Origin of the sequence: Micromonospora sp. NPDC005252 (assembly GCF_042872475.1) — a bacterium.
Classification (GTDB): domain Bacteria; phylum Actinomycetota; class Actinomycetes; order Mycobacteriales; family Micromonosporaceae; genus Micromonospora.
The window spans coordinates 59291-252907 of sequence record NZ_JBIAKN010000009.1 but is presented as its reverse complement, the minus strand read 5'-3'; the positions used below and the strand labels follow the sequence as shown (position 1 = coordinate 252907).

Below are 193617 nucleotides of genomic sequence, written 5' to 3'. Positions count from 1 at the left end.
GGTGTGGAGCAGCGGTCGGATTTTCGGTGGTTGATGATGTCGGATGTGTGTAAGCACTGCACGCATGCGGCTTGTTTGGATGTGTGTCCGACGGGGTCGTTGTTTCGGACGGAGTTCGGGACGGTGGTGGTGCAGGAGGACATCTGTAATGGGTGTGGGTACTGCATTTCGGCGTGTCCGTATGGGGTGATCGATCAGCGTAGGGGTGATGGTCGGGCGTGGAAGTGCACGCTGTGTTATGACCGGTTGGGTGCGGGGATGACGCCGGCGTGTGCGCAGGCGTGTCCGACGGAGTCGATTCAGTACGGGCCCCTGGACGAGTTGCGGGAGCGGGCGGCGCAGCGGGTGGACACGTTGCATGAGCAGGGGGTGTCGGAGGCGCGGTTGTACGGGGAGGATCCGAACGACGGTGTGGGTGGTGACGGGGCGTTCTTCCTGTTGTTGGATGAGCCGGAGGTGTATGGGTTGCCGCCGGATCCGGTGGTGACGACGCGGGATCTGCCGGCGATGTGGAAACGCGCCGGCCTCGCCGCGCTGGCCATGACGGCGGCGACCGTCGCCGCGTTCGTCATCGGAGGATCCTCGTGAGCACAGAGCGCCCCCGGGTGGGCGATCGGTTCCGCCGGTTCACCAACGCCCGCGACGAGATGGCCGCACGGCAGCCCGGTGGTGACTCGGTCGCACGGCAGCCCGGCGGCGACCCTGCCCGGCGGGCGGGCCGGCGGCGCGGCCGGGGCGGCGGCGAGGAGCTGCGGGTTCCGGAGGCCGAGTTCACGTCGTACTACGGGCGGCCCATCCTGAAGGCGCCGGTCTGGAAGTGGGACATCGCCGCGTACCTGTTCACCGGCGGGCTGGCCGCCGGCTCGTCGCTGCTCGCCGCGGGAGGGCAGCTCACCGGCCGGCCGGTGCTGCGCCGCGCCGGTCGGGTCACCGCGCTGGGCGCCGTCAGCGCCAGCGCCGTCTTCCTGATCCGGGACCTGGGCCGGCCGGAGCGGTTCCACCACATGCTGCGGGTGGCCAAACCAACTTCGCCGATGTCGGTGGGCACCTGGATCCTCACCGCGTTCGGGCCGGCCGCCGGGGTCGCCGCGATCGCCGAGGGCGCCGGCCTGCTGCCCCGCCGCGGGCTGCTCGGGTTGGCCGGGCGGGCACTGCCGCCGGTCGGGCACGCCGCCGGGATCGTCGCCGCCGCCACCGCGCCGGCGCTGGCCACGTACACCGGGGTGCTGCTCGCCGACACGGCGGTGCCGTCGTGGCATGAGGCGTACCCCGAGTTGCCGGTCATCTTCGCGGGCAGCGCGCTGGCCAGCGGGGCCGGCGTGGGTCTGCTCGCCGCGTCACCGGCGCAGGCGGGGCCGGCCCGCCGGATGGCGGTGGCCGGCGCGGCCCTGGAGCTGTACGGCGCGCACCGGGTGGAGACCCGCCTGGGGTTGCTCAGCGAGCCCTACCGGTCGGGGCGGCCCGGTCGGCTGCTGCGCGCCGGTCGGCTGCTGACCGTCGCCGGGGTGGTCGGGGCGCTGCTCGGCCGGCGCAGCCGCGCGGCGGGCGCGTTGTCCGGGGTCGCGTTGCTGGGCGCGTCGGTGGCCACCCGGTTCGGCATCTTCTACGGTGGCGTCGCGTCGGCGCGCGACCCGCGCTACACGGTGGTGCCGCAACGCGAGCGGGTGAATGCTCGACGGACCGGGGTGGATCCGGCGGCTGACTGAGCGGCCGCTTGGGCGTTGTGATCGAATGTCCGACGGAGGCGTTCAGGCGGCTGGTGCCCCTCCCGGTCTTCAAAACCGGTGTGGTCCGGGACCCGGGCCAGGCGGGTTCGATTCCCGTCCGTCTCCGCCAACGGCGGCAGGAGTGACGTGATGCGCGACGGCAGCGTGGACCCGCGACGCCGGGTGCCCCGCACCGATACGCTGCTCGCCGATTCGCGGCTGGCCGAGGCCGTCGCGACCCTCGGCCGGGACCGGGTCAAGGCCGCCGTCGTCCAGGCGCAGGAGCGGGCCCGCCGCGGTGAGATCGAGCCCGACGAGGTCCCCGACGCCGTGGTCGCCGGGCTGCCCGCCCCGGGTCCGCGGACGGTGCTCAACGCCACCGGCGTCGTGCTGCACACCAATCTGGGTCGGGCGCCGCTGTCACCCGCCGCCGTCGCCGCGGTCGTGGCGGCCGCCGGCCACACCGACGTCGAGCTGGACCTGCGCACGGGGCGACGCGCGCGTCGTGGCCGGGACGCGATGGACGCGCTGGCCGCCGCCGTGCCGGACGCCGCCGCCGTACACGTGGTCAACAACGGCGCCGCCGCGCTGGTGCTGGCCGCCACCGCGCTGGCCGCCGGCCGGGAGATCGTCGTCAGCCGAGGCGAACTGGTCGAGATCGGCGACGGTTTCCGCCTGCCGGACCTGCTGGAGAGCACCGGCGCCAGCCTGCGCGAGGTGGGCACCACCAACCGCACCACGCTCGACGACTACGCCGCGGCCGTCGGACCGCAGACCGGCTTCGTGCTCAAGGTGCACCCGTCGAACTTCCAGATCACCGGCTTCACCTCGGCCACACCGGTACGCCAACTGGCCACGCTCGACGTGCCGGTGGTCGCCGACATCGGCTCCGGGCTGCTCGCGCCGGATCCACTGCTGCCCGACGAGCCGGACGCGGCCGGCACCCTGCGCGCCGGCGCGGCCCTGGTCACCGCGAGCGGCGACAAGCTGCTCGGCGGCCCCCAGGCCGGACTGCTGCTCGGCGACGCCGCGCTTGTCGAACGGCTACGCCGCCACCCGCTGGCCCGGGCGCTGCGCGTGGACAAGCTGACCCTGGCCGCGCTGGCCGTCACCCTGCACCGCCCGGACACGCCGACGCGGACCGCGCTGCACGCCGACCCGGCCGCTCTGCGCAGCCGGGTGGAGCTGCTGCGTGACCGGCTCGGCGCGGAGGGACGCAAGGCGGAGGTCGTCCCGGCGGTCGCCGTGGTCGGCGGCGGCGGCGCCCCCGGCGTCGAGCTGGACTCGTGGGCGCTGAGCCTGCCCGAGCGGTACGCCGTGCCGCTGCGCACCGGTGACCAGCCGGTGCTCGGCCGGGTGGTGCGGGGCCGGCTCCTGCTCGACCTGCGCTGTGTTCCCGTCGACGCCGACGAGGCGGTCCTGGCGGCCGTGCTGCGCGTCGGAGGGGACGACTGATCATGTTCGTCGTCGCCACCGCCGGGCACGTCGACCACGGCAAGTCGACCCTGGTCCGGGCGTTGACCGGGATGGAACCCGACCGATGGGCCGAGGAACGCCGCCGGGGCATGACCATCGACCTGGGTTTCGCCTGGACGACGCTGCCGTCCGGCGCCACCATCGCCTTCGTCGACGTGCCCGGGCACGAGCGGTTCGTGCCGAACATGCTCGCGGGGGTCGGGCCGGTGCCGGCCGCGTTGCTCGTGGTCGCCGCCGACGAGGGGTGGATGCCGCAGTCCGCCGAGCACCTGGCCGCGCTCGACGCGCTCGGCGTCGGGTACGGCCTGCTGGTGGTGACCCGCGCGGACCTGGCCGACCCCGCGCCGGCGGCGGAGCGGGCCCGCGCCGAGATCGCGGCGAGCAGCCTCGGCGCGGTGGAGACGGTGGCGGTCAGTGGGCTGACCGGCGCCGGCCTGCCGGAACTGCGGGCCGCGCTGGACCGGCTCACCGCCCGGCTGCCCGCCCCCACAGTGGACGCTCCGGTGCGCCTCTGGGTGGACCGCAGCTTCACCGTGCGGGGCAGCGGCACCGTCGTCACCGGCACGCTGGGCGCCGGCCGGTTGCGCGTCGGCGACGAGTTGGAGCTGGCCGGGGCCGACGAACTGGTTCGGGTTCGGGGCCTGCACTCCCTCGGCGAGGCCCGTCCGGAGGCGGCGGCCGTGGCCCGGGTGGCGGTCAACCTGCGCGGTACGCCCCGTGACCGGCTCGGCCGCGGCGACGCGCTGCTCACCCCGGGCCGGTTCCACCACACCGACGTCATCGACGTACGGCTCACCGGCGACCCGGCCGCCGACCTGCCCGCCACCCTCACCCTGCACGTGGGGTCGGCGGCGGTGCCGGTGCGGGTCCGGCCGCTCGGCGCGGACACCGTCCGGCTGCGGCTGGCCCGCCCGTTGCCGCTGCTGGTCGGCGACCGGGCGCTGCTGCGTGATCCCGGCCGACACCACGTGGCCGGCGGCGTACGGGTCCTCGACGTGGCGCCGCCACCGCTGTCGCGGCGAGGCGCGGCCGCCGCCCGCGCGACGGTCCTCGCCGACCTCGACGGTCGACCCGACCTGGCCGGTGAGCTGCGCCGCCGTCGGCTGGTGCGGGTCGGCGCGCTGCGCCGGATGGGTGTGCCGGTGCAGGCCACGCCGGTGGCCGGTGACTGGCTGGCCGACCCCGCGCACTGGCAGCGGCTCGGCGAGCAGCTCACCGAGGAGGTCGGCCGGTACGCCCGGGAGCACCCGTTGGAGCCGGGCATGCCGGTGGACGCGCTGCGTCAACGCCTCGCTCTGCCCGACCGGGCGCTGGTCGAGGCGCTGATCCGCCCGCCGCTGCGGGTCCACGGTGGGCGGATCGGCACGGCCGCCGTCGACACCCTGCCGGAGCCGGTGGCCCGAGCCGTGCAGCGGGTCCGCGCCGAATACGCCGACCGGCCGTTTCGCGCCCCCGAGGCGGACCGCCTCGTCGACCTGGGCCTGGGCCCCCGGGAGATCGGTGCGGCGGTACGCGCGGGCGCGCTGCTGCGGCTGGCCGACACGGTGGTGCTGCTGCCCGACGCCCTCGACGCGGCGGTCACCGTGCTGGCAGGGCTGCCGCAGCCGTTCACCCTGTCGGCGGCCCGGCAGGCGTTGGACACCACCCGCCGGGTGGCGGTGCCGCTGCTGGAGCTGCTGGACCGCCGCGGCGTCACCCGCCGCCTGCCCGACGACGCCCGGGTCGTCGTCACCTGAGCGCGCCACCGCGATGATCCGGGGCGGACAGGATTGCGGCGGGCTGCCAGGGTGAACAGATGGCCGAGCTGTCCCCGTCCCTGTCCCCGTCGCGGCCGTTCGCTGACCGGTGGCGTGGTGTCGTCTCGGTCGCGCTGCGCTGGGGGTTGCCGCTGCTGTGGGTGCTGTGGGCTCCGCTGGCATGGTGGGTGGCGCCGCGCGAGGCGACGGCGGGCCAGCTCGACCGGGATCTGGCGGCGGGCCGGGTGGTGAGCTTCCAACGGGCGTCGGGCTGGGCCGACGACGACGCGTACTGGGGCAGCCGGCCGCAGCCGCGGTACGACCCGCAGGGCGCGATGATCGCCTGGAGCGTGCCGAGTGGCCGGGTCCGGTACGCCTTCGTCGAGCCGCCCGACGCGCAGGCGGAGCCCGCCGGGCCGCAGTCGACGGAGCGGCCCGCCGGGTTGGACGCGAGACTGGCCGCGTCGGCGGACCTGTGGCAGAGCGCCGGCGCTGCCGCGCACCGGATCGCCGACGCCGCCGGGCTGCTCGCCGGCGCGGTGACCCTGCTGTGGCTGGTCCGGCTGGTCGGCGGCGCCCCGCCGCTGGTCGGCACCCGGTGGTTCTGGTACTGGATCGGGCTCCTGCCGTTCGGGGTGGGCGTGCTGGCCTGGTCGTACCGGGAGATGTGGCGGCCGCCGCCGGTGCCGCCGCCCGTTCGCGCCTCGGGGTGGCGCGGCGTCGGTTGGCTGCTGCTCGCCGGGATCGGCATCGTCCTGCTGGTGTCCGCCGCGCGTGCCGTGCTCGGCGTCGCGGTGGTGCCGGGCTAACCGGCCCCTCGACCGTCGGCGGTCACCTACGGTGACGCCATGGACCCTTCGGCGGTCTGGCGGGACCGGCAGCACCAATGGCGGATCGAGGCGTACCGCGCGCCGGATCTGCGGTTCGCCATCTACGCGACCAACGGCCCCACCGAGTCGGTGCCGCTCTGGCTGTTCGGCATGTCGGCGCTGGCCCGGTGGCTGATGACCCACTCCATCTCGCTGGACGACCTGGAGGTCGACTGAGCGCCCCGCCGGCCGGAAACGGGGCCCGGAGCCGGGCGCGCTGCGGTTAGGTGACCTCAGGCGGTCAACGGGGGTGGGCGGTGGGCGGTCAGCTGGGGCAGTTGGCGCTGGTGGCCGTGCTGGTGCTGGTCAACGCCGCGCTCTCCGGCAGCGAGATGGCGCTGGTGACGCTGCGGGAGGGGCAGCTGCGCCGGTTGGGTCGGCGGACCCGCGCCGGTGACCGGCTGGTCCGGCTCTCGCGGGACCCGAACCGCTATCTGGCCACCATCCAGCTCGGCATCACCCTGGCCGGGTTCCTCGCCTCGGCTGCCGCGGCGGTGTCGCTCGCCCAGCCGCTGGTCGGCCCGTTGGGCTTCCTCGGCGCGGCGGCCCGCCCGGCCTCGGTGCTGCTGGTGACCGTGGCGCTGACCTTCGTCACGTTGGTGCTGGGCGAGTTGGCGCCCAAGCGGCTGGCCATGCAGCGGGCCGAGCGGTGGGCGTTGCTCAGCGCCGGGCCGCTGGACCTGCTCGCCCGGGTGTCCCGCCCGGCGGTGTGGCTGCTCAGTCGGGCCACCGACATGGTGGTCCGGCTGGCCGGCGGGGACCCCCGGGCCAGTCGGGAGGAGATGACCGAGGAGGAGTTGCGGGAGATGCTGGTCAGTCAGCGTGGCCTGTCGGCGCAGCAGCGGGAGATCCTGACCGGCGCGTTCGACATCGCCGGTCGGACGCTGCGGGAGATCCTGGTGGCCCGCCGGGAGGTGACCACGCTGCCGACCGACGTGGCCGCCGACGAGGGGGTACGCCTGCTGGCCGCCGCAGGCCGGTCCCGCGCCCCGGTGACCGGCCCCGGCGGTCTGGACGAGGTGGTCGGCGTGGTGCACATCCGCGATCTGGTGCGGGCCGGCACCGGGACGGTGGGGGAGCGGGTCCGGTCGCCGTTGCTGCTCCCGGTGACCCTGCCGGTGGCCGACGCGTTGCGCCGGTTGCGCCAGGAACACCAGCAACTGGCCCTCGTCGTCGACGAGCACGGCGGCATCGACGGCATCGTCACGCTGGAGGACCTGCTGGCCGAGGTCGTCGGCGAGTTGTACGACGAGACCGACCGCGACGTGCGCGGCGTGGCCCGGGAGCCGGACGGGGCGCTGCTGGTGCCCGGTGACTTCCCCCTGCACGACCTGCCCGATCTGGGGGTGCGACTGAGCTTCCCGCTGTCGCGGGAGTACACGACGGTGGCCGGGCTGGTGCTGGCCCGGTTGGGTCACCTGCCGGGTGAGCCGGGCGAGACGGTGCGGTTGCCCGGGTTGACCATCGAGGTGGTGGAGGTCGCCGACCGGGCGGTGCGGCGGGTGCGGCTGCGTGGTTTCGTCGCCGAGCGCTGAACGCGTCGCCCAGAAGAGGGACAACACGTGCGAAACACCCCCTAGCGGATGCTCCTCGCCTACCGTGCGGTACGTGAAGGACCGAGGGTTGCGTACGTTCGTCACCGTGCTCGCCGGTCTCGCGGTGATCTACTTCGGCAGCGCGGGCCGCAGCCCCGAGGAGGGCCGTGGCATCTCCGGCGGGGTCATCGTCCTGGCGCTGCTCGCCGCGCTCGGCGTGTGGCACCTGACCCGACCCCAGGGAGACAAGCCGGTCAAGTGAGCGCCTCACCCGGCGGCGACACGGGTGACCTCGCCCGCGGACTCCTCGCCGAGCGCCACCCGGACCAGCGCCGAGGCGAGCCGGCCGAAATCCGGTTCGGCGACCAGCCCGGCCAGCCGGTCCGGTGAGCCCGGCAGGCCCAGCCGCTTCGCGCCGGCGAGGGCCCGACGGTCGGCGTACGGGCGCAGGTCGGACCAGACCGTCTGGGCCTCGCGCAGGTAGATGTCCGCGCCGGTGGGCCCGATGCCGGGGAACTCGGTGAGCCGTCGGCGCAGCCCGGCCGGGTCGCCCTGGGCGTCCCGGTGCAGGCGCCGCAGGTCGCCGTGCCAGCGGTCCAGACACAGCCGGGCGCCAGTGCCGAGCATGGTGGCGGTGCGCTCGTCGTAGCGGCGGTAGTGACCGCGGCCCAGCGCGTCGACCCGCTGCTGCCAGCTCGCCGCCTCCATCGCCTGCGGCGTGCGGTAGCCGGCCGCGAACAGCTCCCGCGCGGCGTCGACCGCCACGCACGCCCGGATCCGGGTGCTCAGCAGGGTGGCCAGCACCAGCAGCTGGTACAGCGGACCGGGGCGGTCGGCGAGCCGGATACCGGCCTCCTCGGCGTACGTGTGGCTGCGCCGGTCCAGCAGGACCCGCACCACCGCTCGATCGTCACCCACACCGGGTGGGTACCCACCCTGGGCGCGGCTAGCCCTGCGGGCGCGGGGCGGGACCGGAATGCCGCCCGGCCGGACGGGTATGCCGCCGGTGGAGGCGGTCGATGCCGCCTGCCGTACCCGGAGGGAGACACTCGTGGTCAACCCGCAGCAGGAGGAGTTCCGGCGCAACGCCAAGGGAGCGACGAGTCAGGACAGCAAGGGGCCCCAGCCGACCGGGCATCCGCTCAACCGCGGCACGTCGCGCGGAGACGCCGGTCGGCCGGTGCCCAAGGGCCAGGTGTCGCCGTACGGCCCGGCGGGTGAGCCGGTCGCGGAGGACGACAGCGACGCCCGCGCCTAACGACCGTGACCGGACGGCCGCCGCAACCTGTTCCAGGTGGCGGCGGCCGTCAGTCCGTATGCCAGGTGCGGGATGATGTCGGAGATCCAGTCGGAGCGCCGCCAGGTGCGCGGATCGCTGATCCCCAGCGCGGTGATGGACCCGTCGGTCATCGCCATGACGCCGGCGCCGAGCACGCCGGTGGCCATCGGCAGTGGCTGGCGCCGACCACCGGCGTAGAGCGCGAACGCCACGCCGGCGGCGATGCCCAGCCCGTAGCCGATCAGGGGCCCCAGCCCCGAGCGGCGGTTGGCCGCCCGGGGCCCCGACCCCAGGTCCACGTGCGCGATGCCGGCCAGCCGGTCGACGGTCTGCTCCGGTGTGCTGCTCGCCGGCCGTGCCCGCAGGGCGATGTCCAGGTAGCTGACCACGTTGAGCGCGGTGCTGCCGACGGCGCCCGCGATGGCGCCGTCGGCCAGGTCGACCCCCCTCACTTCGGGTCGCCCGGTTCGCGTTCACTCTTGGGGCCGTAGGTGCGCTCGCCGCGTACGACGCCCCGTTGGCCGCGATCCTCCTGCAGGATCCGGTTCGCGACCTGGTTGGCCTTGCCGTCGGGCACCCGGCGTCCGGAGTCGTCGATCGCGTTGCGCAACCGCGCCCGCTGCTTGTCGTACGCGTTGCTGCCCGGCCGTGGTCCTGGCATCTGCTGCCTCCTTCGTCGCCGTTGGCGTACCGCGGCCGTCTACCCGTCTGGCGGGGGGCCAACCCCAGGGTGTCAGCGGGGGCCGCGGACCACGGCGACCGGGCAGCGGGCGTGGTGCAGCACCGACTGACTCACCGACCCCAGCAGCAAGCCGGTCACCTCGCCGCGCCCCTGCCCCCCGACGACCAACAGTTGGGCCGAACGGGACGCCTCGGCGAGCACCGCGCCGGCGCGGCCGTGCGCCGCCCGCCAGGTCAGCCGCAGCCCCGGGTGGCGGTCGGTCAGCCCGTCCAGCCAGCCGGTGAGCATCCGCTCCTGCTCGGCGTGCAACTGCGCCTCGTCGTACACCAGGGGTTGCATGTCACCGGGGCCGCTGCTGCCGGGGTGCCGGTAGGCGTGCACCGCGCGCAGCGGCACGCCGCGCGCCACCGCGGTCTCGGCGGCGAAGTCGGCGGCGAGCCGGGACGCCGCCGAGCCGTCCATCGCCACCAGCACCGGCTCGTCGGGGCGTTGGTCGCCGCGGGCGACGAGCACCGGGCAGCCGGCGTACGCGCAGACCTGCACCGCCACCGAGCCGACGACAAGCGCGGAGAAGCCGCCCACCCCGCGGTCGCCGAGCACGATGAGCGCGGCGGTGGGGGACTCACCCACCAGCACCGCGGACGCCTCGCCGTCGATGATCTCGCCGGAGACCGTCAGCCCGGGCGCGGTCGCCTCGGCCTCGGCCACCGCGGCGGCGACCAGCTCCTCGGCCCGGTGGCGCAGTCCGGCGCCGGGCGGCGCGTCGGGAGCGGGGGAGACCGGCACGTGCAGCACCGGCCAGATGAACCCGTGCACCACCCGCAGCGGCCGGTGCCGGCGGACGGCCTCGGCGGCGGCCAGGCGCACCGCGCGCAGGGACGGCTCCGAGCCGTCCACGCCGACCACCACCGCCGCGCTATCCGCCGAGTTCACCCGTCTCACCTCCCGCCGAGCCAGTATCGCGGGCGTGGCGGCGCGACGGAGCGATACCGCCGGTCGGGCCCGGGTCGGTACGCTGGCGGCGACCGGACGGGGAGGAGCGTCGTCGATGGATGAACCGGACGAGCCGAGCACCGCTCGCATGATCGACTTCTGGCTCGGCGGGAAACACCACTTCGACGTCGACGTGGCCGCGGCGACCGCCTTCGAGCAGGCGTACGGGCCGTGCGCGCCGGTCTTCCGGGAGTTGCGGGCGTTCCTGCGCCGGGCGGTGCGGGCGATGGTCGAGCAGGGCGTGGACGGGTTCCTGGTGTTCGGCGCGGGGGTGCCCACGATGGGCAACGTGCACGAGGTCGCCGCCGAGGCCACCGTGCTCTACACCGACGTCGACCCGGTCACCATCCGGCTGGGGCAGCGGATCCTCGCTGACAGCGACCGGGCGGGCTACGGCTACGGCGACGCCACCGACATCGGCACGATCGACCCGGCCCAGCTGCATCGATTCGTCCCCGGGTGGGGGCGGCGGCCGGTGGGGGTGGTCTTCCTCGGGCTCGCCGCGTTCCTCGACGACGCCACGCTCACGCGCACCCTCGACGAGCTGTTCGCCGACGCGGCGCCGGGCAGCCTGCTGGCCGTGGACTTCGACACCGAGGAGCTGGCCGCCCACCCGCAGGCGCTGGCGATGATGGGTCCGGCGTTCCGGATGCGTCCCCCGGCGGCGTTCGCCCCGCTGCTGGGCCGGTGGACGCCGACGTCGGACGGGATCGTCCCGGTCCACCGGTGGCGGCCCGCCGGCCCGCCCGCCGATGTGCCGGACGCCTTTCACGGCGTACTGGCGACACGGGACGCCGACTGACCCGCGACGACCGGCTGCCCGGTGGCGTCCGTATGATGCTTGCCCTGTAGCAAGTTTCTGGAGGGACGACCAACCATGGTGGACGCGCCGGACGGGGTGTCGCGCGCGCTGCGCGAGGCCGCGCCCGACCAGTTGGCGGAAGCGGCGGACCGGGCGATCCGGTCGGCGTTGGGCGCGTTACGCACCGACGTGTTCGTCGCCGACTACCGGATCAGCGGGCTCTGGCCGGTGCTGGATCCGGACCTGCCGGCGGCCGGAGCCCTGGCCCAGCACACCGTGGCGCAGCGCTGCTTCTCCAGCCAGCAGCCGGTGCGCGACGGGCTGGACGACGGAGTCTGCCGGCTCTACCTGCCCCTGACGGTCTGGGGGGAGCGGCTGGGTGTGCTGCTCATCGAACTGCCGACCGTCCCGGGCCCGGCGATGACCGGCCGCGCCACCGACATCGCCGGCGACCTGGCGGTGGCGATGCGGGCCGCGGACCGGGAGACCGACCGTTATCGGCGGGCCCGTCGCCGGGAGCGGCTCAGCATGGCCGCCGAGATGCAGTGGGACCTGCTGCCCGGTCGTAGCGTGGCGCACCGCGCCTTTCACCTGGCCGGGCAGTTGGAACCGGCGTACACCGTCGGTGGCGACCACTTCGACTGGTCGCTGGACGGTGACCGGCTGACCCTGACGGTGCTCAACGGCGAGGGCACGGGCCTGGCCGCGTCGCTGCTGACGGCGGTCACCGTGAACGCGATGCGCAACGCCCGCCGCTCCGGCGGTGGCCTCGTGGAGCAGGCGGAGCTGGCCTCGGACACGGTCTACTACCAGCACCGTGGCCGTCGGTACGTGGCCACGCTGCTGCTCGAGCTGGACATCCGCACCGGGCGGGTGCGGGCGGTCGACGCCGGTTCGCCGCACCTGCTGCGGATGCGTGGCGCGACGGTCGAGCCGGTGGAGCTGGAGCAGCAACTGCCGCTGGGCATGTTCGCCGAGACCCGCTACGAGCTGCAGGAGTTCCAGCTCGCGCCGGGTGACCGTGTCTTCGTCGTCAGCGACGGCGTGTGGGCGGCCGAGCCGGCGGGGCGGGAGCCGTACGGGCAGCGGATGATGGCCCGATCCCTGCGGGCCACACGGTTGCAGCCGGCGACCGAGGCGGTTGGTACGGTGATGCGCGAACTACACGCCTATCACGCGGATTCCGATTTGCGCGACGACGCCGTCGTCGTCTGCCTCGACTGGCATGGTCCGCGTGAGCGGGACGGCGGATGAGGGTCGCCGCCGCCGCGCCGGGCGGGCACCAGCGTGACGACGGCAGGGGACATCGGGTGGAGCGACCTGCGGATCTCGCCTCGGCGATCGACGCGGCCGCCGAGACGCTGATCGCCGTGCTCGACTCGGCGGCGTCGCGGCATCAGGTGCCACCGACCCAGCTGCGGGTGCTGATGCTGATCAGCGGCCGACGGGAGACCAACGTCAACGGTCTCGCGGAGCTGCTGGACGTGGTGCCCTCCTCGGCCAGCCGCCTCTGCGACCGGCTGGAGGCGACCGGTCTGTTGCGCCGGGTGGCCGACCCGCGCGACCGGCGGGAGGTGCGGTTGGTGCCGACCGCCGCCGCCCTGACCCTGCTGCGGGAGCTGGCGGAGCGGCGCCAGCGCGCGGTGCAGGCCGTGTTGGACCGGATGCCGCCCCGGATGCAGCACGATCTGTTGCTGTCGTTGCTCGCCTTCGGTCGGGCGGCCACGCAGACGGTGCCGGAGCAGCAGACCGATCAAGCGGTCCAGACGGCCTGAACCGCCGTCCCCCTTCCACTAGTATCCTAGGACGCTCTACGCGTGGTGATCCACGCCACAGTGCGGCACGGCCGCACCGACAGCACGCGGCGGCGGCCGAGGAGCGCGGGGAAGCCCGATATAGTGGCAGCGCACTCACCCGGCCCGCGATCATCGAGATCGCGGGCCGCATCAGGACAGAGGTCCCAACCCGGGGCCGCAGGGGAGCCGGCGGTTGCCGGCCCGACAGCGCGTACGACCTCCGCCGCGCCCGATCTCGGTCTGGCGTCGGGGCGTGCGGTGGAGGAGGTTCGGGTGTCGCGTCGGCCGGCTCGGGCAGAGCATCCGCGGGACACCGGTGACCAGACTCCCGGCGACCAGGTGCTCACCCTGCCCAACCTGATCAGCTTCGGGCGCCTGCTGGGCGTACCCCTGTTCCTCTACCTGTTCCTGGTGGCCCGCGCGGACGTGGCGGCGGTGGTGGTGCTGGCCATCGGCGGCACCACCGACTGGGTCGACGGTTGGATCGCGCGCCGGCTGAGTCAGGTGAGCCGGCTCGGGGAGCTGCTCGACCCCCTCGCCGACCGGCTCTACATCCTCGCCACGCTGCTTGCCTTCACCGCCCGGGAGGTCGTGCCGTGGCAGTTCACGGCGGCGCTGCTGGCCCGGGAGGCGTTGCTGCTCGGCTCACTGGCGGTGTTGCGCCGCTACGGGTACGGGCCGCCACCGGTGCACTACGTGGGCAAGACCGCCACGTTCCTGCTGCTCGCGGCGTTCCCGGTGCTGCTGTTGGCCACCGAGTGGAGTCAGGCGGCGACGGCGACGGCCGCGATCGGCTGGGGGCTGGCCTGGTGGGGGCTGGTGCTCTACTGGGTGGCCGGCGCGATGTACGTGGTGCAGGCGTCGAGGCTGGTGCGCGCGGCGCGCGACCCGGGAGCGGCCGCGTGAGCGCGACGCCGCCGGAGCGTCCCCGCCCGGATCGGGTGTACGCCCCGGACTTCCTCACCGAGCTGTTCCGCAACCCCCTGGATCCGGGGTACGCGGACGCGGCGGCCGCGCGCGAGCGGGTGGCGTCGTCGCAAGACGAGTCCCGGGGTTGGCCGGCGCGGTCGGTCAGCCTGGTCGTGGTGGTGGTGCTGGGTTTCCTGTTCGCGGTGGCGTATCGCCAGACGATGGCGGACGAGCCGGGGCGTGCTCAGGCCCGCTCCGGGTTGGTGGCGCAGATCAAGGAGCGGGAGAGCCAGACCGACCGGTTGTCGGCGCGCGCGGATCAGCTGCGGGAGGAGGTCAGCCGGCAGCGGGACGCGGCGTTGAGCGGGTCGACCGCGGCACGTCTGCGGGACCTGGAGGCGGTCACCGGGCTCGGCCGGGTGCGGGGTGACGGTGTGGTGGTGCGCCTGGCGGACGCCCCGGGCAACGCGGACGCGGTGACCGGTAAGGGCGCGGGGCCGCCGCAGGTGCTGTACAGCGATCTGCAGGGTGTGGCGAACGCGTTGTGGAGCGCCGGTGCCGAGGCGATCGCGATCAATGGGCAGCGGTTGACGTCGACGTCGACGATCCGTACGGCGGGCGAGGCGATCCTGGTGGATTTCCGGCCGGTGACGGGGCCGTACGAGGTGTCGGCGATCGGGCCGGGGTCGATGCGGCGCAAGTTCGAGGACAGTCGCAGCGCGGCGGTGATGCAGGACGTCGCGCAGAAGACCGGCCTGTCGTTCGGTGTGCGCAAGGCGGAGGACCTCACCCTGCCGGCGGCTCCGGAGCCGCAGCTACGCTACGCCAAGCCGTCGGTCAGTCCGAGCCCTTCGGGGTCGGGTGTCCGGTCCGGCAGTCCTGGGTCGTCGGGTTCGCCGGGGACCGCTAGTCCTTCCGGAGGTGGCGGATGATCGCGGTGCTGGCGTTGCTCGCCGGTGTGGTGCTGGGCGTGTGGCTTGATCCCACGGTGCCAGCGGCGTTGCAGCCGTACCTGCCGATCGCGGTGGTCGCCGCGTTGGACGCGGTGTTCGGTGGGGTCCGGGCGAAGTTGGACCGCATCTTCGACGACAAGCAGTTCGTGGTGTCGTTCATCTCGAACGTGCTGGTGGCGGGTCTGATCGTGTATCTGGGGGATCAGTTGGGGGTGGGCGGGCAGTTGTCCACCGGTGTGGTGGTCGTTCTGGGTGTGCGGATCTTCGGGAATGTGGCGGCGATCCGTCGGCACCTGTTCCGGGCGTAGGTTTGACAGCGATGAGCGACGAGCAGGCGGAGACGGGGACGGGCTGGCCGCAGCCGGCGGTGCCGGGGCGGCCGGGTGGGCCGGCGGGTGAGCCGGATCCGCGGCCGGACGCGCCGGATCCGGACGAGTTGAGTCCGTTGGCGCCGCACGGTCCGACGAAGGAGCCGGAGTCTCCGGATGCGGAGCCCGGGGTGGCCCCGGTCGATGACGGCGCGACGGTGGACCTGAGCGCGGTGGCGCGGGCGGGTGAGCCGGTGGACGAGCCGGTGGCGGAGTCGGCCCCTGCGGTGGCGGCGGGTCGGTCGCGGTTCAGCGCGGCCGGGGTGATGATCGCGGCGTTGTTGGCGTTGCTGGGGTTCACGCTTGTCGTGCAGTTGCGGACGACGTCCACGGATCCGACGTTGGGGGCGACGCGTCAGGAGGATCTGGTGCGGATCCTGTCGGATCTGGATGCGCGCGAGAACCGTCTCCAGCAGGACATTCGGGCGTTGGAGGAGAGCCAGCGGCAGTTGGCCTCGGGTGCGCAGGGTCGGCAGGCGGCGTTGGACGAGGCGACTCGTCGGGCGGACGAGCTGGGGATTCTGGCGGGCACGTTGCCGGCGGTGGGTCCGGGGTTGACGGTGCAGTTCTCCAGCAACGGGGTCAAGCCGATCACGGCGGACCGGGTGTTGGACGCGGTGCAGGAGTTGCGGGGCGCGGGCGCGGAGGCGATGCAGATCTCCGGTGGTGACCGGGCGACGGTGCGGGTGATCGCATCGACGTACTTCCTGGATGGGGACAACGGGTCGTTGATGGTGGAGGGGCGTCGGTTGACGGGGCCGTACACCATCACGGTGATCGGTGATCCGGCGACGATGCGTACGGCGTTGAACATTCCTGGTGGGGTGGTCGCGTCGGTCCGGGGTGACGGCGGTAACGTGACGTTTGGGGAGCGTGAGGTTGCCGAGGTTTCGGCGCTGCACGCGCCGACCAAGTAGGAACACGCCCGTCCGGTCTCCTGACCGGCGCGGCCGCGCCGGGCCCGGGTGGTCCGGGGCACCGATGGATGAGGACGCGTCTGGTGATTCCCGAGGATCTGCGATACACCGCCGAGCATGAGTGGGTGGCGGGTGACGGTACCGGCTCGGTGCGGGTCGGCATTACGCACTTCGCGCAGGACGCGTTGGGTGACATCGTGTACGTGCAGTTGCCGGAGGCGGGTGCGGTGGTCGCGGCCGGTGACTCGCTGGGTGAGATCGAGTCGACCAAGAGTGTGTCGGAGATCTACGCGCCGGTCGCGGGCACGGTGGCGGCGCGCAACGACGCGCTGGGTGACACCCCTGAGCTGATCAACACGGATCCGTACGGTGCGGGTTGGCTGGTGGAGATCACTCCGAACGATCCGACGGCGACGGACGGGTTGCTGACGGCGGGCGCGTACCAGAAGATCACCGAAGGCTGAGTGTGCTTGATCCGGTGTGCGGGATGTCTGCGCGCGTCCGGTTGCCCTGCATTTCGGCGCTGGCTAGGCTCGCCCAGTCGACCGAGAAGAATCCATTAGTTGAGCGTTGTGGAATTGCCTTCCCGGGCACGGGGAGCCAGCCGCCGGGTGGACGAGCGCCCGGCGGCCAGACCCGCCATTACCCGACGCCGACCGAACAGATCCGTGAGGTGGTCCCATGACGCGCCCAGACGACGAGTTCCCCCCACTCGACGTCACCTCGACGCTCAATCTCGGCTCGCTCGACGAAGTGCTGGAAGGGCCGGACACCGATGTGGTGCCGAGCCGGATGTCCGGTTCGTTGCCGCCGGGTATGGCGCTGCTGGTGGTTCGTCGCGGCCCGAATGCGGGTGCCCGGTTCCTGTTGGACCACGATGTGACGACCAGTGGCCGGCACCCGGACAGTGACATCTTCCTCGACGATGTGACGGTGTCGCGCCGGCACGCGGAGTTCCACCGTGATGGTGGGACGTTCACGGTGCGGGACGTGGGTAGCCTGAACGGCACGTACGTGAATCGTGAGCGGGTCGAGGCGGCCACGTTGAGCAATGGTGACGAGGTACAGATCGGTAAGTTCCGGGTGGTGTTCATCGCCGGTCCGCGCCCGGAGGAGGAGGCCGGCCGGGGGTGAACGAGCCTGCGGCCTCCACGCCACCCGGGGCGGCCCGGTCCCAGCCGCTGATGAGCATCGGTGAGGTTCTGGGGCAGTTGCGGGTGGATTTCCCGGACACGACGATTTCGAAGCTGCGGTTCCTTGAGGCCGAGGGGCTGGTTGAGCCGCAGCGGACGGCGGCGGGTTACCGGAAGTACAGCTGGGACGATGTGGCGCGGTTGCGGTTCGTGCTGACCGCGCAGCGGGACCGGTACCTGCCGTTGCGGGTGATCCGTGAGCAGTTGGCCCAGTGGGATTCGTCTGGCGAGCAGCCGGAGCGGTCGCGGCCGGCGTTGGTCGCGGTGGGGCCCGATGGTGCGGTGCCGGGTCGGGAGTCGGCGGAGCCGGCCGAGTCGTCGCAGGTGCGGCTCGGCCGGGCTGAGCTGGTGGCTCGCAGTGGGATCGACGAGTCGACGCTTGTGGAGTTGGAGCGGCTCGGTGTGCTGGTGTCGGATCCGCCGGGGTGGTACGACGCGGATGCGTTGATCATCGCGTCGGCGGTGGCGGGTTTGGCGGCGTACGGGTTGGAGCCGCGGCATCTGCGGGGTTACCGGAGCGCGGCCGATCGTGAGGTCGGGTTGTTCGCGCAGTTGGTGGCGCCGTTGGCGCGGCAGAGTGATCCGGCGGCGCGGGCGCGGGCGGCGGAGACGGCGCGGGAGTTGGTGGCGTTGTCGGAGCAGTTGCACGCGGCGTTGGTGCGGGTGGGGCTTCGGTCGACGTTGGGTCGGTGAGGGTGCCCGGCAGGCGGCGGTGGAGCGGAAAGATCTCTTCTCCGAAGCGTGCCGTAGGCTTGCCGGGGTAACCCCTCTCTGGCGCGGGCGTGGTGCTGTAGCGCATCGGACGACCGTGTTGCGGTCCGTGTACCGTGCAGGGAAGGGCGCGGTGCGGCGTAGGTGACAACGACACGGAGGCGGCGGTGCGCGAGCTGAGCGTGGTCGGAGTTCGGGTGGAGCTGCCGAGCAACCAGCCGATCGTCCTGCTCAGGGAGGTCGAGGGCGACCGCTATCTGCCGATCTGGATCGGCGCGGTCGAGGCCACGGCTATCGCTTATGAGCAGCAGGGGGTCAAGCCGGCCCGTCCGTTGACGCATGATCTTTTGCGGGATGTGTTGGCGGCGTTGCAGGCGCCGTTGCAGGCGGTGGAGATCACCGAGCTGAAGGAGAACGTGTTCTACGCGGATCTCCTGATCGGCGATGGGGTGCGGGTGTCGGCGCGGCCGAGCGATTCGATCGCGTTGGCGTTGCGGGTCGGTGCGCCGATTCGTTGTGCGGAGCAGGTCCTCAGCGAGGCGGGGATCGTCATCCCCGACGAGCAGGAGGACGAGGTGGAGAAGTTCCGCGAGTTCCTGGAGCAGGTGCGTCCGGAGGATTTCGCGGGCTGAGTGGCTCGGTTCCGCGCTGGTGTCACGGTGGGTGACGTCGGCGTTGTGTGGTGATCTTTCTCGGTGGCTGCGCGGCGTGTCGCGTCGGTTCCTCCGTGGTAACCCCTGAAGGTGGCGTTAGGGTTGCCGTGTCGAGGGGTGCGCGTCCCGGAAACGACGCGTCGCCGCACTGACGGGGAGGTTGTCCGGATGCACGAGCCGCAGGATCCTGATCCGGGTACACAGTTGGGTGAGCCGGGTGCGTCGTCGCCGGGTGTGGCGACTGAGGGTGACGGCTCGGTGGGCTACCGAGGTGTGACGGCGTGTCACGCGGTGGGCATCAGTTATCGGCAGTTGGATTACTGGGCGCGCACGACGCTTGTGGTGCCGAGCGTCCGGGACGCGTCGGGTTCGGGGACGCAGCGGTTGTACTCGTTCCGCGATCTGGTGGTGTTGAAGGTCGTGAAGCGGTTGTTGGACGCGGGGGTGTCCCTGCAGAACATCCGCAAGGCGATCGAGGCGTTGCGGTCGCGTGGTGTGGAGGATCTGGCGGGAATCACGCTGATCTCCGACGGGACGACGGTGTACGAGTGTCGGTCCCCGGAGGAGGTGGTCGACCTGTTGCAGGGTGGGCAGGGCGTCTTCGGGATCGCGATCGGTGGGGCGTTCAAGGAGATCCAGGGGTCGTTGTCGCATCTGCCGGCGGAGCCGGCGGCGAGCGGCCCGGCGGAGCCGGTGGTGGGGCCCTCGTCGGATCCGGTGGGTGACGAGTTGGCGGCGCGGCGGGCGCGGCGGCGGGCCGGCTGAGTCGCGCTGCGCGTCCGCTGGTGCCCGGTCCGGCGATACGGGTGACTCTTTTGGCTACGGCTGTCTGGTGACTGCGGGTCAGGTCGTGGCGTCCGGGTGACGGTTTCCCCGGGTGACGTTTTCCACAGTGGATACCGTGGGTGATCTTCTGGTTGCCGTGGGTGGATCTTCGGGGTCCACTGTGGTGACGATGCGTGTGCGTCGACTGTCGGGAAACCGATAGGGGGGCCCTGACCGGAGGTTGCGGGCACGCTATGGTCCGTCACGGTCCCCGGTGTGCCGCAGCGGCTTGACGGTGTGGCGTCGGTGGCCGTTGCCCCTGCGCGTCACCGCGCGCGCGACCTGTCACCCCGGAAGGAACGACCGTGACGGTTACGGAAGAGACCGCTCCCGCCTCGAATTACGACCGCATCGGCGGAGCGGGTTCGGTGAAGGCGGCCGTGGAGCTGTTCTACGACAAGGTGCTCGCCGATCCGGAGTTGGCGGGTTATTTCGCCACTGTGGACATGGCGGGCCAGCGTCGGCACCTGGCGTTGATGTTGACGGTGGTGCTGGGCGGCCCGAACGAGTACACCGGTCGCGGGTTGGCCGAGGCGCACCAGCCGTTGGGCATTCCGGTGGCGCACTACGCCAAGGTCGGTGAGTACCTGATCGCGACGCTGACCGAGTTGGGTGTTCCGGCCGACGTGCAGGACGACGTGCGGGCGGTGCTGGCGCAGGTGCAGGACCAGGTGGTGGCCACCGGAGAGCGTCCGGGCGTCTGAGCGTGGACGCGGCCCGACTCAAGCAGAGTTGGTCCCTCGTCGCCGGGCACGGCGACGAGGTGCCGCTCTACTTCTATTCGACGTTGTTTCTGGCGCATCCCGAGACGCGGCAGATGTTCCCCACGAACATGGCGGGGCAGCGGGACCGCCTGGTCACCGCGCTGGGCCACATCGTGTCCCACGTGGATCAGGTCGATCGGCTGGTGGGTTTCCTGCAGGACCTCGGCGCGGATCACCGTAAGTTCGCGGTCCGCGCGGAGCACTATCCGGCGGTCGGTGAGGCGCTGTTGGCGACGTTGCAGCATTTTCTCGCCGAGCAGTGGACCGATGAGCTGGCCCAGGACTGGGCGGCGGCGTACGGGCTGATCGCGCAGGTGATGACGGAGGCGGCGCAGGCCGCGGAGGCGGTGAACCCGCCGTGGTGGGTGGCGGAGATCGTGTCCCATGAGCGGCGGGCGTTCGACGTGGCGGTGTTGACGGTGCGTCCGCAGTACCTGTTGCCGTTCACGCCGGGTCAGTCGATCGGGGTGTCGCATCCGTCGGTGCGGTCGTGGCGGTACTACTCGCCGGCGAACGCGCCGCGCGCGGACGGCACGCTGGAGTTGCATGTGCGGGCCGCTCCGGGTGGCGCGGTGTCGTCGCGGCTGGTGTACGGCTCGGCGGTGGGGGACCGCGTGCATCTGGCCGCGCCGGTGGGGGAGCGCCTGGCGTTGTGGGCGGCGGGTTCCAGTGACCTGTTGCTGCTGGCGTCGGGCACCGGCTGGGCGCCGGTGAAGGCGCTGGTGGAGCAGGTCGCCGCGGAGGGTTCCGGTCGTCGCGTGGATCTGTACGTGGGTGCGCGGTCGCGCAGCGAGTTCTACGACAGCGACGCGATCGACAAGTTGGCGTCGTCGTGTCCGTGGTTGACGGTGACGTACGTGGTGGGCGCGGACGCGAACCGGCCGGGTGAGTTCGTGTACGCGGTGGACCGGGCGTTGGCCGATGGTGACTGGCGTTCGCGGCACGTGTACGTGTGCGGGTCGGACGAGATGGTGTCGCACGCGGTGCAGACGTTGGCTCGGGCGGGTTACCACGAGGGTCAGGTGCATCACGAGGGTCTGGGCAAGCAGTGGTACGGCCCGGCGTGGCGTACGGCGGTCCAGCAGTCGAGTGAGGGGGGTGAGAGGTGAGCGCGACCCCGATCAGCCGGTACGACGGGATTCAGGTGTCCGGCGGTGTGCAGGTGCGGATGACCTCCGACCGGGTTCGGCGGTGGGAGTTCGGGACGGCGCCGTTCGCGCGGCGTGGCTACGACAACGCGGACGTGGACCGGTTCCGGGTGCAGGTCGCCGACGAGTTGGATCTGTTGGCGACGCAGATCGCGAACCTGCGGGCGGAGAACGAGCGGCTCACCGACCGGGTGGAGTTGCACCGCCACGGGGTGATCCCGAGCACGGGCGCGGCGGTGAAGGTGCCGGCGGCCAAGGAGGTGAATCTGCTGTCGGCGGCGCAGCGGGAGGCCGAGCAGATCATCGCGCAGGCGCACGACTACGCGCGGCGGGTCGCCGAGTACGCCCGGTTGCAGTACGAGAGTTACATGCGGGCGGCGGCGGAGGAGGCGAAGCAGGAGGCCGAGCGGGCGGTGGCGGAGTACCGCAGTACGGCCGGGCCGAGCTTCGACGACACGGTGGCGACCCGGGAGGCGTTGCGGATCTTCGGCGAGATGATGGTGTCGCACATGCAGGCGGCGGCGCGGCATCTCGACGACGGCAGTGAGCAGTTGGCGCGCACGATGGACCGGATCGCGAAGGAGACGCCGGGGGCGCCCTTCGTGGGTGGCGTGGTGGGGCAGGCGGCGTTGCCGCGTCACCACCAGCGTTGACCGGCCCGGGTTGGGGTCACGTACCGCGACCCCAGCCCGGGGGTCATCTCGCGGCGGCGCGGACGGCGTCGGCGATCGGTGTCGTTCCGCCGACGAGTTCCAGGGTCGTGCCGGCGGTGCGGGGTTCGTCCAGGAGCGCGGCGAGGACCAGGGCGACGTCGGCGCGGCTGATGTCGCCTCGGCCGGCGTGTCGGGTGAGGGTGACGTGCCCGGTGGGTTCGTCGTCGGTGAGCCGGCCGGGGCGCAGCACCGTCCAGGCCAGGTCGCGGGCGCGCAGGTCGTCCTCGGCGGCTCGTTTGGCGCGTAGGTAGGCGGCCCACACGTCGTCGGTGCCGGCGGCGGGTGGGTTGTCCACGCCCATGGAGGAGACCAGCAGGTAGCGGTGGACGCCGGCGCGGGTGGCGGCGTCGGCGAGCAGCGCGGCGGCGGCCCGGTCGACGGTGTCCTTGCGGGCGGCGCCGCTGCCGGGGCCGGCGCCGGCGGCGAAGACCACCGCGTCGGCGTCGCGCAGGTGCGCGGCGACCTCGTCGACGTCGGCGTGTTCGAGGTCGCAGACGACCGCGGTGGCGCCGGCGGCGCGCAGGTCGTCGGCCTGGTCGGGGTTGCGGATCAGGCCGACGGCGGTGTCGCCGCGGCCGGCGAGGTGCCGCTGGAGCAGCAGGGCGATCTTGCCGTGGCCTCCGGCGATGACAACACGCATGGGCCCAACCTACCGGCGGCGGTGTCGCCGGGCTTGACCTTGACCTGTGGGCAACCCCCAGGGTGGTGCGTGCCGGTCGCCGTGACCGGCGCGAGGAGGATGCCGACGTGGGGTTGCTGACCATCGGGGCGTTCGCCCGGGCGGCGGGACTGACGCCGAAGGCGTTGCGCCTGTACGGACGGGTGGGAGTGCTGGCGCCGGCCGCGGTGGATCCCGAGTCGGGATACCGGCTCTACGACCCGCGGCAGGTGCCGCTGGCCCGGCTGGTGGCCCAGTTGCGTCGCATCGGCATGCCGCTGGCGCAGATCCGCGCCGTGTGCGACCTGGAGCCCGCGGCGGCGGCGGAGGCGGTCACCGCGTACTGGCGGCAGGTGTCGGTCGACACCGCGGCTCGCGCCCGGCTCGCCAGCCTCCTCGTGGATCACCTGTCCGAAGGGAGCGCCACCATGTCGAGAACGAACCGCACAGTCGCCGTCCGCTACGCCGCCGGGTGTGACACCGGAACCGTGCGGGACAGCAACGAGGACGTCGCGTACGCCAGTGACCGGTTGCTGGCGGTCGCCGACGGGGTGCGAGGGCCCGGCGGCGGGGCCGCCAGCGCCGCCGCCGTCGACGCCCTCACCGCGTTGGATCTCACCGACGGGCCGGCCGTCGACCTGCTGACGACGCTGGCGGGGGCGGTCACCGACGCCGACCGGGTCGTACGCGAATTGGCGACCGACGACCACCAGCCGGCCACCACGCTGACCGCGCTGCTGCGCAGCGGCACCCACCTGGCGCTGGTGCACGTCGGTGACACCCGGGCGTACCTCCTGCGCGACGGTGAGCTGTCCCTGTTGACGCAGGACCACACGTGGGTGCAGGCCCAGGTGGATCAGGGCCGCCTCGACCGCGACGAGGCGGGCGCGCACCCCCAGCGGGCGCTGCTGGTGCGCGCGCTGGGCGGCGGTCAGCAGGTCGAGGCCGACCTGGCGCTGCGGGCGGCGCTGCCCGGTGACCGGTACCTGCTGTGCTCCGACGGACTGTGGGCGGTCGTCGACCGGGCCGCCCTGTTCTCGACGCTGAGCGCGGCCGCCGATCCGGAACACGCGGTGCGGGACCTGGTCGCCGCGGCGCGGGCCGCGGGGGCGCCGGACAACATCGCCTGCGTCGTCGCCGACGTCGTCGCGGTGTAGACGGCGACGGGCTGGTTGTCGCGGGTGTGCGGCACCGCCACGTGACCGCCGCCACGTGACCGCCGCCACGTGACCGCCGCCACGTGACCGCCGCCACGTGACCGCCGCCACGTGACCGCCGCCACGTGACCGTTGCCGGGTGTTCGGCGTCGGCGGGTGCGCTGAGGCAGCATGAAGGGGTGACGAAGAGCCTGGAGGCGTTGACCTCGCTGGTGGCCGGTGGTGGGGTGGTGGTGCTCAGCGGGGCGGGCCTGTCCACCGAGTCGGGTATCCCGGACTATCGGGGGCCCAGTGGGGTGGCCCGCCGGCACACCCCGATGACCTTCCAGGCGTTCACCCGGGATCCCCTCGCCCGGCGGCGGTACTGGGCGCGCAGCCACCTGGGGTGGCGGTTGATCGCGCGGGCGGCGCCGAACGCCGGGCACCGGGCGGTGGCGCGGCTGCAACGCGCCGGCCTGGTCGACGCGGTGATCACGCAGAACGTCGACGGGTTGCACGGCGTCGCGGGCAGCGGCCGGGTGGTCGAGTTGCACGGCCGTCTCGACGAGGTGGTCTGCCTGGACTGCGGCAACCTGACCTCCCGGGAGGAGGTGGACCGGCGGCTGCGCGAGGCCAACCCGGACTTCGTGGCCCGCGTCGCCGCCGTCAACCCGGACGGTGATGTGGATCTCCCCGACGAGCAGGTCGCCGGGTTCCGGCCGGTGGACTGCGGGATCTGCGGGACGGGGATGCTGAAACCGGACGTGGTGTTCTTTGGCGAGACGGTGCCGCCCGAGCGGGTGGCGCGGTGTTTCGCGCTGGTGGAGCAGGCGCGGGCGGTGGTGGTGCTCGGGTCGTCGTTGACGGTCATGTCGGGGCGCCGGTTCGTGATTCGCGCCGCGAAACACGGCATTCCGGTCGCGATCGTCAACCAGGGGCCGACCCGGGGTGACGGGTACGCCACGGTGTGCGTCGACGCGCCGTTGGGGGCGCTGCTGCCGGTGCTGGCCGACCGGGTCGTCGGCGGGGCCGCGCCGCTGGCCGCGCCGGCCGGCGTGTGACGTTCAAGGGGTAGGACATCTGCCGGAAACACCGGCGCTGGTAGCGTTGACCATGCCGGTACCACCCACGTGGGAGAGACCGCCCGACAGCAGCAGGGGCGGCGCCGAAGGGGCAAATCCTCCCCGGAACCTCTCAGGCAAAAGGACCTCGTGGGCAGGCACTGTGGAGCGCTGTGCGGGCGCGACAGAGGGGGAGGCCGATCCGTCGACCTCGCCCGGGAGCGCCCCTGATGTCCGTAGAGCAGTTCGCCACCCGTCACATCGGTCCCGGCCCCGACGATGAGCGTCGGATGCTGGAGGTCGTCGGGCACGACTCGATCGACGAGCTGATGGACGCCGCGATCCCCGAGGTGATCCGCTGGCACGGCACCCTCGACCTGCCCGATCCCGCCACCGAGGCCGAGGCGATCGCCGAGTTGCGGGCCCTCGCGGCCCGCAACACCGTCGCCGTCTCCATGATCGGCCTGGGCTACCACGGCACGCACACCCCGGCGGTGATCCGCCGCAACGTCCTGGAGGACCCGGCCTGGTACACGGCGTACACGCCGTACCAGCCGGAGATCAGCCAGGGCCGCCTCGAGGCGCTGCTGAACTTCCAGACCATGGTCACCGACCTGACCGGCCTGGCCACCGCGAACGCCTCCATGCTCGACGAGGGCACCGCCGCCGCGGAGGCCATGACCCTGGCGCGGCGCGCGTCCAAGAGCAAGAGCGGGGTGTACGTCGTCGACGCCGACGCCCTGCCGCAGACCATCGCGGTGATCACCAGCCGGGCGGTGCCCCTCGGCATCGACGTGCGGGTCCTCGACGTCGAGCGCGACGAGTTGCCGGCGGAGTTCTTCGGCCTGCACCTGCAGTACCCGGGCGCGTCCGGGGCGGTGCGGGACCACGCGCGGCTCGTCGAGGCGGCCCACGCGGTCGGGGCCCTGGTGACCGTCGCCGCGGACCTGCTGGCATTGACGCTGCTGCGCGCGCCGGGGGAGATCGGCGCGGACATCGCCGCCGGCACCACCCAGCGTTTCGGCGTACCCATGGGCTTCGGTGGGCCGCATGCCGGCTACCTGGCGGTCCGCTCGGGCCTGGAGCGGATGCTGCCCGGGCGCCTGGTCGGGGTGTCCCGCGACGCGGACGGCAACCCGGCGTACCGGCTGGCGTTGCAGACCCGCGAGCAGCACATCCGGCGGGAGAAGGCGACCAGCAACATCTGCACCGCGCAGGTGCTGCTCGCCGTGATGGCCGGCATGTACGCCGTCTACCACGGCCCGGACGGGCTGCGCGCCATCGCGGCGCGTACCCACGCCATGGCGGCGCGGCTCGCGGCCGGGCTGCGCGCCGGCGGCGTCGACGTCGCGGACGTCGCGTTCTTCGACACCGTCACCGCGCGGGTGCCGGGCGGCGCGGCGTCTGTCGTCGCGGCGGCGGCCGAGCGTGGGGTGAACCTGCGGCTGGTCGACGCCGACCGGGTGGGCATGTCCTGCGACGAGACGACCACCGACGCGCACCTGCGCGCGGTGTGGGCGGCGTTCGGTGTGGACGCGTTCGACGGCGACGCCGACGCGGCCCTGCCCGTCGGCCTGGCCCGGACCTCGGACTTCCTGACCCACCCGGTGTTCCGCAGTCACCACTCGGAGACGGCGATGCTGCGCTACCTGCGGCGGCTGTCGGACTTCGACTACGCCCTGGACCGGGGCATGATCCCCCTCGGGTCGTGCACGATGAAGTTGAACGCGACCACCGAGATGGAGCCGGTCAGCTGGGCGGAGTTCGCGCACATCCACCCGTTCGCGCCGGACGACCAGACCGCCGGGTACCGGGAGATGATCGGGCAGCTGGAGTCGTGGCTGGCCGAGGTGACCGGCTACGACGCGGTCAGCGTGCAGCCCAACGCCGGCTCCCAGGGTGAGCTGGCCGGCCTGCTGGCCATCCGCTCCTACCACGCGTCGCGGGGTGAAACGCACCGCGACGTGTGCCTGATCCCGTCGTCGGCGCACGGCACGAACGCCGCCAGCGCGGTGATGGCCGGCATGCGGGTGGTCGTGGTGGCCTGCGACGACGACGGCAACGTCGACCTCGTCGACCTGGACGCGAAGATCGACAAGCACCGCGACGCGCTCGCCGCGATCATGGTGACGTACCCGTCGACGCACGGCGTGTACGAGACGGGCATCGCGTCGCTGTGCGCGAAGGTCCACGACGCCGGCGGTCAGGTGTACGTCGACGGGGCGAACCTCAACGCCCTCGTCGGGTTCGCCAAGCCGGGCACGTTCGGCGCGGACGTGTCGCACCTGAACCTGCACAAGACGTTCTGCATCCCGCACGGCGGCGGTGGCCCCGGTGTGGGTCCGGTGGCGGTGCGCGCGCACCTGGCGCCGTTCCTGCCCGGTGACCCGCTCGGCGCGCACGCCGACGCCACCCCGGCGATCTCGGCGGCGAAGTACGGGTCTGCGGGGATCCTGCCGATCCCGTGGGCGTACCTGCGGATGATGGGCGCCGAGGGCCTGACCCGGGCGACCGGCGTGGCCGTCCTCGCCGCGAACTACGTGGCGGCGCGGCTGCGCGGGCACTTCGGCGTGCTGTACGCCGGCAACAAGGGCCTGGTGGCGCACGAGTGCATCCTCGACCTGCGGCCGTTGACGAAGGCCACCGGCGTGAGCGTCGACGACGTGGCGAAGCGGCTCATCGACTACGGCTTCCACGCGCCGACGATGTCGTTCCCCGTCGCCGGGACGCTGATGGTGGAGCCGACCGAGAGCGAGGACCTGGCCGAGCTGGACCGGTTCTGCGACGCGATGATCGCGATCCGGGCGGAGATCGAGCAGGTGGGGTCGGGGCAGTGGCCGGCGGGGGACAACCCCCTGGCGAACGCGCCGCACACCGCGGCGATGGTCAGCGGCGACGAGTGGCCGCACCCGTACCCGCGGTCGGTGGGCGCGTACCCGGGCGGGACCGACCGGGCGGGGAAGTACTGGCCGCCGGTGCGGCGCATCGACGGCGCCTACGGGGACCGGAACCTGGTCTGCTCGTGCCCGTCGCCGGAGGCGTTCGAGGACTGACGTCGGCGGGCCGGGGCGGGCGGTTCTGGCCGCCCCGGCTGCGCCGCGACCTGGGCGGAGACGTCCCGTACCGGGGGACTAGCCTGGGTCGACGGCGGCGGTGTGGTAACTCTGGGTGGTCGTTCAGGCCACGAGAGCGTGGCGGGCGGGGCCGCGGTGCGGTGCGATGCTGCTGCCGTCGGGGAGCAACTCGCCGGTGTCCTCGAAGACGATGACACCGTTGCAGAGCAGGCTCCAGCCCTGCTCAGGGAAGCAGGCGAGGACCCGGGCGGCTTCCCGGTCGGTGGCTTCAGCTAAGGGGCAGGTCGGTTGGTGCTGGCACATCGGGTTCTCCGGACTGTGGGGGCACTGTGTCATGGTTCACATGACCAGTGACGCACAGTACCAAGCGAAAGTGTCCAGCATCGAGCAGGTGCCGGCCTGGCGTACGGGAAATCCACTGAACGGATGAGGAAGGTCGGACCATACGGCGTGGAAACGCTCCCACAGGTGCTGGTCGATGTGCCGGCCGCGCCCACCGCGTGTCGCGACACGCTCGCTGAACGCGCCCGCCTGCACTGGCGCCGCACCGACGGCGGCGACCCCGCCATCCTGGCCGAGGAGTTCCTCGCCGCGCACGGCCTGAACCTGCGCGACCTCACCCGACCCACCCCCACCCACCACGACACCGGGGCCTGCGGCGCCGCGCTCTACCTGTCCGCCGCCGCCGGAGCACACCTGGCCGGCGCCCCCACCGCGGCGCCCGAACCCGCCCCGGCCCTGCCCGACCTCGCCGTCGTCGTCTACGACCACGGCCCCACCCGATGCGCCCCCGCCCGCGCGGCGACACCCTGGTGGCTCGGCGACTGGACCGACAGCTGGACACCCGAGCAGCACGCCGCCGCCGTCGACGCCATCCGCGCCGCCATCGGCCGCGGCGACGTCTACCAGGCCAACCTCGTCGGCCACGCCGCCGCCCCCTACACCGGCGACCCGCTGCCCGCCCTGCTCCGCCTCGGCGCGCTGCCCGGCGCCCGCTACGGCGGCGTCCTCACCGGCGACGACTGGGCCATCGGCTGCGCCTCCCCGGAAACCCTCATCGAGGTCCGCGACGGGCACCTGATCACCCGACCCATCAAGGGCACCCGCCCCGCCACCGCCGCCGGCCGCGCCGAACTGCTCACCAGCGCCAAGGAACGCGCCGAACACATCATGATCGTCGACCTGGAACGCAACGACCTCGCCCGCATCGCCCGCACCGGCACCGTCACCGTCGACGACCTGTTCACCGTGCGCCGCTGGTGCGACCTGTGGCAGGCCGAGTCGACCGTACGGGCAGCCGCCGCCGACGGCCTCGGCCTCGCCGACCTGCTGCGCGCCACCTGCCCCGGCGGCTCCGTCACCGGCGCACCGAAACTCGCCGCCCTGACCCACATCGCCGGCCTCGAACCCGTCGGCCGCGGCGCCAGCATGGGCGCGCTGGGCTGGGTCGCACCCGGCCGCGTCGACCTCGGCCTGACCATCCGCACCGCCGCCGCCGACGGGGAGTTGCTGCACACCTGGGCCGGCGGCGGCATCACCTGGGACAGCGACCCCGCCGCCGAGGTCGCCGAAGCCGCCGCGAAGACCACCCCCATCCGCGCCACCCTGGCCGGACGCTGACCCCACCACCGACGGCGATACGCTGACCCGCATGACCATGCGGCCCATCCGGATCATCGGCGACCCCGTCCTGCGCACCGAATGCGAGCCGGTCACCACCTTCGACGCCGAGCTACGCGCCCTGGTCACCGACCTCATGGACACCCTGCTCGGCGAGCCCGGCCGCGCCGGCGTCGCCGCACCGCAGATCGGCGTCAGCGCCCAGGTGTTCGTCTACGACGCCGACGGACACCGCGGCCACCTCATCAACCCCACCCTGGAACTGTCCGACGAACTCCAGGACGACGAGGAAGGCTGCCTGTCCATCCCCGGGCTGTACTTCCCCACCGTACGGGCCCTGCACGCCACCGCCCACGGCGTCGACCAGCACGGCGAACCGCTCACCATCAGCGGCACCGGTTTCCTCGCCCGCGCCCTGCAACACGAAACCGACCACCTGCGCGGCACCCTCTACGTCGACACCCTGCGCGGCGACACCCGCCGCCGGGCCCTGCGCGAGATCCGCGCCGGCCGCTTCGACTCACCCAGCCGCCGCGCCTAGGGCGGGCCCACCCGCCTCCGTCAGCGGGCCACCCACTGGTCGTGACCCAACTTCGCGACCAACGCCAGCACCACCACCAGCAGTACCACCCGCACGAAACCCGAACCACGGCGCAACGCCATCCGCGCACCCAGCACCGCGCCCGCGATGTTGCACACCGCCATCCCCGCGCCCAGCAACCACCACACGTGCCCGGTCACCCCGAACACCACCAACGCACCCAGGTTCGTGCCCGCGTTGACCACCTTCGCCATCGCCGACCCGTGCACGAAGTCCGCACCGATCAGCGCCGTGAACGCCAACACCAGGAACGTGCCCGTACCCGGACCGATCAACCCGTCGTACAGGGCGATGCCCAACCCGGCCACGCCGATCGCCACCGCGACCCGCGCCGGCGTGCGCCGCGCCGGCACCGCCACCACCCCCAGCCGGGGACGCAGCAGCACGAACACCGCCACCGCCACCAACACCACCAACACCACCGGCCGGTACGCCGACGCCGGCACCGCCCCGGCCAGCGCCGCACCCACCCCCGCGCTGACCACCGCCAACCCCGCCGCCGGCCCCACCACCCGCCAGTCGAGCTTCGTCCGCCGCGCGTACGTCGCCGCCGCCGTCGCCGTACCGAAGATCGCCGCCAACTTGTTCGTGCCCAACGCGGTGGCCACCGGCAACCCCGGCGCGGCCACCAGCAACGCCGGCAACAACAGCAGCCCACCACCGCCGACCACGGCGTCCACCCACCCGGCCATCGCGGCGGCGACCAGCAACGTACTCAGCGATACGGCGTCCACGGGCGGCAATTCTCCCCACCCCACCCGACCCACCGACGCCCGAAGTGGCCAGCCTCACCCGTCAACGACCCCGCGAACGCCGCAACCACACCCCCAACATGCCAACCGCCACGAACACCAGCATCGAACACAGCAGCACCTTCACCACACGGCAACCCTGCCACGGGGACGTAGGGTGCAGGAGTGCGCCTGGCCACCTTCAACCTGCTGCACGGACGATCCCTGACCGACGGGCTCGTCAACCCCGACCGACTCGCCGCCGCCGTCCGCGCCCTCGACGCCGACGTCCTCGCCCTGCAGGAGGTCGACCGCGACCAACACCGCAGCGGCAACCTCGACCTCACCGCCATCGCCGCCCGAGCCCTCGACGCGCCACACCACCGCTTCGCGGCCGCCGTCGTCGGCACCCCCGGCGAACAGTTCCGCCCCCTGCGCCACGACGACGACGGCCACGGCGAACCCTGCTACGGCATCGGCCTCATCAGCCGCCACCCCGTACGCAGCTGGCACGTCACCCGACTCAAGCCCGCCCCCGTCCGCTCACCGGTCTACGTCCCCGGCCCCGGCGGCGGCCTCATCCTGCTGCACGACGAACCCCGCGTCGTCCTCGCCGCCGTCCTCGACACCCCACACGGCCCCCTCACCGCCGCCGCGACCCACCTGTCGTTCGTGCCCGGCTGGAACGCCCGCCAACTCCGCCAGACCGTGCGCGCCCTCCGCGCGCTACCCGGCCCCCGCGTCCTGCTCGGCGACCTCAACCTGCCCGCCGGCCCGGCCCGGTTCATCTCCGGCTGGCGCCCCCTGGGCCGACTCCCCACCTACCCCTCCGGGCAGCCCCGCGTCCAACTCGACCACGTCCTCGCCGACCGGCACGCCCTCAACCAGCTCCCACCCGTACGGGCCGTCACCGCACCACCGTCCACCATCTCCGACCACCGCCCCCTGCTGGTCGACCTCGGCTGAAGACCGACCCGACCTCCACGCAGCCAGCGCCGAGCCGCAAGATTGCCTCAAGATCATTGCATCGACGAACTCCGACGATCATGCTGGGCGGGTCGCGCCACGATCAAACAGTCGGAGGCCACATGAGACGCCAGCGATCCACCCTCGTCGCCGCAGCAACCCTCATCGCTCTCACCCTCACCACCGCACCCACCCCCGCCAACGCCCAGAGCGCCGCACAACCGAACCAGGTCGCCGACCTCACCGTCCGCCAGGCCGACGGTTACGCCACCCTCGCCTGGACGCCCGTCGACGGCGCCACGGACTACCAGATCGAACGCACCGCCATCGACACCAACGGCACCCCCACCGGCGCACCGACAATCGTCGGCGTCTGGCGCCCCAACCGCCAGATCAACCAGCAGGCGCCCACCTTCGCCGACTCCGGATTCAACCCCGGCGACAGCTTCCAGTGGCGCGTCCGCGCCCGCACCGGCACCACTGAACAGCCCTACTCCGACCCCGTCACCGCCACCACCACCGCACCCTGGGGCAACCCCGACACCCCCGGCCAACAGCTGCGCACCCAGTGGGAGACCACCCACGCCGCGCAGTACACCAGCGACACCGACGAGTACGCCTACACCGCCGCCATCGACGCCCTCAGCGACCGGGTACGCGTCGTCGAACTCGGCCGCACCGTCCAGAACCGGCCCATCAACATGCTGGTCATCGGACATCCCACCCCGGCCGCCACCCCCGCAGCCGTCGCCGCCACCGCACCCGTGGCCATCAACTGCAACGTGCACGGCAACGAACCCGGCGACCGCGAAGCCTGCCTCATCATGGCCCGGCAACTCGCCTTCAGCACCGACCCCCGCATCACCGACCTGCTCAGCCACACCACCGTCCTGATCGTCCCCACCATCAACGGAGACGGCCGCGCCGCCAACACCCGCGGCAACTCCACCGGCCAGGACCTCAACCGCGACTACTCCCTGATCCGCCAACCCGAAACCGCCGCGTACATCACGATGGTCCGCGACTACCGACCCGTCGCCGGCTACGACGGCCACGAGTTCGGCAACTCCCGCGCCGGCGACCTGCCCATGCTGCCGCCCCGGCACCAGAACGTCGCCCAGCCCATCTTCGACCAGTCCCAGGACATGATCGAAGGCCACATGTACGCCAAGGGCGCCGAAGCCGGCTGGTGGCCCTGCCCCTACGGCTGCGAAGGCGGCGGCAACGTCGGCCTCAGCGAGGAAACCATCCTGCGCAACACCCTCGGCCTCAAGAACGTCACCAACTCCCTGCTGGAGCTGCGCAGCTCCGGCGGCCAGACCCGACCCGACGAGGGCAACACCGCCAACAACCGGCGCCGCAAGACCTACTCCGCCCTCTGGACGTTCCAGCAGTTCCTCGACTACCACCGCACCGACCGCGGCGACATCCTCACCTCCCGCGCCGAGGCCATCGAGATCCAGGCCGCCAACACCGGCCGCCTCGTCTTCCGCGGCTCCCGCCCCATCCCCGCCCACCCCGCACCCCACCCGGGCGACAGCCCGCCGCCCCTGGACGCGCCCCCGGCCAACCTGATCCTCGACAACGCGCCGTGCGCCTACAAGCTCACCGACGCCCAGTACAACGGCCCGCGCACCGACGGACCCGGCGGCGTCGGCACCACCGTCGCCCAGCGCATCGCCGCCCACGGCTGGAAGGTCATCAAGACCACGGACGGCTGGTACGTCCCCCTCAACCAGCCCGAACGCGGCCTCATCCCACTGCTGCTCGACCCGTTGGGCGTGGAGAAGCTGACCGACGGCGAACGCGTCTACCCGACCCTCACCGGCCGACGCAACGGACCCCTGGTCGTCACCGGCTTCACCTGCGCCGCCAACGCCACCGTCAACGGGCCGGTCACCGTCCGCGCCGGCGCGGCACTCGTCACCACCGGCACCACCATCAGCGGCCCGGTCACCGCCAGCGGCGCCGCCGGCGTCCTGCTCGCCGACAGCACCGTCAACGGCCCCGTCCAGATCGCCAACACCACCGACGCGGTCTCCATCATCGACGTCACCGTCGCCGGCCCGGTCAGCCTGACCGGCAACACCACCGGCACCGACATCCCACTGCTGGCCGGCTCCACCATCCGCGGCCCTCTCACCTGCACCGGCAACAACCCCACGCCGACCAACCTCGGCATCGCCAACACCGTGCACGGCCCCCGCACCACCCAGTGCGCGGCACTCTGAACGCCAACTAGCCGCACCGGCGGCGCGGGCCCCACGCCCGCGCCGCCGGTCCACCCCGAACCCGTGGAGGCCGTCGTGTCGCACCCCGCCACCGCAGCGCGACACCCCCGACCGCGAAGGCTCCTCCTCCTCGCGCCGACACTGCTGCTGCTCGCCGCCTGCACCGGCACCACACCTCGCGCCCAGGACGCGTCAGCCGCCACCACACCCCAGGTCACCGGACCCCTCTGCGCCGCCCTGCCCACCGGCACCGACCCCGGCAACCCGACCTTCCTCGCCGGTCAACCCGTCGATGAGGCACTGCGCTGGATCCCCACCCTCACCACGTTCGAAGCGGCTCTGCGCACCAGCGGCGTCCTCACCGACCTCCCCGCCGGCACCGCCGTCACCGTCCTCGCACCCACCGACGACGCCTTCGCCGCCACGTTCTCCGAGGACAACTGGGACGACCTCATGACCCACCACACCGACCAGCTCCGCACCCTGCTCAAGGCCCACCTCAGCACCGGAGCCCACCCGATCGGCGACCTCGCCACCGCCGGCTCGACCACCACAATCGACGGCGCCACCATCACCGTCACCCGTACCGGAGCCACCACCCGCCTCGCCGACCGGGCCGACACCGTCTGCGCCGACTACCAGGCCACCAACGCCCGCATCCACATCATCAACGCCGTCCTCGGCCCCCTTCCCGTCACCGCCGACGGCACCGGCCACCGCGCACACTGACCCCGCTCAGTCCTGGTCCAACCCGACCAGAGCAGCCAACGCGCGATTGGTGCGGTTGGCCCGCACCGCGTCACGCTGCTGCCCGGCCGTCACCTCGATGTACGTCTGCGACGACGCCAACGACGCGTGCCCCAGCAACCGCATGATCTCCGCCGCGCTCGCCCCGTCCTCCGCCAACCGGGTCGCGAACGTGTGCCGCAACGCGTGCAGCCGCGCCCCACGCGGCACCCGGTCACCGATGCCCGCCCGCCGATAACACGACTCCACCAGATACTGCAGACCACCACGGCGCAGCGGCTCACCGCGCCGGTCCACCAGCAACGCCGAGTCGGGACGTACCGACCGCGACCCGAAACGGCGCCCGCGACTGTCCAGGTAGTCCCGCAGCACCCGATCCAGGTCCGCCTCGATCGGCACCACGCGTGGCCGCCCGCCCTTGCCGATCACCTCGATCCGCCGCTCACCCGGCCGACCCGCCAGCGAACCGACCCGCAGCGCTAGCAGCTCCGACAGGCGCAGCCCCGCGCACAGCGCCACCGCCAGCACCGCCACGTCCCGCTCCGGCCACGGGTCGCGCTGCCGTCCGTCGTCGCGGGCGACCGACGCGAGCAGCACCTCGGGGGTGTCCGCGCCCCGCAGCGGTTTCGGCTGGGGGAGTAGCGCCCGGGGACGGCCCACCGCCGGCATCGGATTGCCCGCCACCACCTGATCGGCGACCAGGAACGTGAAGAAACTGTTCCAGGTGGACCAGGCCCGGTGCACCGACGCGGGCGCCCGGGGCGCGGCGAACCGGGCGAACGCCGCCCGCATGACGCGGGGGGAGAGGTCGGTGATCGACAGCGCGTCCAGGGGGAGGGGAGTGGTGTCACCCTCGGCGACCAGGGCGGCCACCGTGTACAGGTCTCGCCGGTAGGCCGCCAGGGTGTGGGGGGAGGGCTTGCGGGTCGCGCGGGCGGTCAGGAACTCCTCGATCAGCACCCCGAGCGATTCGTCCTTTTTGTCATGCATAAGGGATATTATGCAGCATTTTCACGTTCCCGGGAAGCGGGGGGAGAGGAGCGAGAACATGCGCGAACCACCGCGGTATGTCCTGACCGGAGCACCCGGCGCCGGCAAGACGACCCTGCTGGAGGCACTCCGCCACAGGGGACACGTCACGGTCCGAGAGGCCGCCACCGACATCATCGCCGAGCGCCAGGCGCAGGGGTGCGCCGAGCCGTGGCACGAACCCGACTTCGCCGACGCCGTGATCGCCCTGCAGAGCCGCCGCCAGATAGACGCCACCATCGCCGCACGCCGATGCGCTGGCCTTCGCCCGCGTGTACGAGCAGGTGTACGAGGCGTACGGGCACCACCTGGTCCACGTGCCGGCCGGACCGGTGTCGCAACGAGTCGCGCTGATCGAGAGGCACGTGTCGTGCCGGGCATGACCCGCGACTGCCCGCTGTCGAGGGGGCCCCCGAATCGGCTTACTTTACATAATGTGCATTATCGAAGGTGTTTGGGCGGCACCCGGGAGTCGACCGGGTGGGCTAGCGTGTCGTCGATCTACTGGGGAGATTCCCAGCATCCTTCGGGGAAAGAAGCACACGTGTCACTGTGGAAGAAGACCGCGGTGGTGACGCTCTCGGCGATCACCGCACTCAGCGCCTCAGCCTGCGGCGTGGCGTCCGGCTCGTCCGAGGCGCCGAAGCAGCCCAGCGTCCTTGAGCTGCTCGCCAGCGACCTCAAGGGATCGCTGCAGAAGACGATGGACGTCACCGACAAGAGCGACTCGGTGACGATGACGATGACGGGCACGGTCGGCGGCGAGAAGATCTCCATGCAGGGTGTCATGGACCTGGGTGACCCGGTCAAGGCCGAGATGACGACGGCGGACCCGGACGGCGACACGACCACCATCCGGTTGATCGGCACCGTGATCTACGTCGAGGTGCCGACGAAGGACCGCGCGAGCATGGGCGGTAAGCGCTGGATGAAGATGGACATGACCAGCGTCGGCCAGCAGGCGGGGATGGACTTCAGCAAGCAGTTCGAGGACATCGACCCGACCAAGCAGGTCAAGACGCTGCTCGCCGCCGAGGGCGTGACGGTCATCGGTGCGGAGACGGTGAACGGGGCGCGTACCGTCCACTACACCGTCACCACTCCGGTGGCGACGCAACTGGCTCAGGTGGACGCCAAGCTGCGGGCCGGCGTCGAGAAGCAGTTCGCCGCGGCGGGCGTCAAGGAGATCAAGGTCGACCTCTGGGTCGACGAGCAGTACCGGCCGCGCCGTGCGGGCACCGTCATGGGCGCGATGGGCGACATGGTGGTCGACTACACCGACTACGGCAAGGCGGTGACCATCGAGACGCCGCCGGCGGCGGAGACCAGCGACTTCGCCGAGATGCTGCAGGGGTTGAAGAACCTGGGTGCCGGCAGCTGACCGCAGCCGCGAGAGTGCCCGGTCGGCGAGGGTTCTCGTCGGCCGGGCACTGCCCGTTTCCGCGTCGCCTCTCCCCCAGCCCGGATCGGCCATGATCGCCTGTGCGGGGGCGCCGTGCGCGGTCGGTCACTCGAAGTGGTCGGCCAGCTTTCGCAGTTTGCTGACGTACGCCGGCCAGTCGTACCCGTCGGGGATGCTGGTGCCGTCCTGGTGCCAGCCGATTCCGCCGTCGTGCTGCTCGCGGATGATGTCCGCCTGACCGGCGTGGCGGGCGAGGTCGCCGGTCACGTGCATGATGATCCGGTCCAGGGTCACGTCCTGGTGCCCTGGCCGCCACCAGGGCACCTGCCCGGGCGCGTCGAGCGGCAGCTGGTCGATCGTCTCGTCCGCGAACAGCGCGACCCGGCGGTACAGGTCGATCAGGCCGTCCTTCGTCTCGTCCTCGCGCGCGTACCAGTCGGCCTGCGGGTCATCGTCGAATGCCTCCAGCGGAACGAGTTCCTCGGGCGTCGGGAACTGGCGGCCGAAGGTGGGCCCGAAATAGCCGGCTTCGACGTTGAGGCAGTGTTTGACGATGCCGAGCAGGTTGTTGCCGGTCACGGTGCGGGGTGTTCTGGCCTCGCGTTCGCTCAGACCGTCGAGCTTCCAGATGAGGTCGTCGCGCGTCCGCCGCAGGTAGTAGTGCAGCGCGGCTTTCGTGTCGCTCAGGTCAGCCATGCCGGCCATTGTCGCGCAGGAGCTGCGCCGTCGTGTGCCGTGGCATGGGCGAGGTCAGCGTCCGGCGTAGCCAGTCCTGGGTGAGCGCGCGCAGCAGTGCTGGTTGTTCGAAGGGCAGGTAGTGCCCGGCGGCGTCGATCGTGGTGAAGGTGCCTCGGGGGTAGCGCCGCATGGCGTGGAACTGGTCGGTGTAGCCGACGATGCCGTCCTGGCGGCCGGTGAGGACGCTGACGGGGCCGTCGTAGGGGGTGTCGGTGGCCTCGTCGGGTAGCGCGTACCCGGGGTCGGTGCGCAGTGTCTGGAGGAAGGTGTCGTCGCCGGGGCCGCCGGCGTGCAGGGCGGCGAGCACGGTGGCGACGACGGCCGGGGTGCGGTGGCCGAGCGCGGTGTCGAGGTGGGTGCGCAGTTCGGTGGGGGCGTTGTCGAGCCAGCCGGCGGGTCCCGGGGGTGGGCGGTGGTCGGGCAGGGTGCGGCTGGCCGGTGCGATGGTGATTCCGGGGCAGACGAGGAGCAGGCCGCGGACCAGGTCGGGGCGTTGGCGGGCGATGCCGGCGGCGAGGTAGGCGCCGTAGGAGGCGCCGGCGAGCAGGACCGGTGCGTCGACGTGGTGGTCGAGCCATGCGCAGACGGTGTCCAGCAGGGCCTGGGAGGTGGGTGGGCAGGTGGCGGGGCTGTCGCCGTGGCCGGGCAGGTCCAGGTATGTCGCGCGCAGGTCGGCGCCGGCGAGGGCGGGGCTGAAGGCGGTGGCCGTGGCGGTGCGGGTCATGCCGAACATCGGCAGGCACACCACCTCGGGGTCGGCTGCGGCGGATCGGTCGACTGCCAGGTTCATTCGGGGGTCCTCCCCTGTCGCGCGGAGCGTTGCTGCCCGTCTTCGGTCGTGGCGGATACGCGGGAGGGGGTGGAACGTCGGGGTTGGCGGGCCTTAGGATGATCGAGATTTGTCGATCAGGGTTGGGTGTCGCCCGCGTCACACCCTGATCGGTGGACTTCTCAGGGTGTGCGCCGTCGCTGTCGCCGACCTCACGTGTGTCGTTGCCGGGGAATTCCTCCTGTGGGCTCGCGGTTGTCCGTTCGGAAGATCAGGTTTCCACATGATCGGATGGAAGTGCCATGCACGTGCGCTCAGACGCGGTAGTGCTGTTCGGCGTGACAGGTGATCTCGTCTCGAAGAAGCTGTTTCCGGCGCTGTACGAGTTGACCCGACGTGGTCGGCTCGATGTCCCGGTGATCGGGGTGGCCCGCTCCCCCTGGGACGATCAGCAGTTGATCGCGACCGCCCGCAAGTCGGTGGCCGAGGCGAGTGACGAGGTGGACGACGAGGCGTTCGACGCCCTGGCGGGCAACCTGTCGATGATCTCGGGCGACTACGCGGACCCGGTGACGTACGAGCGGCTGGCGGAGCGTCTGCGCGACGCCGAGCGTCCGGTCTTCTATCTGGCGATTCCGCCGATGGTGTTCGGTGCGGTCGTGCGGGGGCTGGCGGCGGTCGGGCTGGCCGATCGTGGTCGGGTGATCGTGGAGAAGCCGTTCGGGCGTGACCTGGCGTCGTCCGCGGAGTTGGATCGGACGTTGCGGGGGGCCTTCGATCCGACGCGGGTGTTCCGGATCGACCACTACCTGGGCAAGGAGGCCGTGGAGAGTCTGTACGCGTTCCGGTTCGCCAATCGGCTGTTCGAGCCGTTGTGGAACAGCGAGCACATCGACAACGTGCAGGTCACTCTGGCCGAGGGTTTTGGCACGCAGGGTCGTGCCGGGTTCTATGACACCGTGGGCGCGACCCGTGACGTGTTGCAGAACCACATTCTCCAGGTGGTCGCGTTGATCGCGATGGACGCGCCAGCGGGTGACGACATGGACGCGTTTCGTGAGGCGGAGGCCGCGGTTCTGCGGCAGATCGAGGCGTTGTCGCCGGAGTTCACGGTGCGGGGGCAGTACGCGGGCTACCGCGACGAGCCGGGTGTCGCGCCGGATTCGAACACGGAGACGTTCGTGGCGACCCGGTTGACTGTCGACTCTCCCCGCTGGGCGGGTGTGCCGTTCTATCTGCGGACGGGCAAGTCCCTGGCGGGGACGGCGACCGAGGTGGTAATCGAGTTCAAGCAGCCGCAGCGTGCGTTGATCCCTGCCGCGGGTGGGGCGGCGGCGCCGGCGAATCTGCTGCGGTTCCGGCTGGGTCGTGGGGACGGCATCACGATGTCGATTCAGGCGAAGAGCCCGGGTGCGGAGGTGGCGAGCCGTCCGGTCGACCTGTCGGTGGACTTCGGGGCGGCGCTGGGTCGCCGTCAGGAGGCGTACGAGCGGTTGCTCGACGATGCGATGGACGGGCAGCATCTGCGGTTCGCGCGGGCGGAGACGATTCGGCAGGAGTGGCGCATCGTCGAGCCGATCCTGGATCTGGCGACCCCGGTGCGGCCGTACGACAGGGGTAGTTGGGGTCCGGCGGAGGCCGACGCGTTGGCCGGCGGCTGGCACGTGCCCGACCTGGGGTAGCCGGCAGGGAGGGGCTGAGTGACCGCTCAGCTCACCGGAGGGACCGTCCGGCGACGGTGAGGTTTGCCGCGGGCGTGGGGTGTGGGCATGTGGGGGTGTCTCACGTCCTCTTCGGAGAGGAAGCAGCGCATGCTTTCCGCACTCGATCGTCGGCACACCGTCGCGCCGCCCGGCTACAGCCGGTGGCTCATTCCCCCGGCGGCGTTGGCCATCCATCTCTGCATCGGCCAGGTTTACGCCACAAGCGTCTACAAGAACTCGTTGATCGCCCACTTCGACACCGGTCAGACCGCGATCGGGGTGATCTTCAGCATCGCGATCGTGATGCTGGGGTTGTCCGCGGCGGTGGCGGGGACGTGGGTGGAGGCGAACGGGCCGCGTAAGGCCATGTTCGTCTCGGCCTGTTTCTGGGCGACGGGCTTTCTGGTCGGGTCGCTGGGCATCGCCACGAAGCAGCTGTGGCTGCTGTACCTGGGCTACGGCCTGCTCGGCGGCATCGGTCTGGGCATCGGGTACATCTCCCCCGTCTCGACGCTGATCAAGTGGTTCCCGGACCGGCCGGGTCTGGCCACCGGTCTGGCGATCATGGGGTTCGGTGGTGGCGCGATGGTGGCCTCTCCCCTGTCGCGTCAGCTCCTGTCGTTCTACGACCCCGGTTACGACCCGTCCAACGCGGGCTCGACGGCGTCGGGCAGCGCGCTGGTGTGGCTGTTCGTGACGCTCGGCCTGGGCTACTTCGTGATCATGATGTTCGGGGTGGCGAACGTGCGGGTGCCGGCCGACGGGTGGCGTCCGGCCGGCTTCGACCCGGCGGCGGTGGCGGCGAAGCCGCTGGTGACCACGGCGAACGTGTCGGCGGCCAACGCGGTGAAGACCCGCTCGTTCTGGCTGCTGTGGGTGGTGCTGTTCTGCAACGTCACGGCCGGGATCGGCATCCTGGAGCAGGCCAGTCCGATGATTCAGGACTTCTTCCGGGACAACGGGACGTCGGCGGTGTCGGTGGCGGCGGCCGGCGGGTTCGTGGGTCTGCTGTCGCTGTTCAACATGGCGGGCCGGTTCGTCTGGTCGTCGACGTCGGACGTGATCGGCCGCAAGCCGATCTACCTGGTGTACCTGGGTGTGGGCATGGTGCTGTACGCGCTGCTGGCCGTGTTCGGGCAGACGGCGACGGCGCTGTTCGTGCTGTTCGCGTGCGTGATCCTGTCGTTCTACGGCGGCGGGTTCGCGACCGTGCCGGCGTACCTGCGGGACCTGTTCGGGACGTACCAGGTGGGTGCGATCCACGGGCGGCTGCTGACCGCCTGGTCGGCGGCGGGGATCGCGGGGCCGCTGATCGTGAACGGGTTCCTCGACGCGCAGGGCAAGCCGGGCACGTTGACGGCGGCGGCGTACCGGCCGGCGCTGTTCACGATGGTGGGTGTCCTCGCGGTGGGCTTCGTGGCGAACCTGCTGGTGCGGCCGGTGCCGCAGCGCTACCACGAACCAGCGGCGGAGCAGGGCGTGGACGACGACACGACGGTCGAGAGGAGTGGTACGCGATGAGTGACGACGGTCGGCACGGGCAGCAGGCCCGGTTGTGGATTTCCTGGCTGGTGGTGGCGGTGCTGCTCGGCTACGGGGTCGTGCAGACGGTGATCACGGCGGCGAAGCTGTTCACTCACTGAGGTGTGAGCCGGGGCGCCGCGCGCCCCGGCTCACAGGCCGCCGGAGACGCGCAGGACGGTGCCGGTGGCGTAGGAGGCGTCCGGGCTGAGCAGCCAGGCGATGGCGGCGGCGACCTCGTCGGGTTCGCCGGCGCGACCCAATGGGATGCGGCCGGCGGCGCGGTCGGCGCGGTCGGGTACGCCGGAGTCGGCGTGGATGTCGGTGCGCACGATGCCGGGGGCGACGCCGTTGACCCGGATGCCGCGCGGGGCGAGTTCCTTGGCCAGGCCCACGGTGAGGGTGTCGGTGGCGGCCTTCACGGCGGCGTAGTGCACGTACTCCCCCGGGCTGCCGAGGGTCGCGGCGGCCGAGGACACGTTGACGATGGCGCCGCCGTCGGTGAGGCGGCGGGCGGCCTGTTGCGCGCTGAGGACGTACCCGATGAGGTTGATGTCGACGACCCGGCGCAGGTCGTCGACGCGCAGCTCGGTGAACGGGCCGATGGGGCTGGTGACGCCGGCGTTGTTGACCAGCCCGGTGAGCGGGCCGAGTTGCGCGGCGGCGTCGAACAGGGCGGCGACCTGGTCGGGGTCGGTGGTGTCGGCGCGTACCGCGATGGCCTGCGCGCCGGCGGCGTGCAGGTCGGCCAGGACGGTCTCGGCGGCGGCGTGGTCGCGGCGGTAGCACAGGGCGAGGTGGTGCCCGGCGGCGGCGAGTCGGCGGGCGGTGGCCGCGCCGATGCCGCGACCGCCGCCGGTGATGACGGTGACGGGTGGTGCCACGATGCCTCCGGGGCTGTCGGGTGGGGTGAGCCGACGCTACCGTGACCGGCGCGGGTCGATCGTCGAGAGGAGGGTCACATGCGGCGGGCGTTGGTGCTCGGCGGTGGCGGGGTGACCGGGGTGGCGTGGGAGTTGGGCCTGCTGGCCGGGTTGGCCGAGCGGGGTGCGGCCCTCACCGAGGCCGATCTGGTGGTGGGCACGTCGGCGGGTTCGGTGGTCGGCGCGCAGGTGCGCTCCGGGGTGCCGCTGCGGCGGTTGTACGAGGAGCAGTTGGCCCCGCCGACGGGTGAGCTGGCGGCGCGGCTGGGGTTTCTGGCGGTGGCGCGGCTGGTGTGGGCCGGTGGTCGTACGCGGGACGCGGTGCGGTCGAGGGCGCGTATCGGGGCGATGGCGGTGGCGGCGCGTACCCCGTCGGAGGCGTCGCGGCGGGCGGTGATCGAGGCGCGGTTGCCGGCGCGGGAGTGGCCGGCGCGGCGGCTGCTGGTGACAGCGGTCGACGCGGCGTCGGGTGAGTTCGTGGTGTTCGACGGCGCCGACGGGGTGTCGTTGGTGGACGCGGTGGGTGCGAGCTGCGCGGTGCCCGGGGTGTGGCCGCCGGTGACGATCGGGGCGCGTCGTTTCGTCGACGGTGGGATGCGCTCGTCGGTGAACGCGGACCTGGCGGCGGGCGCGCGGCGGGTGCTGGTGCTCGCGCCGACGTCGGCGGCGTTCGGGCCGATGCCACGGTTGGCGGCGCAGGTGGCCGAGCTGCGGGCGGCCGGGTCGCAGGTGGTGGTGGTGACGCCGGACGCGGCGGCGCGTACGGCGATCGGCCGCAACGTGCTGGACCCGGCGCGGCGGGCCGGCGCGGCGCGGGCCGGGTGGGCGCAGGCGGCGACGGTGGCCGACGAGGTGATGGCGCTCTGGGTGTGATCGCTTACGCTCACCGCGCGTTCGATCGGACAACGGAGGTGCGCGGTGGCGGGTGTGGGTGTCGGCGATGTGGTGCAGGACTTCGAGCTGCCGGATGAGACGGGCACGCCGCGGCGGCTGTCGGAGTTCCTGGCGACCGGGCCGGTGGTGCTGTTCTTCTACCCGGCGGCGATGACCCGGGGGTGCACGGCGGAGAGCTGTCACTTCCGGGACCTGGGCGCGGAGTTCACGGCGTTGGGCGCGTCGCGGGTGGGCATCAGCCGTGATCCGGTGGCGAAGCAGGCGGAGTTCTCGACGCTGCACGGTTTCGATTATCCGTTGCTGTCGGATGCCGACGGGACGGTGGCGCAGGCGTTCGGGGTCAAGCGGCGGGTGCCGCTGGGGCCGCTGAGCACGAAGCGGATGACGTTCGTCATCGGCGCCGACCGGCGGGTCATCGAGGTGATCCACAGTGAGGTCAGCATGAACGACCACGCGGACCGGGCGCTGCGGGCGCTGGGCGGCTGAACCCCCTTGCGGCGGCTGTCGCAGCCGACTGGTATCAAGACAGCAATCAAACAGGTGTACGGAAGAGGGTTGTGATGGATGCCGGCCAGGGTTTGTCCACTGACGAGGTGCAGAGCATCCGGGAGGCGTTGGCGGCCGGTCGTAAGCCGCGGGTGGTGTTCACCGCGTCGGCGGGGCAGATCGCCGGTCAGGTCGGCCAGGTGGTCGAGCTGACCGATCCCGAGGTGTCCGACGAGTTCGTGGTGGTGCGTTTCGGCCGCGACGAGTTGCCGTTCTCCCCCGCCGACCTGGCGGTGGCGCCCAAGGGCGCGGGTCGTCGGGTGGCGGAGCCGAAACCGGAGCCCGAGCCGGAGCCGGCGGCGGTGGCCGCGCCGGAGTTCGTGTTGGACACGCCGCGGGTGCCCGCGCCGCGACAGGAGGAGCCGAAGGTGGAGCAGACGGAGAAGGCGACGCCGGCCCGGCGGGTGGTCAAGGCCGCCAAGCCGAAGAGCCCCGCCGGTCTCACGGTCACTCTGGCGTACGCCGACGGCGAGTGGACCGTCGCCGCGCAGCAGGGCAGCAAGGCCCTCGCGAAGCCGTACGTGGTGAAGCCGGCCGAGGCGTTGAAGATGGTGGCGCTTGTCGACGTGCCCGGTGTGCAGGAGGCGGTGGAGCAGATCCTCGGCACCGAGCGGGCCGAGGCCGAGCAGCAGGCGGAGAAGCTGCGCGCGGAGCTGGCCGAGATCGAGGCCCGGCTCGCGGAGCTGCGCGAGGCCCGCTGAGCGCTGCGCGCGTCGGGTTTTCGCTGGTCGCGGCGGGTCTGCCCCGGTGGGGTGGGCCCGCCGTGGCGGTGTCGGCGTCAGTGGCCGCTGTGGTGCTCGAGCAGTCGGGTGAGCAGGCGGGTCAGCTGGTCGCGTTCGGCGCTCGACAGGGGTGCGAGCAGGTCGTCCTGCACGCGGGCGACGGTGTCGGCCATCCGGTGGGCCTCGTCGGCGCCGGCCTCGGTGAGGCTGATGACGTTGCGGCGACGGTCGGCCGGGTCGGGGGCGCGTACCACGAGTCCCCGACCGGTCAGGTCGTTGACGGCGGCCACGACGTCGCTGCGGTCGATGGCGCAGCGACGTCCCAGGTCGGCCTGGCTCGCGGGTCCGCTCTCGGCCAGTGCGGCGAGCAGCCGGTAGTGGTAGCCGCGCAGGTCGTGCGCGGCGAAGCCGGCGCTGATGAGTCGTCCGGCGTGGGTGGCGGCCTGGTTGAGCAGCCAACTCGGGGTGGTCCGCAGCCCGGCGGGTGACTGCGGGGCGGTGGCGTCCATGGCGGCAGCCTAACAGTAATCGTTGGCGTGACCCACAAACCGTGTTACGTTGGTTCTACCAACGTTGGTGTAGCCAACGTTTCTGAAGGAGGCATCGTGTCCACTCTCAACGGTCAGGTCATCGGTCAGGCCCACTTCGCCACCCGGGCCCTGCTCGAACGCGCCGTCGCGCCCCTGGGCGTCGACTTCGGCCAGGTCCTCACCCTCAACGCCCTCGCCGCCGGCCCCGTCGCCCGCACGCGTCTCGTGCAGCGCATCACCAGCACCCGCAAGGTCGACGAGTCGGCCGTGCACGAGATGATCACCGGCCTCGTCGACGCCGACCTGGCGCGGCTCGACGACACCGCCGAGCCGCAGGTACGGCTCACCGACGCCGGCCACGCCACCCAGGCCCACATCGCCGACGCCGTCGAGGGCATCACCGCCCGGCTGTACGGAGACATCCCGCCCGCCGAGGCCGACGCGGCCGCCCGCGTCCTCTCGCTCATCACCGAGCGGGCCAACAACGAACTGACGGGCGTCGCCTGAACCGACAGGGGCTCAGGTGAGTCGGTTCGTGGCCGCCCGGATCTTCAGCCAGGACAGGTCGGTCGCGGAGGTTTCACTGACCGCGTTCAGGTCGCCCGACTGCCAGACCCGCGTCCCGTCGGTGAGGTCGAGTTGGTCCATGTCGACAACCGACGCCTCGGCGGTGCCGGCGGAGGGTGTCCGCTCGAACCGTTCATAGCCGATGTCCTCGACGTAGACGGCCGAACCCACGCCGAGGGCTCCGCACTCCCGCAGATGTCCGTCCCCGTACTCCCAGATCCGGATCGCCGGACGGTCGTCGTCCCAAGCCGCCACCAACGGAAGGCGCGGATGGGACAGCAGCCGCTGCACCGTCGCTCCAGACCGGACACGAGCCAGGATTTCCACCGGCACACCTTAGCGGCGAGGCGGACGGCCACCCGTCCCCGCCGGGGACGGTCCTTGCCCGAGCGCACGCCGCACGGGCCGTCAGAAGTAGTCGAGCAGTTGTGCCGGGCCGCCGGTGCCCAACAGGTCCAGGGCGGACGGGTCCGCGTCACCGGCACAGTCCAGCAGGCCGGCCTGCGCGACCGAGCGGGCGCGGGCCGCCCCGGCGTAGAGCAGCGCGAAACCGCGCACGTCCAGCCGCAGGTCCGCCTCGCCGCTGATCCGGGTCAGCTCGGCGGCGCCGTCGGCGACAGCCAACCGCCAGGCGCCGGTGTTCCAGTCGGCGAGCGGATCGGTGAGGTGGAAGTCGACGGCGCCCCGGGCGTGCACGGGCCAGCCACGCGCGCTCACCGCCCGGGCCACGTCCACCGGCCGGTGCATCCACAGGTCCCGCGCGTGGTCGCGGGCCGCCTCCAGCGGCAGGTGGGCGCTGACGACGTCGCCGTCGAGCGGGCACAGCCGCAGCGTCGGCGCGACGCTGGCCCAACTGCCCAGCACACCAACGAGTTCCCGGGCCGCGTCGGCGGTGACGGCCAGCACCTCGTCGACGGTGAGCACCGAATCGGCGCCGTAGCCGCGGCCCCGCTGCCAGGTGGCGTAGCCGACCAGGTCGCCGTCGGCCTCGACGAGGGTGAGACCGTCGCCGGGCAGGTCTCCCTTGGCGTTGAAGTGGTCGAACAGCGCGCCCTGGCGGGTGAGCATGCCGTTGCGGTGGCGGGAGACCCGCTCGTACAGGTCGGCGACGGCGTCCAGGTCGGCGGGCGTGCCGGCCCGTACGCTCAGGTGCGCGGCGGGCCGGCGCCGGGGCAGCGCGACGGTGCTCAGGTCGACGGTGCGCAGCACGCCGGCGGCCTCCCAGCCGCAGGAGCGGTAGGGGGCGGCGACGGTCGGGTACAGGGCGCTGACCGCCGCGCCGCGCTCGTGGGCGCCGCCCAGCAGAGCGGTGAGCAGGGCACGGGCCACCCCCCGGCCGCGGGACTCGGGTGCGACCGCCACACCGCCGACGTCGGCCGCCGGGACCGCCCGCCCGGACCACCACTGGTCGTGGTGCAGGTCGACGGCCTTGCCGACGAGCCGACCGCTGCCGTCGAACGCGCCGTAGCGGATCATGCCGGGCACCTCGACGCTCGCGTGCGCGGGCCGCTGCGGGTTGGAGCCGAACGCGAACCGCCCCAACTCCCAGGCGGCGTCGAGGTCGTCGGTGGTGAGCTCACGAACGTGCACGGCGTCGGGCATCGGCACACCCTAGCGGGCCGGATCCGCGCCGACCGCCGATTTTCTGGCGGGTGCGATGCCGGCTGGCCGGGGCCGCGTGTTCGGTGTCCGAGCCGTGCCCGCGTGGACCGGATCAGGCAAGCGCATCGGTCAGCCCGAGTGCGTCCAGCACCTCGATGAGCGCCTGCCGGTCGTGCGCGAGCTGCGGAACGTACTCGGTGATTCCCACTCCGATCACCTCGTGGTGGGCGCGCAGCGCGGTCAGCGACCGCGCCAGCGCGGCGGCTGTCACGCCACCGGGGGTGGGGACGGCCACGGCCGGCAACGCGGACGGGTCCAGCACGTCCAGGTCGAGGTGCACGTACACCGCGGCGCCGGGCGGGGGCAGCGCGGCCAGCCGGGTCGGCTGCGCGCCCAGCGTCGGGGCGTCCACCACCGTCAGGTCGTGCCGGTGCACGTACTCGACCTCGACGGGGTCGAGGTCCCGGACCCCCACCAGGGCGACCTGCCCCGGCGAGAGGCAGCGGGGCGCCGGCAGCACGCCCTGCGCGTCGTCGTCGAGCAGCAGCCGCAGGGGCATGCCGTGCGCGGTTGCGCTCGGCGAGCTCGCGGGCGTGTTGAGGTCGCCGTGCGCGTCGATCCACAGCACGAACAGCCGTTGCGCGTACCGACCCGCGAGGTGGGCCACCGACGCGACCTCGACCGCGCAGTCCCCACCCAGGGTCAGCAGCCGCCGCGGACGGTGCCGCGCGAGCACGTCACGGTGCGCGTCGACAACCGCAGCCCGGTGCCGGACACCGCCCTCGCGCTCCGATCCGCCGGCCGGCACCGGCACCGTGACCCGCCGCGTCCCCGGCACGGTGAGGGCGGCCAGCGCGGCCGGGCCCTCGCACACCCGGAGGTCATCCGCGCCCTGCCACATCGGCACCAGTACGTCGAGATCCCGGCTCCACATGGCGACGATCTTTCCAGCGGCCTCTCGCTCCTGGGCACCGTGCGACCCCGCCCGCCGGTCAGTGCTGCGGGATGTTGGCCACGCCGATGCGCTTGCGGAACACCCAGTACGTCCACCCCTGGTAGGCAAGCACCACCGGCGTGAAGATCACCGCCACCCAGGTCATGATCTTCAGGGTGTACGGGGTGGAGGCGGCGTTGGTGGCCGTCAGCGTGCCGGCCGCGTCCAGGGTGGAGGGCAGCACGTTCGGGAACAGCGCCGCGAACAGGGTCGCCACGGCCAGGCCGATCGCCACGGCGGTGCCGGTGAACGCCCAGCCCTCCCGGCGTACCTTGGCGGCGGCGAGGCCACCGAGCAGGGCGAGGGCCGCGCCGACGGCGAGCACGACGGCGGCCGCGCTGGAGCGGATGCTCAACGTCCAGGTCAGGAACCCGACCGCGAGCACGGCGGCGCCGACACCCAGGCGCACCGCGAGGGCGCCCGCGCGCTCGCGGATGTCGCCGGTGGTCTTCAGGGCGAGGAACACCGCGCCGTGGGTGAGGAACAGCGCGAGGGTGGTCGCGCCTCCGAGCAGGGCGTACGGGTTGAGCAGGTCCAGCAGGCCGCCGACGTACTCGTGGTCGGCGTCCAGCGGCACGCCGCGCAGGATGTTGGCGAAGGCGACGCCCCACAGGATCGCCGGCAGCAGCGAGCCGACCACGATCGCGGCGTCCCAGCGGCGCTTCCAGGACGCCTCGGGACGCTTGTGCCGGTACTCGAAGGCCACCCCGCGGGCGATCAGGGCCAGCAGGATCAGCAGCAACGGCAGGTAGAACCCGGAGAACAGGGTGGCGTACCACTCGGGGAACGCGGCGAACATGGCGCCGCCGGCGGTGATCAGCCAGACCTCGTTGCCGTCCCAGACCGGGCCGATGGTGTTGATCAGGACGCGGCGTTCCCGGTCGTCGCGGCCGAGCACGGGCAGCAGCATGCCGACGCCGAAGTCGAAGCCCTCCAGGATGAAGTAGCCGGTGAACAGCACGGCGACGAGGAGAAACCAGATGGTGGTCAGGTCCACGATGGGCTCCGGGGATCAGTAGGCGAAGGCGAGCGGGCGCTCGGCGTCGTCAGTGGTGTCGTCGATGGGGTGCTCGTCGCTGACGTCGGGCACGCCGGCCCTGGCGTAGCGCAGCAGCAGCTTGACCTCGATCACGGCGAGGGTGGCGTAGATCAGCGTGAAAGCGGTGAACGAGGTGAGCACCTCGGCCAGCGAGACGCTGCGGGACACGCCGTTGCGGGTGAGCATCTCGCCGAAGACGATCCACGGCTGACGACCCATCTCGGTGAAAATCCAGCCGAAGGAGTTGGCCAGCAGCGGCAGCACCGGCATGGCCAGCCCGGCGCGCAGCAGCCATTTGCTGCGCGGGGTGCGGCCCTTGCGCTGGCTCCAGAGGACCAGCAGGGCGATCGCGGCGGCCGCCATCCCGAAGGCGATCATGAAGCGGAAGCTCCAGTAGGTGACCGGGATGATCGGGGTGTAGCTGCCCGCGCCGTACTGGGTGGCGTACTGGGCCTGCAGGTCGTTGATGCCGTGCACGGTGCCGTGCGGGTCACCGGTGCCCAGGTACGACAGCAGGTACGGGATCTTGAGGGCGAACACCTCGCGGCTGCCGTCGAGGCTGCCGATGGTGAGCACGGAGAACGAGGCGGGGCTCTCGGTGGTGTAGAGGCCCTCGGCGGCGGCCATCTTCATCGGCTGCACGTCAGTCATGATCTTGCCCTGGATGTCACCGGTGAACAGCACGGCGGCGGAGGCGACCAGGACCACCCAGGAGCCGAACTTCGTGGCGAAGCGGTACGCGCCGGCGTCGGCGGAGTCGCGGTTGCGGATGACGTGGAACAGGCCGACCGCGACGATCAGCGACCCGGCGACCAGGAACGAGCCGGCCAGGGTGTGCGGGAAGGTGATCAGGGCGACCTTGTTGGTCAGCACGGCCGGGAAGTCGGTCAGCTCGGCACGCCCGCTGTCCGGGTTGATCCGGAAGCCGACCGGGTTCTGCATGAACGAGTTGGCCGCGAGGATGAAGTACGCGGACAGGTTGGTGCCGATCGCGGCGGCCCAGATGCTGGCCAGGTGCGCCCGCTTGGGCAGCCGGTCCCAGCCGAAGATCCACAGGCCGATGAAGGTGGATTCGAGGAAGAACGCGACAAGCGCCTCGATGGCCAGGGGCGCGCCGAAGATGTCGCCGACGAAGCGGGAGTAGTCGCTCCAGTTCATGCCGAACTGGAACTCCTGCACGATGCCGGTGACCACGCCCATGGCGAAGTTGATCAGGAAGAGCTTGCCGTAGAACTTGGTGAGCTTGAGGTAGCGCTCGTTGCCGGTGCGGTGCCACATCGTCTGCAGGATGGCCACCAGCACGGACAGGCCGATGGTCAGCGGCACGAAGAGAAAGTGGTAGACGGTCGTGACACCGAACTGCCACCGGGCGACGTCCAACGCGTCCACCTGTTACCCCCAGCTATGCGTACTACGAGACGTAGTAAATACTACTGCTCGTCGTAGAGAATGCGGCAGGGCCGGGCGGCCCGAACCGCCCCGGGACCAATGACCCTGATCACTCGGGCCACTCGCCCTCGCGGCCCCGCCACCTCATGCGAGGATGGCGCGCTGATGAACACGACGACCTGGCAGCCACCACTGATCTGGCGCGCCGCCCTCGTGCTGGCCCGCGTCCTGGTCGGTCTGCTCGCCCGCCTCGAGGTCACCGGCGACGTCCCCGCGCACCTGCGCCGCGGCCCGCTCGTGCTGGCCGCCAACCACATCAGCCCGTTCGACCCCGCGGTGATGATCGCCGCCTGCCAGACCCGCGGCATCGCCCCGCGGATCATGGCGACCGCCGGGCTGTTCCGCGCCCCGGTGCTCGGACCCGCCATGCGCCACGCCGGACACATCCGGGTCGACCGGGGCACCAGCGCCGTGCACCGGGCCCTCGACGACGCCGCCACCGCCGTCGCGGCGGGCTCGGTGATCCTCATCTACCCCGAGGGACGCATCGGCCTGGACCCCGGCATGTGGCCCGAACGCGGCAAGACCGGCGTGGCCCGACTCGCCCTGGCCTGCGGCGCCCCCGTCATCCCGGTCGCCCAGTGGGGCGCGCACGAGGTGCTGCCCTACCGGGCGCCGAAGGGGATGCTGCGCGGCATCGCCCGCGCGCTGTGGCGCCGCCCGGTGATCCGGGTGCACTTCGGGCCGCCCGTCGACCTGGGCGAGGCGAACGCCGCCAACCCCGGCGCCGCCCGCCGGGCCACCCGCCGGATCATCGACGCGCTCACCGACACCCTCGCCCCGCTGCGCCCCGACGAACCCGACCTGCCCCGCCACGTCGACCCAGGCCGCCCGAGCGACCCCAGCCGCGCCCACCGCCGGTCGAGCTAGCGGCCGCCGCCGACGCCGAGGTCGACCCGGCTTTCGGCAAACCGGGGCTTGCCGTGCCTCGGACGCCCCGCCTTCAAGGAAACCGAGTCGATCACCGCCGGCGTCCGTCCCTTGGCCGAGGGAGCAGGCTGGCTCGGTGGAGGGATGAGGTCGCCTCGGCCCGCGCTGATGCTGGAACGCGTCAACCGAGCAACCGACCGAGGAGGAATGGTCATGTCTGGTTCACGTGTGGCGGCGTTGGGGGTGGTGGCGGCCGTGGTGGTCGCGGCAGGGACGGGCCGACGTGACCTGTCTGCGGGTCACCGGAAACGTCGCCCTGTTGACCGCGATCGTGCCCGAGGGCGAAGGCGCGGTACGGAACCACGGCTACTACGTGAAGATCATCGACGGCGGGAGGCTGCCGGATGTGATCGTCGACGCGCAGGCGCAGAACGGGGACGAGCCGCCACCCACGCACTGCCTCGACCCCGAGACCGACCTGCCCCCGGGCAACCCCCAGCGGCCCCGGTACCCGATCCTCGCCGGCGGATACGCGGTGCATGGCGCTGAACCGAGCCGAACGGGCACCGGACACCAGTCCCGGCCGTAACATGCGGTGACGTTCACCGCGGGTTGGGTGCGTACGGGGGCGGCCGGCGGGGACCGGCTTCCGTTCGCGCCAGCCGCCCTGGCACGAAGGGCAGGAGATCATGAGCGAGCAGACCGTGCTGATCACCGGCACGTCCTCCGGCATCGGCCTGGAGATCGCGCTCGGCTGCGCCCGCGCCGGCTGGCGGACGGTGGCCACCATGCGCGACCTCGGCCGCGCCGAGCGGCTGCGCGCCGCCGCCGACACCGCGGGCGTCGCCGACCTGATCGACGTACGCCGCCTCGACGTCACCGACCCCGACTCGGTGAGCGCCTGCGTCGACGAGGTGGTCGACACCTACGGCCGGCTCGACGCGGTCGTCAACAACGCCGGCGCCGGGCACGTCGGCACCCTGGAAGTCGACAGCGTCGACGACGTCCGGGCCGTCATGGAGGTCAACTTCTTCGGCGTGCTGCACGTCAGCCGCGCCGCCCTGGCCCACCTGCGGGCCAGCCGGGGCCGCCTGATCACCATCTCCAGCGTCGGCGGGATCGTCGGGCAGCCGTTCAACGAGGCGTACTGCGCGGCGAAATTCGCCGTCGAGGGGTACATGGAATCGCTCGCCCCGCTCGCCGCGACCACCGGGGTGCGGGTCACCGTCGTCGAGCCGGGCGCGGTGGCCAGCGAGTTCGTCTCCAGCATCGGCATCGATCCCGACGCCGCCAGCGACGCCGCCGGGGTGTACGGGCCGGCTCTGCGCGCGTACCTGGCCCGCACCGGGCAGGCGTTCGCCGCCGCGCAGTCCTCCGCCGACGCCGCGGCGGTCGTGGTGGCGACGCTGATGGACCCGACGCCGCCGGTGCGGGTGCAGACCTCCGACGGGGCCCGGCAGTTCGCCGCCGTCAAGCTCGCCGACCTCGACGGCGCCGCGGTGGCCCGGCTGACCGGCGGCTGGCTGGCCTGACCCTCGCCGCCGTGCGACGAATGTTGCCGGCAGGCCACCGGGGGTCCACCAGCGGCAGGCATACTGCGTCCCGTGCTGAACCGATTCGGCTACCTGGACGCGCCCGCGCCGCTGGCGTTCGCCCACCGTGGCGGCGCGGCCGACGGCGACGAGAACACCACCGAGGCGTTCGCCCGGGCCATCGGGCTCGGCTACCGGTACGTGGAGACCGACGTGCACGCCACCGCCGACGGCGTCGCGGTGATCTTCCACGACCCGACGCTCGCGCGGCTCACCGGCGAGGCGGGACGCATCGCCGAGATGAGCTGGGCCGACCTCGCCTCGGTACGCGTCGGCGGCGCCGCCGTCGTACCCCGGCTCGACGAGGTGCTCAGCGCCTGGCCGCAGGTCCGATTCAACATCGACGTGAAGGCCGACGGCGGCGTCGCGCCGACGGTCGCGACCGTGACCCGGGTCGGCGCCGCCGGCCGGGTGCTGCTCGCCTCGTTCAGCGACGCCCGACTGACCCGGCTGCGGGCGCTGACCGAGGGACGCGTCGCCACCAGCCTCGGCATGCGCGGGGTGGCCCGGCTGCGGCTCGCCTCCCTGCACGGGCGCCCGCTGCGGCTGCCGCAGTCGGTGGTCGCCGCGCAGGTGCCGCCGCGCTACGGGCGGATGCCGGTGGTGGACCGCCGGTTCCTCGACTACTGCCACCGACTCGGCCTGCAGGTGCACGTCTGGACGATCGACGAACCCGCCCAGATGCACGAGTTACTGGATCGTGGCGTGGATGGCATCATGACCGATCACGTCGGCGTGCTGCGCGACGTCTACCGCAGCCGCGGCCACTGGGCCGCCTGAGCGTCGAAGGACCCCCGATGGCCGAGACCGTGACCCCCACGGTGGACGACACCCCGCCTCCGGCGAGCACCCGCCGGGAGCGGCGCGGCTGGTACATCTACGACTGGGCCAACTCGGCGTTCCAGACCACGGTGATCACCGTGTTCCTGGGACCGTTCATCACCACCGTCGCCGAGCTGGCCGCCGGCTGCGAGCTGGGCGCCGACACCTGCGACGGGTACGTGCACCCGCTGGGCATCCGGGTGGCGGCCGGGTCCTACTACCCGTACCTGATCTCGCTGTCGGTGTTCCTCACCGTGTTCGTGCTGCCCGTCATCGGGGCGATCGCCGACCGGTCGGCGCACAAGAAGCGGCTGCTCGGCGGGGCCGCGTTCACCGGCGCCGGCGCGACCATCGCGATGGCCTTCGTCACCGGCGACCGCTACCTGCTCGGCGGGGCGCTGTTCCTGATCGCCAACATCTCCTTCGGCGCGGCCATCGTGGTCTACAACTCGTTCCTGCCGCAGCTCGGCGGCCCCGACGAACGCGACGGCATCTCCAGCCGCGGCTGGGCGCTGGGCTACCTCGGCGGTGGCCTGCTGCTGGCGCTCAACCTGGTCGCGGTCACCCTGCTCAGCGAGGACGACAACCCGCAGCGCACCCTGGACCTGGCCCGCTGGTCGATCGTGTCGGCCGGGGTGTGGTGGGCGGCGTTCACGCTGGTGCCGCTGCGCTGGCTGCGCGAACGCCCCAGCGCGGCGGCCCTCGCGGCGCGCGGCAACGTGCTCACCGACGGGTTCCGGCAGCTCGGCCGCACCCTGCGCGAGGTCAAGGCGTACCCGCTGACGTTGTTCTTCCTGCTCGCGTTCCTGGTCTACAACGACGGCATCCAGACCGTCATCACCCTGGCCAGCCAGTACGGCACCGAGGAGCTGCGCCTGGAGCAGAGCACCCTGATCATCACCATCCTGCTGGTGCAGTTCCTCGCCTTCGGAGGGGCGTTGAGCCTCGGCGCGCTGGCCCGGCGCATCGGCGCGTGGAAGACCGTGCTGCTCAGCCTGGTGCTGTGGACCGGTGTGATCCTCGGCGCGTTCCGGCTGCCCGCCGAGGCGCCGGTGCCGTTCATGATCCTCGGCGCGGCCATCGGCCTGGTCCTCGGCGGCAGCCAGGCGCTGAGCCGTTCGCTGTTCAGCCAGCTCATCCCGGCCGGCAAGGAGGGCGAGTACTACGGCTTCTACGAGATCAGCGACAAGGGCACCAGCTGGCTCGGCCCGCTCGCGTTCGGCCTCGTGTTCCAACTCACCGCCTCCTACCGCGTGGGCCTGGTCTCACTGCTGATCTTCTTCGTGGTCGGGTTCCTGCTCCTGGCCGCCGTGCCGATCCGTCGGGCCATCGTCGCCGCCGGCAACACGCCACCTCGGGTGCTCTGAGCACGCATCCCGCACCCGACGGATCAGGGGCGGTCGATCAGCTAGGCTGCCCGACCGTGACCGACGACGCCGCTGCCGCCCCGACCTGCCTGGCTCACCCGTTCCCCGGCCAGCCGCACGCTCCGGCGGGCTGCGCGGCCGCGCGCGGGCTCGACGGGCGGCCGGTGCACGCCGCGGCGTTGAAGTTCTTCTGGGGGCCGATGGACTGCGGCAAGTCCACCATGGCGTTGCAGATGAACTACAACCACGCCCGGCAGGGTCGCCGTGGGCTGGTCACCACCCGCATCGACCGGTCGCTGGGCCCCCAGGTCACCACCCGCATCGGCCTGGCCCACGAGGCCATCGAGGTCACCGACGACCTGGACCTGCGGGCGCTGGTGCGCGGCCGCTGGGCCGACGGGGTCCGCGTCGACTACCTGATCTGCGACGAGGCCTGCTTCTACACAGTCGAACACGTCGAGCAGATGGCCGAGCTGGTCGACAGCTACGACGTGGACGTGTTCGCGTTCGGCCTCGCCACCGACTTCCGGTCCTGCCTGTTCCCCGCCGCGCAGCGCCTGTTCGAGCTGGCCGACGAGGTGGCCCGCATCCAGGTCGAGGTGCTCTGCTGGTGCGGCCGGGAGGGGCTGCTCAACGCCCGCGTCGTCGACGGCCGGGTCGTGCGCGAGGGCGCGCAGGTCGTCATCGGCGACACCGTCGACACCGCCGACGTGCGCTACCAGGTGCTCTGCCGCCGGCACTACCGCAGCGGCGACCTCGGCCCCCGCGACTGAGGCCCTCAGGAACGCCCCCGACGTCACCAGGTCCACGTGCGACGTGAGGGTGCTGCCGGTGACCAGGATCGACTCGCCGAGCGCGATCAGGACGAACGCCGCGCTGCGTTCGGCCAGGTGCCCACCCTCCACCATCCACCGCTCGGGGCGGCTGCGCTCCCGACCCGGCAGCGGGTAGCCGATCGACAGGACAACCACCTCCAGCACGATCACCGCTGCCCACACCACCTCCCGGGCCGGCGTGTCCACCAGGCCGCCGACCACCACGAGCACCGACGTGGCGCCGATCCACGGCAGCGACTTCTGAAACCCGTCGACCAGCCACGGACTGCCCTGCGTCGCCCACAACGCGAACATGGTCCGGCCCACCTGCACGCCCGCGTAGACCACCGCGAAGAGCAGGCCGGTCCCGGCGAACGCCTGCGGGATCGCCGCCGACAACAGCAGGCTGCCCAGCGTCACCCCGATCAGCATCGCCCGCACCGGGCCCTGATCCGGTTGCAGCCAGTTGGTCACCAGGTCGACGGCCGGCGGCTCAGAACGGGTCACCGCACACCCGCCAGTCGCCGTTCTCACGGACCACCGGCAGGCGGCGTTCCTCACTGATGCCGCCGTCGCGGGTCAAGCGCACCGTCACCGTGCCACGGGGACGACCGCCCTTGGTGGCCACCGACACGTCGGTGATCTCGTAGTCGGTCACCATCGGTGGCGTCCGCACCCAGCTGGTGAACCCGATCGCGCTCCACCGGGTACGCGCGTCCGCGCAGAGCCGCTCGTACGCCTGGTCGCTGTCGCCGAGGGCCACCTCGCTGAGGAAACCGTCGGCGGTCTCCCGGATCGGGCCGGATGCCTGCCGCACCGTCTGCAGGTTCCACGCCCCCAGCCCGGCCACCCCGACGCAGCACAGCGCCATGCCGAACCCGGCGAAGGCCAGCCCGGTGCGCATCGGGCGGTGCCGCCGGGCCGGTCGGCTCCACGACTGGCCGGCACCCACGACTACCGACCGTAGAGAACGTCATCGCGGTGAGGCAGGACAAGCGGGAAATCGGGTGTGCCCGAGGCCCTGTTCGCGGCGGCGACGCATCGTCTACCGTCGGCGCACACCCCCAGCAGCGCCAGGAGTCGATCGATGAGCCGCTTCGTGCAGCCGGTACCACCCCCCGCCGACCCGTACGCCGTAGACGCCCTGCTGCGGTCCTGGCTGGAGCGTCACCTCGGCCCGGCCGGACACGCGGCCGCCAAGGGTCGCCTCGCCGAGCTGGCCGCCGAGGTCACCGGGCCGCTGCGCGCGGCGCACGCCGACGCCGAGGCGCACCCGCCGACGCTGGTCCGCTACGACCCGTGGGGCGCGCGGATCGACCGGATCGACACGTCCGCCGGCTGGCAGGCGCAGCGGGCCGCCGCCGCCCGGCACGCCGTGGTGGCGCTGCCCTACCTGCCCGACGCGCGCGGCACCTGGGGCGCCGCCGCACGGGTCGTGCAACACGCGCTGCTGCACCTGTACGGGCCGGAGTCGGCGACGTTCTCCTGCCCGGTGGCGATGGCCGACGGGGCGGCGGCGCTGCTCAGCCTCCCCGACGTCGACGCGGGTGTCCGTGACGCGTGGCTGCCCCGGCTGATCTCCACCGACCCGGCCACGGCGATCACCAGCGGCCAGTGGATGACCGAGTCGCAGGGCGGCTCCGACCTGGGCCGCTCCGGCACCGTCGGCCGTCCCGCCGCCGACGGTTCGTGGCGGCTGACCGGGGAGAAGTGGTTCTGCTCCGCAGCCGACGCGGCGATGGCGGTGGCGCTGGCCCGCCCCGAGGGCGCCGGGCGGGGCAGCCGGGTGCTCGCCCCGTTCCTCGTACCCCGCTACGCGGTCGACTCGCCGCTGGCCACCGGCGCGGCGCCGGACGCGCCCGCCCCCGGGGTCACCGTGCACCGGCTCAAGGACAAGCTCGGCACCCGGGCGCTGCCGACCGCCGAGATCGGGCTGCGCGACGCGTACGCCCTGCCGTTGGGCGACCCGGCGGTGCCCGGCCTGGTCCGGGCGATGACCCTGGTCGTGGTGACCCGGGTGCACAACGCCGCCGCCGCGGCCGGCGGGATGCGACGCGGGCTCGCGTACGCCCGCGCGTTCGCCGACGCGCGGCACGTCGCGGGCGGCGCGTTGGCGTCCTCGCCGCTGCACCGCGCGACGCTGGGCACCCTCGCGGTCGACGCGGCGGGCGCGTTCGCCCTCGCGGGGCACGCGTTCGCGCTGCTCGGGCGGGTCGAGGTCGGCGCCGACCCGGAGGCCGCCGCCGAGCTGCGCATCGTGGCGCCGCTGGCGAAGCTCGCCACCGGTCGGCTCGCCGTCAGCTCCGCCAGCGAGTACGTGGAGAGCTTCGGCGGCGCCGGCTACGTGGAGGACACCGGTGTTCCCCGGCTGCTGCGCGATGCGCAGGTGCTGCCGATCTGGGAGGGCACCACCAACGTGCTGGCCCTGGACGTGCTGCGCGCGCTGACCCGGGAGGACGCCGGGACGCCGCTGCTGAGCCGGCTGACCGCCGCCGTCGACCTGGCCCGGCCACTGTCGCCCGCGCTGGCCGACACCCTCGCCGCGGCCGCCGGGCAGCTGCGCGACACCATCGCGGCGGTGACGGCCGAGCCGGGCGCGGCGGCGGTGCTCGCGGGCGCCCGTGGCCTGGCGCTGCGCCTGGCGTACGCGCTGACCGCCGCCCTGCTCGTGGAGCACGCCGCGTGGGGTGACGAGCAGGCGGAGCTGGCCGCCCGGCTGTGGGCGCGGCGGTGGCTGCGGCAGGAGGACATCGCCGAGGACGCCCACCACCACCTGGAGCTGCTCTGCTGACCGGTCGACACGAGCGGGGGTGACGGCCGGTGGACGTCCTGACCGGGGCGCTTTCCCGGCCCACCGTCGGGCGTCGGGCGCGCCGTCGCGGCGGTGGCGGGTGGCGCTGCTGCTGGCGGCGTGCGCGCTGCTCGGCGGCGCCGCCGCTCCCGTACGCCTGTCGGCGCGGGTGGGGCCGCCGGTGTCCGGCGACGCGACACTGCTGGGCGCGGGCCCGCTGCTGCTGGTCGTGGACCCGCCGACGCTGAGCGCGTACGACGTGGCGGCGCCGTACCGCGCCCCGCGCTGGCGGGTCGCCGTGCCGCCCGCCGCCGGGTGGTCCGCCGAGGCCGCCGGTGACGTGCTGCTGTTCACCGAGCGCGATCAGGTGCGTCAGGCCGTGGCGACGACCGCCCGGTCGATGCGCACCGGCGCGGCGCTGTGGCGGCGACCCGAGCGGGTGTACGCGGTCGGCGAGGCGGCGGTGGCGGTCAGCGAGGTCCGCAGCGCCGCCGAACCGGGTGCGCGGACCGCTCCCGGCGGGGGTGACCGACTGCCGGCGGGCCGGCAGTGGCCTGGCCTGCCGCGAGAGCGCCTCGCGGGTGACGGTGTGGCCACTCGGCGCGCCGTGAACCCGGGCGTCGTCGGCGTCGAGAAACGCCCGACGTACCTGACATCGGTTGGCAGGTACACCGGTGCAGACTGCCCGCATGACGACAACCGCCGACCTCGCGATGGTCAACCTGGACAGCTCCGACCCGGCCGCGCACGCCGCCTTCTACCACCGGGCGTTGGGCTGGGAGATCACCCACAGCCAAGCCGAGTACGCGATGATCAGCGGCGGTGGCGCGTCCATCGGCTTCGGCCTGGTCGAGGGCTACCAGCCGCCGTCCTGGCCGGACCCGGCCGGGCAGAAGCGCTACCACCTGGACCTCTACGTCGACGACCTGGCCGTGGCCGAGAAGGAGTTCGTCGCCGCCGGCGCCTCGAAGCCGGAGTTCCAACCCGGCGGCGACCGGTGGGTGGTGCTCCTCGACCCCATCGGGCAGCCGTTCTGCATCTGCCCCCGCCCGCAGGGCTGACCTGCGGGCGCGGGAGGGACGCTCAGCGCAGCGGACCTCGGGCCACCGCGGCGCGCATCGCCGCCGGGTCGCCGACCGGGACGTACTCCAGCCACCAGGTGGCCCCGGCGGCGGCCAGCTCGCGGAGGTAGGCCCGTTCGGCGCGCTCGTCCGGGCGGCGGCGTCGCCCGCCGATCGCCACGTCGAACGGCTGGCCGTCGGCCCTGGTCGGTGGCATGGCCGCTACCAGGTCGCGGACCTCGTCGGGGGTGAAGTCGGCCCAGCCGTCGGTGTCGGTGAGCTTGTACGGCACGATGCCGTCGGCGCGGGCCGCGCGGCGTCGCACCGCCCCGGCCTGGGTGCTGCCGCCGACCCAGACCGGCACCCGGGGCGACTGCACGGGCGGTGGCCGCAGCGCCACCCGGTCGGCGCGGTAGTGGGCGCCCCGGTGGTCGACCCGCTCACCACTGAGCAGGCCGGTCAGCAGGTCGAGACCCTCGTCGAGCATCGCGGCGCGCACGGCCACCTCGGTCGGCTCGCCGAACGCGGCCAGGCCACGGTCGCCGGGGTCGCCGACACCGACCGCCACGGTGGCCCGGCCCGCGCTCAGGTGGTCGAGGGTCAGCACCTCGCGGGCCAGCTTCGCCGGACGGCGGCGGGGCAGCGCTGTGACCGTGGTGCCCAGCCGCACCCGGTCGGTGCGCCCGGCGATCGCGGTGAGCACCAACCACGGGTCGTAGGTGAACGGGTCGTCGCCGCAGTGGTGGATCAGGTAATCCTCCAGGAACACCCCGTCCCATCCGGCGTTCTCGGCCAGCTCACCCAGCTCGACCAGGGTGGACACCGCGACGGCGCCGCCACCGCAGGGGATCTCCAGACCGTGTCTCATCCGCCGACCGTAGGCCGGGGGTGGGACAGTCAGCCGCGGCGACGGGACCGGGCGGCCCACACCGCGTACGCCGGGTCGCGGTCGAGGTTGTGCCGGTCCCGGTCGTAGCGGCGGGTGGTACGCGGGTCGGCGTGGCCCATGGCGTCCTGCACATCTTCGAGGGGAACACCCTCGGAGCGGGCGGTGGTGGCGAACGCGTGTCGCAGCGAGTGCGGGGACAGCCGCGCCCAGGCCGGGATGCCCGCGGCGCGGGCGAGTCGGCGGACCATCCGGAACACCGAGTGCCGGTCGAGCCGGGCGCCGCTGGCGGTGACCAGCAGGGGCCCGGTCAGGTGGGTCACCGGCACGCCGGTGGTGGCAGCCCGCTGCGCCAGGTACGCGTCCACCGCGTACGCGGTGCCCGGGGTGAGGGCGCGGCGGCGCTGCTTGCCGCCCTTGCCGACGAAGCGCACGCTGCGGTGCCCGCGTTCGGTGCCGAGATCGGTCAGGTCCAGCGAGACCAGCTCCCCGACCCGCAGGCCCAGATCGGCCAGGAGCGCGATCGTCGCCCGGTTGCGGGCCGCCGTCGGGCCGGTCTCCGCGTCGGCGGCGGTGAGCAGCGCGTCCACCTCCTCCGGGGTGAGCCCGACGGTGGCGGAGTGGTCCCGGTCGACGCGGGGCCGGTCCGCGCCGGAGACCGGGTTGGCCGGCACGCCGCCGAGCTTGACGAGGAAGTCGTACCAGCTGGACAGCGCCGACAGCCGCCGCGCCACGGTCGCCGGGGTCAACGGTCGGCCGCTGCGGACGACGAGAGTGGACTCCAGCGCGCGGGCGTACTCGTTGACGTGCAGGAAGCTGGCCCGCAGCGGATCCAGGTCGTGCCCGGCGCACCAGCTGAGCCACGCGGTGACGTCGCGCCGGTAGGCGTCGCGGGTGTGCTCGGACAGCCGGCGGTTGCGCAGCCACGCCTCGGTGACGTCGACCGGTCCGCTCGGCAGGGCCGGTCGGGCGGTCGGGCGGGCGAGCACGGGAGCGTCGGAGGACACCATGTGAAAAAGGTTCTCAGCAGCGGATGGGATTGCCACGCAGGCGCGCCGACGCCGGCCCGCGCGGCGGCGCGGACGGTGTCGGCTACGGTCGCACGGTGCGTGCCAGCCGGCTGGTCTCCCTGCTGCTGCTCCTGCAGGCCCGGGGGCGGATGACCGCCGCCGAGCTGGCCGACGCCCTGGAGGTGTCGGTTCGCACGGTGTATCGCGACGTGGAGTCGCTGGGGGCCGCCGGTGTGCCGGTGTACGCCGAGCGTGGCCCGGCCGGCGGTTACCGCCTGCTCGACGGCTACCGCACCCGGCTCACCGGCCTGACCGCCGGTGAGGCCGAGGCGTTGTTCCTGGCCGGTGTGCCCGGCCCGGCCGCCGAGCTGGGCCTGGGCTCGGTGCTGGCCAGGGCGGAGCTGAAGCTGCGCGCCGCGCTGCCGGCGGACCTCGCCGACCCCGGCGGCCGGATCCGGCAGCGGTTCCACCTGGACGCGCCGAGCTGGTTTCGCGAACCCGAGCCCACACCCCACCTGGCCGCGCTGGCCACAGCGGTGTGGGAGGACCGTCGGGTCCGGGTGCGCTACCGGCGGTGGCAGGCGCCCCGGGAGGTGACCCGGACCCTCGACCCGCTCGGCGTGGTGCTCAAGGCGGGCCGCTGGTACCTGGTCGCCGCCGCGTCCGGGCAGGTGCGCACCTACCGGGTGGGCGCGATCCTGGAGTTGACCGTGCTGGACGAACCCGCCGAGCGGCCGGACGGGTTCGACCTGGCGGGTTGCTGGCAGGAGCACGCCGAGCGCTACGAGCGGGGCGTCTACCGCGCCGAGGCCCGGGTGCGGATGACCGTGGCGGCGCTGGCGCGCACGACGCACCTGCTCCCACCAGCGATGAGCCGCGCGGCGCAGGACCACGCCGGTGCGCCGGACGCGGACGGCTGGGTCACGACGACCGTGCCGATCGAGTCGGTCCGCCACGGCTGCGTCGAAATGCTCAAGCTCGGCGCGCAGGTGGAGGTGCTCGCCCCGCCCGAGCTGCGGGAGCTACTCGCCGGCACCGCCCACGCGCTCGCCGCCCTCTACCCACCGCCCGGCGACGCGCCCGCCGAGCGGCGCGACGCGCCCGCCGCAGAGCCGAAGCGCGGCGACGCGCCCGCCGGGGAGCGGGAGCCCGGCGACGCGCCGACGGCCGGCGCCTCGGGGCGGGTGCCGGCCGTCGAGGCCGTCGCGGTCAGGCGTTGATCTGTCGACGTGCGTCGCCGTTGGCGCTGATGGTCACCCGACGGGGCTTGGCCCGCTCGGCGACGGGGATGCGCAGCGTCAGCACCCCGTTCTCGTAACCGGCCTCCAGCCGGTCGGTGTCCAGGGTGTCGCCCAGGAACAGCCGTCGGGTGAAGGTGCCCATCGGGCGTTCGGCGGCGACCAGCTCGACACCGTCGCCGGTGGGCCGGCGGCGCTCGGCGCGGACGGTGAGCACGTTGCGCTCGACGGTGCAGTCGATGGTGTCCGGGTCGACGCCCGGCAGGTCGAACGCCGCGTAGAAGTGGTCCCCGTCGCGGTAGGCGTCCAGGTGCATCATCGCGGGACGGGCTGCCGTACCGAAGAACTGCTCGGCGAGCCGGTCGATCTCGCGGAACGGGTCGGTACGCATCAACATCGCTGTGCCTCCTCGGTTCTCCTGGCCGAAGGTGATGAGTTGAGCCGTGGTGACTCAACTTCCTCTTCTTATTTAGCGCCTTCCGCGACGGACGTCAACTGCTTCTCGAACCAGTGCTCGGCGTACGGGCCGTGCGTGTACGCGGGGATCTCGGCGTAGCCGTGCCGGGCGTACAGGGCGCGGGCCTCGACCAGGTCGGATCGGGTGTCGAGCCGGATCCGGTCCGCCCCGACCGCCCGCGCCCGCTGCTCGACGGCGGCCAGCAGCGCCGCGCCCCCACCGGCGCCCCGGTGCGCGGGCCGGACGTACACGCGGGTCAGCTCGGCACAGTCCGGACGCCACCGCAGCCCGGCGCAACCGGCCAGGTCCGTGCCGCGGTGGGCGAGCAGGAGCAGACCACCGGGGTACGCCAGGTCGTCGCTGGGCATCTCGGCCAGCGCCGCGTCGACCTCGCCGGGTCGGGCCGGGCGGCGGTGGTAGCGCACCACCATCTCGGTCATGTACTCGCGCAGCAGGACTGTTGCGTCCGGATGGTCGGGACGGACGGTGGAGGTCACCCAGGAGGGTCGAACGGTCGCGGTCACCCGTCGATCGTCACTGCCCGGTCAACGGATTTTCGGCCTCCGTCAGCTGGTAGACGCCCTGCTCACGGGTGAGCAACCGCTCGTCCACCAGGTAGCGGCGCAGGGTGGCGTGGTCCGACGCGCCGGCGGCGCACCACGGTTTGAGCGCGTCGTCGACGGCCCGCTCCGGATAGCGCGTGCCCGGCTCGAACGACTGCCGGGCGACGTGTGCCAGCAGCACCCGTCGCCGCCCGAGCTGCGCCGGCATGCCCGTCAGGACGCCGCCGCGCAGGAACGTGCGCAGCACCGGATCGTCGGCCGGCGCGGCGTCGTCGGCCGGGCGGCTGTCGCGCGCCGCCGCCCGCAGCGACGCCTCGTCGACCGCGAGCGCGCCGTCAGCGCCGGTGACCAGACCCGCGTCGGCGAGCCGCTGGAGCCCGGTGAGCACGACCCGCGCCGCCAAGCCGGAGCGCTGCACGACCTCGGCCACGCTTGTCGATCCCAACGCGACCGCCGCGAAGACCCGTCGCCGTCCGTCGTCGGCCAGGGCCCCGGCCAGAGCGTGCGCAGTCATGCCGGTCACCCTCCCATCGGCGTACGAGCGCCGCCAGGCGATTTTCCGAGTACGCGCCCACGCCAGCTGTCGCCGGCCTGCTGGTCCGCACCTCGAGGTTGAGGAAGATCGGTTCAGCGGTCAGCTGTGGGATTGATCCTGGCGACGGGTTCACCGCGGCGAAGTGAACCCCGCAGGCGCCGCGCGGGGTGCGTGGCAGCGGTGGGGGCGAGAAGACGACTGAAGCGTCGAATTCGACGGCAGGAGTATCCGTGCGGGCGAAGGCTGGCACACGGATACGGCGGGAACCATTCATGGTTTCGGCGATTCCAAGCTCTCGGCAGGAGGCACTGGGGGCCTCCCGGATCCAGTGGCGGGTTGCCGGCGTCTCGGCGCGGAGGGCAGACGGGGAGGTGACTCGAACCCGTCCTCATCGCGCACGTGCGCCACTGGTCACTGATCCATGCCCGTCAGCATGGTCAACCCGTGGCCGCCGGGCAACGGATTTCCGGGTGGCCTCGCCGTCGGGGGCGCGGAAAACCGCTGTCGGTTGTCGAGGGGCGGTGGTACAAAGCCGCGGTGAAAGAGACCCTGGAGTTCGCCGACCTGTTGCGGCTGATGGACGAGCGGTCCACCGCCTTCCGGGCGGCGGTCGCCGCGGCGCCCAGCCTCGACGTACGGGTGCCGACCTGTCCCGAGTGGACGCTGTTCGACCTGGTGCAGCACCTGGGCGAGGGACGCTTCAGGTGGGCGGCGATCGTGGCCGCGGGGCCCGCCGACGCCCCGCCGGCCATCTCCACCCCGGCGCCGCCCCGCGAGCGCGAGGCCCTGCTGGCCTGGTTCGCCGCGTCGACGGCGGAGCTGCTGGCCGCGTTGCGGGAAGCCGGCCCGGATCGTGGTTGCTGGACGTGGTGGGGTTCATCGCAGGCGCCGCAGACCGCCGGTGCCGTTGCCCGGCACCAGCTTCAGCAGGTCGCCGTGCACACCTATGACGCCCAGGTCGCCGTGGACGCCTCGCAGCCGCTACCGGACGAGGTGGCCCTCGACGGTGTCGACGAGTTCCTGACCACCTGCGTCGCGACGACGGCCACGTGGCCGCACGAGCCCGCAATCGTCGACTATCACGCCACCGAGGGCCGTTCCTGGCGGATCTGGTTCTCCGCCGACGGGGCACGGACCGCCCGGCTCGTCGCACCGGTCGCCGACGCGGGCCCGGGGACGGCCTATGTCTCGGCCCGGGGTACGGCCAGTGAGCTGGTCATGTTCTGCTACGGCCGCATTCAGATGGACTCGCTGCAGGTCGAGGGCGACCGGCGCGTCTTCGACCAGCTGATCGCCTGGGAGCCAGAGGAGTAGGACGCGGCTACGGTTGCTCGGCGACGCGCAGCACCCGGCGCAGCAGGTCGGAGAGCAGTCGCCGTTCGGCCGGGGTCAGCGCGCCGAGCAGCCGGTGCTCCTCGGCGCCCTGGACCTCCATCGCCGCGCGCCAGGCGGCCTCGCCCGCGTCGGTGAGCTCCACGTCCACCCGACGGCGGTCCACGGTGGACGGTATCCGGCGCACGAAGCCCCGTCGGAGCAGGGTGTCGACGCGCGCGGTGATCGAGGCGGGTGCCACGGACAGGTCCGCGGCGAGGTCCGAGGGAGCCGCCCGGCCGCGCCGGCCGGCCAGGGCGTGCAGGGTGTCGTACTCGTGCGCGGGCAGGTCGAAGTCGGCCAGGGCCCGTTCCTTGACCGCCCGCAGGTGCCGGGTCAGGCGGATCATCCGCACCACCGTGCCCTCGACGTCCGCGTCGAGGTCGGGCACCACGGGCAGCCACCGCTCGACGTGCCGGTCGACGGCGTCCGGAGTGTCGGTCACGATCGCCAGCTTAGCTCACCAGCGAAATATTCATTGCCGAAAGGTTCGGTGTCGAAGTAGGTTGCGGCTATGGCTCACCCCCTGCGCACCCGCTCCTTCCGGCTGCTGTTCCTCGGCCGTACCGTCTCGGCCGTCGGGGACGCGGTGGTGCCCGCCGCGCTCGCGCTGGCCGTGCTGCGGGCCACCGGCTCCACCGGGGCGTTGGCCGTCGTCCTCGCGGCGGCGATGGTGCCCCGGCTGCTTCTGCTGCCCCTCGGCGGCGTCGTCGCCGACCGGTTCGCCGCCCGACGCGTCGCCCTGTTGACCGACCTGGTCCGCTGCGCGACCCAACTCGCGATCGGCGTCGAACTGCTCGGCGGCGAGGTGTCGCTGACCACCGTCGTGGTGGCCTCCGCGCTCGGCGGCACCGCGTCGGCGTTCGCCATCCCGACCGCGTCTCCCCTGGTCGCCGGCACCGTCGCGCCCGCCGACCGGCAACGGGCCAACGCCCTGATGGGAGTCACCGCCAACGCCAGCCGGCTGCTCGGCCCGGCGTTGGCCGGCGCGCTGATCTGGGCCGCCGGGCCCGGCTGGGCGTTCGTGATCGACAGCGCGTCGTTCGCGCTCAGCGCGGCCCTGCTCGCGCTGGTCCGGGTCCGACACGTGCCGGTGCCCCGCCGCTCGGTCCTCGCCGACCTGCGGCACGGCTTCGGCGAGGTGCGCGCCCGCGACTGGTTCTGGACCAGCCTGCTCGGGCACGGCGCGTGGAACGGCGCCGCCGCCGTGCTGATGACCCTCGGCCCGGCCGTCGCCATCAACCGCCTCGGCGGGGAGGCGACGTGGGTGCTGCTGTTGCAGGCCGGCGCGGTCGGCATGCTCACCGGCTCGCTGCTGGCCGGGCGGGTCCGACTCCGCCGGCCGGTGCTGCTGGCCAACCTCGGGCTCGCCAGCTACGCCGCGCCGCTGTTCCTGCTCGCCGTCGCCGCGCCCGCCCCGGCCGTGATCGTGACGTACGCCGTGGCGCTGACCGCCCTCGGCTACCTCAACCCGGTCTGGGAGACCGTCGTGCAGCACCACTTCCCGCCGGAGGTCCTGGCCCGGGTCACCTCGTACGACTGGCTGGTGTCGCTGGCCGCGATGCCGCTTGGCTACGCGCTGGCGCCGCTGGCCGCCGACGCTTTCGGCGCGCCCGTACCCCTGGCGGTCGCCGGCCTGCTGGTCCTCGCCTCCTGCGCCGGCACCGCGCTCGTGCCCGGCGTACGCCGGCTCACCTGGCCGGCGGCCCCACAACCGCAACCGGCCGAACCGGCCGGCGTGCGCTGATCAGATCGGGCCGGCCGTGCGCGGGGCTCCCGGCGCCGCCGGGAGCCCCGCGTGCGATGTGGACGGTCAGCGGGCGTCGCGTGCCATGGCGACGAAGCTGCGCCACGACTGCGGGCTGAACGTGAGCGTCGCGCCGTCGCGATCCTTCGTGTCGCGCACGAGGACCACGCCCGGGAGGTTGTCGGCGACCTCGACGCAGTCACCGCCGTTGCCGCCGCTTTTCGTGCTCTTGCGCCACCGCGCGTCGGTCAGGTCCATGATGCCGCCGCTTCTCTGAGAAGGTCCAGGGAACGCCCCCGGGGCAGCGCCTCGCCGCGAATGCGCTCCCACCGCCGCTCCAGGCTAACAAGCTCCGATGTCTGGTCGAGGATCTGCGCCTGCGCGGCGCTGTCGACGTGCGCGACCCGCGAGCCGTCCGGCAGGTCGGCGATGGTGAACGGCCCGTCGAGCCCGGGGTAGCTGGGCGCGTCCGCCGGGACGATCTGGAGCTGGACGGTGTCCGTCTCGACGTACCCGAGCAGGTGCGTGAGCTGCGCCGCCATCAACGCGCGGTCGTCGCCGACGCGCCGGCGCAGCACCCCCTCGTCGAGCAGGGCGATGAGCAGCGGACCGTCGCTCTCCCGGTCGAGAATCGACTGCCGGCTGATCCGCGCCCCGGCGAACTCGTCGACCGCGTCCGGCGTCAGGACCCCGCCGGCCAGGGTCGCCCGCGCGTACGCCTCGGTCTGGAGTAGACCCGGCACCCATGCCAGCTGGAACGACCGCAGCGTCAGCGCCTCGCGTTCGAGGTCGACCCAGGGTCGGAACCACACCGGTTCGCGGCGCCGGAATGCGTCCGGCCACAGTGCCTCGGCGTCGCGGGCCAGCAGCTCCGCGACGGTCGCGCGGTGTCGACTCTGGGGAACGTGGCCCGGGTTCGCCCACCGGGCGACGGTCTTCGGATGCACACCGATCCGATCGGCGAGGCTCTCGGCGGTGTGACCCGCTTCGGCGAGCGCTGCGACAAACGCGTGGTTCATGCCGTCCCTTCCCTGGGAGCAAATGGGCTGCGCCAAGGAGATTACGTAACGCTGTGTGGTTGTCCAGAGACTCCCGGCAAAGTGGGGTATCGACGGCGCGGCCGGCAGGGACCCGAACCCGGCGGACGCGTTCGTGGCGGGGCCGCTTCCGCGACCAGAAGCGGCCCCGCTTCCAACAGCCGACCCAGGAGGAGGACCCGTGCCACACACCGAAGGAAAGGCCAGGAAGTCGACGCACTCCCCGTTGCGCCCGTCGTGGCGCTGCCCGGTCTGCGGCATCCTCTGGCCGTGCTCGACCGCGAAGCTGCGCCTGCTCGGCGAGTACCGCGAGGATCGGCCCGGCCTGTTGACGCACCTGGCGACCATCCAGAAGGAGGCCGAAGCCGACCTCACCGCGCTCAACCCCGGCGTGGCGCTGCCCGACCTGACCCCGCGTTTCGTCGGCTGGGCGCAAGCCCGCTAAGCCAGGCGGGCGTGCAGGTGCATGTCGTGCCAGCCGTCGGCGTGGCGCACCGACTCGCGCGTCACCCCCTCCAGGGCGAAGCCGCCCCGCGTGGCCACCCGGCACGACGCCGCGTTGGCGGTGGAGTGCTCCAGGGCCAGCCGGTGCAGCCCCGCCGCGAAGCTCCACCGGGTCAGTGCGAGCAGCGCCTCGGTGGCGACGCCCGCGCCACGCGCGGCCGGCAGCACCCAGTACGACACGTCCGCCGACGCCTCGGCGAGTGACACCTGCCGCAACCCCACCTGACCGACCGGCCGGTCGTCGTCCTCGACGATCGCCCAGCTCACGGCGGTCTCGGCGCTCCAGCGGGCCGACCACTGCGCCGTCCACGCCCGCGCCTCGTCGTCGCTGTCCAGCCTGCGAACGTGCCAGCGCTGGATCGCCGGGCAGTCGAACGCCGCCCGCACGAGCGGGGCGTCGTCGTCGCGCCACGGCCGCAGCGTCAGCCCGGGGCGTACCGGGAGGTGGGGTTGTTCCTGGGCGGCGAGGCTTCCGGCGGGCAGCGCGGGCGCGACGAGCAGCGGCATCGGTCCATTATCGAGCAGGCGGCCTCACTCTCCGGTCGGGCCGCCCGCCAGCTCGGCGACCACGTCGAGGTGGCCGAGGTGGCGGGCGTACTCCTGCACCAGGTGGAACAGCACCCGTTCCAGTGACGCCGGGTCGGCGCCGTCCCAGCGCGGGCCCGGCGCGCCGATCTCCGCCAGGTCGTGCGCCGAGACCACCGCGCTGGTGTGCGCGCCCTGCGCGCGCAGCGCCGCCACCAGGTCGGCGAGGGTCTCCTCGGGGGCGACGTACCACCGGTCACCGCGGCGGTCGCCCCACGGCTCGGCGACCGCCCGACCCTCGAAACCCCACTCGATCCAGCGCAGCTCGACGTGGCGCAGGTGCGTGAGCAGCTCCAGCGGGGTCCATCCGGACGGCAGCCGGCTGCGCCGCAGCTCCGGCTCCGCCAGCGCCGACACCTTGGCCACCGCGGACTCCCGGAAGTAATCCAGGTAGCGCAGGAAGACCTCGGTGCGGCTGCCGGCCGGGGTGGTGGGTTCGGGGAACGCCGTCATGAGCCGGTCGGTAGGTCACGACCGCGCTGGCGCACACCCGCGCCGCCGTACGGGTAGTCGCCCACCAGCGGGGCGCTCGCCTCGTCCAGCAGCCGCATCTGCTCGGCGTCGAGGACCAGGTCGGCGGCGGTCAGGTTGTCGTCGAGCTGGTCGGTGGTCCGCGCGCCGAGGATCACCGAGGTGACCGCCGGTCGGGCCGCCAGCCAGGCCAGCGACACCGCCGACATGGAAGCGCCGTGTTCCCCGGCGACCTGGCGGACCGCGTCGAGCACCCGCCAGGTGCGCTCCTCGGCGTTGCGACCCGCGTACGCCTCGACGCCGCGCTGCGGGTTCTCGCCGAGGCGGGTGGCGCCGGTGGGCGTGGTGTCGCGCTGGTACTTGCCGGTCAGCCAGCCGCCGCCCAGCGGCGACCACGGCAGGATGCCGATGCCCTCGTTCTCGCAGACCGGCACCAGCTCGAATTCGATCTCCCGGGCCAGCAGGTTGTACTGCGGCTGGAGGGTCACGATCGGGGTGAGGTTGAGGTGCTGGGTGAGCAGGGCGGCCTTCTGCAACTGCCAACCGGTGAAGTTACTGACCCCCGCGTAACGGATCTTGCCGGCGCGGACCGCGTCGTCGAAGAAGCGCAGCGTCTCCGGCAGCGGGGTCAGCGGATCCCACGCGTGCGCCTGGTAGAGGTCGACGGCCTCGACCCCGAGCCGCCGGAGGCTGGCCTCCAGGGCCCGGGTGAGGTGCACGCGGGACAGGCCGGCGTCGTTCGCCCCGGGGCCCATCGGGAACCGGCCCTTCGTGGCGATGACGAGGCGGTCGCGCAGGTCAGGGCGGGAGCGCAGCCAGCGACCGACGATCTCCTCGGAGACGCCGGTGGAGTAGACGTCGGCGGTGTCGAGGAAGGTGCCGCCGGCCTCGACGAACCGGTCGAGCTGGGCGAAGCTGCCCTCCTCGTCGGTCTCCGCGCCGAAGGTCATCGTGCCCAGACACAGGGTCGACACCACCGTGCCGGTGGCGCCCAGAGTGCGGTATCGCATGTCGTCCTCTCGGTCCGAGTTACGAAGCTGATCTTCGCACCTGCTCAGACCACCTGCATCCGCAGGCGTCGGGGCCCCCACGCGGCGGCTTCGCGGGCGATGATGGGTCGGTGAGCGAGCCCGCCATCGACACCGATCGACCGCACCTGCCGGCGCGGTCGTCCGCGCCGGCCGAGCTGCCGCAGCCCGGTCCCCGTGCGCTCGGCCCGTGGCTGGTCGCCGCCGCGACCAGCGTGACGTTGCTGCTGCTCGCCGGCCGCTACGGCTATCACCGCGACGAGCTGTACTTCCTGCTCTGCGGCCGGCACCTGGCCTGGGGCTACGTCGACCAGGGCCCGCTCGTCCCGGCGCTGGCCCGACTTCTGGACACGATCGCGCCGGGCAACCTGGTGATGCTGCGGACGCCGTCGGCGCTGCTGGCCGGCGTCGCGGTCCTGCTGGTCGCCGCCATCGCCCGCGAGCTGGGCGGTGGCCGGGGCGGGCAGACCTTCGCCGCGGTGCTGGCCGCGCTGTCCGGCATCGTGCTCGCCGGCGGGCACCTGCTCAGCACCACGACCGTCGACCTGCTGGTCTGGCTCGGCGTCGCGTGGTGCGCGGTGCGGCTGCTGCGCACCGGGGACAGCCGGTGGGCGCTCGCGCTCGGGCTGGTGCTCGGCGTGGGCATGCTCAACAAGCTGCTGCCCGCGTTGCTGGCCGTGGGTCTGCTCGCCGGTGTGGTGATCGCGGGGCCGCGTCGGCTGCTGCGCGACAAGTGGGTGCTCGCCGCCGCCGGGATCGCCGTGCTGCTGGCCGCGCCGAACCTGATCTGGCAGGCCGCGCACGGCTTCCCGCAGCTCGGTGTGGCGGCCTCCATCTCCGGTGGCGACAGCTCCTACAGCGGTCGCCTCGACGCGCTCACCCTGCAGTTCGTCATCATCAGCCCGTACGCCGTGCCGATCTGGATCGCCGGCCTCGTCGCCCTGCTGCGCCGGCCGGCGTGGCGGGCGTACCGCGCGGTGGGGTGGGCCTGGGTGGTCGTGGTCGGCATCGTCCTGGTGGCCGGCGGCAAGGGTTACTACGACGCGCCTCTGCTGCTCGTGCTCACCGCCGCGGGCGCGGTGGTGAGCGCCGCCCGGGCCTCGCGCGGGTCGGCGTGGCTGCGTCGGGGGGTGCTCGCGGTGCCGTTCCTGCTGCCCACCGTCGTGCTGTTGCTGCCGGTGCTGCCGGCCGATCGGCTGCCCAGCTTCGTGGTCGACGTCAACTACGACGCTGGCGAGACCATCGGCTGGCCGGAGTTCGCCGACTCGGTGGCCACCGTCCATCGTGCCCTGCCGCCGCAGGAACGTTCGCGGGCGGTCATCCTCACCGGCAACTACGGAGAGGCCGGGGCGATCGCCCGCTACGGGCCGGCCCGAGGGCTCCCCCGGGCGTACTCCGGGCACAACAGCATGGTGGATTTCGGCCGCCCGCCCGCCGACGCGGACGTGGCGATCGTGGTCGGCTGGGAGCGCCCCGACGCGCTGAACGCCTGGTTCCAGGAGTGCACGCCCGCCGGGCGGGTGGACCAGCGGGTCGAGGTGGACAACGACGAGAACGGCGGCCCGATCCTCGTGTGCCGGGGGCTGCGGCGGCCGTGGGCGCAGATCTGGGACACCGAGGTACGCCACACCGGCTGAGCGCGGTCAGCCGCTGCGGTCGCCGGTGAGCCAGGCACTGACGCCGGCCAGGGCCTCGGGGCCGGAGTCGACGTCCACGTCGCGGGCGAGGTCGGCGATCGTGATCCCGGCCAGGGCCTCGCGCCACGCCTTCTCCGCCGTGGACATGGCGCGGGCGATGGGACACGCGCGGGTGCAGGACTCGGGTGGGCTGGCCAGCGGGCCGCGCTGGCGGATCTCGGTGCAGACGAAGGCGGGGCCGGGCCCGTCGACGGCGTGGACCACGTCGAGCAGGCTGATGCTCTCCGGAGCGCGGGTCAACGCGTAGCCGCCCGACTTGCCCTGCACGGAGTGGATGAGCCCGGCGCGGGCCAGCGACTGGAGCTGTTTGGCCAGGTAGCTGCCGGAGACGTCGTGCAGCTCAGCGAGCCGGGCCGCCGGGACGGGCCTGCTGCTGGCCGTGAGCACGACGCAGCAGTGCAGCGCCCACTCCACCCATAGGAAGTCCGAGTTAAGTGCCGTAGCGGCATGCGGACAAAACAGACAGGGAAGGTGGAACGGATATGAAGATCGCCGTGATGGGCGGGACGGGCCTCATCGGGTCCCAGGTCGTCCGGATCCTGCAGGCGGCCGGGCACGACGCGGTACCGCACTCGCAGTCGACCGGAGTCGACCTCCTCACCGGGCAGGGTCTGCCCGAGGCGCTCAAGGACGCCGTCGTCGTCGTCAACCTGACCAACTCGCCGACCTTCGACGACGCCTCCCCCGCCTTCTTCCAGACGACCATGGACAACCTGCTGACCGCTGCCGAGCGCGCCGGCGTCGGCCACGCGGTCGTCCTGTCCATCGTCGGCGTCGACCAGGTGCCCGACCTGGCCTACTACCGCGCGAAGGTGCTCCAGGAGGACATCCTCAAGGCCGGCAAGGTGCCGTACTCGATCGTCCGCGCCACCCAGTTCTTCGAGTTCATCGACGCGGTCATCTCCTGGACCGCCGACGACAACGGCGTCCGCCTGCCCAGCACCCCCGTGCAGCCGATGGCCGCGGCCGACGTGGCCCAGGCCGTCGTCGACGTCAGCGTGGGCGCCCCCCTGCGGGGCGTCCGCAACGTCGCCGGCCCCGACGTGTTCGGGCTCGACGAACTGGGCCGGATCACCCTCGCCGCGCACGGCGACCAGCGCACCGTCACCACCGACGACAGCGCCGGCATGTTCGCGGCCGCTCCCGGCGACGCGCTGATCGCCAAGGAGGGCGCGGTGCTCGCGCCGACGTCCTGCCGGGAGTGGCTGGCGCGCTGACTTTCCACCCGTGGTGTTCCGGCGTACGCCCCGCGCCGGAACACCGCACACCTCAGTGCCGCAGGAGCTCGCTCATCTCGATCGGCGGCACGTGGCCGCTGGGCGGCAGGCCACGATGCAACGCGAGCCCCGCGTCGACGACGACGGAGCGTTCCAGCTCGGCGACGCTCGCCAGCGGTGTCCACTGGGCCCGGTCGGTCGAGCCGCCCGTCTCGTGCCGAAGGTCGCCGCCGGTGATCCGCACCCGGTAATAGATGGCCAGCATGTGCAGCTCGGCGGCATCGGCGTCGCCCAACGGCACGTACCTCGTCCGCGAGTGCACACCGAGCAGATGCTCGACCCGCACCTGGTAACCGGTCTCCTCGGCCACCTCCCGGACGACGGCGTCGTACGGGTCCTCGGCGTGCTCGACCCCGCCGCCGGGCAGCGTCCAGTGGCACGCCGAGCTGTCCGCCGACACGAAGCGGGCGAGCAGCACGTGCTCGTCCCGCGTGCACACCGCGTAGGCGGCGACCCGCAGCCGTTGCGCGATCACGTCGACTCCTTGCCGGTCGGTCGGCGGCCCCGACCGGCAGGTCGCGCGGTCGTTCACCTCTTCGGGCGGACCGGCCCGGGATGCTGGACGCCCAGGTGCGAGCGGGGCGACCGCCGCGCTCCGGACCGGCGCCGCGACAGCGAACGGATCAGGTCGGCGTGCACCCGCTGCTCGTCACGGGTGCTGAGCCCGAGCTGATTGTGCAGCAGGTGGACCAGGTCGAACGTCATCCTGCCCTCGTATCCCGGTGCACGACGGAACGCCTCCAGCAGGTGTGCCCAGCAGGTCAGCGGGTGGCGTTCGGTCTTGAGCGCGGTGGTGATCCGCTGCCAGCGGACGCTCGGCAGGGCGGCCACCGCCTCGGACGTGACGAGCTCGCTGTCGCCCCGCAGGGCGGGGCAGTTGCGCATGGCCGCCACCATCGCCAGGTCCACGGCGGCGCCGAGGCGGGCCTGCCGCCCCGGGGTCATCCCGATCAGGTCGACGGCCACGTCGACCAGCCGTGGATCGCGCGCTGGCGGAGCGGCGAGGTGCGGCACGTGCACGGGCCCCTCCGCCCCGACCGCCACGCAGAGCCCCGCCAGTCGGGCCGCCAGCAGTCGCGGCGCGCTGCCGAGCAGGTGCAGACAGACCACCCGTGGCGACTGCCGGGTGAACGACCAGGCGGACAGCTCACCGGCAGCCTGTAGGCCGTGCAGCAGCGGACTGATGCCCCGGGTGAGGAACGCGTCGGCCACCGCGGCGCGCGGCGGCAAAAGACACTGAAATGCGTGCCATCGTTCCGGCTCGCTCAGCATCACCTCCGCATCTGACGAATTGTCCAGATAGGATCGATAATGAACGGTCATCCGAAGTCCCCCCAGAAGGCGTCGCACCGCCGGGGTCGACATTAAGCGACGGGGAACGATGCGACAGTAGGGGAAACCCCACATTGTCGTGAACTCAACGCAACCGCCGGTGTGCGCTGTGTCAAGAACCAAGTCCCCTATTTCGGTTTTTGGGCAGCAACATTTGCTCTCTTCGGCAATAGGACCAACCGGTCCCGCGATCGCAGTTCTTGTCGCGCGGACCTAGAGTTGCATCTGCCGCTCGCCCGAGCGCCAGCAATTGGCACCGCTGGCATCGGGCACGCCGAGAGGCCCGAACGGGACAGATCCTGGGGGTGGCAGTTGAAGCTGGGCCAACACTCGCCGCATTCTCGCGTCCGACCTGGCCGTCGGGCCGCCGCCGGGCCGAGTCCGACCACGACCGACCGATGTCGTACGCCGGTGGACCGCGGCGCGCGGGCGCCCGTCGTGGAGCGCCGATGAACATCAGCGAGGAGGAGTTCGCCCCGCCGCCGTCGGGCGACCCTCTCGACCCCCTGGTCGGGCGCAACTGCGCGCTCGACCTGTTCGACCGCGCCCTGGCCGGGGTCCGCGACGGCCAACCCGCCATGATCGAGTTCGTGGGTGACCCCGGCACCGGCAAGACGCGGCTGCTGCGCGAGGTCGCCGCGCGAGCCCGACGAGCCGGGGTGCCGGTGCTCGCCGCCGCCGGCCGCGACGGCCACCAGGTCGGGCAGGCCCTCGCGGCGCTGACCGACGAGCCGTCGGCGCCGGTCCGCGCCGGTGGGCCGCTGCTGCTGCTCCTGGACGACCTGCACAGCGCGTCACCCGCGACGGCCACGCTGCTGCGTCGGCTCGCGCAGGCGCCGCCCCGGGGTCTGCTGTGGGTCACCGCGTACCGGCCGCGGCAGATGCCGTCGTGCGTGACCACCGCGCTCGCCGCCGGCATCCACCTGAGCCGTCGGGCGGTCACCCTGACACCGTTGGATCCGGCCAGCGTCGCCGCGCTGCTCGGGCTGGTGGAGGGACGCGCCGCCCAGCGGGTGCACGTGCTCTCCGGCGGCGTCCCCCGCTACGTCCTCGCGTACCGCCCGGGCGCCCTGGACGGCCCGGTCGCCGCCCTGCGGGGCCTGCCCGCCGAGCTGCCCGTCGACGTCACCGGCGCGGTTCAGCTCGACCTCGACGCGCTGACCGACGAGCAACGGCAGATGCTGGAGGCCGTCTCGGTGTGCCCGGACGGGTTCGAGCCGGCGCTGGCCGCGGCGCTCGCCGATCGCGGCCCCGAGGTCACCAGCGACCTGCTCGACGCGCTGGTGGCCGCCGACCTGCTGCGGACCGACCCCACCGAGGCGTCGACCCTGCGGTTCCGTCACGAGGTGGACCGCACCGTGGTGTACCGCGCGTTGTCCCCCGGCCGGCGGCGACGCCTGCACGCGACGGCGGCCCGCGTCCTGCGCGAGCTCGGGCATCCGGTCACCCGGTACGCCGAACACCTGTCGGCCAGCGGGCAGTGCGCCGAACCGGCGACCGCCGACGCGCTGATCGAGGCGGCGGAGAGCGGTCTCGTGCCCCGGCTCGACGCGATCCGGTGGTTGACCAACGTCCAGCGGCTGCTGCCCGCCGCCGAGGTCACCGAGCCACGTCGTACGCGGCTGGAGTTCGCGATGGCGGACGCGCTGGTCGGCGCGGGTCAACTGCGCCAGGCCCGCACCCTGTTACAGGAACTCACCCGCCGCCCTCTCGCCGACTGCGACCAGCGGCTGCGGGCGGTGGCCGCACGGGCGCGGGTGGAGCGCCTGCTGGGTCGGCCGTTCGACGCGTACGCGCTGCTGCTGCCGTACCGGGACGGGCGGGTGGAGCCGCACACGCAGTTCCTGCTGACCGTCGAGGCGGCGATCGCCGGCGCCCTCTGTGCAGCGCCCGACGCGGCCGAGCACGCCCGGAGTCTGAGCCTGCTGGCGGAGCGGACCGGCTCGGCGGTCAGCTCGACCACCGCGGCGGTGGTGCAGTCGTTCGTGGCCGCGTACACCGACTGTGGGATCCGGGCGCCCGAGACGCTGGACCGGGCGTCGTCCGAGGTGGACGCGTTCGCCGACACCGACCTTGCCCGGCACCCGGACCTGCTGGCCCTGCTGGGCTGGGCCGAATACTTCCACGAGCGGGAGCGCTCGGCCCTGCACCACTTCGACCGCGCGCTGGACATCTGCTGCCGCGCGGGTCTCGTGGCGCTGACTCCCTGGCTGCTGGTCGGCCGTTGCGCGGTGACCGCCCGACTGGGCAGCCTGGACCGGGCCCGGGTCGAGGGTGAGGACGCCGAGGAGGTGGCCGTCGCCATGGGCATCGACCCGATGGTGGCGCTGGCGCGCGCGTACCGGGCCATCGCGGTGGCCTGGCGCAGCGGCCCGAAGGCGGCCCGCCACCTGGCTGACACCGCCGTGCTGGACGCCAGCACCCGCCGCGAGAACTGGTACGACGGGGCGAGTCAGCGCGTGTCGGTGCGTCTGCGCTTCCTGGCCGGGGACCGGGCCGGCTCGACGGCGACGTTGCTGCGCGCCTGCGGCGGGGATGGTCTCGACCAGGTCGAGCTGACCAACCGGGCCTGCTGGGCCTCGGCCCTGGCCGAGATGGCCCACAAGGCCGGTCGGTGCGACGAGGCCAGGCGCTGGTTGGACGTGGCGGAGGGGTACGCCGAGCGGCTGGGGCTGCGGGGGCAGAGCGCGTTGACCCGGACGGCCCGGGCGCGGCTGACCCTGGAGGCGGATCCGCGCTGCGCCGCCGAGCTGGCCGCCGCGGCTGCGGACTCGTTCGCGAGTCTGGGGTGGAGGCTGGAGGAGGCGTCGGCGCGGTTGGTGCGGGCGCGGGCTCTGTGCGAGGCCCGGGAGTGGTCGGCGGCGGAGGTCGAACTCGCCGAGACCCGCCGCATCGCGGAGCTGGTCGACTCCCCGCCGCTGCGCCGCTCGGTGGCCGGCGAGCAGAGCCGCGCGGCCGGGGCGGCGGGCCGTCTGCCGGCCGCGGCCGCGGGCGGGGAGCTGACCCTGACGCGGCGGGAGTGGGACATCGCCCGCCTGGTGGCGGCCGGTGCGAGCAACGCCGAGGCGGCGGACCAGGTGTACGTGACAGTCAAGACGGTGGAGGCTCACCTGACCCGGATCTTCCGCAAGACGGGGGTGTCGTCGCGGGCCGGGCTGGCCGCGTTGCTGGTGTCCCGGGCTGTCGACCCGCGATCCGCTGTCGAGGATCGAGGGTCTGCGACCCGCAGGGCCCGATTTGAGCGTTAATGCCCACAATAAAACGCAGATGAAGGATAGGCGTCCCGTGACGAGTGTCGGATATCTCGCCTTCTGCCTGCGGGAATCTGATATCTTGTCTCCCACCACCGGTCAAACCCGACAGGGCTGACCGGGGGGCCGGAAGCCGCACTGGCTCGCCCGGAGATGCGCAGGAAAGGCATCGTCGTGAGTCAATACATCATCACCATCGTGCCCGTGGAGGACGACGGTGAGGAGATCACCGGCCCGGTGGCCCAGACCGTCGTGCGTCTGGAGACCGGCAACGGCCACCCGGTCGTGCGGGAGCTCACCGTCCGCGCGCCGCAGAGCGCCGGTCTGACCGGCGAGCTGCCGTACGTCGACTTCGACGCCCTGCTGCGCGCCTTCATCCCCCCGCAGGACCGGGACCGGAGTCGCGCCGAGGCCGCACCCCGTCCGGCCGTGACGGTCGGGCCGGTCCCCGCGACCACCGCGACCACCGCACCCCGGCCGCAGCCGCCCCGACCGGCACGCCGGGCCGGCGAACCGGACCGGCTCAGCCGACTCAAGGCCGGTCGCGCGTACCGCCGGGCGCCCGACCCGGCGGACCTGGAGGCGGTCTACGAGCAGGTCGGCACGATCAGCCGCGTCGCCGAGCACTTCGACGTTCCGGTGCACACGGCACAGGGCTGGATCAGCCGGATGCGCCGCAAGCACGACACCGAGGTCAACGCCGGCTGACTCCGGGCTCGGCCGGCACGCCGGGCACCACGGCCAGCGCGTCCACCACCGCCGGCGTCGCCCGGTCCAACCAGCGCTCGATGCCGACCTCCGCCGTGTCGAACTCGCGCTCCAGCACGCACAGGCCCGCCGTGGGCACGCACGCGCCCACCTCGGCCAGCAGGGCGCCCAGGTAGGTGTCGACGATGTGCCGGTGACCGGACCGGGCGGCGGTCATCAACGGCACCGCCACCACCCCGGTGAGCGCACCCCGGGGCAGCACGTCGACGAAGAGCTTCAGCAAGCCGCTGTACGCCGCCTTGAACGTGGGGCTGGCCACCAGCAGCAGCCCCGGTCGGCGTACCGCCTCCAGCACCTCGTCGAGCGTCTCCGGCCGGCTGCCCTGACCGACCAGCTCGGCCGTCAGCTCGGCCAGGTCGATCACCGTCGGCGCTCCGACGGGGGTCGGGCCGTGGGTCAGTCGGGAATGCAGTGCCGCCGCGGTGGCCAACGCGACGGTCCGCGTACGGGAATGGGGTTTCGGGTTGCCGATCAGCGCGGTCATCGGCAACTCCGCGACCGGCCCGATCATCGGCCCACCGCCAGCTCCGGGGTCCGCCGGGCGGCCCCGGCGTGCGTGCCGGCCCCGTCGTCCGCGTCGGCCCCGCCACTCAGGAGGCCGTCGTGGCGCAGCAGCGGCAGCACGCCCTCGCCGAACCAGTACGCCTCCTCCAGGTGTGGCTGCCCGGACAGAATCAGATGGTCCACCCCGGCGGCGTGGTACTCGGCGATCCGCTCCGCGACCTCCTCGTGGCTGCCCACCAGCGCCGCGCCGGCACCGGGCCGGATCAGGGAGTAGCCCGCCCAGACGTTCGGGTACACCTCCATCCGGGCGTTGCCGTCGGCGTGCAGCGCCGCCGCCCGCCGCTGGCCCTCCGAGTCGGTACGCGCGAAGCGCTGCCGAGCGGCGGCGATCCGCGCCTGGTCGACGCCGGCGAGGAGACGGTCCGCCTCGGCCCACGCCTCCCGCGCGGTGTCCCTGGTGATCACGTGGAGTCGACTCCCGGTGCGCAGCGTGCGGCCGGCCTCCGCCGCCTGCTCACGTGCCCGACCCAGCAGCTCGCCGAGCTGGGCCGGTGTCTCACCCCAGGCCAGGTACACGTCCGCGTGCCGGGCGGCCGCCCGCTGCGCCGCCGGCGAGGACCCGCCCAGGAACACGGCCGGGGCGGTGGCCGGCGGCCGGGCCAGCAGGGCGGCCTTCACCCGGTAGTGCTCGCCGCTGTGGTCGACCGGCTGGCCGGTCCACAGTCCACCCAGCACGGTGAGGAACTCCTCCGCGCGGGCGTAGCGGGCGTCGTGGTCCAGCCAGTCGCCGTAGCGGCGCTGCTCGTCCGGGTCGCTGCCGGCCACGATGTTGAGCAGCACCCGGCCCGCCGAGACACGTTGCAGGGACGCGGCCATCTGGGCGACAAGCGTGGGCGAGGCGAGCCCCGGCCGTAACGCGATCATGAACTTCAGCCGTTGCGTCTGCGCGGCCAGCGCGGACGCCACCACCCACGGGTCCTCGCAGAAAAGCCCGGCGGGCGTGAGCACACTGGCGAAACCCAACCGGTCGGCGGCGCGCGCCACCTGCGCCAGATAGCCGATATCCGGCGGGCGGCGGGTGATCCGGGCCGGCCGGCCTCCGCCACCGCGGGCGGGCTCGGCCAGGTCACGGCCGTCTCCGTGCGTCGGCAGGAACCAGTGCAGGTCCAGTGGCATGGGGTCACTCCCCTTCCGGCGCGACGTCGAAGCGCGCGGGCATCGCGGTGACGGCGTTCATGAAGTTGGTCCGCATCCGGCGTACCGGCCCGGTCAGTCGGAGCCGGGCCAGATGCGGACGGATCGCGGTGAGGAAGGCCGCCATCTCCAGCCGCGCCAGGTGCGCGCCCAGGCAGAAGTGCGGACCGATACCGAACGCCAGGTGCGGGTTGGGATCGCGGGCGAGATCCAACCGGTCGGGATCGGTGAACGCGGCCGGGTCCCGGTTGGCCGAGATGTAGTAGACGACGACCTTGTCCCCGGCGGCGATGCGGGTTCCGTCGAGGACGGTGTCGCGGGTGGCGGTGCGCCGGAACTGCATGATCGGCGTGACCCAGCGCAGCAGCTCCTCCACCGCGCTCGCGGTCAGGTCGGGCTCGGCGATCAGCCGGTCCCGCTGCTCGGGATGCTCCAGCAACGCCTGCACCCCGTTGGAGATGAGGTGCCGGGTGGTCTCGTTGCCGGCGATGACCAGCAGCAGCCACAGCTGGCACAGCTGCGCGTCGGTCAGGCCCCGGCCGTCGGCCTCGGCGTGCACGAGGAGGCTCAGCAGGTCGTCGGTGGGCGCGGCCCGTCGCTGGGCCGCCAGCTGCCGGACGTAGGAGAAGGCCCCCGCGAAGGTGTCCCGGTAGCGCTGCACGCTGCCACCGCCGTAGCGGGGATCGTCGAACCCGACCAGGTTGTTGCTCCACTCGAACAGCAACCGGCGGTCCGCCCGGGGCACACCGAGCAGGTCGGTGAGGACGAGCAGCGGCAGCTCGGCCGCGAGGTCCGCCACCACGTCGATGTCGCGCGCGGCCACCGCCCGGGCGATGACCTCCTCGGCATGCCGGGTCACCAGCTCACCGAGGCGACCCACCGCGCGGGGTGTGAACGCCCCCGCCACCAGCCGCCGCACCCAGGCGTGCTCCGGAGCGTCCATGTTGATCAGAAGCTGCCGGTTGCGGTGCAGATCCTCCGGGGTCCGGGGGTCGGCAAGGAACGCCCCGCCGGCCGCCGACGAGAACGTCGCCGGGTCACGGGACACCGCGGACACCGCGGCGTGGCGGGTGACGGCCCAAAAACCCGGCCCCCGGGACCGCACCGACCGGTCCTGGTCGGTGCGGGTCAGCTCGACCTCCTCGACCCAGGCCACCGGCGCCGCCCGTCGGCGGCGGGCGAACTCGTCGTGCGGCACGCCGGTCAGGAAGGTCGCCGGGTCCGCGAGCAGGCCCGGCGACACCGTGGCCCGCCGGTAGCGGTCCCGCAACGCCCGGCGGGGCACCTTGCCGGTGGGCTCGCGCGGGATCCGGTCGACCACCTCGTACGAGCGCGGCACCTTGAAGCCGGCCAGGCTGGTCCGGCAGTGCGCGTCGAGGGCCTGCTCGACGCCCTGGACCGGCCACGCCGGATCGAGCTGCACCACCGCCCGGACCTGCTCGCCGAACTCGTCGTCCGGCACACCGATGACCACGCTGTCCTGCACGGCGGGGTGCGTCGACAGCACCGCCTCCACCTCGGCGGGATAGACGTTCACGCCGCCGGTGACGATCAGCTCCGCCGAGCGGCCGGTGAGGAACAGGTAGCCGTCGGCGTCCAGGTGGCCCAGGTCGCCGACGGTGAAGGTGTGCGGGGCGACGTGCGCCTGCTCGGTCTGCTCCGGAGCGTTGTGGTAGTGGAACCCCCGGCCCGGGGGCCGCCGCACGGCCACCCGGCCCTCCTGCCCGGCGGGCACCGGCCGGCCCTCGTCGTCGACCACCACCACCTCGGTCGGCGGCGCCGGCCGGCCCACCGTGCCCGGCCGGGCCAGCCAGGTGTGCGAGTCGGCCAGGGTGACGATGCCGGCCTCGGTCGCGGCGTAGTACTCCACGAACACCGGCCCCCACCACTCGATCATCGCCCGCTTGGTCTCCGGCGGGCAGGGGCCGCCACCGTGCCAGATCCGGGCGAGGCTGGCGCCGGAGAACGCCGCCCGGGTCCCCGCGTCGACCCGCAGCAGACGGATGAACTGGGTCGGCACCAGATGACTGATGGTGATCTTCTCGTCGTCGATCACGCGCAGCACCTCGACCGGGTCGAACCCGCGGCGCAGCACCAGCCCACAGCCGCGCAGCAGCGGAAACTGGGCGAAGAACAACTGCGCCGAGTGGTACCAGGGGCCGACCAGCAGCGCCTGCCCCTGCGTCGGAATGCCCAGGCCGCCGCCGAGCGCCTCGGTGGTGGCGGCCACCCGGTCGATCGGGGCGCCCACCTTGAGCAGCGGGTTGACCACTCCCTTGGGGCGTCCGCTGGTGCCCGAGGTGTAGAGCAGCACGCCGCCGGAGAGCGCCGGGACGCCCGGGCCCGCCGGCAGGTCGTCCACCGCCGTGAACCCGTCCCCGCCGTCGACAGTCACCAGCAGGTCGGGGCCGCCCGACGTACGCGCCACCGCGTCGCGCACCGTCGGCGCGTACGCCTCCTCGGTGAGCACCGCCCGCGCGCCGCAGTCGGTCAGGATGTGGGCGATCTCCGGCGCGGTGAGGTGCCAGTTGACGGGCACCGCCACCAGACCCGCGTGCACGCAGGCGAGCAGCGCCTCGAACGTCTCGTGCCGGTTGCCGAGCACGAACGCCACCCGGTCACCGACGTCCAGGCCAGCCCCGCGCAGCACGCCGATCCACCGGTCCACCGACCGGTCCAGCTCCGCCCACGTCCGGGTGGTCCGCTCGTCGGTCAGCGCGACGTCGCCGGCCCGGTCCCGGACCATGGTCTTCAGCAGCTCGGCCACTCGTCACTCCTGTCTGGGCGTGGTGCCGTGCGTGAGGTCGGGGCTGACGGCCAGGACGTGCTCCGCGACCGGCCGGAAGTTCAGTCGGGCGATCTGCGCGGTGCCGATGTCCGCCCGCGCGGCCCGAGCCGCGTCGGCGGGGATCACCACCAGCTCGCCGGCTGCCTGGGCGAGCAGCTGCACCTGGCAGCAGCGGTCCATCGCCAGGAACCACCAGGCCGCCTCGGCCACCGAGCCGCCGACGGTGAGCAGCCCGTGGTTGCGCAGGACGACGGCCTTGCCGGTGCCCAGCGTCGCCGCGATGCGGTCACCCTCCGCGCCGTCGAGGACGACGCCGCCGTACTCGTCGTGGACCTCGTGGTCCTCGAAGAAGGCGCACGCGTCCTGGGTGATCGGCGCGAGCGGCCGGCCGAGCGCCGAGAACGCCCGACCGTGGATCGAGTGGGTGTGCGCGGCGGCCACCACGTCCGGGCGGGCCTTGTGGATGGCCGAGTGGATGGCGTACCCGGCGGGGTTGATCCGGCCGGAACCGTCGACCACGTCGCCGGTGTGGTCGACGCGCAGCAGGTCGTCGTCGCGCACATGGGCGAAGTGCCGGCCGAACGGGTTGATCCAGAAGGTGTCCGGCTCGATCGGGTCCCGGGCGGTGACGTGGCCGCCAGCGCCCTCGTCGAACCCCGCGAGGGCGAACGCGCGCAGCGTGAGGACCAACTGCCGGCGGCGGTGGGCGCGTTCCTGTTCCGGGTCTCGTCGCTCAGCCACAGCCGCCTCCGGTGTCGGTGTCGTACCCGCCCACGCCCGCCGGCACCGCGGGGGGCGCCGCGACCGGCGTGCCGGTCCGCTCGGCGTACGCGGCGAGGAAGTCGTCGACCCGGTCCACGCCCCAGAACCGGTGTGGACCCAGCCGCAGGTAGGGGATGCCGAAGATGTCCTCCTCGTACGCCCGCAGCAGGCACTGCGCCCCGGCCGCCCGGACGGTCTCGTCCTCCACCGCGCCGAGCACCACCGCCGGGTCCACCCCGGCCCGCTCGGCCACCTCGGAGATCACCTCGGGGGTGCACACGTCCTCGCCCCGCTGCCAGCGGGCGGCGATCACCTCCCGGTAGAACGCCTCCCCCGCGCCCTGTTCCCGGGCGGCCAGCCAGCCCAGGTGCGGGACCTCCCACCACGGGTCGATGTCGATCGGCCAGCGCATCGCCAGGCCCAGCCGCTGGGCCTGCCGCTTGGCGTCCTGGAGCAGGTACAGGTGCTTCGGCTTGCTCATCTGCACGTAGTGGAAGGCGCCGCCACGGGCGGTCAGCGCCTCCTGCGTCCGCGCGTCCGGGTCCCAGTAGGGGATGAACTCCAGTACCTCCTGCGGCCGGCCCAGCGCCCGGGTCAGCCGCTCCACGGCCAGCCAGCTGTACGGGCTGCGGAAGGAGAAGTACAGGCGGGGCTGCTTGGCGGCCATCACCGCCGCCCACCGGTCAACGCCGCCACGGTGTCCCCGTCGAGGGTGGCGAGCCGGCCCGCCTCCGGGCCGCGGCTGACCGCGTACCCGTGCAGGATGCTGGCCGTCGCCACCCGGACCAGGCGACCGTCGCGGACGACGTGGCAGTCCATCCGCGCGTCGTACGTGACGTCCTTGAGCACGTCGGTGACGGTGAAGCTGACCCACACGGGCTCGTCGAGGTGGGCGTCGCCGAGCACCTCGATGCGGGCGCGGGAGACCACCGGGATCCAGCCCCGCTCGCGCAGCATCCGGCCCACCGACACACCCCGGTCGGCGAGGTAGCGGTCCACCACCTCCTCCAGCAGCCGGACGTACCCGGAGTGCTGCATCCGCTGCGAGTACTGGCAGTAGAAGTAGGGCACCCGCCACGGCCAGACGAATCCCGCCCCGGCGGCGCGCAACTCATCGGCCGGGTCCGCGCCGGCGGGGGCGCCCGGCTCGCCGGCGGCCGGCTCCTCGACCAGACCGGCCAGCTCCGCCGGCAGCGGCGCCGCCTGCGGTACGTCCGCCTCCCGCACCAGGGCCACCCGCACCCGGGCCCGGCACACGGTCACGTCGGCGTCGCGGCGCACACCCATCCGCACCGCGAACCGACCGTTGGCGGCGGTGCTCGCCACCACCGTCGCGGTGTCGTCGACGTCGAGGACGGCGGGCAGCAGCAGCGAACAGTCCCGGATCGACAGCCCCACGCCGTGCTCGTGGTAGAGCCGGCCGGGGCCGTGCCCCCGCTCCCGGAACCACTGCAGCACACCCTGCTCCACCAAGTACGCGAAGTGTTTGAAGCCGATCCAGGTGCGGATGTTCGCGCCCTCGAACCCGGGCCGGGCGGACAGCGTCACGGATGCGTTCTCAACCGCCGTGGTCACGGCGTACCTCCTCGGATCGCGGAGTCGGGGCAGACCTTCTCGACGAAGCCCGCGACGTGTCGGGCCACCTCGGCCGCCCGGTCGAGATGACAGAAGTGGTGAAAATCCGGCTCCACGACGACGTGCGCGTCGGGAAGTTCGGCCCGCAGCGCGCCGACGCGCGGGCCGTCGAGGCCGGGGTCCCGGCCACCGGTGAGCACCATGGTCGGCACGGTCACCGCGTGCAGCGGCAGGCCGGCGGTCGCGGTGAAGTGGTCGAACAGCGTGGTGAAGCCGACCGGCCCGATCCGGTCCACCATGATGTCCCGCATGGCGGTCAGGGTTTCCGCGTCCAGGTCGGCCAGCCGGGGGCCGAGGCGGTGGCGCAGCCCCTCGTCGATGATCTGGACGAAGTTGGCCTGCGCCCGCTCGTGCACCGCCCAGGTGACCGCCAGGTCGGGCGGGCAGTAGAACGGCGCGATGAGCATCGCCCCGCGCGGCGCGACGTCCGGTTCGGTGGCGAGCATTTCCAGCACCGCGTTCGCGCCGAGCGAGTGGCCGACCACGACGTCGGGGGGCGTGGCCAGGGCACGGATGGCAGCGGCGAGCCAGGCGCCCGGGGTGCCCCGACGCCGCCAGCGGTGATCGGTGCCGGCCTTCCACGGCAACTCGGCCGCGAGCAGCCGCCAACCGGTGGGCAGCCGCTGCGCCAGGGGTCGCCAGCTCCGCCAGGCGTCGGACATACCGTGCGCGAGCAGCACGGTCGGCGTTCCGGTGTCCGGGCCGGCGAGCCGGTGCACGGCGACCGCCGGTGGCGTGCCGCTCATCGCCGCGCCGCCCGGACGTCGAGTTCGCGCATGCCGTCGACGGGGTCGCCGCAGCGGACCGTGACGTGCGGGGTGGCGCCGACCAGGCGTACGGCCAGCGCCGTGTGCACGACCCCCGCGGCGCCGTAGTGGTCGCCCGCCACGGCGGCCGCGTCGACCAGCGGGCCGCGTGGTGTGCCGCCGACGGGTACGCCCGACCGCACGGGCCCCAGCAGGGCCAACGGGTGCGGCTCGGCGTCGACCCGGCCGAGCAGCAGGCAGGCCGCCCCGGCGCGCAGCGGGCGGGCGGCGGTGGCGCCGTCCCGGGCGGCGTGCAGGGCCTGGGCCTGCGGGTCGTCCGGTTCGGTGCCGACCACGACGGCCCGGTCGGCGCGGCCGGTACGAAGCAGCAGCCCGGCCAGCCAGATCGCGTCCAGGCCGGCGGTGGCCCCGGAGCAGACGGTGAGGTTGGGGCCTCCGAAGCGGAACCAGATGGCGATCGCGCCGGCGATGACGTTGCTGGAGGCGTTCGGCGCCTCCAGCGGGCCGACCTCGCGCGGGCCGCCCTCGCGCAGTCGGCGGGCGATGTCGCCGACGGTGGCGACGTTGCCCAGGTTGGAGCTGACCACCACGGCGGTACGCGGATCCGCCGGCCCGCTCGGGCGGGGCGCCTTCGGCGCGCGGCCCAGCGCCCGGTGCACGGCGCAGAGGGCGAGCCGGGTGGCCGGCTCCTTGGCCAGCAGACCCTTGCGTCCCAGCAGGTCGGCGGCCCGCTCGGGTGGGCAGGCGGGTTCCTCGTCGGCGGCCCACGCCTCGCCGACACCCGCCGGCAGGTCGACTCCGCGCAGACTTGCTCCCGGCAGGTGCGGTGCCGCCGCGAGAACGGCGGCCACCGGTCGATCCGGGTCGGCCCCGGGCGGCGTGTCCGCCGTGGACCGACCCGGCCGGGTCACCTGGCCCGGCCGGCGGGACGCGGACGGCGGCACGCTGCGATCCGGCGTCGGGGCGAGGTGCCCGGCGTGGGCGCGGCCGGTCATCGCACCGCCTCCAGGAGGGTGACGGCGTTGAGACCGCCGAAGCCGAACGCGTCCACCTGAGCCACCCGGACGTCCGCCCGCACGGCCGCGTCGCGGACCAGCCGCAGCGCGGCCGCCTCGGACGCCGGCCGGGTCAGCCCGACCACCGGCGGCACCCGGCCGGTGCGCAGGATCTCGACGGCGACAGCGACGCTGAGCAGCGCCGATCCTCCCGACGTGTGGCCGACGGCGCCCTTGAGGGCGGTGACCAGGGGGCCGGGCTCGCAACCGGCGAACACCTCGGCGATGACCCGCGCCTCGGTCTCGTCGTTCAGCGTCGTGCCGGTGCCGTGCGCCAGCACCAGGTCGACCTGGTCGGGCCGGCGCGCGGCGCGGTGGTGGGCGTCGTGGACCGCCCGCAGGATGCCCGCCGGATCGGGCGCCGTCTCGTGTCCGGCGTCGCAGGACAGCCCGGTGGCGAGCAGCCGGGCCAGCCCGCCGGGTCGTTCCGGCTCGACCACCAGCACCGCCGCGCCGTCGCCGAGCAGCACACCGGCCCGGTCGGCGTCGAAGGGCTGCACCCGGCTGGTCGGGCGGGCGGCCACCCGGCCGATCATCGCGAGCATGGAGGCGCTGCTGCCGTCGGTGCCGCCGACCAGCACGGCGTCCGCCTCGCCGGTCTCCACCAGGTCCTGGGCCAGGGCGAGGGCGGAACCGCCGGCGCTGCACGCGTTGGCCAGGGTGACCACTTGCCGCACGCCGGGTGCCGCGCTGGCGACGGCGGCGGCGAAGTGCAGCCGCTCGGTGGGGAAGTCCACCGAGCCCGCCAGCGCCGCCCGTTCCACCTCGGCCGACTCGCGCAGCCCGGTGCCGACGAGACCGACCACCCGCTGTCGACGGGGATCGAGGCCGGCGGCGGCGACGGCCTCGGCCACGCAGTCGGTCAGCCAGCGGCTCGGGCCGAACGGGCCATCGTCGTCGATCGGGTAGCCGTGGCCGACCCCCACCCGGGCCGGGTCCGACCGCCGCAGCCCGGCGGCGCCGCACGCGCCGCGCAGCAGCGCCGCGACGGTGGCCGGGCCGTCGCCGAAGCAGGTACGGACCGCTGTGGCGGTGATGGTGGCGGCCATGTCCTACCCCCGCACCACGGCCGCGGCGACCGCGCCGTCGCGGGACCGCCCGACGATCAGCGCGGGCCGACCGCGCGCGTCCGGGTCCTCGGCGTAGCGGCCCAGCAGCACACCCAGCGCCAGCGCGCCGGTGGCGGACTGACAGTCACCCAGCGCCGGACGCACCGACAACCGCTGCGCGGCCGCCGGCACCACCTCGGACAGGCTGTCGGCGTCGAGATCGCCGCTCGCGATCGCCCACACGTCGGCCGGTCGGACCTTCGCCGTGGCCAGCGCCCGACGTACGCAGCCGGCGAGCCCGTCGACGCTGGGCTCCGGCTGGAAACCGGTGGCCACCGCGAGCACCTGGGCGCGCGGCGCCCCGGTGCGGCCGGGCGTCGGGCGGCACAGCAGGTAGACCGCCGCGGCCTCACCGGCCGGGCCGGCGCCGGTCAGCTGCGCCGCCCACGCCGTGTTCGGCGTGTACTCCTCGACCCCGCCGACCAGCAGGGCGTCGACGTACCCCCGGCGCAGGGCGTTGAGCGCGTAGCGCAGCGCGTACAGGAAGGCGAGCGGGCCGCCGGCCACTGTGGCGTTGACGCCGCGCAGCCCGTAGCGGATCGCGGCCTGGCCGCTGGCGCAGTTCATCACCGTGTTCGGGAACAACACCGGGTTGACCAGGTACGGCTTGTCCTGCACCAGCGTCTCGCGGGAGAAGTCCATCGTCGACTTCAGACTGCCGGTGGTGGTGCCCAGCACCACGCCGACGCGGTGCCGGTTGTCGTCGTCGGGGGTGAGCCCCCCGTCGGCCAGCGCCCGCCCGCAGGCCACCATGGCCAGCGCGGTCGCCCGGTCCAGGAAGCTGGTGCCCTTGCGGCCCAGCAGCCGGCGTACGTCGAAGTCGGCGATCGCCGGCGCCTGCTCGGTGGGCAGCGGCTCGTCGAAGCGGTCCCGCACGTCGACGCCGACGACCGTGCCGGCGCGGACGGCGGCCAGCAGCTCGGTGACCGAGTCCCCGGCCGCGCTGAGCACTCCCCAGCCGGTCACCAGGCCGGTCACCGGATCGCCCCGAAGATCGTGATGGCGTTGTTGCCGCCGAACGCGAAGCCGTTGTTCTGCGCGACCCGTACCGTCGCCGGGCGGGCGGTGTTCGGCACCGGGTCGATCCAGGACATCTCCGGGTCGGGGTTGGCCCAGTTGATGGTCGGCGGCAGGAACCCGTGCCGGATGCCGAGCGTGGTGGCGATCGCGCCGAACCCGCTCGCGGCGCCCATGGTGTGGCCGAGCATCGACTTGATCGAGCTGACCGGCGGTACCCGGTCGCCGAACACCGCCCGGATGGCCCGCGCCTCGCACAGGTCGTTGGCGGGTGTGCCGGTGCCGTGCGTGCTGATGTAGTCGATGTCCTCCGGTTTGACGCCGGCGTTCTCCTGGGCCAGCCGCATGCACGCCGCGACGCTCTCCTCGTTGGGCGCGACCATGTGGTGGGCGTCGCAGTTGACGCCGTACCCGAGCACCTCGGCGTAGATCCGGGCGCCCCGGTCCTGCGCGTGCTCCAGGGTCTCCAGCACCAGGGCCGCGCCGCCCTCACCGGTGAGGATGCCGGAGCGGTCCCGGTCGAACGGCCGGCAGGCCCGCTCGGTCAGTGCGCCGAGCCGGTAGAAGCCGGCGTGCGCCCACCGGCACACCGAATCGGCGCCGCCGGCCACCATCACGTCCGCCTCACCCCAGCACAACAGGTCGTACGCGTACCCGATGGCGTAGTTGCTGGCCGAACAGGCGGTGGTGAGGGTGACCGACTCCCCGGCCAGCCCCAGCTCCGCGCTCACCGCATAGGACAGCCGCTCGGCCGGCGCCTGCCGCAGCGCCTCGGCGGACATGGCCGGGTAGCCGCCGGCCACCAGCTCGGCGGTCAGCTGCTCCACCACCGTGGACTCACCGCTGGTGGTGCCGACGACCGCGCCGACGCGCGCCGGGTCGGTGGCCGGCAGCGACAGACCCGCGTCCATCGCGGCCAGCCGGGCAGCCGCCGCCGCGAACAGCGCCGAGCGGCCCCAGTCGGCGACCCGCAGCCTCCGCAGCAGCGCCTCCGGCCGGAACGCGGGCACCTCACCGGCGAAGTGGTGCGGGAATCCGCTCGCGTCGAAGCTCGTGATGGGCGCGGCGGCCGACCGGCCGGAGCGCAGCCCGGCGGTGAACTCGTTCACGCCGATGCCGATGCCGGACACCGGCCCGAGCCCGGTGACGACCACGCGGTGCACGGTCAGTCCTGCCAGCCGGCGTGTCGCGCCACCACCTCGTGGACGGCCTTGAGGCTGCGCATCTCGTTCAACTCGGCCTGCGGGATCTCCACCTTGTACTTCTTCTCGATCCGGGCCAGGATCTCGATCGCCCGCAACGAGTCCGCCTCGTACTCCTCGACGAAGTCGGCGGTGTCGGCGACCTCCTCGGGTTCCAACTCGAGCACCTCCGCCACGATCTCCCGCAGCTCCGCCATGTGCTTGTCGCGTTCACTCATCGGGGTTCCCTCTTCCTCTCATCGTTTCCGCTCCGCGATGGCGTCGACCGGTCGGACGACCGCCATCATCGAGCCGAACTCCGCCACCTGGTCGGTCCCCACCCAGCTGGATCCGGCGGCGAACGCGGCACCGTGCACGACCTGTTCCAGTCGAACCCGGTGCCGGATCACGTCGCCCGGGTACACCGGGCGCAGCAGCACGCAGTCCCGGGCCGCGGTGAACATCGGCAGCCCGGTCGTGCCCGGCCCGCGCGACAGCAGCCAGAGCACCGCCGCGCCCTGACCGAACGACTCGATCAGCAGCGAGGCCGGGTAGGCGTACCGGTCGGGGGCCTGCCCCTCGGCGATCCCCCGATAGCAGGGCTCGCAGCCGGTGACCGCCTTCACGGCCTCCAGGCGCACTCCCGGCTCGACGCTGTCGACCCGGTCGAGCAGCAGCATCGGGTACCGGTGCGGCAGCAGGGCCCGCAGCTCGCCATGGTCGAGTCTCATCAGGCGTTCCCGCCGTCCGCGCTCGGCCAGCGGTAGACGGCGCGCACCGTCGCCGCGTGGACCCCGTCGCCGCGTACGCACCGGGCGGCGACGTCGAAGGACTGGTCGTCGCCGACCGGGCCGACCGACGCCTCGACGATGAGCGTGTCGCCGGCCAGCAGCGGGGCGAGGAACCGGGCGGATCGCAACCGGTGCAGCTGGGGCAGCCGGCCGGCGCAGTAGCCGACCGCCGACGTCACGGCCTGCCCGATCGTCTCCAGGGTGAACACGCCCGGATAGACGGTCAGCTCGGGGAAGTGCCCGGCCAGGTAGACGTCCGCGGCGTCGACGGTGGTGCCGGCGCGCAGGCTGATCCCGCCACGCGGCCCGGCGGACACCTCGACCCAGTCGATGGCCGGCAGAGGCGCCGCCGCGGCCTCGTACGTGTCGACGGGGCGGGTCGCGGCGCTGAACGCGGGTGCGGCGGTCACAGCACGATCCCCCCGTCCACCCGGATCACCTGGCCGGTGACGTAGCCGGCGCGGTCGGAGAGCAGGAACTCGACCAGGTCGGCGACGTCGGCGGGCGCACCGAAGCGGCCCAGCGGGATCTGCCCCAACGCCTGCTCGCGCAGCTTCGCCGGCAGCGCGGCGGTCATGTCGGTCTCGATGAAACCGGGGGCGACGACGTTGACCCGTACGCCGTACCCGGCGACCTCCTTGGCCAGCGACAGGCTGAGCCCGATGATGCCGGCCTTGCTGGCGGCGTAGTTGGTCTGCCCGGTGTTGCCGGTGATCCCGGCCACCGAGGACAGGTTGACGATGGCGCCGCGGCGTCGCTTGAGGAAGCGGAACGCGACGGTCCGGCAGGTGTTCCAGGTGCCGGTGAGGTTGGTGCCGATCACGTCGTGCCACTCGTCCGGGGCCATCAGCACCAGCGGCCGGTCCCGGGTGATGCCGGCGTTGTTGACCAGCGCGGTGAGCGGCCCGAGGTGCCGCTCGGCGGCGGTGACGAACGCGTCGACCGCGTTCGGGTCGGTCACGTCGCACGGCCCGAACCACGACCCGACCCCGTACGCCTCGACCTCCGCCCGGGTCTTGTCCGCGGCCTCACTCGGCGCGCTGTAGCAGCCCGCCACCGCATACCCCTGCGCCGCGAGCCGCAGCGCGACGGCCCGGCCGATTCCCCGGGACACCCCGGTCACCAGCGCGCAGCGCGGCGCGTCGCCTGCCGTTGTCATGTCACCCCCTGCTCATCCGATGGCCCGTTGCGCGCGCAGCCGGTCCCGCGTGGCCGCGTCGACGCCCACCTCGTCGAGAACCCGGTCGGTGTCCGCGCCGGGCTCGGGGGCGCCGGAGCGGACGGCGGTCGGTGTCCGGGAGAACTTGACCGCCGGCCCGGTCAGCGGCGCGGTGCTGCCGTTGGACAGCACCGTCTCCTGCACCATGGCCCGGGCGTGCACCTGCGGGTCGGTCGCGGCCTCGGCGAAGGTCCGCACCCGCTCGGCGGTGATCCCGTTGGCGTCGAGGATGTCGACCACCTCGGCGCAACTCCGCCCGGCGCACCAGTCGGCGAGGACAGCGTTGACCGTGGCGCGGTTGTCGCGGCGTTCCTCGTTCGTCGCGTACCCGGGCGCGCGGGCCAGTTCCGGGCGGCCGACGACCTCGGCCAGGCGACGCCAGGAGCGGTCCAGGGCGACCGCCACGTAGACGTGGCCGTCGGCGCACCGGAAGCAGCCGGCCGGCACCACGAAGTCGGCCTGGTCGCCCCAGCGGCGCAGCGGCACCCCGGTCGCACCGAGGGTGAGGTAGCCGTTGCTGGAGAACAGCAGCGAGTCGAGCATGCTCACGTCGACGTGCTGACCCTCGCCGGTGCGGTCGCGGTGGCGCAGCGCGGCGAGCGCGCCGATCACCGCGTGCAGCCCGGCGAGGTCGTCGGCGAGGAAGGTGGGCGCCTTCAGCGGAGCGCCGTCGGGGTCGCCGTTGAGCGCCATCCAGCCGGCGGCCGCCTGGGTGGTCGGGTCGTACCCGGGTCGCTGCGCGTCCGGGCCGTACTGGCCGTAGCCGGAGACGGAGACCAGCACCACGTCCGGCCGGACCGCATGGCACGCCTGGTAGCCGACGCCCCAGGCGTCCAGCGTGCCGGGCTTGTAGTTCTCCACCACCACGTCCGCGGTGGCGACGAGCCGCAGGAAGACCTCGGCCGCGCCGGGGCGGCGCAGGTCGAGCCCGATGCTGCGCTTGTTGCGGTGCACGCTCTGGCGGAACCAGGACAGGCCGGTGCCGGGAATGTCCGGGGGCATCAACCCCTCCCGGTTGCCGGGCATCTCCACGCGCAGGACGTCCGCGCCGAGGTCGGCCAGGACGCAACTCGCGATGGGGCCGGACCAGACCTTCGTGACGTCCAGGACCCGTACGCCGTGCAACGGCCCGGTCAGGTCGTGGCGGGCGTCGGCGTAGAAGGCCGCGGCGTCGCGGGCCGGCGCGGTGCGCGTCTCGGTGTCCATGCCGCCTACTCCCGCACCAGCAGCGACGCCGTGCCGAGCGAGCCGCCGCAGCACATGGTGACCAGGGCTGCCTCGCCGTCGGCGCGTTCCAGCTCGTGCAGGGCGGTCACCAGCAGCCGGGTGCCGCTGCTGCCCAGCGGGTGCCCGAGCGAGATGGCGCCGCCGTTGACGTTGACCCGGTCCAGGTCGGCGTCGTGGTGCGCGGCCCAGGACAGCACGACCGCGGCGAACGCCTCGTTGACCTCCACGACGTCGATGTCGTCGAGGGTCATGCCGGCGCGCTTGAGCAGCTTGCGGGTGGCCACCGTGGGGCCGTCGAGCAGGTAGTAGGGGTCGGCGCCGGTGACGACCTGGTGCGCCAGCCGGGCCCGGGGCCGCAGGCCGTGCGCGTCGGCCCGCTCCCGCGACATCCACAGGATCGCCGCGGCGCCGTCGGAGATCTGCGAGGTGGTGCCGGCGGTGTGGATGCCGTCCGGGAGCACCGGACGCAGGGCGGCCAACCCGTCGGCGGTGGTGTCGCGGATGCCCTCGTCGGCGTCGACCGACGTGCCGTCGGGCAGCGGCACCGGCGTGATCTCCCGGTCGAAGCGGCCCTCGTCGCGGGCCCGCGCCGCGCGCTGCTGCGAGCGCAGCCCGTAGGCGTCGGCGTCCGCGCGGGTCAGCCCCTGCCGGGCCGCGATCCGCTCGGCGCCGCCGAACTGCGCCTTCGGCGGATCGTCGTACGGGTAGTCGGGTGTCTTGTAGTGGCCGGGCCCCTGGTAGAGGTTGGTGCCGACGGGCACCCGGCTCATCGATTCCACGCCGCAGGCGATGCCCACGTCGATGGCGCCGGCGGTGATGAGCGCCGCGATCAGGTGGTTGGCCTGCTGCGCGGAGCCGCAGGAGGCGTCGACGGTGCTCGCCGCGACCTCGTAGTCGAGTCCACTGTTGAGCCAGGCGTTGCGGGTGACGTTGAGGCTCTGCTCGCCGACCTGCGTGACGCAACCGCCGATGATCTGCTCCACCTCGCCGGGTGCGATGCCGGAGCGGCGCAGCACCTCGACCTGCACGTGCCGCAGCAGCTGCACGGCCTTGAGGCCGGACAGCGCACCCTCGCGCCGGCCGATCGGCGTCCGCACCGCCTCGACGATCACCGCCTCCGGCATGGACTCCCCCTCCTGGTCGGCGCGTGGTGGTTCGCTGGTGCTCAGGCCGGGACGAGCCGGACGCGCAGCTCCTCCAGGCCCCGGAACGTGCTGCTGTGCCGCCATTCGAGGTCGATCTCGTCGGCGTCCGGGTCGGCCAGCTCGATGACCGCGAACCGGTCCACCAGGCGGCGGAAGGCGATCTGCCCCTCGGCGCGGGCGAGCTGCGCGCCGAGGCAGTGGTGCGGGCCCCAGGCGAACGACAGCGGCGTCTCCGGCGGTTCGGCGCCGGCGAAACGGGCGATGTCGAGCCGGTCCGGGTCGGCGTAGCGGGCCGGGTCACGGTTGGCCGCGCCGATCAGGGTGATGACGTGTTCGCCGCTCTTGAGCGGGGTGCCGTCGACGAAGGTGGTGTCCTCGAAGGCGGCCCGGCCCAGCACGTGCACCGGGGAGTCGAAACGCAGCAGCTCCTCGACCGCGGAGCGGGTCAGCTCCGGTTCGGTGCGCAGCCGCTGCAACTGGTCGGGGTTGCGGCACAGCGCGTGCGTGCCGAGCCCGATCAGGTCGGTCATGGTCTGGAAGCCGGCGCCGAAGAGCAGCACGATCACCTGGATCAGCTCGTCGACCGAGAGCCGGTCACCGTCGATCTCGACCTGGCCGAGCGCGGAGGCGAGGTCGTCGCGGGGATCCTCGCGGCGCTTGCGGACCAGGTCGGCGAAGTACTCCTCCATCTCGCCGAGCGCCTGATCGGATGCCTTGAGCACCTCCTCCGGGGCGAAGATCTCCAGCCCGCCGGACGCGGCGCGGGTGAGCCGGCGCAGCAGCGGCCAGTCCTCCGGCGGCACGCCGACCAGCTCGCCGATCACCATGACCGGCAGCGGGAAGCCGAACGAGCCGACGATGTCGACCTCGCCGCCGCCGGGGCCGATGCGGGCGGTGATGTCGTCGAGCAGCCCGTCGACGAAGGCGGTCAGTCGGGGGCGCAGGGTCTCGGTACGCCGCGGGGTGAACACCCGGCTGACCAGCCCGCGCAGCCGGGTGTGCTCCGGCCCGTCGAGGAACAGCAGGGTGCGGGCGCCCTCGCGGCCACGGGAGTCGCCCATCCGGGGGCGTTGCGCGGACTTGTCCAGCGACGGGTTGCGCAGCGCGGCCCGGCAGTCGTCGTACGCGGTGAGCACCCAACCCACACCCTGACCGGGCTGTTCCATCCGGTACTTGGGCGCTGCGGTCCGCAGCGCGTGGTAGTGCGGGTACGGGCTGCTGACGGTGGCCGGGGCCTTCATCAGCAACTCCATCGCGATGATCCGGGGGTCAGCGCTCACCACGGTCTCGGTCATGGCTCGGAAGCCTAATAGTGTTTCGCGTATCTCGGAAGTACTTGTTTCTCGTATCTTTGGTTGAGCATACTGGCGGGCATGACCTCGGCCCGTACCGGCATGCCGCCGAGATTCGACGCCCGTGATCCCGCGGTGGTGGCCGACCCCTATCCCACCTACGCGGCGCTGCGGGCGGCCGGCCCGCTGTGCCGGATGGGCCCCGGCAGCTGGGGTGTCACCCGCTACGCCGACGTCGCCCGGCTGGTCCGCGACCCGCGCCTGGGCAGCGAGTTCCCGGTCGCCTACCACCGGATGTCGGCCGGCGACGGCGCGGCCGGCGACTTCTTCGGCAGCATCATCCTCTACCGCGACCCGCCCGAGCACGGCCGGCTGCGGCGGCTGATGGCCAAGGCGTTCAGCCCCGCCCTGGTCCGCCGGCTGCGCCCCCGCATCGAGCAGATGGTCACCGAGCTGCTGGCCCCGGCGACCCGCACCGGACGTTTCGACGCGGTCTCGGATCTCGCTTTTCCCCTGCCGGTGATGGTGGTCTGCGCCCTGATGGGCATCCCGCCGGCCGACCACGAGCGCATCCGCCCGTACGCGCTGGACCTGAGCAAGGCGTTCGCCGCGATCGTGCCCGACGACGACCGCCCGGCCGCCGACCGGGCGGTCGAGTGGCTGCGCGGCTACCTCGGCGACATCCTTCAGCGGCGTCGCGCCGAACCCGGTGAGGACCTGCTGTCCCGGATGCTGGCCGCGACCGACGACGACGGCGCCGTGCTCGGCGACGACGAGATCGTGGACAACGCGGTCTTCGCCTTCTTCGCCGGCTTCGAGACCACCACCAACCTGATCGCCACCGGGGTGGCCGCCCTCCTCGATCACCCCGACCAGCTCGCCCTGCTCCGGTCGGACCCGACCCTGACCCCCCGGGCGGTCGAGGAGTTCCTGCGCTACGACGCCCCGATCCAGGGCGTCGCCCGCCTCGCCCGGGAGGATCTGGACGTCGGCGAGCGCACCATCCGCGCCGGGCGGGTGCTGATCCTGCTGCTCGGCAGCGCGAACCGTGACCCCGACCAGTTCGCCGCGCCGGACCGCCTGGACATCACCCGCGCGGAGAACCCGCACCTGTCCTTCGGCGGCGGCATCCACCACTGCCTCGGCGGCTACCTGGCCCGGGTGGAGGCGCAGGTCGCGTTCGAGACCCTGCTGCGCACCTTCGGCACGCTGACCCCGGCCGGCCCGGCCCGCCGGCAGACCGACGGGACGCTGCGCTCGTACGCCAGCGTGCCCGTGGCGGTGCGGCCGTGAGCCCCGCCGGCCGCGTCCTGCCGGCGCGGATGGACCCGCTCGCGCCCGAGGTCGTCGCCGACCCCTACCCGACGTACACGCGGATGCGGGCGGCCGGCCCGCTGTGCCGCTTCGGGCCGGCGAGCTGGGGCGTGACCCGACACCGGGACGTGGCCGCGCTGCTGCGCGACCGCCGGCTGAGCAACACCTTCCCGGAGGACGACCCGCAGTTCCGGATGGCACAGGATCTCTCCCGCGAGGTGTTCCGCCGCATCATCCCCACCCGCGATCCGGACGACCACAGCCGGCTGCACCAGCAGATCGTCCGCGCGTTCAGCCCCGGCGTGGCCCGGCGCACCGCGAGCCGCGTCGGCGACCTCGTCGACGAGCTGCTCGCCCCGGCGCTGGACGCCGGCCGCCTGGACGCCGTCGCCGACCTGGCGTTCCCGGTCGCCGCGACAGTCGTGTGCGAACTCATCGGCCTGCCGGCGGCGCGGACCCGGGCCGAGGTCTGGCCCCGCTCGGCGGCGCTGGGCCGGGCCTTCACGCCGTTCCTGCCCGAGGCCGACCGCGCGGCGGCCGACGAGGCCCTCGCGTGGCTGCGCGGGTACGTCCGCGACCTGCTCGCCGACCGGCACGCCGATCCGAACGGCGACCTGCTCGACCGTATGCTCGCCGTGGCGGACCCCGCCGAGGGGATCGACGAGGTCGTCGACAACATCGTCTTCCTCTGCTTCACCGGCTACGAGACGACCATGAACATGGTCTGCACCGGCAGCATCGCCCTGGCCGACCGGCCCGACGAGTGGCGTCGGCTGCGCGCCGACCCGTCGCTGGCCGCCACCGCGGCCGAGGAGTTCGTCCGGTTCGACGCCCCGATCCAGTACACCGCGCGGCTGGCGTTGGCCCCGATCCCGGTCGGCGACCGGGTGATCCGGCCCGGCCGGTCGGTCTTCCTCCTGCTCGGCTGCGCCAACCACGACGAGGACGTCTTCGCCGACCCCGCTCGCGTCGACATCGGCCGGCACCCCAACCCGCACGTCGGCTTCGGCGGGGGCGTACGCGGCTGCCTCGGCGCCGCGCTGGCCCGCATCGAGGGAGCTGTCGTCTTCGAGCGGCTCGCGCACCGGCTCACCGACATCGACCTGGCCGCCGACCCGGTCCGCGAGCCCAGCGCCCTCTTCCGGTCGTACGCGTCGATCCCGCTCGCCGTCACCCCCGCCTGAGCGGGCGCCCGGCCGCAGCAACCAGGAGTCGCAGATGTCACTGATCGGCCGACCGGTCCGTCGTACCGAGGACCGCGCCCTGCTCACCACCGGCGGCACGTACGTCGACGACGTGCGGGTGCCCGGCTCGCTGGAGCTGGTCGTCGTCCGCTCGACAGTGGCCCACGGCCGGTTGCGGGGTGTGAACACCGAGGCCGCCCGCCGGGCCCCCGGCGTGGTCGCGGTGTTCACGGCGGCGGACGTGGACCTGCCGCCCCTACCACCCGAGGCCGGGGTGCTGAACCAGAAGATGACCACCCCGGTGCTCGCCGACGGCGTGGTGCGTTTCGTCGGCGAACCCGTCGCCGCGGTGCTGGCGACCAGCCGCGCCGAGGCGGTCGACGCCGCCGCCCTCGTCGCGGCCGACATCGCGCCCCTGCCGGTGCTGGTCGACGTCGAGGAGGCCCTCGCCGACGAGCTGGTGCTGCACCCCGAGGCCGGCACGAACATGGTGCTCAAACTGGGCTTTCGGCGCCCGGCCGGACGCGCCGAGCTGCACGAGGGCGCCGAGGTGGTCGTCCGGCAGCGGATGCGCAACCCCCGGGTCGCGCCCTGCCCCCTGGAGGCCCGCGCCGGGCAGGCCGAGTGGGGGCCGGACGGGCTGCGCTACCGCGCCGGCAGTCAGGCCGTGCATCTGTGGCGCGGCCAGCTCGCGGCGGCCCTCGGTGAGCCGGAGGACCGGGTCCAGGTGGTCAACGGCGACGTCGGCGGGGCGTTCGGCTCCAAGGCGTTCGCCAGCCGGGAGGACATCCTCGTCGCCTGGGCCAGCCGCCGGCTCGGCCGCCCGGTGCGCTGGGCGGAGACCCGCAGCGAGAGCATGACCGCCGCCGGGCACGGCCGGGCCCAGCACCAGAGCGCCGAGCTGGGCGGCACCCGCGACGGGCGGATCGTGTCGTACGCGCTGGAGGTCGTGCAGGACGCCGGGGCGTACCCGCGCATCGGCGCGATCCTGCCGTTCTGGACCCGGACGATGCTCACCGGCCCGTACGCGATCAGCCGGGCGAAGTTCAGCTCGTCCAGCGTCACCACCACGACCACGCCCGTGGTGTCGTACCGGGGCGCCGGGCAGCCGGAGGCCGTCGCCGCGCTGGAGCGGATGGTCGACGTGTACGCGGCGGAGATCGGCCTGGACCCGGCCGAGGTGCGTCGGCGCAACCTGCTGCCGCCGGAGAGCTTTCCGGTCACCACGGTGACCCGCGCCCGCTACGACACCGGCGACTACCCGGCGGCGCTGGATCGGGTGCTCGCCGAGGCCGACTACCCGGCGTTACGCGCCGAGCAGGCGGCCCGCCGCGAGCGCGGCGACGTCCAGCAGCTCGGCATCGGCCTGTCCACCTTCGTGGAGATCACCGGCGCGGACACCCGCAGCGAGTACGCCTCGATCCGCGTCGACACCACCGGTCGGTTCACCGTCGGATCAGGCACCTGCCCGCACGGGCAGGGTCATGTCACCGCGTGGGCGATGCTCGCCGCCGACGTGCTCGACGTGGCGCTGGACCGCGTCGACGTACGCCACTCCGACACCGCGACGATCCCCGCAGGCGGCGGCACCGGAGGGTCCCGGTCGTTGCAGACCGGCGGCATGGCGGTCCGCGAAGCGGCCCTGGCCCTCATGGAGCGGGGCCGGGACGCGGCGGCCGGACACCTGGGCGTGGCCCGCGACGAGGTGGAGTACACCGAGGGACGTTTCCGCTCGGCCACCGGGCACGTCGTCCACTGGACCGAGCTGGCCACCGCCGACGGGCCTGACGGTGGGCTGTCGGCCGAGGCGACCTTCCAGCCGACGGCGGCGACCTGCCCGTTCGGCGCGCACCTGGCGGTGGCGCTTGTCGACACCGAGACCGGTCAGGTGACCCTGCGCCGGGTGGTGGCCGTCGACGACGCGGGTGTGCTGCTCAACCCGCTGCTGGCCGAGGGGCAGGTGCACGGCGGCCTGGCGCAGGGCGCCGGTCAGGCGCTGGTGGAGGAGGTCCGCTTCGCCGCCGACGGCACACCCCTGCACGGTGACCTGCACCGGTACGCCATGATCGGCGCGGCCGAGCTGCCCTCGTTCGAGACGGTGGCGACGCAGACCCCCACTCCGGTGAACGCGCTGGGCGCCAAGGGCCTGGGCGAGTCGGGTGCGGTGGGACTTCCGCCGGCGGTGCAGAACGCCGTGGTCGACGCCGTCCGCCACCTGGGCGTGCGGCACATCGACATGCCGGTGACCGCCGAGCGGGTCTGGACGGCCATCCGGGAGGCGTACGCCGTCCGCTAGCTCCGACGCCACCGCGCTTCGCGGGCGGCGGGCGGCGGGGGATGTTTAGGCCCGTCCTTTGCTCTGCTTCAACCCACGCAACACCACGCGTCCGTTATCCGGACACCGGGTGTTGCCTCCGTTGAAGCAGAGCAAAGGATCCGATGCGCAGGCGTAGCCCCTACGTCCTCGACCCGGTGCAGGCACGGGCGTGCCGGGATCGGGTACGTCGTCAGTCGTCCACGACGGACAGCGCCTGCTTCGGGCAGCGGCGGGCGGCCTCGCGCACCCGGTTGGCCAGCGAGCCTTCCAACGGCTGTTCGGTGATGTGCAGACGGTCGTCCTCACCGACGTCGAACACCTCCGGCGCCTGCCCCACACAGACCGCGTTGCTCTCGCAGCGGGAGAAGTCCACGACCAGTCGCATCGCTCACGCCTCCGTCTTCGCGACGATCTCGAGGATGGGGAACATCATGGTGGGCACGCTGCGCGCCAGCCGCAGGTCGGCGGCGTCCAGCAGCCGTTCGATGTGCTCGCGGGAGCGGGCGCCGCCGCCGACCATGGCCAGCAGGAGCAGGTCGTAGAGGCGGCCCACGTCGAAGCGGTCGCCGGCCTCGACCACCGGCTCCAGCACCAGCAGCCGACTGTCGGGCCGCATCGCCGCCCGCACGGCGCTCAGCAGTCGTACGGCGTTGTCGTCGTCCCAGCCGTAGAGGATCCGCTTGAGCAGGTACGCGTCCGCGCCGGCCGGGATGGTCTCGAAGAAGCTGCCGCCGGTCACCGTGCACCGCTGGGCCACGCCGAGCTTCTGCAGCACCGGTTCGGCCTCGGCGACCACGTGCGGCAGGTCGAACAGGGTGCCCTGCAACTGCGAAAAGCGGGCCATGATGCCGCCGAGGAAGGCGCCGTTGCCGCCGCCGACGTCGACGACTGTGGTCAGCTCACCCCACGGGTACGCGGGCAGCGCGGCCCGCAGCTCCAGCCGCGTGGCCGCCTGCTGGGAGGCGTCGAAGCGGGCGCTGTCGTGCGGATGGGCGGCCATGTACGGCCAGTAGCCCTCGGGGTGGACCTGGTCGAACGACGCCTCTCCGGTGCGGATGCTGTGGTCGAAGTGGGCCCACGCCTCGATGTCGGGCTCCAGCAGCGGGTACGCGTCGCGCAGCGACAGCGGGTGGTCGGTGCGCAGCGGCTCGGCGAGCTTGGTCAGGCCGAACACCTCGGGCTCGACCTCGGTGAAGATGCCCTTGCCGGCGAGCGCCCGCAGGGCGCGCAGCAGCGACGGGGCGTGCGCGCCGGTGGCCTCGGCCAGCTCGCTGACCGGCCGCGGCCCGTCGACGAGCTGGTCGGCGACGCCCAGTTCGGCGACCGCGCGCACGGTGAACGGCACGATGTAGTCGGCCAGCTCGGTCAGTCGGAACACCGACTCGATGTCGATCCGGGGTCGGCTCGGGGCCATCGATACCTCCTAGGGGGATGTCAGCTGCGGCCCGGCGGGACCGGCGGCGATCACGGTGAGCGTGGGCGTGGCGACGAACCGGTCCAGCCGCAGGCCCGCGCCGGCCAACAGGTCGACGAGGTCGTCGCGGGTGCGGTGCCGACCGCCGGTGAGCACCAGGGTGTGCAGGTCGACGAGCTTCGCGACGTCGAAGACATCGCCGGTGGGGATGATCGCTTCCAGCAGCAGCAGCCGGCTCCGCGGGCCCATCGCCGCGGCGATGCGGCGCAGGATGGCCGTGGCGTCGGCGTCCTCCCAGCCGGGCAGGATCGTCTTGAGCACGTACAGGTCGGCGCCGGCCGGCAGCGGGTCGAAGAAGCTGCCGGCCACGATCCGGCACCGGTCGGCCACCCCGGCCCGGGCGAGCAGGGCCGGCGCGGCGGCCACCACGTGGGGCAGGTCGAGCAGCGTGCCGTGCAGCTGCGGGCAGCGGCTGAGCAGGCCGGCCAGGAACGCGCCGTCACCGCCGCCGACGTCGACGACCTGCTGTGCCTGCGCCCACGGCCACGCCGGCAGCACGGTGCGCAGGTGCAGCCGGGTGAGGCTCGACATCCAGCGGTCGACGGCGAGGCTGTCGACGGGGTGCCCGGCCAGGTAGGACCAGTAGTCGGCGCCGTGGACGCGGGGAAAGGCGGCCTCCCCGGTGCGCAGGCACCGGGTGAGCCCGGCCCAGGCGCGCACGTCCGCGGCCATCAGGGGGTACGCGTCGCGTAGCGACAGCGGGTGGTCGGTGCGCAGCGGCTCGGCGAGCTTGGTCAGGCCGAACACCTCCGGTTCGACCTCGGTGAAGATGCCCTTGCCGGCGAGCGCCCGCAGGGCGCGCAGCAGCGACGGGGCGTGCGCGCCGGTGGCCTCGGCCAGCTCGGTCACCGGGCGCGGCCCGTCGACGAGCTGGTCGGCGACGCCGAGCTGGGCGATCACCCGGATGGTGAACGGCACGATGTAGTCGGCGAGTTCGGTGAGCCGGGTCAGCGCACCGAGGTCGGTACGGGGCCGCGCCGCCAGCATCAACCGCCTCCACTATCACGTGTCTTGTATCTCGTGTATCTGCACACTAGCTTGTGAGCGGGTCGCTGTCACCGTCGTTCACGGGAGGCACGGGATGCTGGACGGATGTGTGAGCTGGCCGCGGGAGCTGGCCGAGCGCTACCGCGCGCAGGGCTACTGGCGCGGCGAATCCCTCGCTGACCTGGGCCGGGAGTGGGCACGGACCGACCCGGAGCGCGCCGCGCTGGTCACCGACGGGCAGCGGGTGAGCTACGGCGACCTCGACCGCCGGGCCGACCGGATGGCCGCCGGGCTGCGCGCCCACGGCATCGGCCGGCACGACCGGGTGGTGGTCCAACTGCCCAACAGCGTCGAGTTCGTGGTGCTGTGCCTGGCCCTGTTCCGCCTGGGCGCGCTGCCCGTCCTGGCCCTGCCGGCGCACCGGCGCGCGGAGATCGGCCACCTGTGCGCGCACACCGAGGCGGTCGCGTACGTGACCGTCGACCAGGTCCAGGGCTACGACCTGCGCAAACTCGCCGCCGACGTACGGGCCGAGACGCCGTCGCTGCGGGAGGTGTTCGTCGTCGGCGACCCCGGCGAGTTCACCGCCCTGTCCGACGTGGACGCCGATCCGGTGCCGCTGCCCGCCCCGGACCCGTCGGACGTGGCGTTCTTCCTGCTCTCCGGCGGCTCGACCGGCCTGCCGAAGCTGATCCCCCGCACCCACGACGACTACGCGTACCAGCTGCGGGCGACCGCGGCCGCGATGGGGTTCGGGCCGGACGGGGTCTATCTCGCCGCGCTGCCGGTCGCCCACAACGCGGCGCTCGGCTGCCCCGGCGTCCTCGGCGCGCTGCGGGTCGGCGCCACCGCCGTGCTGGCCGGCAGTCCCAGCCCCGACGAGGCGTTCCGGCTGATCGCCCGCGAGCGAGTCACCCTGACCACGCTGATGCCGCCCTTCCTGCCGCTGTGGGCCGACCTCGCGCCGATGCTCGGCGCCGACCTGAACGGCCTGGTGGTCGAGGTCGGTGGCGCCAACCTCAGCCCGGCGGTGGCCGAGCGGGTGACCCGGGAGCTGGGGATCCGACTGGCGCACTTCTTCGGCATGGCCGAGGGCCCGATCTGCTGCACCCGCCCGGACGACCCGCCGGAGCTGGCCGCGCACACCCAGGGCCGTCCGCTGTCCGACGCCGACGAGTTCCAGGTGGTCGACGACGCCGGCCGGCAGGTCGTGCCCGGCGAGGTGGGTGAGTTGATCGTGCGCGGTCCGACCACCCTGCGCGGCTACTACCGGGTGCCGGAGTACAACGCGCGTACCTTCACCCCGGACGGCTTCCTGCGCACCGGGGACCTGGTCCGCTGGACCCCGACCGGTGAGCTGGTCGTGGTCGGCAGGATCAAGGAGGTCGTCAACCGGGGCGGCGAGAAGGTGCCGGCCGGCGAGGTCGAGGAGCACCTGCTCGCCCACCCGGGGGTCCGCGAGGTCGCCGTGCTCGCCGTCCCCGACCGGGTCCTGGGCGAGAAGACCTGCGCGGTGGTGGTGCCCCGCGCCGACGCCCCCACCCTGGGGCAGTTGCGGGACTTCCTCACCGGGCGAGGGCTGGCCGCGTACAAGCTGCCGGACCGGTTGGAGCTGCGCACGGCGCTGCCGCACACTCCGGTGGGCAAGGTGGACAAGCGGGCGCTCGGCGCCGAGCTGGCGGGCTGAGCCGGCGCGGGGGACGGCGTCGCCGCCCTCCCCCGCCCCCTCTCAGCCGGTCAGGTGGTACAGCCGGTGGAACCGGTCGTCCACCGGCACGATCTGCACGTCGGTGAAGCCCGCCTCGGTGGCGAACCGGCGGACCTGCGCGGGCCGCAGGACCGTGCCGCTGGCCGTCGAGTCGGGCCCGGCCAGACCGGCCGGCAGGCAGTGCAGCACGCTTGTGGCGTACTGGAAACGCTCGATCTCGTCGCCGGGTGCGACGAACCGGTGTGCCACCTTGGCGTCGAGCACCAGCACCGCGCCACCGTCGGCGCGCAGCCGCCGGCACGCCCGCAGCACCGACACCGGCTGGCTCATCTCGTGCAGCGCGTCGAAGACGCAGACCAGGTCGTACCGGCCGGCCAGCTCCGGATCCACGGCGTCGCGCCGGTGAAACCGCACGCGGTCGGCCACGCCGGCGGACGCGGCATTCGCCTGCGCCGCGGCCACCGTCGGCGCGTCCAGGTCGTAGCCGTCGACCTCGGCGAGGGGGTACGCCCCAGCCAGCGCGATCGCCGCCCAGCCCGCGCCGCAGCCGATGTCGGCGATCCGGCTCGGCGCGGCGGTGAGCCGCTGGTGGAGGTGCGGCAGCGCCGAGGAGAGCCAACCGGGCAGGGAGTACGTGAACAGCGCCCGGTTGGCGCCCGAGTGCCCGTGCCGCCAGTCGTCGCCGTACATCTCGTCGGGCACCCCGGCACCGGTGCGGTACGCGTCGAGCAGCGCCGGCAACGCGCCGGCCACCCCGCCCAGCGGCAGCATGGTCAGCGACACCAGCGACAGCGGGCTGTCCGAGGCGAGCAGCACCTCGGCGTGCCCCGGCGGCAGCCGGTAGACCCGCCGCTCGGGGGCGGCCGTCACGTCGTCCACCTCGATGAACCCGGCGACGGCCTGCTGTTCCAGCCACTCCCGCGCGTACCGGCTGTCGATCCCGGTACGCGCGCACAGCTCGGCCACGTCGGCCGGGCCCCGGTCGAGCGCCTCGTACAGCCCCAGCCGGGCGCCGAGGTAGCCGGCCAGCAGCTCCTGGGTGTGCAGCATGGCCAGGAACAGCCGCAGCGACAACGCCCGGGCCCGCTGGTCCGACTCGCCGGGCGTCGGGCCGCGCAGTGTCGCCGCGCCCGGTGCGTTCCCCGGGCGGCCGGTCAACTGGCCAGCTCGCCGCGCGAGCGCAGGATGTCCTTCACGTGCTCCACCACCGCGTCGATCGTGACGATCTTGCGGGCCGTCGTCTCGTCGATCGGCGGCAGCTCGAACTCGTCCTCCAGGGTGAAGGCCAACTCCAGCAGCGCGAGGGAGTGGAAACCGAGGTCCTCGACCAGCCGCGAGTCACCCGCCCCCTCGGTCTGCTCCGGGTTGGGCGCCAGTTCGGTGACGATCGCCGTCACCGAGTCCCGCACCTCCGCCTCGGTCCGCACCTCGGCTGTCGTCGACCTGGTCGCGTCGGTCATTCCCGCCTCCTGTCCGAACGTCCCTCAGGACGCCGTCGTCGTCTGCTCGGTCTGGTCCCGCTGACCGGCCGCTCCCGTGGTGACCACGGTGCCGGGCAGCCGGTCATCGACGAACGCCTGCCACAGCTGGCGCCGTTTGGGTTTGCCGCTGGAGGTGCGGGCGATGGTGCCGCGTGGGGCGTCCACGATGACGACCTGCGCGCCCTCCGCCCGGCGGCGCAGCTCGCGCTCCGCCTGGGCTAGCCACTCCGGCTGGGCCTGCTCGAACACGGCCACGACTGTCGCGGTGCCGCCCCGGTGGCCCAGCAGCGCGGCCATCCGCTGCGCCGGCACCCCGGGGCGGCAGATGGCCCATTCGAGGTCCTCGGCGAAGACCGCCCGGCCGCGGACCTTCATGCTGTCGCCGAGCCGGCCCAGCACGTGCAACTGCCCGTCGTGCAGGAACCCGGCGTCGGCGGTGCGCAGCACCCCTGCGCCCAGCGCGGTCTGCGACGCCGAGTCGTCGGCGTTGACGTACCCCTGGGCGACGGACGGGCCGTGCACCTCGATCTCGCCGACCACCCCGTCCGGCAGCGGTGTGCCGGCCTCGTCCACGATCCGCACCCGTACCCCGGTCAGCGGCCGGCCGCAGCCCACCACCGGGTACGCCTCGACGCCGCCGTCGACGCCCTCGGCCGGGTCCGGGACGGCCCGCGCGCCCAGCCGCAGCCGGTCGGGGCGCAGCTCGACGGCGTGGTACAGCTCGTCGAGCGGCAGCCCGGTGACGGCCAGGGTCGCCTCCGCCAGCCCGTACGCGGGCAGCAGCGCGCGGGGGTCGAAGCCGTGCGGGCCGAGCAGCGCGCAGAAGCGGCGCAGTGCCTCGGCGTCGACGCGTTCGGCGCCGACGATGACCGCGCGCCAGGCGGAGAAGTCCAGCCCGGTCAGCGCCTCGGGGCGCACGCGGCGGGCGATGTACTCCAACCCGAAGTTCGGCATCGAGGTCAGCCGCGCGCCGCGTGCCCCGAAGCAGCGCAGGTAGCGCCCGGGGTTGCGGACGAACTCCTCCGGCGGCATCAGCCACAGGTCGCTGGTGTTGACCACCGGGGTGACGAGGCAGCCGATGAGGCCCATGTCGTGGTGCACCGGGAGCCAGGACGCGGTCGGGTCGTCGGGGGTCATCGCCAGCCACCGCCGGATCGCCGCGACGTTGGCGGCCAGCGCGGCGTGCGGCACCTGCACGCCCCGGGCGCGGCCGCTGGAGCCGGACGTGAACTGCAGCAGCGCGAGCGGGCCGGGCGCCGCGACCGCTCCCCGGGAGCCGCCGGCGGCGTCGGCCAGCTCGTCGGCGCTCAGCACCCGCCGGACCCCGGCGGTGGCGGCCAGCGGCGCGATGGCCGCGGTGAGGGTGGACGCGCAGACCACCACCCGTGGCGCGGCGGCGCGCAGGAGGCCCAGGACGTGTTCGCCGTAGACCGCGCGGTCCTGGAAGTTCAGCGGCGGGGCGATCGGTGAGGGCGCCGCCCCGGCGGCCATCGCGGCGAACAGCGTGGCGACGAAGTCGGGGCCGGCGGGCTCGACGATGGACACCACGTCGCCCGGGACCACCCCGACCGCCCGCAGGCCGGCCAGGATCACCCGGGTCCGCTCGGCCAGCTCGGCGTACGACAGGAAGGTCCAGTCGTCGCCCGCGGCGGCGAAGTGCACGCCCCGGTCCTGCCGGGGATGCTCCAGCCAGCTCAGCAGCGGCGATTCCGCAACGGCGCGTTCGGTCATCGGCCCGTCACCTCCTCCCCCAGTACGTCTATCCGAGATTGATAGCAGATACAAGGCTAAACAAGATACGAGGAAGGCGATAGAGTCCAACCGTGACCAGTACGCTTCCCCGCGTCGACGGACTGCTCCCCGCGCTCGCCGAGCGGGCGGCCGAGATTGACCGGGCGGGCCGGGTCCCCGAGGACGTTCTCGCCGAGCTGAGCGCCGCGGGCTGCCTGCGGATGCTGGTGCCGGCCGCGTACGGTGGCGCGGACCTGCCGCTGGGCGAGGCGCTGCGCGTCATCGAGCAGCTCTCCACGGCGGACGCCTCCACCGGCTGGCTGATCGGGCAGGTCGGCCTGGCCCACCTGCTGTTCGCCTGCTTTCCCGAGGCCGCCCGCGACGAGATCTACGCGCACGGCCCGGACGTGCTGGGCGCCGGCGCGGTCGCGCCGAAGGGCCGGGCCGCCCCGGACGGCGCGGGCGGCTGGCGGGTCAACGGCCAGTGGCCGTTCGTGACCGGCAGCCCGCAGGCGAGCTGGATCTACCTGAACTGCATCGTGCTCGACGGCCGGACCCCCCGCACCCTGCCCAACGGGGCTCCGCTGACCCGGATGGTGCTCTTCCCCGCCAGTGAGCTGGAGCAGGTCGACACCTGGCAGGTGCTGGGCCTGCGTGGCACGGCCAGCCAGGACGTGCGGGCGGCCAGCCGAATTTGCCCCGAGCACCGCGGCTTCAGCCTGGTCGGCGACGGCGACGACGTGCGCCGCACGGTCTTTCGCATCGCCCAGGCCGGGCTGCTCATCGCCGCTGTCGACCTCGGCATCGCCCAGGGGGCCGTGCACGACGCGGCGGCACACGCCGCCGCCGGCCGCCGGCGGACGTTCAGCACCCGCTCACTGGCGGACTCCCCGGTGTTCCACGACCGGCTCGGCGAGGCGCACGTGGCCCTGCGCGCGGCCCGGGCGCTGCTGCATTGCGAGGCGGCCACCGCCTGGGAGACCGCGCGGCGCGGCGAGGTGCTCAGCGCGCTGGACCGCGCCTGCCTGCGGGCCACCGCGACGCAGGTCACGGCCACCGCGCTACAGGCCGTGCAGACGGCGTACGCGCTGGCCGGCGCGTCGACGGTGTTCGACTCCTCGCCGCTGCAACGGCGACTGCGCGACATCAACACCGCGACGCAGCACTTCGTCAACAGCCGCGACAGCTACGCCACGGTCGGCGCGCTGCTGGCCGGCGCGGACGTCGACACCACGATGTTCTGACCGCACGGCGTCGGCATTCCAGCCGGCCGTGCGAGCCGGCCGTGGGCTCAGCGGCGTGCGAGCCGGCTGTGGGCTCAGCGGGTCAGCCGCGCGCGGCGGCGGGTTCCGCCGGCGCGGGCGTATCCCGGGCCGGCACCCGGGCCGGAACGGGCGCGCCGGCGCCGAAGTAGCGCTCCCGCAGGGTCCGCTCGGCCGGGTCGTACGCGGTGCGGAACAGGCCACGGCGCTGCAACTCCGGCACCAGCAGGTCGCAGATGTCGTCGATGCCCTGGGTCGTCGGGCAGGGGATCAGGTTGAAACCGTCCACGTCGGCCACCGCGCACCACTCCTCCATCCGGTCGGCGACCTGCTCGACCGTGCCGAAGAGGGTCACCGGCGCTCCGGTGCGGGGCCGGCGGGCGGTCGCCACCAGATAGCGCACGTCGCCGACCGTCCAGGTGCGCTCGGGCCCGAGCCGGCGCAGGAAACCCACGAAGCTCTGGCTGCCCTGCCCGGCGATCTCCGCCACCGGCGTCTCGTCCGGGTACGCCGCGAGGTCCACGTCCATCCAGCCGCACCACTTGGCGAGCTGGCCCTCGCCGCTCCACAGCGCCACGTACTCCTCGGCACGTCGGCGGGCCTCCGCCCGCGTCGGGGCGACCATCACCATGCTGCCCTGCAACGCCTTCACCGAGCGCGGGTCACGCCCGTGTGCGGCCACCTCGGCGCGCAGCCGGGCCACCTGCGACGCGCCGCTGGCCGGGTCCGCCATGGTCAGGAAGACCACCTCGGCGTGCCGGGCCGCGAAGGTCATCCCCCGTCCGGACGCCCCGGCCTGGTACAGCACCGGGGTGCGCTGCGGCGACGGCTCGCACTGGTGCGGGCCCCGCACGGAGAACCAGCGCCCCTCGTGGCCGATCTCGCACACCCGGTCCGGGTCGGTGAAGACGTTCGCGGCGACGTCACGCCGGACCGCGTCGTCGTCCCAGCTCTCCTCCCACAGCCGCCGGGCCACCTCGACGTACTCGTCGGCCCGGTCGTAGCGCTCGTCGTGGTCCAGGTACGAGCCGAGCCCGTTCGCCGACGCGGACCGCAGATACGAGGTGACGATGTTCCAGGCGACCCGTCCGCCGGTGAGGTGGTCCAGCGAGCTGAACACCCGGGCGCACTCGTACGGGGCGTGGTAGGTCGTCGAGTAGGTGACGGCGAGGCCCAGCCGGGAGGTGGTGGCCGCGATCGCCGGCAGCACGAGCAGCGGGTCGATCGACGGGATCTGCACGGCGTGCCGCACGGCCGCCCGCCAGGAGCCCTGGTAGACGTCGTAGGTGCCGTGCACGTCGGCGAAGAAGAGCGCGTCCAGGCAGGCGGCCTCCAGCCGGCGACCCAGCTCGACCCAGTAGCCGAGATCGCGGTAGCCGGTGGCGCTGCGGTCGGCGGGGTGCCGCCAGAACCCCTTGAACTGCGGCGACGGCGAGCACTGGGTGAACAGGTTCAGATGCACGTATCAAGTGTCTCGTATGCTATCTGGTATCGCAACGCTCGACCGGATACCGTACGGACATGTCCGTGACGCCTCGCATCGACCTCGCGTCGGTCACCCGCCTCACCGAACTGGCCGACTACATCGTTCCGTTCACCATCCGGGTCATGTGTGACCTCGCGGTCGCCGACCAGCTCATCGAGGGTCCGTTGCCGGTGGACGTGCTGGCCCGGCGCGTCGGCGCCGACCCCGGCGCGTTGACCCGTGGCCTGCGCGCGCTGGCCGGGCGGGGCATCTTCACCGAGGTCACGCCCGAGGTCTTCGGGCTCACCCCACTGGCCGAACCGCTGCGCAGCGACCACCCCTTCTCGGTCCGCGAGTGCTTCCCCCTCATGCCGCCGGACATCTACTCGTGGGCGCGGCTGACGCACAGCCTGCGCACCGGCGAGACCGCGTTCGGGCACGTGCACGGCGGCACGCGCTACTACGACCACTTCGCCGACCACCGGCACGAGTGCGTCCGGTTCGAGCGGTCGGCCGAGAGCGTCAACCCGTTCGTGCTGCGTACCGTGGCGCCGGCGCTGGATCTGGGCACGGCCCGGACGTTGGTGGACGTGGGCAGCGGGCACGGCACCTTCGTCGCCGGCCTGCTCGCCCGCCACCGCGAGCTGCGCGCGATCCTGCTCGACCTGCCGCACGTGGTGACCGAGGCGCCGGACGTGCTGGCCCGCGCGGGTGTCGCGGACCGGGGCGAGGTCCGCGGCGGCAGCTTCTTCGACCCGCTGCCCGAGGGCGCCGACGTGTACCTGCTCAAGACGATCATCCACGACTGGCCGGACGAGCAGGCCGCCGCGATCCTGCGCAACGTCCGCGCCGCCGCCCGGCCCGACAGCCGACTGGTCATCGTCGAGTCGGTGAGCCGCTACGGCAACCACGACGACACCGGCAAGGTGATGGACGTCAAGGCGCTCGCGCTGTTCGGCGGGCGGACCCGGACCGAGCCGGAGTTCCGGGCGCTGCTCGACGACGCCGGGTTCCGGCTGTCGCGGATCACGCCGACCTCGTCGATGTCGGTCCTGGAGGCCGTGCCGGCGGTGCCCGCGCCCGACGGTGGCCAGCCCCTGGGCAGACCGGCCGTCGCGGCGGCCGGCCGGACGGCCTGAGGAGACCGGCGATGCCACGCCTGGACGGTCGCAACCACATCAACCTCACCGTCGTTGACCTGGAACGCAGCACCGCGTTCTACTGCTCGGTGTTCGAGATGGTGGTGGTCAACGACGTCACGCCACCCGAGTCCGGCTTCCGCTTCCGCACCCTGCTGCACACGGCGTCGTTCGCCTCGGTGGTGCTGGGCTGCCTCGTGGACCCGCCCGACGGCGGCACCGACCGCTTCGACGAGCGGCGCCCGGGGCTGCACCACCTGGCCTACCACGTGCCCGAGCGCGCCGACCTGGACGAGTGGGTGACCCACCTGGACGCCGTCGGCGTCACGCACTCCGGCATCACCACCTCCAAGCACGAGGCGGGCTCGCAGATCTGGCTTCGCGACCCGGACAACATCTGGCTGGAGTTCTACTGGGTGAACCGGGACTTCTTCGTCGACCGGCTCCGCCAGGTGTGGCGGCGCGACCGGCGGACAACCCGCGTCTGAGCCCGCTCGACACGAGGGGCCGCCCGACCGGGCGGCCCCTCGCACATCAGGCCGGCAGGTCGGCTTCGCTGCGGGCCACCACCGCGTCCCCGAGCACCAACAGGTCGATCTCCTTGGCCCGTACGAAGGTGTCGACCGCGTCGGCGGCCGAGTTCACGATCGGGTCACCGGCCAGGTTGAACGACGTGTTGACCACCGCCGGCACGCCGGTGAGCTGCCGGAACTGCTCGATCAGCGCCCAGTAGCCGGGGTTGGTGTCGCGGTGCACGGTCTGCGGGCGGGCGGAGCCGTCCACGTGGGTCACCGCCGGAACCCGCAGCCGGGCGTCCGGGCGCAGCGACGCGGCGGCCAGCATGAACCTCGACGGTTCGCCGACCGGCCCCTCGATCAGCTCCGACACATGCTCGGCGAGGATGCTGGGCGCCACCGGACGCCACATCTCCCGGCCCTTGAGCACGTTGAGCCGTTCCAGGTTGCGCCGGGATCGCGGATCGGCCAGCAGGCTGCGCGCGCCGAGCGCCCGCTGCCCGATCTCACCCCGCCCGCGCGCCCAGCCCACGATCCGGCCCCGGGAGAGTTCACCGGCGACGGAGCGGGCCAACTCGTCGTCGCCGAGACGGCGGTGCACCATGCCGGCGCGCGCGGCCGCCGCCTCGCCGGCCTCCGTGGTGATCGGCTGACCCCAGTACGCGTGGTCGAGGCGGGTGGGCGTGAACTCCCCGCACTCCCGCGCCGCGACCAGCGCCGCCCCCAGGGACACCCCCGCGTCGGTGGGCACCGGCGGGACGTAGACGCGGTCGAAGAGTCCACTGCGGACCAGCACCCCGATCATCGTGCAGTTCATCGCCACCCCGCCGGCGAGCGCCAGCACCGGGGTGTCCACCCGCCGACGCAGATCGGCGGCCAGGGACAGCACCGTCTCCTCCAGCCCCTGCTGGATCGTCGCGGCGAAGTCCGCGTACGCGATGGGTTCCTCACCGGTGCGCGGCGCGTACGGGAACAGCTTGCCGAACTCGGGTTTGAGCGACTCGGCGACGGCCGGGTAGTAGGCCATCAGCGGGCCGAGTGTCGCGGCGCGTCGGGTGGGGACCTCGGCGGTGGGCGTGCCGCGGACCAGCTCGTACCCGCCGGGAACTCCTCGCACCGGCGCTCCGGGACCGGGTCTGCCGTAGGCGGCGAGGCCCATCAGCTTGCCGGTGCCCCAGTAGCCCAGCCCGGCCCACTCGGCGGCGGCGTTGTAGTAGAAGCCCAGCGACTGCTCCACGGGCCACTCCCGCAGGATCTCGATCTCGCCGTCGGCGTACCGGCCGAACGAGGTCGACTGCGTCTCGCCGGCGCCGTCGAGGACCAGGACGGCGGCCTCGTCGCAGTCGCAGCTGTACGCCGCGCTGGCGGCGTGCGCGACGTGGTGCGGCACCCAGCGGACCGCCGGCATGCTCAGGTCCTCGTCGTCGGGGAAGAGCATCGCCCGCAGCCCCTCGGCGGTGAACCGTCGGTTGCGGCCCAGCGGGATGTCCCGGAAGTCCCAGCCGATGGCGACGGTGTCCACCTCCTGCGGGGCGATGCCCGCCATCGCCAGGCACGCGGCGACCGCCTCGGCGGGCGGCTGGCCCACCGCGTGCTTGCGGCGGCTGACCCGCTCCTGCTCGACCAGGGCGCAGAGCGCGCCGTCGCGGACCAGCGCGGCGCTGGAGTCGTGGAAGCCGATGTTCACCCCGAGTACGTAACGCGCCGACATGGTCGGCCTCCCTTCCGATCTCTGGCGGTCATCCGGCCTGTCGGGCCTCGTCGAGGGCGAGCACGGCGCGGACGATGTTGTGGTAGCCGGTGCAGCGGCACAGGTTGCCCTTGAGGGCGTGCCGCACGTCGTGCTCGGTGAGCGGCCCCGGGTTCTCCTGGAGCAGGCTCACCACCGCGAGGACCATTCCCGGGGTGCAGAAGCCGCACTGCAGGGCGTGGTGCTCCCGGAACGCCTCCTGCACCGGGTGCAGCCGGTCGCCGTCGGCAAGCCCCTCGGCGGTGCGGATGTCGGCGCCGTCGGCCTGCGCGGCCAGCAGAGTGCACGACTTGACCGACCGACCGTCGAACAGCACGGTGCAGGCACCGCAGGAGGAGGTGTCGCAGCCCACCGTCGCGGCCGTCAGCCCCAACTCCTCGCGCAGCAGGTGGACCAGCAGGGTGCGCGCCGGCACCCGGCGGCTCTCCGGGCGGCCGTTGACGGTGGCGGTGACGGCGACGGTCGTCGTACCGGGCCGGGCGTCGATGCTCATCGTGGTTCCTCCACAGTGGCGCCGGAATCGGTCAGGGCACGGGCCACCAGCACCCGGCTGAGGTGCCGCCGGTACGCGACCGAGGCCCGCCCGTCGTCGGGCGGGTCGCACCCCTCGTCGGCCCGCGCCGCCGCGACCGTGACACCGGCGCCCTGCGCGAGGGCCGACTCGACCCCGTACGCCCGCCGGATGGTCGGACCCATCCCGGCCAGCGCCACCCGGGAGTCGGCGACGGCGACGGCCACCAGGGACCACTCCAACGCCGGCCGGGCGAACGTCCGGTAGCGCCACCGCGCCGGGCCGGGCAGCGGCACCCGGACCTCGGTGACGAGTTCGTCGGGCCGGCAGACCGTCACACCCGGCGCGACGGCCAGCTCGGCGACGGGCACCTGTCGTACGCCGGTCGCGCTGCGCAGCACCACCACGGCGTCCAGCGCGACCAGGGCCAGCGGCACGTCCGCGGCCGGGTCGGCCTGCGCGAGCGCCCCACCCACGGTGCCCAGGTGTCGCACCTGCGGGTCACCGACCGCCGCGGCCGCGACCGCCAGCAGCGGGGCGTGCCGGTCGACCAGCGGGTCGTCGAGCAGCCGGTGGTAGCGGGTCAGCGCGCCGACGGCCAGGTGGTCGTCGCGGTGCGCCACGTACGACAGTTCGGTGACCCGGCCGAGGTCCAGCAGGGTGTCGACGCGGTCCCGGCGCAGCTTGAGCGCCGGCAGCAGCGACTGCCCGCCGGCCAGCGGCCGCAGCTGGTCGCCGTACGCCTGGCGCAGCTCCAGCGCCTCGGTGAGGTCCCGGGCCCGGTGGTAGTGCACGCTCGCCGGGATCACGGGCCGGCCGCCGACCAGGTGGGCACCGGGCTGCGGTGCGTGGCCCGCAGGATGGTGTCGATGAGCTGGTTGCGGCGTGCCAGCAGGTAGAAGTGCCCGCCGGGGAAGGTGTGCAGGGTGAACCCGCCCCGGGTGCGCGTCGCCCAGTCGCCGGCCTCGTCGGCGGTGACCTCGGGGTCGTCCGCGCCGACGCAGGCCAGCACCGGCGCTCGCAGCGGCACGGGTGGCTGCGGACGGTACGTCTCGGCGATCCGGTAGTCGGCGCGCAGCACCGGCAGCGCGATGGCGCGTACGCCCTCGTGGTCGAGAGCCTCGCGGCCGGTGCCGCCGAGGCGGCCGGTCTCCGCCCACAGCGTGTCGTCGTCGGCCAGGTGCACGCTTGTGGCGCGCAGCCGGCCCGGCCCGGGGCGACCCGAGACGACCAGCGCCCGCAGCACGCTGCCGGGCCCGTCCAACCGGCGTGCCGTCTCGTACGCCACCGACGCGCCGAGGCTGTGCCCGAACAGGACGACAGGCGCGTCGGCCGGCAGCGCCCGCACCCCCTGCGCGACACCCTCGGCCAGGCTCGGCAGGTCGGCCGCGAACGGCTCCGCCGACCGGTCCATCCGGCCCGGATACTGCACGCCGTGCACCTCGACGTCGTCGGGCACCTGCGCCGACCACGACCGGTAGAACGCGGCGTTGCCGCCGGCGTGCGGGAAGCAGACCAGACGCAGCCCGGGCCAGCGCAGCGGCCGGAAGCAGCGCAGCCACGTCCGCGCGACGGGGGTCACGGGCGCGCTCCGATCCGCTGCGGTTCCGCGCCGATCGGCGGGTCGACGGCCCCGGTCGCGGCGTCGGCCAGCTCGGCCACGTCGGACGCCACGAACATCCGCGGCGGTACGGAGTGCACCAGCTCGGGTGGCCCCAGCCGGGCGGTGACGTCCTGCCACAGCTGGCACAGGCTCAGGTGGTACTGGCCGTGGCGGGCCAGCTTCCTCCCGCCCAGCGCCGCGGCGTGCAGGTTGCCCAACGCGTACCCGACACCGGCCGGCCAGACCTCCTCGAAAACCCTGCGATAGCTGGGCGCGACCGCGTCGGCCAGCGGCTGCGCGCTCGGCACGTCCAGGTGGTCCGGCTCGTCGCCGTCGCCGTCGGCGAAGTGCGGTCGGCCCACACCCCGGTCCTGCACCTGCTGCGGGAAGTCCGGCCGAGGGCTCCACACCGTGGGCCCGTGCGTGCCGACCAGGGTCAGGTTGCCGGCCTCGGTGCCGATGGTCACCCGGTGCAGCAGGTGCGCGTAGTTGTCCGGGTCCGCCGGGTCCATCTGGTTCTGCACCCGCAGGGTCAGCGGCACACCGGCGAGCACCCCGTCGAGGCTGCGGAACGGCACGTCCACCCGGGACAGCCGGCGTACCTGCTCGGGCAGGTCGACCGCCGGGCCGAGGCCCCACGGTCGGACGCCGCCGAGGGCCTGACCGAGGATGTCCAGCAGCGCGTACGCGACCTGGAAGCCGCAGGCCGCGTCGACGTAGCGGGCCGGCTGCCGGGCCAGGAGCGCCCGGGCGGCGGCGAGGAACCGGCGCACCGGCGCGGTGTGCACGTAGAACGAGTTCAGGTGGTAGACGACCCCGGCCCGGCCGGCGGTGCGCAGGCACTCGACCAGCTCGTCGTGGTGCAACGGATGCTCCTGCAGCACGTGCAGGCCGCGCCGCATCAGCGCCCGGGCCACCTCGCCGCCCGGCCCGCCCAGCAGGCCACCACGGATGACCACGCAGGCCAGCGTCACGTCCTCGGGGACCTGGGCTACGTCGGTCCACAGCGGCACCCCGTAGTGCCGGGCACAGGCCACCGACCGCGCGCTGCCCCCGGCGAGGATCCCGGCCAGCTCGAACGGAAAGTCCGGCTGCCGGAACGCCTGCAGGTACACCTGGCCGAACTTGGTGCCGGCGACCAGCACTCTCGGTTTCACGCCACCCCCTCCTCGATCAGGTCGTACGACCCCAGCGGGCCGTCCTCGACGCGCAGTGACGTGACCGCCGGACTCGTACGCAGCACGTCCACCGCCCAGGCCGGGTCCACCGCCTCGGCCAGGTGGTGCACGCCCGGTGGCACGTCGCCGGCGGCGACCGCCAGGGCGCCGAGGGCGACCGCCGTGCCGGTGAGCGCGTTCGCGCCGGTTCCCCGGCAGGCCAGCACGCGGGCGCCCGCCGGGCCGGTCAGCTCGACGACCAGCAGCTGGTAGCGCGGCCGCCCGAAGGTGTCCAGCTCGGCCGCCCGGCACAGCTCGGCGGCCGCGTCGGCGAGCTGCGCCGCCGTCGCGCCGTCGCGCGCTCGGCGGGCGCCCGCGGCGAGCGCCGCCGGCAGCCGGCTGCCGGCGAACGCCGACCACCAGTCGACGTCGGTCAGGCCGAGCCGGCGGGCGACCCGCTCGGTCTCGGTGCTGAGGTACGGCTGCAACAGCACCGGCTCGTCGAAGAACGGCACCGGCACATCCGTCCGGGCGGCGAGGGCGCGGCTGCGTCGCGCGCCGTCGCGCCACGCGGCCGACGGCTCGCCGTACTCGGCGGTGCCGGCGGCGAGGAAGTCCAGGGCGGCGCCGGGCGTGAACCCGTCGCGGCCCCCGACGTACCCGGTCATCCGCCGCGCCCCCGGGATCTGCGCGGCGAGGTGGGCGGGGAGCAACCCGGACAGGCCGGGCATCAGACCGGCGGAGAGCACCGCGACCCGGTCGGCGGCCCCGGGCAGGGCGGACACCGCCGCGTGCAGCGGGTCGTCACCGGCCGCGTCGACGTAGCCCGCGCCGCAGCGGGCCGCCGCGCGGGCCACCGTGTCGCCGATCGAGGCCGCCGGCCCGGCGCAGTTGACGACTGTGTGGCAGCCGGCGCAGAACGCGTCCAGGCTCGCCGGGTCGGTGACGTCCACCGCGCGCACCTGGACCCGCGGGTTGTCGCCGTCGAGTCGGCCCGGGTCGCGGGCGCCGGCGCGGACGACGTCCACGCCCCAGGCCAGCAGGTGAGCCAGGGCGTGCCGGCCCACCCCGCCGGTGGCGCCCACCAGGGCGACCGTCGCGGCCACGTCAGCCGTCCCCGGCGATCGGACCGGCCCACTCGCCCGGATCGTCCGGCACCCGTCGCACGGTCAGCTCGCCCAGGCACACGTCGCGCCACCAGTCGACGCTCGTCGGGTCCGGCTCCGCCGCGCACAGCAATGTGACGTCACCCGCGTACGGGGAACTGCCGTAGCCGTCGCCGTCGACCGGGTCGGCGATCACCAGGGTGGCGACGTTCACCCCGGACTCGGTGAGCTGCCGGGCCAGCTCCAACGCCAGCACCCCGGCCGCACCCCGCCCCACCAGCACCAGCTCCCCGGCCGACACGTGCCCGGCCAGCGCGGTCGTGTAGTCGGCGGAGAGGCGTTGCACAAGCGGCGCCGGGTCGAGACCCGCGTAGCGGTGCAGGCCACCGTCGACGATCCCGCACACGGCCCCGGTGGCGGCCAGCCGCTCGGCCAGCCCGGCGTACCCGTCGAGGCCGCCGCTGCCGTCGTGCACCAGCACGTAGCGGGGTGGGCCCTCGCCGGCCAGCGTCACCACCTCGCCGGTGTCGCTGACGGCCGGCTCCTCGTCGGGCCGGCCGCCGCCGACGGCGGCCAGGTGATCGGCCAGGTCGGCGACGGTCGGGTGCTCCAGGATCCGGCGCAGCAACTCGTCGAAGAACACGTCGGCGGCGGCCGGTACCCGCTCGGCGAGTTGACCGGCGAGTTTCGCGGCGAGCAGCGAGTCACCGCCGAGGGCGAAGAAGTCCGCGTCCCGCCCGACCCGTTCCACCCGCAGCACGTCGGCCCAGACGGCCGCGATCTGCTCCTCCAACTCGGTGAGCGGGGCCGCGGCGGTCGCCTCGGGACCGGCCGTCGTGGCCGCCACCAGCCGGCGTACGGCCGCCCGGTCGAGCTTGCCGTTGGCCGTGCGGGGCAGCTCGTCGACCACCTGCAGCACGCTCGGGATCATGTAGTCGGGCAGCCGGTCGGTCAGGTGCGCCCGCAGCTCGTCGGGCAGCACCCGTCGCCGGTCGGCCTTCACCCGCGCGGCGATGATGCGCATGCCGAGCCCGGCCATCGGGTCGGCGGTCGGCGGCAGGTCGAGTACGGGCGACGCCCCGGCGGCGGTGAGCAGGCTGCGCCACTCGTCGCCGGTGAGGAACGTGCGGTCGGTGCCGTGACGCAGGTCGGCGAAGTCACCCAGGTCGTCGTCGAGCCGCACCAGCAGCTCCAGCGACGTCATGATCTGGTAGTGCTCCCGGGTCATCTCCAGCAGCACCAGGTGGCCGCCGGGGGCGAGCAGGCCGCGCACCCGGGCCAGCGTGGCCGGTACGTCCCGGGTGGCGTGCAGGACGTCGCCGGCGATCACGATGTCGGCGCTGTTCGGCGCCATTCCCTGCCCGGCCAGGTCGGCGTCGAGGTCGAGCTGCGCGAAACGCAGCCCCGGCCGGTCGGCGAAGCGTTGCCGGCCGGCGCCGAGGAAGAACGCCGACAGGTCGGTGTAGAGGTAGTCGACGTCGAGACCGTCCAGTGCGTCGAGCACCGCGGCGGTCGTACCGCCGGACCCGGCGCCGACCTCGACGATTCGCACGGGCCCGTCCAGCCGCTCGGCCAGTGACCGGACGGTCGCCGCCGCGACCGCGTTGGCCCACCTGTTGAACAGGGCGTCGGCGTAGAGGTTGTCCGACACCTCCAGCTCGCCGCCGGGGAAGAGCAGCGCGAGGGGGTCCTCGTCGCCGCGCAGCAGCGCCGGCAGCGCCGCGGCGCTGGCCTGGAAGTAGCGGACCAGCTCGGGGGACTCCCCGACCGCCGCCGCCCGCTCGGCCACCGCGTCCCAGGCCCGCGCGGCCGGCGGTGGCCCGCTGACCAGCCGGTAGCCGTCGTCGTCGTGGCGCAGCACCCCGCTGTCGGTGAGCGCCCGCAGCCAGCGGCGCAGCAGCCGGCGGTGCCGGGGTGCGACGCGGGTGGCCGCGTACACCTCGGCCAGGCGGTGCGGGCGGTCGTCGAGCGCGAGACCCGCGGCGCGCAGCGTGTCCAGCATGGCGGCGAGGCCGAGCTGGTCCAGCTCGTGCAGGTACGCCTCGTACGCGCCCAGGTCGGTGCCGGCGACGAGCGCCGACCCGGCCGCGGTGGGCCCGGCCGGGTCGACCGGCTGCCCGGGGCCGGGCTCGACGGCGGCGGGCTGCACGACGGCGGCCAGCCGCCGCTCCAGTGGACGGTCGCCGTCGACCACCGCGATCGCCCCGCCCACGCCCGGGTGCGCCAGCAACGCCGACTCGACCTCGGCCAGCTCGATCCGGTGGCCGCGGATCTTGACCTGGAAGTCCTCCCGGCCGAGGAACTCGATCGTGCCGTCGGGCAGGTAGCGGCCCAGGTCACCGGTGCGGTACAACCGCTCGCCGCTGGACGGGTCGGTGACGAACCGCTCGGCGGTGCGCGCCTCGTCGCCGAGGTAGCCCAGCGCCAGCCCGGCCCCGCCGATGTACAGCTCCCCGGCGACCCAGTCCGGGCGAGGCCGCAGCGCCGCGTCCCGGACGTGCCAGGTCTGGTTGGTCAGCGGCACCCCGTACGGGATGCTGCGCCAGGATGGGTCGACCCGGCCGATCGGGTGGATGATCGACCAGATGGCGGCCTCGGTCGCGCCGCCGAGGCTGACCACCGCCAGACCGGGGACGAGGTCGCGGATCTGGTCCGGCAGGGTGACCGGGATCCAGTCGCCGCTGAGCAGGGCCAGCCGCAACGAGGGGACCCGGACCATCGGCGCGGCCGCGAGATAGTCGGCGAGCATCTGCACCTGCGCCGGCACCGAGTTCCAGATGGTGACCTCGTTCTCGGCCACCAGCTCCGCCCAGTGGGTCGGGTCGCCCCGGCGCTGCGGCGCGGGCAGCACCAGCGCCGCGCCGACCGCCGGCGGGCCGAACAGGTCGTAGACGGACAGGTCGAAGCCCAGACTGGCCAGGCCGAGGACGCGGTCGTCCGGCGTCACGTCGAACCGGGTGTTGATGTCCGCCACGGTGTTCAGGGCCGCCCGGTGGGTGATCACCACGCCCTTCGGGGTGCCGGTCGACCCGGAGGTGTGGATGACGTACGCGCGGTCGTCCGGGCCGACCGCGCGGGCCGGCAGGGCCGTCGGCGCGGGCCCGTCGAGGTCGTCCACCGCGATCGGCGTCACCCGCGCCGGCCAGTGGCCGTCCACCCGGTCGGCCTCGGTGAGGACGTGCCGGATACCCGCGCCGTCGAGGATCAGGTCGCGGCGCACGGGCGGCTGGTTCGTGTCGACAGGCACGTACGCCCCGCCGGCCAGCAGGACGCCGAACACCGCGACCACCTGCCGCCAGCCCTTGTCGGCGACCACCGCGACCAGGTCACCGGGCCGGCAGCCGGCCTCGGCCAGCCGTGCGGCCACGGCCGTGGCACGGCCGGTGAGCTGCCGGTAGGTGAGGGTGCCGTCGGCGGCCACCACGGCCACCCGGTCCGGGGTTCGCAGCGCCTGGGCGAGCACCCCCTCGTGCAGCAGCCCGTCGGGCAGCGGCGCGGCGGTGTCGTTGACCTCGGCGCGGCGGCGGGCGCTCGCCTCGGGCAGCGCCACCGGGGCCAGCTCCTCCCACGCCTCGTCGGTGTCGGCCAGCCGGCGCAGCAACGCGGTGTACGCGGCGAACATCTCGTCGACCACACCGTCGGGGAAGACGCCCTCGCGGACGTCCCAGTTGGTGGCCAGCCCACCCGAGCGTTCGATGTTCTGGCAGTCGATCCAGACCTGCGGGGTCTGGCTGATGCCGTACCCCAGCTCGCCGAAGCCCTCCACGCCGGTGTCGCCGCCCAGCCCGATGGCGCTGGTGAAGACGATGGGCATCAGCGCGGCGTCGGCGCCCCGACGGCGGGCCAGCTCGCGGACGACGTCGACGCCGGAGAACCGGCGGTGGTCCAGGTCGGACCAGAGCTGCGCCTGGATGCGCTTGGCCCGCTCCTGCACCGGCGCGTCCGGGCTCTGCTCCACGGCGAGCAGGCTGACCGAGGTGAAGTCGCCGACGATCCGGTCCACCTGCGGGTGCGTCGGCGTCCGGTTGAGCAGGGTGACGTCGACGGTGAAGCGCGGGTGCACGCTCCACGCGGCGATCACCTCGACGTACGCGGCGAGCACCGCGCCCGACGGGCTGACGCCGTGCTGCCCGGCGCGCTGACGCAACGCGGCCCACTCGATCGGGTCGAGCCGCAGGTCGAGGCGACGGAAGCGGGGCGGCGCGGCCGTGGCGTCACCGCGCAGCGGCAGCTCCGGCGCCGCAGGCAGGTCGTCGAGCCGGGCCAGCCACCAGTCCCGGTCGGCGTCGTGGCGGGGGCCGCCGCGCAGCGGTTCGGTGGCCAGCAGGTGGTCGCGGAACGTCAGCGTCAGCTCGTCTGTGGGCGGCTCACCGGCGTAGCGGCGGCCCAGCTCGTCGAGCAGGATGTTGATGCTGACGAAGTCGCAGATCAGGAAATCGATCGAGAAGTGCAGGACACTGCGGTGCGGGCCGCGGGTGACCCGCAACGCGAACAGCGGCCACTGCTGCGGGTCGTAGCGGCGGTGGTCCAGCTCCGCCCGGGTGGCGGCCACCGCGTCGGCGAAGCCGGCCGCGTCGGCGTCGCGCACCTCGATGCGGTACGCCGGCACGTCGGGTCGTACCTGCTGGGAGCCGTCGCGGTTGACGACGGCCCGCAGCATGTCGTGCCGGGCGACGACCTCGTGCCAGGCGCGTTCCAGCCGGTCCACGTCCAGCTCGGGAAACGTCAGCTCGCCGTAGCCGTGGCAGCCGACCCCGCCGTAGGCGAACGAGTCGCCCCGCCCGAGCAGGTACGCGCTCTGCACGTCGGTGAGCGGAAACGGCTCGTACCGCTGCTCGGGGTGCGGCACGGCGGTGGGCGCGGCGGCGTCGCGCAGCACGGCCAGCACCTGCTCCCTGTGCTGGCGTAGCGCGGCGCGGCGCTGGTCGGTGAGAACGCCGGTGGGGGCCCGGAAGCGGAGCTGGCCGTCTTCCTCCCAGAGCTGCACACCGAACTGCGCCAGCTCGGCGATGAGGTCCTGCCCGTTCATATGGCCCCTTCCTCGTACGTGCCGGCGGCGTGCTGCACGGCGGTGGCCAGGTCCGCGATGGTTGGTCGGTCGAGCAGCCCCCGCATCGGCAGGTCGACGCCGTAGCGTTCGCGCAGCACCGCCAGCAGCCGGGTGGCGAGCAGGCTGTCCCCGCCGAGGCTGAAGAAGTTGCGGGTGCGGCCGGGAACGGGGCAGTTCAGCAGCTCGGCCCAGAGCGCGCCGAGGTCGCTCTCCAGGCCGGCGTGGGGTGGCTCGTCGGCCGGTCCGCTGTCTCCACTGGCGAGCAGGGTGGCCACCGCCGACCGGTCGATCTTGCCGTTGCCGCTCAGGGGCAGCGCGTCGAGCACGGCGACGTGCTCGGGCACCATGTACGCCGGCAGCCGGTCGACGACGAACGCGCCGGTGGCGTCCGGGTCGAGGGTGACGCCCGGCTCGGGCACGACGGCGGCGGCGAGCCGGCGGGTGCTGGTGCCCACGGCCACCACCACGGCCTCGCGCACCCCGGGGCAGTCGGTCAGCGCCGCCTCGACCTCGCCCAACTCGATGCGATGCCCGCGGATCTTGACCTGGAAGTCCGCCCGGCCCAGGAATTCCAGGGTCCCGTCCGGCCAGTACCGGCCCAGGTCACCCGTGCGATACCAGCGCATCCCGTCATGGGTCACGAACCGCTGCGCCGTGCGCTCCGGATCGCCCCGGTAGCCGGCCGCCACCCCGGCCCCACCGATCCACAACTCCCCCACCACCCAGTCCGGGCAGTCGCGCCCCCGCCCGTCGACGACCCGGTAGCGCTGGTTGGGCAGTGGGAAGCCGTACGGGATGGACCGCCAGTGCGCCGGCACCTCGCCCACCTCGAACGCGTTGGACCAGATGCCCGCCTCGGTGGCGCCGCCGAGGGCGGTCAGCCGGGCGTCCGGTCGGCGGGCGACCAGCCGGTCGCGCAGGTCCAGGCCGACCCAGTCACCGGAGACCAGGGCGTGCCGCAACGCGCCGAGCGGTTCGTCGCCGGCCGTGGTGAGCAGCATGTCGAGCAGGGCGGGCACGGTGTTCCAGATGGTGACGTCGTGCTCGCGGACGAGCCGCAGCCAGGCCCGGGCGTCGCGTCGCTGCCCCTCCTCGACGAGCACCACCGCGCCGCCGACGCCGAGCAGGGCGAAGATGTCGTACACCGACAGGTCGAAGTCCAGCGCCGACACGGCGAGGACCCGGTCGTCCGGGCCGAGGCGTAGCCGTTCGTTGACCGCCGCGATGGTGTTTCCGGCCGCCGCGTGGGACACCTCGACGCCCTTGGGCTCGCCGGTCGAGCCGGAGGTGAAGATGACGTACGCCAGCGACGCCGGCTCCACCGGGACGCAGCCGTCCAGGGCGGGGCCGCCGTCGCCGGCCGGGTCGAGCCCGTCCGCGCCGACGACAGTCTTCACGTCGGCGCGGGTGAGGATCCGCTCCCGGCGGACCACCGGCTGGTCCACGCCGACCGGCACGTACACGCCACCGGCGGCCAGCACACCCAGCACCGCGACGACCTGGTCGACGCCCTTGGGCAGGCACACCCCCACCGCGTCACCCGACGCGACCCCGGCCCGCGCCAGCGCCCCGGCCAGCGTCAACGCCCGAGCGGCCAGCTCCCCGTAGGACACCGCCACACCGTCACCGCACAACGCCACCCGAGCCGGCTCCCGGGCCGCGGTGTCGAAGAACCCGTCGTGCAGCAGGCCGGGCGTGATCGGCGCGGCGGTCGCGTTCACCCGCTCACGCACGGCGCGCTGCCCGGCGGGGAGCCCGACCGGTACGGGCCGCGCCCAGTTCCCGGCCGCGAGGGTGGTCAGCAGCTCGACGTACGCGGCGAACATCGTCTCCACCACGTCGGGCGGGAACAGTTCCGCCACCACGTCCCAGTTGATGCTCAGGCCGCCGTCGCGTTCCATGACCTGGTTGTCCAGCCACACCTGCGGGGTCTGCGAGGCGCCCCAGATCTGCTCGCCGAACGGCAGGGACATGCTCACCAGCTCGTCGCTGATGCCCAGCGCGCTGGTGAAGACGACAGGCATGGCGGCGGGGGCGCCGGTGCGCCGCGCGATCTCCCGCAGCACCCAGATGGCGGAGACGGCGTTGTGCTCCATGCCGTCCCACATGCGCTCCTGAAGGCGGCGTACCACGGTCAGGAAGTCGTCGGCCGCGCCGGGGCGGTGCGGGACGAGCAGCAGCGAGGTGAAGTCGCCGAGCACGTGGTCGATGTCGGGGTGCACCTCGCGGCGGTCGAAGAGGGTCAGGTTGAGGGTGAGGTCCGGCCGCGCGCTGAAGGCCGAGAGCACCTCGGCGTACGCGGTGGCGAGCACGGCGGCGGGGCTCACGCCGTGGGCGCGGGCGGCGCCGACCAGGGCGGTCCACTCGGCGGGGCCGAGCCGCGCCGCGTGGCGGACGAAGCGGGGGGCGCGCACCCGGTCCGGGTCGACGGCGAGCGGCAACCGCGGCGCGGGGGGCAGCTCCGCGGCCTGCGCCGACCAGTAGCGCCTGTCGGCCTCGACTGTCGCCTCGTCGGGCCGGGCGGTGAGGACGTAGTCGCGAAACGACACGCCGATCGGGCGCAGCGGCGCGTCGAGGTCGACGTAGAGGGCGGACAGCTCGGCGAAGACGGTCACGATGCTGAGCGCGTCGAGCACGATGTAGTCGAAGCTGAACGCCAACCGGACGCGACGCTCGCCGTACCGGACGGCCTCGATGGCCACCAGCGGCCAGCGGGTCGGGTCGGCGATCCGGTGCGACAGCCGTTCGCGCAGGTCGGTGAGCGCAGCCTCGCCCTCGCCGACCTCGATGGTCACCTCGGGCACCTCGGGTTGGACGCGTTGACATCCGTCCGGGTCGAAGACGGCCCGCAGCATCTCGTGCCGGCGAACGAGGCGGTTCCAGGCCGCGGTGAGCCGGTCGAGGTCCACGTCCTCGCCGTCGAACTCCCAGTACCAGTGGGAGCCGACCTCACCGAGGGCGAAGTCGCCGCTGCGACCCATCCAGTACGCCCGCTGCACGTCGGTCGCCGGGAACGGCTCGTGGCGGTTCGCCGGGTCGGCCACGAAGGTCCCGGTCAGCGCGGCCCCCGTGTCGAGGCGTACCCCGGCGGCGAACCCGGCGAGGGTCGGCTCGGCGAAGAGGCGGCGCAGTTGTCCGCCGGCCAGCCCGGCCGAGCGCATCCGCCCGAGCAGGCGGGTGGCGAGCAGGCTGTCCCCGCCGAGGGTGAAGAAGCTGTCGGCGCGGCCGACGGTCGGTACGCCGAGCAGGTCGGCCCAGAGGGTGGCCAACGCCGTCTCGACCGGCCCGACGGGTGGCTCGACCGCCGTGGACCGGCCGGCGCCCTCGGCGAGCCGTCGTGCCAACGCCGGCCGGTCGATCTTGCCGTTGCCGCTCAGGGGCAGCGCGTCGAGCACGGCGACGTGCTCGGGCACCATGTACGCCGGCAGCCGGTCCACGACGAACGCCCGTACGGTCTCCGGGTCCACGTCGGACGCCGCGGGCACGACGGCGGCGGCGAGCCGGCGGGTGCTGGTGCCCACGGCCACCACCACGGCCTCGCGCACGCCGGGGCAGTCGGTCAGCGCCGCCTCGACCTCACCCAACTCGATGCGATGCCCGCGGATCTTGACCTGGAAGTCCACCCGGCCCAGGAACTCCAGGGTCCCGTCCGGCCAGTACCGGCCCAGGTCACCCGTGCGATACCAGCGCACCCCGCCATGGGTCACGAACCGCTGCGCGGTGCGCTCCGGGTCCCCCCGGTAGCCGGCCGCCACCCCGGCCCCACCGATCCACACCTCCCCCACCACCCAGTCCGGGCAGTCCCGCCCCCGCCCGTCCACCACGCGACAGCGCTGGTTGGGCAGCGGAACCCCGTACGGGATGGACCGCCAGTGCGCCGGCACCTCGCCGACCTCGAAGACTGTCGAGTGGATGGCGGTCTCGGTGGTGCCGCCCAGGGCGACGAGCCGGGCGTCCGGGCGCAGCGCCACCAGGCGGTCGCGCAGATCCAGGCCGACCCAGTCGCCGCCGAGCAGGGCGAGCCGGAGGTGGTCCAGCCCGCCGTCGGCCTCGGCGGCGGTCAGCAGCATGTCCAGCAGCGCGGGGACGGACTGCCAGACGGTGACCCGGTGCGCGTCGACGAGCCGACGCCAGGCGTTCGCGTCGCGTCGCTGCTCCTCGCCGATCAGCACCACCGCCCCGCCGACGCCGAGCGGCGCGAAGATGTCGAAGACCGACAGGTCGAAGTCCAGTGCCGACACGGCGAGGACCCGGTCGTCCGCGCTGATGGCGAACCGCTGGCGGATGGCCTCGATGGTGGTGCCGGCGGCGGAGTGCGGCACCTCGACGCCCTTGGGCTCGCCCGTCGACCCGGAGGTGAAGATGACGTACGCCAGCGACGCCGCGTCCCCGGGAACGCACCCGTCCAGGGCCGGGCCGCCGTCACCGGCCGGGTCGAGCCCGTCCGCGCCGACCACCGTCTTCACGTCGGCCCGCTGCCAGATCCGGCCCCGCCGGGCGGCGGGTTGGTCGATGCCGACCGGCACGTACACGCCACCGGCGGCCAGCACACCCAGGACCGCGACGACCTGGTCGACGCCCTTGGGCAGGCACACCCCCACCGCGTCACCCGACGCGACCCCGGCGCGCGCCAGCGCCCCGGCCAGCGTCAACGCCCGAGCGGCCAGCTCCCCGTAGGACACCGCCACCCCGTCACCGCACAACGCCACCCGAGCCGGCTCCCGGGCCGCGGTGTCGAAGAACCCGTCGTGCAGCAGGCCGGGCGTGATCGGCGCGGCGGTGTCGTTCGCCCGCTCCCGGACCGCCCGCTGCTCCGGCGACAGCAGGTCGCCAGGCGACGCGGCCCAGTCGCCGTCGATCAGGCCGGCCAGCAGCCGGACGTACGCGGCGAACATCGCCTCCGACACACCCGGCGGGAACAGCTCCGCCACCACGTCCCAGTTGAGGTACAGGCCCCCCTCACGCTCGGTGACCTGGTTGTCCAACCACACCTGCGGGGTCTGCGACGACGTCCACACCGGGTCGCCGAAGCACTCCCGCACGTCGGCGCCGAAGAGGTCGCCGAGGCTGAGCGCGCTGGTGAACACCACCGGGGCGAGCACGGCCTGCTCGGAGCGGGCGCGGGCCAGGTCGCGCAGCACGTCCACTCCGGAGTACGCGCTGTGCGCCACGTCCCGGGCGAACTGCTCGCCCAGGCGGCGGGCCCGGTCGACGAACGGCACCTCCTCGGTGGCGTCGACCTCCAGCAGCAGCAGGTTGGTGAAGTCCCCACTGAGCAACGGCACGTCCGGGTGGTACGGCGTCCGGTCGTACAGCGGCAGGTTGAGCAGGAAGCGTTGCCGGCTGCTCCAGGCGGCCAGGACCTCGGCGAAGGCCGTCAGGAACACCATCGACAGGGTGACGCCGTGCTCGCGCGCGCGAGCGGCGAGCCGGTCCCGGTCGGCGCCGGAGAGCCAGTGGTGATGGCGGATGACCCGGTGCCCGCTGACCCGCTCCGGGGCCACGGCCACCGGCAGGTCGGGCCCGCCGGGCAGGTCGGGCACCCGCTGGCGCCAGTAGCCGGCCGCGGCCTCGCGGGCGTCGGCCCGACGCCGCTCGTGGGTGGCCAGGTACTGGGGATAGCTGTAGCCGATGGGCGGCAGCGGTTCGTCGGGCCGGCGGTAGAGATGGGCGAGGTCGCCGAGGAGCACCCGGAAGCTGTGCGCGTCGGCGACCAGCATCTCGATCTCCACGTGCACCCGGCTCGCCCCGTCCGGCAGCAGGCAGAGCTGGACGTCGAACACCTCGCCCCGGTCCACCCGCAGGGTGCGGTGCGAGAGGGTGGCGCGCAGGTCGGCGAGCCGCCGGTCCCGCTCGTACGCCGGCAGGTCACGCAGGTCGTGCACGGTCAGGCCGGACCAGGCGCCGTCCGGGGTGATCTGCTGCCGGCCGTCGTCCAGGAAGCGGGCGCGCAGCATGTCGTGGCGGCGCACCAGGGCTCGCACGGCCCGGTCCAGCCGGTCCGGGTCCACGTGCCGGCCGTCGAACTCGTTGTAGAAGTGCGCCCCCACGCCGCCGAGGGCCTGCTCACCGGCCCGCCCGACCCAGTACGCGTGCTGCATCGTCGCCAGGGCGAACGGCTCGTCCGGGTCGACCGTCGTCCCGTCGTCGGCGGCGATGACGCCCGGCGACGCCGGGTGGGCCAGGGCGTGCCACTGCCGGACGGTGCGCAGCTCGATGAGCTGGGCGAAGGTGAGACCCGCGCCGGCCCAGCGGGCGGCGAGCCGCATCAGCCCGATCGAGTCGAGGCCGCGCTCCAGCAGATCCTCGTCGGGTGACACCGGCTCGTCGAGCAGCGACGCGACGTCGTCGCACATGCCGTCGAGGGTCAGCGTGGTCGGCACAGGCATGTCTCCTCCCGACTCCTCAGGCGCGGGGAACGCGGATCGAGCGGTCGGCGAACCCGATGAGGTCCAGCCGCTCCAGGCCGTCGCGGACCCGGGGAGTCAGCAGGCCGATGTTGGCCAGCGCGGTGACCACGCGGGCGAAGATGGCCTGCCGATACTTGATCATCAGCTCGTTGTGCGCGGCGAAGTCGACGCCCTCGCCCCGGTCGACCTCGATGCGGTCCCAGACGTCCTCGAGCAGGAACCGGCGGCGCATGAGACTCGCCGAGTCGAGCACCATCTCCTCGCGGTCGGCCAGTTCGGCGCTTGTCATCTCGCGGTAGATGCCCTCCAGCGACAGCACCCCGAACGACACGTGCCGGGCCTCGTCGCGGGCTACGAGGCGGGTGATGTCGCAGATGAGGCGGTCGTGGAAGGTGCTGTTGGCGAGCCGGAACGCGGCCATCGCCAGGGCCTCGACCACGATCTGCATGCCCAGCGCGGTGATGTCCCACCGGGAGTCGGAGAGCAGGTCCTCGATCAGCTCGGACAGCGCCGGGTTGATGGGGTACGGATGCGGCACCTTCTCGCGCAGGTAGCGGGAGAACGCCTCGACGTGCCGGGCCTCGTCGGCGGCCTGACTCGCGGCGTAGTACTTGCTGTCGAGGTCGGGCACCACCTCGACCAGGCGCGCGGCGACCACCAGCGCACCCTGCTCACCGTGCAGGAACTGGCTCACCATCCACGACTGGAGCTCCCACCGGAACGTGTCCCACATGGGGCGGCCGCGCCGCGCCAGCGGGGACGCCTCGAACGACGCCATGGCGAACGCGGAGTCGTCGGGCAGCGGCTCGCCGAACGGCACCTCGATCGACCAGTCGACATCCGTGCTGGCGTTCCACTGTGCGCTCTTGGCCCGTTCGTACAGGGAGAGGACCCGGGGCATCTCGGACTCGTAGTGCCACGTCAGCTGCGCACGCACGGGGGTGGTCACCGACAGACCAGACATGCGCCCAAGGTACCGAGAGAGAACACAAGATGCCAGACCCTTGATGACAGATACAACGACGAACGGTACCGTCGTGGCGTGGCCCCCCGACCCGTACCGGCCTCCGTGGGACAGCGGCTGCTCGGCATCATCGAGCACTACCGGGCGGACCACGGGGCGTTGAACTGCCCGCTGCTGTGTCGCCTCAGCGGCGCGGTCGACCTGACCGCGCTGGAACGGGCGCTCACCGCGCTGACCGCGCGGCACGAGGCGCTGCGGACCACAGTCGTCGGACGCGGGCCACGGCTCTCCCAGCTCGTGCACGATCCGCGACCCGTCGAGCTGCGGGTGGTCGACCTGCGCGGCGAGCCGGATCCGCACGCCGCCGCCGAGGCCGCCGTCACCACCGAGCTGGCCACCCGGGTGGACGTCACGCAGTGGCCGACCCGGGCCACCGCCTGGCGGGTCAGCGGCCACGAAGTGATCGTGTGCTTCACCATGCACCATCTGGTCACCGACGCGTGGTCGTGCGGGCTGCTCTTCGAGGAGCTGCGCACCCTCTACGCCGACGCGCAGGCCGAGCTGCCCCCGGTGCGCTGGCAGTACCCGCAGTTCGTCGCCTGGCAGGAGGATCGGCTGGCCGGCACGCAGCTGGACCGGCAACGCGAATTCTGGCGCGGCCAGCTGACCGGGCTGCGGTTGCCCCGCCTGCCGTATCGCGAGCCGCCTCCGGACGCCACCCCGGGCGTGCTGGCCCGGGACCTCGACGCCGACGTCGCCGCCGGGCTGCGCGCCCTGGCCCGGCGACACCGCACGACGCTGTTCACCGTGGCCCTGGCCGTCTACTACGCCGTCCTGCACCGGGTCACCGGGCAGGGTGACCTCGCCGTCGCCTCGCTGTTCGCCAACCGGGCCCGGCCGGAGAGCCAACGCACCGTCGGGTTCTGCGCCAACATGGTGGTGCTGCGCACCCGGCTGCCACCGTTCGCCACCTTCGCGGCCCTGCTTCAGGCGACCCACGCGACGACCGCCGCCGCGTTCGCCAACCAGGAGCAGCCCTACCAGGCCGTCGCCACCGGCAGCGCCAACCTGGGCGGCCGGGTCGACGACGTGGTGTTCCAGATGATGGCCGAGCTGTCACACCGCGTACGCGTCGGCGACACCGAGTTCGAACTGCTCGTCCCCGAGGCGATCGGGAGCCGCTTCGGCACCGAGCTGGCGCTCGCCCCGCGCGGCGACGGCCTGCGGGTGGTGCTGTTCCACACGCCACGGCTGGCCCCGTCCGACGCCGCACGCCTGCTCGACGGCTACGTCGCCGTGGCGCGGGCGGTGGTGGGCAACCCGGCCGTCGCGCTGTCGGCGCTGCTGCGACGCTAGCCCGCGATCAGCTCGGCTCCGCGTTCGCCGATCATGATGCTGGTCAACGCGGCCGGGGCGCGCAGCGGCACCGGGACGATGCTGGCGTCGACGACCCGCAGGTTGGCCACGCCGCGCACCCGGCACCGCCCGTCGACGACCGCGCCCGGGTCGTCCGCCGCGCCCATCCGCGCGCCGCCGACCAGGTTCAACCGGCTGTACGTGGTGGCGCGCAGCAGGTGGTCGAGCTGCTCGTCGTCGCCCACCACCGCGTCGTCGACCAGCGCGAACCGGGCGACCGTCTTGGTGAAGGCGGCCTGGTTGGCGATCTCCCACGCGTGCCGGTACGCGTCGCGCATCCGGGCCAGGTCACCCTCGGCGGTGTAGAACCCGAGGTCGACCACGGGTGGGCTCGCCTCGTCCGCGTCGCGCACCGAGATCCGTCCGCGCGAGGCCATCGCCATGTCGCCGATCATCACGGTGTTGACCTGGTCGACGCCGATCATCCGGTCCAGACCCGCGCCGGGGCCCCGCGACGTGCTCATGCCGGTGAACAGGCTCAGGTAGAACGCCTGGTCGGCCTCGTGGCCGGGGATGCCGGCGAGCCGGGCGATGAGCTGCGTACGCGGCCAGTCGCCGCCGATCGTCTCCGGCTCGGGGACCACCAGGATGATCGCGCCGGGCTGATCGATCACGTCGGTGCCCACGCCGGGCAGGTCGACGAGCGGCGTGACGCCGGCGGCGCGCAGCTCGTCGGCGGGGCCGATCCTCGAGCGCAGCAGCAGAGCGGGGCTGTACGGCGAACCGGCGCAGAGGATGACCTCCCCGGCGTCGATCCGCTCCCCCGCGACCTGCACACCCACCGCCCGCCCGTCGTCGAGCAGCACCCGCTCGACCTCGGCGTCGCCGCGAACGACCAGATTGGACCGGGACCGGGCCGGGTCGAGGTGGGTGAGGGCGGTGGACATCCGCAGCCGGTCGCGCCGGTTCTGCGGGTACATCCCGATGCCGACGGCGTCGGGGGCGTTCATGTCCTCCTGGTAGTCGTGGCCCAGGCCGAGCGTGGCCTGCAGGAAGCCGTCCATCGCCGGTGTCAGCTCACCGCGCGGCCACCGGGTGATCGGGACGGGCCCGTCGGCGCCGTGGTGGTCACGGTCGCCGAACTGCTGGTCGGCCTCCAACCGGCGAAACGCCGGGAGCACCGCCGGCCAGTCCCACTCCGGCAGCCCGTGGGCGCCCCAGGAGACGAAGTCGGCGGCCGGGGCCCGCATCGCGCCCCGGTCGTTGATCTGCGTCGAGCCGCCGACCACCCGGCCGCGCCGCAGTGGCGCCTCCCGCCCGGCGACGACGGTCGCCCGCAGGGGCCAGTCGAAGCCGTCCTCGGCCTCCACCGAGCCGGTCCGCAACGCCTCGGGCACCGCGGCCCCGACGAGGTCGGGGCCGGCCTCCAGCAGCAACACCGAGCGGCCCGGGTCCTCGCTCAGGCGGGCCGCGACCACCGCGCCGGCCGCGCCCGCGCCGACGACCACGAAATCGTAGCGAAGCATGGGCTCAGCGTAGCCGAACACACGACATGCCAGGACGCATCACATGTGCTATCCGCGATTCTTCATTAGACTCTCGGGTATGAGCAGAGGCCCGGAAGTCATCCCCACCCTGCGCTACCGCGACGCGCCGGCCGCCATCCAGTGGCTTGTCGACGTCGTCGGTTTCCGCGCGGAGCTGGTCGTCCCCGGCCCGGACGACTCCATCAGTCACGCGCAACTGACCTGGGGCAACGGCATGGTCATGCTCGCCTCCCAGACGGACGGCAGCGACGGCCGGCTCGTTCTGGGCACCGGGCCCGCCGCGACCTATGTGGTGCTCGACGACGTGGCGGCGCACTATGAACGGGTCGTCGCCGCCGGCGCCGAGGTCGTGCAGAAGCTCCGCGACGAGGACTACGGCGGCCAGGGCTATTCGGTCCGCGACGCCGAGGGCAACCTGTGGAGCTTCGGCTCCTACCGACCCGGCTCGTCCTGACCACCACCGACGGCTGATCCCCGATGTGCGGGCGGCGTGGGCCCAACCCGCGCGCCTGTGGCGGGGTCAGCCGTCCAGCAACAGGCCGGCCAGTTCGGCCCGGGTGTCGGCGACCGTGCCGTCGAAGGTCGCCAGCCACCACGCCCGGCGGTACCAGTGGTGCAGCGGCTGCTCCCACGTGAAGCCGCTGCCGCCGTAGGTCTGGATGGCCACCTCGCAGGCGGTCACCGCGGCCTCCCGGGCGGCCACGCTGGCCGTGAGCACGGCCTGGTCGGCGACCCGGCCCGGCTCGGCGTCGACCGCCCACGCGGCCCGGTAGGCCAGGGACCGGGCCGTCTCGACCTGGCCGTAGCACTCCGCGAGGGGGTGCGCGACCGCCTGGTTGGCGCCGATGGGCGCTCCGAACTGGGTGCGGGTGGCGGCGTACCCGCTGGCCCAGGTCAGCGCCCTCGCCGCCACGCCGACGGCCTCGGCCGCGAGCAGCGCCAGGGCCCGCCGCCGGGTCAGCGCGAGCACGTCGGCGGCGGCGTCCGCGGCCACGAGGAGCGTCGAGGGTACGCCGGTCAGCTCCACCGTCGAGACGGTGCGGCTCTCATCGAGCGCCTGCCCGCCGGCACCGGCCGGCGTCGCCTGCGCCGCCGACGCGTCGACCAGGCGCAGCTCCACGCCGTACGCCCCGGTCGCGGCCACCACCAGGTCCACCGCGTCGAGGGCGTGTGGCACGCGGATCGCGCGGCCGGTCAGCGTCCCGTCGGCGGCGACGGCGCAGCCGACCCCCTGGGTCGACACCCGCCCACGGGCGGCGGCCACCGCCTCGGCGAGGGTGCCGGGGCCGTTCGCCCACGCCCAGGCCAGCGTCGCTGCAGCGGCGACCGGCCGGCCCGCCGCCCGCAGCGCCGGGCCGGCCAGACCCACGGTGGCCCACCAGGGTGACGGGCTGCGCGCCCAGCCCATCCGTTCGGCGAGCAGCGCCAGCTCGACGGTGCCCAGCTCCGCGTCGAGCCAGCCCAGGTCGGTGACTTCGGCCCAGGCCTGGCCGTCGTCGGCGGCCCGGTCGTCGGCGAGGTACTTCGCCGCGGTGTCCCGCAGCGCCTCCTGCTCACCGGTCAGTGCGAAGTCCATCAGGTCTCCCCTCGTCGTGGGCGAGTCGGTGCGTCAGTACGACCGGGGCAGGCCCAGTACGCGCTCGGCGACCAGGTTGCGCAGTACCTCGGAGGTGCCGCCCTCGATGGTGTTGGCGCGGCTGCGCAGCATCTGGTGCCGCCAGTAGCGGTCCCAGCCGTCCGGTTCGGCGTCATCGCCGAGCAGCTGCACGGCGAGGGTGGTGAGCCGTTGGTGCGCCTGCGACCAGCGCAGTTTGATCACCGATGTCTCCGGGCCGGGCACCCCGGTACGCGCCAGCGCGGCCAGAGCACGCCTGTTGGTCCAGCGCAGCCCCTCCAACTCGACGTAGCGGGCGGCGATCTGGTCGCGTACGACCGGGTCGGTGTCGCGGCCGCGGGCCTTCGCGGTCGCGACCAGCCGGCGGAACGCCACGTCCAGCCGGGCGGTCAGGGTGAACCCGAAGGTGCCCCGCTCGTGGGCGAGGGTGGTCATCGCGACCCGCCACCCGTCGTCGACCGCACCGACCACCGCGTCGAGCGGCACCCGCACCTCGTCGAACTCGATCTCGGCGAACTCGGCCTCGCCGGTCATCTGGCGGATCGGGCGCACCGTGACGCCGGCCGAGCGCAGGTCCACAAGCAGGCAGGTCAGCCCGCGGTGGCGGCGCTGCTCGGGGTCGGTGCGCGCCAGCAGCAGGCAGTGGTCGGCGAGGTGCGCGTACGACGACCACACCTTGCGCCCGGTCACCACCAGCTCGTCGCCGTCGCGGCGCGCGAGCGTCCGCACGGCGGACAGGTCGCTGCCAGCCTCCGGCTCGGAGAACCCCTGACAGAAGATGATGTCCCCGGTGAGGATGCGCGGCAGATACCAGGCGCGCTGCTCGGGCGACCCGCAGGCGATGATGGTCGGCCCGACCATGCCCAGGCCGATGACTCCGATGTGCTCGGCGGCCTCGGCCCGGGCCGTCTCCTCCAGGTAGATCGCCTGGTAGGCCGGGGACAACCCGCGCCCGCCGTGCTCGGCCGGCCAGGTCAGGCCCGCGTACCCGGCGGCGTGCAGCGCGCGGGTGAACGACCGCACCGCCTCGATGTCGCCCCACCGACCCTGCGGCGGCGCCCCGTCCGGGCCGGCGGTCACCGGCACCGCGCCCGCCAACCAGGCCCGCAGGCCCGCCCGGAACTCGGCCTCCTCGGCGCTGTCACGCAGATCCATGCGCCGCATCGTACTCGTATCTGGTTTTGATCTGCAGTATCTTGTTTTCACGCGTCCCGACGCCGGAAGGGGTCCTCGATGGCCAGTCTCGCGGACGACGCCGCGGTACGGCAGACCGCGCCCGGTCACTACCAGGCCCACCTGTCGGAGGACTGGTCGGTCTGGGGACCCAACGGCGGTTACCTGGCCGCGATCGCGCTGCGCGCGGCGGGCGAGGAGGCCGGCGCCATGCTGCCGGTGAGCCTGAGCTGCCAGTTCCTCGCGCCGCCGCGCTACGGCGAGGTCGACGTCGAGGTCACCCGCGTGCACGGCACCCGACGCGCCGCAGCCCTGCACGTCACCCTGCGCCAGCGCGGCCGGATCCTGCTCGCCGCGTACGTCTGGACCATCGCCGCCGGCCTCATCGGCCCCGAACGGCGCTGGATGCCACCACCGGACCTGCCCAAGCCCGACGAGCTGCCCACCCTGGTCGAGCTGATGCGCCGCGACGGCCTGCCGGTGCTGCCGATCTGGGAGCGGTGCTACGAGGTACGCCTGGCCGGCTGGCCGGCCGGCGGCTGGCAGCCGCAACGCGACGGCGTGCCCACCATCCGGGGCTGGCTACGGCTGCACGAGGAGTTACCGGCCGACGCGGACCCATGGCTGGCGGCGGCGCGACTGGTCTTCGCCGTCGACGTGGTGCAGTTCCCGGCGGTGGTGCAGGCGTTCGAGCGGACCACGTTCATGGCCCCGAGCATGGACCTGTACGTGGGCTTCCAGGGCGGCGACGACGGCACGGGCTGGCTGCTGGTGGAGGGTGAGGCCGCCGCCGCCACCGGTGGGGTGCTCGGCGCCCGCGCCCGCGTCTGGTCCGACAGCGGGCTGTTGCTGGCCACCGGCGGGCAGCAGATGCTTTACCGGATGGCCAGCCCCGTCTGACGAGGGCTCAGCCGTCGGCGCGGCGGCCGAACCGGCGTACCGCCACCAGCAGGCAGACCGTGCCCAACCCGAGCACCCACGCGAGGGTCTGCAGCACCGGCCACCGCACCGGCCCGCCGCTGGACAGGCCGACCAGCGCCTCGGTGGCGACCGAGAACGGGTTGGCCCGCACCACGGGCTGCACCACCGAGGGGAACGCCGACACCGGCACGAACCCGGAGGAGAAGATGAACAGCAGGGTCGCCGGGCCGGTCAGCGACGGCGGCAGCGACTCCTCGTCACCGGGACCGGAGCCCCGCCACAACGCGATCGCCGCCCACAGCACACCGAACAGCGCGATCACCGCGAAGAAACCGACGACGGCCAGCGGCCCCTCCCGGAACCGGAAACCCAGCAGCATCGCCACGCCCGTGGTGAGCGCTCCGATGCCGACGATGCGCAGCACGTCACCGACGAGCCGACCGGCCAGCAGCGCCCCCGGCGCCACCGGCATGGTGCGCAGCCGGTCGACCAGCCCGCCGCGCAGGTCGCGCAGGAAACCGACGGCGCTCGACGGCGACCCGAACGCGGCGGTGGACAGCACCACCAGCGGGGCCAACCGCTCCAGGTAGTGCTGCCGGTCGCCGTCACCGACGATCCGGCCGAAGACCGCGTACTGGGTGAGCAGGAGCAGCACCGGGAACGCGAACGCGTAGACCAGCGCGGGCGGCGCCCGGAAGAACCGGCGAAGGTTACGCCCGGCGAACAGCGAGGCCTGCGTGACGGTACTCATCGGCTCCTCCGAAACGAACGTGCCGCGGCCGCGCCGAACAGCAGCCCCAGGACCAGCAGCCAGATGAGCGCCGGCCACACCCTCTCGTCGGCGCCCTCGGTGGACAGCGCGCGCAACGCGTCGACCTGGGCGGAGAACGGTGACACCTCGACCACCGGTTGCAGCCAACCCGGAAACGCGTCGACCGGGACGAAGGCGGTGGAGACCGTGGTGAGCACCAGGTACGGCAGGGTCAGCGCCGAGTACACCTGCTCCGGGTCGCGGGCGCCCAGCCCCAGGGCCGCGCAGCCCGCCGCGAGCACCACCGCGAAGCCGACCGCCAGCAGGACGAAGCCCGCGGCGCGGGCCGCCCCGGCCGTGAACCGGAAACCGACAAGCACCGCGGCGACGAGGATCACCGCCACCGCGACGGCGGCGCGGGCGGCGTCCACCACGAGCCGGGCCGCCGGCACCACGACCGCGCTCATCGGCAGCGTCCGGTACCGGGAGATCAGGCCGCTGCGGGCGTCGCCGGCGATCAGGTAGCAGGCCGACATGGCCACCAGGGCGGTGGTCTGCACGACGATCGCGGGCGGAAGGAACTGCTCGTAGGCGATCCCGTAGTCGGACATCAGCCGCTGGAAGACCACCATGAAACCGGCGAAGAACGTCAGCGGGAACACCACGGTCAGGCCGACCGACCGACCCGCGCGAGCCTGCCGCAGGTTGCGGGCGGCCAGGACGGCGAACTGCCGCGGCCCGCTGGCCGCCACCACCGTCGTGGTGCTCACCGGCCGGCCCCCGCCGCGTCCGCCTTCTCGGTGTCGTCGGACCCGGTCAGGGACAGGAACACCTCGTCCAGGGTGGGCCGCCGCACGGTGACGTCGTCGGCCTCCACACCCGCCGACTCCAGCCGCCGCACCACCTCGGTCAGCGTGCCGGAGCCGGCGGCCAGCCGCAGCACGTCCTCGTCCTCGCTCAGCCCCTCGAACGCCGCCCGTAGCTGCCCGGCCGCGACCGCCCGGGCCCGCGGGTCCTCGATGCGCACCTCGCAGACCGCGCCGCCGAGCTGACGCTTGAGCTGGTCGGGGGTGCCCTCGGCAGCGACCCGGCCGTGGTCGATGAGCAGGACCCGCCCGGCCAACTGGTCGGCCTCCTCCAGGTACTGCGTGGTGAGCAGCACGGCCGTGCCGCCGTCGCGCAGCTCCCGGACGACCTCCCACAGGGCCCGCCGGCTGCGCGGGTCCAGGCCGGTGGTCGGCTCGTCGAGGATCAGCACGGGCCGGTCGACCACCAGACTCGCGGCCAGGTCGAGGCGGCGGCGCAGGCCACCGGAGTAGGTGCGCACCGCCTTGCCCGCCACCTCGCCCAGGTCGAAGCGGTCGACCAGCTCGTCCGCGCGGACGGCAGCCGCCTGCCGGCCCAGACCGAGCAGCCGGCCGAACAGCACCAGGTTCTCCCGGCCGGTCAGCAGCTCGTCGAGGGCCGCGAACTGCCCGGTGACCGCGATGCTGCGGCGCACCTCGGCGCCCTGGGCGACGACGTCGAAGCCGGCGACGCGGGCGGTGCCGGAGTCCGGCTTCAGCAGCGTGGTGAGACAGTGGATCGTGGTGGTCTTTCCCGCGCCGTTGGGCCCGAGCAGGCCGACCACCTCGCCCGCGGCCACCTCGAAGCTCACCCCGTCGACCGCCGTCGTCGCGCCGAACGACCGGCGCAGATCGCTGACCTGGATCAACTGTTGTGACATCGCACCACCCTCATGCCAGGAATGCCGGAACCATATCAACGCTTGTCTGTGTAAAGCCAGATACGAGAACGGATAACTCACCCGTCGACAGGGCTGCGCCGGCTGCGTAGTCGCTGGCGCGACGAGGCCGCGAAGGCGGCGGCGATCCGCTCGACCACACCCGAGCGGACGCACTCCCCGGCGATGCGCACGCTGGCCTCGACGTCGACCGCGGTGGCCGTTCCGTGGCAGATCACGCACACACCGCGTACGCCGAGCAGCGCTCCCCCCGGCTCGGCCGCGAGCCCGTCGCGCACCGCCCGGGTCACCCGCTGCCGCCGCTCGCGCGCCAGCGCCCCGATCGGTGAGAACGCCCGCACCGCGTCCAGCGCCAGGCCGACCGTGGCGTCCAACGTCCGCTCGTACATCTTCAACGCCACGTCGCCGGTGAACCCGTCGGTCACCGCCACGTCGACCCGGCCCCCGAGCACGTCGTACGCCTCGATCTGACCGCTGTAACCGGGCATCGTGGCCAGCAGGAGGTGCGCGTCGCGGCGGACCGGCCCGCCCTTGACCGCCTCGTGCCCGTTGGACAGCAGGCCGATCCGCGGCCGCGCCAGCCCCAGCCGCCCGCGCGCGTACTCCGCGCCCAGCACCGCGAACTCGACAAGCCATTCCGGTACGGCCGCCGCCGTCGCGCCGATGTCCAGCAGCACTGTCGGACCGGCGCCGGGCACCGGCACCACCGTCGCCAGGGCCGGGTTGCTCACCCCCGGCACCCGACCCAGCCGGACGGCGGCCGCGAGCACCGCCGCGCCGGTGTTGCCCGGGGTCACCATGGCATCCGCCCGACCCGCCGCCACCTCCCCGGCGGCGACCAGGAGCGAGGAGCGCCGCTTGGCGTACGTCGCGGCCACCGGATCCTCACCCATGCCGACCACGTCCGGGGCGTGCACCAGTCGTACGCCCGCCGGCGCGACACCGCCGGGCAGCAGCGGCCGGATGAGCGCCTGCGGGCCGACCAGCGCGATGTCCACCGTGGCGGCCGCGGCCAGCGCGCCGGCGACGACCGGCTCCGGCCCGAGATCCGCGCCGGCGACGTCGACCGCCACCCGCAGCCGCCGCTCCGGCGATGTTTCCTGTCCCGCCACCCGTAGCCGCCGCTCCGGTGACGCACCCTGACGCGCCATCACCGCATCCCGGCGCTGAGCCGGTCCGCCGTCGCGGATCTGCCGGGGACGCCGTCGCCGTCGGGTCCGTCCGGTGTCGGTGGTCCTGCGAGCGCGTCCGTCGCCGCCCGCTCGGCGGGTGGCGATGTCAGCCAGTGGCGCAGCGCGGCACGGGCCGGCGCCAGCTCGCCCGCGAACGCGACGACCAGGTCCGGGTGCCCGGGTGCCGTGTCGGCCGGGCGGTCGGCGCGCAGGTCGGCGGCGAGCGCCTGGACCCGGGTGGCGAGTTCGGCGCCGCGCCAGCCCAGCGCGTAACCCAGCGCCGCCTCGTCCCGGGCGGCGGCCCGCCCGGGCAGGCCGGCGACGGCACGGCACTCGGGGTCGATCAGCTCGACGGCGGCGAGCAACGCCTCGGCCTCGGCGAGGACGCCTGCGGCGGCGAACCGCCAGGCCTGGTCGGCGGCCCACCGCCCGTCGCGGCGGGCCTCCCCGACCAGGTCGACCAGGCGGGTGAGAAGCGCGCCGAGCGCGGCCGCCGCCGGACGACCGGTCCGCGCGGCGAGCGTCGCGGCGCGGGCCGCCGGGCCCGGGGCGTACGGGCGCAGCCGCAGCCGCGCGGCCCGCACCAGCGGTTGCGGTGTCCGGGAGTACGCCTCGGCCAGCACCGGATAGCCGTCGCCGGAGCGGTCGGAGCCGGCGGCGAAGCGTTCCAACCGCCACTGCAACTGGTCGAGCAGGATGTGGCGGGTGCCGTCGAACACGCCGTAGAGCAGGACGTCACGGACCCGCGCCGCGTACCCGAACTCCTCGACGAGGGCTCGCGACCCCAGCACCGCGCGGCCCTCGGTGACGGCCTGCTCGGCCAGCTCGCAGCAGGCGTACTTGGCTACGGCGGCGGCGTACGCGGCGGCCGGCCCGAGCGCGTTGATGAGGAACGTGGCCTTCACGGCGGTCGCCGCGACCAGCACGTCGAGGGCCGCCGCCCGGACGAGGTGTTCGGCGATCGCGCCGAGGTGCACGATCGGTTCGCCGTAGACGTCGCGCTCGCGGGCGTACCGCACTGCCTGGGCGAGCGCGCCGCTGGCGGCGCCGGAGGCGAGTGAGCCGATGCCACCCCGTGACAGCGCCAGGGTCAGTTGCAGGATGGTCAGCCCGTCGCCGGGCGCGCCGATCGGTTGGGCCGGGGTGCCGGCGAACCGTACGCCGGAGATGTCGGCGGCAACGGCGGGCAGCGTCCGCCACCGGGGCAGGGCCGTCACCGTGTCGTCGCGTTCGGCGAGAAACAGGCCGAAGCGGTCGGTGTCGGCAAGCCGGGCCAGGGTGACCAGCAGGTCGTGCCGGGTGCCGCCGTTGATCAGTTGCTTCTCCCCGGTCAGCCGGTACCCGCCGTCGACCGGGTCGGCGCGGGTGCCGGTGCGGGCCAGGTTGCTGCCGTGCGCCAGCTCGGTGAGCAGCATGGCGGCAGCGCCACCGCCGCGCAGCACCGCGCCCGCCCGATCGCGCTGCTCCGGCGTGCCGGCGATGCAGAGCGGCAGCAGGGCCAGCGCGTTGACCCCGAGCGTGATGGCGAGGCTCCCGCTGTGCCGCGCGGCCTGCGCGTTGAGGGCGTTGACGTGCACGGCGGTGGCGCTGTCGGGGTCGTACACGGCGGCGACGCCGATCTCCCGCAGCTCGGCCAGGACGTCGTCCGGTGGTGTGCGCCCCGCGTCGGCCGCCGCGAGCCGGCGGGCGGTGTCGGGGTGACCCAGGTGACGGGCGATCGCCGGCAGCGGGTCGACCTGGGCCATCGGCAGGGGGCAGAGTCGTTGCCACGCCGACGTCTCGTCCGGTGTCATCCGGCACCTCACCGTAAATACGTGACAGCAGATACGAGATGCATGCTAGCGGTCCCGGCCGACCGGTTCACCCCCGGAAGCCCATCCCGATCCGACGCCGAGGGGCGCGCGGCTGACTACGCTCGGCCCATGGTGACGGCGGGACTGCTCCTCGCGGCCGGCGCCGGGCGTCGACTCGGCATGCCGAAGGCCCTCCTGCCCTACCGGGGGCGACTCCTGGTGGACCACGCGGCGGCGATCCTCACGGCCGCCGGCTGCCAACCGGTCGTGGTGGTGCTCGGCGCGCAGGCCGACCAGGTCCGCTCCCGGACGCGACTGCCGGGCGTGGTGCTCAACGACGACTGGGCGACAGGCCTGGGCTCGTCCCTGCGGGCCGGGCTGTCCGCCCTGACGGCCAGTCCGGCCGTGGCCGTCGTGGTCACCCTGGTCGACATGCCCGGCCTCACCCCTGAGGCGGTACGCCGCATTGCCCGCGACGCCACCGCCGACTCCCTCGCCGTGGCCACCTATGCGGACGGTCGACGCGGGCATCCGGTGCTGCTCGGCCGACAGCACTGGGCCGACGCGGCCGAGGCGGCCACCGGAGACCGGGGCGCGCGGGACTACCTGCGGGCCCGGGGCGACGAGGTACGGCTGGTCCCCTGCGCCGACGTCGCCGACGGCACCGACGTGGACCTGCCCGAGCAGGCGGCCCGCCTCCCCGGATAGGGTGACGGCGTGCTCAGCGGGGTCAACGGCCTGTCCCGACACTTCACCGAGGACAGTCTGCGTGAGGATCTGCTGCAGCGTTCGGTCCGGCAGGCCGACGGCTGCCTGATCATCCGCGGCTACGGCTCACAGCGCGGCGTCTACCAGAAGGTCGCCGGCAGAGCCTGGGCGCACATCGCGGCGTACGCCGTCTTCGTCGGCGGGTACGACCCCGACCTGGAGGTCGACCACCTCTGCCCCGCGAAGGACTGCGTCGAGCCCACCCACCTGCGGCAGGTCAGCCACGCGGACAACTGCCGCACGAGAACGCAGACGCCGACCTGCCGCAACGGGCACGAGCGCGAACTCGACGAGTCGACGGGCCGGTACCGCCGCACGTGCCGCGCCTGCAACCGGGACAGCCAGCGCCGCTGGCGCGAACGCCAGGCAGCCGAGGTGGCTCAGGCCCGCTCGGCGTACGTCCCGGGATAGGGCTTCGTCACCAGCTCCTCATCGCGCCGGTTCGAGCTGTGCGCGGAGCGCGGCGGCGATGTCATCCTGCTGCGCCTCGTCAAGGCGGTCACCCTCGGCGGCGTTCAGGTAGCCGAAGACCGCAGGGCCGCGGCGATCAGCCGGGAGATCTGGCATCCGTGGCACCACGTGGAAGTGCACGTGGGCGAAACCTTCCTTCTCGGCGAGCTGGATGACGTAGGTCTTCGCGCACCCCGTCACGGCGTGCAGGGCGCGCGACAGCCGGACCTGCCACGTGCCGAGGCTGGCCGCCTCGGCGTCGGACAGCTCAGCGATCGACGTCACGTGCCGGCGCGGAACGAGCACCAGCCACCCGGGCAAGGTCGAGTCGAACGCGTGGGCGACCCGCCAGTGCTCGTCAGCGGCGACGAGCTCACGGGCCGGCAGGGTGTCGATCCGCCGATTCTGGTCACAGACGTAGCAGTCCACGGTCGAACACTAATGCCGCGGCCTCCTGCGGTAGAGCCTCGTCAGGCCCGATGGGCACCAGCTGTCCGCGCTCCGCGAGGCTGGACAGCAGCCGCGATCTCGCGCGTACACCATCCTGACCCCTTACGCACAATAACTGTCATTATGATGTGCGCACGGTATGCCCCTTTTGTGGGAGTGGATTATCGGATTATCGTTACTGGTAAACCGAAAATGAGCGCCGACTGGCCCGCTGCTCGCTCCTCTACGCTCAGGAGCCGACGACGCCAGAACGCTATGAAGGGGCCTTGGGCTTGCGATTCACGCATCGCGACACCGATGCGGACGCGGTCAACGCGGACCCTCCAGCGGCAGCACCGCGCGATCACCGGCCTGTCGCGGACCGCCGCGACCCAGAGCGACCGTGCGAACGCCGCGGCCACGATGCTGCGCGACGGTCTCGACTGGTGCGCGGTTGTCGAGGCGCTGGGGTACTTCGACCAGGCTCACCTGGCACATGCGCTGCGGCGCTACGTCGGGCGCACCGCGCGAGGGCTACGGGCGGGCGACGACCCGACGATGTCGTCCTGTACAAGACCGGCCCGCGGCCGGGCAGCTAGCCTCCGCCTGCCGCACCGGCATCGTCGACGCCGCGCGCCGGCTCAAGGAGCTTCCCGGCCGAGAGCTCCAGGTCCACGGCAGTTGGAGGCTCGTGCAGGCGCTACACCAGGCAGATCATCGCAGGCGCGAAAGCGCGTCTCAGGCCCGCCCGGGCGCTGCCGCGCCGGTAAGCGATATACCTCAGAGGTATGAATATGACTCTGAGGTATATCCCCTTCCAGTGACACACCGCAGTACCCGGTCGTCGTCGGAACCGGGAAACGCCTGTTCTGACGCCCACGACCCTCGGCGTGATCTCCACGGGCGCGTACACCGTGGACGAGGGGCGATCGACGCCAGTCCTCGACTGACGCCGACGCTCGGCCGCCCGCCGCGTGGCGCAACACCGGTCTTCCGTCAGAGTCGGCGACCCTGGTCGGCGGGCTCGCCGAACCAGCGCGACAGGTGGTCGTCCAGGTCCTGCTGGTCGTCGCCGATCCAGGCGACGTGACCGTCTGGGCGCATCAGCACACCCGGAACGTCCAGGTCCGCGGTCGGGTCCGCGAGGTGGTCGACCCGGTCTGACCAGCCGCCGACGCTGAGGCGTTCGGTGCGGTCCAGCAGGAGGCCGCGGCCGCGGTGCAGCAGAGCGTAGAGGTTGCCGTGCCGCAGGTCGATGTCGCGCAGGCGGCGGCCGAGCAGGTCAGGGCCCTCGCCGACGTCGTACCGGATCCCGACCCCGGTGATCTTCTCCAGGAGATGGCGGTTCACCTCGTCGAAATCCATCAGTTCGGTGAGCAGCCGGCGTACGGCCTGCGCGCCCGGTTCGCTGGACAGCAGTTCCGTCTGGGCTCGGGTGTTGTCCAGCACGTCCGCGGCGACCGGATGACGTTCGGCCTGATAGGTGTCCAGCAGCGTTTCCGGCGCCCAGCCACGGACCTGCGCGGCCAGTTTCCAGCCGAGGTTGACCGCGTCCTGGACACCCAGGTTGAGGCCCTGCCCGCCGATGGGCGGATGGATGTGGGCGGCGTCGCCGGCCAGCAGCACCCGCCCGACCCGATACCGCTCGGCCAGCCGGGTGGCGTCGCCGAAGCGGGACATCCAGCGCGGGGAGTGCACGCCGAAATCGGTTCCGGCCACGGCCCGCAGTCGTTGTCTGAAGTCCTCAAGCGTGGGCCGTCGCGCGCGGTCGCTGACGTCCGCCGCGGGGACCACGACACTGTAGACGCCGACGCCTGCGGGACGGAGCCACAATCGCTGGTGGGTCTCGCGGATCGTGGCCACCGTGGCGGCGACCTCCTCCGGCGGCACACCCACCTCCATCTCGCCCATCAGCGTCTCGGTGCGCGCGGGCTCGCCGGGGAAACCGACGCCCAGGAGTTTGCGCACCGTGCTGCGCGCGCCGTCACAGCCGACGAGGTAGCGCGTGCGCAGCTGTTGCCCGTCGGACAGCTCGACGGTCACACCCTCGTCGTCCTGCGCGAGACCGGTGACCGCCTGGCCGCGCCGGACCTGCGCGCCCAGATCGATCGCGTGCTGTTCGAGCAGACGTTCGATGACCGGCTGCGGTATGCCCAGCAGATAGGCGTACGCGGAGTCCAGCCCGGAGGGCGCGGGCTTGTTGATGGCGGCGAAGAAGCCGGCGGCCGGACGCTTTCGTCCATGCTCGAGCAACCGGGTCAGCAGTCCGCGCATCGCCATCAACTCGAGGCTGCGGATGTGCAGGCCGACGATCCGGACGGCCGAGGTCGGCTCGGTCTCCTTCTCCAGGACAAGGACCCGCACGTCGTGCAGGCGCAGCTCGGCGGCGAGCATCGCACCCGTCGGCCCACAGCCGGCGATGATCACATCGAAGATGGGGCTCGGCGATGAAAGTTCGGAGGCGTCGTTCACGATGGGGTCGCGCCGGCCCGTGTCGGTCGACGGGGGTTCGGCGGTGACGTGCGCGGAGGGCACAGGAGTGGCCTTTCGGGAGTGCCTTGTTGTGAGAGGCGCTCCCGGCGACACCTACGTCAGTCGCCCAAACCGTGACGGCAGGGGGAGCACCCACATCGAACGAGCGTTCATGGGTCTCACCTCCTCGGGCGGTGTCGCGGTCCCCTGCAAGCTACAAGCCCGTACATGATCGCGTCCAGTTCTTTGAACCGGCGCCGCCATCCGCTTGACCCTCGACCCGGTCGAGGCCCGAGCATCGGCGACGTGAACGACCAGCCGGCACCCGATCCGACCATGACCCGCATCATCGAGGCGGTGCAGCTCGGCCAGACCGGCGCACCCGCCCAGGCCCGTGAGCTGCTCACCACGCTGTGGGACGAGATCGGCCCCGCCGGTGACGCCCTGCACCGTTGCACCCTGGCCCACCACCTCGCCGACCTGCAGGACACCACCGAGGCGGAGCTGGCTTGGGACGAACGGGCCCTGGCCGCTGTGTCCGAACTGACCGCCGAACGCGCCCAGCGTTACCTGCCCTCGCTCCAGGTGCAGGCGTTCCTGCCGTCGCTGTACCTGAACCTTGCCGACTGCCACCGGCGGCTGGGCAACACCGGCCCGGCCCGGGAATGCCTCGCCCGAGCCCGCGAACACCTGGCGCAGCTACCGGACGACCCGTACGGCGAGACCATCCGGGCCGCTGTCCGTGACTTCGTGGCGGACGACCCGACCGATCGCCGGCGGCGCTAGCGGTTCCGCACGCCCGGCCGCCTCGCCACCGGGAAGGAAGACCGGGCGGTCGGGGAATCGGTCACCGTTCCCGGTGCGTGATGCCCATCCGGTACGCCTGGGGTGAACGTCCGTAGCGAGCACGGAAGAGGCGGCTGAAGTGAGCCTTGTCCGCAAACCCCCAGCGTGCGGCGATGACATGGACCGGCTGGCGCAGGTGCAGCGGGTTGCTGAGATCACGCCGGCACCGCTCCAGGCGCTTGGCGCGGATGAGCTCGGCAGCCGTCGTCGCCTCCCCTTCGAACAGGCGATGCAGCGACCGCAGCGAGATGTGGTGGGCGGCGGCGACGCTACGCGGGCTGAGCTCGGCGCTGTCGAGGTGGCGGTCGATGAAGTCGACGACGCGGGCGCGCAGGGCGGTGTGCCGGGCCTCCGGTGAGAGGGTGTCCTCGATGTCGAGGTGCTGAGCGAGCGTGGCGGCGAGCAGGTCCAGCGTCACGGTGCCCAGGACCTCGGCCTGCGCCGCCTCGTACTGCTCCGGGTGGGCCGCGATGCTGCGCAGGTGGTGGGTCAACAGCCCGCCGACGCCGAGGCGTGCGGGCAGCGGCGTGGCCAGCAGGTGGCGCAGCCGGTCCGGTGCCAACGGCAGCGCCGCGCGGGGTATCTGCACGGTGATCGTCGCGGCGAGACCGGGGCCGTCCGCGCGGTGCCGGGCGATGTACGGGCGCGCGGTGTCCAGCAGGGTGAAATGGCTGGCGGCGACGAGCGTGGTCTCGGTGCGGTCCTGGACCAGGGTGCTGCGACCCGTCAGTGGCAGCGCGAGCTGGTAGATGTCCGCCTCGGCTCGGCGGATCAGCCCGGCGGGCCGGGTGGCGTGCAGCGAGGGGTACCGCAGTGAGGTCAACCGGATCCGGCCGAGGTCGATGGCCTGGGCGTACGCGACGAAGTTGTCCAGCCGTGCGCTGGTGATGTGCGCGGGCGCAGCCTCCTGGGCGACCAGGGCGTACCAGAAATCGAACCGCTCCGGCGGCGGCAGTACCGTCGTGTCCACCACCAGGCTGGGCAACATCCTGTTCGCCTCCCCCGATTGCGAGGATGGATTCTTGCACGGATCGACCTTTCACGGTGCTGGCCACCGGGGCCACGGGTGTCCACGGTGACCGGCGCCGACCTGCGGGAGGCGTCCGACGAGATGACGCGGGCGCTGACGCCGCACCGCGAACGCGACTGGTCGGTGCCCGCCGGCACGCTGACGTGGAGCTGCTGGACCACCGCGGCGCACATCGCGCACGACCTGCTCGCGTACGCCGGCCAGGTCACCGGCCTCGCACAGGACGGCTACCTGCCGTACGACCTGCGGGTCTCCCCCACCGCGGACCCGGCGCGGGTGCTCGACGTGGCGCGCGCCTGCGCCGGGCTGCTCGCCGTCGCCGTCGACGCCGCCGCACCGGACGCGCGGGCCTGGCACTTCGGCCCCTGCGACCCGGCCGGCTTCGCCGCCATGGGGGTGGCCGAGACGTTGCTGCACACCCACGACATCACCCTCGGCCTCGGTGTGCCGTGGCGGCCGTCGCCCCGACTGAGCGCGCTGGTGCTGCGGCGCCTCTTCCCGGACGCCCCGGCCGGCGCCGCGCCCGACGTGCTGCTGTGGATGACCGGTCGCGGCGAGCTGCCCGGTCGGGCACAGCGCACGTCCTGGACGTGGCGCGCGGCGGTGGACTGATCCGTTCTCAGCCCCGGCGGCGCCAGCGCAGCCACCAGCGCCGGCGGGCTCGGCGGGCCGGCGCGACGGCCGGGTCGGTGACGGTCGCCGGGTCGGTGGCCGTGACCGTGACCTCGGGTCCGGCGCGCTCGGCACGCCAGCGACGGACGACCTCGTCGGCGTTCACCGGCCGCACGGCCACCCGAGGCCCCTCGGGGTTGCGCAGCCAGGCGACGATCTGCGTGTTGAGCTGTCCCACGAAGTCCCGCACGGACTGCTCGGTGGGCAGGCCACGGACCTCGACGGGGACCTGCTCGATGCGCCGGCGCAGTTGCAGCGGGGTGGGCAGCAGCAGGTCGCTGGGTAGCTTCTCGCGCTCCAGGAAACTCTTGATCCACCACGACTCGTCGTACGGCATTCCGCGCCCGGGGATCGGCTTGCCCATGCCGGGCAGGTTGTCGAACTCGCCGCGTTGCACGGCTCCCCGGATCTGCGCCTCCACGGCCGCGTCCCACGCCTCGGTCACCCTGCGGCACCTCCCCTGGCCACCGTAACGCGCCGCCTCCGGCTCGCGGCGACACACGTGCCACAGGTCAGCGCGTCCAGGCGGGTGACCATTCCCGCGAGGTGGTTTGCGCCCGCGCGACCGATTCGCAGGCCACCATCGGTGAGGTGGTCCTGGGCCGGGGTCGTCGGTCGGTCTAGGTTCTCCTCCAGGCGGCGGCGAACGGGGGCAACGCCATGATCGGCACGGGTGCGCTGCTGGGGATCGCGCTGGTGGCGCTGGGACTGGTGCTCACGCCCGGCCCGAACATGGTCTACCTGGTCTCCCGCTCGGTGGCGCAGGGCCGCCGCGCCGGGCTGATCTCGCTGCTCGGGGTGGCCGCCGGGTTCGGCGTCTACCTGGCCACCGCGGTCGCCGGCCTGGCCGCCGTGTTCGTCCTGGTCCCCACGCTGTACGCGGTGGTGAAGCTGGCCGGCGCGGGCTACCTGCTGTGGCTGGCGTGGCGCACGCTGCGCCCGGGCGGCGGGTCGCCGTTCACGCCCGCGCCGCTGCCACCGGACCCGCCACGGCGGCTGTTCACCATGGGCCTGGTCACCAACCTGCTCAACCCGAAAATCGCCATCCTGTACGTGTCGCTGCTGCCCCAGTTCATCGACCCGGCGCGGGGGCACGTGGCGGCGCAGAGCCTGCTGCTCGGCCTGACCCAGATCACCGTCGCGCTGAGCGTCAACGCGCTGATCGTGCTCAGCGCCGGCGCGCTGGCCGGTTTCTTCGCCCGCCGGCCGGTGTGGCTGCGGGTGCAGCGCTGGGTGACCGGCACGGCCCTCGCGGCGCTGGCCGTGCGCATCGCCGCCGACCGTTCCCGCGCCGCGGTCGCCACGCCCTGACCCGGCGGTCACCGCCCCCGGTGGCGGCGCAGCATCCCGGCGGCCAGCGGCGCGGCGTCCAGGTCACCGGCGGCGAGCCGGGCGGCGAGGGTACGGCGCACCAGCCGGTCGGCCAGCGCGGGCGCGTGCCGGCCGACGGCCATCTCCAGCCGGCCGCGTCGGGTGGTCGCCACGTCCCGGGGCGCCCGTCGGGCGGTGGCGGTGCGCAGGATCGCCGCGACGACACCCTCGACGGGCTCCGGGCGGGACACTCCCCGCAGGGACAGCCCGGCCTCGGCGGTGCTGTCGTGGATCGGTGAGGCCACCATGCTCGGGTAGACGACGCTCACCCCGACGTGGGTGCCCACCTCGTGGCGCAGCGCGTCGGCGTACGCGACGAGGGCCCGCTTGCTGACCCCGTACGCGGCGGCGAGCGGCAGCGGCAGCACCGCCATCCGGCTGGCCACGAAGATCACCCGGCCGCGCGCGGCGAGCAGCGGGGGCAGCGCGGCGGCGGTGGTGCGCCACGCGGCGAGCAGGTTGACCTCCAACTGCTGGCGGACCACCTCGTCGGGTGGCAGCTCGGCAGGGGCGGGTCCGCCGACCCCGGCGTTGTTGATCAGCAGGTCGAGCCCGCCGAGGCGTTCGACGGCGGCGTGCACCGCAGCGGGGACGGCGGCCGGGTCGGTCAGGTCGCAGCCGAGCACCGGCAGGTCGTCGTCGCCTCCCGCGTGCAGGTCGAGCCCGACCACCCGGGCGCCGGCGGCGTGCAGCGCGGCGCCGAGGTGCCGGCCGAAGGTGCCGCTCGCGCCGGTGACGAGGACCCGCCGGCCGGTCAGGCCCGTCACCGGCGCGCTCCGGCCGGGCGGGCGCGGCGGGCGCCCGAGGCCAGTTCCCGGGTCAGCTCGGCCAGGTAGGCGTCGAAGTCCACCCGCATCGCCGGGCGGCGTTGCCCCCAGCGGGCCGTCGCCGCCCGCAGCTCGGCCCGGCAGGAGGCCCGCTGCCGGGCCGGGTCAGGTAGCGCGTAGCGGCCGGCGAGCTGCGCGGCGATCAGCTTGGCCTGCGCCTCGACCAGGGGGAACGCGGAGCCGGTGGACTGCATCAGCCCGACGAACATCAGGCCGGGGGCCTCGGGGTGGAACACGTGCCGGTACAGCGGCAGGGTGTCGGCGCCGCCACCGAGCAGCTCGGGGTCGAGAAACCCGATCTCCACCCGGTACCCGGTGCACCAGACGATCAGGTCGACCTCGTCGACGCGGCCGTCGGTGAACTCGACCCGGTCGCCGTCGAGGGCGGCGACGCCGGGGCGGGCCTCGACGTCGCCGTGGGTCAGCCGGGACAGCAGCCCGTCGGAGAGTGTCGGATGGTCCTGCAGGAAGCCGTGCGTGGGCGCGGGGAGGCCGTAGCGGGCGGGGCTGCCGACGGTGGCGGTGAGCATCGTCTGGCTGATGCGCTGGCGCAGCCGCCACGGCAGCCGGCGGGCCAGCGCGCCGTTGAGGGTGTCCGACGGGCGGCCCAGCAGGTACTTGGGCACCACCCAGACGCCCCGGCGCAGCGACAGCAGGGTCCGCTCGGCGGCGTACGAGGCGTCCACCGCGATGTCCATCGCCGAGTTGCCACCCCCGACGACCAGGACGCGTTTCCCGGTCAGCTGCTCGGGGCCCCGGTAGTCGTGGCTGTGCAGCTGCTCGGCGGTGCTGGCGCCGGGGTACGCCGGGTCGGGCAGCCGGGGCGCCCGGTTGTGTCCGTTGGCGACGACCACGGCCTCGACGGTGACCTCGACCGGCCCGTCCGGCCCGCTGGCGGCGACCGTCCACGTGCCGTCGGGTCGCCGGGTGACCCGCTCGACGGTGTGCCGCAGGCGGATGGCGTCGTGCAGCCCGAAGCGGTCGGCGTAGTCGGCCAGGTAGCCGGCGACCCGCGTGTGGTCCGGGTAGTCGGGCCAGTCGGCGGGCATCGGGTGGTCGGCGAACTCGGTGCGGCCGCGGCTGGTGTTCAGGTGCAGCGTGCGGTACGCGGGCGAGTCGGGCGCCCCGTACACCCAGAGGCCGCCGACCTGGTCGGTGGCCTCGAAGCAGACCACCGCGACGGCCGCGTCGCGCAGTGCCTTGACGGCGGCGAGCCCGGCCGCGCCGGCGCCGATCACCGCAACCCTGGGTGGTGCCTGCATCGCTGCCCCCAATTAATCCAACGTCCGATGGATAATCGTCGGGTGGCGGCGGCCCGTCAAGGCCCCGGGGGTCCGTAGAGCCCGTCCAGGAGGCGGTGCACGAACGCCCGGAACTCGCGCCGTTCCCGGGCGCCCGGCGCGCCCGCGGCCAGCGCCACGACGTGCCCGTGCGTCGCCCAGACCAGGCTGCGCACGGTGATGTGCGGGGTCGGCTCGGCCAGCGCGCCGGCGGACGCCGCGGCGGTCAGCAGCTCCGCCACCAGCCGGTAGAGCGGCTCGGAGTAGCGCTGGTCCAGCTCGGCGTGCCGCTGCGGCTCCAACCAGCGCCGCAGCCACAGCGCGGTGGTCTCCGGATGGTCCTCCAGGAAGTCCACGAACGCGTCCACCAGGTCGTGCAGCGCCCGCCGCGCCGCGTCCGGCCCGGATTCGAGTGCCGCGCGGGCCCGCGCGGCGGCCTCGGTGAGGACCTCCCGCTCGACGGCGAACACCCGCGCGAAGCACGCCTCGTACAGGGCCGCCTTCGTACCCGTGTGGTGAGCGACCGTGGCGACGTCCACCCCGGCGGCGGCGGCGACCTCCCGCAGCCCGACGGCGTCGAAGCCGCGTTCGGCGAACAGCGCGGTGGCGGCGGTGAGCACCACCTCGCGGGTCGGTCGGGTCTCGTCGCGCCGGGGCCGACCCGGACGGCGTCGGGGCATGGTCATGGCCGCCATTCTGCCCCTAGAATCCAGCAACTGTTGGATTGCGGAGAGGATGCGGCGATGACCGGGCTCGACCGGCGGCCCGCGGCCGCCACCGACGCGACACTGCCCCGCGGCCCGCTGGCCGGCTTCGCGGCCGGCTCGCTCGGCATGGGCGTCTGGGTGACCGTGCCCGGCCTGCTGCTGCTCTACTTCCTCACCGACGTGCTTGCCGTCGGGCCGTGGCTGGCCGGCCTCGCGCTGCTGCTGCCGAAGATCGCCGACGTGCTGCTGCACCCCTGGATCGGGCACCGCGCCGACGTCGCGCAGGCCCGCCGGGGCGACCGGCGGCGGCTGCTGCTGCTCGGCTGCGCCCTGCCGGTCGCGTTCGCCGCGCTCTTCGCCGTGCCCGGCGGCCTGACCGGCGTGCCGGCCGCCGCGTGGGTGGCCGTGTTCTTCGTCGCCGGCAACCTGCTCTTCGCCGCCTACCAGGTCCCCTACCTGGCTACCCCGGCCGACCTGCGCATCGGCTACGACGAACGCACCCGGCTGATGGCGTTCCGGATGGTCGTGCTGACCCTCGGCATCCTGGCCTCCGGGCTGCTGGCCCCACTGGTGACCGGCGGCGACGCCGCGACCCGCGCCGGCTACCAGCGCATGGGCGTGGTCCTGGCCGTCGGGATGCTCGCCGCCATGCTCGTCGGCGTGGCCGGCATCGCCCGGCTGCGCGGCGCCGCGGCGAGCACCACGACGGCAGGCCACGGCGGGTGGCGGGCGCTGCGCACCGCCCTGCGCGACGCGCAGTTCCGCTGGCTGGTCGCCGCCTACCTGGCCATGTCCACGACCACCCACCTGGTCCTGGCCGGGGTGCCCTACTACGCCGAGTACGAGCTGCGCGCTCCCGGCCTGACCACGGTGCTGGTGGCCGCGTTCGTCGCGCCGGCGCTGCTGGTCACTCCCGGTTGGCTGCTGCTGGCCCGCCGTGTCGGCAAGCAGCGGGCGCTGCTCGGCGCGCAGGGCGCGTTCGCGGCCGGGTCGCTGGTGCTGGCGGTGGGTCGCCCGGCGGGCCTACCGGTGCTGGTGGCGGCGGTGGCGGTGCTCGGGGTGGCGTTCGCCGGCATGCAGCTGCTGCCGTTCTCGATGCTGCCCGACGTGATCCGCGCGGCCGCGGCTGACACCGGCGCCGGTGCTGCGACGGGCGCGGGGACCTACACCGGGGTGTGGACGGCCACCGAGGCCACCGGCGCGGCCCTCGGCCCCTACGCGTACGCGCTGTGCCTGGCCGTGGGTGGTTTCGTGGCGTCGACGGCGGGCGAGTCGCCGGTGCAGCCGGACGCGGCGCTCGCGGCGGTCCGCTACGGCTTCGGGCTGCTGCCCGCGGCGGCGATGCTCGCCGCGCTGCTGCTGCAACGCCGCTACACCCTGGACACGACCGCCCGGGCCGCGAGCTGAGCGGCCGGCACTAGACTTCGCCCTCGATGGACGCCCCGCTCACCCCCACCGAAACCCGCCCGTGCGCCCACTGTGGACGACCGGTGCCGCAGCGTGTCGGCGCGGGCCGGCCGTTTCGCTACTGCCGCGACAACGACGGCGCCTGCCAGCGCGCCTCGCGCAACAGCCGGATGCGTCACCGCAACGCGCCCGGCCTGCCCGGTCAGGTGGCCCGCACCTGGGAGGCGGTGGACCGCCTCGACCAGATCGTCGAGACGTTGACCGAGGCGTTGCACGCCGAGCTGTCCCCCGGGGGCGTGCAGCGGCAACTCGCGCAGGCCCGCGCGGAGGCCGCCACCGAGATCGCGGCGGCGCAGACCGAACGCGACGAGGCCCGCGACGACGCCGAGACGGCGGCGGCCGACGCGGCGCGCGCCCGCGAGCAGGCCCGCGCGGCCCGCGCCGAGGCCGACGACGCCCGCCAGCGCGCCGAGCAGGCGGCGCGCCAGGCCACCGCGGCCGACGAACGGGCGCAGCACGCCGAGGCCGCCCGCGATCAGGCGCGGCACGACGTCAGCGCCGCCGAGGCCCTGCGCGCCCAGGCCGAACGGGACCGGGACCAGGCCCGCAACGAGGTGCGTGACCTGCGGGCGCAGCGCGACACCGAGCGGCAGCGCGCGGCCGACCTGACCGTCGAGCGGGACGCGGCGCGGGCTGACGCCGAGCGGGCCAGCCGGGCCGCCGCCGAGGCGACCGAGCGGGCCGGACGATGGCAGGCCGAGGTGCAGGACGTACGCCGCCAGATCGACCAGGCCCGCGCCGACGCCGCGCGGACCCGCGCCGAGGCCGCCGACGCGGCCCGGGCCCGGGAACAGGCCGACCGGGCCCGCGACCGCGCCCAGGTCGCCGCCGCCGAAGCCGACGACGCCCGGCAGGAGGCCGCCGAGCTGGCCGCCCGGCTGCGCGCGGAGCTGACCGCCACGGCCGCGCAGCGCGACGCCCTCACCGCCGACCTGACCGCCGCGCGGCAGGCCGCCGCCACCGCCGAGGGCCGGCTCACCGCCCTGACGGTACGACTCGACGCCGCCGAGGCCGACCGTGACGTGGCGCAGCGGCGGGTGGCGCAGCTCGGCGACCAGGTCAGCGACCTGGCGTTGGCGCTGGCTCGCCTGGGCGCCGCCGCACCCGGCGGTGCGGGCGCTTCCGATCGGGGTGCGCAGCCGGCGCAACCTTGACCGTGTCCGGGCGGTTAACATCCCCGGTGGCAGTCGCGACACGCCACCGCCGTGGCGTCACCGTCTCAGCCGGCTACCCTTGGGTCCGGCTCACCCGTGGACGCCTCACGCCCTCGGGCGGGAATGGGGCGACGGGAAAGCACCGTTACACCCAGAAGACCAGCACCACGAACGAGGGGAAGTCGATCATGGGCGAGCGTATGCTGCGCGGAAGCCGCCTGGGCGCGGTCAGCTACGAATCCGACCGCAACACGGAGCTCGCGCCGCGTCAGACCCGCGAGTACCTCTGTGCCAAGGGCCACCAGTTCGAGGTGCCGTTCGCCGTCGACGCCGAGGTCCCGACGACCTGGGAATGCAAGTTCGACGGCAGCGTCGCCCGACTCGTCGACGGCAGCGAGCCGGAGCAGAAGAAGGCCAAGCCGCCGCGTACCCACTGGGACATGCTGCTGGAGCGGCGCTCGATCGCTGAGCTCGAGGACATCCTCGCCGAACGTCTCCAGGAGGTTCGGACCCGCCGCGGCCGCGCCTGAGCCGCACCCGCACGACACGGCGCCCCCGGGGATTCCCCGGGGGCGCCGTCATGTGTGCGCTCAGTTACGGCCTGGCTCGACGATCTCACCCTCGATGGCCCGGCCACCGTCGACGACCACCGGCTGCTCCGGCTCCGGACGCGGCGTCGGCTGCGGCGCGCCCTGGCGCACCCGCACCGTACGCGGCCCGAACAGGTCACCGGCGACCATCGACGACACCCGCCGCTCGGCGGCGCGTTGCACCCCGGAGCGGGCCAGGCGACGCACCGGCGGCACCATCAGCAACAACCCGGCCAGACCGCTGAGAAGACCCGGCGCCGCCAGCAGCAGCGCGCCGGCCAACCCGACGAGCCCGTCGGTCACCTGCCGCCCCGGTGGCTGCCCGGCCTGCGCGGCGCTGCGGAACCCGCGCCAGGCGCGCATTCCCTCCCGGCGCAGCAGCACCAGCCCCAGCAGCGACGCGGCGAACACCAGCAGCACCGCCGCGCCGAACCCCACCGCCCGCCCCACCAGGACGAACACCGCCAACTCCAGCACCACCGCCAGCAGCAGGGCGATCGGCACGAACCTCAGTCCTCGGCGCATCTCACCTCATCGCCAATCCGCGGCACACCGACACGTACCGCACATCCAGCATGACACGGCCGCGCTCACGGCCACCGCACCTGACCCGTGGGGGTGCCGTGCAGGCCCCGGCGTACGGCCTGCCGCCGGTCCTGCACACCCCAGCGGGTGATCCGCCACAGCGCCTCGGCGACGATGCGCGGGCTCATCTTGCTGTCGCCGCGTTCCCGCTCGGCGAACGTGATCGGCACCTCCACGATCCGCACCCCGGCCCGGTGGGCGAGCCGCGACAGCTCCACCTGGAACGAGTAGCCCTGCGAGCACACCGACTCCAGGTCGATGGCGTCCAGGGCGCTGATCCGGTACACCCGGTAGCCCCCGGTGGCGTCCGACACCGGCATGCCCAGCGCCAGGCGCGCGTACAGGTTGCCGCAGCGCGACAGCAGCAGCCGCCGCAGCGGCCAGTTCACGACCTGCGCGCCGCTGGTCCACCGCGACCCGATCACCACGTCGGCGTCGCGGGCGGCGTCCAGCAGCGCCGGCAGGTCCTCGGGGGCGTGCGAGCCGTCGGCGTCCATCTCCACCACGGCCTGGTAGCCGCGCTCGCGCGCCCACCCGAACCCGGCCAGGTACGCGGCGCCGAGGCCCTGCTTGCCCTCGCGGTGCAGCACCTGCACGTGCGGGTCGCCGTCGGCGAGCGCGTCGGCGATCGCGCCGGTGCCGTCGGGACTGTTGTCGTCGGCGACGAGGATCTGCACGGCGGGGGCGGCCCGGCGGACCCGCCCCACGATCGCCGCGACGTTGTCGGCCTCGTTGTAGGTGGGGATCACCACGAGCACCCGACCCAGGCCGGGCACCTCGTCCGGACGCCGGATCGTATCGGTCGCCTGGATCACGGTTCCTCCGCTCCCGCCGGCGTACCGGCTGTTGCTATCCGGGCACGACCCGCTGCCGTCGGCGCAGCACGCCCGCTCCGGCCAGGGCGGCCACGGCCAGCCCAGCGAGGGCCAGCTCCGGCCAGCAGCCGAGGCGGGTGGCGAGGGTACGCCCGCTGTCGAGCCGTAGCTGCCGCACCACGACCTCCCGGGTGTTGAACCCGGTGGCGTCGCTTACCCGCCCATCGGGGGCGACGAACCCGGACACCCCGACCGTGGAGGCCATCAACGCCGGCCGGCCGTGCTCCACCGCCCGCAGCCGCACCATGGCCAGCTGCTGGCGGGCCTCCGCCTCGTCGAAGGTGGCGTTGTTGGTCTGCACCACCAGCAGCTGCGCGCCGCCGGTGACGGTGTCGCGGACCACCTCGTCGTAGGCGACCTCGAAGCAGATGACGTCGCCGAGCACGGCCGGGCCGGCGCGTACCACGCCCGGGGTGCTGCCGGGCACGAAGTCGCTGCGGATCAGGTCGACCTTGTCGCTGACCATGCGGGCGATGTCGCGCAGCGGCACGTACTCGGCGAACGGCACCGGGTGGCGTTTGGTGTAGAGCTGCGCCATGTCCGCGCCGGTGTCGGGCCGCCACAGGATGCCCGCGTTGCGGACCTGCCCCGGGCCGGGGCCGAGCAGCACCGCGCCGACCAGGATGGGCGCGCGGATCGTGTCGGCGGCCTGGGAGATGCGGGCCCCGGCGGCGGGGTTGCGCAGCGGGTCGATGTCGCTGGAGTTCTCCGGCCACACCACCAGGTCGGGTTGCCGCTCCGCGCCGGCCGCGACCCGCGCGGCCAGTTCCAGGGTGGCGTCGACGTGGTTGTTGAGCACGGCCTGGCGTTGGGCGTTGAAGTCCAGTCCGAGGCGCGGCACGTTGCCCTGCACGATGGCCACGGTGACGGGCTCGCCCGACCCGGCGGCGGCCAGCGGCACCAGCAGACCCGCCCCGGCCAGCGCGACCGCGGCGACGGCCGGCACGGCCACCGGCGTCCACCGCCGCGCCGACCCGGCGCCGCTGGGCCGGGTGGCCGGTTCGATGTCGCTGGTGTCGCGGGGGCGGCTGGTCGCGTCGGTGTCGCCGAGGCCACCGGTCGGGTCGGGGTCGGTGCGGCTGGTGGGGCGCAGAATGGCCCAGGCGTGCCAGCCGGCGGTGACCAGCAGCCCGCCGACGACCGCCACCGCGAAGGTGACCAGCGGCGCGCCGCCGAGGGCGGCCAGGCGCAGCAGCGGCGAGTCGTCCTGGGTGAACGCGAGCCGGCCCCACGGGAACCCGCCGAACGGCGTACGGTCGCGCAGCGCCTCCTGCCCCACCCACAGCAGCCCGGTCAGCGCCGGCAACGCCCAGCGGCTCCGGTCGGCCAGTGGTGACACCCAGGCGGTGGCGGCCCCGAGCAGCGCCAGGTAGCCGGCCTGCAGCAGCGACAGCAGCACCCACGGCAGGTAGCCGGTGTGCAGGTTCGTCCAGGCCAGCAGCGGCGCGAACAGCGCCACTCCGGTGAGGAAGCCCACGCCGGCGCCGGCGCGCAACCGCCGTCGGTGGGCGGCGGCGGCCAGCAGCGCCACGCCGACCGGCGCGAGGGGCCACACCCCGTACGGCGGGAACGCCAGCAGCAGGGCCAGCCCGGCGGCGACCGCCATCGGCGCGGCGACGCGCAGCGGCAGTGGCCGAGCCACGGCGACCGGCGCGCTGATCACCGTGGGGGCGTGGCTCTCGTCGCGGTCCAGGGTCGTCACCGCTGCTTCACCTCGATCACCCGGCGAAGGCTACCCGGCCGTCGCCCCCACCGGCCGCATCGGCCCACGATGAGGGGCCCGCCCGACCCCTGCTCCGCGATCTTGCACTGTCGGTCGTCGACGCAAGGGGCGTTCCCGCTCATGTCGGCGACCGAACCTGCCAGATCGGCGCGCGAGTGGGGTGGGGGTATGAAATCGGGGCGCGGCTTGCGCCGCGCCCCGATGCTCCCAGGCCCTCCCCGGCCGGTGCGGCGAGGATGGGGCACGCCGACCTTCGGACCGACCAGGCGGTTGACTGGCTGCCCCCGCCGGGCCGTTGTCTACTGGCCGTGCACCTCACCCTGCCCGTACACCGGTAACCGCGACCGGTTCGCGCCGCCCCGCCGACCCCCGCCCGCTGGACCTGGCCGCCGCGACGATGACGCTGAAAATGTCGCTCGGCCAGCGGACGAAGGGACGAAGCGAACAACAGCCGCTTCCCGTGGTAGGACTCAAAGACGGTACGTGCTGCACCCCGCCTCCTGTCAACCCACCCCCGGCCTGTCGTGTGTTGCGCCACGGCGTGTCGGGTCGGCGTGTCTCACTGCGTGCTCAGATGGTGGCGCAGCAGCGCCCCGGCGGCCGTCCGGTGCTCCTCGGCGAGCAACCCACCGGCGGCCAGCACGTAGTCGACGTCGACGACCGCGCGGGCGGCGCGCGGCAGCGCCCACCCGCCCGCGTGATCGGCCAGGACTGCCGCCAGGACCTGCCCGGACGCGTCGGCGGGCGCGTGCCGCAGCACCCCACCGGAGCCCACCAGCAGCCGCACGTCGCGCAGGTCCCGCCCGGCCCGCTCGCCGGTGGCGGCGCCCCGGGCGTGCCGGCGCAACGCCACCGTCGCCGCCAGGGTGGCGATCCGGGCGTCCACGGCCCGCTCGACGTCGTCGGCGGCCAGGAACGACGGGTCGGCGGCCCGTCGGTCGGCGGCGGCGGCCAGGCCGTCGGTCTCGTCGGCGGCGAGCAGCCGCTCCTCGGCGGCGGCGCGCACCACGCCGGGGGCGCTCCACCGCATGCCCAGATCGCCCTCTACGGTGCGGGCCCGCCACAGACTGCCCGCGACCTCCCGGCCCGGCCCGGTGGCCCGCTCGTCGGGCGTGAGGACCGAGTACACGTCGGTGGTGGCCCCACCCACGTCGACGACGGCGAGGTCCCCACCGATGGTGTCGGCGAGCACCTCCACGCCGGTGAGGACCGCGTCGGGCGTGGCCGCCCGCACCAGCCGCGCGAACCGGGTGCCCCTGGACAGTCGTTTGCCGCCGATGACGTGGCGCAGGAACACCGCGCGGATCGCCGCGCGCGCCGACGCCGGGGCGAGCACCCCGATGCGGGGCAGCACGTTGTCCGCACCGGTCACCGGCACCCCGGCGGCCTCCAACAGCCCGGTCAACTCCGCACGGACGTCGCTGTTGCCGGCCAGGACGACCGGCACCCGCCAGCGGGCCCGGGCCAGGCGGGTGGCGTTGTGGGTGATCGTGTCGGCGTCGCCGCCGTCGGTGCCGCCCACGAGCAGCACCACGTCCGGCCGGGCCGCCCGCAACGCCGTCAGGTCGGCGGCGCCGAGCCGACCGGCCGCCACGTGCACCACGTGCGCGCCGGCCGACAACCCGACCCGCCGGCCCGCCTGCGCGGTCACCAACGCCTCGTAGCCGAGCACGGCCAGCCGCAACCCACCACCGGCCGACGAGCAGACGTACCACGGCACGTCCCGCGCCCCGAGCCCGGCGGTGGCCGCCGCGACGGCGGCGTCCAGGCCGTGCAGCACGTCGCTGCCCACCGTGGTGGGCGCGGCCGCCGCGCCGACGAGGACACCCGCGGCCAGGTCCACCACGGCCGCCTTGGTGTACGTCGAGCCGACGTCCGCGCAGACCGCCAGGGTCACGAGTTTCCCTGTTCGCGACTGCGGGGCTCGCAACCCCGGCTCACTCCTCGCGACTCACTGATGCGGCGGGTACGACCACGGTGCCGGTCGCCGTGACCGCGACGATCGGCGGGTCCAGAACCTCGGCGGCGGACGCGGAGCGGTCCGGGCGACCCCGACACACCACCGTGCAGCTCAACTCCAGGGTGCGGCTGCGACTGCCCACCCGGGACACCTGGGCGGTCACCTCCACCACGTCACCGGCGCGGATCGGCGCGGTGAACCGCACGTCGGAGTACCCGGCGAACAGGCCCTCGTCGCCGTCCGTGCGGATACACACCTCCGTGGCGACGTCGCCGAACAACCCGAGGGCGTACGCCCCGTCGACGAGGTTGCCGGCGTAGTGGGCGTGCGCGTGCGGCACGTACCGCCGGTGCGTCACCGTCAACCCGAGCCTGGAGTCGGTCATGCCATCGCCTTCCGCTGCGTGATCAGGGCGTGCACGAGGTAGCTGGCCACCTCGCCGGGCGTGGTCCCCCGACCGAAGATCCGGTCCACACCCAACTCGTCGGTCATCGACTCGTCGAACCGGGGGCCGCCGACGATCAACAGGGGCCGCTTACCCGCCGGCATGGCCTCCCGGAACGCCGCCGACATCTCCCGCGTGTTGTGCAGGTGCGCGTCGCGTTGGGTGACGACCTGCGACACGAGCACCGCGTCGGCCTTCTCCACCCGGGCGGCCTCCACCAGCTCCGGCACGCTGACCTGCGCGCCCATGTTGGTGACCTTCAACTCCCGGTAGTACTCCAGGCCCTTCTCGCCCGCGATGCCCTTGACGTTGAGGATCGCGTCGATGCCCACGGTGTGCGCGTCGGTGCCGATGCACGCCCCGACCACCGACAGCTTGCGGCGCAGCCGCTGCTTGACGACGGTGTTGACCTCCTTGGCCGACAGCAGCGGGAAGTCCCGTTCCACCACCTGCACCGCGTCGACGTCGACGAGGTGGTTGACCCGCCCGTACACGACGAAGAACGTGAACCCGTCACCCATCGGCTTGGCGTGCACCACCATCGCCGGGTCGATGCCCATCTTGTTGGCCAGCTGCACCGCCGCGCCCTCGGCCCGCTTGTCGTGGGCCACCGGCAGGGTGAACGACACCTGCACCATCCCGTCGCCGGTGGTGTCCCCGTACGGACGCACGATCGCCTTGCTCACGCCGCGACCTCCAGGATCTCGGTGGCCGGGTTGTAGTAGTCGGCGTCGTGCGCGGCGACCCCGTCCAGACCCTTGCCGCGGTCCGCCGGCCGCTTCATGATGCCGAACGTGCCCTCCGCGATCGCGGTGAGCAGCGTCTGCTCCCCGATGCGCTCCAACAGGTCCAGAGCCTCACCGAGGACCTGGTTGGCGCGCCGGCGGATGAACCCGCCCGCCGCCGGCACGAAGTCCTCGTGCAGCCCACCGGCGGCGCCCAGCACGTAGCGCACGTTCTGCAGGGCGATGTCCCGGTCCGACAGCCACGGCGTCACCACCGCCTCGGTCATCATCCCCACCAGCAGGATGCCCTGACCGGTCAGCGCGCCCGCCAGGTTGAAGAACCCGTCGAGCAGGTTGCCCCGGAACACGTCACCGGTCATGTGCTTGGTCGGCGGCATCCACTTCAACGGCGCGTCCGGGAACAACTCCCGCGCCAGCAACGCGTGCGCCAACTCCAACCGGAACGACTCCGGCACCTCCGGGTTGATCTCGAACGCGTGCCCCAGGCCCAACTGCCAGTCCGCCAGGCCCGCCTCGTGCGCGAAGAACTCGTTGAGCAGCTGCGACACGGTCACCGTGTGCGCCTCGTCGACCGCGTCGGCGGTGGTCAGGTAGTTGTCCTCACCGGTGTTGATGATGATCCCGGCGCGGGCGTGCACCTGCCGGGAGAACCGCTGGTCGACGAACGTACGGACCGGGTTGATGTCGCGGAACAGGATCCCGTACATCGAGTCGTTGAGCATCATGTCGAGCCGTTCCAACCCGGCCAGGATCGCCATCTCCGGCATGCACAACCCCGACGCGTAGTTCGTCAGCCGCACGTAGCGGCCCAACTCCTTCGACGACTCGTCCAGCGCCGCGCGCATCAACCGGAAATTCTCCTGCGTGGCGTACGTGCCGGCGAAGCCCTCCCGGGTCGCGCCCTCGGGCACGTAGTCCAGCAACGACTGCCCCGTCGAGCGGATCACCGCGATGACGTCCGCACCGGCGCGTGCAGCCGCCTGCGCCTGCGGAATGTCCTCGTAGATGTCGCCCGTCGCCACGATCAGGTAGATCCACGGCCGCTGCTTCGGGTCCCCGTGCCGCTTGACGAGGCGCTCGCGCTCCGCGCGCCGCCGGTCGATCCGCCGGATACCCGCGCCGACCGCCTTGCGGGCCGCCGACCGGGCCGCCGTCGCCGACCGACCGCTGGGCAGCGCGAACCGCACCGACCCGGCGGCGGCCTTCTGCGCCAGCAACGTCACATCCGTGATCCCCTCGCGAGCAAGGGCGTCGAACACCGGCACCGCCACCCCGTGCCCCAACCCCACGTCCGCGACGACCGCGTCCACGAGCCGGTTCACCCACGGAATGCCGTCCGGGTCGGCGCCGCTCACCCCGGCCAACCGCAGCACCGCCCGCTCCACCGACACCGTCGTGTGGCTGCGGGCCAGGTCGACCACCGGCTGCCCGGCCCGCCGCGCCAACTCCCGCGCCCGCGCCACCAACACCGGATCAAGGTCAAGTTTCCCGGTCACGACGACCCTTCCTCATAGATGACCTCACCACGCAGCACCAGCCGCCGGCACACCGGCAGCGGCGTCGGATCGTCCGGACCCCGCACCTCCGGGTCCTCGGCCACCAGCACCGGCAGACCCCGTTCCACCCCCGCCGGCGTCGACCACACCGCGAACGTCGCCGGCGCACCCAGCGCCAGCACACCCTCGACGTCCAGGTGCACCGCCCGCCACCCACCGCGGGTGTGCGCCGCGAACGCCGCCCGCACACTCATCCGCTGCGCCGGGTTGTGGTGCGCCGCCGCAGCCCGCACCGACCCCCACGGGTCCAGCGGCGTCACCGGCGAATCCGACCCGAACGCCAACGCCACACCCACCGAGTGCATCGCACCCATCGGGTTCGACTCCAACGACCGGTCCAACCCCAACCGCGCCTCGTACATCCGGCCCGCCCCACCCCACAACCGGTCGAACGCCGGCTGCATGCTCGCCACGATCCCGTACTCCACGAACCGCGCGATCATCCGCTTGTTCATGATCTCCGCGTGCTCGATGCGGTGCCGGGCCGCGCGCAGCCGCTCCACACCCAGCGTCGCCGCCGCCGCCGCGAACCCGTCGAGCACCGTGCCGATCGCCGCGTCCCCGATCGCGTGGAACCCGCCCTGCAGGCCCTGCGCCGCACAGTCCAGCAAGTGATCACGCACCTGCTCGGCGCTGAGATACCCGTGCCCGCAGCCGTCACCGTCGCCGTACGGCTGCGACACGTGCGCCGTGCGCGACCCCAACGCCCCGTCCGCGAACAGGTCACCCCCGGCGCCCACCGCGCCCAACTCCCGGGCCCGCGCCGCGCCACCCAGCTCACCCCAGTACCCGTACACCTCCGGCACCCCCGCCCCGGAGATGCCCAGCAGGCCCGTGAAGTCCTCCTCGTCGGAGATCTCCGGACCGCCGCACTCGTGCACCGCCGCGATGCCCAACGACGCCGCGTGCGCGAGCGCCACCCGCTGCGCGGCGACCCGCTGCGCCCGCGTCACCGACCCCTGCGCCGCCGCCCGCACCACATGGTGGGCGTCGCGCCGCAACCAGCCCGACGCGTCGTACCCGGCCGCCTGCGCCGCCTGCGGACACGCCGCCAGCAACGCCGACGACACCAACGCCGAATGGATCGACGCCTGCGACAGGTACACCCGCCGGCCACCGGCCGCCCGGTCCAACGCCGCCGCGTCCGGCAACGTCGCGTCCGACCAGCCGGACTCGTCCCAGCCGTGCCCCAGCACCACCGCGTCCGCCGGCAACCCCGCCGCAAACCCGGCCACCGCGTCGAGCAACTGCCCCGCCGAGCGCACCCCGGACAACTCCAGCCCGGACAGCGCCAACCCGGTGTCGGTGGCGTGCACGTGCGCGTCCACGAACGCCGGCGTCACCAGCGCCCCGTCCAGGTCCACCACCCGGTCGGCCGGCGGCGCGTCACCGTCGGTGCCCAACCAGGCAATCCGCCCACCGGACACCAACAGCGCGGTCGCGCTCGGGTCGGCGGGGCAGTGCAGCACGCCGCCGCGGTACAACGTCGAGGGGTTCGTCATGACCTCAGTCTGCCGCGATCCGCGCCGCGAACAGCCGACGCACCCCCGGCTCGGCGCGCAACAGCCCCAACGCCAACTCCGCGTGCCCCGGCACGTACCCGTTGCCCACCAGCATCGTCACGTCCGCCGCCAACCCCTCCGCGCCCAACGCGGCCGCGGAGAAGCTCGTCGCCATCGAGAAGAAGATCACCGTGCCGCCGTCCGCGGTGGAAAGCACCGCCCCGTGCTCACAGCCCGGCACGTCCACGCACACCACAGTCACGTCCGCCGGAGCGCCCAGCGCGGTGGTCACCGCCATGGACAACCCCACCGGGTCGCGCGCGTCGGCCAACGCCACCACCGACGCCAGCCCGGCGTCCGTCAGCGCGTCCCGCTCCGCCGCCACCGGAACCACCCCGACGGTACGCGCGGCGCCCGCACGTCGCGCCGCCGCCAGAGACAGCGACCCGCTCTTGCCGGCCCCGCCGATCACCGCGACCCGCACCGGCGTCGGATCACCGCTACGCCGACGCTCCTCGACGTAGCGCGACACCACCCGGGCGGTCAGCGCGGGCGCCCCGCACACGTCCAGCACGGCCAGGGACAACTGCGGATCCTCGTCATCGGGCAGCACCGCCGCGATGGACCGCGCGAACAGGATCGCCCACCCGTCACACGGCACCTGCTCACTGCGGCCGTCCCAGCGGGCCAGCCCGTCGGTGATCACCAGGGGCGTCAACGTCAACGACACCAGCGTGGCGACCCGCTCACCCGCCTTGAGCCCCAGCGGGGACCGCCGACCGGCCTCCTCGACAGTGCCGATCAGCATCCCGCCGGAGCCGGTCACCGGGTTCTGCATCTTCCCCCGTGTGGAAATGATCTCCAGCACCTCGGCGCGCACGGCAGCCCCGTCGCCGCCGTGCTTCTCCGACAGCTGCCGGAAACTCGCCGCGTCCAGGTTCAGCCGCTCCACCCGGATCCGCACCTCGTTCGGCGCGATCGCCGCGGACGCGTCCAGCCGCCAGGCCGCCTGCGGCAGCACCCCCGCCGGTTCCACGACGCGGTGCAGTCCCACCGGTGACGTCACGCCGACCTCCCCTGTCCGGCCGCTCGAAGCCCCGGTCAAGGCTCGCGTAGCGGGAAAACTTACGGCAGACTAGTTTCTGTACCGAATATTTTCCAGTAGCCTTCGAGCTTCGATGATCCACCGCACCACCGAGGAGGGGCCGTGACCCACACCATCCCGCAACCCCGTCACGCCCCGGTCGCCGTACCGACCGCCGGGCAGCCGTACGAATACCACCGCCGCCCCCTGGTCGAACCCGACTGGACCCGCTTCCCCGGCTGGCGCACCGTCACCCGCGACCAGTGGGAATCCGCCCAGTGGCAACGCGTCAACTGCGTCAAGAACATCAAGCAGCTCCGCGCCGTCTTCGGCGACCTCGTCGACGACAGCTTCTACACCGACCTCGAGGCCGACCAGAAGGCCCTGGCCACCATGTCCATGCTGGTGCCGCCACAAATGATCAACACGATGGTGCCGTTCGCGCCGCTGACCACCGAGGCGCTGCTCGCCGACCCCATCCGCCGCTACATGATCCCGGTCGCCTCCGACCGACGCACCGACTGGCCCTCACACCCCTACGCCAGCCGCGACAGCCTGCACGAGCACGACATGTGGGTCGCCGAAGGTCTCACCCACCGCTACCCCACCAAGGTCCTCGCCGAGCTGCTCTCCACCTGCCCCCAGTACTGCGGCCACTGCACCCGCATGGACCTGGTCGGCAACTCCACCCCCGCCGTCGACAAGCTCAAACTCACCCTCAAGCCCGTCGACCGCTACGACGCCCACATCGCCTACCTCAAGGCCCACCCCGGCGTACGCGACGTAGTCGTCTCCGGCGGCGACGTGGCCAACGTCCCGTGGCGCAACCTCGAGTCGTACCTCATGCGGCTGCTGGAACTGGAGACGGTCCGCGACATCCGGCTCGCCACCAAGGCCCTCATGGGCCTCCCCCAGCACTGGCTGCAGCCCGACGTCGTCGAAGGCCTGGAGCGCGTCGCCCGCACCGCCGCCCGCCGCGGCGTCAACCTCGCCATCCACACCCACGTCAACCACGCCCAGTCGCTCACCCCACTGGTCGCCAAGGCCGCCCAGACCGCCCTCGACGTCGGCGTCCGCGACGTCCGCAACCAGGGCGTGCTCATGCGCGGCGTCAACGCCACCACCCCGGAACTGCTCGACCTCTGCTTCGCGCTGCAGGGCGAAGCCGGGATCCTGCCGTACTACTTCTACATGTGCGACATGATCCCCAACGCCGAACACTGGCGCGTCCCGGTCTGGCACGCCCAGCAGCTCCAGCACGACATCATGGGCTATCTGCCCGGCTACGCCACCCCACGGATCGTCTGCGACGTGCCCTTCGTCGGCAAGCGCTGGGTGCACATGCTCACCGACTACGACCGTGAGCGCGGCATCTCCTACTGGACCAAGAACTACCGCACCTCCATCGAGTCCGCCGACCTGGAGGCGCTCAACAAGCGCTACGCCTACTACGACCCGATCGACACCCTGCCCGAGGGCGGCCAGCAGTGGTGGAACGACCACCGCGACGACTGACCCACCGTAGGTGCTGGCCGCCGACTCACCCGGCGGCCAGCACCTCGGACAGCGGGGCCGGCACCAGCCCCCGCTCGGCCAGCCCGGCCAGGATGTGCGGCAACGCCTCATCGGTCATCGCCGCGTTCGCCTCGGTCACATGCATGATCACCACCGACCCGGGGCGGGCGTGGTCCACCACCGCCCGCACCAACGGCTTCCACGCGGTCGCGAACGGATCGCCGCTGACCACGTCCCCGTCGACGACCGTCACGCCGAGCGGGGCCAGCGCGTCCAGCGCCGCCGCGTCGTGACAGAGCCCTGGAAAACGGAAGTACCGGGTCTGCCGACCCCCGTACGGTTCGATCACCTCGAACGTCTTCGCCACGTCGCCGCGCAACTCGTTCACCGGCTTCGTGGGCAGGTCGTAGCAGTTCCCGGTGAACGCCGCGTGCCCGTACGTGTGGTTGGCCAACTCGAAGCGCGGATTACCCGCGATCCGCCGCGTCACGTCCGGATACCGCTGCACCCACTTGCCGGTCAGGAAGAACGTGGCCGGGACCCGCTCCCGTTCCAGCAGGTCGAGGATGCGCAGGTTGGCGTACGACTTCACCCGACCGGCACGCAGGTTGCCCAACATCGCGTCGGTCATGTCCGCGTCGAAGGTCAACGCGACCTTGTTACCGGTCCGCGGCCCGTGGTCCACCACCGGCGCCCTGGTCCCGGTCGGCGTCGCGCCCGGCACCGAGGCAACCGCCGGCGCAGACGGGACACCGGCCGACGGGGCGACGGACGGCGTGGATGGGCTCGACGAGGCGGCCGAGCCGACGAAGACCGGCTGGTCCGCGGGCGGCACCCGGGACGCTTCACACCCGGCACTGCCGAGGACGGCCGCCACGACCACGACGCCAAGAAACGGGCGAAGCCCAGCTCGGATCACGCCGCAGATCATCGCAGAAGCGAAAGCGCCTCACTGTCCCCCGCATGCGCCCCACGAGGGCTCGTGGGGCACGTCTCAGGCCCGCTTGGGCGGTGCCGTTCCGGTAAGCGACATACCTCAGAGGTATGAATATGACTCTGAGGTATGTCGCTTACCGGCGACACACCGCCCGCGAGGTCACCCGCGCGCGGGTCAGGCGGAACCCCCACGCGGGGCGTACATGATGACCGCGACGCCGAGCAGGCACAGGGCCGCGCCGGTCAGGTCCCAGCGGTCCGGGCGGAAACCGTCCACCACCATCGCCCAGCCCAACGACCCGGCCACGAACACCCCGCCGTACGCGGCCAGGATCCGGCCGAAGTTGGGGTCCGGTTGGAACGTCGCGACGAAGCCGTAGCAGCCCAACGCGACCACGCCGGCGGCGATCCACCACAGGCCGCGCTGCTCCCGCCAACCCTGCCAGACCAGCCACGCGCCGCCGATCTCGGCCAGGGCGGCCAGCACGAACAACACCAGGGAACGGAGCACAGTCACGCCGCCGACCCTAACGGCCCACACGCGTCGGGTCCCCGGGCAGCACCTGCCCGGGGACCCGACGACCGCTCAGGTCACTTGTTGAAAGCGTCCTTGATCTTGCTGCCGGCATCCTTCGTGTTCTGCCCGGCCTGCTTGGCGCGCGCGTCACCCTGCTGGCTCGCGCCCGCACCACGCATCGACTCGTTGTCGGTCATATCGCCGACGCGCTCCCTCGCGGCGCCGGCCATCTGCTCAACCTTGTTCTTTGCCTTCTCGGTGAAGCTCATCGCGCCTCCTCGGTCTGGCGGTTGTCGAGGCTCGGTTGCCCGGTTTCCCGGTGCCGAAACCGGTGGTGCCGGTCGGCACACCCTGTAAGGCATCCTAGGAAGATAGGTTGAGAGAGGGCGGCACTGGCCGCCCCGGCGCGATGGTTAACTGGCCGCATGGGAGAGCTCCTGCTGATCCGGCACGGCGAGACCACCTGGAGCGCCAGCCTGCGGCACACCTCGTACACCGATCTGGAGCTAACCCCCGACGGCGAGCGACAGGCCCGCACCCTCGCCGCGTTCCTGGCCGGCCGGCGCTTCGTCACCGTCCTGGCCAGTCCCCGCTCCCGGGCGCTGCGCACCGCGCAGCTGGCCGGGCTCACCGTCGACCACGTCGACGAGGACCTCAGCGAGTGGAACTACGGCGAATACGAGGGCCGCACCACCGTCGACATCCACGACGACGACCCGCACTGGAACATCTGGACCGACGGCTGCCCCGGCGGGGAGTCACCCGCCCAGGTGGGTGACCGGCTCGACCGGGTACTGGCCCGCGTCACCCCGCTGCTCGACCGGGGCACCGTGGCACTGGTCGGCCACGCGCACAGCCTGCGGGTGCTCGGCGCCCGCTGGATCGGGCTGCCCCCGTCCGCCGGCGGACGGCTGCGCCTGGACACCGCCACGGTCAGCGCCCTGGGTCACGAGCACGGCCGGCAGGTCATCCTGCGGTGGAACCAGCCGGCTCCTCCGGCGCCCGGGACCGCGACCGACTCGGTGCCCCGGCACTGATCTTCGGCGGGCGGTTCTCGTACGGCGTGGACAGCACCACAGTCGTCCGGGTCGTCACGTTCGCCGAGGTGCGGATCTCCTGCAGCACCCGCTCCAGGTCCGCCGGGCTGGCCACCCGCACCAGCAGCAGGTAGAAGTCCTCCCCCGCCACCGAATAGCACGAGTCGATCTCCGGCAGGTGGGCCAGCCGCTCCGGCGCGTCGTCCGGCTGCGACGGGTCGAACGGGCGGATCGCCACGAACGCGGTCAACGGCAGGTCCAGCGCCTCGAACGACACCCGGGCGGCGTACCCCTTGAGCACCCCGCGCTGCTCCAGCCGGCGCACCCGCTGGTGCACGGCGGACACCGACAGCCCCACCTTCTCGGCCAGGTCGGTGTACGACAGACGGCCGTCAGCGGTCAGCGCGGCGACGATGGCGCGGTCGATCTCCTCCACGGCGAGCAACCTACCGGGAAATCGGCGCGACGGCGACGACGAACGCCGCGCTGGGCCGCCGGCTCAGCTCTTGGCGAGCGCCCGGGAGATCACCAACCGCTGGATCTGGTTGGTGCCCTCCACGATCTGCAGCACCTTCGCCTCGCGCATGTACCGCTCGACCGGGTGGTCGGCCACGTAGCCGGCGCCGCCGAGCACCTGCACGGCGTCGGTGGTCACCCGCATCGCCACGTCGGTGGCGAAGAGCTTCGCCTTCGCCGCCTCGATCGAGTACGGACGCCCCGCGTCGCGCAGCCGGGCCGCCGCCAGGGTCAGCGCGCGGGCGGCGGAGATCTGGGTCGCCGCGTCGGCGAGCAGGAAGCCGAGGCCCTGGAAGTCGATGATGGACCGGCCGAACTGCTGTCGCTCCCGGGCGTAGCCGACCGCGTAGTCGAGCGCGGCCTGGGCCAGCCCGACCGCGCAGGCGGCGATGCCCAGTCGACCCGAGTCCAGCGCGGACATCGCGATGGTGAAGCCCGCCCCCTCGCCGCCGACCAGCCGGTCGGCCGGCACCCGCGCCTCCTCGAACGCGATCTGCGCCACCGGCGAGGACCGCAGCCCCATGGTCCGCTCGGCGGCCTGCGGCGCGATGCCGGCGGTGCCCGCGTCGGCGACCAGGCAGGAGATGCCCTTCGGGCCGGGCCCGCCGGTGCGGCAGAAGACGTTGTAGAAGTCGGCCACCTGGGCGTGTGTGATCCACGCCTTGGTGCCGGAGACGACGTACGCGTCGCCGTCGCGGACCGCCCGGGTGCTCAGCGCCGCCGCGTCGGAGCCGCCCTGCGGCTCGGAGAGGCAGTACGCGCCGAGCAGCTCGCCGCCGAGCATGTCGGGCAGGAGCTTGCGCTGCTCGGCGCTGCCGAACGCGGCGACCGGGTAGCAGCTCAGGGTGTGCACGCTGACCGCCTCGGCGACCGCCAGCCACCGGCTGGCCAGGATCTCCAGCACCTGCAGGTACACCTCGTACGGCTGCGCCGCGCCGCCGTGTTCCTCGGCGTAGGGCAGGCCGAGCAGGCCGGCGCGGCCGATGGTGCGCAGCACCTCGCGGGGGAACTCGGCGCGTTCCTCGAAGCTCGCGGCCTTCGGCGCGAGCTCGCGGTCGGCCAGCTCGGTGGCGAGGTCCAGCAGGTCGTGGGCCTCGTCGGTGGGGAGGATCCGGTCGACAGTCATAGCGCGATGAGCTCCGTGGGGGTGGTGTTGAGCCGCTGCACGCCGTCCGTCGTGCAGACGACGATGTCCTCGATGCGGGCGCCGTGCCGGCCCGCGAGGTAGATGCCCGGTTCGATGGAGAACGCCATGCCGGCCTCCAGGGGCCGGTCGTTGCCGGCCACCAGGTAGGGCTCCTCGTGACCGTCCAGGCCGATGCCGTGCCCGGTGCGGTGCAGGAAAGCGTCGCCGTAACCGGCGGCGGCGATCGGCTCCCGGGCCGCCGCGTCGGCCGCCGCGCCGGTGATCCCGGGACGCACCGCCGCCACCGCCGCACTCTGGGCGGCGTGCAGCACCGCGTAGTAGTCCACGAAGTCGGCCGGCGCCGGCCCGCCCGCCACGTAGGTGCGGGTGCAGTCCGAGCGGTAGCCCGACGGCATCGTGCCGCCGATGTCCACCACCACCGGCTCGCCGGCGCCGATCGGCCGATCCGAGGTGCCGTGGTGCGGGCTGGCCCCGTTCGGGCCGGCGGCCACGATGACGAAGTCGACACTGGCGTGCCCGGCGTCGCGGATCGCCGCCGCGATGTCGGCCGCCACCTCGGCCTCGGTGCGGCCGGGGCGCAGCCACTGGCCCATCCGCAGGTGCACCTCGTCGATGGCCGCGCCCGCCTCGGCGAGCGCCGCGACCTCCGCCGGGGACTTGCGGATCCGCAGCTCGCGCAGCACCTCGCCGGCGAGCCGCTGCGCGGCGCCGGGCAGCGCCGCGCGTAGGGCGAGGACCTGCTCGGCCCACATCCGGTCGGCGAGCCCGACGGCCGACGGCGGGCCGTCGAGGGCGGCGACGACCAGGGGGTACGGGTCGACGCCGTCGGGGTGGTCGACGATGCGGACGCCGGTGTTCGGTGCCGCCTCCGCGGCCGGACGCTCCAGCCGGGGCACGATGAGCGTGGGCGCACCCTCGGCGGGCAGCACCAGGCAGGTCAACCGCTCCCCCACGTGGGCGTCGTACCCGGTCAGGTAGCGCAGGTCGGAGCCGGGCGTGAGCAGCAGCGCGTCCAGGCCGGCCGCGGCGGTGGCGCGCTGCGCGGCGAGCAGCCGGTCCGGCGGGTACAACTCATCGGTTCCCACCCCGTGAGCTTAACGGTCGTTTGGGCATCCCCAGAACCCCGCATCCGCCCGGGCGAGGAAATCCATCGGCGTTGATTGACGCCGACAGTTAACACTCTTTAAGATTTGGCTGCCTCGAGGCCACCCGTTTCTGCGTACCGCATTTCCCGCCCGCGACAACCCTGCGCGGGCGGGCGTCGTCCCCCGCCCACGGGAAGGCCCCCGATGTCCTCACCACTGCGCCGCGCCCGCACCGCCGGCCTGCTCGCCCTGGCCACCGCCGCCGCCACCGTCACCCTCGTCCCCACCGCCGCGCAGGCCGTGGTGCTGCCGAACAACTTCAAGAGCGTCGGCTACATGCCCTCGTGGGCTGGCAACGTCAACACCATCCAGTACAACAAGCTCACCCACATCAACTACGCGTTCGTGCTGCCCAACAACGACGGCAGCCTGCGCGCCGTGGAGAACCCGAGCAAACTCTCCTCGCTGGTCTCCCAAGCGCACGCCAACAACGTCAAGGTCTCGATCGCCGTCGGCGGCTGGAACGACGGCAACGACTCGGCCTTCGAGGCCCTCGCGGCCAACTCCGGCAGCCGGACCGCCTTCGTCAACAACCTGGTCAACTTCGTCAACCAGTACAACCTCGACGGCGTCGACATCGACTGGGAGTATCCGGACCCGGGCGCCTCGGCGAACAACTACAGCCAGCTCATGACGCAGCTCGGCAGCGCCATGCACAGCCGCGGCAAGCTGCTCACCGCGGCCGTCGTCTCCGAGGGCTACTACCTCGACGGCGTGCCGACGGCCGTGTTCGGCCAGGTCGACTGGCTCAACATCATGGCGTACGACGGCGGCAGCCCGCACTCCAACTACGACTGGTCGATCAACAGCATCAACCTGTGGAAGTCCCGCGGCCTGCCGGCCAGCAAGGCCGTCCTCGGCATCCCGTTCTACAGCCGCCCCGGCTACTACACGTACTCGGCGCTCGTCGCCCTGGACCCGGCCAACGCCAACCGGGACTGCACCACGGCCGGCGGCGCGCAGCAGTGCTACAACGGCGTCCCGACCGTCAAGCGCAAGACGCAGTGGGCGCTGACCAACGCCGGCGGCGTCATGAACTGGGAGCTGTCGCAGGACACCACCGGCTCCACCTCGCTGGTCAGCGCCATGTACGACACCATCATGGGCGGCACCACCCCGCCGCCGTCCGGTCGTACCGGCCAGATCACCGGCCTCGGCGGCAAGTGCGTCGACGTGGCGTCCGCGAGCACCGCCAACGGCACCGCCATCCAGCTCTGGGGCTGCAACGGCACCAACGCGCAGACCTGGACCGTCGCCAGCGACGGCACGCTGCGCGCCCTCGGCAAGTGCGCCGACATCACCAGCGGCTCCACCGCCAACGGCGCCAAGGTGCAGCTGTACGACTGCAACGGCAGCGGCGCCCAGGTCTGGCAGGCGCAGTCCAACGGCACGCTGCGCAACCCGCAGTCCAACAAGTGCCTGGACGTCACCGACAACAGCTCGGCCGACGGCGCCCGGTTGCAGATCTGGGACTGCTTCGCCGGCGCCAACCAGCGCTGGACGCTTCCGGCCTGAACCTGAACCTGACGCTGCGATCCCCGGTCGACGCCCCCGCGTCAGCCGGGGATCGTCGCGTGGTCGCGGGCCAGCACCAGCATCTCGTCGACCGATCCGGCCGGGTCGGTGACCGGGAACTGCACCGCCCGCACCACCGACGTCGGGTCGACGAGCATCGTCAGTCGCTTGAACCGGGTCACCCCGCCGGCGGAGAAGACCGGCAGCAGCAGCCCCGCGGCGAGCCGACCGTCCTGATCGGACAGCAACGGAAACGGCAGCCCCGCGTACGCGGCGAACTCGGCGAGCTGGTCCGGCCGCTGGGTGCTGATCCCGCACACGCGTACCCCGGCCGCCTCGAAGGCCGGGTGCCGGTCGGCGTACGTGGTCGATTCGAGGGTGCAGCCCCGGGCGCCGGGGATCTCCGCCCAGCCCGGCGGGTAGCCGTGCGTCCCCGGCGCGTACGCCCCGGGGAAGAGGTAGTGGACGCTCCAGACGTCCGGCGCAGTCAACGCGACCGGCCGGCCGTCGGCGCCGGGCAGGGCGACCTCCGGCAGCCGTCGGCCCACCAGCGCGTGTGCCCGCCGGGCCTCGGCCGAGGCGTCGTCGGCGGTCGCGGTCAGCTCTCCGTCACCCATCAGGTGCCTCGTTCCCCAGTCCTGCAGGGCGATCAACACCGGCAGCAGGCCCTCGCCCTTCGTGGTCAGTAGATAGTCGTGCCGGGGCGGGTGCGCCGAGTACGGGCGGCGTTCCAGCACGCCGTGCTCGACCAGGGCGGCGAGGCGTTCGGTAAGCGCCCGCCGACTGACGCCCAGTTCGCGCTGTAGCGCGTCGAAGCGGGTCGTGCCGCCGGCGACGTCGCGCACGATGAGGAACGTCCACCAGTCCCCCAGCACGCCGAGCGCCTGCGCGATGCCGCAGTCCGCGTCCGCGAGATCCTCTCGTCGCACCCGCTTCCTCCCTCCGCCCGACACGACTATAGTCCGTTCCAGATTGGAACGGACAATCCCCGGCACGCGCCGCCAACGGCACGCAGCGCCAACGGCAACGCACTGACACCGGGAACGCATCGGCGCGACGGACGGGGGCCGACGACATGCACGTCGACGAACGAGCCGGTGTGTTCTGGCGCTGGTGGACCGCCGGCACGACCAGTCTGGTCGGGTCGGCGGTCGGCGCGGTGGCCCTGCCGCTGACCGCGCTCACCGTCCTGGACGCCTCCGCGTGGCAGATGGGTCTGATCGCCGCGGCCAGCTACGTCGCCTGGATCGTGATCGGCCTGCCCGCCGGTGTGATCGTGCAGCGCCTGCCGCTGCGCGGCACCCAGGTCGGCGCGGACCTGGCCCGCGCCCTCGCCGTCGCGTCGATCCCGCTGGCCTGGTGGTGGGGGCAGCTCACCGTGACCCACCTGGTGGTCACCGCGCTCGTCGTCAGCTTCGCCAACGTGGTGTTCGACGTGGCCAACTCGACCTTCCTGCCCAGCATCGTCGAGCGCGAGCAGTTGCAGTCGCGCAACAGCCTCACCTCGGCCACCCACGCCGCGACCCTGCTCAGCGGCCCATCGCTCGGTGGGCTCGCCGTGCAGGCGCTCGGCGCGGTGCCCACCCTGCTCGTCGACTCGGCCAGCTACCTCGTCTCGGCGGCTCTGCTGCGTACCCTGCCCGCGCGCCGCGTCGACGCGCCCGAGCAGTGGCCGCCGGTCGGTGAGCTGATCCGCGAGGGCTGGCGCTACGTCGCGTACCACCCGGTCATGGGCCCGTGCATGTGGGCCGCGACGGCCATGAACTTCGTCTGCGGCGCGCAGTTCGCGCTGCACCCGCTCTACCTGGTCCGCGACCTGCACGCGCCGGCCGGCCTGGTCGGCGTCCTGCTCGCCGTCGAGGGTGTCGGCGCGCTGGTCGGGGCTGCCCTCACCACGTGGATCACCACCCGGCTCGGCAGCGCCCGCGCGCTGGTCGCCGCCGGGTTCACGACGGTCGCCGGAGCGTTCCTGATCCCCGGGGGCACCGGTTGGCCGGCTTACGTCGCCTTCGCCGCCGGCAGCATCGTCTTCTCTCTCGGCACGGTCGTGCTCAGCGTGACCACCCGGACGTACCGGCAGATCGCCAGCCCACCCGAACTCCTCTCCCGGGTGATGGCGACCGTGCGGTTCGTCTCCTGGGGCGCCATCCCGGTCGGCGGGCTGGTCGCCGGCGGGCTCGCCGGCCCGCTCGGCGCCCGCGCCACCCTGTTCGTCTTCGCGGCGACCCTGATCTGCGCGCCCCTGGTGCTGCTGCTCTCCCCCGTCCGGCGCCTGCGCGACCTCACCGACCACGACCGCGACCGCGACCAGGGCCGGCGTCCGGCCGTCACCATTGGTCGGTGACCGCCGCACCCGACCACAGGCCGTCGGCCACCCGGCGAGCCCGGGTCGCGTCGCTGAGCACATCGACGCTGTGCACGTACTGGTCGACCGCGCCCAGCAGCGGTCGGTCGCGCAGCGTCGGGTCGGTCACCGCTGCGCGTAGTGCGGCGGCGACGCGCTCGGCACGCAGCACCAGGAACGGCCGGAAACGCCACCCCGGCAGTCTGCGCCGTTCCAGGGCCTGCCCGCACTGTGGTTTTCCGGGTAGGATCGGGGCGGGGGCCATAGCCTGGGATCGGGACGCCCGCATGGGTGGCACCGACCGGGAGGGCCGACGTGGCAGCGAACGACGCGAACCGGGCGGCGACCCGCCGTCGCTGGCAACTGTGGGCCGGGGTCCTCGCGCTCGTCGGCCTGGTCCTGCTGGTCATCGGGCTCACCGTGGCCGACGGCGTCGCCGCCTGGGTCGAGGTGCTGGTCGCGATCCTGCTGCTGGTGACCAGCTACGTCGTGCAGCACCTCGCCCGCCGCGACACCGTCTACCGGCACGACGAGCAGCGCTGACGCCGCCGGGCGGCCGGGCGTACCGCTGATCGTCGCAGGGCTGTGCCAGGCTGTCGGGCGTGGCACACCGATCCCCGATCCTGCTGATCGACGCACCCAGCCTCTACTTCCGGGCCTACTTCGGCATCCCGGAGTCCGCCGCGCGCGCCGAGGACGGCACGCCCGTCAACGCGGTGCGCGGCTTCCTCGACATGCTCGCCACGCTCATCCGGGGTCGGGGCGCCGACCGGATGGTGTGCGCTCTGGACTACGACTGGCGGCCGGCGTGGCGGGTCGAGCTGCTGCCGTCGTACAAGGCGCACCGGGTGGCCCCGCAGGGCGGTGAGGTCGTGCCTGACACGCTCTCCCCGCAGGTGCCGATGATCCTGGAGGTCCTCGACGCGGTCGGCATCACCGCCGTCGGCGCGACCGGTTACGAGGCCGACGACGTGCTCGGCACGCTGTCGGTGACCCAGCCGGGCCCGGTCGAGGTGGTCTCCGGCGACCGGGACCTGTTCCAGCTCATCGACGACTCCCGGGACGTGCGGCTGCTCTACGTCGGGCGCGGCGTGGCCAAGCTCGACGACTGCGACGACGCGGCGGTGCGCGCCCGCTACGGGGTGCCCGCCGACCGGTACGCCGACTTCGCCGCCCTGCGCGGCGACCCCAGCGACGGACTGCCCGGGGTGCCGGGCGTCGGCGAGAAGACCGCCGCGCGACTGATCGAGCGGTACGGCAGCATCGACGGCATCCTGGCCGCGCTGGACGACTCCGACTCGTCCTTCGCGCCGGGCCTGCGCACCAAGCTGGCTGCCGCCCGCGACTACCTGGCCGTCGCGCCGACGGTGGTCCGGGTCGCCCTGGACGTGGCCCTGCCGGAGCTGCCCACCGCGCTGCCGACCGCCCCCGCCGACCCGGAGCGGCTGCTCGAGCTGGCCGGCCGGTGGAACCTGGCCGGCTCCGCCCGCCGCCTCGTGGACGCCCTGGCCGCCCGCGCCGACGCCTGACCGGGCGGCGCCCTTCACCGAGGCGCGCCGCCCGCACCCGCGGCACCGGCCGCCGCTGAGGACGCGCCGGTCGGCCGGTGCCTCACGCGCGCAGGTTGGCCGCCAGGTCACCGATCGCGGCCATCGCGTAGCGCTGCATTCCCGGGCCGAACGTGATGCGCGTGGCGCCGTGTCGGGCCAGCTCGGTCACGGACTCCCGGTTCGGCGCGGCGGCCATGTTGATCGGGCCGGTGATGCCCTCGCGCAGCACCGCAAGGACCTCAATCGGCGCCCGCAGCGGGTACACGCAGTCGACGCCCGCCGCCACGTACAGCTTCGCGCGGGCGACGGCGTCGGCCGGGTCACCCGAGCCGAACAGGAACGTGTCGACGCGCGCGTTGATGACGAGCGCGTCGCCTGCCGCCGCCCGCACCTCGGCCAGCCAGTCCGCGTGCCGCTGCGGATCCTTGAGCGTGGCGTGCCCCTCGGAGTCCTCCAGGTTGCAGCCGACGACACCCGCCTCCAGCAGCCGCTCGACCAGCTCGGCGGGGGCGAGCCCGTAGCCGTCCTCCACGTCCGCGGACACCGGAACGGAGACGGCCCGCACGACCCTCGCCACCGCGGCGAACATCTCGGCGGGCGGGGTGGCGCCGTCCTCGTAGCCGAGGGAGGCGGCGACCCCGGCGCTCGGCGTGGCGAGCGCTTCGAAGCCGGCGTCGGCGAACACCCGGGCGCTGCCCGCGTCCCAGGCATTCGGCAGGACGAGCGGGTCGCCGGCGGGGCGGTCGTGGTGCAGGGCACGGAAGGTGGCGGCTGTCATCGTTCAGGTCTCCCGACGGGATGTGGAGGGACGATGGCGAGGGCAGGGCGACTGCCCACCATGGACCGTACCGTCATCGCCCGTTCCAGGCGTCGTGCCGCACCCGGGGCCAATACGCAACCATCGGTTGCGCGAGGCGCGTGTGCCGCGGTAACCTGACGCAACCAAAGGTTGCGAAAGGGTGGTACGCATGGAGTACGGAGTCATCGAACGCGACATCGACGTGGACGCCTCGCCGGAGGTGGTCTTCGAGGTGATCAGCCAACCCGAGCACGTGCGGGAGTGGTGGCCCGACGACGCCCGGTTCGAACCGGTCGAGGGCGCTCCCGGCGAGTTGGTGTGGCGCGACGCGCAGACCGGCGAGACGACGACCGTCGACCTCGCCGTCGTGGACGTCGACCCGCCGAAGCGGTTCTCCTTCCGGTGGTCCTTCACCGAGCCCGACCGGGGCGGGCAGTCGCTGCTGGTCACCTTCGACCTCGTCCCGATCGCGACGGGGACCCGCGTCCGCATGACGGAGACCGGTTTTCGCGAGATGGGCTGGGAGATCGCCCTGCTCGAGAAGCAGTACCAGGACCACGTCAGCGGGTGGAACCACTACATCCCCGCGCTCGGCACGTACGTCGCACGGCTGGTCGCCACGTCATGAGCACGGCCGTCGACGACGCCCTGTGGTCGGCGATCGGGGACCCGATCCGGCGCACCATGATCGACCTGTTGCTCACCGGCGGGCCCGGCACCGCCACGTCGCTGAGCGAGCGACTGCCCGTCACCCGCCAGGCCGTCTCGAAGCACCTGGCCGTCCTGGACCGGGTCGGCCTGATCCACTCGGCGCCGGCCGGTCGTGAGCGTCACTACCAGGTCGACGAGGCGCAGCTCGCGCGTGCGGTCGCCCAACTGACCGCCGTCGGCACCGCCTGGGATGCCCGACTCCGCCGGATCAAGCGGATCGCCGAGACGATCGAACGTCACCGTTCCGACAACCAGGGAGAATGAGATGGTCGACATCCTGCACCGGGTCGGCGTCGTCGCCCCGCTCGACGACGTCTACCGCGCGGTGGCCACCCCGGAGGGCCTCGCCGCCTGGTGGACGACCGACACGGTCGGCAAGAGCGAGGTCGGCGGGCAGTTGGCCTTCCGGTTCGGCGACGCCGGGGGCTTCGACATGGAGGTCCTGGAGCTGGACCCCACCGGCCACGTCCGCTGGCGGGTCACCGACGGCCCCGAGGAATGGGTCGGCACCGAGATCGACTGGCGCCTCGACCAGCGGGGCGACTACACCGTCGTCCTGTTCAGCCACGAGGGCTGGCGCGAGCCGGTCGAGTTCATGCACCACTGCAGCACCAAGTGGGCGACGTTCCTGATGAGCCTCAAGGAGCTGGTGGAGACCGGGCGGGGCAGGCCGGCGCCGGACGACGTCCAGATCAGCGACTGGCACTGAGCCCGGCCGCTACTTCACCTTCCGGGTGGACCGCACCACGATGTCCTCGTACTCCGGGTGCTTGACCAGCCACTCGGCGAGGAACGGGCAGATCGGCACCACGGTGCGCCCCCTGGCCCGCGCGTCGTCCATGACCGCGCGGGCCAGGGTCGACCCGACGCCCCGGCCCTCGTACGCCGGATCGACCTCGGTGTGGGTGTAGGCGATGATGGCGCCGGTCAGCTGGTAGGTGACCACCCCGGCGACCGCGCCCGTCTCGTCGCGCGCCTCGAACCGCTCCCGCGCGGGCACGTCTGTCACGGTGAACTCCACCGAATCATCCAAGCACAGCGCCCGTGGCGACAGGTCGTCGCCACGGGCGCGTGAGGGCCGGCGGGCCCGGCGAGGGAGCGGGGCGTCAGGGGCGTCGGCGGCCCAACACAGCGGCGGCGCCGGCCACACCGATCGCGGCGAACACGACCTGCAGCAGCAGTTCGATCCAGTCGATGCCGGCGGTCTCGTCCACGCCGAGCCCACCGGCCACGAGGGTGCCGAGGATCGCGGCGAGCACGCCGATCGCCAGGGTGAGCACGATCGAGATGTTCTGCTTGCCGGGCACCACGAGCCGCCCGAGGGCGCCGATGACCAGGCCGATGATGATTGCGGTGAAGAAGCCCTGGATTTCCACGGGGGCCGTCCCTTCCGGAGAATTTTTCGTCAGCGACGCTCTGGTGCCCCGGCTCGGGCACCGTCGAAACCCGTGATCGGCGTGCCGGCCAATTTGTCACGCGATTGTCATGAGCGGGCCGGTATGCCGACGCGCGGCTGGTCCCGGTCGGAAGTGGCGTCTCCGGGCGCAACGGCGGATCCGGGGTTGGACAGGCACGGACGGGCACTGGACGCCCCCATCCCCCCTCGCGGCCTCGCTGACCAGGCGTTGTCGGTGCGGTAACGGGAATCGCAGAGCCGCCAGCAGGCTCTGGGAGGAGACGCCATGACCACGCCATCGCCGCACGGATCGGACGCCGCCGGTCAGCCGGAACGGCCGACGGAGGGCGGCGGCGTCGCCGTCGTGGAACTGTTCACCTCCCAGGGCTGCAACAGCTGCCCTCCTGCCGAGGAGCTGCTGACCGCGATCGAGCACGACTCCCGGGCGCGGCGCGAGCCCGTCTTCGCCCTCGGTTTCCACGTCGACTACTGGGACGATCTGGGCTGGCCCGACCAGTTCGCGGACGCGGCGTACACGGCACGGCAGGAGGCGTACGCCCGGGGCTTCGGCTCGGGGCGTCTCTACACCCCACAGATGATCGTCAACGGCACCGTGGAGTTCGTCGGCTCCGACCGTGGCCGGGCGGCGAGGGCCGTCGCGTCCGCCCTGATGTCGCCCGCCGCCGCGCCCCTCACCCTGTCCGTTCCGGAGGTCGCCGACGGCGGGCAGCGGATGGTGCTGGGCTACCGCGCGCAGCGGCTGTCGCAGCCCGCCGTGGTGAACGTGGCGCTCGTGCAACGCGGCCTGCGCAGCGAGATCGCCCGCGGAGAGAACGCCGGCCGGACGCTGCGGCAGGACAACGTGGTGCGCGCCTTCGCGTCGGTGCCCCTGGACGCCGAGCAGGGACAGGTGGAGCTGGTCACGCCGCCGGATCTCGACCCCGGCCAGTCCACGGTGATCGGCTACGTCCAGCGCGAGGGCGACCGGGCGGTCGTCGGCGCCACGGCCGTCGACCTGTCCGCCGCGGCCGGCTGACGCCGCCGGTGGGCGGCCCGCCCGCCACCTGTCGGTCCCGGTGCGTAATCTCGGCGCATGCGGATGGCATGCGCGGTGCGGGGTCTCGGTGGCTGACGCCGACGACGTACGCCGCCTGGCCCTGGCCCTGCCCCACACGGTCGAGATCGAGAGCGAGGGCTTCGACTTCCGGGTGGCCGACAAGGGTTTCGTCTGGTCCTATCCCGAGCGCAGGCCGGGCAAGCCGCGGGTGATCCGGCGCGACATCGCGGTGCTGTTCGTCGGGGACGAGGCCGAGAAGCAGGCTCTCCTGCTCGGCGAGCCCGAGGTCTTCTTCACCACGTCCGGGTACGACGGCCTGCCGCTGGTGATGCTGCGCCTGGCGGCGGTCGACGCCGAGCGCCTGAGCGAGCTCGTGACCGACGCGTGGCGGATGCGCGCGCCGGACGCGCTGCACGCCGACCTGGACGGGCTCGGCGTGGCGGACAGCTAGCCACCGCGGCGCGGTGGGCGATCAGTTTGCGACATCAGCACGCAACCGGACTGACACATTGACGGGGATCTCCGGGGTCGATTACCGTGCCGGCTGAGAGAGCGCTCTCTCGATCGACGTTTTCCACAATTCAGACGCTACGCGCCCGGGTCGGCACGGTCCGTACCGGGACGCGCGATGGAGGCACCATGAAACCTCCCGTCCCCCACCGCCGCTGGGCCCTGGCAGCCGCCACCGCCCTGGCCCTGGTCGTCGGTGGCCTCACGATTCCCGTCACCCGCGCCGCCGAGGCCGCGCCCGTGGGCGCCGGCAGCTACACCACCACCCCCGTCGGCGCGCTCCCCACCGGCTGCGGCGCGATGTCCAGCAACCCCCGGCAGTTCGCCACCGCCAACGCCCCCGCCGGTGCCGTACCCACCAACGACTGGTGGTCCTCGCTGCTGTGGAAGCGCACCGACTGCGCCTTCAGCGAGCCCCTGCACGCCCACCCGACCTCCTACGACACGTTCACCGACGGCCTCGGCTTCTCCGCCAACTCCACACCCGCCATCAGCGGCACGGCCACCGGCGTCGGTGAGTACCACTACCCGTACGTGCAGGACATCCGCGTCGGCGTGGCCGGGCTCGCCGCGCCCCAGGTGAAGGTGGACGGCTGGACCGACTGGACGGTCAGCCCCTACTGGAGCGACGGCACCCGCACCCTGCGCGCCACCATCGGCCACGGCCTTCCGTTCGCGTACTTCCAGGCCAGCGGCGGCGACGCGGTGATCGGCACGTCCGGCACCCCCGACGTCTGGTCCGCCAACGGCGCCACCATCGGCTTCCGGGTCAACGGCCACGACTACGTGGCGTACGCCCCCAGCGGCGCGACCTGGACCGTCAGCGGTGGCCGCATCTCCTCCACCCTCGCGGGTCGCGGCTACTTCTCGGTGGCCCTGCTGCCCCCGACGGCGAACGCCACCGAACGCGCCGACCTGGCCACCACCTACGGCCGGTACGCGCACGCCCACGTCACCGGCACCCGCGTCTCCTACGCCTACGACCCGTCGACCAACGGCCTGAGCACGACGTACGCGTTCACCACCACCGCCCGGGAGGGCACCGCCACGCAGACCGTGGTCAGCCTCTACCCGCACCAGTGGAAGTCGCTCGCCGGCTCGACGCCGATCACGCCGACCTACCCGTCGGCGCGCGGCCGGATGAAGGTCCTCACCGGCGTCAACCAGTTCCGGACCGCCATGGCGTTCCAGGGAGTCCTGCCCGAACTGCCGGCCGTCGGCGACGGCAGCGGCGCGGACCTGACCACGCTCACCGGCCACCTGGCCGCCGCCCGCGGCAACCCGATGGACCAGCGGGGCAACGACACGTACTGGACCGGCAAGGGGCTCGGCCGGGCCGCCCGGCTCGCCGAGGTCGCCGACCTGGTCAACGACACGGCCACCCGCGACAGCGCGCTGAACGCGATCCGCAGCACCCTCACCGACTGGTTCACCGCGTCCAGCGGCAAGACCCAGCGGCTCTTCTACTACGACGCCAACTGGGGCACCCTGATCGGCTACCCGGCGTCGTACGGCTCCGACCAGGAACTCAACGACCACCACTTCCACTACGGCTACTTCATCGCCGCCGCCGCGACACTGGCCAAGTTCGACCCGTCCTGGGCCGCGACCAGCCGCTACGGCGGCATGGTGGACCTGCTGATCCGCGACGCCAACAACTACCGCCGCGACGACACCCGTTTTCCCTACCTGCGCGACTTCGACATCTACGCCGGCCACGACTGGGCGTCCGGGCACGGCTCGTTCGGCTCCGGCAACAACCAGGAGTCGTCCTCGGAAGGGATGAACTTCGCCAACGCCCTCATCCAGTGGGGTCAGGTCACCGGCGACACCGCCGTGCGTGACGCCGGCATCTTCCTCTACACGACGCAGGCCGCCGCCATCCAGGAGTACTGGTTCGACGCGAGCGACCAGAACTTCCCCGCCGCCTTCGGGCACTCGACGGTCGGCATGGTCTGGGGCGACGGCGGCGCGTACGCCACCTGGTTCAGCGCCGACCCGGAGATGATCCAGGGCATCAACCTGCTGCCGGTCACCGGCGGGCACCTCTACCTCGGCAACAACCCGGCGTACGTGCGCACCAACTACGCCGAGCTGGTCCGCAACAACGGCGGCCCGCCGACGGTGTGGCAGGACATCCTCTGGCAGTTCCAGGCCCTCGGCGACCCCGACGCGGCCCTGGCGAACCTGCGCGCCAACCCGGGCTACACCCCCGAGGAGGGGGAGAGCCGGGCGCACACCTTCCACTGGATCCGCAACCTGGCGGCACTGGGCACCGTCGACACGACGGTCACCGCCAACCACCCGCTGAGCGCGGTCTTCTCCCGCAACGGGGCACGCACCTACGTGGCGTCGAACCCGACGGCGAACCCGATCACCGTCACGTTCTCCACCGGCACCCGGCTCACCGTGGCCGCCGGTCGGACGGCCACCACCGGGGCGTACACCTGGAGCGGCGGCAACGCCTCCGGCGGGGTACCGCCGAGCACGACCCCACCGACCACCGCGCCGCCCACCACGGCGCCGCCGACGACCGCGCCGCCGACCACCGCGCCGCCGACCACGCCGCCACCGAGCTCGGGCTCGCCCACGCGGTACCTGCTCGCCGGTGGCGGGCTGGGCGCCGCCGGCAGCGCGGGCACGACCACGGTCGCGGCCGCCAACGGAAACCACGACGGTACGCCGACCAACCCGCAGGTCTTCACGGCGACCGGCCTCAACCTCGCCTACTCCGGGGCGCAGACCACGTTCGACCTGTTCCTGGACGCCGGCACGGCCGTCGGCAACGGGGTGCAGGTGCGCGTCTCCTACGACCTGACCGGAAACGGCAGCTGGGACCGGACGGAGACCTGGCGCTACTTCGCCACCGACCCGGTCCCCGGCTACGAGCACTACACCCAGAACGCCGGCCTGGCCTCGGCCACCGGCACGTTGGGCACGTTGAGCAACGGCACGGTACGGGTGGAGGTCTGGTCCGCCATCGGCAACAACCCCACCTCGCTGGGCATCGGCAACCAGTCGGTGCTGCGCCTTCCGTACTCCTGATCCGTCCACCCGCGCTCGCCGCCGGCCGCACCTCGGCCGGCGGCGAGCCTTCGCGGCGACTGGCGACCGGGTGCGAGGCTGGCGACATGTCGTCCGTACGCGAACCGCAGCCCTCCCCGCCGCGGGCCGGGACCGCGCGGTGGCGGCTGCGGTTGGTGGGGTGGCTCGGCCCGGCGGGTGCGGCCGTGGCCCTGAACCAGCTGGCCACCGTCCTCCCGCCGGTCGCCGTCGGCGCGGTGATCCTGGTGGTGGCGGTGGTGTACGGCCACAATCGACTCGACGAGCGCGCCCCGCTGGCCGAGGCGCTGCCCCGGATCCTGCTCTACGTCGCGGTCGCCGGTGTCGCGCTGGCCGTGACGACGCCGTCGTCGTGGGCCGGGCCGCTCACCCTGGTGGCGGTCGTGGCGATCGCCTGCGCCGCGCTGGTCGCCCGAGACCGGGCGACCGCCCTGACCTCGCTGGCGGGGATCAGCGTCTGCACCGCGGGCCTGTTCGTCGTCACCGACGCCGTCCACGTCGAGCGGGCCGGCGCCCGGTTCGTCGGGGTGACCCTGGGGACCTTCGCCGTGGTGTTGGGCCTCCTCGTCCTGTACGACCGCCGGCACCTCTTCGGCGCGGACAGCCCCGGCCTCGCGGTGCTGCGGGAGGCCCGCGTGTCGTGGTCCCGGGCCGGCGCGCTGGGCGTGCTCAGCGTTCCCGCCAGCGTGAGTCTGGCTCGCGAGGGATCCCTGGTGACCGCCGCCCTGGTCGCGGTGGCCGGCCTGTGCTGGCTGGGCGTGACGCTCGTCATCGTGTTCGCCGAGCGGCGCGACGCCCTCGCCGGGGCGCTGCTGGCGCTCAGCGGGGCGGCGGTCACCGTGCTGGGCCTGCTGGCGTTCCACGCCCGGGAGTACCCGGTCGGCATGATTGCCGCCACGGCGGGCGTGGCGATGGTGGGCGGCGGAATCTCGATGCTCGAATCGACGGGCGCGCTGGGGCGCCTGGGCGGTTGGCTGGCCCACCTGACCAAGCCGGCGGCTCAGCGCGCCGATGGCTGAGGGCCCTCCCCGGGTTGTGCCTGTCGCCGGGGCGTCACCTTCGTCCCTGCGGAGTCGTTGCCGGGAATGAGGATTTGCACAATCCGGCAATCCCATCGACCACCGTGGACGGCCGAGACGCGATCGGGCCTGCCGCCGAGGATGGAGCTGGCAAACACCGGGGTGCAAGGTGCAGCCGGCCAGGGCCGGAACGGTTCCGCGAGGAACAATTGTCACGCCATCAAATAGATAGCGACCAATCTTGACTTGTGCATCGAGCCGGCGCACCGTGAAGGGCGCGCGGCAGATGCGCACCATTGTCGGCCCGCCTTCGGCGACGTACGGAATGCGAGCGCCGCTGGTTTCGCGCGGTGCGTCAGGAGGCGTTCGATGCAGTTGAATCCGTTTTCCGGGGTCTATCTCACCGATCCCGCCAGCGCCTGGCGACGCATTCTCGACGATCCCGACCGGGTGCCCTACGCCGAGGATCTGGACCTGTGGCTGATCAGCCGGCACGCGGACGTCCGACACGCCCTCGCCGACGCCGCGACGTTCGGCAACGCCCTCACCCTCGCCCCGATCTACGAGGTCTGCCCGGAGGCGATGAGCGTCATCATGCAGATCGACGCGCCACCGACGACGGCCGCCGCCGACCCGCCCACGCACCCCCGCACCCGCCGCGCCCTGCGGGCCACCTTCGCCAACACCGCGGACCGGGCCGAGGCCGAGTACGGCGCGATCGTCCGTCGCCGCGTCGACGACCTGGTGTCCCGGCTCGTCGCCCGAGCGGGCCAGCGGGCGGATCTCGTCGGTGAGTTCACCACCGAACTTCCGCTGCTGGTCATCCTGGACATCCTCGGGGTGCCGGACGCCGACGTCGACCAGATCCGGCGGTGGGCGGACGGTCAGCTCGCCCTGATCTGGGGGCAGCCGGACCCGCAGGAGCAGGTACGCCTGGCCCGGGGTCTGCTGGAGTTCTGGCACTACTGCCAGGACCTGGTACGGCAGCGACTCGACAGTGGACACGACGGCGCCGACTTCATCAGCCGGGCGCTGGCCTACCGCGACGACGACGACGCGGTGCTGACGGTGACCGAGGTGGCGAGCCTCGCCTTCAACCTGCTGGTCGCCGGGCACGAGACGACCGCCGGCCTGCTCGCCCACGCACTCGACGAGGCCCTGTCCGACCGGCAGCGATGGCAGGCGCTCGTCGCCGACCCGCGATCCGTGCCCGACTTCGTGACCGAGACCCTCCGGTTCGCGCCCGCCATCGACGGTTGGCTGCGGGTGACGCGCCGCGACGTCACCCTGGGCGGGGTCACCATTCCGGCGGGCGCGCGCTGTCTGCTGATGATCGGGGCGGCGAACCGGGACCCCGTGGTCTTCGCCCACCCGGACCGGTTCGACCCACGCCGCCTCGACGCCGCCGACCACCTGTCGTTCGGCCATGGCCCGCATTTCTGCATCGGCGCCGCATTGGCGCGACTGGAGGCCGGCGTGACTCTCACCCGACTCGCCGCTGCCATTCCCGGCCTCCGACTGGCACCCGAGCACCGCCGGTCGTTCAAGCCCAATGTTTCATTTCGCGCGCACCACACACTCGTCGCGACAATCGATATTCTGGCGCCTGCCGACGACCCGACGGAAGCTCCGGCCACCGCCACCGAGGCACACGCCGTCTGACGACGAGGACACCGGCGGCGGTGACCTGCGGGCCGACCGACGCGGCCGGATCGGACCGACACGACACGCCCCGGCCGCGCGGCGCGTGGCCTCGCGCGCTCTTCGCGGCGATCCATCTCGGCGCATGTCTTCACACCCATCGCGTTCAGGGTTAAGAATTGCCCCCTATGAATGTTCAGCCCGCCGGCCAATCTCGATCTGACACCTGCTGCTGATTCGCGGGTGCCACGAAGGTGAGCGCATGGAGCACACGCCCCCGCCGAGCGCCGCTCACTCCGCGGCCAGCCAACAGTTCCGCTGGGAGCTGCGCAGCTGCCGGGTCCGACGGGGACTGACCCAGCGGGCCCTGGCGGACCTGGTGCGGTTCAGCCGGGAGACGGTCGCCGCGGTGGAGTCGGGCCGCCGCTTCGGCAGCCACGAGTTCGCGGTGCGCTGCGACGACGTGCTCGACACCGGCGGCCTGCTGGCCTCCCTGTGGCCGCAGGTCGCGGCCGAGCAGTTGGCGGCCGATGGCCGACGGGGCCCACGATCCCCGGAGCAGGCGCGACTCGATCCGCCCGTACCGCGCCAGCGGAGTCGGCGCGACGCGCGCGACCCGGGCGCCGTGGTGGACGCCATCGACGAGCTGCGCGAGCTGATCGGCCAGGTGCTCAGCAGCCAACCGGAAGCGGACGATCCCGGGCCGCGCCGCGCGCCCGAGCACCTCGACGACCAGCGCTGAGCGCGGGCGCCCCCGAACGACCGCCGTGCGCCACCGGCCGCTGACTCTGGGTACAGATGATGGTACGGCCAGTTTGTACCACCGCCAGGTCTGGCCTCCGAGCGCGGGTTCCGGCGGAATGGGACTTGCATTCGGCAAGGTGCGGATAGACCGTCATCGACGAGTCGCGGGAGTCAATCTTGGCGTCGAGCACGAGGTCCCACGCGGCCCGACCCTACCCGAGGAAACGACGCGCCTGGAAGATCGCCGGCCGGATGCGCCTCATCGTGGCGGCGCCACTGGTGGCCGTGATCGGGTTCGCCGGCCTCGCGCTGACTGAGAGCGCACGCCAGACGACCCGCGCCAGCGACCTGGAGGTCGTGGCACGCCTCGGCGCCGAGGCCGGCGACCTGGCGTACCGGCTGCAACGCGAACGGGCCGCCGCCGCCGACCTGCTCACCCACCCCGACGCGGAGCAGCAGGACGCCTTCGGCGTGGAGCTGGCCGCCACCGACGCCGCCGTCGAGCGGTACCGCCGACAGCGCGACAAGGTGCCCGCCGACGCCAACGCGGCGCTCCTGCGCCGCGTCGACGCGGCGTTGGACGGCCTGCCTCCGCTGCGCACCCAGGTCCGCACGGCCGAGCACGCCTCGGTGTCCGCGATGACCTTCAGCTACCGCATCGCGATCGCCGACCT

191 protein-coding genes, 1 tRNA gene, 2 pseudogenes and 1 riboswitch (1 of these 195 running past the window's edge) are annotated in these 193617 nt (G+C 73.4%); of the genes and pseudogenes, 92 read left to right on the top strand and 102 right to left on the bottom strand.

The features are described 5' to 3' along the window. The 9 genes from ACFYPH_RS24470 to ACFYPH_RS24430 all read left to right on the top strand — a co-directional run. Window positions 1-588, top strand: a 588-nt coding sequence (locus ACFYPH_RS24470; protein WP_387184878.1) for a 4Fe-4S dicluster domain-containing protein, incomplete at its 5' end; no start/stop codon positions are given. Continuing rightward, entirely contained in the window at window positions 585-1706 is a 1122-nt protein-coding gene (gene nrfD, locus ACFYPH_RS24465; protein ID WP_387184875.1) for an NrfD/PsrC family molybdoenzyme membrane anchor subunit, read from the top strand. The genes ACFYPH_RS24470 and nrfD, both read left to right, overlap by 4 nt. Before the next feature lie 34 nt (window positions 1707-1740). Beyond that, window positions 1741-1836 (top strand) — tRNA-Sec (locus tag ACFYPH_RS24460). 20 nt (window positions 1837-1856) lie between these two features. Further along, window positions 1857-3161: an L-seryl-tRNA(Sec) selenium transferase gene (selA, locus tag ACFYPH_RS24455; protein WP_355068109.1), complete on the top strand. Its 1305-nt coding sequence runs from the start codon at window positions 1857-1859 to the stop codon at window positions 3159-3161. Window positions 3162-3163: 2 nt separating this feature from the next. Continuing rightward, window positions 3164-4918 (top strand): selenocysteine-specific translation elongation factor, encoded by a 1755-nt coding sequence (gene selB / locus ACFYPH_RS24450; RefSeq protein ID WP_387184873.1) that lies wholly within the window; start codon window positions 3164-3166, stop codon window positions 4916-4918. 59 nt (window positions 4919-4977) lie between these two features. Then, a complete protein-coding gene (locus tag ACFYPH_RS24445; protein WP_387184871.1) occupies window positions 4978-5727 on the top strand; it encodes a hypothetical protein in 750 nt (249 codons plus the stop codon). A 39-nt stretch (window positions 5728-5766) separates the two neighbouring features. Continuing rightward, window positions 5767-5964 (top strand): hypothetical protein, encoded by a 198-nt coding sequence (locus tag ACFYPH_RS24440; protein WP_088989536.1) that lies wholly within the window; start codon window positions 5767-5769, stop codon window positions 5962-5964. An 80-nt stretch (window positions 5965-6044) separates the two neighbouring features. Next, window positions 6045-7322 carry a hemolysin family protein gene (locus ACFYPH_RS24435; protein WP_387184868.1) on the top strand — a complete coding sequence of 426 codons (1278 nt, stop codon included), beginning with the start codon at window positions 6045-6047 and terminating at the stop codon, window positions 7320-7322. Between the two features lie 73 nt (window positions 7323-7395). Further along, complete coding sequence (locus ACFYPH_RS24430; RefSeq protein ID WP_354862920.1) at window positions 7396-7584, top strand: hypothetical protein; 189 nt, start codon at window positions 7396-7398, stop codon at window positions 7582-7584. A gap of 5 nt (window positions 7585-7589) precedes the next feature. On the opposite strand, the gene ACFYPH_RS24425 is transcribed toward ACFYPH_RS24430, so the two are convergent. Continuing rightward, on the bottom strand, window positions 7590-8240 hold the full coding sequence (locus ACFYPH_RS24425) for a hypothetical protein (protein WP_354862916.1): 651 nt from the start codon (window positions 8238-8240) through the stop codon (window positions 7590-7592). A gap of 133 nt (window positions 8241-8373) precedes the next feature. On the opposite strand from ACFYPH_RS24425, the gene ACFYPH_RS24420 reads away from it, so the two are divergent. Next, the gene (locus tag ACFYPH_RS24420; RefSeq protein WP_354862918.1) at window positions 8374-8580 is read left to right on the top strand and encodes a hypothetical protein; all 207 of its coding nucleotides are present in this window, start codon (window positions 8374-8376) and stop codon (window positions 8578-8580) included. On the opposite strand, the gene ACFYPH_RS24415 is transcribed toward ACFYPH_RS24420, so the two are convergent. The 3 genes from ACFYPH_RS24415 to ACFYPH_RS24405 all read right to left on the bottom strand — a co-directional run bounded on the left by ACFYPH_RS24415 (window position 8577) and on the right by ACFYPH_RS24405 (window position 10216). Continuing rightward, window positions 8577-9053, bottom strand: coding sequence for a hypothetical protein (locus ACFYPH_RS24415; RefSeq protein WP_387184863.1), 477 nt, complete (start codon window positions 9051-9053; stop codon window positions 8577-8579). The genes ACFYPH_RS24420 and ACFYPH_RS24415 overlap by 4 nt on opposite strands. Then, on the bottom strand, window positions 9050-9262 hold the full coding sequence (locus ACFYPH_RS24410) for a phosphatidylethanolamine-binding protein (RefSeq protein ID WP_088948250.1): 213 nt from the start codon (window positions 9260-9262) through the stop codon (window positions 9050-9052). Before ACFYPH_RS24410 ends, ACFYPH_RS24415 begins: the two co-directional genes overlap by 4 nt. A gap of 72 nt (window positions 9263-9334) precedes the next feature. Further along, window positions 9335-10216, bottom strand: a complete 882-nt coding sequence (locus tag ACFYPH_RS24405; RefSeq protein WP_387184858.1) for a universal stress protein — start codon at window positions 10214-10216, stop codon at window positions 9335-9337. A gap of 115 nt (window positions 10217-10331) precedes the next feature. Between ACFYPH_RS24405 and ACFYPH_RS24400 the strand changes: the two genes are divergently transcribed. The 15 genes from ACFYPH_RS24400 (at window position 10332) to ACFYPH_RS24330 (ending at window position 21968) form a co-directional block, all read left to right on the top strand. Further along, on the top strand, window positions 10332-11078 hold the full coding sequence (locus ACFYPH_RS24400; protein ID WP_387184854.1) for an SAM-dependent methyltransferase: 747 nt from the start codon (window positions 10332-10334) through the stop codon (window positions 11076-11078). Between the two features lie 75 nt (window positions 11079-11153). Then, entirely contained in the window at window positions 11154-12332 is a 1179-nt protein-coding gene (locus tag ACFYPH_RS24395; RefSeq protein ID WP_354855317.1) for a PP2C family protein-serine/threonine phosphatase, read from the top strand. Between the two features lie 56 nt (window positions 12333-12388). Next, on the top strand, window positions 12389-12853 hold the full coding sequence (locus ACFYPH_RS24390) for a MarR family transcriptional regulator (protein WP_354855316.1): 465 nt from the start codon (window positions 12389-12391) through the stop codon (window positions 12851-12853). A 294-nt stretch (window positions 12854-13147) separates the two neighbouring features. Beyond that, window positions 13148-13780: a CDP-alcohol phosphatidyltransferase family protein gene (locus ACFYPH_RS24385; RefSeq protein WP_387184850.1), complete on the top strand. Its 633-nt coding sequence runs from the start codon at window positions 13148-13150 to the stop codon at window positions 13778-13780. Next, window positions 13777-14715, top strand: coding sequence for a DUF881 domain-containing protein (locus ACFYPH_RS24380; protein WP_355068094.1), 939 nt, complete (start codon window positions 13777-13779; stop codon window positions 14713-14715). The genes ACFYPH_RS24385 and ACFYPH_RS24380 overlap by 4 nt, the downstream gene beginning before the upstream one ends. Further along, entirely contained in the window at window positions 14712-15044 is a 333-nt protein-coding gene (locus ACFYPH_RS24375; RefSeq protein WP_007460356.1) for a small basic family protein, read from the top strand. Before ACFYPH_RS24380 ends, ACFYPH_RS24375 begins: the two co-directional genes overlap by 4 nt. An 11-nt stretch (window positions 15045-15055) precedes the next feature. Continuing rightward, entirely contained in the window at window positions 15056-16021 is a 966-nt protein-coding gene (locus ACFYPH_RS24370) for a DUF881 domain-containing protein (RefSeq protein ID WP_387184846.1), read from the top strand. Between the two features lie 83 nt (window positions 16022-16104). Then, window positions 16105-16485 (top strand): glycine cleavage system protein GcvH, encoded by a 381-nt coding sequence (gene gcvH / locus ACFYPH_RS24365; protein ID WP_007460354.1) that lies wholly within the window; start codon window positions 16105-16107, stop codon window positions 16483-16485. Between the two features lie 217 nt (window positions 16486-16702). Then, window positions 16703-17155, top strand: coding sequence for an FHA domain-containing protein (locus tag ACFYPH_RS24360; RefSeq protein WP_007071101.1), 453 nt, complete (start codon window positions 16703-16705; stop codon window positions 17153-17155). A 50-nt stretch (window positions 17156-17205) separates the two neighbouring features. Next, window positions 17206-17907 carry a MerR family transcriptional regulator gene (locus tag ACFYPH_RS24355; protein ID WP_193376631.1) on the top strand — a complete coding sequence of 234 codons (702 nt, stop codon included), beginning with the start codon at window positions 17206-17208 and terminating at the stop codon, window positions 17905-17907. 185 nt (window positions 17908-18092) lie between these two features. Beyond that, a complete protein-coding gene (locus ACFYPH_RS24350) occupies window positions 18093-18557 on the top strand; it encodes a bifunctional nuclease family protein (RefSeq protein ID WP_007460347.1) in 465 nt (154 codons plus the stop codon). Window positions 18558-18746: 189 nt separating this feature from the next. Beyond that, window positions 18747-19343: a MerR family transcriptional regulator gene (locus ACFYPH_RS24345; protein WP_354855312.1), complete on the top strand. Its 597-nt coding sequence runs from the start codon at window positions 18747-18749 to the stop codon at window positions 19341-19343. Between the two features lie 365 nt (window positions 19344-19708). Further along, on the top strand, window positions 19709-20107 hold the full coding sequence (locus ACFYPH_RS24340) for a group 1 truncated hemoglobin (protein ID WP_355068091.1): 399 nt from the start codon (window positions 19709-19711) through the stop codon (window positions 20105-20107). Window positions 20108-20109: 2 nt separating this feature from the next. Then, the gene (locus ACFYPH_RS24335) at window positions 20110-21276 is read left to right on the top strand and encodes a globin domain-containing protein (protein ID WP_355138783.1); all 1167 of its coding nucleotides are present in this window, start codon (window positions 20110-20112) and stop codon (window positions 21274-21276) included. After that, window positions 21273-21968 carry a DivIVA domain-containing protein gene (locus tag ACFYPH_RS24330; protein ID WP_355138785.1) on the top strand — a complete coding sequence of 232 codons (696 nt, stop codon included), beginning with the start codon at window positions 21273-21275 and terminating at the stop codon, window positions 21966-21968. The genes ACFYPH_RS24335 and ACFYPH_RS24330 overlap by 4 nt, the downstream gene beginning before the upstream one ends. Before the next feature lie 43 nt (window positions 21969-22011). Here the strand turns inward: ACFYPH_RS24330 and ACFYPH_RS24325 are convergent, their stop codons facing one another. Next, the gene (locus tag ACFYPH_RS24325) at window positions 22012-22668 is read right to left on the bottom strand and encodes an NAD(P)-binding oxidoreductase (protein WP_355068087.1); all 657 of its coding nucleotides are present in this window, start codon (window positions 22666-22668) and stop codon (window positions 22012-22014) included. A gap of 107 nt (window positions 22669-22775) precedes the next feature. Between ACFYPH_RS24325 and ACFYPH_RS24320 the strand changes: the two genes are divergently transcribed. The 3 genes from ACFYPH_RS24320 (at window position 22776) to gcvP (ending at window position 27936) form a co-directional block, all read left to right on the top strand. Further along, complete coding sequence (locus tag ACFYPH_RS24320) at window positions 22776-23843, top strand: MerR family transcriptional regulator (protein ID WP_387184840.1); 1068 nt, start codon at window positions 22776-22778, stop codon at window positions 23841-23843. Between the two features lie 179 nt (window positions 23844-24022). Next, on the top strand, window positions 24023-24883 hold the full coding sequence (locus ACFYPH_RS24315) for an NAD-dependent protein deacetylase (protein ID WP_387184837.1): 861 nt from the start codon (window positions 24023-24025) through the stop codon (window positions 24881-24883). A gap of 60 nt (window positions 24884-24943) precedes the next feature. Beyond that, a riboswitch (glycine riboswitch) is annotated at window positions 24944-25042 on the top strand. Between the two features lie 71 nt (window positions 25043-25113). Beyond that, window positions 25114-27936, top strand: a complete 2823-nt coding sequence (gcvP, locus tag ACFYPH_RS24310) for an aminomethyl-transferring glycine dehydrogenase (protein WP_387184834.1) — start codon at window positions 25114-25116, stop codon at window positions 27934-27936. Window positions 27937-28059: 123 nt separating this feature from the next. Here gcvP and ACFYPH_RS24305 read toward each other — a convergent pair whose 3' ends face one another. Further along, the gene (locus ACFYPH_RS24305) at window positions 28060-28260 is read right to left on the bottom strand and encodes a DUF5999 family protein (RefSeq protein WP_234586185.1); all 201 of its coding nucleotides are present in this window, start codon (window positions 28258-28260) and stop codon (window positions 28060-28062) included. Window positions 28261-28383: 123 nt separating this feature from the next. Here ACFYPH_RS24305 and ACFYPH_RS24300 point away from each other — a divergent pair, with 123 nt between their 5' ends. Next, window positions 28384-29577 carry a chorismate-binding protein gene (locus ACFYPH_RS24300; protein ID WP_387184830.1) on the top strand — a complete coding sequence of 398 codons (1194 nt, stop codon included), beginning with the start codon at window positions 28384-28386 and terminating at the stop codon, window positions 29575-29577. A gap of 31 nt (window positions 29578-29608) precedes the next feature. Continuing rightward, the gene (def, locus tag ACFYPH_RS24295) at window positions 29609-30118 is read left to right on the top strand and encodes a peptide deformylase (RefSeq protein ID WP_354855305.1); all 510 of its coding nucleotides are present in this window, start codon (window positions 29609-29611) and stop codon (window positions 30116-30118) included. A gap of 20 nt (window positions 30119-30138) precedes the next feature. Here the strand turns inward: def and ACFYPH_RS24290 are convergent, their stop codons facing one another. Continuing rightward, the gene (locus ACFYPH_RS24290) at window positions 30139-30912 is read right to left on the bottom strand and encodes a TSUP family transporter (RefSeq protein ID WP_387184827.1); all 774 of its coding nucleotides are present in this window, start codon (window positions 30910-30912) and stop codon (window positions 30139-30141) included. Window positions 30913-31095: 183 nt separating this feature from the next. Between ACFYPH_RS24290 and ACFYPH_RS24285 the strand changes: the two genes are divergently transcribed. From ACFYPH_RS24285 to ACFYPH_RS24275, 3 genes are all read left to right on the top strand, one after another. Next, window positions 31096-31875, top strand: coding sequence for an endonuclease/exonuclease/phosphatase family protein (locus tag ACFYPH_RS24285; RefSeq protein WP_354855303.1), 780 nt, complete (start codon window positions 31096-31098; stop codon window positions 31873-31875). Between the two features lie 122 nt (window positions 31876-31997). After that, window positions 31998-34106, top strand: a complete 2109-nt coding sequence (locus tag ACFYPH_RS24280) for a M14 family zinc carboxypeptidase (RefSeq protein ID WP_387184824.1) — start codon at window positions 31998-32000, stop codon at window positions 34104-34106. A 75-nt stretch (window positions 34107-34181) separates the two neighbouring features. Then, the gene (locus tag ACFYPH_RS24275; protein WP_354855301.1) at window positions 34182-34835 is read left to right on the top strand and encodes a fasciclin domain-containing protein; all 654 of its coding nucleotides are present in this window, start codon (window positions 34182-34184) and stop codon (window positions 34833-34835) included. A 6-nt stretch (window positions 34836-34841) separates the two neighbouring features. Here ACFYPH_RS24275 and ACFYPH_RS24270 read toward each other — a convergent pair whose 3' ends face one another. Next, window positions 34842-35843: a tyrosine-type recombinase/integrase gene (locus ACFYPH_RS24270; protein ID WP_387184821.1), complete on the bottom strand. Its 1002-nt coding sequence runs from the start codon at window positions 35841-35843 to the stop codon at window positions 34842-34844. 10 nt (window positions 35844-35853) lie between these two features. On the opposite strand from ACFYPH_RS24270, the pseudogene ACFYPH_RS24265 reads away from it, so the two are divergent. Both ACFYPH_RS24265 and ACFYPH_RS24260 read left to right on the top strand, forming a co-directional pair. Next, a pseudogene (locus ACFYPH_RS24265) lies at window positions 35854-36105 on the top strand (AAA family ATPase); the annotation flags it as partial. A 321-nt stretch (window positions 36106-36426) separates the two neighbouring features. After that, on the top strand, window positions 36427-37263 hold the full coding sequence (locus tag ACFYPH_RS24260) for a hypothetical protein (protein WP_387184898.1): 837 nt from the start codon (window positions 36427-36429) through the stop codon (window positions 37261-37263). 126 nt (window positions 37264-37389) lie between these two features. On the opposite strand, the gene ACFYPH_RS24255 is transcribed toward ACFYPH_RS24260, so the two are convergent. Next, window positions 37390-37980, bottom strand: coding sequence for a DinB family protein (locus ACFYPH_RS24255; RefSeq protein WP_387184818.1), 591 nt, complete (start codon window positions 37978-37980; stop codon window positions 37390-37392). Continuing rightward, a complete protein-coding gene (locus tag ACFYPH_RS24250; protein WP_387184815.1) occupies window positions 37973-38812 on the bottom strand; it encodes an alpha/beta fold hydrolase in 840 nt (279 codons plus the stop codon). The genes ACFYPH_RS24255 and ACFYPH_RS24250 overlap by 8 nt, the downstream gene beginning before the upstream one ends. A 281-nt stretch (window positions 38813-39093) precedes the next feature. Here ACFYPH_RS24250 and zwf point away from each other — a divergent pair, with 281 nt between their 5' ends. The 3 genes from zwf to ACFYPH_RS24235 all read left to right on the top strand — a co-directional run bounded on the left by zwf (window position 39094) and on the right by ACFYPH_RS24235 (window position 42137). Then, window positions 39094-40473 carry a glucose-6-phosphate dehydrogenase gene (zwf, locus tag ACFYPH_RS24245; RefSeq protein WP_387184812.1) on the top strand — a complete coding sequence of 460 codons (1380 nt, stop codon included), beginning with the start codon at window positions 39094-39096 and terminating at the stop codon, window positions 40471-40473. 129 nt (window positions 40474-40602) lie between these two features. Continuing rightward, the gene (locus ACFYPH_RS24240) at window positions 40603-42015 is read left to right on the top strand and encodes an OFA family MFS transporter (protein ID WP_363937349.1); all 1413 of its coding nucleotides are present in this window, start codon (window positions 40603-40605) and stop codon (window positions 42013-42015) included. Continuing rightward, window positions 42012-42137 carry a hypothetical protein gene (locus ACFYPH_RS24235; protein WP_255473694.1) on the top strand — a complete coding sequence of 42 codons (126 nt, stop codon included), beginning with the start codon at window positions 42012-42014 and terminating at the stop codon, window positions 42135-42137. The genes ACFYPH_RS24240 and ACFYPH_RS24235 overlap by 4 nt, the downstream gene beginning before the upstream one ends. Window positions 42138-42167: 30 nt before the next feature. On the opposite strand, the gene ACFYPH_RS24230 is transcribed toward ACFYPH_RS24235, so the two are convergent. After that, complete coding sequence (locus ACFYPH_RS24230; RefSeq protein ID WP_355068067.1) at window positions 42168-42899, bottom strand: SDR family oxidoreductase; 732 nt, start codon at window positions 42897-42899, stop codon at window positions 42168-42170. A 78-nt stretch (window positions 42900-42977) separates the two neighbouring features. On the opposite strand from ACFYPH_RS24230, the gene ACFYPH_RS24225 reads away from it, so the two are divergent. The 3 genes from ACFYPH_RS24225 to ACFYPH_RS24215 all read left to right on the top strand — a co-directional run bounded on the left by ACFYPH_RS24225 (window position 42978) and on the right by ACFYPH_RS24215 (window position 45079). Next, window positions 42978-43811 (top strand): patatin-like phospholipase family protein, encoded by an 834-nt coding sequence (locus ACFYPH_RS24225; RefSeq protein WP_355068065.1) that lies wholly within the window; start codon window positions 42978-42980, stop codon window positions 43809-43811. Window positions 43812-43856: 45 nt separating this feature from the next. Next, window positions 43857-44318, top strand: a complete 462-nt coding sequence (locus ACFYPH_RS24220) for a peroxiredoxin (protein WP_355068063.1) — start codon at window positions 43857-43859, stop codon at window positions 44316-44318. Between the two features lie 74 nt (window positions 44319-44392). Then, a complete protein-coding gene (locus tag ACFYPH_RS24215; protein WP_354855292.1) occupies window positions 44393-45079 on the top strand; it encodes a hypothetical protein in 687 nt (228 codons plus the stop codon). A gap of 77 nt (window positions 45080-45156) precedes the next feature. Here ACFYPH_RS24215 and ACFYPH_RS24210 read toward each other — a convergent pair whose 3' ends face one another. Continuing rightward, window positions 45157-45609 (bottom strand): MarR family winged helix-turn-helix transcriptional regulator, encoded by a 453-nt coding sequence (locus ACFYPH_RS24210; RefSeq protein ID WP_355068061.1) that lies wholly within the window; start codon window positions 45607-45609, stop codon window positions 45157-45159. 96 nt (window positions 45610-45705) lie between these two features. Between ACFYPH_RS24210 and ACFYPH_RS24205 the strand changes: the two genes are divergently transcribed. Further along, complete coding sequence (locus tag ACFYPH_RS24205; RefSeq protein WP_387184806.1) at window positions 45706-46137, top strand: hypothetical protein; 432 nt, start codon at window positions 45706-45708, stop codon at window positions 46135-46137. Window positions 46138-46149: 12 nt separating this feature from the next. Here the strand turns inward: ACFYPH_RS24205 and ACFYPH_RS24200 are convergent, their stop codons facing one another. From ACFYPH_RS24200 to ACFYPH_RS24180, 5 genes are all read right to left on the bottom strand, one after another. After that, a complete protein-coding gene (locus ACFYPH_RS24200) occupies window positions 46150-46524 on the bottom strand; it encodes a hypothetical protein (protein ID WP_387184803.1) in 375 nt (124 codons plus the stop codon). 81 nt (window positions 46525-46605) lie between these two features. Next, the gene (eis, locus tag ACFYPH_RS24195; protein ID WP_387184800.1) at window positions 46606-47799 is read right to left on the bottom strand and encodes an enhanced intracellular survival protein Eis; all 1194 of its coding nucleotides are present in this window, start codon (window positions 47797-47799) and stop codon (window positions 46606-46608) included. 112 nt (window positions 47800-47911) lie between these two features. Next, a complete protein-coding gene (locus ACFYPH_RS24190; protein WP_387184797.1) occupies window positions 47912-48733 on the bottom strand; it encodes an arginase family protein in 822 nt (273 codons plus the stop codon). A gap of 58 nt (window positions 48734-48791) precedes the next feature. Next, the gene (cydB, locus tag ACFYPH_RS24185) at window positions 48792-49790 is read right to left on the bottom strand and encodes a cytochrome d ubiquinol oxidase subunit II (protein WP_387184794.1); all 999 of its coding nucleotides are present in this window, start codon (window positions 49788-49790) and stop codon (window positions 48792-48794) included. A 15-nt stretch (window positions 49791-49805) separates the two neighbouring features. After that, window positions 49806-51221 carry a cytochrome ubiquinol oxidase subunit I gene (locus ACFYPH_RS24180; RefSeq protein WP_355068051.1) on the bottom strand — a complete coding sequence of 472 codons (1416 nt, stop codon included), beginning with the start codon at window positions 51219-51221 and terminating at the stop codon, window positions 49806-49808. A gap of 165 nt (window positions 51222-51386) precedes the next feature. Between ACFYPH_RS24180 and ACFYPH_RS24175 the strand changes: the two genes are divergently transcribed. From ACFYPH_RS24175 to ACFYPH_RS24150, 6 genes are all read left to right on the top strand, one after another. Further along, the gene (locus ACFYPH_RS24175) at window positions 51387-52151 is read left to right on the top strand and encodes a lysophospholipid acyltransferase family protein (protein WP_387184791.1); all 765 of its coding nucleotides are present in this window, start codon (window positions 51387-51389) and stop codon (window positions 52149-52151) included. A 283-nt stretch (window positions 52152-52434) separates the two neighbouring features. After that, entirely contained in the window at window positions 52435-52740 is a 306-nt protein-coding gene (locus tag ACFYPH_RS24170) for a hypothetical protein (RefSeq protein WP_354855283.1), read from the top strand. 100 nt (window positions 52741-52840) lie between these two features. Continuing rightward, a complete protein-coding gene (locus ACFYPH_RS24165; protein WP_387184788.1) occupies window positions 52841-53683 on the top strand; it encodes an SDR family NAD(P)-dependent oxidoreductase in 843 nt (280 codons plus the stop codon). A gap of 72 nt (window positions 53684-53755) precedes the next feature. Continuing rightward, the gene (locus ACFYPH_RS24160; RefSeq protein WP_354855281.1) at window positions 53756-54523 is read left to right on the top strand and encodes a glycerophosphodiester phosphodiesterase; all 768 of its coding nucleotides are present in this window, start codon (window positions 53756-53758) and stop codon (window positions 54521-54523) included. A 17-nt stretch (window positions 54524-54540) separates the two neighbouring features. Continuing rightward, window positions 54541-55932, top strand: a complete 1392-nt coding sequence (locus ACFYPH_RS24155) for an MFS transporter (protein WP_354855280.1) — start codon at window positions 54541-54543, stop codon at window positions 55930-55932. Between the two features lie 56 nt (window positions 55933-55988). Beyond that, window positions 55989-56705: a thymidine kinase gene (locus ACFYPH_RS24150; RefSeq protein WP_139587755.1), complete on the top strand. Its 717-nt coding sequence runs from the start codon at window positions 55989-55991 to the stop codon at window positions 56703-56705. A 51-nt stretch (window positions 56706-56756) separates the two neighbouring features. Here the strand turns inward: ACFYPH_RS24150 and ACFYPH_RS24145 are convergent. Both ACFYPH_RS24145 and ACFYPH_RS24140 read right to left on the bottom strand, forming a co-directional pair. Beyond that, window positions 56757-57179 (bottom strand): annotated as a pseudogene (locus tag ACFYPH_RS24145) (low temperature requirement protein A); the annotation flags it as partial. Between the two features lie 61 nt (window positions 57180-57240). Beyond that, window positions 57241-57699 carry a hypothetical protein gene (locus ACFYPH_RS24140; RefSeq protein ID WP_387184783.1) on the bottom strand — a complete coding sequence of 153 codons (459 nt, stop codon included), beginning with the start codon at window positions 57697-57699 and terminating at the stop codon, window positions 57241-57243. A 135-nt stretch (window positions 57700-57834) separates the two neighbouring features. On the opposite strand from ACFYPH_RS24140, the gene ACFYPH_RS24135 reads away from it, so the two are divergent. Together ACFYPH_RS24135 and ACFYPH_RS24130 are read left to right on the top strand one after the other, a co-directional pair. Next, on the top strand, window positions 57835-59538 hold the full coding sequence (locus ACFYPH_RS24135) for an acyl-CoA dehydrogenase family protein (protein WP_387184780.1): 1704 nt from the start codon (window positions 57835-57837) through the stop codon (window positions 59536-59538). 689 nt (window positions 59539-60227) lie between these two features. Continuing rightward, a complete protein-coding gene (locus tag ACFYPH_RS24130; protein WP_354855276.1) occupies window positions 60228-60599 on the top strand; it encodes a VOC family protein in 372 nt (123 codons plus the stop codon). A 22-nt stretch (window positions 60600-60621) separates the two neighbouring features. Here ACFYPH_RS24130 and ACFYPH_RS24125 read toward each other — a convergent pair whose 3' ends face one another. Both ACFYPH_RS24125 and ACFYPH_RS24120 read right to left on the bottom strand, forming a co-directional pair. Next, on the bottom strand, window positions 60622-61467 hold the full coding sequence (locus ACFYPH_RS24125; protein ID WP_387184776.1) for an LLM class flavin-dependent oxidoreductase: 846 nt from the start codon (window positions 61465-61467) through the stop codon (window positions 60622-60624). Between the two features lie 29 nt (window positions 61468-61496). Then, window positions 61497-62495: a tyrosine-type recombinase/integrase gene (locus ACFYPH_RS24120; RefSeq protein WP_354855274.1), complete on the bottom strand. Its 999-nt coding sequence runs from the start codon at window positions 62493-62495 to the stop codon at window positions 61497-61499. 95 nt (window positions 62496-62590) lie between these two features. Between ACFYPH_RS24120 and ACFYPH_RS24115 the strand changes: the two genes are divergently transcribed. Next, window positions 62591-63715, top strand: coding sequence for a helix-turn-helix transcriptional regulator (locus ACFYPH_RS24115; RefSeq protein WP_387184772.1), 1125 nt, complete (start codon window positions 62591-62593; stop codon window positions 63713-63715). On the opposite strand, the gene ACFYPH_RS24110 is transcribed toward ACFYPH_RS24115, so the two are convergent. From ACFYPH_RS24110 to ACFYPH_RS24100, 3 genes are all read right to left on the bottom strand, one after another. Further along, the gene (locus ACFYPH_RS24110) at window positions 63705-64130 is read right to left on the bottom strand and encodes an Hsp20/alpha crystallin family protein (RefSeq protein ID WP_354855272.1); all 426 of its coding nucleotides are present in this window, start codon (window positions 64128-64130) and stop codon (window positions 63705-63707) included. The genes ACFYPH_RS24115 and ACFYPH_RS24110 overlap by 11 nt on opposite strands. Before the next feature lie 68 nt (window positions 64131-64198). Next, window positions 64199-64714 (bottom strand): GNAT family N-acetyltransferase, encoded by a 516-nt coding sequence (locus ACFYPH_RS24105; protein WP_355138835.1) that lies wholly within the window; start codon window positions 64712-64714, stop codon window positions 64199-64201. Between the two features lie 10 nt (window positions 64715-64724). Continuing rightward, window positions 64725-65267, bottom strand: a complete 543-nt coding sequence (locus tag ACFYPH_RS24100) for a DUF2087 domain-containing protein (protein ID WP_387184763.1) — start codon at window positions 65265-65267, stop codon at window positions 64725-64727. Window positions 65268-65825: 558 nt separating this feature from the next. Here ACFYPH_RS24100 and ACFYPH_RS24095 point away from each other — a divergent pair. After that, window positions 65826-66602, top strand: a complete 777-nt coding sequence (locus ACFYPH_RS24095; protein ID WP_355067579.1) for a maleylpyruvate isomerase family mycothiol-dependent enzyme — start codon at window positions 65826-65828, stop codon at window positions 66600-66602. Window positions 66603-66609: 7 nt separating this feature from the next. Here the strand turns inward: ACFYPH_RS24095 and ACFYPH_RS24090 are convergent, their stop codons facing one another. Beyond that, window positions 66610-67104: a MarR family transcriptional regulator gene (locus ACFYPH_RS24090; RefSeq protein WP_354855268.1), complete on the bottom strand. Its 495-nt coding sequence runs from the start codon at window positions 67102-67104 to the stop codon at window positions 66610-66612. 69 nt (window positions 67105-67173) lie between these two features. Between ACFYPH_RS24090 and ACFYPH_RS24085 the strand changes: the two genes are divergently transcribed. Next, window positions 67174-68406, top strand: a complete 1233-nt coding sequence (locus tag ACFYPH_RS24085; protein WP_387184760.1) for an MFS transporter — start codon at window positions 67174-67176, stop codon at window positions 68404-68406. A gap of 66 nt (window positions 68407-68472) precedes the next feature. Here the strand turns inward: ACFYPH_RS24085 and ACFYPH_RS24080 are convergent, their stop codons facing one another. Together ACFYPH_RS24080 and ACFYPH_RS24075 are read right to left on the bottom strand one after the other, a co-directional pair. Then, window positions 68473-68664, bottom strand: a complete 192-nt coding sequence (locus ACFYPH_RS24080) for a DUF397 domain-containing protein (RefSeq protein ID WP_354855266.1) — start codon at window positions 68662-68664, stop codon at window positions 68473-68475. Then, a complete protein-coding gene (locus ACFYPH_RS24075; protein ID WP_355067573.1) occupies window positions 68655-69425 on the bottom strand; it encodes a Scr1 family TA system antitoxin-like transcriptional regulator in 771 nt (256 codons plus the stop codon). Before ACFYPH_RS24075 ends, ACFYPH_RS24080 begins: the two co-directional genes overlap by 10 nt. Window positions 69426-69624: 199 nt before the next feature. On the opposite strand from ACFYPH_RS24075, the gene ACFYPH_RS24070 reads away from it, so the two are divergent. Continuing rightward, entirely contained in the window at window positions 69625-69888 is a 264-nt protein-coding gene (locus ACFYPH_RS24070) for a flavin reductase (RefSeq protein WP_355138843.1), read from the top strand. Here ACFYPH_RS24070 and ACFYPH_RS24065 read toward each other — a convergent pair. From ACFYPH_RS24065 to ACFYPH_RS24055, 3 genes are read right to left on the bottom strand one after another with little or no spacing between them, the layout of a single operon-like run. Then, window positions 69885-70454 (bottom strand): GNAT family N-acetyltransferase, encoded by a 570-nt coding sequence (locus ACFYPH_RS24065; protein WP_355138845.1) that lies wholly within the window; start codon window positions 70452-70454, stop codon window positions 69885-69887. The two genes, ACFYPH_RS24070 and ACFYPH_RS24065, sit on opposite strands and share 4 nt — an antisense overlap. Window positions 70455-70478: 24 nt before the next feature. Beyond that, the gene (locus tag ACFYPH_RS24060; RefSeq protein ID WP_387184756.1) at window positions 70479-70985 is read right to left on the bottom strand and encodes a DUF664 domain-containing protein; all 507 of its coding nucleotides are present in this window, start codon (window positions 70983-70985) and stop codon (window positions 70479-70481) included. Beyond that, complete coding sequence (locus ACFYPH_RS24055; RefSeq protein WP_387184753.1) at window positions 70982-72013, bottom strand: aldo/keto reductase; 1032 nt, start codon at window positions 72011-72013, stop codon at window positions 70982-70984. The genes ACFYPH_RS24060 and ACFYPH_RS24055 overlap by 4 nt, the downstream gene beginning before the upstream one ends. 110 nt (window positions 72014-72123) lie before the next feature. Between ACFYPH_RS24055 and ACFYPH_RS24050 the strand changes: the two genes are divergently transcribed. Then, window positions 72124-73668, top strand: a complete 1545-nt coding sequence (locus ACFYPH_RS24050; protein ID WP_387184750.1) for a glycosyltransferase family 39 protein — start codon at window positions 72124-72126, stop codon at window positions 73666-73668. 6 nt (window positions 73669-73674) lie between these two features. Here the strand turns inward: ACFYPH_RS24050 and ACFYPH_RS24045 are convergent, their stop codons facing one another. Continuing rightward, window positions 73675-74142: an Rrf2 family transcriptional regulator gene (locus tag ACFYPH_RS24045; RefSeq protein WP_355138853.1), complete on the bottom strand. Its 468-nt coding sequence runs from the start codon at window positions 74140-74142 to the stop codon at window positions 73675-73677. A 68-nt stretch (window positions 74143-74210) separates the two neighbouring features. Here ACFYPH_RS24045 and ACFYPH_RS24040 point away from each other — a divergent pair, with 68 nt between their 5' ends. Then, window positions 74211-74945, top strand: coding sequence for an SDR family oxidoreductase (locus ACFYPH_RS24040; protein ID WP_387184747.1), 735 nt, complete (start codon window positions 74211-74213; stop codon window positions 74943-74945). Between the two features lie 52 nt (window positions 74946-74997). On the opposite strand, the gene ACFYPH_RS24035 is transcribed toward ACFYPH_RS24040, so the two are convergent. Continuing rightward, a complete protein-coding gene (locus ACFYPH_RS24035; protein ID WP_354855256.1) occupies window positions 74998-75480 on the bottom strand; it encodes an NUDIX domain-containing protein in 483 nt (160 codons plus the stop codon). Between the two features lie 53 nt (window positions 75481-75533). Then, window positions 75534-76217: a hypothetical protein gene (locus ACFYPH_RS24030; protein ID WP_387184743.1), complete on the bottom strand. Its 684-nt coding sequence runs from the start codon at window positions 76215-76217 to the stop codon at window positions 75534-75536. A gap of 569 nt (window positions 76218-76786) precedes the next feature. Here ACFYPH_RS24030 and ACFYPH_RS24025 point away from each other — a divergent pair. Next, window positions 76787-79585 carry a LuxR C-terminal-related transcriptional regulator gene (locus tag ACFYPH_RS24025; protein WP_387184741.1) on the top strand — a complete coding sequence of 933 codons (2799 nt, stop codon included), beginning with the start codon at window positions 76787-76789 and terminating at the stop codon, window positions 79583-79585. A gap of 177 nt (window positions 79586-79762) precedes the next feature. Beyond that, window positions 79763-80296, top strand: coding sequence for a hypothetical protein (locus ACFYPH_RS24020; RefSeq protein WP_387184738.1), 534 nt, complete (start codon window positions 79763-79765; stop codon window positions 80294-80296). Here ACFYPH_RS24020 and ACFYPH_RS24015 read toward each other — a convergent pair. From ACFYPH_RS24015 to ACFYPH_RS23930, 18 genes are read right to left on the bottom strand one after another with little or no spacing between them, the layout of a single operon-like run. Beyond that, a complete protein-coding gene (locus ACFYPH_RS24015; RefSeq protein WP_387184735.1) occupies window positions 80283-80867 on the bottom strand; it encodes an NAD(P)H-dependent oxidoreductase in 585 nt (194 codons plus the stop codon). The two genes, ACFYPH_RS24020 and ACFYPH_RS24015, sit on opposite strands and share 14 nt — an antisense overlap. Further along, window positions 80864-82036 (bottom strand): LLM class flavin-dependent oxidoreductase, encoded by a 1173-nt coding sequence (locus ACFYPH_RS24010; RefSeq protein WP_387184732.1) that lies wholly within the window; start codon window positions 82034-82036, stop codon window positions 80864-80866. Before ACFYPH_RS24010 ends, ACFYPH_RS24015 begins: the two co-directional genes overlap by 4 nt. A gap of 4 nt (window positions 82037-82040) precedes the next feature. Then, window positions 82041-84821, bottom strand: a complete 2781-nt coding sequence (locus tag ACFYPH_RS24005) for a cytochrome P450 (RefSeq protein WP_387184729.1) — start codon at window positions 84819-84821, stop codon at window positions 82041-82043. A 3-nt stretch (window positions 84822-84824) separates the two neighbouring features. Further along, on the bottom strand, window positions 84825-85583 hold the full coding sequence (locus ACFYPH_RS24000; protein ID WP_354855249.1) for a class II aldolase/adducin family protein: 759 nt from the start codon (window positions 85581-85583) through the stop codon (window positions 84825-84827). Continuing rightward, the gene (locus ACFYPH_RS23995; protein ID WP_387184725.1) at window positions 85576-86271 is read right to left on the bottom strand and encodes a 2-hydroxychromene-2-carboxylate isomerase; all 696 of its coding nucleotides are present in this window, start codon (window positions 86269-86271) and stop codon (window positions 85576-85578) included. Before ACFYPH_RS23995 ends, ACFYPH_RS24000 begins: the two co-directional genes overlap by 8 nt. Beyond that, window positions 86271-87179 (bottom strand): thioesterase family protein, encoded by a 909-nt coding sequence (locus tag ACFYPH_RS23990; RefSeq protein ID WP_355067550.1) that lies wholly within the window; start codon window positions 87177-87179, stop codon window positions 86271-86273. The genes ACFYPH_RS23995 and ACFYPH_RS23990 overlap by 1 nt, the downstream gene beginning before the upstream one ends. Then, on the bottom strand, window positions 87176-87985 hold the full coding sequence (locus ACFYPH_RS23985) for an alpha/beta hydrolase (protein ID WP_354855246.1): 810 nt from the start codon (window positions 87983-87985) through the stop codon (window positions 87176-87178). The genes ACFYPH_RS23990 and ACFYPH_RS23985 overlap by 4 nt, the downstream gene beginning before the upstream one ends. Next, complete coding sequence (locus ACFYPH_RS23980) at window positions 87982-89001, bottom strand: beta-ketoacyl synthase N-terminal-like domain-containing protein (protein ID WP_387184721.1); 1020 nt, start codon at window positions 88999-89001, stop codon at window positions 87982-87984. Before ACFYPH_RS23980 ends, ACFYPH_RS23985 begins: the two co-directional genes overlap by 4 nt. Beyond that, entirely contained in the window at window positions 88998-90110 is a 1113-nt protein-coding gene (locus tag ACFYPH_RS23975) for a beta-ketoacyl synthase N-terminal-like domain-containing protein (protein WP_354855244.1), read from the bottom strand. Before ACFYPH_RS23975 ends, ACFYPH_RS23980 begins: the two co-directional genes overlap by 4 nt. A 3-nt stretch (window positions 90111-90113) precedes the next feature. After that, window positions 90114-91148, bottom strand: a complete 1035-nt coding sequence (locus ACFYPH_RS23970; RefSeq protein ID WP_355067545.1) for a beta-ketoacyl synthase N-terminal-like domain-containing protein — start codon at window positions 91146-91148, stop codon at window positions 90114-90116. Continuing rightward, a complete protein-coding gene (locus ACFYPH_RS23965; protein WP_387184717.1) occupies window positions 91145-92350 on the bottom strand; it encodes a beta-ketoacyl-[acyl-carrier-protein] synthase family protein in 1206 nt (401 codons plus the stop codon). Before ACFYPH_RS23965 ends, ACFYPH_RS23970 begins: the two co-directional genes overlap by 4 nt. Window positions 92351-92352: 2 nt before the next feature. Beyond that, on the bottom strand, window positions 92353-92607 hold the full coding sequence (locus ACFYPH_RS23960; RefSeq protein ID WP_355067542.1) for an acyl carrier protein: 255 nt from the start codon (window positions 92605-92607) through the stop codon (window positions 92353-92355). 18 nt (window positions 92608-92625) lie between these two features. After that, window positions 92626-93099, bottom strand: a complete 474-nt coding sequence (locus tag ACFYPH_RS23955) for a 3-hydroxyacyl-ACP dehydratase FabZ family protein (protein WP_387184714.1) — start codon at window positions 93097-93099, stop codon at window positions 92626-92628. Next, window positions 93099-93569 (bottom strand): hypothetical protein, encoded by a 471-nt coding sequence (locus tag ACFYPH_RS23950; RefSeq protein ID WP_355067540.1) that lies wholly within the window; start codon window positions 93567-93569, stop codon window positions 93099-93101. The genes ACFYPH_RS23955 and ACFYPH_RS23950 overlap by 1 nt, the downstream gene beginning before the upstream one ends. Next, window positions 93566-94318 (bottom strand): 3-oxoacyl-[acyl-carrier-protein] reductase, encoded by a 753-nt coding sequence (gene fabG / locus ACFYPH_RS23945; protein ID WP_355138877.1) that lies wholly within the window; start codon window positions 94316-94318, stop codon window positions 93566-93568. Before fabG ends, ACFYPH_RS23950 begins: the two co-directional genes overlap by 4 nt. 12 nt (window positions 94319-94330) lie before the next feature. Further along, window positions 94331-95584, bottom strand: coding sequence for a CoA transferase (locus ACFYPH_RS23940; RefSeq protein ID WP_354855237.1), 1254 nt, complete (start codon window positions 95582-95584; stop codon window positions 94331-94333). Window positions 95585-95589: 5 nt separating this feature from the next. Then, window positions 95590-96729, bottom strand: a complete 1140-nt coding sequence (locus ACFYPH_RS23935) for a steroid 3-ketoacyl-CoA thiolase (RefSeq protein WP_387184710.1) — start codon at window positions 96727-96729, stop codon at window positions 95590-95592. A gap of 41 nt (window positions 96730-96770) precedes the next feature. Beyond that, the gene (locus ACFYPH_RS23930) at window positions 96771-98045 is read right to left on the bottom strand and encodes a cytochrome P450 (RefSeq protein ID WP_355067532.1); all 1275 of its coding nucleotides are present in this window, start codon (window positions 98043-98045) and stop codon (window positions 96771-96773) included. 78 nt (window positions 98046-98123) lie between these two features. On the opposite strand from ACFYPH_RS23930, the gene ACFYPH_RS23925 reads away from it, so the two are divergent. Genes ACFYPH_RS23925 through ACFYPH_RS23915 form a run of 3 tightly spaced genes read left to right on the top strand, consistent with a single transcriptional unit; the run spans window position 98124 to window position 102836 of the window. After that, window positions 98124-99335, top strand: a complete 1212-nt coding sequence (locus ACFYPH_RS23925) for a cytochrome P450 (protein ID WP_387184707.1) — start codon at window positions 98124-98126, stop codon at window positions 99333-99335. Then, entirely contained in the window at window positions 99332-100540 is a 1209-nt protein-coding gene (locus ACFYPH_RS23920; protein ID WP_387184704.1) for a cytochrome P450, read from the top strand. The genes ACFYPH_RS23925 and ACFYPH_RS23920 overlap by 4 nt, the downstream gene beginning before the upstream one ends. 34 nt (window positions 100541-100574) lie before the next feature. Continuing rightward, entirely contained in the window at window positions 100575-102836 is a 2262-nt protein-coding gene (locus ACFYPH_RS23915; RefSeq protein ID WP_387184701.1) for a xanthine dehydrogenase family protein molybdopterin-binding subunit, read from the top strand. Between the two features lie 211 nt (window positions 102837-103047). Here the strand turns inward: ACFYPH_RS23915 and ACFYPH_RS23910 are convergent, their stop codons facing one another. From ACFYPH_RS23910 to ACFYPH_RS23900, 3 genes are read right to left on the bottom strand one after another with little or no spacing between them, the layout of a single operon-like run. Continuing rightward, entirely contained in the window at window positions 103048-103242 is a 195-nt protein-coding gene (locus ACFYPH_RS23910; RefSeq protein ID WP_234584997.1) for a ferredoxin, read from the bottom strand. Between the two features lie 3 nt (window positions 103243-103245). After that, the gene (locus tag ACFYPH_RS23905) at window positions 103246-104271 is read right to left on the bottom strand and encodes a methyltransferase (protein ID WP_387184698.1); all 1026 of its coding nucleotides are present in this window, start codon (window positions 104269-104271) and stop codon (window positions 103246-103248) included. Window positions 104272-104280: 9 nt separating this feature from the next. After that, entirely contained in the window at window positions 104281-105318 is a 1038-nt protein-coding gene (locus ACFYPH_RS23900) for a methyltransferase (protein WP_387184696.1), read from the bottom strand. Between the two features lie 94 nt (window positions 105319-105412). On the opposite strand from ACFYPH_RS23900, the gene ACFYPH_RS23895 reads away from it, so the two are divergent. Continuing rightward, on the top strand, window positions 105413-107005 hold the full coding sequence (locus ACFYPH_RS23895; protein ID WP_387184693.1) for a (2,3-dihydroxybenzoyl)adenylate synthase: 1593 nt from the start codon (window positions 105413-105415) through the stop codon (window positions 107003-107005). A gap of 42 nt (window positions 107006-107047) precedes the next feature. On the opposite strand, the gene ACFYPH_RS23890 is transcribed toward ACFYPH_RS23895, so the two are convergent. The 3 genes from ACFYPH_RS23890 to ACFYPH_RS23880 are packed head-to-tail and all read right to left on the bottom strand — an operon-like array spanning window position 107048 to window position 110238. Beyond that, window positions 107048-108184, bottom strand: a complete 1137-nt coding sequence (locus ACFYPH_RS23890) for a class I SAM-dependent methyltransferase (RefSeq protein WP_387184690.1) — start codon at window positions 108182-108184, stop codon at window positions 107048-107050. After that, window positions 108181-108486 (bottom strand): acyl carrier protein, encoded by a 306-nt coding sequence (locus ACFYPH_RS23885; RefSeq protein WP_007460186.1) that lies wholly within the window; start codon window positions 108484-108486, stop codon window positions 108181-108183. The genes ACFYPH_RS23890 and ACFYPH_RS23885 overlap by 4 nt, the downstream gene beginning before the upstream one ends. Before the next feature lie 24 nt (window positions 108487-108510). Further along, entirely contained in the window at window positions 108511-110238 is a 1728-nt protein-coding gene (locus ACFYPH_RS23880; protein ID WP_355067521.1) for an AMP-binding protein, read from the bottom strand. 92 nt (window positions 110239-110330) lie between these two features. Between ACFYPH_RS23880 and ACFYPH_RS23875 the strand changes: the two genes are divergently transcribed. Beyond that, window positions 110331-111482, top strand: a complete 1152-nt coding sequence (locus tag ACFYPH_RS23875) for an acyl-CoA dehydrogenase family protein (RefSeq protein WP_387184686.1) — start codon at window positions 110331-110333, stop codon at window positions 111480-111482. Between the two features lie 82 nt (window positions 111483-111564). Here ACFYPH_RS23875 and ACFYPH_RS23870 read toward each other — a convergent pair whose 3' ends face one another. Beyond that, the gene (locus tag ACFYPH_RS23870; protein WP_387184684.1) at window positions 111565-112962 is read right to left on the bottom strand and encodes an LLM class flavin-dependent oxidoreductase; all 1398 of its coding nucleotides are present in this window, start codon (window positions 112960-112962) and stop codon (window positions 111565-111567) included. Between the two features lie 59 nt (window positions 112963-113021). Here ACFYPH_RS23870 and ACFYPH_RS23865 point away from each other — a divergent pair, with 59 nt between their 5' ends. Both ACFYPH_RS23865 and ACFYPH_RS23860 read left to right on the top strand, forming a co-directional pair. Further along, window positions 113022-114104, top strand: coding sequence for a methyltransferase (locus ACFYPH_RS23865; protein ID WP_387184681.1), 1083 nt, complete (start codon window positions 113022-113024; stop codon window positions 114102-114104). An 11-nt stretch (window positions 114105-114115) separates the two neighbouring features. Beyond that, window positions 114116-114592, top strand: coding sequence for a VOC family protein (locus tag ACFYPH_RS23860; protein WP_355138906.1), 477 nt, complete (start codon window positions 114116-114118; stop codon window positions 114590-114592). A gap of 46 nt (window positions 114593-114638) precedes the next feature. Here the strand turns inward: ACFYPH_RS23860 and ACFYPH_RS23855 are convergent, their stop codons facing one another. From ACFYPH_RS23855 to ACFYPH_RS23815, 9 genes are read right to left on the bottom strand one after another with little or no spacing between them, the layout of a single operon-like run. Next, a complete protein-coding gene (locus ACFYPH_RS23855) occupies window positions 114639-116330 on the bottom strand; it encodes a carbamoyltransferase (protein ID WP_387184678.1) in 1692 nt (563 codons plus the stop codon). Window positions 116331-116358: 28 nt separating this feature from the next. Continuing rightward, on the bottom strand, window positions 116359-116862 hold the full coding sequence (locus ACFYPH_RS23850; protein ID WP_355067513.1) for a (2Fe-2S)-binding protein: 504 nt from the start codon (window positions 116860-116862) through the stop codon (window positions 116359-116361). Beyond that, complete coding sequence (locus tag ACFYPH_RS23845) at window positions 116859-117689, bottom strand: FAD binding domain-containing protein (protein ID WP_355138910.1); 831 nt, start codon at window positions 117687-117689, stop codon at window positions 116859-116861. The genes ACFYPH_RS23850 and ACFYPH_RS23845 overlap by 4 nt, the downstream gene beginning before the upstream one ends. Beyond that, window positions 117686-118462 carry a thioesterase II family protein gene (locus ACFYPH_RS23840; RefSeq protein ID WP_387184674.1) on the bottom strand — a complete coding sequence of 259 codons (777 nt, stop codon included), beginning with the start codon at window positions 118460-118462 and terminating at the stop codon, window positions 117686-117688. Before ACFYPH_RS23840 ends, ACFYPH_RS23845 begins: the two co-directional genes overlap by 4 nt. Further along, window positions 118459-119640, bottom strand: coding sequence for a Gfo/Idh/MocA family oxidoreductase (locus ACFYPH_RS23835; protein ID WP_355138914.1), 1182 nt, complete (start codon window positions 119638-119640; stop codon window positions 118459-118461). The genes ACFYPH_RS23840 and ACFYPH_RS23835 overlap by 4 nt, the downstream gene beginning before the upstream one ends. Beyond that, window positions 119637-120746: an NAD(P)H-binding protein gene (locus ACFYPH_RS23830; RefSeq protein ID WP_387184670.1), complete on the bottom strand. Its 1110-nt coding sequence runs from the start codon at window positions 120744-120746 to the stop codon at window positions 119637-119639. Before ACFYPH_RS23830 ends, ACFYPH_RS23835 begins: the two co-directional genes overlap by 4 nt. A 1-nt stretch (window position 120747) precedes the next feature. Then, a complete protein-coding gene (locus ACFYPH_RS23825) occupies window positions 120748-125775 on the bottom strand; it encodes an amino acid adenylation domain-containing protein (RefSeq protein ID WP_387184668.1) in 5028 nt (1675 codons plus the stop codon). Next, the gene (locus ACFYPH_RS23820; protein ID WP_387184665.1) at window positions 125772-132185 is read right to left on the bottom strand and encodes an amino acid adenylation domain-containing protein; all 6414 of its coding nucleotides are present in this window, start codon (window positions 132183-132185) and stop codon (window positions 125772-125774) included. Before ACFYPH_RS23820 ends, ACFYPH_RS23825 begins: the two co-directional genes overlap by 4 nt. Before the next feature lie 16 nt (window positions 132186-132201). After that, the gene (locus tag ACFYPH_RS23815) at window positions 132202-133170 is read right to left on the bottom strand and encodes a ferritin-like domain-containing protein (RefSeq protein ID WP_355067503.1); all 969 of its coding nucleotides are present in this window, start codon (window positions 133168-133170) and stop codon (window positions 132202-132204) included. A 78-nt stretch (window positions 133171-133248) separates the two neighbouring features. Here ACFYPH_RS23815 and ACFYPH_RS23810 point away from each other — a divergent pair, with 78 nt between their 5' ends. Next, window positions 133249-134526, top strand: a complete 1278-nt coding sequence (locus ACFYPH_RS23810) for a condensation domain-containing protein (RefSeq protein WP_387184663.1) — start codon at window positions 133249-133251, stop codon at window positions 134524-134526. On the opposite strand, the gene ACFYPH_RS23805 is transcribed toward ACFYPH_RS23810, so the two are convergent. Beyond that, a complete protein-coding gene (locus ACFYPH_RS23805) occupies window positions 134523-136052 on the bottom strand; it encodes a GMC family oxidoreductase (protein ID WP_387184660.1) in 1530 nt (509 codons plus the stop codon). The two genes, ACFYPH_RS23810 and ACFYPH_RS23805, sit on opposite strands and share 4 nt — an antisense overlap. A 79-nt stretch (window positions 136053-136131) precedes the next feature. Between ACFYPH_RS23805 and ACFYPH_RS23800 the strand changes: the two genes are divergently transcribed. Then, window positions 136132-136527: a VOC family protein gene (locus ACFYPH_RS23800; RefSeq protein WP_387184657.1), complete on the top strand. Its 396-nt coding sequence runs from the start codon at window positions 136132-136134 to the stop codon at window positions 136525-136527. A 66-nt stretch (window positions 136528-136593) separates the two neighbouring features. On the opposite strand, the gene ACFYPH_RS23795 is transcribed toward ACFYPH_RS23800, so the two are convergent. Together ACFYPH_RS23795 and ACFYPH_RS23790 are read right to left on the bottom strand one after the other, a co-directional pair. Continuing rightward, a complete protein-coding gene (locus ACFYPH_RS23795) occupies window positions 136594-137649 on the bottom strand; it encodes an acyl-CoA dehydrogenase family protein (protein WP_387184654.1) in 1056 nt (351 codons plus the stop codon). A gap of 33 nt (window positions 137650-137682) precedes the next feature. Further along, window positions 137683-138843 (bottom strand): acyl-CoA dehydrogenase family protein, encoded by a 1161-nt coding sequence (locus ACFYPH_RS23790; protein ID WP_387184651.1) that lies wholly within the window; start codon window positions 138841-138843, stop codon window positions 137683-137685. 78 nt (window positions 138844-138921) lie between these two features. On the opposite strand from ACFYPH_RS23790, the gene ACFYPH_RS23785 reads away from it, so the two are divergent. After that, window positions 138922-139761 (top strand): acyl-CoA thioesterase, encoded by an 840-nt coding sequence (locus ACFYPH_RS23785; RefSeq protein ID WP_387184649.1) that lies wholly within the window; start codon window positions 138922-138924, stop codon window positions 139759-139761. A 7-nt stretch (window positions 139762-139768) separates the two neighbouring features. Here the strand turns inward: ACFYPH_RS23785 and ACFYPH_RS23780 are convergent, their stop codons facing one another. The 5 genes from ACFYPH_RS23780 to ACFYPH_RS23760 all read right to left on the bottom strand — a co-directional run bounded on the left by ACFYPH_RS23780 (window position 139769) and on the right by ACFYPH_RS23760 (window position 145242). Then, on the bottom strand, window positions 139769-140533 hold the full coding sequence (locus ACFYPH_RS23780; protein WP_387184646.1) for an ABC transporter permease: 765 nt from the start codon (window positions 140531-140533) through the stop codon (window positions 139769-139771). Then, on the bottom strand, window positions 140530-141303 hold the full coding sequence (locus ACFYPH_RS23775) for an ABC transporter permease (protein WP_387184643.1): 774 nt from the start codon (window positions 141301-141303) through the stop codon (window positions 140530-140532). The genes ACFYPH_RS23780 and ACFYPH_RS23775 overlap by 4 nt, the downstream gene beginning before the upstream one ends. After that, window positions 141300-142259, bottom strand: a complete 960-nt coding sequence (locus ACFYPH_RS23770; protein ID WP_387184641.1) for an ATP-binding cassette domain-containing protein — start codon at window positions 142257-142259, stop codon at window positions 141300-141302. Before ACFYPH_RS23770 ends, ACFYPH_RS23775 begins: the two co-directional genes overlap by 4 nt. Before the next feature lie 77 nt (window positions 142260-142336). Continuing rightward, complete coding sequence (locus ACFYPH_RS23765) at window positions 142337-143428, bottom strand: phosphate acyltransferase PlsX (protein WP_387184638.1); 1092 nt, start codon at window positions 143426-143428, stop codon at window positions 142337-142339. Beyond that, entirely contained in the window at window positions 143428-145242 is a 1815-nt protein-coding gene (locus ACFYPH_RS23760; RefSeq protein ID WP_387184635.1) for an acyl-CoA dehydrogenase family protein, read from the bottom strand. Before ACFYPH_RS23760 ends, ACFYPH_RS23765 begins: the two co-directional genes overlap by 1 nt. Before the next feature lie 129 nt (window positions 145243-145371). On the opposite strand from ACFYPH_RS23760, the gene ACFYPH_RS23755 reads away from it, so the two are divergent. Together ACFYPH_RS23755 and ACFYPH_RS23750 are read left to right on the top strand one after the other, a co-directional pair. Beyond that, on the top strand, window positions 145372-145950 hold the full coding sequence (locus ACFYPH_RS23755) for a nucleotidyltransferase family protein (protein WP_355069124.1): 579 nt from the start codon (window positions 145372-145374) through the stop codon (window positions 145948-145950). A gap of 9 nt (window positions 145951-145959) precedes the next feature. After that, window positions 145960-146421: an HNH endonuclease gene (locus ACFYPH_RS23750; protein WP_387184632.1), complete on the top strand. Its 462-nt coding sequence runs from the start codon at window positions 145960-145962 to the stop codon at window positions 146419-146421. An 18-nt stretch (window positions 146422-146439) separates the two neighbouring features. On the opposite strand, the gene ACFYPH_RS23745 is transcribed toward ACFYPH_RS23750, so the two are convergent. Both ACFYPH_RS23745 and rox read right to left on the bottom strand, forming a co-directional pair. Further along, a complete protein-coding gene (locus ACFYPH_RS23745) occupies window positions 146440-146889 on the bottom strand; it encodes an HIT family protein (RefSeq protein WP_387184629.1) in 450 nt (149 codons plus the stop codon). A gap of 996 nt (window positions 146890-147885) precedes the next feature. Beyond that, entirely contained in the window at window positions 147886-149325 is a 1440-nt protein-coding gene (gene rox, locus ACFYPH_RS23740; RefSeq protein WP_387184895.1) for a rifampin monooxygenase, read from the bottom strand. A 372-nt stretch (window positions 149326-149697) separates the two neighbouring features. Here rox and ACFYPH_RS23735 point away from each other — a divergent pair, with 372 nt between their 5' ends. After that, window positions 149698-150147 (top strand): hypothetical protein, encoded by a 450-nt coding sequence (locus ACFYPH_RS23735; protein WP_387184891.1) that lies wholly within the window; start codon window positions 149698-149700, stop codon window positions 150145-150147. 61 nt (window positions 150148-150208) lie between these two features. Here ACFYPH_RS23735 and ACFYPH_RS23730 read toward each other — a convergent pair whose 3' ends face one another. Then, on the bottom strand, window positions 150209-151195 hold the full coding sequence (locus tag ACFYPH_RS23730; RefSeq protein WP_387184626.1) for a helix-turn-helix domain-containing protein: 987 nt from the start codon (window positions 151193-151195) through the stop codon (window positions 150209-150211). 78 nt (window positions 151196-151273) lie between these two features. On the opposite strand from ACFYPH_RS23730, the gene ACFYPH_RS23725 reads away from it, so the two are divergent. After that, window positions 151274-151849 carry a maleylpyruvate isomerase N-terminal domain-containing protein gene (locus ACFYPH_RS23725; RefSeq protein ID WP_387184623.1) on the top strand — a complete coding sequence of 192 codons (576 nt, stop codon included), beginning with the start codon at window positions 151274-151276 and terminating at the stop codon, window positions 151847-151849. Window positions 151850-151856: 7 nt separating this feature from the next. Here the strand turns inward: ACFYPH_RS23725 and ACFYPH_RS23720 are convergent, their stop codons facing one another. Beyond that, on the bottom strand, window positions 151857-152354 hold the full coding sequence (locus tag ACFYPH_RS23720; protein ID WP_387184620.1) for a DUF1992 domain-containing protein: 498 nt from the start codon (window positions 152352-152354) through the stop codon (window positions 151857-151859). 215 nt (window positions 152355-152569) lie between these two features. On the opposite strand from ACFYPH_RS23720, the gene ACFYPH_RS23715 reads away from it, so the two are divergent. After that, window positions 152570-153220 carry a LysE family translocator gene (locus tag ACFYPH_RS23715; protein ID WP_354862818.1) on the top strand — a complete coding sequence of 217 codons (651 nt, stop codon included), beginning with the start codon at window positions 152570-152572 and terminating at the stop codon, window positions 153218-153220. Window positions 153221-153228: 8 nt separating this feature from the next. Here the strand turns inward: ACFYPH_RS23715 and ACFYPH_RS23710 are convergent, their stop codons facing one another. The 3 genes from ACFYPH_RS23710 to ACFYPH_RS23700 are packed head-to-tail and all read right to left on the bottom strand — an operon-like array spanning window position 153229 to window position 156073. Continuing rightward, entirely contained in the window at window positions 153229-154047 is an 819-nt protein-coding gene (locus ACFYPH_RS23710) for an SDR family NAD(P)-dependent oxidoreductase (RefSeq protein ID WP_355069121.1), read from the bottom strand. After that, window positions 154044-155369, bottom strand: coding sequence for a flavin-containing monooxygenase (locus ACFYPH_RS23705; protein WP_387184616.1), 1326 nt, complete (start codon window positions 155367-155369; stop codon window positions 154044-154046). Before ACFYPH_RS23705 ends, ACFYPH_RS23710 begins: the two co-directional genes overlap by 4 nt. Before the next feature lie 56 nt (window positions 155370-155425). After that, a complete protein-coding gene (locus tag ACFYPH_RS23700; RefSeq protein ID WP_354863298.1) occupies window positions 155426-156073 on the bottom strand; it encodes a TetR/AcrR family transcriptional regulator in 648 nt (215 codons plus the stop codon). Between the two features lie 57 nt (window positions 156074-156130). On the opposite strand from ACFYPH_RS23700, the gene ACFYPH_RS23695 reads away from it, so the two are divergent. The 3 genes from ACFYPH_RS23695 to ACFYPH_RS23685 all read left to right on the top strand — a co-directional run bounded on the left by ACFYPH_RS23695 (window position 156131) and on the right by ACFYPH_RS23685 (window position 159245). After that, window positions 156131-157501 carry an MFS transporter gene (locus tag ACFYPH_RS23695; RefSeq protein WP_355069117.1) on the top strand — a complete coding sequence of 457 codons (1371 nt, stop codon included), beginning with the start codon at window positions 156131-156133 and terminating at the stop codon, window positions 157499-157501. 26 nt (window positions 157502-157527) lie between these two features. Beyond that, window positions 157528-158715: a hypothetical protein gene (locus ACFYPH_RS23690; protein ID WP_363940611.1), complete on the top strand. Its 1188-nt coding sequence runs from the start codon at window positions 157528-157530 to the stop codon at window positions 158713-158715. A gap of 188 nt (window positions 158716-158903) precedes the next feature. Next, window positions 158904-159245, top strand: a complete 342-nt coding sequence (locus tag ACFYPH_RS23685) for an RNA polymerase-binding protein RbpA (RefSeq protein ID WP_046564157.1) — start codon at window positions 158904-158906, stop codon at window positions 159243-159245. Window positions 159246-159305: 60 nt separating this feature from the next. Here ACFYPH_RS23685 and ACFYPH_RS23680 read toward each other — a convergent pair whose 3' ends face one another. The 9 genes from ACFYPH_RS23680 to ACFYPH_RS23640 all read right to left on the bottom strand — a co-directional run bounded on the left by ACFYPH_RS23680 (window position 159306) and on the right by ACFYPH_RS23640 (window position 169751). Then, window positions 159306-159830 carry an FxsA family protein gene (locus ACFYPH_RS23680; RefSeq protein WP_387184612.1) on the bottom strand — a complete coding sequence of 175 codons (525 nt, stop codon included), beginning with the start codon at window positions 159828-159830 and terminating at the stop codon, window positions 159306-159308. A 65-nt stretch (window positions 159831-159895) separates the two neighbouring features. Further along, window positions 159896-160705 (bottom strand): polyprenol monophosphomannose synthase, encoded by an 810-nt coding sequence (locus ACFYPH_RS23675; RefSeq protein WP_355068858.1) that lies wholly within the window; start codon window positions 160703-160705, stop codon window positions 159896-159898. Window positions 160706-160739: 34 nt separating this feature from the next. Next, window positions 160740-162467: an apolipoprotein N-acyltransferase gene (gene lnt, locus ACFYPH_RS23670; protein WP_387184609.1), complete on the bottom strand. Its 1728-nt coding sequence runs from the start codon at window positions 162465-162467 to the stop codon at window positions 160740-160742. A 580-nt stretch (window positions 162468-163047) separates the two neighbouring features. Continuing rightward, a complete protein-coding gene (locus ACFYPH_RS23665; RefSeq protein ID WP_354862176.1) occupies window positions 163048-164385 on the bottom strand; it encodes a glutamate mutase L in 1338 nt (445 codons plus the stop codon). A gap of 40 nt (window positions 164386-164425) precedes the next feature. Beyond that, window positions 164426-164833, bottom strand: a complete 408-nt coding sequence (locus ACFYPH_RS23660) for a hotdog domain-containing protein (protein WP_387184606.1) — start codon at window positions 164831-164833, stop codon at window positions 164426-164428. After that, entirely contained in the window at window positions 164830-165579 is a 750-nt protein-coding gene (locus ACFYPH_RS23655; RefSeq protein ID WP_354862180.1) for an OAM dimerization domain-containing protein, read from the bottom strand. The genes ACFYPH_RS23660 and ACFYPH_RS23655 overlap by 4 nt, the downstream gene beginning before the upstream one ends. Then, entirely contained in the window at window positions 165576-167135 is a 1560-nt protein-coding gene (locus ACFYPH_RS23650; protein ID WP_387184604.1) for a lysine 5,6-aminomutase subunit alpha, read from the bottom strand. Before ACFYPH_RS23650 ends, ACFYPH_RS23655 begins: the two co-directional genes overlap by 4 nt. Next, window positions 167132-168697: an amidohydrolase gene (locus ACFYPH_RS23645; RefSeq protein ID WP_363938475.1), complete on the bottom strand. Its 1566-nt coding sequence runs from the start codon at window positions 168695-168697 to the stop codon at window positions 167132-167134. Before ACFYPH_RS23645 ends, ACFYPH_RS23650 begins: the two co-directional genes overlap by 4 nt. Before the next feature lie 4 nt (window positions 168698-168701). Continuing rightward, the gene (locus ACFYPH_RS23640; protein WP_363938484.1) at window positions 168702-169751 is read right to left on the bottom strand and encodes a zinc-binding alcohol dehydrogenase; all 1050 of its coding nucleotides are present in this window, start codon (window positions 169749-169751) and stop codon (window positions 168702-168704) included. Window positions 169752-169904: 153 nt separating this feature from the next. Here ACFYPH_RS23640 and ACFYPH_RS23635 point away from each other — a divergent pair, with 153 nt between their 5' ends. Then, the gene (locus tag ACFYPH_RS23635) at window positions 169905-171296 is read left to right on the top strand and encodes a KamA family radical SAM protein (protein WP_387184600.1); all 1392 of its coding nucleotides are present in this window, start codon (window positions 169905-169907) and stop codon (window positions 171294-171296) included. A 25-nt stretch (window positions 171297-171321) separates the two neighbouring features. Here the strand turns inward: ACFYPH_RS23635 and ACFYPH_RS23630 are convergent, their stop codons facing one another. The 3 genes from ACFYPH_RS23630 to ACFYPH_RS23620 all read right to left on the bottom strand — a co-directional run bounded on the left by ACFYPH_RS23630 (window position 171322) and on the right by ACFYPH_RS23620 (window position 173018). Then, window positions 171322-172131: a polysaccharide deacetylase family protein gene (locus tag ACFYPH_RS23630; protein WP_387184597.1), complete on the bottom strand. Its 810-nt coding sequence runs from the start codon at window positions 172129-172131 to the stop codon at window positions 171322-171324. A gap of 276 nt (window positions 172132-172407) precedes the next feature. Further along, window positions 172408-172749 carry a YnfA family protein gene (locus tag ACFYPH_RS23625; protein WP_354973890.1) on the bottom strand — a complete coding sequence of 114 codons (342 nt, stop codon included), beginning with the start codon at window positions 172747-172749 and terminating at the stop codon, window positions 172408-172410. 74 nt (window positions 172750-172823) lie between these two features. Continuing rightward, window positions 172824-173018 (bottom strand): CsbD family protein, encoded by a 195-nt coding sequence (locus tag ACFYPH_RS23620; RefSeq protein ID WP_354862191.1) that lies wholly within the window; start codon window positions 173016-173018, stop codon window positions 172824-172826. 156 nt (window positions 173019-173174) lie between these two features. Between ACFYPH_RS23620 and ACFYPH_RS23615 the strand changes: the two genes are divergently transcribed. Beyond that, the gene (locus ACFYPH_RS23615) at window positions 173175-173786 is read left to right on the top strand and encodes a histidine phosphatase family protein (RefSeq protein WP_354862192.1); all 612 of its coding nucleotides are present in this window, start codon (window positions 173175-173177) and stop codon (window positions 173784-173786) included. Here the strand turns inward: ACFYPH_RS23615 and ACFYPH_RS23610 are convergent. The 3 genes from ACFYPH_RS23610 to ACFYPH_RS23600 all read right to left on the bottom strand — a co-directional run bounded on the left by ACFYPH_RS23610 (window position 173716) and on the right by ACFYPH_RS23600 (window position 176534). Beyond that, window positions 173716-174222: an Lrp/AsnC family transcriptional regulator gene (locus ACFYPH_RS23610; RefSeq protein ID WP_007460055.1), complete on the bottom strand. Its 507-nt coding sequence runs from the start codon at window positions 174220-174222 to the stop codon at window positions 173716-173718. The two genes, ACFYPH_RS23615 and ACFYPH_RS23610, sit on opposite strands and share 71 nt — an antisense overlap. A 63-nt stretch (window positions 174223-174285) precedes the next feature. After that, on the bottom strand, window positions 174286-175428 hold the full coding sequence (locus ACFYPH_RS23605) for an acyl-CoA dehydrogenase family protein (RefSeq protein WP_354862194.1): 1143 nt from the start codon (window positions 175426-175428) through the stop codon (window positions 174286-174288). Continuing rightward, window positions 175425-176534, bottom strand: coding sequence for a M24 family metallopeptidase (locus ACFYPH_RS23600; protein ID WP_387184592.1), 1110 nt, complete (start codon window positions 176532-176534; stop codon window positions 175425-175427). Before ACFYPH_RS23600 ends, ACFYPH_RS23605 begins: the two co-directional genes overlap by 4 nt. A 204-nt stretch (window positions 176535-176738) precedes the next feature. On the opposite strand from ACFYPH_RS23600, the gene ACFYPH_RS23595 reads away from it, so the two are divergent. Continuing rightward, window positions 176739-178109, top strand: coding sequence for a glycosyl hydrolase family 18 protein (locus ACFYPH_RS23595; protein WP_355068839.1), 1371 nt, complete (start codon window positions 176739-176741; stop codon window positions 178107-178109). 41 nt (window positions 178110-178150) lie between these two features. Here ACFYPH_RS23595 and ACFYPH_RS23590 read toward each other — a convergent pair whose 3' ends face one another. Further along, a complete protein-coding gene (locus tag ACFYPH_RS23590) occupies window positions 178151-179038 on the bottom strand; it encodes a winged helix-turn-helix transcriptional regulator (RefSeq protein WP_387184589.1) in 888 nt (295 codons plus the stop codon). Window positions 179039-179184: 146 nt separating this feature from the next. On the opposite strand from ACFYPH_RS23590, the gene ACFYPH_RS23585 reads away from it, so the two are divergent. After that, window positions 179185-180453, top strand: coding sequence for an MFS transporter (locus tag ACFYPH_RS23585; protein ID WP_355068835.1), 1269 nt, complete (start codon window positions 179185-179187; stop codon window positions 180451-180453). Here ACFYPH_RS23585 and ACFYPH_RS23580 read toward each other — a convergent pair. Next, window positions 180437-180718, bottom strand: a complete 282-nt coding sequence (locus ACFYPH_RS23580) for a hypothetical protein (protein WP_387184587.1) — start codon at window positions 180716-180718, stop codon at window positions 180437-180439. The two genes, ACFYPH_RS23585 and ACFYPH_RS23580, sit on opposite strands and share 17 nt — an antisense overlap. A 50-nt stretch (window positions 180719-180768) precedes the next feature. Here ACFYPH_RS23580 and ACFYPH_RS23575 point away from each other — a divergent pair, with 50 nt between their 5' ends. Both ACFYPH_RS23575 and ACFYPH_RS23570 read left to right on the top strand, forming a co-directional pair. Beyond that, the gene (locus tag ACFYPH_RS23575) at window positions 180769-180996 is read left to right on the top strand and encodes a hypothetical protein (RefSeq protein ID WP_355068830.1); all 228 of its coding nucleotides are present in this window, start codon (window positions 180769-180771) and stop codon (window positions 180994-180996) included. Window positions 180997-181055: 59 nt separating this feature from the next. Further along, on the top strand, window positions 181056-181982 hold the full coding sequence (locus tag ACFYPH_RS23570; RefSeq protein WP_354862081.1) for a 5'-3' exonuclease: 927 nt from the start codon (window positions 181056-181058) through the stop codon (window positions 181980-181982). Window positions 181983-182064: 82 nt separating this feature from the next. Here the strand turns inward: ACFYPH_RS23570 and ACFYPH_RS23565 are convergent, their stop codons facing one another. After that, window positions 182065-182781, bottom strand: coding sequence for an isocitrate lyase/phosphoenolpyruvate mutase family protein (locus ACFYPH_RS23565; protein WP_354862079.1), 717 nt, complete (start codon window positions 182779-182781; stop codon window positions 182065-182067). Between the two features lie 190 nt (window positions 182782-182971). Between ACFYPH_RS23565 and ACFYPH_RS23560 the strand changes: the two genes are divergently transcribed. Genes ACFYPH_RS23560 through ACFYPH_RS23550 form a run of 3 tightly spaced genes read left to right on the top strand, consistent with a single transcriptional unit; the run spans window position 182972 to window position 184222 of the window. Beyond that, entirely contained in the window at window positions 182972-183430 is a 459-nt protein-coding gene (locus tag ACFYPH_RS23560) for an SRPBCC domain-containing protein (RefSeq protein ID WP_363942140.1), read from the top strand. Then, window positions 183427-183777 carry an ArsR/SmtB family transcription factor gene (locus ACFYPH_RS23555; protein ID WP_387184582.1) on the top strand — a complete coding sequence of 117 codons (351 nt, stop codon included), beginning with the start codon at window positions 183427-183429 and terminating at the stop codon, window positions 183775-183777. The genes ACFYPH_RS23560 and ACFYPH_RS23555 overlap by 4 nt, the downstream gene beginning before the upstream one ends. 1 nt (window position 183778) lies before the next feature. Continuing rightward, window positions 183779-184222: an SRPBCC domain-containing protein gene (locus ACFYPH_RS23550; RefSeq protein ID WP_363942142.1), complete on the top strand. Its 444-nt coding sequence runs from the start codon at window positions 183779-183781 to the stop codon at window positions 184220-184222. Window positions 184223-184231: 9 nt separating this feature from the next. Here ACFYPH_RS23550 and ACFYPH_RS23545 read toward each other — a convergent pair whose 3' ends face one another. Both ACFYPH_RS23545 and ACFYPH_RS23540 read right to left on the bottom strand, forming a co-directional pair. Next, window positions 184232-184522 carry a GNAT family N-acetyltransferase gene (locus ACFYPH_RS23545; protein WP_354862072.1) on the bottom strand — a complete coding sequence of 97 codons (291 nt, stop codon included), beginning with the start codon at window positions 184520-184522 and terminating at the stop codon, window positions 184232-184234. A 97-nt stretch (window positions 184523-184619) separates the two neighbouring features. After that, window positions 184620-184889, bottom strand: coding sequence for a GlsB/YeaQ/YmgE family stress response membrane protein (locus tag ACFYPH_RS23540; protein ID WP_354862070.1), 270 nt, complete (start codon window positions 184887-184889; stop codon window positions 184620-184622). 306 nt (window positions 184890-185195) lie between these two features. Between ACFYPH_RS23540 and ACFYPH_RS23535 the strand changes: the two genes are divergently transcribed. From ACFYPH_RS23535 to ACFYPH_RS23505, 7 genes are all read left to right on the top strand, one after another. Beyond that, entirely contained in the window at window positions 185196-185945 is a 750-nt protein-coding gene (locus ACFYPH_RS23535; protein WP_354862068.1) for a DUF1223 domain-containing protein, read from the top strand. Window positions 185946-186033: 88 nt separating this feature from the next. Beyond that, entirely contained in the window at window positions 186034-186417 is a 384-nt protein-coding gene (locus tag ACFYPH_RS23530; protein WP_387184577.1) for an MmcQ/YjbR family DNA-binding protein, read from the top strand. Window positions 186418-186605: 188 nt separating this feature from the next. Beyond that, complete coding sequence (locus ACFYPH_RS23525; RefSeq protein WP_387184574.1) at window positions 186606-189521, top strand: glycosyl hydrolase; 2916 nt, start codon at window positions 186606-186608, stop codon at window positions 189519-189521. An 86-nt stretch (window positions 189522-189607) separates the two neighbouring features. After that, window positions 189608-190558, top strand: a complete 951-nt coding sequence (locus tag ACFYPH_RS23520; RefSeq protein WP_387184571.1) for a hypothetical protein — start codon at window positions 189608-189610, stop codon at window positions 190556-190558. Between the two features lie 369 nt (window positions 190559-190927). Then, on the top strand, window positions 190928-192220 hold the full coding sequence (locus ACFYPH_RS23515; RefSeq protein WP_387184568.1) for a cytochrome P450: 1293 nt from the start codon (window positions 190928-190930) through the stop codon (window positions 192218-192220). A gap of 241 nt (window positions 192221-192461) precedes the next feature. Beyond that, window positions 192462-192941, top strand: coding sequence for a helix-turn-helix transcriptional regulator (locus ACFYPH_RS23510; RefSeq protein WP_354862059.1), 480 nt, complete (start codon window positions 192462-192464; stop codon window positions 192939-192941). Window positions 192942-193195: 254 nt separating this feature from the next. Beyond that, window positions 193196-193617 carry the 5' end (the start) of a nitrate- and nitrite sensing domain-containing protein gene (locus tag ACFYPH_RS23505; RefSeq protein ID WP_387184565.1) on the top strand. The gene runs 1957 nt beyond the window's last position, so only the first 422 of its 2379 coding nucleotides appear in the window; it begins with the start codon at window positions 193196-193198; the stop codon falls past the right edge of the window.

Excerpts from the sequence above, each read along its gene's own strand:
- ACFYPH_RS23515 (WP_387184568.1), top strand. The coding sequence starts at position 190,928 with ATGCAGTTGAATCCGTTTTCCGGGGTCTATCTCACCGATCCCGCCAGC.
- ACFYPH_RS24010 (WP_387184732.1), bottom strand. The coding sequence starts at position 82,036 with ATGCCACTGGACCTGCACTGGTTCCTGCCGACGCACGGAGACGGCCGT.
- ACFYPH_RS23555 (WP_387184582.1), top strand. The coding sequence starts at position 183,427 with ATGAGCACGGCCGTCGACGACGCCCTGTGGTCGGCGATCGGGGACCCG.
- ACFYPH_RS24015 (WP_387184735.1), bottom strand. The coding sequence starts at position 80,867 with ATGATCGGGCCGGTCGCGGAGTTGCCGATGACCGCGCTGATCGGCAAC.
- ACFYPH_RS24355 (WP_193376631.1), top strand. The coding sequence starts at position 17,206 with ATGAGCATCGGTGAGGTTCTGGGGCAGTTGCGGGTGGATTTCCCGGAC.
- ACFYPH_RS24300 (WP_387184830.1), top strand. The coding sequence starts at position 28,384 with ATGAGGAAGGTCGGACCATACGGCGTGGAAACGCTCCCACAGGTGCTG.
- ACFYPH_RS24040 (WP_387184747.1), top strand. The coding sequence starts at position 74,211 with ATGAAGATCGCCGTGATGGGCGGGACGGGCCTCATCGGGTCCCAGGTC.
- def (WP_354855305.1), top strand. The coding sequence starts at position 29,609 with ATGACCATGCGGCCCATCCGGATCATCGGCGACCCCGTCCTGCGCACC.
- zwf (WP_387184812.1), top strand. The coding sequence starts at position 39,094 with ATGCACGTGCGCTCAGACGCGGTAGTGCTGTTCGGCGTGACAGGTGAT.
- ACFYPH_RS23815 (WP_355067503.1), bottom strand. The coding sequence starts at position 133,170 with ATGTCTGGTCTGTCGGTGACCACCCCCGTGCGTGCGCAGCTGACGTGG.
- eis (WP_387184800.1), bottom strand. The coding sequence starts at position 47,799 with ATGCCCGACGCCGTGCACGTTCGTGAGCTCACCACCGACGACCTCGAC.
- ACFYPH_RS23760 (WP_387184635.1), bottom strand. The coding sequence starts at position 145,242 with ATGACACCGGACGAGACGTCGGCGTGGCAACGACTCTGCCCCCTGCCG.
- ACFYPH_RS24165 (WP_387184788.1), top strand. The coding sequence starts at position 52,841 with ATGAGCGAGCAGACCGTGCTGATCACCGGCACGTCCTCCGGCATCGGC.
- ACFYPH_RS24210 (WP_355068061.1), bottom strand. The coding sequence starts at position 45,609 with ATGGACGCCACCGCCCCGCAGTCACCCGCCGGGCTGCGGACCACCCCG.
- ACFYPH_RS23615 (WP_354862192.1), top strand. The coding sequence starts at position 173,175 with ATGGGAGAGCTCCTGCTGATCCGGCACGGCGAGACCACCTGGAGCGCC.
- ACFYPH_RS24280 (WP_387184824.1), top strand. The coding sequence starts at position 31,998 with ATGAGACGCCAGCGATCCACCCTCGTCGCCGCAGCAACCCTCATCGCT.
- ACFYPH_RS24155 (WP_354855280.1), top strand. The coding sequence starts at position 54,541 with ATGGCCGAGACCGTGACCCCCACGGTGGACGACACCCCGCCTCCGGCG.
- ACFYPH_RS23915 (WP_387184701.1), top strand. The coding sequence starts at position 100,575 with ATGTCACTGATCGGCCGACCGGTCCGTCGTACCGAGGACCGCGCCCTG.
- selB (WP_387184873.1), top strand. The coding sequence starts at position 3,164 with ATGTTCGTCGTCGCCACCGCCGGGCACGTCGACCACGGCAAGTCGACC.
- ACFYPH_RS24440 (WP_088989536.1), top strand. The coding sequence starts at position 5,767 with ATGGACCCTTCGGCGGTCTGGCGGGACCGGCAGCACCAATGGCGGATC.
- ACFYPH_RS24400 (WP_387184854.1), top strand. The coding sequence starts at position 10,332 with ATGGATGAACCGGACGAGCCGAGCACCGCTCGCATGATCGACTTCTGG.
- ACFYPH_RS23930 (WP_355067532.1), bottom strand. The coding sequence starts at position 98,045 with ATGACCGAGACCGTGGTGAGCGCTGACCCCCGGATCATCGCGATGGAG.
- ACFYPH_RS24130 (WP_354855276.1), top strand. The coding sequence starts at position 60,228 with ATGACGACAACCGCCGACCTCGCGATGGTCAACCTGGACAGCTCCGAC.
- ACFYPH_RS24120 (WP_354855274.1), bottom strand. The coding sequence starts at position 62,495 with ATGGTGTCCTCCGACGCTCCCGTGCTCGCCCGCCCGACCGCCCGACCG.
- ACFYPH_RS23910 (WP_234584997.1), bottom strand. The coding sequence starts at position 103,242 with ATGCGACTGGTCGTGGACTTCTCCCGCTGCGAGAGCAACGCGGTCTGT.
- ACFYPH_RS23785 (WP_387184649.1), top strand. The coding sequence starts at position 138,922 with ATGGCCAGTCTCGCGGACGACGCCGCGGTACGGCAGACCGCGCCCGGT.
- ACFYPH_RS23795 (WP_387184654.1), bottom strand. The coding sequence starts at position 137,649 with ATGGACTTCGCACTGACCGGTGAGCAGGAGGCGCTGCGGGACACCGCG.
- selA (WP_355068109.1), top strand. The coding sequence starts at position 1,857 with ATGCGCGACGGCAGCGTGGACCCGCGACGCCGGGTGCCCCGCACCGAT.
- ACFYPH_RS23850 (WP_355067513.1), bottom strand. The coding sequence starts at position 116,862 with ATGAGCATCGACGCCCGGCCCGGTACGACGACCGTCGCCGTCACCGCC.
- ACFYPH_RS23585 (WP_355068835.1), top strand. The coding sequence starts at position 179,185 with ATGCACGTCGACGAACGAGCCGGTGTGTTCTGGCGCTGGTGGACCGCC.
- ACFYPH_RS23770 (WP_387184641.1), bottom strand. The coding sequence starts at position 142,259 with ATGTCACAACAGTTGATCCAGGTCAGCGATCTGCGCCGGTCGTTCGGC.
- ACFYPH_RS24370 (WP_387184846.1), top strand. The coding sequence starts at position 15,056 with ATGAGCGACGAGCAGGCGGAGACGGGGACGGGCTGGCCGCAGCCGGCG.
- ACFYPH_RS23865 (WP_387184681.1), top strand. The coding sequence starts at position 113,022 with ATGTCCGTGACGCCTCGCATCGACCTCGCGTCGGTCACCCGCCTCACC.
- fabG (WP_355138877.1), bottom strand. The coding sequence starts at position 94,318 with ATGACAACGGCAGGCGACGCGCCGCGCTGCGCGCTGGTGACCGGGGTG.
- ACFYPH_RS24100 (WP_387184763.1), bottom strand. The coding sequence starts at position 65,267 with ATGACTGCGCACGCTCTGGCCGGGGCCCTGGCCGACGACGGACGGCGA.
- ACFYPH_RS24135 (WP_387184780.1), top strand. The coding sequence starts at position 57,835 with ATGAGCCGCTTCGTGCAGCCGGTACCACCCCCCGCCGACCCGTACGCC.
- ACFYPH_RS24175 (WP_387184791.1), top strand. The coding sequence starts at position 51,387 with ATGAACACGACGACCTGGCAGCCACCACTGATCTGGCGCGCCGCCCTC.
- ACFYPH_RS23680 (WP_387184612.1), bottom strand. The coding sequence starts at position 159,830 with ATGCGCCGAGGACTGAGGTTCGTGCCGATCGCCCTGCTGCTGGCGGTG.
- ACFYPH_RS24250 (WP_387184815.1), bottom strand. The coding sequence starts at position 38,812 with ATGAACCTGGCAGTCGACCGATCCGCCGCAGCCGACCCCGAGGTGGTG.
- ACFYPH_RS23660 (WP_387184606.1), bottom strand. The coding sequence starts at position 164,833 with ATGACCGACTCCAGGCTCGGGTTGACGGTGACGCACCGGCGGTACGTG.
- ACFYPH_RS23715 (WP_354862818.1), top strand. The coding sequence starts at position 152,570 with ATGATCGGCACGGGTGCGCTGCTGGGGATCGCGCTGGTGGCGCTGGGA.
- ACFYPH_RS24065 (WP_355138845.1), bottom strand. The coding sequence starts at position 70,454 with ATGCCGCTGCTCGTCGCGCCCGCGCTGCCCGCCGGAAGCCTCGCCGCC.
- gcvP (WP_387184834.1), top strand. The coding sequence starts at position 25,114 with ATGTCCGTAGAGCAGTTCGCCACCCGTCACATCGGTCCCGGCCCCGAC.
- ACFYPH_RS23805 (WP_387184660.1), bottom strand. The coding sequence starts at position 136,052 with ATGCTTCGCTACGATTTCGTGGTCGTCGGCGCGGGCGCGGCCGGCGCG.
- ACFYPH_RS23955 (WP_387184714.1), bottom strand. The coding sequence starts at position 93,099 with ATGAGACTCGACCATGGCGAGCTGCGGGCCCTGCTGCCGCACCGGTAC.
- ACFYPH_RS23975 (WP_354855244.1), bottom strand. The coding sequence starts at position 90,110 with ATGGCCGCCACCATCACCGCCACAGCGGTCCGTACCTGCTTCGGCGAC.
- ACFYPH_RS23620 (WP_354862191.1), bottom strand. The coding sequence starts at position 173,018 with ATGAGCTTCACCGAGAAGGCAAAGAACAAGGTTGAGCAGATGGCCGGC.
- ACFYPH_RS23780 (WP_387184646.1), bottom strand. The coding sequence starts at position 140,533 with ATGAGTACCGTCACGCAGGCCTCGCTGTTCGCCGGGCGTAACCTTCGC.
- ACFYPH_RS24235 (WP_255473694.1), top strand. The coding sequence starts at position 42,012 with ATGAGTGACGACGGTCGGCACGGGCAGCAGGCCCGGTTGTGGATTTCC.
- ACFYPH_RS23995 (WP_387184725.1), bottom strand. The coding sequence starts at position 86,271 with ATGGCCGCCAAGCAGCCCCGCCTGTACTTCTCCTTCCGCAGCCCGTAC.
- ACFYPH_RS24395 (WP_354855317.1), top strand. The coding sequence starts at position 11,154 with ATGGTGGACGCGCCGGACGGGGTGTCGCGCGCGCTGCGCGAGGCCGCG.
- ACFYPH_RS23520 (WP_387184571.1), top strand. The coding sequence starts at position 189,608 with ATGTCGTCCGTACGCGAACCGCAGCCCTCCCCGCCGCGGGCCGGGACC.
- ACFYPH_RS23605 (WP_354862194.1), bottom strand. The coding sequence starts at position 175,428 with ATGACTGTCGACCGGATCCTCCCCACCGACGAGGCCCACGACCTGCTG.
- ACFYPH_RS23960 (WP_355067542.1), bottom strand. The coding sequence starts at position 92,607 with ATGAGTGAACGCGACAAGCACATGGCGGAGCTGCGGGAGATCGTGGCG.
- ACFYPH_RS24215 (WP_354855292.1), top strand. The coding sequence starts at position 44,393 with ATGGATGCCGGCCAGGGTTTGTCCACTGACGAGGTGCAGAGCATCCGG.
- ACFYPH_RS23885 (WP_007460186.1), bottom strand. The coding sequence starts at position 108,486 with ATGACCGACGCGACCAGGTCGACGACAGCCGAGGTGCGGACCGAGGCG.
- ACFYPH_RS24080 (WP_354855266.1), bottom strand. The coding sequence starts at position 68,664 with ATGGACCTGACCGACGCGCGGTGGCGCAAGAGCACGAAAAGCGGCGGC.
- ACFYPH_RS24240 (WP_363937349.1), top strand. The coding sequence starts at position 40,603 with ATGCTTTCCGCACTCGATCGTCGGCACACCGTCGCGCCGCCCGGCTAC.
- ACFYPH_RS23730 (WP_387184626.1), bottom strand. The coding sequence starts at position 151,195 with ATGTTGCCCAGCCTGGTGGTGGACACGACGGTACTGCCGCCGCCGGAG.
- ACFYPH_RS24025 (WP_387184741.1), top strand. The coding sequence starts at position 76,787 with ATGAACATCAGCGAGGAGGAGTTCGCCCCGCCGCCGTCGGGCGACCCT.
- ACFYPH_RS24375 (WP_007460356.1), top strand. The coding sequence starts at position 14,712 with ATGATCGCGGTGCTGGCGTTGCTCGCCGGTGTGGTGCTGGGCGTGTGG.
- ACFYPH_RS23860 (WP_355138906.1), top strand. The coding sequence starts at position 114,116 with ATGCCACGCCTGGACGGTCGCAACCACATCAACCTCACCGTCGTTGAC.
- ACFYPH_RS23755 (WP_355069124.1), top strand. The coding sequence starts at position 145,372 with ATGGTGACGGCGGGACTGCTCCTCGCGGCCGGCGCCGGGCGTCGACTC.
- ACFYPH_RS24270 (WP_387184821.1), bottom strand. The coding sequence starts at position 35,843 with ATGCATGACAAAAAGGACGAATCGCTCGGGGTGCTGATCGAGGAGTTC.
- ACFYPH_RS23510 (WP_354862059.1), top strand. The coding sequence starts at position 192,462 with ATGGAGCACACGCCCCCGCCGAGCGCCGCTCACTCCGCGGCCAGCCAA.
- ACFYPH_RS23820 (WP_387184665.1), bottom strand. The coding sequence starts at position 132,185 with ATGCCTGTGCCGACCACGCTGACCCTCGACGGCATGTGCGACGACGTC.
- ACFYPH_RS23925 (WP_387184707.1), top strand. The coding sequence starts at position 98,124 with ATGACCTCGGCCCGTACCGGCATGCCGCCGAGATTCGACGCCCGTGAT.
- ACFYPH_RS23685 (WP_046564157.1), top strand. The coding sequence starts at position 158,904 with ATGGGCGAGCGTATGCTGCGCGGAAGCCGCCTGGGCGCGGTCAGCTAC.
- ACFYPH_RS23980 (WP_387184721.1), bottom strand. The coding sequence starts at position 89,001 with ATGACCGGCCGCGCCCACGCCGGGCACCTCGCCCCGACGCCGGATCGC.
- ACFYPH_RS23525 (WP_387184574.1), top strand. The coding sequence starts at position 186,606 with ATGAAACCTCCCGTCCCCCACCGCCGCTGGGCCCTGGCAGCCGCCACC.
- ACFYPH_RS24110 (WP_354855272.1), bottom strand. The coding sequence starts at position 64,130 with ATGTTGATGCGTACCGACCCGTTCCGCGAGATCGACCGGCTCGCCGAG.
- ACFYPH_RS24445 (WP_387184871.1), top strand. The coding sequence starts at position 4,978 with ATGGCCGAGCTGTCCCCGTCCCTGTCCCCGTCGCGGCCGTTCGCTGAC.
- ACFYPH_RS24085 (WP_387184760.1), top strand. The coding sequence starts at position 67,174 with ATGGCTCACCCCCTGCGCACCCGCTCCTTCCGGCTGCTGTTCCTCGGC.
- ACFYPH_RS23935 (WP_387184710.1), bottom strand. The coding sequence starts at position 96,729 with ATGCCGGAGGCGGTGATCGTCGAGGCGGTGCGGACGCCGATCGGCCGG.
- ACFYPH_RS23705 (WP_387184616.1), bottom strand. The coding sequence starts at position 155,369 with ATGCAGGCACCACCCAGGGTTGCGGTGATCGGCGCCGGCGCGGCCGGG.
- ACFYPH_RS23580 (WP_387184587.1), bottom strand. The coding sequence starts at position 180,718 with ATGGCCCCCGCCCCGATCCTACCCGGAAAACCACAGTGCGGGCAGGCC.
- ACFYPH_RS24325 (WP_355068087.1), bottom strand. The coding sequence starts at position 22,668 with ATGCGTGTTGTCATCGCCGGAGGCCACGGCAAGATCGCCCTGCTGCTC.
- ACFYPH_RS23690 (WP_363940611.1), top strand. The coding sequence starts at position 157,528 with ATGGACGCCCCGCTCACCCCCACCGAAACCCGCCCGTGCGCCCACTGT.
- ACFYPH_RS24125 (WP_387184776.1), bottom strand. The coding sequence starts at position 61,467 with ATGAGACACGGTCTGGAGATCCCCTGCGGTGGCGGCGCCGTCGCGGTG.
- ACFYPH_RS24255 (WP_387184818.1), bottom strand. The coding sequence starts at position 37,980 with ATGGCTGACCTGAGCGACACGAAAGCCGCGCTGCACTACTACCTGCGG.
- ACFYPH_RS23900 (WP_387184696.1), bottom strand. The coding sequence starts at position 105,318 with ATGCTGGCGGCGCGGCCCCGTACCGACCTCGGTGCGCTGACCCGGCTC.
- ACFYPH_RS24225 (WP_355068065.1), top strand. The coding sequence starts at position 42,978 with ATGCGGCGGGCGTTGGTGCTCGGCGGTGGCGGGGTGACCGGGGTGGCG.
- ACFYPH_RS23940 (WP_354855237.1), bottom strand. The coding sequence starts at position 95,584 with ATGGACACCGAGACGCGCACCGCGCCGGCCCGCGACGCCGCGGCCTTC.
- ACFYPH_RS23790 (WP_387184651.1), bottom strand. The coding sequence starts at position 138,843 with ATGGATCTGCGTGACAGCGCCGAGGAGGCCGAGTTCCGGGCGGGCCTG.
- ACFYPH_RS24360 (WP_007071101.1), top strand. The coding sequence starts at position 16,703 with ATGACGCGCCCAGACGACGAGTTCCCCCCACTCGACGTCACCTCGACG.
- ACFYPH_RS24055 (WP_387184753.1), bottom strand. The coding sequence starts at position 72,013 with ATGCGATACCGCACTCTGGGCGCCACCGGCACGGTGGTGTCGACCCTG.
- ACFYPH_RS23895 (WP_387184693.1), top strand. The coding sequence starts at position 105,413 with ATGCTGGACGGATGTGTGAGCTGGCCGCGGGAGCTGGCCGAGCGCTAC.
- ACFYPH_RS23825 (WP_387184668.1), bottom strand. The coding sequence starts at position 125,775 with ATGAACGGGCAGGACCTCATCGCCGAGCTGGCGCAGTTCGGTGTGCAG.
- ACFYPH_RS23700 (WP_354863298.1), bottom strand. The coding sequence starts at position 156,073 with ATGACCATGCCCCGACGCCGTCCGGGTCGGCCCCGGCGCGACGAGACC.
- ACFYPH_RS23645 (WP_363938475.1), bottom strand. The coding sequence starts at position 168,697 with ATGACGAACCCCTCGACGTTGTACCGCGGCGGCGTGCTGCACTGCCCC.
- ACFYPH_RS23735 (WP_387184891.1), top strand. The coding sequence starts at position 149,698 with ATGACCCGCATCATCGAGGCGGTGCAGCTCGGCCAGACCGGCGCACCC.
- ACFYPH_RS23905 (WP_387184698.1), bottom strand. The coding sequence starts at position 104,271 with ATGGCCCCGAGCCGACCCCGGATCGACATCGAGTCGGTGTTCCGACTG.
- ACFYPH_RS24060 (WP_387184756.1), bottom strand. The coding sequence starts at position 70,985 with ATGACGGCGTTCCCCGAACCCACCACCCCGGCCGGCAGCCGCACCGAG.
- ACFYPH_RS23765 (WP_387184638.1), bottom strand. The coding sequence starts at position 143,428 with ATGGCGCGTCAGGGTGCGTCACCGGAGCGGCGGCTACGGGTGGCGGGA.
- ACFYPH_RS23695 (WP_355069117.1), top strand. The coding sequence starts at position 156,131 with ATGACCGGGCTCGACCGGCGGCCCGCGGCCGCCACCGACGCGACACTG.
- ACFYPH_RS24305 (WP_234586185.1), bottom strand. The coding sequence starts at position 28,260 with ATGTGCCAGCACCAACCGACCTGCCCCTTAGCTGAAGCCACCGACCGG.
- ACFYPH_RS23535 (WP_354862068.1), top strand. The coding sequence starts at position 185,196 with ATGACCACGCCATCGCCGCACGGATCGGACGCCGCCGGTCAGCCGGAA.
- ACFYPH_RS23880 (WP_355067521.1), bottom strand. The coding sequence starts at position 110,238 with ATGACCGAACGCGCCGTTGCGGAATCGCCGCTGCTGAGCTGGCTGGAG.
- ACFYPH_RS24075 (WP_355067573.1), bottom strand. The coding sequence starts at position 69,425 with ATGAACCACGCGTTTGTCGCAGCGCTCGCCGAAGCGGGTCACACCGCC.
- ACFYPH_RS23800 (WP_387184657.1), top strand. The coding sequence starts at position 136,132 with ATGAGCAGAGGCCCGGAAGTCATCCCCACCCTGCGCTACCGCGACGCG.
- ACFYPH_RS24190 (WP_387184797.1), bottom strand. The coding sequence starts at position 48,733 with ATGTGGAGCCGGGATCTCGACGTACTGGTGCCGATGTGGCAGGGCGCG.
- ACFYPH_RS23560 (WP_363942140.1), top strand. The coding sequence starts at position 182,972 with ATGGAGTACGGAGTCATCGAACGCGACATCGACGTGGACGCCTCGCCG.
- ACFYPH_RS24345 (WP_354855312.1), top strand. The coding sequence starts at position 18,747 with ATGCACGAGCCGCAGGATCCTGATCCGGGTACACAGTTGGGTGAGCCG.
- ACFYPH_RS23985 (WP_354855246.1), bottom strand. The coding sequence starts at position 87,985 with ATGAGCGGCACGCCACCGGCGGTCGCCGTGCACCGGCTCGCCGGCCCG.
- ACFYPH_RS23565 (WP_354862079.1), bottom strand. The coding sequence starts at position 182,781 with ATGACAGCCGCCACCTTCCGTGCCCTGCACCACGACCGCCCCGCCGGC.
- ACFYPH_RS23550 (WP_363942142.1), top strand. The coding sequence starts at position 183,779 with ATGGTCGACATCCTGCACCGGGTCGGCGTCGTCGCCCCGCTCGACGAC.
- ACFYPH_RS23855 (WP_387184678.1), bottom strand. The coding sequence starts at position 116,330 with ATGTCGGCGCGTTACGTACTCGGGGTGAACATCGGCTTCCACGACTCC.
- ACFYPH_RS23595 (WP_355068839.1), top strand. The coding sequence starts at position 176,739 with ATGTCCTCACCACTGCGCCGCGCCCGCACCGCCGGCCTGCTCGCCCTG.
- ACFYPH_RS24410 (WP_088948250.1), bottom strand. The coding sequence starts at position 9,262 with ATGCCAGGACCACGGCCGGGCAGCAACGCGTACGACAAGCAGCGGGCG.